The sequence below is a fragment of the Butyricimonas sp. genome (assembly GCF_019423355.1).
GTDB lineage: Bacteria > Bacteroidota > Bacteroidia > Bacteroidales > Marinifilaceae > Butyricimonas > Butyricimonas faecihominis.
This window is the reverse complement of the sequence record NZ_JAHZBP010000002.1, coordinates 115,343-346,028: the sequence shown is the minus strand read 5'-3', so window position 1 is coordinate 346,028 and position 230,686 is coordinate 115,343. Positions and strand designations below refer to the sequence as shown.

Below are 230,686 nucleotides of genomic sequence, written 5' to 3'. Positions count from 1 at the left end.
TAAATACTTCCGTACGAACGCGAGGATCAACGGCTCCCGTCTGAACGAACCGCCAGTCGTGTACAAGAGAAATCACGTTGTGATACCAGATCACGTCAGCCACGAGAATCTCACCGCTACGAGGATCCACGTAACTCGGTCCCATGGCGTTAGCGGTAGGGGTTACGGCATAACGTACACAGTTGTAACGAATATCGTCCGGGTCAAAGTTAGGATCATCGGTCGGGTAGTCTTTGGCGATGATTGCGTTTTTGAAACCGGCTTTCTCGAAAGCGATGTTCCAATCTTCAATACCTTGTTTAACAGCACCTCTCCATTTTTCAGGGAATGCGTTATCCACGTAGAACACGATCGGTTTTACCGGCTCCACGAGTTCTCCGCGCAAGTAAGCGGCCATATCTTTGGGCTCGATTCTCCAACGGTGGATGAATTCGAAATCTTCCACGCGGTCTTTATCGCTCGTGTAGAAGTTCCGGGGAGTACTGAAATAACCGACACGTCTGTCTTTGTAACGCATGGGCATGGGATCTTTGTCCAGTTCGACAACAGAACGACGAACAACAAGGGTAAGAGGACCGTTTTGTCCGTTATAGTTCATTTGAGAGGAAATTTCCATGTTTCGAGGGAAGTTCTTTACCTCTTTCACGCGAGATGCGGATGGGTCGAACATGGCGCTCGGTTTTTTACCCGTCATCGGGCTGGAGCCCATCGGGGTAATACATTTTTCATCCCGTCCGAAGAATGCGGTCATGTCGATCAACAACGTGTCACCCTTGGTGGCTTTCACCTCGAAGGTCTTCATGATCGGGTCATTGAAGTTGCGTTTGAAAGACGGGGCGATAGGATCACCTTCTCTTAACACGTCCTCGCAAAGCACGGAGTGCATGTACACGTTCGTGGAATCCGTTGAGAAACGAACCATGAACGGGTCGTTAATCATCTGACCTGCCACGAAATCGGTCGGGGCGCTGGTTTCAGAAAGACGATTGGCAATCAAGTAGATCTTGTCCAAGTTACGAGCTTGGATGGCCCACATTAAGGTTCCTTTCGGGGTGTAGTAAGCATCAATAACTCCCGGCAGGTGTTTAGCTCCTTTCACTTGCTTGTCAAAAGCGGATTCTTTAGGAGCAGGAGGTGTTGCGGTCTGTTCGGTTTTTGCTTTTTTCTTCTTTTTCTTGAAAGGGAAAGCTTGTGCCGTGGACCCTGCAAGTAATGACAGGGCGACAACCGCGAGTAAAATTTTCCTCATAGTTCTCTTCGTTTAATCAATTAATTATATCTCGTTTATTAGATTTGTGTGCATACATTTATGTGCAACGTTTTCAACAGCGGGCGAAGGTATGTAAAAAAGAATCGAATTTATCTTACCGTTTTGTTAAAGTTTCATCCGAAAGACGATTATTATTGTACCTTTGCAAGCAATGAATCTTAAAAACAGATAAAATGAGTTCCGAAACCATATTTTTTATTATTGTTGTTTTCCTGTGCTTGGATTTCGTGTTGGAGAGAATATTGGAATCTTTGAATTCTAAACATATGTCTCCCGTGTTACCCGATAGTCTAAAGGGAATTTATGACGAGAAGGAGTATAGTCGTTTTCAATCCTACAAGCGGGAAAACGGACGGTTGGATAGCTGGAGTTCCGGAGTCGGGTTTGTTGTGATGATCGTGTTCCTCGTGGCAGGAGGTTTCGGGTGGTATAATAGTTGGGTGGTTTCTCTGACGGATAGTGTGGTCTGGCAGACTATCCTTTTCGTGGTGGGGCTTTCCGTGGCTTCTTCCGTGTTGGATATACCTTTTGATTATTACGCGACTTTCCGGATAGAGGAAAAGTATGGGTTTAATAAGACTACGAGGCGGGTCTACTGGCTGGATACGGTGAAAGAGTTGGTCCTTTCGTTGGTGTTGGGAGGGGTGTTGTTGGCGCTTGTGGTGTGGTTCTACACGTGGGCGGGGACTTATTTTTGGTTGTACGCTTGGGGTGCTGTTACCCTGTTTTCCGTGTTTATGGCCATGTTCTACTCGCAATTGATCGTGCCTTTGTTTAATAAGCAGACGCCTTTACAAGAAGGTTCGTTGAGGGATAAGATACAGGCTTTTGCGGGGAAAGTCGGGTTCAAATTGGATAATATATACGTGATTGACGGTTCGAAACGCTCCACGAAAGCAAATGCTTATTTCACGGGGCTGGGGCCTAAAAAGCGGGTAGTGTTGTATGACACGCTGATTGACGAGTTGACGGAAGAGGAAATTGTGGCCGTGCTGGCTCATGAGGTGGGACATTACAAGAAACGACACACGTTACGTTCTATGGCGGTTTCCGTGATACAGATGGGAGTGCTTTTCTGGTTGTTTTCCCTGTGCGTGAATAACGCGGCTTTGTCAGAGGCGCTGGGTGGGGACCGGGCATATTTCCAGTTGGGATTAATCGCTTTTGCCATATTGTATTCTCCCGTGAATTTGATTTTGGGAATCGGGATGAACGTGTGGTCCCGGAGTAACGAGTATGAAGCAGATGCTTTTGCGGCCCGGTATTACGAGGGTGATTACTTGGTATCCGGTTTGAAGAAAATATCGGTGAAGTCGTTAAGTAACTTGACGCCCCATCCTTTGTACGAGTATATCTATTATTCTCATCCGTCGTTATTGAAACGGATAGATGCTATAAAACGTATTCACGAATAAAAATATAAACGAATGAAAGCTATTATTATTACTATCGGGGACGAGATTCTGTTAGGACAGATTTTGGACACGAATTCACAATATATTTCGAGGCAGTTGACCCGTTTGGGGGCCGAGGTGGCGGATATATTGTCTATTGCCGATCAACGGGAGGAGATTTGGCAGTGGGTGGATTACGCAATGAAACAAGCGGAACTGATCATCGTGACTGGGGGATTGGGACCGACAAAGGATGACATGACGAAAAAGGTGCTGGCAGAATATTTCGATACTCGCTTGGTGATGAATGAAGAAGTGTTGAGATGGATCGAGAAGTTGCTGGAGAACGGGGGAATGAGAATGAACGAGGGAAATCGTAGTCAGGCTATCTTACCGGAATCGGCCAAAATTCTTTACAATCGGAAAGGAACGGCTTCTGGGATGTGGTTTGAACGGGACGGAAAGGTATTGGTGTCTTTGCCGGGTGTTCCTTTCGAGATGGAGGATTTGATGATCCAGAGCGTGATCCCGGAATTGCAGCGCTTGTATCCGCACTTGCATCTGGATTACAGGATGTTGAAAGTGTATGACATCCCGGAATCAGAGTTGGCTCTTTTGTTGGAGAAATGGGAAGAACATTTGCCGGAAGGGTTCAGCTTGGCTTACCTGCCGTCGCCGGGATTTGTGAAGTTGCGCCTGACGGCTAAGGGGGATCAGGTTTTTAACTTGGATGCCCGTTACGATAGCTTGAAAGAGACTCTTGAAGGACAGCATTACACGGAGGGGGAGAATGGAGGAACGGAACGGGAACTTGGGGAATTACTGATGTTGAAGGGAAAGACGATTGCCACGGCAGAGAGTTGCACGGGTGGAAATATCGCGGCTCAGCTCACGTCGATATCCGGTTCTTCCGCCTACTTTAGAGGGAGTGTGGTGGCGTATGCCAATGACGTGAAGGAACGGGTGCTGGGAGTTCGTCCTGAAAGTTTGGAACAATTCGGGGCAGTCAGTGAACCCGTGGTACGGCAGATGGCAGAAGGAGCCCGCCGTTTGATCGGGACGGATTATGCCGTTTCTACTTCCGGAATTGCCGGGCCGACTGGCGGTACGGCGGAGAAACCGGTGGGAACCGTGTGGATCGGGGTTGCCGGGCCGGAAAGAACGATTGCCCGCAAGTTCGTGTTCTCGTTTACCCGTGAAAGAAATATCGGTAAGGCCACGATGAAGGCGATTGAAATGGTTATCGAAGAAGTGCGTAACGGGGCAGTAAATAGATGAATTATTTATAAAGTGAATCCGTCGTGAATCATAGTAAAAAGGCGGGTCTCGGTAAACTTTTTTGTATTTCATGTTCCTATTTCGAAAATATAAATTACATTTGCACATCTCACTCAGAAAATAATACAACGTGTAGCGACGCTGAAGGTATTATAAAGCCTCCGGTGCGTGGCTATGCGTAGTGTTAAATTTTGGGTGAGATCTTAATTTACAGTCCGGAGGCTTTTATGTTTTGTATGTAATGTAAATAATACATATTGATATTGTTCGTAGGGTAACAATTTTAAAATTCTAATTTCACTAAAATAGCGGGGCCGTGACGGTTACCCGCTTTTCTTTTGTACTTGGCAGGAATTTTGTTATATTTGAGAAATAAATTTTTGCTATGAGAAAGTTTACATTGTTGCTGTTTTTCGTTGTTCTTTGGTCGTTTTCTTATGCTCAGATGGGTGGAGAACAATATTTTGTTGATATACATGGTGATTTGCGTTATGAATCTCGGGATAGATTTCAAGCATCACTTTCCACGAATATCTTCGGGGATAAGGTTTACAAGGATAATCGGGGAAACGAGGTGAAGTATTCGAAGGCAATGTGGGAGAAGGTGCCGGGGAAGGATAGACCTTATTTTGAAGATTTTTTGTTCTCTGAGCTGATACATAAATACCGGGCTCGGAGAAACGTGAAGGAGGTGTACGAGATTGATATTTTTGGAGATGCACGATATCGGAATAATCAGGGACAGTCCATGACATTAAGGCGAAATATCATGGGGGAGTTGGAATATTTCAGTAACGAGTTTCGAGCCACGTTAGGAAAAGATATTTTTGAAAATATAATATATAAGGATAACCGGGGAAATAAGGTGACCTATTCAAAAGAGTTTCTTGGCAAGATCCGAAGAGGAAGACATAGAGGAGACGGGAATGTTGAAGAGTTTTTGTTGTTAGGGTTGGCCAAAGATGTCGGGAAAAAGAAAAATTACACGGAAGAGTACACCGTGGATATATTCGGAAATATTGAATACAAGAATAGCGAGGGACGTCGAGTTTCGATAAAGAAAGATCTGTTTGATGACTTCGAGTACAAGGATAATCAGGGGGTAAGTCTTTCTATCCGGAAGGATATTTTTGATCATGTGCAGGTAAATGATGGCAGGGGAAACAAGGTGGATGCCGGGAGAGATATTTTTGGTGATCTCCAAGTGAAAGATAATAAAGGAAATAAATGGAGCGTGGAACGGGATATATTCGGGGATTTGAAGTTTCGTCATAATTATAAAGAGTGTGCCACCTTGAAGAAGAATATTTTTGACGAGAGAGAATATTCCGATAACAAAGGGAATAAAGTCAAGTATTCGAAGGAATCGTGGGATAAGATGATAAAGACATACGGAAATGACGAGAAGGTTTTTTCGATGTTGTTGAAAAAGTTTTTCGTGGAGTATCGTTAAGACCTTTTGTCATGCGATTGGGATTTTGGCATATACTATGGCGATGATTGTATTGTAGTCTGTCAATAAGGCAGGCGTGCGTGTTAGAGGTGTATTGATTTGCAATTTTTTTTTACGTTCTTGATTTTGGCTTTATGGGCATATTTATGTCGATAGTCGTGTTTTATTAACAAAAAGATGTTGTTTTTGGCATAATATTTGTTAATTATCTCCTTGTTTGAATTGGTATAAAGTTAATTAAAATTTTTAGTGTGATTTTTTCCTATGGGAGTGTAACATTTTTAAACGAAGTCCCGTATTTCGAGTGTTATTTAAGATCAACTTAGATATATAACAAGCAAACAATAGTTAACAAACAGATGATGAATATGAAAAAGACGTTTATTTTGTTATTTGTAGCGATTTTGCCATTATTGGCTAGCGCACAAAAAGAAGAAGTTAAGGTGACTGTGGTAGAAGAAGAGTCTACGGCTCCATGGCGTGGTTTTGTTACCAATGGATTTTGGGATAACTGGTTTATTTCAATAGGTGCCGGTGGACAAGTTTATTTTGGAGAGTATGATAGTAAGGATGATTTCGGGCGTCGGATTACCCCGACATTTGATTTTTCCGTGGGAAAATGGTTGATGCCGACATTAGGAGTTCGGGCTCAGGTTGGTGGTTTCACGTTAAAAGGTTTGACATCTGATCCTGCTAATATTTACGCTAAAGGTCCTTCTCGTGTAGACGGATATTACAAACAAAAATGGCAACAGTTTAACGTGCATGTTGATGGATTGCTGAATCTTTCCAATTGGATTGGTGGTTACCGTACGGATCGTTTCTACGAGGCAGTTCCGTTTGCCGGTTTTGGTATGATTCATGGTTGTTCTTCTGCGGATAACACGAAGTTTATGTTCGTGGCAGGTTTGATCAATAAAATGCGTTTATCTAACGCTTTTGACTTTAACATCGAAATCAAGGGTAGTTTGGTTCCCCAGTCATTTGACGGTGATACCGGCGGTAGCAAGGGTGAAGGTATTTTGGGCGTAACAGCCGGATTTACGTATAAATTCAACCAACGTAATTTTAGAAGAGAGAAACCGACAGAAATCATTTCTACCGGAGTTTCACCGGAAATGTTAAGTGCTGCAGAGGCTAAATTGGCAGAGCAAATTCGCCGGGCAGATCGTTTGCAGGATGAGTTGAATCAAGCTCGTAAGGCTCAACCGCAAGTTGTTAAAGAGGTAAAAGCTGCTCCATTGGCTATATTCTTTAATATCAACAAAGCAAACATTACCGCCAAGGAAATGATTAACTTGAAATACTACGCGGAGATTATCAAGAGCAATCCGAATCAAGTTTATAGAGTTACCGGATATGCAGACAAAGCAACAGGTACTCCTGCTTACAATCAGAAGTTAAGCGAGAAACGCGCTCAGAACGTGGCTGACGCTTTAGTGAAGAAATTTGGTGTTAAGGCCAGCCAATTGCAAGTAGTTGGTAAGGGTGGTGTTGACAATCTTTACGAGGGAGGAGTTCAATTGAGCCGCGTGGTTATCGTTGAATGATATGAAGACTACATAACTACTAACCATATATACATTTGAGGTCGGGATAAAGGGTGATACTTTTATCCCGGTCTTATTTTATTGCTCTTGCGGTTTTATATAACTTTTAGCTTTTCGCTTTCAGCTTTTCGCTTAATTAGTTGTATCTTTGCCCGTGAATAATTAAAAAACAGAGAAATGATAACAAAGAATAAGTTTGTAACCGTGAGTTACGAGTTGAGAACGGCAGCGGATGCAGAACCCATCGAGATAGCTGATGAGAAGACCCCCTTAGAGTTTATTTGCGGTCAAGGGCAAACATTGGAATATTTCGAGATGAACCTGTTGAACTTGAACACGGGGAATTCTTTTGATTTCCATATTCCGGCTGCTAACGCTTACGGTGAGGTGAACGAGGACATGATTGTAGAGTTACCTAAAGATATATTCGCAGAAGTTGAGGCGGAAGAGTTGATTCCCGGAAACGTGCTGCCAATGCAGGATAGTTTGGGGCGTCACCTGAACGGGACAATCGTTACCGTGGGTGACGATACGGTGACCATGGATTTCAATCACCCGATGGCCGGCAAAGATTTGTTTTTCAAGGGTAAGGTGTTGGCAGTAAGAGACGCTACAGATGAAGAACTGGAAAGCTTACATTCTCATAAATGTGGCGGCTGCCACGGTTGTGGATCTGATGGCGGTTGCGGTTCAGAACACTCTTGCGGTGACGGTTGCTGCCACTAATTAATTGAAAATGGAAAATTGAAAATGGAAAATTGGGATAATCAAGTCTTGATTTTCCATTTTTTATACAGACCAAAAGTTTAATCTACGTTGATCTTTGAATATTGAAGTGTTGTTTCCCTTCATTTTCAATTTTCAATTTTCAATTTTCAATTGTTATGAACACGATTGGTAAGTTATACACGTTAACCTCTTTCGGAGAGTCACATGGGGAGGCTCTGGGGGGAGTGATTGATGGGTGTCCAGCGGGACTTCCCTTGTCGGTGGACGAGATTCAGTATGAGCTGTACCGAAGGAGACCGGGACAGTCTTCCGTGACTACTTCAAGGACGGAAGAAGACCGGGTGGAAATTCTTTCGGGAGTATTCGAAGGGGTGACTACAGGTACACCTATTGGTTTTGTCGTGCGGAATAAGGATCAGCGGAGCCGGGATTATGACGAGATAAAAGATTTATTCCGTCCGTCTCATGCCGACTACACGATGCAGGCGAAATATGGTATTCGGGATTACCGGGGCGGGGGACGTTCGTCAGCCCGGGAACACGTGGTTCGTGTGGTGGGGGGAGCTGTGGCTCGTCAAGTTTTGAAAAGACTGGGCATTTCTGTTCATGGTTACACGTCTCAGGTGGGGCCGATCGTGTTGAATAAAACTTATTGCGAGCTAAATTTGGAGGAAACGGAGGCTAATGTGGTACGTTGTCCTGATTCGATGGTAGCGGGGGAAATGGAATTGTTTATCCGAAAAATGCAGGAGGAACAGGATAGTGTGGGAGGGGTCGTGAGTTGTGTTATCCGGGGAGTTCCCGTGGGTGTAGGAGAACCCGTGTTTGATCGTTTTCAGGCCCGGCTGGGATATTACATGATGGGAATTAATGCGGCGAAAGGTTTCGAGTATGGCGAGGGATTCCATGCTGCAAGTATGCGGGGGAGCGAGCATAATGATGCTTTCGTGCTGAGGAACGGGCAAACGAGGACCTTGACAAATCATGCCGGGGGAGTTTTGGGAGGAATCACTAGTGGAGAGGATATTTATTTCCGGGTTGCTTTTAAGCCCGTGGCAACGATCGGTCAGGAGCAACAAACTGTGAATCGTTTCGGGGAAGAGGTGACTTTCATAGCCCGGGGACGTCATGACCCATGCGTGGTGCCTCGTGCGGTTCCCGTGGTGGAGGCGATGGCTGCCATGCTGGTATTGGATATGATGCTGGAGGCCGGGAAAGTACCCTCTCGGGTATGAAAGAAGTAAATATTTTTTTGACAATAAGCTTGTTTAGGATGATATTCTTTATTAATTTTGTTGGAAATTAAATATCAGTGTTATGGCAAGTATTAGAAGATTGAAGAAAGATGTTGATTATTTGACTTTCGCGGTAATCGCCGATTGTATGAATTACAATTCTAGCGTGGGGAAGAGTGAGCCGGAAGTTGTTAACATCGTGAAAAAGATGGTTGAATATAGAAATGAAACGAGAAGTAAAATTTCTGCTCGTAAATCATTTAACGATAAGAAAGAAGCTAGATCTTATTATAAAGGAATATCTATCGATCTATTGAAAACAGTAGACGGAGAATTTACCCGTTTGAGCGAGTTGGTAAAACAGAACGCTTAAATGATGATTGCCCCCAAATGTTTGAGCTACCACGTTCTGTGGTAGCTCTTTTTGATGATGAACGACGAGATTGTATTACCGGGAATCGGCAAGGTGAAGGTGAGACGGGGAAAGAATATCCGTTTCCTCTCGGTGCGAATGGCACCGGGTAGAGGCGTGTGGGTAAACGTTCCCTTCGGGGTAAGTGGACGGCAGGTAGAGGAATTCGTGCATACACAACGGGACTGGATAGAACAGAATTTGGCGAAGATCAAAGTCTACGAGAAAGACACGGGGGTGGGGTTAGGCATGGATTCCGAGGTGAAGACGAAGTTCCACGTGCTGAAAGTGCTTGCCTGTGACGAACTTCGTCCATACTATAAGATCGAGGGAAAAGAAATCCACCTGTATATTCCCCGTGGTACGGCATACTCGAAAATTGCTCCCTACGTGGAAAATTTCTTGGTAGAGATTTATCGCATGGAGAGCAAGCGTTACTTGCCGGGACGGGTGAGGGAACTGGCAACGCGGTTCGGTTTCCGTTACCGGGCATTGTCTTTTCGGAATAATATATCGAACTGGGGGAGTTGTTCGGCGGATGATAATATCAGCTTGAATGTGAAATTGATGAAATTGCCGGATGAGATTATTGATTACGTGATTCTGCACGAGTTATGTCATACGGTTGAAAAGAATCATTCCAGTAATTTTTGGGCGTTGATGGAAAAAGTGTGTCCCGGGTGTATGCAATTGCGTCGTAGGTTACGTCAGTATAATACCAGAGTTTGAACGGTATTCTTTCTTCACGGCTTGCTAGCCAGAACGTGAGAATGAACACGATTCCCAACATAGATAATAGCATTTCGACTCTTTTCATGATGCAAGTTTTAATATACGTTTTATGCTGAAATGTGGCCAAATGTTACGTTCTCGGGCGTTTTTTATTGATATATTTGTAAATGTTGGGAAAAGAGGAATCCAGCTTGAGTTTTATTCGTTATATTTGGTAGTTATTTCTTAAATAAGTGAAGACAATGGAAGGACAATATTGTTATCAATACCCTCGTCCGGCAGTGACCACGGATTGCGTGATCTTCGGGTTTGATGGGGAGATATTGAAGGTGTTATTGGTGGAACGGGGCGGAGAACCCTATAAAGGTTGCTGGGCATTTCCGGGTGGGTTCCTGAATATGGACGAGACGACGGATGAATGTGCCGTGCGGGAATTGGAGGAAGAAACGGGCTTGAGAGATGTGTTTGTAGAGCAATTACAGGTTTTTTCCGGCGTGGACCGAGATCCCCGGGGACGGACAATTACGGTGGCTTATTATGCTTTGGTGAATCCCGTGGGGATAAAAGTGGCCGGATATGACGATGCGGCAGATGCTCGATGGTTCACCTTGTCGGATATGCCTTCTCTGGCTTTTGATCATGAACACGTGTTGCTGGTGGCATTACATCGTTTGGCATTGAAAGTTTATTTACAATTGAACGGGATCGAGGAACTAGATGAACATTTCAAGGGATTTGACTTGAAACGTTTGCAGGATCTGATTCCTGATAAATTATAGGATACATGGATAGATTGGAAATCGTTGAGGCGGATATTACCACGTTGGACGTGGATGCAATCGTGAATGCGGCGAATACTTCCTTGCTGGGAGGTGGAGGTGTTGACGGAGCAATTCACCGGGCTGCTGGCAAAGAGTTGTTGGCGGAATGCCGGACGTTGCACGGATGCCGGACCGGGGAGGCGAAAATTACAAAAGGGTATAATCTGAAAGCTCGTCACGTGATTCACACGGTAGGACCGGTTTATTCTAACGGGCGACAGGGGGAACCGGAGTTGCTGGCGGCATGTTATCGGAATAGTCTTGCCTTGGCCGTGGAAAACGGTTTGAAAACCATCGCTTTTCCTCTGATCAGTACGGGTGTGTATGGTTATCCGTTGGAGGAGGCAACCCCGATTGCTTTGCGTGAGATCAAGGCCTTCTTGGAGACACATCCGAATTTTGAGCGGGTGATTGTTGCTTGTTTTAGTCGTAAAGCTTATGATTTGTATATGCAATTGACAATGGAATAATGACAATAATTTGTAACTTTTAAGCCTGTTGACCTTAACAAAACGAATGTTTGTTGGGAAATTAATTTATAAACAGTAATTTTGTCTGGAAGATTTATAAAAAACAGATATTATGCAAGAGATAGTAAAAGAGATACGTGACGTTTTGTCGGAAGTGAAATATCCCGGCACTTCGAAGAGTATCGTTGCGCTGGATATGGTGCAGAATATAAAGGCTGAGGACGGTAAGGTGGATTTCCGCTTGGTATTCCAAAAGTCCAATGACCCGTTCGTGGGAGCGGTGAGAAAGAAATGTGAATCTCTGTTGAAAGAGAAATTAGGATATACAACTGTGGAGATTGAAACCGTGTTCGTACATGACTTGGAGAAACCTTTGGTCTTGGAGAAGGTGAAACATATTGTTGCCGTGTCTTCAGGTAAAGGGGGAGTCGGTAAATCAACGGTAGCTTCAAACTTGGCGGTAGCTTTGGCTAAATTGGGGTATAAAGTCGGGTTGGTGGATGCTGATATTTATGGACCTTCCATGCCGAAAATGTTCGGGTGTGAGGATGCCAGTCCTTATATGGTAGAAGTAGGAGGTAAGGAGTTGATCGAGCCGGTAGTGAAATACGGGGTGAAGTTGTTGTCGATCGGTTTCTTCGTGGACCCGGATTCTGCCACCGTATGGAGAGGACCGATGGCTTCCAATGCTTTAAAACAGATGGTAGAAGGCGGTTTCTGGGACGAACTGGACTTTATGCTGATTGACCTTCCTCCGGGAACAAGTGATATTCACTTGACTTTGGTACAGACTGTTGCGCTGAGTGGTGCGATCGTGGTTAGTACACCGCAACAGGTGGCCTTGGCTGACGCCGTGAAGGGTATCAATATGTTTGAATCCCCGGGAATACAAGTTCCCGTGTTGGGATTGGTTGAGAATATGTCTTGGTTTACTCCTGCGGAATTGCCGAATAATAAATATTATATCTTCGGTAAAGAGGGTGCCAAAAAACTTGCTGACGAGAAGGGATTGCGTCTGCTGGGACAGATTCCAATCGTGCAGAGTATTATGGAAGGAGGCGAGAATGGTAGCCCGGTAGCCTTGGATGAAGATAGTGTCACTGGACAGGCATTTATAGAACTGGCTCGTAATGTAGCTCACGCTGTGGATGAAACAGGAGAGACCGCAAAACGGGTTCGGGTAACGAAATAATGGAGAAAGGGGCTTGAAAAAGCCCCTTTCAAACTCTTTTATACATCGCATTTATACAAATCACGGCAAACGTGATAAATTCTGCCACGGCTACCGCTAGCCAGATCCCTTTGATTCCTAACCATAATGGTAGGAGGAAGAAGCAAACCACAGGTAATATGAGTCCTCTTAACACAGTAAATATCGTTGCCAGTCGTGACTTTTCGATACTCATGTAATACCCGATAGCGGTGATGTTGATTCCGAAGAAAACATAGCATATCGAGAAAAAGGGAATCCCGAATACGGCATACTTCCATGCATTGTTTGTGTGGTCCGCAATGAACAGGGATACGATTTGTTCCCGTAGTAAAATCGTGAGGACTAAGAAAAACAAGCCTGTTGCAATTGTTGCTATCAATGCCAGCCGGAGTGCTTGTTGCGTACGTCCAAGTGCCGCACATCCGTGATTGAAACTGATAATGGGTTGTGCCGATTGGATGATGGCATTGAAAACCATAAATATGATCGGGAAAAAGTAGCACATGATGCTGAATGCTGCCACTCCGTCCGTACCGAGGTAACTCACGAACACATAGTTCCCGGTTAGCATCATCACACCGATGGCTACCTCCCCTAGGAATGCCGAGAAACCCAAACGAATGATATATCCGCTATTACGTAGTGTGAGTTGTATACTCTTTCGGCTGAATTTTAGTTTACCGAGACGAACACGAGGGGAATTACGTAATAAATAGGCAACCATGAGAATACATCCCACGATTTCACCGATACCGGTAGCCACGGCGGCACCCGTCAATCCCCATTTATACACGAATATAAATAGATAGTCGAGTACGATGTTGATTACCGTGGAGATTGTCATACACCACATGGCAATTTTTGGTCCGTCAATACGGGTGAAGAAAGTAAGCACGCAGAGAGCCGTCTGGAACATGGCAAAAGCGGCATAAGCGATCAGGTACTCTCGTGCCAATCCGATAATATCTTCGGGAGTTCCGAGGATTCGAGCCACAGATGTCGGGAAAGCCATGACAAGGATAGATACTAACGTCATGCCGATAAAAGAAACAAGCGTTGCTTGCGTGGCATTGATGTTAGCCACACGTTCTTTTCCCCGGGCTAGGTTGATCGATACCATGATTGCCCCGCCCATACCAAACATTAATCCCATTCCGGCAGCGAACACGAATAACGGGGCGGCAATATTTACCGCGGCTAAAGCGTCACTACCAATTCCACGACCGACGAAAACCCCGTCGGTGATCACGAATAAAGCCGAGAAAACCATACCCAGCAAGGTCGGGAATAGTTGTTTACAGAACAACTGTCCGACTTTCATTGAACCAAAATCTATACTGTCTCGTTGCATGTATATATAATTTTTTTAGCTCGGCAAAGGTAGGTCGAATAAAACGGAGAAAAATTAACCTATGATAATTACGGATTATTTTGTGTACTTTTGTCGTAAAATAATGAATAAAGGGAGATTTTAGAATGCTGAAAAGTGCAAGCGGAATGCAAATGTTCGGGGATATAGTTCGACGTAAACGCTATTTTTACGCCTTGTTAATGATTTTGCTAATGATTGGTGTAGCAGAATTGTTGATGGAAAGGGAAATTATCTTTCCGGAAATGGCAGCCTTGACAATCGGTATGTGGATCGTGGATAAACGGGTGTGGCAGGTGAGTCGGGTAAGTATGGTCGCTCTCATGATTTTAGGTGCTGTGGCAGGTGTGTGTATCGTATGTTATTCTCCTTTCCCCTTGCTTGTGAATCTGGCGTTTGCCTTTATTTTTGCCGCAATCTGCCTCACGTTATTTCGTGCAACTTTGGTACCGCAGATTTCTGCCTGTATGTTACCTGTGTTACTGGGGACGGAAAGTTGGGTTTATCCGGTAGCTGTACTTGTTATGTCGGTTATTGTTGTTGGTGGACAATGGGGGATGGAGAAAGTTGGATTGCGGGAGAGGGTGACTTATACGCCCGTGATTGTCCATTGGAAGGATAACTTGGTACGTTGGTCGTTTTTATTGGTGACAGTGATAGCGGTTGCCACATTGGCTATCTACACGAGAAACTTGTACTTCATTCTTCCTCCGTTGATCGTGACTTACGTGGAGTTTGCCAATTCGAAGGCCGGGTTCCGCAATCGTCCCGTACAGGTTTTATTGGTCTTGTTCACGGCGGCTGTTATTGGCGTGTTCTTTCAGATCGTGGGACATAAATACTTGCATTTACCGGAAGTTGTGGTTGTACTCCCGATTTTTCTTTGTATGTTTTCTTTGTTTGAATTTCTAGGAAAGTTCTTTGCCCCGGCGGGAGCTGTTGCTTTGATTCCGATGATCATTCCCGAAGAAGGTTTGTTGTGGTTGCCTTTGCAGGTTCTCGTGGGAGCTACGTTATTTATTGGCTTGGCAATGATCTGTTTCCAGCGTTGTCTGCGCTGGCCTCGGGCGCAGTTGATTGTGTGTCTGGTTCCACCTTTTATAAGGGATTTGAGGAAGAGAAATAAGAGTTTGTAAAGTTTATAAAGTCCAAAGTGACGGGTGTCCTTCGGACCGTGTTTAACGGCAGCACTAGCTGCCGTTGGTAAAGCGCCCCGCTAGGGATCCACGGACCTTATAAACTTTATGAACTTTATGAACTAAAAGGGCTTTTCGCCCTTTATTTAATGTCTTGCTCTCGCTTTGATGATTTCGAAGAAATCTGCCGCTTTCAGGGATGCACCACCGATAAGTCCACCATCCACGTCCGGATTAGAGAAAATAGCGTCGGCATTTCCAGCGTTACAGCTTCCTCCGTAAAGGATTGAAGTTTCGTCAGCTACGGCTTGTCCGTATTTCTCTGCTACAACAGAACGGATGAAAGCGTGCATTTCTTGTGCCTGATCGGGAGTAGCGGTTTTACCGGTACCGATAGCCCAAACCGGTTCGTAAGCGATTACCACATGAGCGAATTGTTCCGGGGTAAGATTGAAGAGCCCGTCGGTCAACTGTTGTTTCACAACTTCGAAATGTTTCTCGGATTCTCTTTCTTCCAGTACTTCACCCACGCAGAAGATGATTTCCAACTTGCTGTCTAGGGCTTGTGCAACCTTCTTCACGAGAATAGGACTTGTTTCGCCATAGTAGCTTCTTCTTTCAGAGTGTCCTAAGATCACGCATTTAGCACCCGTGGAAGCTATCATTTCAGCTGAAATCTCACCCGTGTAGGCTCCGGCTTTTTCCGTTGCGCAATTTTGGGCAGCCACCATGATGGAAGATTCTGTGATGTTATGAGCCACTTTTGCCAAGTGGATAAAGGGAGTACCGAGAACAACAAGAACGCCTTCTCCGCCTTCTTTATATCTCACGTAATCATTCACTTCTCTAGCCAATTCAACTCCTTCAGCGAAGGTTTTGTTCATTTTCCAGTTACCTGCTACAATCTTTTTTCTCATATCTTTATGTTTTGAATTGTTTGTGCTTAATTGTTTCTTTTCCCTTTTCTACGTGGAATCAGTAAATATGCTACAAAGAAAAGAAGGATAATGGAGTAAACCAAATAAATTCGTTGCATTTGTTCCCTTGAATACACGCAATAAGCTGTCAAGTCGGTATCCTGTAATTCTTTCACGTCGGGAACATCTTTTCCGGCCCATTTGTCGAGAATTGTGCCTTCCCGGAGAATGATCACACCGGGGTTAGAACGAATCATGGTTTTTAACTGAATCTCGTCAGCCGTACAAAATTCGTAGGGGACGTGATTCCGCTTTTTATATGCTTCAATATCCCGTTCCGTGGATGAGGTTAACCCGTAGAATCGAATTCCTTTTTCGCGAGCGTACTCCGCCAGTCGGTTGATGGCGGGTTGGTATTGTGTATCACTCTGGTTAAGGTTGTATGCTACGGCGAGGATCGTGTGATTATCGTCTTCCAAAATTTCTTCTGTGATGTTACCAAGCGTGGGGTGTTCGATTACAAGGTCATGAATCGGTGTGATATATCCTTTCTTTACCAGTCGCTCCGAGCTACTCTCGTATTCCCAATTCAGCGTGTCTTGCCATGGGTAGTTTTCTTCCGTGAAAGACCGGATCTCTCCGGTTTGCTTGTTTTTATACTTTAGTGTGACTTCGTATTGATCCGGTTTGGCTCCTTCGGGAAGTCTCATGCCTTCCATGATGTTCTTGCCGACAGCGTAAGGACGGAAATCGAGTACGGGCAGGTGACGATAGCAATAGATGGAAAGACATAGCATTCCGGCTCCTGCTAGGGTGAGAAACGAAAATTGTCCCATCAAGGAAAGCGATGATTTGTATTCCTTGCGGTACACGAAGATCATGATGGCCAACAAGAACAAAATGATATTCTTCCAAAAAGTTTGCCAGTTCGTCAGGATCATGGCATCCCCGAAACAACCGCAGTCACTCACTGGATTCGTTAGTGCCAGTACGAGGGTCAACGGGGTGAAAAAAGCCATGAATAGCAGAGACCCCCATGCCATGCGGGATACCCATAAATTAAACAACAGGGCAGTTCCGATCAGAAATTCTGCCAGTGAGAGGGCGAAAGAGAAAAACAACGTGGTTGCGTTCATCCAGCCCATGCCGAAAGCGTTGAAATAGTCAGTGAATTTGTAATCAGATCCTAACGGGTCAATTCCTTTCACGAATCCGGAATAGATGAATACTATCCCGACAATAATCCTGCACAGGTTTTTGACGAGTCTCATGTTTGTTTATTTTCCGGTTAGACCTTACTCTTGCTCCACGACAAGGCGAATCAACCCGAAAACGGCGTAATTTACCATGTCGAAGTAATTTGCATCGATACCTTCCGATATGATCGTGGTACCTTGGTGATCTTCTATCTGTTTCGTACGGTTAATCTTCATCAGAATCAGGTCTGTGTACGAGCTGACCCGCATCTCTCGCCAGGCTTCATCGTAATCGTGATTCTTGGCAAGCATCAGTTCCTTCGCTTTAAGAAAATAATTCTGATACAGGCGAAGGACTTCATCTTGGGGGGTGTCGTTACCCGGTCCGAGTTGGAGTTGGATCAGTCCCATAATGGAATAGTTGATGATCCCGATAAATTCGGGAACAATGCCTTCCCCGACTTTCGTAATCCCCTTTTCTTCAATACTGCGTATACGGTTTGCTTTGATATAGATCTGGTCGGTGATGGAGGTCGGGCGGAGTATTCTCCAAGCTGTCCCGTAGTCCTGCATTTTCTTTACGAAAATATCCTGACATATATCTATCACTTTATCATATTCTTGTGCTGTATTTGGCATACTCTATTTATTTTTGATAATGAAATCTGAAAAATAAATTGTTAATTTGTCCTGTAAAAGTACTCAAATAATTGAATATTGGAAATCGAAAGTTGAAAATTATGACACATATAACGATCGGAGCGGAAAAGGTTAGCTTGGAGAAACCCGTGGTGATGGGTATATTGAACGTGACACCGGATTCTTTTTATGACGGGGGAAAGTACACGAGCGAGTTGAAGATCATGGAACGGGTGGATGAGATCGTGGAACAAGGAGCCGGGATTATTGATGTTGGGGCGTATTCAACCCGTCCGGGAGCAGCGTTCGTGGATACTCAGGAGGAGTTATCCCGGTTGAGTTTTGCCCTGGAATTGATTCGTAAGTACCACCCGCATCTACCGGTATCGATTGACACGTTCCGGGCCGACGTGGCGAAAGAGATCAGTCATTGTCTCGGATCGGTAATCATTAATGATATTTCCGGGGGGACGATGGATGACAAGATGTTCGAGACGGTGGCGGAATTAGGACTTCCTTATATCATGATGCACATTCAGGGAACACCTCAGGATATGCAGGTTAATCCTCATTACGATGACGTCGTGCGTGAGGTTCGGGAGTTTTTCACGGAACGGATTACTCGTTTAAATGCTTTGGGATTTAATAATATAATATTGGATCAAGGATTCGGTTTTGGAAAGACTGTAGCCCATAATTACGAGTTGATGGATAAAATGGAGTCCTTCCTGGATTTGGGTTATCCTTTATTGGTGGGAATCTCCCGAAAATCAATGATTTGGCGTTTACTGGAGATTACACCCCAAGAGGCATTAAATGGAACAACCGTACTGAACACGATCTCTTTGTTGAAAGGGGCACATATTCTTCGGGTTCATGATGTGCGAGAAGCTGTGGAAGCCGTGAAAATCGTAGAGGCGATGAAAAGGAGTGTATAAACTTTACGACCTATTTCAGTTGTTTATAAAATAGCGGATGGATGACCTGCCATAGCACGATTCCGGCGGTGACGGATATGTTGAATGAATGTTTGGTCCCGAATTGTGGGATCTCGATACAGTCATCCGAAAGATCAACCACTTCCTGCTGTACTCCTTTTACCTCGTTGCCGAAGATGAAAGCATATTTTCGTCCGCTTTCGATGGTAAATTGTTCTAGGGAAATACTGTTTTCCACTTGTTCCACGGATAAAATGGTGTATCCCTCATTTTTTAATGCCTGAACCGCATCGGTGGTTTCCTCGAAATACTCCCAATCCACGCTTTCTTCAGCTCCGAGGGCTGTTTTATGTATTTCCCGGTGGGGTGGTGTTGCCGTGATACCACAAAGATATATCTTGGAAAGCCGGAAAGCATCGGACGTGCGAAACACGGAACCAATGTTATTCAAGCTGCGCACGTTATCCAGTACGACCACGATCGGGAGTTTTTCAGCGTCTTTATACTCTTCCGTGGTGAGTCTGTTCAGTTCTTCATTGAGGAGTTTACGAGACATGTTAATTGAAAATTGAAAATTGAAAATTGAAAATTGAGTATTTTCGATTTTCAATTAGGGTTATTGATTTATTGCTTCACCGATAAGGGTTGCAGGGGTACATTCCGTGACACGAACCTGAACGAGTTTACCGACTTTAGCCCCGTTATCCGGGAAGACGATCACCTTATTCTGGCTGCTGCGACCGAAAAGTTCATCCGATTTCTTCTTGGAAACCCCTTCCACAAGTACCTCGAATACTTTGCCCACGTCTTTCAAGTTGCTTTGGTGAGAAATCTCCACTTGCATATCAATGAGTTCCTGCAAACGACGTCCTTTTACATCCTCGTCCACGTTATCCGGCAAGTTGCGGGAAGCCATGGTACCCGGACGTTCCGAGTATTTGAACATGAAAGCGGAGTCGAACATCACCTCTTTCATCAAGGCAAGAGTCTGCTGGTAATCTTCCTCGCTTTCATTGTGGAATCCGACGAACACGTCCGTGGAAATTCCACAATCGGGGACGATCTCCCGGATGGCATGAATCCGGTCAAGATACCATTCACGGGTATATTTTCGGTTCATGTCTTTCAGTACGGAATTACTCCCGGATTGGAAGGGTAGATGGATGTGTTTGCAAATATTGGAATGGGTGGCTATCGCACGTAGAATGTCATCATTCATATCTTTTGGGTGTGACGTGGCGAAACGGATACGCATGTTGGGTACCGTTTGGGCAACCATGGCAAGTAATGCCGGGAAATTCACTTCCTGATTATCTCCCCGCCAGAGGTAGGAATTTACATTCTGACCGAGTAGTGTCACTTCCTTGTAACCTTTGGATTGAAGGTCTAGAACTTCATTGACAATACTTCTGGGACTTCGGCTACGCTCGCGGCCCCGGGTGTATGGAACGATACAATAGGTACAGAAATTATTACATCCCCGCATGATGGAAACAAATCCGGATATGGCTGTTTCGTCAATTCGGGAAGGGCAGATGTCCTTGTAGGTTTCTGTGGTAGAGAGTTCAATATTGATGGCTTTCTCGCCTTTTTCGGCTTTCTCAATTAAAGAGGGGAGATCCATGTACGCATCGGGACCAACCACGATGTTCACGTTCTTCTCCTGTTCAAAAAGAGCCTCCCCCAAACGTTCTGCCATACATCCCATGATGGCAACCAGCACGTGTGGATTCTTTTTCTTTACCTCGGAAAATCCTTGTACCCGTCCGCGAACCCGTTGTTCCGCATTTTCACGCACGGAACAGGTGTTCACCAGAATCACGTCTGCTTCACTTTTTTCTTGCGTCCGTTGGTATCCTTTGTCTTCCAAGATGGCTGCAACCACTTCACTATCTGCCACGTTCATCTGGCAACCGTAAGTTTCGATATAAAATTTCTTTACCTTCATTCCTGATTTTATTTGCAGGAGGCAAAGGTAATGAATTTTAGTCTACGGGCTTTCTATTTTCTTTTAAAAATACAAAACCATACTTTCGTTTGTCTTGGAAATACATATAGTGTATATGTTATCGTTATCTCTTCGTTCCTATAGAGCATGTGTTCATCGATAGTATATCGAAGAGATAACGAAGAGATGTAAGAGTTGATGAAACTCAGGAATTTATTAAGTTTTGAGGAAAAATGTATTTGAAAATTTGCATTGAAAATCTTTATGAACTACATTTGCCCCGTTCATTTGTCTAATATGGTCCTCTCTGTTTAAGAGGCGGACGTTTAGGAAAAGGGCGTCTTATTTAATTCTTCGGGCAAAGATCACTCCGTGGATGATCAGGAGGCGCAGCTTTGTCCTAGAATGAATGAATAAAAATTATGTAATGCTTAAATTGTCCGATAGCGAGCTACATTGGTATGTTGCAAATACTTGTCGTCAGGAGAAAAAGATAAAACAGCGTTTGGATAGCATGGGGATCGAGAATTTCATTCCGTTCCAACAAATTGCACGAAAGATTCATGGTGTTGATAAATTAATAGAAGTACCGGTTATTCCTAATCTGGTATTTATTCATACGACCTTTAAATCTTGCATGTCATTGATTCAAGAATATGCTTTTGATATGCGTTATTTGAGGGATCGGGAAACGGGTAACTTTTTGATTGTTCCCGATAAACAGATGAATGATTTTATGTTCTTGCTTGATTTCTCCAAAGAAATGGTAGAGGTGGTGAACGAGAATCTGAAAAAAGGCGATAAAGTACGTGTCATAAAAGGGGATTTTGCTGGGATCGAGGGTGAATTGATCCGGGTGAAAGGTCATAAAAGAGTGGTCGTAAGGCTGGAAGGGGTCGTGTCTTTAGCTACAGCGTATATTCCTGGTAGTTTTCTGGAAAAGATAGAATAGAAGAATGAAGAATGATTTTTTTCATGACTTGTACATGTCCATTCGGGATGTACGAGTAAGAGATTGTTCTGCAATGTCATTATCTCATTTGCTACATGGTTATTTGTCCGTGTACGCGATGGTACGGGTTTCTCCCACTTTGGAACGGGAGTATGGAACACTGCAGGAAATTCATGAACGGTTACGTGAAATAGCCAAGGAATTGTCTAAGGCAATGAAAGATACCTCTATCGAACTGGACGAAAGGATAGGGTACGTGGCAGATTTGATGGATGCTTATCAGACATATTCAGATATGGATCTTTTGAATGAGGCGTTGGATGCGGCTTATCGGATATTGACCGTGGACGAGAAAGGGAAGATCGTGATACCGGGTAGAACTCCTAACGTGTGTCGATTACTTTGTAATTGGTACTATTTTACGGAGGAGGAGTGGTGTTTGGAGATGGCAGAAAGGATTGCTGGAGATTACGATAATCTGAAACAAAAGCAAGTATGGCAGTGGTTGCGGACGGAGAGATGCTTTAAAAATTTGTCAGAAGATACGATGTTTTGGGAGAGATGGAATAAAGAAGAGAGGGAGATTTTGAGTAATATCATTGGTTCTATAGAAAATACCGGAATAGCGGGTAGAGAAACTTTTTGTTTCGAGATATTGGGAATGTGGGAATTGAAGGGGAAAATTTAGTATAAATATCTTTTAAGATTAATAAAAGTATGGTGGATCAAGCAAGGATTATAGAGCTTCCTAAATTTCTAGATGTAAGAGGAAATTTGTCTTTTGTGGAAGAATTGAAACATGTTCCTTTTAAGATAGAACGAAGTTATTGGATATATGATGTTCCAGGAGGAGAAATTCGAGGAGGACATGCTTATAAAGAAAATCAAGAATTTATTGTGGCTCTTTCTGGTAGTTTTGATGTAATTTTAGATGATGGAGAGAATACAAAAATTTATTCTTTAAATAGATCTTACTATGGTCTATACGTACCGAAGGGAATGTGGAGACAAATGCAGAATTTCTCGACGAATTCACTAGCTTTAATTTTAGCTTCAACTCATTATTCTCCAGTTGATTATTTGCATGATTACGAAGAGTTTAAAAGATGGATAAAATAATAAAAACCACAGTATATGATTGTTCTCTTATAGAGTTAAGTAAACATCATCATGAAAAAGGTAATATCACTGTAGTTGAAAATAATTTTACAGTGCCTTTTGGCATACAACGTACGTATTATTTGTATGATATTCCTGGGGGAGAATCTCGGGGAGGGCATGCACATAGAGAATTACACCAATTAATTATAGCAGCAAGTGGGAGTTTTAGTGTCACTTTAGATGATGGAAATGTGAAACGGACTTTCATGCTTAATAGACCATATCAGGGACTGTTAATTGTACCAGGAATATGGAGAACTCTTGATGATTTTTCTTCTGGTGCGGTTTGTTTGGTTTTGGCTTCAAAGAAATATGATGAACTTGATTATATTAGAAATTATCAAGAATTTATAGTTTACAAAAACAATGGAATTGAGTAAGGTTTCTGCAAAAGAATATAACAATTATTTTGCTACAGTATTTCATGTGTTTAACACTGTTGAATTTTCAGAGTTAAATTCGAATAAATGTGAATCTATACATTATTTACTTTTTATTGATAAAAAAGTTCGTTTAGGAATTGTTTTGGGTGAGAGAGAGAATATGCTATTGTCTCCTTTTTCGGCTCCTTTTGGAGGCCTTACTTTTATGAAATCTGATATTCGTTTAGAGTATCTAGAAGAGGCTGTTAAGTTGTTGGAAAATTACGCTTTTGAGACAGGCAGATTAATAAAAATTTCATTACCACCATCTATTTATGAGCCTTCTTTCATATCTAAAGAGATAGGAGTATTTGCACGTTCTCATTTTAAAGTTCAATATGTGGATTTAAATTATCAGTTTGAAACTCAAAATTTTTCTTTGTATGAAGAACAGATAGCTCGAAGTGCACGCAAAAATCTTCATAACTCTTTTAAACAAAATTTTTTGTTTAAAAAATTGAATTCAGAATGTGCATTTGATGTTGAGAGAGTATATGAGATAATTCGTGTTAACCGGGAAAGTAAAGGATTCCCTTTAAGGATGAGTTTACAAAATGTATTGGATACAGTGAATGTTATAAAGGCTGACTTTTTTGTTTTAATATATCAAAATGAAGACGTAGCTGCAGCACAAGTTTTTCACGTTTCGACTGATGTTGTACAAGTGATTTATTGGGGTGATGTTCCTGGACATGCGGAATTAAGAGCGATGAATTATTTAGCTTATAAAGTGTTTGAATATTACGCATCTCTGAAGATAAAGATAGTTGATATTGGCCCCTCTACTGAAAATGGAATTCCTAATTATGGACTTTGTGAATTTAAGGAAAATATAGGTTGTTCTATCTCTTTAAAATATACGTTCTTATTATGAATAATTTGGAGGTCGAGTTTGTAGAATTTGATAGGGTATTTTTAGGGGTCAGTTGGAAATGGTTAATGGATGATGAAATTAGAACATTGACGAATGCTTCTTTTATAACAAAGTCTCAACAAGAAGAGTGGTTTGCATCTTTACCTTCTCAAGCTGATTATTATATATGGGGAATAAAATATTTAGATATACCAATAGGTGTTTGTGGTATAAAACATAAAACATTAAAAAATGGAGAATATTGGGGATATATAGGAGATAAAAATTACTGGGGAAAAGGAATTGGTAAAGTAATGCTTCAATTTATAGAGCATAAGGCTAAAATGATGAATCTTAATGCACTTTATTTACATGTATCAAGTGATAATATTCGAGCATTGAAATTGTATTCTCACTATGGTTTTTTGATTGAATCAAAAGATCGAAATTTGATAAGAATGAATAAGAATTTATGGTAAAATTTTTAGATTTACAAAAAGTTTCGGCGAAATATGGTGAAGAAATTCATCAGGCGGTGAAGCGGGTCATTGATTCTGGCTGGTATTTACAAGGGCAAGAAAATGAAAAGTTTGAAGATGAGTATAGTCAATACATAGGAGTTAAGCATACAATAGGTGTTGCAAATGGTTTAGATGCTCTTATTTGGATATTTCGCGCCTATATAGAAATGGGACTGATGAAGCCTGGGGATGAGGTCATTGTTCCTGCGAATACATACATAGCTTCAGTGTTAGCTATTAGCGAGAATGGTTTAAAACCGATTTTTGTGGAGCCAAGACTGGAAACTTATCAGATCGATGTTTCTAAAATAGAGTCAGCAATAACTTCACGTACCAAAGCTATTCTTATTGTTCATTTATATGGACAATGTGCTTATACAAGTAGAGTTGGGGAGTTATGTGAAAAATATAATTTGAAGTTAATTGAGGATAATGCACAGGCTCATGGCTGTTTGTTTAACGGTCTAAAAACTGGGTCTTTAGGAGATGCTGCAGGGCATAGTTTTTATCCGGGCAAAAATTTGGGAGCTTTAGGAGATGCGGGAGCTATTACAACAAATAATAAGGAATTAGCAGAAACTGTTAGGACATTAGCAAATTATGGTTCCAAAAGAAAGTATATTTTTGAATATACTGGTCGTAATAGTCGTTTAGATGAAATTCAAGCTGCAATTTTAAGAGTAAAACTGAAACATTTAGATGAAGATTTATATATCAGAAAACGGTATGCTCAATATTATATAGAAAACATAAAGAATTCATTAATTGTGCTTCCTCAAGTTGTTGATTTTAAATCTCATGTATTTCATATTTTCCCAATTCGTTGTAGTAAAAGGGACAATCTTCAAAACTATCTATTACAGCATGAGATTCAAACGATAATTCACTATCCGATACCTCCTCATAAACAAAAATGTTATAAACAGTGGAATCATTTAACATTTCCTATTACTGAACAAATACATGCGGAGGAATTGAGTATACCTCTTAGTCCTGTGATGACAGTAGAAGAGATAGAAAAAGTCGTTGAGGTTATAAATAAATATCCTAATGAAAATTGATTATTTAAAAAAGGTATTGAAAAAAATCATACCTAATGGTATCAAAAGACTTATTTATCATTTGATATTTCGAAATCGATATATTTATCAACAAAGGAAGAATCAAATAATTTTAAAAGAAATACAAAAAAAAAACAATATTAAAATTGTTTTTTTTGTTTTGAGTGAATCGGCATGGAAGTATGGAAAACTATATGATTTGTTAAAAAAAAGTTCACGTTTTGATCCGTGTATCTTGGTGTGTCCTATTGTGAATCAAGGAGATTCTTACATGAAGTCCGAGATGGAAAAGTGTTATACTCGATTCAAAAATGAAAATTACAAGGTTTATTGTGCTTATAATTTTGTAACAGGAGAGTATTTTGATGTAAAAAAGGAGTTAAATCCAGATATAATTTTTTATTCAAATCCTTATAGAGGATTAATAGATGATCGTTACTATATTACTCATTTTTCTGATGTTTTGACATGTTATGTTCCTTATGCGTTCATGTCTGTGAAATATGACTGGAGTTATGATTTGGAGTTTCATAATTTATTGTGGACTTTTTTTATTGAAACAGAACTTCATAAAAAGTATATCGAGAAAAGACAATGTATACATGGTATTAATCTTTGTGTAAGTGGGTATCCTGGATGTGATGCTTTCATGGATAATAATAGACAGTGGAGAGATGTATGGAAAATAAAAGATAAAAAAATAAAAAGAATAATTTGGGCTCCTCATCATTTACTTCATGATGGACAATGTCGTTCTAATTTTTTAAATTATTATGAAGAAATGTTAGTATTAGCCAAACAATATGAAGGGAAGATTCAGATAGCTTTCAAACCTCATCCTCTTTTAAAACAGAGATTGCTAAATGAACCGCAATGGGGGCCAGAGAGAACGAAAACCTATTTTCAACGTTGGGCGGAATTACCTAATGGGCAATTAGAGGAAGGTGTGTATGACGATTTATTTTTGAGTTCAGATGCTTTAATACATGATTGTGGTTCATTTTTAACAGAATATCTTTATATCGGAAAGCCTAGTTTATTTATGATTAGTCCAAATATGGATCAGAAAGGACAAAATGAATTTGGTAAACGAGCTCTTGAGGTGCATTATTTATCTTATAATCATCAACAAGTAATAGATTTTATTGATAGAGTAGTACTTGGAGAAGATGACTATATGCATGATACTCGAAAAGTATTTTTAGAAAGTATAGTCTATCCGCCACATAATCAATTAGCTGCAGAGAATATAATGAGTTATTTAGAAAATGAATTTGCTCAAGGAAAGAATGCTTAAAATGGTCTAGATTATAAATACAGTATGTTGAAAGTTATAACTTATGGAACCTTTGATTTATTGCATCAAGGGCATATAAATCTTTTGCGAAGAGCTAAAGCTCTTGGAGATTATTTAATTGTCGGTGTAACAACAGAAAATTATGATAAAAATAGAGGAAAGTTAAATGTTCGTAAATCTCTAATGGAAAGAATTGAGGATGTAAAAAGAACAGGTTATGCAGACGAAATTATAATAGAAGAATATGAAGGACAAAAAATAGATGATATTTTAAAATATGATATTAATATTTTTGCTATTGGCTCCGATTGGTTGGGAAAGTTTGATTATTTAATGGAATATTGTAAAGTTATTTATTTGGAAAGAACGAAAGGAATTTCTAGTACTCAATTACGTTTAGGTGATCAAAAAATTATAGAAATTGGAATAATAGGTAGTGGAAGGATTGCAAATCGTTTCGTTCAAGAATCTAAATATGTAAGTGGAATTGATGTAAAAGGCGTTTTTAATCCTAATATTGAATCAGCCCGAAAATTTTCTGATAATAATGAACTTGGTTTTTATGCAGATAAATTAGATGAATTGATGCGACAAGTTGATGCTGTTTACATAGCTACACCTCATTTACTTCATGCTTTTTATATACGGGAGGCTTTACTAGCGGGTAAACATGTGCTTTGTGAAAAACCTTTGGTACTGGATAGTTTAGAAGCACAAAATTTGTATTCATTGGCAAATTCTAAAGGATTAATTTTGAAGGAAGCAATAAAAACTGCTTTTTGTCCAGGATTTCAGCATCTATATACGATAGTAAAAAGTGGTGCGATAGGAATAGTAAAAGATATTGAAGCTTCTTTTACAAAATTGGTATATGGAGAAGTTCGAGAATTAGATCCGAAACAAGCAGGAGGGAGTATTACTGAATTAGCTTCATATACATTATTACCAATTGTAAAAATCTTGGGTTCTAATTTTAAAGATATAAATTTTTATACTTTTAAAAAAAATGATGTCGATCTTTTTACTCGAGGAATAATAACCTATGATAACTCTATCGCAACGTTTAAAGTTGGTTTAGGTGTAAAAACAGAAGGACACTTGATTATCAGTGGAACTAAAGGGTATGTTTATGTTCCAGCTCCATGGTGGAAGACGGAGTATTTTGAATTACGTTATGAAGATCAAAATCTGTCTAGAAAATTTTTTTATAAGTTTGAGGGAGATGGATTAAGATATGAAATAAATGATTTTTTGCATTCCATAAATTTTCCAGAGATGAGAAGTCATTATTTATCTAGGGAAGAATCTATTACAATTTTGAGAATTATAGAACTTTTTTTGAATAATAAGAATGTACATTACATCAAATAGTTAATTAATAGTTTCTTGAGTATAAACATTATTGAGTTGATACTCGTAAGTATAAAAATATTTAGGATAAAATATGGATATGCTTGTTTTTGAAGTGAATATTTAAAATGCTCATAGTAGAATACTATTGATAATGTTGAGTGATTTAAAAAACAAAGCTTTAAGAGGTGTATTATGGAGTGCTGTTGATAAATGTATTGTAAGAATCATGGCTCTAGGGATCTCTGTTATTTTGGCGAGAATACTTTCTCCTGAGGATTATGGTCTAATAGGGATGATTATGGTATTTATTACATTATCTAATCTGTTGGTTGATAGTGGTTTTAGTCAGGCTTTGGTTCAAAAACATACACCATCAGAGGAAGATTATTCAACAGCTTTTTATTTTAATATTGGAATTGGAATAATATGTTATTTTATATTATTTGTGTTATCTCCAATTGTAGCTTTATTTTTTCAAACACCATTGCTTGAAACATTACTAAAAATTTTAAGTCTTGTCTTAATTGCGAATTCTTTGACTGTTGTTCAGAGAGCTAAATTATTAATTGAAATAGATTTTAAGCGTATTTCGATAATAAATATTGTTTCAACAATTTTGAGTGGTATATTGGCTATTTATGCTGCTTATTCCGATTTTGGAGTTTGGGCTCTTGTAATACAAATTGTTTTGCGACAGTTTATTGTTATGGTTTTGTATTGGATATTTGGGAGATGGTGGCCAAAATGTATTTTTTCAAAGTCTTCCTTTCTGTCTCTTTTTAGATTTGGCTCCAAATTGTTAATAGCAGGTACAGTTGCAACAATTGTTACGAATGTTTATAATATGGTGATAGGGAAAATGTATAGAGCTAAAGAATTGGGTTTTTATACTAAAGCTTATGAATTATCTGAAGTTGCGGCAGGTACAATTAATGAAATTATTAATTCTGTAACATTTCCTCTTTTGAGTGCTGTAAAAGAGGATAAAGCAAGATTAGTTTCGATTTATAGTAAGATGTTGTCAATGACAGCATTTATTGTCCTTCCAGCAATGACATTATTAACTTTATTGGCTAAACCATTTGTGATTGTTGTTTTAACAGAAAAGTGGTTACCAGCAGTCCCTTTAATTCAGTGGCTTTGTTTTGCACGAATGTTAACACCTATTAGTGCTTTAAATATGAATGTATTGAATGCTATTGGACGTTCTGACTTATTTATGAAAGTAGATTTTACAAAATTGCCATTAGTGATTTTTATAATGGTTCTAACTTTACCAATTTCAGTGGAAGCTGTTGTTATTGGTAACTTTATTGCAACTTTTATTTGTTATTTTATTAATGCTTATTTACCAGGAAAATTATTAGGATTTGGAATACGTCAGCAAACAAGAATTTTTAAAAAGATATTGTTGTCAACATGTTTAATGGTCGTAACTACGTTATGTGTGATGAATAATTTTGATACCTCTTTGTATCAATTATTAATAGGTGTTATTGTCGGAATTTTGAGTTATATATTATATGCTTATATCTTGGGAGTGAATGAGATTTATGAGGTAAAAATAATACTGAAAAATAATTTGGGGTTATTAAAATGATTTTAAGAAGAATTGTGATATTATTTTATTGAAATATGGTAAGCGTGTGTGTGATAACATTCAATTCTGCTAAGTATATAATAGAAACTTTAGACAGTGTAAGACAGCAAAGTTTTTCTGATATCGAACTTATAATTAGTGATGATTGCTCAACAGATGATACTGTTATTTTGTGTCAAAAATGGCTTGATAGGTATAAAAATTTATTTGTCAAGGTAAAATTAATAACATCAATAAAAAATGCAGGAGTTGTTACTAATATAAATAGGGCAATAAGTGTGAGCCACGGTGAATGGATAAAATTTGTTGCAGGCGATGATGTCCTATTAAATACATGTATTCAAGATAATCTTGATTTTATTGCAAAAAATTCTAAATGTTTGATTGTACAGAGTGATGTTATGAAATATCAAGATTCCTTTGAAGCCGAGAATTTGATTCTAGGAGATTCTCGTTATAAAGTTTTTCTTCATAATAATGTGACAGCTAAGGAACAATTTAGAATTCTTTGTTTTGAATGTCCTGTCATGGCTCCCTCAACTTTTATAAAAAGAAATTTGTTAGAAGAAATGGGGGGCTTTGATTCTTCTTTTTCTATTGAGGATTACCCAATGTGGTTAAAAATTACATCATTAGGATATAAGATTTATTATCTAAATAAGGTTACTATAAAATATCGTATACATGATACTTCAATTATGCATAGTTGTAGTTTTAATTATTACAATTTGAAACTTGAAAAAACATTGAAAGATATAAAAAGAAAATATGTATACCCATTTATAAAAAGATATGATCTTCTATTTTGGGAATCGGAAATGACATATAGTATAAAATATTTTGTTATTTATTATTTGTTTCAAAATAAAAATTCCTTTATAACGAGATTTATAGGTAAAGCTTTATCTTGTTTTAATTTTTATTTGATTAAAAAGAGGATTAAATCTTTGCTGATTTGCTTTTAAAGTAAGTTTGAATCATATGCGAATGAATATAAGTTATAGATCGTTTTTAAAGTTACTTCTTTTTGTTTTAGTTTTTTCTTATATATATTCGATTAAGTATAGATTTCAACTTTCTAGTATTGTTGTGTTAGGAGTGTGTGGATTTCTATTAACTCTATATACTAGAGTTAAATTTAATTTTATTCTTCCCAGAAAAATTTGGAATATAGTAATGATGCTTTTGGGATTTTGTTTCTTATATATATTGGTTGTATTAATTAATATACAATGTGATTTTTATTTTATAAAAGAGTTTGTAATATTGGATTTACTTACTCTTTTTGCTGTTTATCCAATTTTTGTTTTATTGAAAAAAATATATAGGGTAATTACGTTTTTAGTTATAGCTAAGTATTGTATTTTGGCTGTAACGTTACAAAATTTACTTGCAATATTGATGTTCTTCTTTCCTACATTAAATTCTTTTCTTTTAAACTTATTAGCACCTAGTGATTTAGAAATGACGATTGTTGAAAATGCTTATGGGTTTAGATTAATTGGGTTTGGAACAGCTTTTTTTGCTTCTGGAGTAATTAATAGTGTTGCATTAATATTATGTGCTGTTATAATCAATTTTTCGGTCTTATCTAGAAAACAATTAATAGAATATATTATAATTTATTTATTCGTATTTTTAATAGGCCTTATGATGTCTAGAACAACGCTTGTTGGTTTTGTTCTTTCGTTATTTGCATTTTGTTATAAAGCTAAAATATGGAGATTTAAAGTAGCTTTACGATTACGAGTTATACTAAAATCAATGTTACTTACTTGTTTAATTATATATATTGTTTTGTGTTTATTCCCTTCTGCGTATAAAGATAGAATGAATACAATTATTCGTTTCGGCTTTGAATTTGTCTATAATTATGCCGAATCGGGTAAGTTAGAGACTAGTTCATCTAATGGATTATTAAGAATGTATAATAAAATACCGCATAATTTAAAAACCTGGTTGATTGGTGATGGTTTTTATCGAAATCCAGAAAATCCGACTAGAGGTTATTATATGGGAACAGATATAGGTTTTGTAAGGATAATTTTTTGCGTAGGCTTGTTAGGTTTATTATATTTTATCCTATTTCAATGGGTTGTTGTTCATTATGTTAGTAATAATAATGAATATTCTCTTCGATTTTTTTTTATTTTATTATTTATACTATTCCTTCTTTTGAATATGAAAGGGGTTACAGATTTGTTTAGATATTTAATACTGTTCTTTTGTACTAACTCGTTACCAAAAGTGAAAGCCAAAGGTGAGGATATTTGATTAATTGTATAAAGTATTTTAATGAAACCGATAAGAATTCTTCATATTGTTTCTTGTTTGGATAAGACAAGTGGAATTATGTCAATCGTAATGAATTGGTATAAAAATATTAATAGAGAAAAGATTCAGTTTGATTTTTTATATTGTGACAGAAGAGTTGATACATATCAAAATGATATAGAATCTTTAGGGGGAAAAATATTCTATATCCCTAGATTAGGAATTACAAATTATTTTTCATTTAAGAATCAATTTGAAAATTTTTTGGCTTTAAATTCTAGAGTGTATAAGGTTATTCATTTACATGAAATTTTATTGGGTTTTGTGTGCTTACCTTTAGCTAAAAGTTATGGTATAGATCATTTGATAGTTCATAGTCATAGTACAAAATATTCTTCAACATTCTTAAAGTCTGTTAGAAATAGATTACTGTGTTTTAATTTAAAGAAAAATGCTACAATTTATTTTGCGTGTTCGCGGGAAGCAGGAATCTTTTTGTTTGGAAAAAAAGATGTAATAAATGGGAAAGTACTGATTGTTAATAATGCGATAGATTGTGAAAAATACCGTTATAATTTATCAACCCGTAATCGAATAAAAGAAAGTTTAAAGTTGGAGAATGATTTTGTTGTAGGCCACGTTGGGCGTTTTTCTTTTGAAAAGAATCATAGTTTTTTAGTTGATATTTTTGAGAATGTAAAAGAGATTAATCCTGATGCAAAATTACTATTAGTGGGTGATGGTCCTTTAAAGGATTGTGTCTTGAAAAAAGTAGAACAAAAAGGTCTAGCGGATTCTGTGATATTTTATGGAAAAAGTGATCATGTTAATGAACTGCTTCAAGTTATGGATGTTTTTGTTTTACCTTCTTTTTTCGAAGGATTAGCGTTAGTATTGGTGGAAGCTCAGGCTGCCGGTTTACCATGTGTTGCGACATCTTCCCTATCTGAAGATGCTAAACTTGTTGACGATTTATATCAAAAGTGTAGCTTAGGAAGTTCGCCAAAACAATGGGCGAATACAATTATAGAATGTGGTAAAAAAGATAAAAGAGATACTTATTTAGAGATGCAAAAAAGAGGATATGATATAAAAAGTGCAACACAAGAAATAGAAAACTTTTATTTGGCTTTAAAATAAAAGTTACAGATAATTTGGATAAAATAAGATGCTTAAAATAGTTGGAGATATAAATTATACAGATAGTTATTTTGATGTAGGTTTTGGAGTCGGTTCTGAAATCTTACATGGTGCTGATCCTTTTCAATATATACATAGGAAAGAGGATGATTTTTGGATTGGTAATTTTGAATGTGTTTGTTCGGAAACTACAAATAAACGTGGAGTATTCGGAAAACAATTTAGAATATCTAGACAATATTTGGAACAAATACAACATTTAAATGCATATAGTGTTGCTAATAATCATGTTATGCAGCATGGAAGAGATGCATATATACAAATGCTTCATAATATAGAATGTTTTAAGGCATCTTATGTTGGTGACATTAATAGAAAAACGATTTTTTTTGAACACCAAAATAAGAAAGTAAGCATTACCTCTTTTTCTTTGCGACAAGACGAATTTAATACAGAGCCATTGTATTGGTGTAATCCTGAGTATTGTGATATAGAGAGGGAATTGAATACATTTTTGCTCGATGTTGATGTAAAGATTGCGTATATTCATTGGGGAATTGAAAATATTAATTACCCTAATGATAACCAGAAAAAGTTGGCTCATTGGTTAATTGATATTGGTTTTGATTTAGTTATAGGTTTACATCCCCATGTATTACAAGGATATGAGTTTTATCGTGAAAAATATATTTTTTATTCGTTAGGAAATTTTGTTTTTAATATGCCATGGGAACCAACTAAATACAGTGTTATTATTAATATAGATTTATCCGATAAAAAACCAATAGTGTCATATGATTATATTTATATTAATAATTATTTCCCTCGTATTATAGATGAAAAGATGGTACCCAAGCAATATACATTTAAATATTTGAATGAGTTGCTTCTTAGAAATCAAAATATGGAAGATTATTGTTCTGTGTATTCTTTTAATTTGAAAAAGTATCGTAGTGCGAATCGTCGGATGATAATTTTTAATTTGTATAAGTTTCAATTTGAAGATATATTTTCAATAATTAAAGATTTTATAAAACGGGGTCTTGGTAAATAATTTTTTGGTAAAATTTATCATTGGTTCTGTAATTTCATAGCTTTTACTTGTAGAGAATAAAAAAATCGAGAATGAATTTATTAGAATTGTCATTAGTAATAAATGGTTATCCGATAAATTGGGCTAAGAAACAAATTGAATTGGTTGTTAATAGGCAGATAGAGAGAAGGGATGAGATTGTTTTATATCATATGAGACATAATCTATTTTATAAGCAATTGCTTGGTAATAATGTTATAAATAAATTTGAAGATTTACCAATTATAACAAAACAAACTTTACAAATTCCTCTTAAACAAATTATTTCTGATACATATCAAATTGGTGAGTTATTTGTCTCAAATACTTCTGGTTCTTCTGGGCATCCATTCTTTTTTTGTAAGAACAAAGAATCACATGCCATTACTCATGCAATAATTATGAAACTTTATGCACAGCATGGTATTACTACATATGATAAGCAGGCGAGGTTTTACGGGATACCTATTAAAGGGTGGGGAAAATATAAAGAGAAATTAAAAGATTTTTTATGTAATAGAACTCGTTTTCATGTTTTTGATTTGTCTGATAGTCAGTTTAGAAAGTATCTTCATCAATTTGAAAAACGAAAATTCGGATATATATATGGCTATACTAGTGCGATAGTACGATTTGCAAATTTTTTGTTAGAACACGGAATTAAGCTAAAGGAAATATGTCCAACATTAAAGTGTTGTGTAGTGACATCAGAAGTTTGTACGATTGAGGATCGGAACGTGATAGAGAAAGCTTTTGGTGTAAAGGTTATTAATGAATATGGATGTTCTGAAGTTGGGCTTATTGCTTTTGAAGATAAAGAAAGTGTATGGAGAATTGTAGAGGAAGATATTTATATTGAAATTGTTGATGAATATGGCCAAGTTTTACCTTGGGGACAAGAGGGGCGTATACTTTTAACCTCGCTTTCCAATAAAGCAATGCCTATTATTCGTTATGAAGTGGGAGATATTGGTATTATAGATGAAACGGATAATGGATTAATTTTGAAGAAATTATCAGGGAGGGTTAGTGATATTATTCGTTTACCAAGTGGAAAAATTGCAGGGGGGCTTACTTTTTATTATGTCGCACGTACTATTCTAGAACATAGTGATGGAATTCGAGAATTTATTGTACGACAAGTCACATTAGACACTTTTGTATTCGATATGGTTATGGATCGGGAATTAACGACGCGGGAATTTGGTTTTTTGCAGCATCAATTGGATGAATATTTGGAACCTGGGCTTAAGCTGATAATAAATCGTGTTCCTCGAATTGATCGTCCTGGATCAGGAAAAATAAAACATTTTTATAGCGAATTATAAAAACATTAAAATGAAAATTGCTATTGTTGGAACAGGCTATGTTGGTCTCGTTACAGGTACTTGTTTTGCTGAATTAGGTGTAAATGTAGTATGTGTTGATATTGATCAAAATAAGATCAAACAATTACAAAATGGAGATATCCCAATATATGAGCCTAATTTAGATAATTTAGTTTTACGAAATGTTAAAGCGGGACGTTTATGTTTTTCAACAGATTTAACGTCGGTTTTAGATGATGTAGAAATAGTATTTAGTGCTGTTGGAACACCTCCAGATGAGGATGGAAGTGCTGATTTGAAATATGTGTTGGAGGTGGCGAGGACTATAGGTAAAAACATGAATAAATATCTTTTAATTGTAACTAAGAGTACTGTTCCTGTTGGGACTGCACAGAAAATAAAAACTACAATAAAAGAGGAACTGAGAGTTAGGAATATTAATCTTGATTTTGATGTGGCATCTAATCCTGAATTTTTAAAGGAAGGAGATGCTATAGAGGATTTTATGAAACCAGATAGGGTTGTCATAGGAGTAGATAGTGAAAGGGCAAAAGAATTAATGACTCGACTATATAAGCCAATGTTTTTGAATAATTTCCGAGTGATTTTTATGGATATTTTTTCCGCAGAGATGACAAAATACGCTGCAAATGCAATGTTGGCTACACGTATTAGTTTCATGAATGATATTGCTAATCTATGTGAAAGAGTTGGGGCTGATGTCAGTATGGTAAGAAAAGGTATTGGGGCAGATTCTCGTATTGGGAATAAATTTCTCTATCCAGGATGTGGATATGGTGGTTCTTGTTTCCCAAAGGATGTAAAAGCTTTGATTAAAACGGCCCAACAGAATAATTATACGATGAAAGTGCTTGAGGCGGTAGAAGAAGTTAACGAACGACAAAAAAACGTATTGTTTGAAAAATTTGTGAATAGATTCAAGGGAGAGGTAGAAGGTAAAAGGGTCGCATTATGGGGATTAGCTTTTAAACCAGGAACTGATGATATGCGGGAAGCTCCAGCACTAGTGTTAATAGAAAATTTGTTGAGGGTAGGATGTCGTGTAAAGGTTTATGATCCGGTTGCAATGGAGGAGGCAAAAAGAAGAATTGGTGACAGAATAGAATATGCTAGAGATATGTATGATGTATTAGTTAATGCAGAAACCTTATTTCATGTAACGGAATGGAAGGAATTTAGAATGCCTAATTGGGAGATTGTTCGATATTCAATGAAAAAGCCGTTACTCATAGATGGGCGTAATGTTTATTCTTTATCGGAATTGGAAGGTATTGAATATATAAAAATCGGATGATTATGGTATTGGTTTCCATTGTGTGTCCCATATATAATGAAGAGAAATTTATTGAGAATTGTATAGGTTCTGTCTTGAAGCAAGATTATCCTAAAAGTCAACTTGAGGTGTTTTTTGTGGATGGAATGAGCAAAGACAGGACACGAGAAATTGTTTTGAAGTATACTCGGCAATATGATTTTATTCATTTATTAGATAATCCAGAGAAAATTGTTCCGCCTGCATTAAATAAAGGAATTCAAGCAGCTAGAGGAGAGGTTGTTATTCGTATTGATGGACATTGCATTTATCCACAAAATTATGTTTCGACTTTAGTAGATTATTTATTCCGTTTAAAAGCAGATAATGTTGGAGCTATGTGGAATACTCTACCAGCAAGAAATACTTCTACTTGTAAGGCGATTGCAATAGGAGCAAGTCACAAGTTCGGAATTGGAGATTCCCTTCATAAAGTAGGGGTAAAGAAAGTTGTGGAAACTGATACTGTCCCATTTGGTTGTTTTAAGCGAGATGTTTTTGAAAAGATTGGGATGTTTGATAATGACTTGATTCGAAATCAAGATGATGAATTTAACGCTAGGATAATAAAGAGTGGGGGAAAAATTTTTTTGATACCAGAATTGGTTATTGATTATTATGCACGAGATCGAGTATCCAAAATGGCAAAAATGTTTTACCAATATGGGCTATTTAAACCTTTGGTAAATAAAAAGTTGGGAGCACCAGCAACAACACGCCAGTTTTTTCCTTCACTGTTTTTGTGTGGGATAATTGTAGGTGGTATTTTAAGTTGCTTTTCAAATTATATTTTAGGTGTTTATTTATTTGTTATAGTTCTATATATTTGTTTGGCCTTTTACTTTGCAACAAAAGAGGCTATTGTTCGAAAGGATTGGAAATTGGTATTTTTATTACCATGTATTTTTTTCATTATCCATGTAAGTTATGGTTGGGGATATTGGGAGGGGTGTTATAAAGTTCTCTTGAATAAAAAGATTATAGTTGATATAAATCGATGATTTTTGTAGGATATTTTTCTTTTCTAATGTAAATCAATTAGAATTAATAAATTTATTATGATACCATTTTCACCACCAAGAATTGACCAGAAGGTTATTGATGAGGTTGTTGATACCTTGAAGTCCGGTTGGATTACGACAGGACCGAAAACGAAGGAGTTTGAACGGAGGTTGACAGCGTATTGTGGAAACAAGGCGACGTTGGCTGTGAACTCGAATACTGTGGGGCTTGAAGTTGTGCTACGGTGGTTTGGAGTGCAGGAGGGGGATGAGGTGATTGTGCCGGCGTACACGTATTGTGCTACGGCGAATGTGATCGTGCATTGTGGGGCGAAACCGGTGATGGTGGATGTGAATGCGGATGATTTTGACGTGTGTTTGGAGAAAGTGAGGGAGGCGATCACGGATAAGACAAAGGTGATAATGCCTGTTGATTTGGGAGGTATGCCATGTGCATATGATGAGTTGTTTGAATTGGTGGAGGCAGAGGATGTGAAAACGTTGTTTCAGGTGAAGACGGAAGAGCAGAGGAAGTTGGGGAGGATTTTGATTTTGTCGGACTCGGCTCATTCGATAGGGGCGGAATACAAGGGGCGGAAAGCGGGATGCCTGGCTGATGTTTCGGTGTTCTCTTTCCATGCGGTGAAGAATCTGACCACGGCGGAGGGTGGAGCGATTATGTTGAACTTGCCGGAGCCTTTTGATAACGAGGAAGTATATAGGTATTTGTGTACATATACTTTGCATGGACAAAATAAAGATGCGCTGGCCAAGACGAAAAAGGGAGCGTGGCGTTATGACGTACTTGTGTCTGGTTTTAAGGGGAATATGACGGATATTATGGCTTCTATCGGTTTGGTGGAGTTGTCTCGTTACGAGGATGATACTTTACACTACCGGAAGTGTATATATGATCAATATACGGATGCTTTTGCCCGATACGGATGGGCAGAATTACCGATTTATGAAACGGAAGACCGGAAGAGTTCTTATCACGTGTACTGTTTGCGGGTGAAGGGAATCACGGAGCAACAACGGGATGAGATTATTCAGCGGATTTTTGACAAGGATGTTTCGGTAAACGTGCATTTTCAACCCTTACCTTTGTTGAGTGCATTTAAGAATAAGGGGTATAAGATTGAAGATTATCCGGTTGCTTACGATAATTATTGCCGGGAGATTTCTTTACCAGTGTGGTATGGGTTGAGTGAGGAGATGGTAAAAACGGTTATTGATGCTGTTATTTGTTCTGTAGAAGAGGTTTTAGCGTGATACGCTTTTGTGATGTTTTCTTTTCTTTATTGGGCTTGATAGTTCTATCACCCATTTTTGTGATTATAGCTTTATGTATCGTGTTGGATAGTCGGGGAGGTGTGTTTTATCGTCAGGTGCGAGTGGGGCGGGATGGTAAGGATTTCCGGTTGTTTAAGTTTCGATCCATGGCGAGTGGGGCGGATAAGAAGGGGTTGATAACCGTGGGAGCAAAGGATTCACGGGTAACACGGGTCGGGTATTTCCTGAGAAAATATAAACTGGACGAGTTGCCGCAGTTGTTGAATGTGGTGCGGGGTGAGATGAGTTTGGTGGGACCGAGACCGGAGGTGAGGAAGTACGTGGATATGTACACTGTCGAGCAGCGTAAAGTGTTGGCGGTTGTTCCGGGTATAACGGATTATGCTTCTATCGAGTATGCGGATGAAAATACAATCTTGGGACAGGCAAGTGATCCGGACCGGGCTTATGTGGAGCAAATTATGCCGGATAAGATACGGTATAACATGAAGTATATAAATAATCGATGTTTGAAAGAGTATTTTAAAATTATATTTTTGACGTTGATGAAGATCGTTAAATGATGTAGGGATTACGTGATTGAAAAAGAGATAGTACCCCGGATGAAAGTTCGGGGTATTTTGTTTTGAGGGCTATTGTTTTTTGTATGAAAGTTTCCTATATTTGTAAAAATGTTTATGTTATGAGTACAAAAGCAACAATAGAGGTTGATTTGAGTCTTTTTGAGCAGTTGAAAAAATATGCAAAATCTAAAGGTCGGACGATCACGGAGGTCGTCGAAAAGCAATTAAAAAGCTTGCTTGGAACAGAGGTAAAAGACAAGCCTGTTTCTTCAAAATTAAGGGGAATTGTTAATCTTCCAGAAAATTTTGATTATAAAGAGGAATTGAAAAATAGATCTTTGGAAAAATGAAGCATTATTGTGTAGATACAAATGTCGTCATTGATATGTTGGCAAATCGTGGTGAATTTGCGGAAGCGGCTTCAAATCTTATGGATGCTGCAGGGCGTGGTGAAATTTGCGTGTATATATCCTCCTTGTCATATTCGAATATATATTACATTATTCGACGATATTTGGGGCATGAGAGAACGATAGAAAGTTTGAAAGAATTGTCTAAATACGTGGGAATTCTTCCTGTAAATGGGAAAATAATTCGTTTATCTCTTGATTCTGAATTTGGTGATTTTGAGGATGCAATACAATATTTTTCTGCTTTGCAGAATAGAAAAATCGAAGCAATTGTAACTCGAAATGTAAAAGATTTTAAATTGTCCACATTGCCGGTTCTACAACCATCGGAATTATTAGTTTGATAATTTGTGATTGTTTGTAAAAAGAGATAGTACCCCGGATGAAAGTTCGGGGTATTTTTGTACGATGAAAAAGTTGTAGTAGGTGAAGATGTAGCTGTCAAATCGGCAGGAATTTGGGTTTGGCATAACTATTGTCATTTAGTTGTCGTAAAATTTGAAGTATAATTAAATTAAAAATATAGAGTTATGTCAACAGGAAAGATTGGAGTTTCAACAGGGAATTTGTTCCCGATTATCAAGAAATTTTTATACTCGGATCACGAGATCTTTTTGAGAGAGATTGTTTCGAATGCGGTGGATGCTTCTCAAAAAATGAAAGTATTGGCTTCGAACGGGGAGTTTAAAGGTGAACTTGGTGAGTTGAAGGTAAGGGTGAAGGCTGACAAAGCGGCAGGGACGCTGACGGTATCGGATAACGGTATCGGTATGACGCAAGAGGAAGTGGAGAAGTATATCAACCAAATCGCTTTTTCCGGTGCGGAGGAGTTCATGAACAAATACAAGGATAACGCCGCGGCCATTATCGGGCATTTCGGGTTAGGTTTCTATTCTTCGTTCATGGTGAGTGACCGGGTGGAGATCGTGACGAAATCTTATAAAGAGGGGGCGAAGGCTGTAAAATGGTCATGCGAGGGAAATCCGGAATACACGTTGGAGGAGACGGAAAAGGCCGAGAGAGGTACGGATATTATCATGTATATCAGCGAGGAAGAGAAAGATTTTTTGGAAGATGCTAAGGTGAATGAATTGCTGACCAAGTATTGCAAGTTCTTGCCGATAGAGATTATTTCCGGAAAGAAGAAAGAGTGGAAGGACGGGGAATACAAAGATACGACGGAAGATAACGTGATCAATGATACGAATCCGGCATGGACCCGTAAACCGGCTGATCTGACGGAGGAGGATTACGAGAAGTTCTATCGTGAATTGTACCCGATGGCTCAAGATCCGTTGTTCCATATTCACTTGAACGTGGATTATCCTTTTAACTTGACGGGTATATTGTATTTTCCGAAGATCGACAACAAGTTCGAGATTCAGAAGAACAAGATTCAATTATATAGCAATCAAGTGTACGTGACGGATTCCGTGGAAGGAATTGTGCCGGAGTACTTGACGTTGTTGCATGGTGTGATCGATTCACCGGATATTCCGTTGAACGTGTCCCGTTCTTATTTACAGAGCGATCGTAACGTGAAGAAGATTTCAAGTCATATCACGAAGAAGGTGGCTGATAGTTTGAATGATATTTTCACGAATAAGCGGGAAGACTACGAGAAGAAGTGGGATGATTTGAAAATTTTCATCCAATATGGTATGTTGACGGATGAGAAATTCGCAGAGAGAGCCAAGAGTATTTTCTTGTTCAAGAACACGGAAGGGAAATATTTCACGTATGAAGAGTACGAGAACTTGATTAAAGCCAACCAAACGGATAAAGATAATAAGGTGGTGTTCCTGTATGCCACGGATGTGAAAGAACAGTACACGTATATAGAGACTGCCAAAGGTAAGGGATATGATGTGTTGTTGATGGATGGTCAGTTGGATACACATTTTATCAACCATTTGGAACAAAAGAATTCCGATCACCGTTTTGTACGGGTGGATTCGGATGTTATCGACAAGTTGATCCCGAAGGAAGAGACGAAAGAGGTTGCTTTGAGTCACGAGGAACAAGAGGAATTGCGTGCCGTGTTTACTTCCCAGTTACCGAAGGAGGAAGGAATGTTTATGGTTAATTTCGAGGCTATGGGTGAGAATGGTGATCCGGTGATCGTGACACGTTCTGAGTTCATGCGTCGTATGAAAGAGATGGCAGCCATGAATCCGGGAATGGGATTCTACGGGGCAATGGGCGATCAGTACACTTTGGTGGTAAACACGGATCATAAGTTGGTGAACGCAATCCTAGAGAACGAGAAAGAGGAAATGAGTGCTCAGTTGGAGCCGATTAATTTCGAGATCAAGGAGACTGAAAAGAAACAGGCAGAACTGGACGAGTTGAATAAGGGTAAGAAAGACGAGGAGATTCCTCAAGTGGATAAAGATCGGAAGAGTGAGTATAGTAAGACAATAGCCGATCTGAACAAGCAAAAGAACTCGTTGCTGGAGGAGTACGGGAAAGGTAACAAGGTTGTTGGTCAGTTAATTGACTTGGCGTTGTTAGCGAACGGGCTACTGAAAGGCGAGGCGCTGAACAGGTTTGTAAAACGAAGTGTTGAACTGATTAAATAAAAAATTAAGCCGGACAGGTCGTCCGGCTTAATTTTTTCAAAAATAATCACTACTTTCGTTGACGAATTTCGTATAAATTAAAAAAATAGAAGTTATGCAGATTATTTATACTTCCGGAAATTACAAAAGAACTATCGTTAAATCGATCGTGGCGATTGTTTTAGGTCTTGTGCTCGTACTGTGGCCGACAGAAGTGTTAAATTACACGGTAAAGATTATCGGAGCCGTATTTTGTGTTACCGGGATTATCTCTTTTCTGGTCTCTATGCGGGATCAGGATGAACGTTCGGCTAGGGGACTGACTTCTTTTAACGGGATCGGAAGTATTATTTTGGGTATTCTATTGTGGTCGATGGCTGATTTTTTCACCAACATGTTGATGTATTTGTTGGGATTTATCCTGATTGTTGCGGGTATCGGTCAGTTGGTGATGTTGACTTCTGCGAGGAAATTCGGGCATATCGCTCCGTTGAGTTACGTGTATCCGGTAATTATTTTGTTGGCCGGATTGATTGTTTTTGCTAATCCGTTCTCGGCGAAAGAAGGAATTATAACTTTCTTCGGTGCTGTGACAATATTTTACGGGATAACGGATTTGATTAATCATTATAAGGTTAATCAGTTGCGCAAGGAGACGCATGAGGCTGAGCAACAACAGAAGATGGGAGGTGGAGAGATTGAGGATGCGGAGTATGAAGAAATAGAATAAATGAAGATTTACGATTTTAAATTTTAGATTTTAAATTACAGGATAGGTGCGTGTGATCGAAAAGGTTTAAGAAAAGAAATAGATAAAATGGTGCATATTATTAACAAGGAGGATTCGGTTTATAATCGTTTTTTAGCAGAACTTAGGGATAAAGAAATTCAAAAAGATCCGTTGCGTTTTCGTCGGAATCTGGAACGGGTTGGTGAGGTGATGGCTTACGAGATCAGTAAGACGTTTCGTTATTCAACGCAACAAGTACAGACACCGATTAACGTGGCTGATGTCAGATTGGCAGACGAAGAGGTGGTGGTGGCATCCGTGTTGCGTGCAGGATTACCTTTTCATCAAGGTTTTTTGAACTATTTCGATCGTTCCGGGAGTGCTTTTATTTCGGCAAGAAGAAAATATAAGGAAAATCATATTGATTTTGAAATCCGTTTCGATTCTATTTACACGCCAAGTTTGGAAGGAAAACAGTTATTGCTGGTAGATCCGATGTTAGCCACGGGAGGTTCTATCGTGGTGGCTTATCACGAGTTATTGAAACAGGGAGGAAGGCCCGCACACACGCATATTGCGGCTATTGTTTCCAGTCGTCAAGGTATAGAAAAACTTACAGAGGCTTTGAAAGATGAGCCGGTAACGATCTGGACGGGAGCATTGGATGAGCATCTGACAGAGAGTTGCTATATCGATCCGGGAATTGGTGATGCCGGAGATTTGGCTTTCGGGGAAAAGCTGTAAGAGTAAGATTTTGTGATTGGCGATTAAATGATTTCGTGATTACAAAGAGTATTGGATGGTAGGAGGGAATCATGGAATCTAAAAAGATAAAAACTAAAAGATAAAAACTGAAAGTTAGGAGAAAAGCATTATCTTTGGCGGTATGGAAATGAATAAATATTTGATAGCAGCTTTGTATGTTGTCGCTGGATGCGTGGCAACCCTGCCGATAAATGTGCGTGGGGGGAATGTATCCGTTAGGACAGATTGCTATCGTTTGTTGGTTTCTTCTACCGAAAAGGTAATCACGATTTCTACTGAGAAAAGGTCCACGGAGGATTTCGATTATGGCGATTTCTACAATCAGAGTCACGCGGAAACCGTGGATGCTGTAAAAGTTTATACTACTTATTCGTCTGTTGTACTACCGGGTTGGAAAGTCCCGGAAATTGCAGCAAATCCCATCCGGGCTCCCGGGAAAATGGAATGATTTCGGATTTATGATTTTAGATTTACGATTGAATGACTAAAGGAGATTTGTGCTTGGTCATTTTCAATTTTCAATTTTCAATTTTCAATTATAAACTATGGGATTTAACGATATATTAAAAAGTCTTTTTGGTAACAAGTCTGATCGTGACTTGAAAGAATTATTGCCGATCGCATCAAAAGTAAATGTAGAGTGGGAAAAAATCAAAGGCGTGAGCCATGATGAGTTGAGACAGATTTCAGCTGATCTGAAAGCAAAGATTCACGCTCACGTGAAGGAAGAAGAGGATGAAATAGCTTCTTTGAAAGCAAAAGTAGAGAATGAGAAACCTTCGATCGAGGAAAGAGAGGAAATTTATAACCGGATTGATAAGCTGGAAGAACAGATTAACACGAAGTTAGAGGATGTTCTAAACGAAATATTACCTTTGGCGTTTGCCGTGATGAAAGATACGGCAAGACGTTTCAAAGAAAATAAAGAGATCGTAGTGAAGGCTAACGATTTTGATCGTGATTTGGCCGTAACGAAAGATTTCGTGGAGATTGACGGGGAGGATGCCGTTTATTTCAACTCTTGGTTGGCCGGAGGTAACGAGGTAACTTGGGACATGGTTCACTATGACGTGCAGTTGATAGGAGGTTCCGTGTTACACCAAGGTAAGATTGCCGAGATGGCTACCGGTGAAGGTAAAACGTTGGTGGCTACTTTGCCTGTATTCCTGAATGCCTTGACGGGTCGTGGAGTACACGTGGTTACGGTCAATGATTATCTGGCAAAACGTGACTCCGAGTGGATGGGACCTCTTTATATGTTTCACGGGTTGTCGGTAGATTGTATTGACAAGACAGAACCGAATTCTCCGGAGAGACGGAAAGCTTATCAGGCAGATATTACTTTCGGAACGAACAATGAATTCGGTTTCGATTATTTGAGGGATAACATGGCTATTCACCCGGAAGACTTGGTACAACGCAAGCATCATTACGCGATTGTCGATGAGGTCGACTCCGTGTTGATTGACGATGCCCGTACCCCGTTGATTATTTCGGGGCCGGTTCCGAAGGGGGACATTCAGATGTTTGACGAGTACAAACCTCGTGTGGAGAAGTTGGTGCGTATGCAGCGTGAGTTGGTTGCCCGGATTTTCACGGAAGCTAAAACGTTGTTGGCTAGCGGTGATCGGAAACAAGAGGAACAGGGGGCTATATTGTTGTTGAGAGCATATAAGGGATTACCCAAATATAAGCCATTGATCAAGTTCTTGAGTGAACAAGGAAACAAGGCTACCTTGGTGAAAACCGAGAATGTTTATATGCAGGAGAATAACCGTCGTATGCCGGAGATTACGGATGAACTTTATTTCGTGATTGATGAGAAACAGAACTCTATCGATTTGACGGATAAGGGACATGATACGATTACGGCTGCGGGGGAAGATCCGAACTTCTTTATCTTGCCAGATGTGGGTTCTGAATTGGCGGAGATCGATAAGATGAACCTGACAGAGGAAGAGAAACTGGAGAAAAAAGATCAGATGGTACAAAGCTATGCCGCTAAATCTGAGCGTGTACACACGGTGAACCAGTTGTTGAAAGCATACACGTTGTTCGAATTGGATGTAGAATACGTGGTTATCGACAACAAGGTGAAGATTGTGGACGAGCAGACGGGGCGTATCATGGAAGGACGTCGTTATTCAGACGGTTTACACCAAGCTATCGAGGCGAAGGAAAACGTGAAAGTAGAGGCTGCCACGCAGACATTTGCCACGATCACCTTACAGAACTATTTCCGTATGTACCATAAGTTAGCCGGTATGACCGGTACGGCAGAGACGGAAGCGGGTGAGTTCTGGGATATTTACAAATTGGATGTTGTGGTTATCCCGACCAACAAACCGGTGATCCGAAAGGATGCTAATGACTACGTGTATAAGACGAAACGTGAGAAATATAATGCGGTGATCGAGGAGATTACCCGATTGGTTGGAGAAGGCCGCCCGGTGTTGGTGGGTACGACTTCCGTCGAGGTTTCCGAGTTGTTGAGCCGTATGTTGAAATTACGGGGTATCAAGCATAACGTGTTGAATGCGAAGTTGCATCAACGGGAGGCTGATATTGTTGCAGAGGCCGGTAAATCACAAGTGGTTACGATTGCAACCAACATGGCCGGTCGTGGTACCGACATCAAGTTAAGCCCAGAGGTACGTGCCGCAGGAGGTTTGGCCATTATCGGTACGGAACGTCACGATTCACGTCGTGTAGACCGTCAGTTGAGAGGTCGTGCCGGACGTCAGGGAGACCCGGGTTCCTCTCAGTTCTTCGTGTCATTGGAAGATGATTTGATGCGTTTGTTCAGTTCCGAGAGAATCATTCGGGTGATGGACCGTTTGGGACACGAGGAAGGCGACGTGATTCAACATTCCATGATTACCAAATCTATCGAGCGCGCACAACGTAAGGTGGAGGAAAATAACTTCGGTATTCGTAAGCGTTTGTTGGAATATGACGACGTGATGAACTCTCAACGTGAGGTGATCTACAAGAAGAGACGTCACGCTTTGCTAGGAGAGAGAATCGGTGTGGATATTGCCAACAATATGTATGATGTTTGCGAGACATTGGTGGAAGAACACAAGGAGGCTAATGATTTAGAAGGTTTCCGTATGGATGTGTTGAAATATCTTGCTGTAGACTTTGATATAAAAGAAGAGGATTTCCAAAAGACTTCTGCCAACAATTTGACAGAGAGATTGTACAAGGAGGTACGGGATACATTCAGTCGTAAGACGGAAACTATTGCTAAACAGGCGTTCCCCGTGATTAAGAATGTTTTCGAGCAGAGAGGGGAAATGTTCAAGAATATAGTAGTGCCGTTTACTGATGGAAAACGGGCTTACAATGTTGTGGCTAATCTTGAGAAGACTTATAAATCTGAAGGTGAGGAGTTGATCCGTGCTTACGAGAAGTCGATCATGTTGGCTCATATCGATGACGCGTGGAAAGAGCATTTGCGTGAAATGGATGATTTGAAACAATCCGTGCAGAATGCAACTTACGAGCAGAAAGACCCGTTATTGATCTATAAGTTCGAGTCATTCAACTTATTCAAGAGTATGGTGGACAAAATTAACAAGAATGTCGTGTCTACTTTGATGAAGGGACAAATTCCTTTTGAAGCTCCTGAAGAAGTAAAACAGGCAGAAGAGAAACGAACCGATTTAAGTAAGATGCGTACGGGACGTAGTGATGCTCCTGCCGCTCAGACCAATCAAGCTCCCCGTAAAACCGAACCCGTGAAAGTGGGTCCCAAGGTAGGACGTAATGATCCGTGTCCTTGCGGAAGTGGAAAGAAATACAAGAATTGCCACGGGAAGGGGGAAGAATAGACTGATTCGGTGATTAAGAGATTTGATGATTCCGTGATTATGTAATTATGTAATCATTGAATCTCTTAATCATAAATCACTAAATCACAAAATAATTATGGTTTCATTATTTATCAATTGGGATGTTAGTCCCGAATTAATTAGTTTAGGTGGTTTCTCGATTCGTTATTACGGGTTGTTATTCGCTTTGGCTTTCGTGTGTGGGTATAAGGTGGAGGAGAAGATGTTCAAGTCGGAAGGGTTGAGCCAGCAGTGGTTGGATAAGTTGTGGATATACGTGGCGGTTGCCACGGTGATCGGGGCCCGGTTAGGACATTGTTTCTTTTATGATTGGGCATATTATAGCGCTCATCCGTTTGAAATTATTCTACCGGTTCGATTCCAGCCGGAATTCCGTTTTACCGGATATCAAGGGTTGGCTAGTCACGGGGCAGCAATCGGTATTATTGCCGGGTTGTGGTACTATTCCAAGAAGGTAAGTAGGAAATCAATATTTTGGATTCTGGATCGTGCCGTAATTCCAATCGCATTGGCCGGTTTCTTTATCCGGATGGGAAATCTGATGAACTCGGAGATTGTCGGCTTACCGACTGATCTGCCTTGGGGATTCCGTTTTGTACATTCCGGGATGCCTGATCCGTCGACACCCCGTCATCCGGCACAGTTGTACGAGGCGATTTGTTATTTGATCAGTTTTGCTGTTTTAATGCATTTGTATTGGAAGACGAAAGCGAAAGATCGTCAGGGATTTCTTTTTGGAATGTTTTTGGTACTGATCTTTACCGCTCGTTTTGTGATCGAGTTTGTGAAAGAGAACCAAGAAGAATTTGAAAACGCCATGACCTTGAATATGGGGCAATGGTTGAGTATTCCTTTTGTATTGATCGGGATTTACATGATCTGGAGAAGCGGGAAAAAGATAAAAGTTAAAAACTAAAATCTAAAATTAAAATGGCATATAATCCGGAGTTTATGAAGGAGGCAATTCGTATTGCCGTGAAGAACGTGGAGAATGGGACAGGAGGACCGTTCGGGGCTGTAGTTGTGCGGGATGGTAAGATTATCGCAACCTCCGGGAATACGGTTGTGCCGGATAATGATCCCACGGCTCATGCGGAAGTGAATGCTATTCGCAAGGCTTGTAAGCAACTTGATTCTTTCCAGTTGAAAGGTTGTGAGATTTATTCCAGTTGTGAACCGTGTCCCATGTGTTTAGGGGCGATTTACTGGGCGAGACCGGAACGGGTGTATTATGCTTGTACGAAGGAGGATGCCGCTGTCGGAGGGTTTGATGATTCTTTCATCTATAAAGAGATCGTGTTGGATGGGCCTATGCGTTGTATCCCTTTTGAGAATAAACGAGAAGAGGGTGCCGGAGAGGAATTCAGGCTTTGGCAGACAACCAATAATAAAACGAGATATTAGAAAAGGGAGTCAATTTTTTTGACTCCCTTTTCTAATATCTTTTCTTTTTCGTGTTCTAAATGAAATTGTTATTCCGTTTAAATTTGTTATATTTGTGAATGACAACGTGGTAGGTCGTGTGTAGAATTTAATTACTCAACCTAAATTTAGAATTATGGAAAAGAAATTGGACTTTGGTAGCGTGTTATCGCAAGGTTTTTTGGTGGGAATGAAAAATCTGCCTTCTCTTTTGGGTGCAATTGTATTATGGCTTTTGACGATCTGGATTCCTTACGTGAACGTGGGGACCACGATAGCTATCATGACGATTCCCATTAAATTCAGTAAAGGAGAGATTTTTTCCCCTCTCTGTATTTTCGAGAAACAATATTATCGTTATATGGGTGAGTTCTTTTTGACTTGTGGGTGGTACACGGCAGGGGTGTTGATGGCCATGATTTTTCTTGTTGTACCCGGTATCGTGTTGGGGATTATTTGGAGTCAAGCCCTTTATCTTGTACTGGACAAGGGGGTGAACCCGGCCAAAGCGTTATCATTGAGTAATAAAATGACTTATGGCAACAAATGGATCATTTTTGCTGTGATGTTTGTTGTTTATCTAGCCTTTTTAGTGGCATCCCTGTTATTGACTTGGATTCCGTTTATCGGGGTTATTATTGCATGTTGTTTGATGGTTATTTATATGGCCATGATATTGGGTTGTTCCGGGATGATATATGGTAAATTGTTGGAAAATTTGACAGAAGAAGATCTTAGATAAGATCGCGTAAATATTGAAAAAGACGCCGTGTCCACGAGATTGCGGCGTCTTTTTTTGTTTTGTAGGTTGCGAACTTTCTCTTTTTTTATTAAATTTGTAAACATCAGGCATTTATTTTCTATATGAATGTTCGAAACCCTGACTTCCGGGGACTTGTTTGGGCGATATCCATTTGTCGTTTTTGTTTAATCTAAGATAAGGAGAAAAGGTGAAGGAGAAAGATGTATTGAATTTTTCGTGTGTAGAGTTGGTGAGTTTATTTGAGCGGGAGTTCCCGACGATCATGCAAGGTGCAAACCTTAGTAAGGATTGGAAAGAGTTTGAACAATTTCTGAAGGGGTATGTGCGTGCCGCTTTGACAAAATATTCGACTTCTTCGTCTATAAAACGATTTTTCCGAATGTTCATGAACGAGACCCGGCATATTCGGGATTTTTCCACGGGGGAGAAGATTCGTTATGAACCGATTAAATGGTTATGGCAAGCTTTACGGGGAGAGGGGGATGGCATACATCCGGATTTTTTGTTGGATTGGTATTATCTATTTAAGAAATACCAGACAGATGAGGTCGTTTTACCGGAGCGGGCGCAATGTGATCAATGGCGGGGACGTTGGAAAACCGGGATGGATGAGGATGTAGCTCAAGAGCGACGGGAGAACCGGGAGCGGATACGTGGTTTGTTGATCGGGAAAATAGAGAAGAGAGATAAGTTGAATACCCGTTATCGTTTTGAAGAGGGAATGAGCATGGAGAGAAAACGGGAGTTGGTGAGTGAATGGTGGGGGGATTATAAATTTCATCTCGCTTTAGCTGTCCGGGAACCGGATGAGTTGAACCTGTTCATGGGTAACACGTTGTCGCCGGAGTTAATGGAGCTTTTACACCGGGCGAAGCAGAAAGGAATCCCGTTTTTCGTGACACCCTATTATCTTTCCTTGTTGAGCGTTCGGGCGGACGGGTACGATGATTCCACGATTCGTAGTTACGTGATCTATTCCGAAGAGCTGGTGGAGAATTTCGGGCAAATCCGTGCGTGGGAAAAAGAGGATGTGGTGGAACCGGGAAAACCGAATGCTGCCGGGTGGTTGTTGCCCAATGCCACGAATATTCATCGTCGTTATCCCGAAGTGGCTATTTTCATCCCGGATTCGATGGGACGGGCTTGTGGTGGGCTGTGCGCTTTATGCCAGCGGATGTACGACTTCCAGAAAGGACATTTGAATTTTAACTTGGATCGGCTGAAACCGACAGACGGGTGGGAAGTCAAGATGGAGCGCCTGATGATGTATTACGAGCATGATTCTCAATTGCGGGATATTTTGATTACGGGAGGGGATGCACTGATGAGTCAAAACCAGACGTTGGAAAAGATCTTGGATGCCGTTTTCCGTATGGCCGTGCGCAAGCGAGAATTGAACAAGCGACGTGGGAAAGGAGAAAAATATGCCGAGATTCAACGGGTGAGATTGGGTTCGAGATTGTTGGCCTATCTGCCCAGTCGTGTAAATGATGGTTTGATCGAGGTGTTGAAAAGATTCCGGGAGAAGGCGGAACAGGTCGGGATTCAGCAATTTTTCATACAGACTCATTTCGAGTCGCCTTTGGAAGTGACCGAGGAGGTGATTCAGGCTACCCGGCGCTTGCTGGAGGCCGGATGGATTATTACCAATCAGGCTGTGTTCACGGTGGCGGTTTCACGTCGGGGACATACGGCGAGGTTGAGAGAGGTACTGAATCGAATCGGCATTCTGACGTATTACACTTTTTCAGTGAAGGGATTCGAGGAGAATTATGCCTTGTTTGTCCCGAATAGTCGTTCGCTACAAGAGATGTTGGAAGAAAAAGTGTATGGGGATTTGCCCGTGGAGCTGGAAAAGGAGGTCTTGGAATTGTTGGAATACCCGGAAAGGATTCCCGCAGAATTACCGGATTTGTTGGATAAATATCGGCAACCGTTTCTGGCTACAGATCGAAACGTGATGAACCTGCCCGGAATCGGGAAGAGCATGACGTACCAGACGGTCGGGATGACAAAGGAGGGAAAGCGTATTTTACGTTTTTCTCTGGATGCGGGACGACGGCATAGCCCTCAAGTGGATCACGAGGGGGAGATTTATATCGTGGAAAGCAAGTCGATTGCGGCTTATTTGCGCCAATTGCAAGCGTTAGGGGAACGGGTGGAGGATTACTGTTCGTTGTGGGATTATTCGGAAGGGCGCACGGAATCCCGCTTTGCCCTTTTTGAATATCCGGAACCGAGAATTGAAATTACGGGGGATTTCACGAATTTAGGGATCGATACCTAATTGTTTGATTTAAAATATAGGATTTTTAAAATAATTGCTAGATTTGTGAAATTATTAAGGCTTTGGTTGCTATGAATAAAAACCTTATAGTTTTATTTAGCGTTTATTGTGTATTTTTATTTTGTGGTTGTGCAGCACGTGTCTCCTCGGGAGATAGTGAACAACGTGTGATTGATCGGTTATGTCGTGATTACGTTAGGAATAAATATCAGGTATTACCGGGAATGTCTGAAATGCGGGAACAGGTCGCAATGTTGAGACGTTGGGAACGGGATACTTCGTGTATATTAATTCCCGTGACAGCTAAGGGAACTAGTTATAATATCGCTAAAATTCAGGCGGAAAATCAAGCAAAAATAGAGTTGACGGGACGATTGGTTTCCCGGGTTGCCACGTTGTCGAAAGTCAATACTGAGGTTGTAGATGAAGGAAAATATGGGGGAGAAATAGGGCATCAAACTATCGTAGAGAGTAAAATTATCGGTTCATCTTCTCTAAAAAATTTGGTTTATATCATGGAATTATTCCGTGTATTAAAAAGTGGAGAAACGGAAGTCATTTTGGTTTTGGGATATAAACAGTAATATTATGCGGCAATTTATATTCGTGTTTACTTTTTTATTCTTCTGTTACATCGGGGGATATACTCAGGTAAAGGTTCGGGAAGCCATAGGTCGATGGGAGGTGACAAAGGATATTTCCTTGGCGTCAGCGGAAGAAAAGGCCTTGTTTGAGGCTAAGCGGGATGCCCTACGACAAGCGGGAGTCGAGGATGAAATAGCCTATTCCTTTTTGGCAATACAAGGAGTAGATACTTCGTTTTATAAACGGGTGTACAACTACATCGGGCGTGGAGAGATTCGGGGAATTGTGCAGGTAAGTCAGAAATCCGTGAGAAAAATATACGAAGAAACTACGGATCGTCTCTTCGTGGAGGTGCGAATCCGTGCTAAAGTAAAAAAGATCCAGCAACGGGATCCCGGATTTAAAATAGAATTGGAGGGACTACACAACACTTATCGACAGGGGGAGGTACTCTCGTTTTCCTGTCGGGTGTTTAAGGATTGTTATTTGAAGATATTTGTGTTTGACCCGTCGGATGGTTTTCGGGTATACCCGAATCGCTATGAAGATGACCATGGTTTCCGGAGTGGCGATGTGTTTCATTTCCCCAGTGAATGTGATGTGGAATACGTGTTGACAAAAAACGGGCGGAATAATTGGGAGAGTAACGTGATGCTTATCGTGGCAACGCATGAGAAAATTCCTTATACTGGAAAGGCGGACTATGAGTCTGTTCTGGAATGGTTGTTCGAAATACCTTTACGGGATCGTGTTGAAGTGTGGCATAATTTTGTAATCGAGTAATGTGTTGATATATGAGGTATGTGGTCATTTCTTTGTGGATATGTTTGTTACCCGCTCTGCTTTTCGGTCAGCGTGTCGTTTCCGGAAAGTCGGAAGGGAAAAGGGTGAAGATAGAACCCGTGTACGAATTTTCGAAACCTTCAAGGTTATCGGTATCCATGCGTTTGCAGGATCGAAATGAAGACGGATTGATCGAGGCTGCAGAGCCGGTGAAGCTGTACGTGTATTTTCAGAATAGTGGGGAAGGAAGTGCTTTCGGGATTAAGGTTGAAAGATTAGATACCTCTAGGAACACGTTGATCTGTCGGGAGAATATCTACCTTTCGGAGTTGCAAGCCGGGGCGGAACGAATGCTTGTCATCCCGCTTCTTGCCAGTGAAGATTTACGTACGGGAGCCGACTCATTGCGATTTTCCGTGTCGGAGTATTTCGGGGTACAACCGGATACCAGTGTCGTGTATTTTAATTCGGTCGAGCGTTTGGAGCCGGATCCCGTCTGCATGGGTGTAGAGGTGTTGAATGATGCCGGAATACTACGGGCAGGTGAGACGGCAGATGTAAAGGTCGTGTTGCGCAACCTGGGGGGAAGTTTGGAAGGGTGTAACTATCGTGTCTATTCAACAGATGCGAATGTTTTGATAAAATATACCTCGGAACAGGGGAAAGATCGGTTGCCCATTGGTGAATCGGTTGGTTTGCAATTTCAAATTACCTCCGACTGTCAGTTGGGAGTTGTCAAGGATTTGCCTGTTTTCGTGGCTGTTTATAGTAACGATGTTATGATCCGGAGATTGAAAATACCTCTAGGAATCAACGAACTTCCGGTGCGTTATGCCGTGTTTCCGTCGTATCCGACTTTGGAGAACGTGTTGCGGATGAAGACTCTTCAGGACAGGGGGGTACCCGAGGGGGAGGATATTCTTCGGATTCCCCGGGGAAAGACTCCGAACGAGGAGGCTATAGCCATCGTGATTGGGGTAGAAAACTATCGCTATCTTCCGATTGCTCCCTATGCCTGTAAGGATGCGATGCTCATGACTAAGTATCTGCAATACGCTTTGGGCGTAAATCGTGTGTTGACTTTTTATGACAGTGAAGTGCGGGGTGATTTCTTCGAAAAATTGTTCGATCCAGTCAACGGTAAGTTGAGTAAAATGGTAAAAAAAGGAAAGACGGATGTTTATGTTTATTATTCCGGTCATGGCGTACCCGAAAAGAACGGAGAGGAGGCTTATCTTTTCCCCGTGGACGGGAAAATTATGAATGCCTCTTCTTGTGGCTACGGGTTGAGTTGCTTTTACCGGGACCTCGATAGCTTGGAGGCTCGTAACGTGGTGGTCTTTCTGGATGCCTGCTTTATGGGTGATACGAAATATTCAAGAAACTATGTCTCGCAGAATATTTCGGGAACCAAGGGGGTGGTTGTCCGACGGATAGGGCAAGCCCCGTGGCACACGAACCGGAATTTTTTTGTGTTCACATCCTCGCGCAATGACCAGTCTTCCCTAGCCTTTGATCAGTCCGGTACGGGGCTGTTTACCTATTATTTGGCTTTGGGGTTGAAGGGGGCTGCCGATGCGGATGGAGACGGGAAAATCACGACCGGGGAATTGTCCGATTACATCTCTTCCCGTGTGGTGGAAGTTTCCCAGAAGATTCGGGGGGAACAGACCCCCCAATTGTTTGGACGTCCGGATAAAGTATTAATCGAGTACAATTAATATATGAGGAAAGTCGTTATTATATTTTTGGGTTTGTTGGCTTGTGTCTCGCTTCATGCCCAAGAGGTGCGGGATGTGACGTTCAAGAGTGTCGGTAATACGATCGAGATTTGCTATCGGTTACAACATTTACCTCCCCGGCAATACGCTTGGATTGAGATATATTATAGTCTTGATGACGGGAAAAATTGGCAAGGCCCTCTCAAAAGGATTGCGGGTGATGTGGGAAGGGTTGAATACGGGGGCAAAAAACGGGTTGTGTGGGACGTGTTCAGCGAGCTGGAAAAAATCAATGGCATTTTGGCTTTTGAAGTACGAGCCTCTATTGAAGAAAAGGAGGAGCGTGGAGAGAACATCCTGTTGTACAGTTTATCGGAAACAGCTCCTTGGGGACTTGTGTTTGCCCGGGTTTGTCGTTGGGGATGGTTTGTGCGTTTAAAAACGGATGTGCGTTCCTGCAGAGCTTACGATTACGAGTGTAACCGCAGCGGGATAATAAACCGGGATTTCAGGGAGATGTATTACCGGGTGGAGGACGAAGAGCGAAAATCCCGTTTCGGGGTTTCCGGTGGAATCATTTATCGGTTTTCGTACAGTTTTTATTTCTTTGTCGGTGGGGGGTACGGGCAACGCCGGGTGCAATGGCGGGCTTCATTTTATAAGTACGTGGATGATAGTAAAATGCAGGATTTGTGGCTACAATGTGAGCCGGATTCTTTTTCCGGAGTGGAACTCGATGGAGGGGTGATATTCCGCTATCGCTGTTTGTGCCTGTCAGCTGGGATGTCGGGTATTAATGGTAAATTTTGGGAGTTATCCGGTGGATTAGGGATTATTTTTTAATGGTTATGAAAAAAAAGATTACAATATTGTTGTGGTTTTTGGGTATATTGACGGCTTGTGTGCGGGAGACCGGAATCCCTGTTGGAGAGAATTCTTTTGCTGAAGAAGCTTATCGTCCCGAGATTGCACTTTCTGCAATTGATTCGATAACTTGTTACGGGGCAACCGTTCGGGTGAATTTAAAATCTGCTGGAGGACGGAAGGTGGTGGGAGGAGTTTGTTATTATAGTTTGGATTCCTTGGTACGACTCGAATATAGAGACTCCATACCTATGACGTTGCAAGGAGATTCGGTGTATATAGCCAAACTGGCGGGATTGATACCGGGAGAGGATTATCATTGTCGTGTTTTGGTGAAAAATGAGGAATGGGAGTCTTGTTCGGAGAAGTTTGTGTTTACCACAAAAGATAATGCAAATTCAGAGATTAAATTTTATACAGGGGCGAAATTTCAGGCTTATGATTACGTTGATTTTTATGCGCAAGTAGATGGTAGTTTTGATTCTATCGGCTTTGTTTACGGAAAAGATCCTTATTTGCGAAGAAATTCTTCCTATTCGGAGAAAATAGAGAAATTTCAAGAAAATCATCAGTATGGAATTTACATCACGGATTATAAATTGAATACAACTTATTATTGTCGTTTTTTTGTCTTTAAAGGAGAAGAATTATATTATAGTTCTGTGCTTAGTGCCAAAACGGCAAAGATGGTTCTGGCGGAAATCAGTACATCTCCCGTTACGAATGTTTCTTCATCCTCGGCAAAGACCGGTTTCATGTTATTATTGGGTAGGAACTCTTCGAAGATAAAGCGTTTGGGCTTTTGTCTTGGGACTTCATTACATCCGACAGTAGAACGCGGAGAGGAGAGCGATCGGGTGATTGAGGAAACCATTATGGATTATAATCAAATTGAATTGACCGGTTTACTTCCCCGCACGACTTATTATCTTCGAGCGTTTGTGGAAAATGCTAGTGGAATTGCGTATGGAGAAGAGTATTCCTTTACAACAAAAGCTCCCGGAGAGAAAGTGAATGAACCTTGGAAGAAAGTAACGGGATTGCCAGAATATGTTTCGGAAAATGCAATATTGGTACGAGCCGGTGAAAACCTTTTTTTAGCGGATTCCTGGCGAAAATTGTGGAAATACAATTTATCTACGCTCTCTTGGAAAAAATGTGCGGATCTACCAGAACTTAAGCATGAACGATTGGCATTGACTTCCGTGGATAGTGTCCTTTATTGTAATTATAATTCCCAAGAGAATAATTATGGTTTGGCCTGTTATAATATTACAAAGGACGAATGGATATCATTAATTGATTCGTTAGATTCCTGTGATTTTCGAGGAGGGGTGTTGTGTGCCGGGAAAATATATTACATACTGGAATCGGGGCCGGGTTTGATAGCGTATGACGTGCAGCAAGGAAAATATGGGATATTGGGGTCGAGTCACGTGTTCCCGTGGCCTTATTACATATTTTCGGTAGATTCTAGTATTTACGTGGGACGAGGTAATGGCATACTTCAATGTTCTCTTTCGAGTGGGGCTTGGAGATCACGTACGGATGCGCCTTATGCGGGAAGTCTTCCCTATCTTTTTCAGAAAGACGGTTATTTGTATCGTTGTGGAGGTATGTTTGCTTATCGAACAAGTGCGCAAGGATATTTGCCGATCTTATTGCGTTATGATGCGGTCGGAGATAACTGGCAGCGTAAGGCGGATTGCCCTGTAGAAAATGTCGGTTTTATTAATATGTATTCTGGTGGCGATGCGATAATAGACGATGGCTATGTGGTGTGTGAGGAATGTATTTGGCAATATTTCCCGGAAGAAGATATAGATTGTCAATTAATAACGGTTGATTAATTGGAGATAATATGAAGGTGTTGTTTTTTTCGATTTGTCTGTTTTTCGTTTTGGAAGCTTGTGTGCGGGAAAGTAATTCTCCGTTGGGAAGTGGTTCCTATTCACCTCAGGCAGGAGTTCCTGTTTCGGAAATAGAAATGGATACCTGTTTACCTAATGATGCGTATCTCCGGGTATGTTTAAAGTCGACAGGAGAACGGAAAATAGTGAAAGCTTTGTTTGTTTACAGTATGGATAGTCTTTTAAGAGAAGAGTATCGAGATACAATCGTGTTGACCTTGGCAAACGATACAACCTATGGTGTAAGGTTGTTAAATTTAATTCCTAACATATCTTATTATTGCCAAGCGATCGTGCAAAATGCGGAATTTACCGGTGTTTCTCCGGAGTTTGTATTCAATACTCCTTCATCTGATGGGAGTGTACGAATGCTATCATTTATTTCAGTCCAGACGTATCAACACATTTTTATGCATGAATACACGGAAGGAGAGCCTGATTCCGTGGGACTTGTTTGGGGAACTGATCCTTACGTTAGATTAAACGGTCACTATCCTTCGATTTGTGCGATTCGTTCGGAAAATAATCTTAGTACTTTTTTGTATGATTTTGAGTATGGGCAGACCTATTACTGTCGTTCTTTTGCGAAAAAAGAAGGAAAGATATATTATAGTGAGATGAAAAGTGTCCAAACGAAGGTTGCCAGTGTTGGGAAAATTTCAACTTCTCCGGTTTGTGAAGTTTCCGATTGTTCGGCTAGGACGGGGTATATGATTCGGGAGAAGAGTGCCACGAATATTAAGCGAATGGGAATATGTTGGGGCGATTCTCCTCGGGTACGTTTGGATAGTCTCGGGGAAACGGGAAGTTTTGTAACGGGTAAAATCACAGAATATCAACAGATATATTTGCATGATCTACGACCTTCGACCACCTATTATGTCCGTGCTTTTATAGAGAATGCTGGAGGTATTGCTTATGGGGAAACCTATAAGTTTAAGACCCGGCCATTAGGCCAGTTGGGAAAACAGCCTTGGAAAAAGATTGTTTCCTTGCCCGATCGGGTGGTGGGGGTCGGAACATTAGCTGCTTGTAACGGGAGTTTATTCCTGTTTGGGAGCCATGCTTTATGGGAATACAATCTTGATACCGGAGAATGGTTACGTCGTGAAGAGATGCCGGGGCAGGTGTTCTTTCCTTTGATTGTCACTGCGGGGAATTGTTTTTATTGTTCACAAAGGACTGTCGGTTACTCGAAATTGTGGAAATATGATGTTGAAAAGCATACTTGGGAGAAATTATTGAATGTTTTGGCAGAAGATGAAGTTTATTCCGGAGTGTTTTATGAGGGGTATATCTATTATAAATCAATAGGTTCAGCCTTACGAAGATTTGACGTGAGTGATAACGCAATTATTCCTTTCGGTTATAATCAGTTGTTTAACGGGGGACAGTATTTGTTTATTATAGATAATGTGTTGTACGTGGGGAGTGGATCCAATTTTGCCCGTTTCCCTTTTCGTTATTATGCTTGGGATAGGTTACCTAATTTTCCTATTGAAAGTTTTATGTGGACGCCTTTCGTTACAGAAATTGATAATCGATTTTATTTATTTGGAGGTATGTATCCTTATGAATCGTTTGATTTACAGGGGGTACCACTTACTTTTTATTATGAACCGGAAATGAATAAATGGATTCGTGTTGCTGATTGCCCTATAGAAGAGGGGGGTGTGGTGGATGTCAGATCTGAGGGATATTCCGTGGTAGAAGGAGGATATGTCCTTTGTGGGCGGCATATCTGGCAATATTTTCCGGAAGAGGACGTGGACAGTGAACTAGTAGCAGAATAATTCCCTTGTTTCTTCCATACGGGGTATTTGTTCCCCCGGTAGGGCTCCGATGTACGAGGGTTCGCAGATCATGTATTTTTTATCGTGATGTGTCACGCATTTTTCCATTCCCCGATAGGGAAGGTCTACCGCTGCGGCAACGTGTTCGGGATAAACGACCAGAATTGCTTCCAGCCTTGTCAGGCGATTGACGAGATGGCGGAACAGAATAGCACTGTCTTCGCAATCCAGGTAAGGATAGTATAGGGATTCTTCTGCGAAAAAATAGCGTTCCTGTCCCCATACGATGGAATCCGATTGATGTTTGAAACAGGCGTGCATGAAACGTAATATTTCACAGGTGTGGGTATACCCGGAAAAGTCTTTACGCAACACTTCCCGTAAGGGGACCAGCAAGGTTGTGTCTATGGGGGCGGAAGCGTACACGCGGAGGTCGCAAGTGGGATAAGTTGCGTAAAAGTCGATGAGATGTTCGTTTACCGGGAGAATGATTTTTTTCTTATTGAATATAAATTCTTTACGACTAAACTTGTTTTGCCCTAATTTCAGCGGGGAGTGTAGGAATAGATCTGGGGTCTGTGTGGCAAATTTGATTTCCCGGGAATATGTTTTTAGCTTATTTACTGCAAATTCTTTCTTTTCCGGGATGTAATAGGGAATGTCGTTAATGAGAATGTGATAGAAACTGTAGACTTTTGTGTTAAAAGGGAGTAGTAGCACGAGTTCTCGATCATTGATAATTCCCATTCGGCATTTATATCCCCGATGGTTCATGAGAAAACATTGCATGATAATGCGTATATCGGGCGAAACGGGTTGCTGACGGGTTATGTGGCTGATTAATTGATAATATCCCCACGTGTTTAAGTTCAAGTGGGATGATAGCAACAAACATTCAGCCAAGCAGGTTGAAAAATCCGAGTCCCCTAAGGCGAGCCAAATCTGCCCGACGGATTTTTCTGATATTTCTGTGGTTTCTGTTGGTATATTCTCAGGAAAATGGATGTCGATTTCTATGCCAAAAAAATTTTTCTCGTCTGTTTCATGGGAATATATTTTTGAGATGGTTTGGTTGCGGGAGGAGAGAACTTGGTTATAGCGAATGGGAGTGGTGGGAGGGATGATGGGAAACGTTTCCCAGGATTGTTCCAAAAACTTGGCAAATTCCCGATTCACACTATCCCTGAAATTCGAAAATTCTTTTGCGATACTATCTCTAAAGAGATGGAAGTTACGGTGAAACGTAGAGTCTGTGTTTTGTATTTCGTGTAAAATGTTATCCACGAATTGTTCGAATTCTTCCTCTTGTGCCCGAGAAACCATAGGCATTAAAAACAAAACTATCACCGTAAGTATTTTTACCCTCATTCCTCCTATTGTTTAGATATTCTCCGTATCAGAGACCGAGGTATCCGTCTTTTCTGTTTCAATAAGCCCGAGTGTACCCGATGCGTCCTGTCCGTTCTCGCTGACAGCGAAGCCGTACACGGTTAGTTGGTTCATGTCCCAGTCCGTGGGTGGTGTCCATGTCTTTTCTCCGCTTTCTCTCCGGGTGCCTAGTTCTACAAGACGACTTTTTTGCTCTATCCGCTCGTATACCGCTCCCACCAACTGATCGCTCTTTGCCATGAAAGGCATCAGCGGTTGTTTTTTCCACCGGAATGTGACTAATCGTTTTTCCACGTTCACATCCACCTCCATCAGGGGAAGTCGCAGGTTGCCACCGGATAGCGAAAGGGTCAGCAAATCTAGGGTGGGATGATCCCAGTCCTCTGCGTTCACCTTGCCGATGTTGTCCCGGGTGAAACAGTTGATGCATGTTTTGCCGGACGGGGTGCAGTAGCCTGTTTTTAGAATCGTGATAAAACTGCGGCGCAATTTCGTGATCAGGCTTAATCGGGCGCGTTGTTGCAATTGTTTCGGGGTTTTCGCATCTTTCACGAATCCCGTTTTTGCTCGGACGATCTGGGTTTTACCTACCTTGTAGGAAGTCACGTTCCCCACTGAACCAGAGATGTCCTTGTATATGGTTGGATTGAAAATAGCCATGATAAATTGGTATTAAAGTTTTGAAACGGTGAAGTACATGCACGGAGAAAAACGTTCTCTGTTTTCTGCAGAGAAAAAGCAGTATAAATGGGCAGTTCCCCATTCTCCTTCCGGCAAGAGAACGGAGGCTTGACCGTTTTGCCGGCAAAAAACGTTCGTTTCCAGCATCTCGGGTTGGTAGGGTTCGTTGTCGAAAATGGCGGCAACGAGTAGTTGGTCAGAGGGGTGAGCTGTGACGGTTGACGAGTTGTCGAGCCACGCCAGTTCCAACTCCTCGGGGGTACACCTTGTGGCTTTCATGCTGAAGGGTAATTGCAGGCTGCCGGCGGACATGACCAGCCGTGGGTAATCGATGTAATTGTTCTGGCCGAATATGTTCATGTTGGCGTGTAGAAACCCGTGGTAGCCGGACCTTCGTTCTTCTTCTTTTGCTGCGATGGCGTGGACTTTTTCGAGGAGGCTTCCCCGGATGGCCCTGTACATGGTTTGTGCGGCAGTAAGCTTGACTCGTTGTGCCGTTTGTTTCTCGGTGCGGGGGTTACTAATGCTTATGGCAAGCTTGCGCAGGTAAGTTTTCTTACCCACAGTGTAAGCCACGTGTCCGTCGATTTTTCCAGAGAAACCTTGAAGAGAGGGATTGTTTACTGTTGCCATTTGTGTCCTTTTTAAGGTGGTATTAAAGCATTGTTAATTGAAAATATAACTATATAGTAGTGTTTAAATATGAATCAAAGGTATATCTATTTATTTGTTATTACAAATTAAATCCTATATTTTTTAATTATTTTAGGAGAGGGATAGGATGAGAATGGGAGCGGAATGGGAGCGGCTCGCTTTTTGATGGCAATAAATTAACATTTTGATCGCTTTTTCAAGTAGTAAATCGGAATGAATACTGATATTTCGTTGCTGTATGTGCCGGTATTAAGATTCGACAACAGATTGTCCGGGTGGTAATCCTGTTTTTCGGTTGGGGGGGGAAATCAGATGCGAGAGATGAAGGTTTACTTCACGGTTTCTCTCGTGATTTTAAGCGTGTCCGGAGTTTTGAGTGTGTCCGTGTGGTGAAAAATATCGGGTGATGCGGGTGGGATGATTTTTTCTTCCATGGAGTGGGATTGCCACCAATAGATGCCGTAACTCCCGGAGAAAAAGAGAATGATGGAAACGAGTATTTTTACGAAATTCCGTTGGCGGAGTTTTTTCTTGTCGACCATTTTCACTTGTCGGTCGGCCAGTGTCTCTGCCAGTCGTCTCATTTCTTGCAGTTTTCGGCTACATTCGGGACACAAGTAAAGGTGTTCCTGAAGGAGCGTTTCTTCCTCGGGGGACATTTTATTCATCATGTATTGTCCGATCTGTGCGGTGGTATATGTACACTTTTTCTCTTCCATTGTATTACAATATTGGAATAATTTTTTCAAGACGCGAACGCAAGGGTGCTTTTACCCGGCAAATGTCTTGACGAAATTTGTTCGTTACTTTTTTTAATTTTTCCGGGGAAAGTTGCCCGTATTTCCGGAGGGCAATTTCTTCGTAGGATAAGCCCTCAAGGAAATGAAGAGTTAGCAACTCTATTTTTTCTTCTATGTCGAGGAATAATTCCTTTCGTAAAGGATGAGCGGGATTTTGTAAGAGATTCAAGATTTTCTCATTTCTCATCAATTGTTCGTCTGTTTCCGGTGAATCATGATTAGATAGCTGTATGTCGGTCAGTTCATTTTCAAGTACGATTTTTCGGCGTTGAGACTGGGCATCAAGATATTTGTTTTTTATAATTCCAATTGCGTAATTTCGTACGGAATGGGGATTGTCCGGTTTGGCGAATTGCTTTTTCCGGATAGCCTCGATGAAAGCAATGTATACCTCGTGGTGAATGTCATCCCGATCGGGGCAATCTTGGCGAATCATTTTTTTTAACCACCGGGAAATTTTATCACAGATCGAGGGTGTGGAGTTGTTCGCAAGTTCTAGTATTTCTTGGCAAGAGAGGGGAAAAATGGTGTTCGTGATCTGCAAACAGTAGTGATAGAGTTCCGTCGGGGTATTTAACGTGATTTCCGGGGTGAAATAACGGTGATAATAATTGAGAAAAAGGTCATGCGGCATGATATAGGCAATAGTTCCCTTGTCGGGATTCAAGTATATGTCGACTTCTGGGATATCCCGTTTTTCCCTGTATTTTGCTTCCACCATGTAGCATGCTTTTTCGTGAATGGTTTCAATGAATTGGGGCGTGTTGATATTTGTCCTGACGAAATGAGAAAACTGACGTTCTATGTAATAGTGGGTCATGAGTTGTTGTTTCCACTTGGAGAAGGTGGTGAAAGGGTGTTGTTTGGCAAGTTGTTGCAAAAAGAACGTCTCTTCTTCGAGATCCCGAATGAATCCCAAAGGTTTCAGTTTGTAGTTTTCATTGTCTTTAACAAGAAATTCCTGTATGATGACTTCTTTTCCTTCTCTCATGATTGGTTTTCGTTCTTTTGTGGACAAAAGTATGTAAAAATAGTTAACCGAATGTTTTTATTTCCATTATTTTTAATTAAAAGAGTTTTTTTTGTCACGTTTCCTGTTTTCCTGTACTATATATTATAAATGGTGGTATATGGGAAATATATTGATTGATTTGAATAATGATCGCGAGGTTTCGGAGTTACTGTCTGTGGTTCTTTATGATGAAAGCCATTACCTACGAAGTTATCTGCAGTCGATGAACAAGGAATTGGTGACAATCGCCGTGGAGCATTACGCCCGCAAAGTACCGCTGGAGAAGCTTGTACGAGAGCGCGAATCGGCTTTGAAAGGTGTGGCATTGAGAAAAAGAGTTGTTGAGTTGGATCGGGAGATGGTGGCTGAGTTAAAACGATTAAAAACGGAGTTAAAGCGTGTGCTGCAGAAATTGCAAGATGAGAAATGAAATATTAAAATTTTAGTATGAAGTTGATTATAGAGGAAAAAAACGGTAACACCGACTCTTTTAAATCTGTTTAAATTGACCACGTCAAAATGTATTAAGTTGCTCCCGCTAACCGGAGAATAAAAGTTGTTTGTTCGTGGAATTTAAATAAGATGATTTAGCTAGTACCAAGTTTCTAATTAAAGTCGGAGAATATGTCCAAAAAATATAAATTACGAACGATTATCCGTTTGTATGAGAAACAACTGTCTAAAAAATTATCACCGTGATGGTTCGAATATCGTGTGATACTATAAAAAAGTAGTTTTTTGTTTTATCAAAAAGATTATTGATTACCGTGTGGGGGAAAGTATAAATTTGTAACTACTTTTTAAAATATATACATCTGAGTGGTTTATTACGTGGATGAAAAAATAGTATTGTTTTTTATGTCATATTTTTCCTTTTTCGATACTATTAATTGATGGTTGGTTGCGTGGTGAATGAGGTTAATGATAATAATAAATAAATGTTGTTGACAATGAACAGGTTATTAAAGCAGGTTGTGTACCTGTGGGGAGTGTTGATTGTGGTGAGCGGATGTGGGGGTGGAGATAAGGTTGATCCGGAGGATCCGGATGCTCCCGGTTTTGAGGTTAAGTTTGAAGTCGGGGAAACGAGTTATGGAGAGTTGGCGAACGGAGGGAGCAAACAAGTTCGGGTGACTTCGAATGCAAAGTGGCAGGTGTCGGGTATGACGGATTGGTGTGAAGTGGTGCCGGAGAGTGGTGAGGGGGATGCAGAGGTGACGATTACGGTTAAGCCTAATCCGACTTACGAGGAACGAAAAGTTGTTTTGACTTTTCAGGCCCAGGGGGTGACGAAGAAAGTGACGGTTACACAAAAGAAGAAGGATGCGCTGATCGTGACGGAATCGCATTATGCGGTTGAGGCCGAGGGGGAGGAGATAGAGGTAGAGCTAAAAAGTAATTTGGAGTATGAGATCATCATTAAACCGGAGTATGCGGAGTGGATTAAGCAGGTGGTTAGAGGAAGAGCATTAACGGAGGAGAAGTTTATTTTTCAAATAGCGGCTAATAAGGGATATGACGATCGTTCGGGAGAGATCGTGTTTAAAGATAAGGGTAGTGATTTGTCTGACACTGTATTTGTTACTCAATCAAAGGTGCATATGTTGATATTAGTGCAGGAGGAGTATGTGGTCGAACCGGGAGCGACGGCGTTGGTGGTTGAGTTACAACGTAGTGTGGCGTATGAGGTTATTATTCCAGAATGTATGAGGTCGTGGATAACCCGTACGGAGAGCCGTGCGTTGGAGACGGATAAGTTGAATTTTATGATACAGGCCAATACCGGAAGAGAGAATCGTTCGGGGGCTATTATCATTAAGGAGACAGACGGGGCGGCGATGGAGTTGCTGACCGTGGTGCAGTTGAGAGAAGCGGCGATTGTGGCTTCGGCTGTGGAGCAGATTGTTCCGGTTGACGGAGCAAGTTTAAATATTGATGTAAAAGAGGGTATTAGTTATGACGTGACGATCCCTCGGGCTTACGAGTCGTGGATTCGGCAGGAGGTTGCACTAGGACGCTCGTTAGGTACTGAGAGGTTGAAATTTAATATTCTGCCTAATGATACGAGGGAAAATCGGGAAGGACAGATATGGGTGGCTTCCGGTGGAAGCGTGGATACGGTGAGGGTGTTTCAGCCGGTAGTGCGGGAGGTAAGTAAGACCGTGGTGTTATCCCCGTTGAATTATCATGTTGGATTGCAGGATACTACAATTCGGCTTTCTTTGCGGGGGGATGCGGATTATGAGTTTGTACTTCCGGAGAGCGCAAAAGCGTGGGTAGTTAATCAGAGTGGAGTGACAAGTGGGGTGAAGAATATAGATCTTATGGTGCGTGCAAACGGTACGGCGGAGGATCGGGAAGTGCGGATAACTGTGCGTAACAAGTTGTTCGATACGGAAGAGACGATTACAATTGTGCAAGAGGGTGAGAAGTTTGAATTGATCCCCGGGGAGTTGACTGATTTTTCGGCTAAGGGGGGAACTCAGCATTTATATGTGTCAACAAATCTGAATGAGTGGGATGTACGGGTGGTTTCTGGGGAAAATTGGTGTCAGCTTGTGAAAGAGGGTGATGCTGTGAAAGTTGTCGTGACGGAAAATGTGTCGATTGAATCTCGGAAAGCGGAAATTGTAGCAATAGCCGGGAGAATCTCCAAACGTTTGGAGGTGAAACAGAACGGAGTGGTACCTTATATAGAGATTGGTGAAGGAACGGCTTTGAAGATAGGAGAGTGGGGTGGTGTGTTGACTAGTCCAGTGACAACAAATGCCGGAGAGTTGTTGGTGAACGTGGAGTCGGGTAGTGAGTGGTGTTATGCTTCTTTGACGGAAGGAGTTTTGCGGGTAGTTGTAGATACGAATATCGAAATTCGGGAGCGTGTGGCCGTGCTTTTGTTGAGAGCGGGGAACTTGACGGAACGAGTGAGTGTGACCCAAGCCGGGGCGGTTCCTTACCTGAATTTGAGCGTGGAAATGCTGACTTTTGGTAAGTCGGCTGCATCCGAGGACGTGTATGTGTACACGAACGAGAAGGTGTGGAGTGCTAGCGTGAGCGGGGGGAATTGGTGTGCATTGAGTAAGAGGGATTCTTTGGTGATCGTGAGTGTGTCGGAGAATATGCAGGGAGAGAGTCGGAGTGCAACGGTGACGATTCGGGCCGGAGAATTGAGTCGGAACGTGACGGTGACCCAGGGAGCGAATAACGAGGTAGTGATTTGGCCGGAAGTGGAAGATTCGTGGACGAATGACGAGATTTTGATGGAAGCTAGTAACGTAAAATATATTGTTGAGTTCGAGACAAATGAAATAATTGAGGAACAGGCGAATGGTAGGGGGTATATTAATGTCGGGGGATCGAGATATGAGATTTCCGGATTGAAGGTGAAGGGTCGTTTGGAGGGGGGCCGGACGATTTATTCGACGGAGTTGTACGTGTGGACATCGTTGACGGGGAGGGTGAAATTGACGGAGTTGAGGTTTGTGGTGGACGGGCAGTACGTGGCGTTCGGCTGTGATTGTTCGTTGTTGTCGGGAGAAAAGAATAGGGTGTCGTTGTCTAAAATGAATTGATATGGTTACAAGAATATTTTGGTTGGGTGTATTGTTTTGTGGCTTCTGGTTATTCGGCGGGTGTCACGATGATTTGCTTGAGCAGGAACCGGTGGATAAAATGAACGGGTTGGTGTATTTGAGTCGTTCGGGTAGTGTGGTTTCGGAAAATGAAGAGATGTATATAAAGATGTATATTATGCAGGGGAATGTGATCAAGGCGGTGGAGTCGTTTTCTTCGGTAAAGGATTTGAATGATTCGGAGTTGATTTTAGAAACGGGGGATGAATATCGTTTGTTGATTACGGCTGAAGAGCCGGATGGGCGTGGTCGGTATCAAGTAAATTTGCAACGAGGGGATACGGTGGATTTTGATCACACGGTGTTGTTTTCGGTTAAGGATACTTGCGTGGCGTTGAATAAACCGTTTTATTACGGGGTCAGTGTCCCGTTCCATTCGGCAGAGGGAGTGCGGGAGAGAATCGAATTGAAACCGGTCGTGGCGAAATTGAATTTTGAGGTAGACGCCAAATTCTTGAATTTTAGTGGAAAATTGTGGGGAGGTAAGGGTGTTTATTTGAATGGCAAACCGGTGGAGGGAAGAACATTGTATCATGTGAATATGGCAAAGAAGACGTCGGGGACATCAACGGCGTATTTGCAAACGTTTTACGTGGTGGGTGATGAAACGGGCGAGCCAAACGAGATCCGGTATGAGTTGGAGCAGGAGTCCCGTAATTTTATGGGACAGGTTTTTATAGAGTATTTACAGGGATTGTCTGATCATATTGATGTAGTGAAAAGCGGTTGCGTTTATTCCTATTATGTCAATAAGCGATTGTATTCTTCGAACATGGATGCAATTTTAGCTGTTGATGTTTACGAACCTCTCTCGGGGATTAAGGTGAAGAGCGGGATTGTTATGATGGAATCGGCGGGAGTTGTGAAACGTGTGAGTATGCCTGTCGATATGGGAGAATCTAGTGTGTATTTGCCCTATAATTTCGGAGATTTTCCGCGGGGTATTTGGCGGGTGAAAGAGGTGGTGTTGATGGATAGTGTAGGAAGAGAGATGAAAAAATTTACGATGGATCATGAATTTAAGATAGACTCAAAGGGTGTACCGGGGTATAATCCGGGAGGTGATGAGTGGGTATACATTACTGTAGGAAAGTTTAGTTGGAATTATTCAGATTTGAAAACGGATGGTGAAGGAACAATGGAAAATCCGTATATTGTGAATTCTCCGGAAAAGTTTAATGCAATACGGTATATAGCCACAGGTGAAAAACGATATTTCAAGCAGATTTGCGATATTGATTTTTCGGAAATATGTGCAGTCGGAGGGGAGTGTTATAATGATGGGGAAGGATGGATTGGTATGGGTGAGGCTGGTTCTAATGTTCTTGGTGATTATGTGTCCGGTTTTACCGGTTGTTATGATGGAGGAAAAAATCGGATTACCGGATTAAGTGGTCGTGCTCTTTTTAATTATGTGATAAACGGGGGTGAGGTAAAAGAAGTAATTATAGATGAATCTTGTAAAATTACTGACATGGCAACCTTGGTGAATTATTCTTTAGGAGGTGTGATTTCCGGTTGTGTTAATTATGCTACTATTGTTGGAAATGCGGGATTAGTAGGGAAATCTAAAAATGGGAAGGTTTTATATTGTACAAATTATGGAACAATTGGAAGTGAAGGGTTGGAGAGTGTCGGGGGGATTGTAAGTGTGGGATTGGGAAAAGATACTATTGTAGGGTGTGTTAATGAAGGGAGTGTTTTTGCCCGAAAAAATGCTGGTGGAATATTGTCCAGTACGGGATATTACACGACGGGAGGAGGACAAGGAACACCTCTGCAGGATCATGCTTATGAAGGTTTAATTGAGGATTGTGAAAATAGAGGGGAGGTGTCTGCTAAAGAGAATGTCGGAGGAATTAGCGGTTTGGGTGGATTTATCCAGAATTGCCGTAATAAGGCAGGAATCGTGTCTACTGCAACGGTTTCGCATTTGGATAGTACATCGTGTGTTGGTGGAATTATGGGGAAATGTTATCAAGAAAATTGTGCGGTAGTGGAATGTGAGAATACGGGGAGCGTGTCGGGTGTGAAGTATGTGGGAGGAATTGTCGGATATTTTGCTAAGCATGCGGACAGTTATCCGGAAGAAATTGCCGGATGTAGAAATTCTGGATACGTGGTAGGAGTTGGTTTGGTCGGTGGAGTTGTGGGGTATGTGAATCGGGAATTGATAAAAGGGTCAACCAATACGGGAAGCGTGCAAGGAAGATATGGTTATGGTGATATTTACGGGGAACTTGTTGTAGAAGACTAAAAATAGCAATTATGGTAAAAGTAATATATAGAGTTGTTTTAGGGTTGGTTGCACTATTTACAATGGATTCGTGCGTATCGGATCGTACGGATGAAATGAGGGGAGTGAAGGAAGAGGTGTTGTTATCCCTTAGCCGGGGCGAAGAGATGACAACACCGGAAGGGGAAGGTTTAAAGGACATACGATTTTATTTTTTCAAACGTGTTGTTCGGGATAGTTTGAGCAGGTATGTCTTTTCAAAGGTAGTAGACTTTGGTTCTGAGGATGAACTTACGGGGATTCCTTTGGAACACGGAGAGTATCGGGTAGTGGTTTTTGCGAATTATAGCGAAGAGGATTTTACGGTGTCGGAGTTGTTGGAAGGGAGGACGTTGTTGGAAGAGGTACGTGTTAACCTAAAAGAGGGACGGCAAGTTCCGGAGTTGTTGAAAGGAGAGGAAATACTCTCGGTAGAGGGAGAAACAACATCATTGAATGTTACGTTGTCACGGGAAATGATTTCAAAAGTCCAGTTTTACGTCACGACTCGTCCGCAGGGGGTAGAAAAGATAAGTTTAAAATTGAGAATGCCCTCGACCGTATTTGATATGTTCGGTTCGATGTGTACGGAAGATGGGGGACGGGAAGAAGAGGTGGAGTTGTATTACGTGGAAGAAGAGGGATGTTTCCAGAGTATTCCCATGTTTTTGTTTTTTATGGATAAAATGGAGTTAGTTTTTAACATTCGGGCAGATGGCAGGGATTATGAAATAGAGTACACGAGGAATGAATGTTTGATAACCAATAAGTTGATGAAAATAAATTCAAGTATTTCACTTATGGATCGGGTGGTGGTGCAGGAGGTTGTGTTGGGAGGTTGGAACGATCAGGGGGGGACGAATTTGGAAGCACCCTTGTTCCGGCTTACATTTCGTAAACACAAGGATGATAGAATGTTACCCAATTACATTTTTTTGAGAGACGAGAAAAGTGGGAGAATTTTGGCTTATGAGAAATTTGAAAACAAGTTTCTTGATGATGGTAGGTTTCAGATTTCAATCGTGTATCCTTGGGATGGAGAGTTTACGATTTGTGGAATAGGTGGTAATTATCTATATGAGAGCCATGTTGTGGATTTTCCCGAAGATTTGAAGCAGAAATGTCGGATATCTTTGCCGGAAAATAAGGAGTGGGTGTTGGATGATTCTATTGTGATTCATTCTGAATACGGGGTTGGAGAAGGTACGGAAGAGAATCCTTTCCTTGTTCATTCCGCAGCAAGTTTGAGTAATGTGGGAGGTAACGGGTATTATTTTAAGCAGGTTTGCAATATAGATTTACACTCGATGGCATTTGGCCAAGGGGCAATGGGTTGGAACTTTGGGCTTTCTTATAATATGTCTTTGGATGGTAATTCTGTGTATGATGGCTGTGGTTACGTAATTCGGGGTGGACAAGATTGTGTGAAGGAAAAGTATTGGTATTTGTTTGATAATTACGGCCAAAATGGTACGATTAAAAATGTGTGTTTGGAAGTTACGACACAAAAAGCCACGTTGATCAGAGATAATAAAGGTAAAGTCTTGAATTGTTGTATTGAAGGAAAGTCAGGGACTCATGTAGTGTTGGTGCGTGAGTTGTATGAGAATGCTGTTGTTGAAAATAGTTGTTGTTGTTCTGAAGAGGGCCAAGCTAAATGCGTGGAAGGAGGCTGCTTGGGTACTGTTCGTAACTGTTACGTGATAGGTAAGTTTGCGGGATCTTTGCAGGGAGTGTTCGGGACCGTGTATGCGAGTTCGCAGATCATTAATTCTTATGCAGTTTCAGAGGTTATCGGTAGCGTGGATGAATTGGAGAATTATAGCATGGTGTTGCAGTGGGATGAAGCTTTGAATATGCTTGGGTGTTATTATGACAATGACGTGTGTCCCTATAAAGGAGTTTACCGGTCGGCTTCGGAAGAGTACTTTGATGTGGCGGGGAAGGTAGAAGGTAAAAGTTCCACAGATATGAAAAATCGGGCGACTTATGTGGGGTGGAAGTTTGGTGAAGATGATGCAAACCCATGGAAAATGGATACTGGGGTGAATGGCGGATACCCTTATTTGTACTGGGAAAAATGAAAATTCGGGTTTAAATTGAGGTAATACGAGGAGGCAGAATTAATCTTCAGGAAGTTTTTTCATGAATATTTGTGTGTGAACGAATTTTAACTTATCTTGGCTGTTGTGTTTAAAAATGCGTTTATGAAAAAAATCAGTTTTGTTTCAATCGTAGTATTGTGTATTATTTTGCTTGGCGGATGTGCCAGTGAACCGAATCAAGAGGTGAATATTATTCCTCAGCCTCAGCAGGTAACAGTTGCGGATGGCGGTTTTTATCTATCTCCCAAAACAGTGATTAACGTGGTGACGGGTGCGGATGATTTGCAACCGGCTTGTACTTTTATGAGTACATTGGTTGAAAAATCTTTCGGGAAGGCCTTAGCCGTGGTGAATGGGGAAACGAAAAAGAATGCGATAAATATTTTTGTTGACCCATCCATGAAAGCGGATGCTTATGATTTGACGGTGGAGAAGAATGCAGTTAATATAAAGGGAGGAAGTTCAAAGGCGGTTTTCTATGCCATGCAGAGTTTACGGCAGATGATGCCCGTGGGCGTGGAAAAAGGGGAGAAGATGGATCAGATCAGGATTCAAAATGTGAAGATTCTGGATGAGCCTCGGTTAGGGTATCGGGGGACGATGCTGGATGTGTGTCGCCATTTCTTCACGGTGGATGAAGTGAAAACTTTTATCGATATGTTGGCTTTGCATAAGTTGAGCGTGTTCCACTGGCATTTGACGGATGATCAGGGATGGCGTATCGAGATAAAGAAATATCCGGAACTCACGCAAATCGGGAGTCAACGGAAACAGACCGTGATTGGTAAAAATACGGGAAAGTATGATGGAACTCCATACGGACCCTACTTTTTCACTCAGGAAGAGATTAAAGAAGTTATTCAATATGCTGCCGATCGGTATATCACGATTATTCCGGAAATAGAGCTTCCCGGGCATGCGCTTGCCGCTTTGGCTACTTATCCGGAATTGGGTTGTACGGGTGGACCTTACGAGGTATGCCAGATGTGGGGAGTGTTCCCGGAAGTATTTTGCCCCGGTAACGAGAAGACGTTTGAGTTCTGGGAAGGTGTGTTGGATGAGGTAGCGGAATTGTTCCCCGGAGAGATTATCCATATCGGGGGAGACGAGTGTCCGAGAGATGCTTGGAAAAAGTGTAAGAAATGTCAGGCCCGGATGAAACAGGAAAAGATGAAGGAAGAGGGTGAATTGCAAAATTATACCGTTCACCGGATCGAGGCGTATTTGAAAGAGAAGGGGAAGAGAATTCTCGGTTGGGATGAAATATTGGAAGGAGATGTTTCTAAAACGGCGATTGTTATGTCATGGAGAGGTAAGACGGGCGGAATTAAAGGTGCAAAGAGAGGGAACGAGGTGGTGATGGTTCCGAATGACTACGCTTATTTTGATTACTATCAATCTAAGGATGTTGACAAGGAACCTTTTAGTATTGGTGGTTTTGTGGATGTTGCGAAAGTATATAGTTTGGACCCGACAGAGGGATTGACGGCCGAGGAGGGAAAGAAGATTATCGGGGTACAAGCTAATTTGTGGGCGGAGTATATCACGACTTTTAGTCATGCTCAATATATGTTATTGCCGCGTATGGCTGCATTGGCAGAGGTGGCATGGACTCCGCAAGAGACGAGAGAGTATTCGAATTTCTTGAACCGGGCGAAGTTGTTGACTCAACGTTACGAGGCTTTAGGTTATAATTTTGCAAAACATATTCTACAAGAGTCAAAGTCCAATGAATAAAATAGTTTGGATGCTGTTTTTCGGTTGTATCACTTGGGGAATGATCGGGTGTTCAACCGAAAAAGAGATTCGTACGGAGCTGAATTCCGGTTGGCAATTCCGGCAGAGGGATTCGGGGACGTGGTTGCCCGCAACAGTACCCGGTACGGTACACACGGATTTGTTGGCTAACGGGAAGATTGAAGATCCTTTTTACCGGATGAATGAATTGCAGTTGCAATGGATTGATAAGAAGGATTGGGAGTACCGGACGGAATTTACGGTTTCGGAGGAAATGGGGAAAAAGGTTAATCAACGGATCACGTTCACGGGGTTGGATACTTATGCGAATGTTTATTTGAACGGGGAGAAGTTGGGAAGTACGGATAATATGTTCCGGACATGGAGGTTTGATGTTGAAGGAAAACTGAAAGTTGGTCGTAACGAGTTGCATATCGTGTTTGTTTCCCCGACTTTGAAGGGACGGGAAGAGATGGAGCGTTACGGTTTGAGACTACCTGCGGATAATGATCAGAGTGTTCGGGGGGAGATGGGAAATGACCGGGTTAGCGTGTACACTCGTAAGGCTCCTTACCATTATGGTTGGGATTGGGGGCCTCGTTTGGTGACTTCCGGCATCTGGCGTCCGGTGATTCTGGAGGCTTGGAATGACGTGAAGGTGGAGGATGTGTTTATTCGCCAGCCTTCCGTAACAAAGGAAAAGGCTCAACTGGTGGCGGAGGTTTGTGTGAACTCGGACAAGCAACAGTGTGTCACGATAGCGATTATGAATGAGGGGAAGATGTTGTTGCAGGAGCAAAAAGAGTTAAGAAGAGGTGAAAATAAAATATCTATTCCTTATGTAATTCAGAATCCTCGTTTGTGGTGGAGTAACGGGTTAGGGGAACAGAACTTGTACGATTTTACGATTCTGGTGACTAGTGAGGAAGGAGTTGTGGCGGAAAAGAAGGTAACGACGGGGTTACGGTCGTTGAGGTTAGTTCGAGAAAAGGATCAATGGGGAGAGTCTTTCGGCTTCGAGTTGAATGGAGTACCCGTGTTTGCCAAGGGGGCTAACGCTATCCCGAATGACGTGTTTCTGCCTCGTGTAACCCCGGATTTGTATGAGAAAATGGTGGCAGATGCGGCGAATGCCAACATGAATATGATCAGAATATGGGGTGGTGGCATATACGAGGATGATGCATTTTTTGAATTTTGTGATAAGTACGGGATCATGGTGTGGCAGGATTTCATGTTTGCCTGTGCGATGTATCCCGGGAATCAAGAGTTCTTGGATAACGTGCGTCAGGAGGCTATTGATAATGTTATTCGGATTCGGAATCATCCTAGTATCGCTTTGTGGTGTGGGAATAATGAAAACGCTTTGGCTTGGCGACACGGTGCGCCGGGGGGATGGGGATGGAAGAACGCTTTCACGAAAGAGGAACAGGATACGGTTTTCAAGGCTTACTATACTGTTTTTCACGAGATACTTCCCCAAGTGGTGAAGGATTACACGGATGGAGATGACTACTGGCCTTCCTCGCCGATGGCGGGACCGGAACCGGATCAACATGGTTTGGACGGGACGACTTCGGGTGACCAGCATTACTGGGGCGTGTGGCATGGTTTCCGACCGTTGGAAAGTTTTGACGAGGTGACTACCCGTTTTTGTAGTGAATACGGTTTTCAGTCCTTCCCGGAGATGAGTACGATAGAAACGTATGCACTACCGGAGGATTATGATATAGAATCGGAGGTGATGAAATCACACCAAAGGAGTTATATTGGTAACGGGCGTATTTTGGATTATATGAAAATGTATTACTGGGTTCCGGAAGAGTTTGAACAGTTTATTTACATGACCCACGTGTTACAGGGGTTGGCTACGAAAATGGGTATCGAGGCACATCGTCGGAATATGCCTTATTGTATGGGCTCTCTGATTTGGCAGATCAATGATTGTTGGCCTGTTGCCAGTTGGTCGACGACGGATTATTATCATAAATGGAAAGCGGCGCATTACATGATGCGGGATTGTTTTAAAGAGGTGATCGTTGCTCCGAAATGGGAGGGGGATTCCTTGGCAATTTATGCCGTGAGTGATAGGCAGGAAATGATTCAGGGGAGGCTGGTCGTTGAGGTGCTGGATTTTCAAGGAAATTCTATTTCCTCTGTAGAAAAAGGAGTAGATGTGACGGCAAATACTTCAACCGTTTTGTGGAAATTGAACCGGGAGGTATTGCTTGCAGGAGGTTCGGAGAATGAGGTGGTGCTTGTGGTACGTTTGCAGGAAGGCGATCAGGTTTTAGATGAAAAGAATATTTATTTCGTGTATCATAAAGATTTGGATTTACCGACACCTCATTTTTCTGTTCAGGCCGGGGAGGAAAATGATGAAAAATTTATTCAGGTATCCTCGGATAAACTGGCTTGTAATGTTATGTTCTGTATTCCGGGAGAATCGGCTTTCTTTTCGGATAATTATATAGATATAATTCCGGGAAGGAATTATAAGATAAAGGTTGACACAGATTTATCTCCAACACAGATACAGGAGCGGATAAAGATACGTTATGTGCATTAAAATATGAAAACTCTTTGACCACGTGTCAAGGAGTTTTTTTCTTTCATGGTTTTAGTGAAGCAATAAATACGTATTTTTGTATATCATAAAACGATAAATTATGGGCAAAAACATTTTGATTTTAGAGGGAAGTCCCCGGTCAAACGGGAACAGTGATATGCTGGCAGAGGCTTTTGCCACGGGTGCTAGGGCTAAGGGATATGACGTGAGCGTGATAAAAGTTCCGGGCTACAAGGTAAACGGGTGTTTTGCCTGTGGTATGTGCTGGTCAATGGGAACACCTTGCGTGCAGTCGGATGATATGGAGAAGATTTTTCCGGAGATAGAACAAGCGGATATGATCGTGTTTGCTTCTCCTCTTTACTTTTTTAGCTGGCCTACTCAGATAAAAAGCGTTATAGATCGCTTGTATCCTTATGCTTTGGAGAAAAGTGAACGGAGTGTGGCAGGTAAGGAGTGTGCTTTGTTGCTTGCAGCGGCAACGGATGTACAGGAAGAGGCGAAAGGTATGTTGGAATCCTATCGAATTTTGGCAGAATACATGCATTGGCATTCTGTTGGTGAGGTTGTAGCTTACGGGGTTGATAAAAAAGGAGATGTTCGAAATACGGCGTATCTCGAACAAGCTCAGGAGTTAGGTTCTCGTTAAATTTTTAGAAGAATCCGGGAGGAGGTGTTCCTTCCGGACCTCTTCCTTCTTTCTTTTTACCAATAGAGTTAAAGCGATAGGAAACCGTTAGCATGTAGTAGTTTCGCTCATTTGTACTGTAACTGGTTTGTGTGTATAGGTCTTGAATACTGTAATTTAACAGGTTTCTTTGACGTAAAATATCCATTGCTTTGAATCTGACTTGGAGTTGTTTTCTTTTTAGGAATTTTTTCCCGATCTCCATGTTCAAGAGGCTATTGGATTGGTTCACGTTTCCACCTTTTTTACTTAGTGTGTAGCTATATGAATAATCACCGGCAAGGATGAATTCTTTCCAGAATACCCATTTGGCACTTGCATTGACTGATTGAGAGAAAGAACTGGAGCCTTCAGTGGTCGTACTCGTGGAATTGGTGTAAGAGGTACGGGAAGATATATTATAGTCCAAATTCTCTGATATGTTGCTATTGATGTTAAGACCGAATGATGCGTTATGAGAGTTCGTCAAGTTCTTTATATTATCGTAGATAGAAGGAGTCCTAGAATAACTGTAAGATAACGAAGGACTTAATCTTAATTTTAAAGATTTGATTTCAAAGGAATAACTGGAATTCATGGAAAGTCCCCATTGACCGTTTAGGTTTACAGGTCGGGTGAGGCGTGCTCCTTGTAATATCTGATAACCGTTGATAACCGTGTCTTTTGAAATAAATTGTGTTGCAGTGGCAATATTGTTAAATGAATTCCGGAAGCTAAGGTTGACATTCAAGAAACTGAAATTTTCTTCACTGACAATATTCCGGTTAAAAGACATGGAGGCTGATTGCGAGAATGTTTTTTTCAAGTTCGGATTTCCTGTCGAAATATTTAATTGGTCTCTCACGTCAAGAATATCTTGTAGTTGCTCGGCTCTGGGGGAATCCGTGTTTCCGTTGTAGTAGAAAGTCATGGTTGACTTTTTAGAAAAGTGATAGCTGAAATTCACTTGAGGGGAGAGATTCAGGTAATTATTTCTCACGTTAGAGTCTGGTGCATTCAGATATTCGTATTTGTTTTCTTCTCTTGATAGATTGATAGATCCACCTGCACTGAAATAGAATTTTTCTTGATTGTACCCGTAACGAATACCTAGGTTATTACTTGATCTAACTGTACTAATCTTATTCGTTAAAGCTGTATCGATTCCAATGACTTCCGTGAATAGAGCATCTTTGTAAGACATACTTTCTTTGTCGGAAGTATTCTTGTTGTAGCTAAAAGAGTAATTAAATGATAATCGGGCCTTCTCTGTCAGTGGTTCGGAATAGGAGATAGAACCTGTGTATGAATTTGAGATGCTTTCAGAGGTGTTGATAAGATTCCGTAATGTATCTTTTTTGTTTATGATACTACTATCTTGCTGGGTATTGTTATTTTTGCTTTTACCGATGTTTATGTTTCCATTTAATGTTAGGGTTCGTCCGGTTTTTTGGAAAGCGTGCATCCACGAGAAGTTACCCCCGAAAGAACGATTTTCACTATGACTTTGATTTTTACTATTCGTGATGTTTATCGTGTCATTGTCTTGAATGTTACTATTCATGTTTAATGATCTGCTATCTGATTTACTGAATGAAAAAGAAGGGGTGAAGTAGAATCTGTTTTTCTTGTTCATGGAGTAGTTGAAGCGAGTATTCACGTTGTGGCTTGAGCTTTCGGACCACGAGTGTGATTCAGAATTGTATATGTTACTTTGGTAACTTTCAGAAGGAAAATATTCTTGAATGCTGGAGTTGGCAGAATATGATTCACTATTGCTACCACTGTAACTTCCTCCGATGTCAGTTCCTTTCTTAAATGTGTTAGCAAAGTCCACGGAGTAACTTTTTCCTCGGTTATTTCCCCCTTTGCCGTGATATTGTGCGTTGGGAAGCTCGGAACCTTGATTGGTGTTACGTAAGCTTCCTTGAATGGAGAATTTTTGCTTTTTGTTGAAGGCATTGGCTGAAGCTCCTAGATTATAGTTGTTGTCTTTAAATGAATCTTCTAGGTCTTCTGAGATGCCGTATCCGAGGTTGGCTTTACCGAACACTTTTAACTGGTTGGGATTCTTGGTTTCAATGTTTAATGAACGGAATCTTTTCCCGTCGTCATATCCTGAGAAATCAGCTTCTTCACTTTTCCCGTCAAACATCTTTATCTTGTTGACGAGGCTGGCCGGAAGTGTTTGAAGTGCGGCCATCGGGTTGCTAAGGAAATATTCGGTTCCATCAATATAGATTTTCTTGACTTCTTCCCCGTTCGCCATTAATTTTCCGTCGACGATTTGGAAACCGGGTAATTTTTTCAACAAATCTTCCAATTCAGCATCCTCTGGAACCTTCAATGCATTTGCGTTGAATTCTGTCGTGTCACCTTTTTGGATGATTAGAGGTGGTTTTGCGGTAATAACAACTTCTTCCAAAACTTCTGGAAGGAGTTTGATCATTCCGATATTTGTATCTGCTTTCACCAGATATTTTTTGCTTGTCGCTTGATACCCGACAAAAGAAGCGGTAATGACCAGTTCACCCGGAAGAAGGTCTTTTAGGGTGAATTCTCCCATGGCGTTGGTTACGGTAGTTGGTTTTTTGTCTTCTCCAATGTAAATGTGTGCGCCCGGCAGAGTTTCGTCATCAGTGTCTCCTGTGACGATCCCTTTTAGTGTATATTTGACTGCTTTTTTTTCAGGTATTATGGCTGTATCTTTTGTAATCGTGTCTTTTTTTTGCGTTTGGGCAAATATTGTCACGGGCATGGTCAACATGAACAAAAGAAAGACTATTTTGTAGATATGAAGTTGCATATTATATGTTGTTGTTCTGATTTAAACAAAAATAGACATATAATATGGATGCACCATGATAATAAAAGGGTTTATGATTTCTTTAAATACTATTTTAACAAAATATTTAGAAGTCTGTTAGAAAGTGATACTAGCGTAGAGTCCGGGGTGCTTCTGGAGTACGGTAGGGGTGAGTGTGATACGTGTACGACCGTAGGGTTTGGTGAAAATATAGGAACTCCCGATGCCTATTGCAGTACCACAAAGAATATCCCACCAATCATGTTTATCGCAATAAGTCCGTCCCCAAGCAACATAAGTGGAGAGGAGATAAGCCGGAATACCGAATTTCCAACCATATCGGCGTTGTAGAAAAGAAGCTCCTTGAAAGGTGACGGTTGCATGTCCGGAGGGGAATGCATGATGGTTACTTCCATCTGGCCGTTTTTTGTGGATCGTATGTTTTAAAATGTAGCTGGTTCCGACAGCCGTGACCGCCGAGAAAATAAGTTGTTTGGTTCCTTGGTAGTCTTTTTTCAATAGAGTGGTAGCTAAACAGAAGACGGGAGTTGCGTAATATATAACGTCTCCGGAGGTCTCTACAGCTTTCTGTTGGGCCGAAACGTTCGTGATTAAAAGTAAAAATAGCAAAGGTGATAGGGCAAATTGAAAAATAATTGTCGGCAATCCTCTTTTCATCTTATTGATAATTAAAATGTAGCCGCAAATGTATAAAAAATGTACGGTTTTGAGTTGAAAAAAATTGATTTATCGTTTTCAAATTACAAAAATAGTCGTACATTTGCACCCGTTATCGCCAATTTAGCTCAGCTGGTAGAGCAACGCATTCGTAATGCGTAGGTCTGGGGTTCGAGTCCCCAAATTGGCTCCGCTGAAAATCAAGAAGTTAGCTACAAAAAGAGGCCTTTTCGAAGAGATTAAGCCTCTTTTTTCGTGTAAAAAAGCATAGTTTTTTGTACCTTTATGATGTCGTGTTACACGAATGTTACACGAAAATTACACGAAAAAATGCCTACATATAAAATTTACGTTCCTAAAGATTATAAAAGGAAAGATGATAAATATCCCGTGTCAATTCGAGTGACGCAGGATCGTAAACATGCATATCTGAAAACGGATTTCTATGTCGTGACCCAGCAGCTGAATAAGAATTTTGAGATAAAAGATAAAACTATCTTGAAGTTGTTACTGGAGAAAATGGAAAAATGTGAAGATGTTATTGTCCGTGGGTTGGGGAATGATGTGAGTAATTATTCGGCTAAAGATATTGTAGAGTATATAAAGAAAAAGCAGAGTGAGGTAAGTAACATTGATTTTGTTGCTTTTGCCAAGAGGCATATAGATAAATTGTTGTTGGCTGGAAGGGAAAAACGAGCAAAGCATATCCAGACGACAATCAACGCTCTTGTTGATTTCTCCGGACGGGAATTGAATATAGTGAAGGTCACTTCTAAGTTTTTGGAGAGGTTTGAAGAATTCTTGCGTTCAGAACGAACAATCGTGAGAGTAAACCAATTTGGACGGGAGGTGACAACTAAAAGAAAACCTTTAACAGATACGGGAGTTCATGATTACATGGCGGATATTCGAGTCGTGTTTAACGAGGCCATTGATTTTTATAATGATGATGAACTTGGTGACCCAGTGATCAGGCATTACCCATTTCGCAAGTTTGAAATGGTAAAACCTAATCCCCCGAAGAAACGGAATATCTATCTTGAGAACATCCGTAAAATCATGAATCTTGAAAACGGGTTGAGGCGTCAGGAACTTGCCCGGGATGTTTTCATGCTTTCTTTCTTCCTTGTCGGGATGAATACCGTTGATATGTTTAACGTGCCTTATGCAAGTCGCAAGAATGGGAGAATCACTTATCAAAGGAGTAAGACTAAAGATCGGAGGGAAGATCATGCAGAAATATCAATAAAAATAGAGCCAGAAGCGGAAAGATTAATGAAAAAGTATGCTGATCCGGATAAAGTTCGTTTGTTTTCGTTCTGTAAATTGTATAGTGATAGCTCGACTTTCAACGGGGCCGTTAATAAAGGTTTTAAGCGAATTTTGCAGGAGGTGAATCAAAGTGTCGAACGGGAAATAAAAGAAGCTGTAAGCAAGCAAGAGAGAGAAGAGTTGACGAAATTCTTAATACCAGAAGATACGAGAGCTTATTCCGTTCGTCATTCGTGGGCAACCATTGCAAGGAATATGTTGAATGTTTCGAAAGATGATATTGACCTTTGCTTGAATCACGTGAATGAAGCTCATAAAATGGCTGACGTGTATATTGACAAAGATTTTACTAGAATCGATCAAGCGAATAGGAGGATGATTGATTTGTTATTTCAAACAGGAGATTAAATAAATATTTTATGCAACCATAAAATATTGGTTGTAGTATTTTGTAATGTAACTAAATTTAGTTACATTTGTAATAAGAATAAAGAACATGGGAACTAAAGAAAAGTTGGTTGAACGTTTTAAAAAACTACCTAAAGATTTCACTTACGAGGAAACTCTAAAATTACTATCTATTTTTGGGTATTATGAGCATAATAAAGGAGCGACTTCGGGGTCTCGGGTGCGATTTAAAAATGAACAAACAGGGCAGTATATCGATATTCATAAACCCCATCCGGGTAGTATAATGAAGGAGTGGATGATGAAAACGGTATATCAACATTTGAAAAGTAATGGTTTAATAAAATAGAAACGGGGAAAATTATGGATTACTTGGAATACAGAGGTTACAAAGGGTCTGTCGAGTATAGTAAGGCTGATAATTGTCTTTTTGGAAAGGTACTCGGGATGAGTAAAGATTTAATTCTTTACGAGGGGAATACTATAGATGAGTTAAAAGCAGATTTTGAGGCTGGTATTGATAATTACATTGCAGGTTGTGTGGCTGATGGGATTGAACCTCGTAAGCCTTATAGTGGGACTTTGAATATTCGAATTTCACCAGAAATTCATAGTAAAATTGCCATGCTTGCACAGGAAGCTGGGACTACTATAAACGGGTATATCAAACAAGCTTTAGAAGAGCAACTTAAATTAGCACATCAATAAGAAGTGGGCTATTATGGGTTTGAAAGAAATCAGTAAGGATATTTACAACGTGGCTGCATGGATGGATGAACAATACGGCAAGCCTGGTAGTCCTGAGCGTGAAGAGTTTCGTAAAGAGGCTTATGTCTACTACGTAGAGTAGTGGTTTGCTATCTTATTTAAATATATACTGCACTTATTGTGAAAATAATATGGGGTTTTGAATGATTGATATAATAAGGGTCGAAATATAATTTAATAAATATGATAAAAAAAATAACTTGTAAAGGGTATCGAGGATTTAAAATAGCACAAACTTTAGATTTAGCAATTCCTAATGGGGAAAGGGGAAGTGGTCTAACTGTATTGATTGGACCTAATGGTGGTGGAAAATCAACATTGGCAGAATGTTTTTCTAAGTTGGCTGCTAATAATGTGTCTTTTACTGATGGTAAGAGAAATAAATTGGCTGGAGATAAAGTTGAGCTTAGGGTTGAGTATGGTGATATATCTCCCTTTGACGAAAAAAAATTAACACTAGCAACAATAAACGAAGGGGGAAGTGAAGTTACATGGAGTAATGATCATGCCGATAAACCTAAAATATATTATTTACCTTCACGAAGGGTATTTAATCCGTATTTTGGAAAAGGAATATGGGATAGAGAAACTTTTATTCGTAACCCTGAAGATACTCAATTTAGGGGTAAAACGTTAGATCATTTTACTTATAGATTGTTTGATGCGAGTAAAAAAGCTAAAGATTTTAATAAAATTTTTTGGAAGGTGTTAGGAAAAAAACTAGAGTGGACAATCGATCAAAGTGATACTCAAAATTATTATGTGAAAATCAAGAAAGATGACAACGTTTTTCATAATTCTGATGGCTTGGGGGAAGGTATTGTCAGTTTACTTTTTATTGTTGATGCCATTTTTGAAGCTAAATCAGATGAATTGATTGTGATAGATGAGCCAGAACTCAGTTTGCATCCTCAATTACAAGCACGTTTGCTAGAAGAAATTTTGGAAACAACCCGTAAGATACAAGTTGTTATTTCGACGCACTCTCCCAATATGATATCTATAGATGCTGCGGGTAATGGAGGTGTAATTGCACGGATCTATGAAAAAGATAAAAGTTCTATGATTTCTTGTATTGATGATAAGTGTAGAAAATATTTTAAAGCATATATGGGTAATATAAATAATCCTCATATTATAGGAAACGATGCTCGTGCGTGTTTTTTTGCGGAAGATGGATATATAATAACTGAGGGTCAAGAAGATGTTATGCTTTATCCTAAAATCTTAAATGAATTAAATATTGAAGGATATATTCCATTTTTTGGTTTTGGTGCAGGTGGTGCGAGTTCTATAGAACAAATTGCGTATATATTGAAATGTCTTGGATTTTCTCGTATTGGGGCCATTTTTGATGGAGATAAGCAAAAAGATTACGAGAAGTTTGTTCAGACTTATAGCGATTGTGATTATAAAGCTTGGATTATTCCAGCTGATGATATAAGAAATAAAAGGGCAATATGTAAGGCATTTAAATCTGGATTATTAAATGATAAACATAAACTTAGACCTGAAGTTGATAAAGAAAAATTGAAAAAAATGTTTAATGATATATTGGAGTTTTCAAAAATACATAATTGATATTATTATAAGATTATCTCTAAATAAAAGAAAGTAAGGTGATTTTTATTCCAATTTGTAAGTAGAAGAAATATAAGAATCCCTTTGTTTTGACCTAATTCATTGTACAAGGCAAAATCAAAGGGATTTATCTTAAAGAGAACGATTAGTAGCTGATATGTTTAGTTTTGTAATACTTTTTTTGTATGGCAGAATTTATAATTTCATTCTTGTAAATTTCGCTGTATTTTATGACAAAATCAAATACTTCCTCAAATTCAGAATAATCAATGTTACGGAATTCCCCGTGAGCAATTTCATTGCGTTTACCTAAGAGATTTGCATCGATGAAGTTAGCTCTTGTTTCATAATGAGTGTAATTTAAATCTAGTAGAAACATGATTTTTTTTAAGACATTTGATTTTAAATTTGATTCGGTGTCAATGTTTTGTGGCATTTTGCATCGGGATGTTGTGTCGTTTAAAAATTGGATAATTGTATAACATTTGTCTACATCATTCGCTTTTATAATTCTATCAAATATAGATAATGTCAATAAATTTAAAGATATGTCTGATGGTTTTAATTTTAATGATGATAAATATGACAAATAAAATCCTGAAGCTTCTTTTATGAAACCTTCCCAATGTGCATACACTAATGCAATTCCTGCTCTTGTTAAGGGTTTCTGGAGAAGAGAGCCTTTGTTTCTTTCTGTAATTAGTTTGTAATCAATTAACTCTTTTTTTCGCCAAGATAATGCTTCATCAAGTTTTCCCAAAAGCTCTTCAGTTGTTCTTATTTTCATGGTGGAATCCCTTTCGTCCTAATGGTAGTGTTTTAAGTAATCTTGAAGCAGCATTGGCCCCAGCCCATCTAGGCCCGTTTATTGTTGTTTCAATCCATATTTCTTTGATATCCTTTTCAATATCTTCGGGGGAAATAGAATGTCCCTGTTCAATGTTATAACCAATTCCCAATGCAACAATTTCAAATGCGGAAACTAAAAATCCTCCTGAAAATTTCTCTTTTGTACTATCATATCTTTTGAAACAATCTCCTTTTGTACAGAGTAATAATGAGAATGTTTCTTGAAAAATTTTATATTCCTTTTCCCAATCAATGCCTTTATGTATTAATTCTAATATTTCTGTATTTAAAAAAGCACCAAAATCAATTATTCCTTTTAATTTGTCAATTTCGATGTTTTTTAAAACTAGAAATCGTGTAATTAATTCTAAATCATATTGTTCAATTATGTTGTTGTCGCTAATTTGAATACATTCTTTAAAATTGTCATCATTAGCCATTTCTCTCATATGGTTAAAGGCTTCCTTGTCGTTCATAACAATTAAGCAACTTCTAACTTCTTGATCTGTCAAAGAGGAGCCTCCAGTGTTTAGCCTTTGAAATAGTTCGTACTTGCTAGTTTCATCGCTTTCTTTTTGTATTATTGTGAAAGATAGTTTTTCTCTTTTGAAGTATCTTCTTAAAGTATCTGTAAAATACTTATCCCCTTCGGATGTCGCAGTCCCAAATTCTTTTGCTTCTAATGAAGGTAATAATTCAGTTTTTTCTAATACGAGGGGTTCTATTAGTTCTTTGTTGTCATTTTTTAAAACGCCAACGAAATTCAATATTGTAGAGAGTCTTTGTAAGCCATCAACAACATCCCAAACTCCATCTTTCCTTTGTGCAACAAAAATAGGAGGGATTGGGATATGCAATAGGATTGATTCAATGAGTCTTGTTTTCTGTATTGTACTCCATCGATAAAAACGTTGAAATTCTGGATGTATATCCAGTTCTTCTTCATTATACATATTAATGATTTCTCCAATAGACATGGGGTAACTATCAGTACGAATTTCTTTACTTTTTTGGTTTATTTCTTCTTCTAATGTGCTCATATATAATGTATTTTTATGAAATGTGTAATCTTTGTTATGAATATTTTTATTGGGGATTGTGTTGTTTTTTTTATTTTATAGTTATTTTGCTTTCGTATTCTTAGGTAGTATATTCTAAATATTAATATATAGTTTTAGTAAATGATAAGAATTAATTGCGATAAAGATTTTAACAATAAATATTGTATTGATTTTATAATATTTCGTGTTTAAATAGAATTGATTAACCTACCTGCTAATACTAGCTACGGTCACGGTTAACGCCTAATTGAATATCTAATATTGGGTAATAAAACGATTTAGACCCTTTCTCTTTGTTGATAGATTCCTAGTAATATTATAATCTTCTTGATCTGATTCCTGTACGATTTTGACACATATGTGGAGATTCGCATTTTGATCATTAATTGCTAGAATCGATACGTTAGAGCTAAGCCTCTCTTTTTATCTTTAAATGATAGTCTTTTGGTTATGGCGTATCCTCCCGAAAAATCTCTTTTTACGCTAGTTAAGCAAAGTATGCACCCAAGGACACCTATGCCTCCTCCAATATAGTTTATTAGTCGTTGATCTTTACGTAACTTTTCTATTTTGTCAGCATCTTTTTCGTCATTAATTTTATCTAATATTGCCGCATTACCAATTCCAATAACTCCAAGGCCAATACCGATTGTAACGGAACCGGCGACAAGAAATCTTTGATCGATGTACACGGGGTTTTCCTTTTTCCGTTTTTCTTTGTTTTCCTTTTTTAAACTTGTTTTTGTCTTCTCGTTAGAGTATAGCGGGTCTGAATTGTTTTTTTGTGCATGGCACACGTTTATACACAAAGACACGATTAATAGAATAAATAATTTTTTCATGATCCCCCAGTTTTAATTTGTTATTGATAAATATCTAGTTATTGTTTATGCCCATCTGTTAATACTTGCCACGGCCACGACTAACGCCCAATCGTGAATATCTAATATTGGGTAATAAAACGGTTTAAAGCCTTCTTCTTTATTGAATGATTCTAATAACACGTAGCCTTCTCGATCAGACTCCTGCACGATCTTGACCATAACGCCCTCGGAGGTTGCTAAAGCATAAACTTCACCGTACCGAACTATACCGGAACGGCATTTTACACACCCAATGTAATCACCTTCCTTGACACTTCGATCCGGGTAGTCACGGTTGATCATACTTCGTCCCTTGGCTCGAATCGTGAAATCTGCGCCTTCCATGCTTGGGATATTATAAACGGGACACTCTTTTCTCATCACTGCAATATCAAACCCTTGTCCCGGTCCACAAAATGCCTCAACTGATTCAATGTGAGGAATGCCAGAACTTGTATTTTCAGCATGAGGAATGCTGGGGTCTTCTTTCAGCATTTCGCCTTTTCCTGTTTGTAACCAAGCTATATTTAATTCTGGGTATTTCGTTGCAATTTTGGTTATGATGGCAGTGCCGATTGAGCCTTTATTATTATTTATATATCCATTAGAGATACCAACAAAAGCTTCAAATTTGTTCTGTCCAATATTTAGATATTTCAAAAATTCTAATAATCGATCTTTTGCATTCATTTTATAGATTATATTCTGTGTGTCAATACTAGTGCTACTAAACTATATTTATGTATGTTCTATTTGTTTCAGTTTGCGAAACTATTATCTATAATCATTCTAAATATTTCATATTATAGATTATAATCGTTTAAATATTTTGTTTTAACGACGATAGTCTATAATATTGCATCATGATTAATCACAAAACGGCTTCCAAAACGGAAACTGAAACAATAATTTTCAAATGTACTAATATTTTTAAGCTATGACAATTTATAAAGCAAGAATTTTATACGACAAAGGGGTTATTCAAAAACTGGCGAAACATTTTAGCGTGTCAGATCACACGGTACGCAACGCTTTGCGTTTCGTGACAGAGGGAGAACAACCGGATGCAATCAGGAATGCTGCTATCAAATATTATGGTTGCGTGATGACCAAGAAGCCGGTAATGACTAGATAATGTTATCATGACCCAATCTGAATACACCGCACAACAGCTTAAAGAAATTAAAGCTGCTCTAGACAAAAGGGTGGCAGACGTGAAACTTTCCGTCCATGAAACCCTTGTCCAAAGAGGTGATGCTGCCCCGTTTATTTCTAAAGCTAAAGCTTACAAAATATACGGGAGGGATATTATTGATAATTGGATAAAATGGGGGCTTCTTCCCGAGGTCAAGGATGGTGATCGGAATTACATGATCCGGTTGGAAGTTGCCCGGCTTATCGCTTTATCAGAGAGAATGAACAGGTGCGAGTTTTACCAGCACGAGCGAGAATCTGAAATTTAAAACCAAGCTTATGGAAAAAGGAAAGAACGTGAAACGAGATTTACGAGAGGAAATGTTTCGTCAAAAGTATTATAACGAGAAGCCAATAAAAGGATATAATCATCTGACGGGAACGCTTGATGCTAAAATAACGCCGGATTCCCATGAGGTTCACGTTATACAGGTGAGCCCAGAGGTTCGTTCTTGGTGTGAATGTGAGTATTAAATAATTTAACAAATAAACATGAGTAAGGATGCTTATTATTTCACGCATGACAGTAACGCCAAGGATGACCCGAAATGTGCCTTGTTGATCGACCAGCTAGGAATGGAGGGGTACGGTATCTACTGGATGCTAATAGAGGTGTTGAGAGACCAGCCGGATTATAAATATCCATTGGCATTATTACCCTCTTTGGCGAGGAAATATAATACCACCCCTCAAAAAATTGAGGCGGTTGTTAGGGGGTACCAATTATTTGCGGTCGAGGGTGGGGTCGTGTTTATGAGCGAGACTTTGGTTCGGAGAATGAATGCTTGGGAAGAAAATAAGACAAGGCGTTCATTAGCAGCTAAAAAGGCTATTGAAAGTCGGTGGAATAAGGTTAAAGAATTACCCTTAAAATGCGAACGTAATACGAACGTATTACAATCGAATTACGAAGTTATACTAGAAGAGAAGAATAAAGAAGAGAAGAATAAAGAAATAAATAAAGAAACTTCCCCTCGATCCCCTAAAGGGGAAGTTGATCTAGTTTCCTTGAAAGATCAATTTGAAATATTCCGGAAACGTTACCCCGGGACGAAGAGGGGACTTGACACGGAATTTAACGAGTTCGTGAAAAAATACAACGGGCACGTGACCGAGATCGTCCCGTTGTTACTCCCCGCACTGGAAAACTTGATGAGATGGCGGGAGCAAGCGGCCAAACGTGGCGAGTTCGTTCCCTCGTTCGCTAACTTGAAAACGTGGATCAACCAGCGCAGGTGGGAGACAGAGTACCCGGTAGAATCTTTAAACACGATAGACGATGAACACAAGACAAGCGTTAAATTCGATTGAGGAACAAATCTTGCCACGGGCGATAGAACTGGAGAAGGCAGTACTGGGCGCGATCATGGTGGAACCCGATGCCCTAGCTCGTGTTTCCTCGATCTTGAATCCCGATTGTTTTTACGAGCCGGTGAACCGGGAAATTTACAACGAGATCACACGGTTGTACTCGTCAAGCAAGCCCGTTGATTTACTCACGGTAGCGGAGGGGATGACTGGGAACAATGTGTTGAGCGATAACGGGGGTGTACATTACCTTGCGGGGTTGACGAACCTCGTGGCGGGTGTGACCAACATCGTGGAACACGCCCGTATCGTGAAACAGCGTTACCTAGCGAGAGAGGTGATAACGATTTGCGAGAGGTTGAAACAGGTGGCACGGGACACGACAATAGACGTGGCGGAGGTCGTGGATAGATTTAACGGGGAATTGGACCGGGTGAACGCCATCGTGGCGGGAGAGGGTGGAATGAAGCACGTTGGTACGATCGTGGCAGGAGCTTTACGAGCTTACGAGACCCGGGAGGAAAACAGGAAGAAGGGAATATTCACTGGAGTCCCGTCTGGATTCGTGGAGCTTGACGAGCTGACGAACGGGTGGCAAGGGGGACAGTTCATCGTTATCGGGGCACGCCCGTCGATGGGGAAAACTGCGGTGGCGTTGCGGATGTTGAAGACCGCGGCAAAACACGGGGTTTCCGCCTGCATGTATTCCCTTGAAATGTCCGACGTTTCACTTGCTAACAGGTTGTTGCTGTCAGAGTGTGATATTTCTGTCGAGCGATTCCGGGGCGGGGAGTTGAGCGAGGACGAGGTGTTGAAGATGCACCGGGCCGCCGGGGTTATCGAGAAGTTACCCGTTTACATCGACGACAAGCCCTCCGTGACGATAAACTACATCCGTAATCACGCCCGGCTCATGCACAAGCGTGGGAAGTGCGGGTTAATCGTGGTGGATTACTTGCAGCTCACGGGGAGCCAGGTCGATAACATTCGGAACCGGGAACAGGAAGTTTCTAACATCAGCCGCACGGCGAAGATCATCGCCAAGGAGTTGAATGTTCCTTTCATCATGCTCTCGCAACTTAACCGGGAGGCGGAGAAGAGATCGGACAAGAAACCGATGCTCGCCGACCTCCGTGAATCGGGTTCGATAGAGCAAGATGCCGACATCATTTGCCTCTTGTACAGGCCTGAATATTACAAGATAAAGGAGATCGAGTACGACAATAAATCTATTCCCTCGGCGGGAATCGGGGTGCTGATCGTGGCGAAACAGAGGGACGGGAAAACAGGGTACGTGTTTTTCCGGCATAACAAGGCTATGACGAGGTTCTACCCGTTTCAAGGTGAACAAAAGCCGTTTTGAGCCTCGATGGGAATTTTGACGGTTATTCGTGATCACATAAAGATAAAAAAGACTAGGATAATTAACAACATTGTTTGTGGCGATGATTGAGTTAACAAACCCGTCGGGAGTGTGCAAGGTCATGACTCCGGATGAATACGTGGAATTGTTGAATAAATACGTGATGACGCAATCTTTTAAGGCATGGAGTGATCGCCGGAACATCGCCGGGATGATCAAGCTAGGGGGAGAGATGAAGGTGAGTGGGTCTGCGGTCGAGATGTTCTTGAGAGAAAGCGGGTACACGATAAGCATGATAAAGGATGAAAGGGTACGATAAAAACAGGGACATGAGCGTGTTAAGTAACAAGATATTTAATTCAATACGTCTTCTCAGGAAAATGGAAAAAATGGCACTACAATATTCTCCTGATGGCTTCCATGTAGCTTTTAGTGGAGGTAAGGATTCTCAAGTGATCCATGAGCTTTGCCAGATGGCACACGTGAAATTCAAGGCGTATTTCTACAAAACATCCATTGATCCACCAGAACTTTTGGAGTTCATCCGTGCCAACTACCCGGATGTTATATGGTTAAAACCGGAGAAAACCATGTTCCAGCTTATCCTGCAAAAGAAGATGTTGCCCCTTAGGAACCGTCGGTATTGTTGCGATGTGATAAAGGAACGTAGGGGGTTAAACGAGGTCGTCGTGATTGGAATCAGGAAGGAAGAGAGTAAACGCAGGGCGAAAAGGAAGGTGTTCACGAATGATTGCAAGTTCGGTTGTGACAAGCCATTGCTTTCAATTATTCTTGATTGGACGACCTTGGAAGTTTTCGAGTTCCTTGAGAAAAGACGTTTACCAGTCTGTGAATTGTACAAGAAAATGGATCGGATTGGTTGTATTGGTTGCCCGATGAATTGCAAAAGCCAAAGGAAAGAGTTATTGATGTTTCCCAATCATCGAAAAGCGTACGTGAACACGATAGAGAGATTACGTGAAGAACACGGGAAATACCTCGATTTCGATTCGGCAGAAGATGCTTTTAGGTGGTGGTGTTCCGGGATAAGCAAGAAAAAATATCTTGCCGATAAAAAGCAATTAAAATTCCCGTATTGGGATGAAGTGATATTGACAAAGATAATTTGAATGATGGATAATCTAGAAACGTACACGAAAATAGTAACCTGCACCCGTTGCAGGGGTGAAGGTTACACTGAAAAATGGAACGATCTGGAACGAGAGTACGATCAGGTGGTTTGTTCCACGTGTGGGGGATTGAGAGTTTTGGAAAAAGTTGTAACAATAGAGTTTAGGAGAATTGAGAATGCCGGAAAGACCGAAATCCCTTCCACGGCCTTGGAGGTCCAAGGCCCGGGAGAATAACAAAATGCAACTTCGTCCCCGTAGCCATGATTTGTATCACACGGCCCGATGGACGAGGGAGAGTAGAGAATTTAGAAAGATGTTCCCGTTGTGTGTCAAGTGCCAAAAAGAGGGTCTGGTAACACCCGCGGAAGTTGTTGATCACATTATCCCGTTCCCGTTGTGTGATTTTTGGGATAAAACTAACTGGCAATCGCTTTGCCGGAAGCATAATATCGAGAAAGGTAACAAAGATAAAAGATTATTGCATGAAAGAGGTATTGTTGAGAATAATAGGAAAAATCCAACGTGAGCGGGTATTGAATAAATGCTACCCGAGCCACGTGTTATTCGTGAAGGATATTTTGTTCCCGTTGCGTGTCGAGGCAGTTAAAGCTTTGGAAGAACTTGAAAAAGAGGGAAAGATAAAGCATGATAGAACGGTTAACGATGAAGCTTATTTGATAAATGAAAGCGATCAGTGAATTAATTTGTGAGTTCCTGGGAGAGCAGGACGTGAACACGTTGAGCCGGAATACCTACAAGTGTGCGGTCAATCAGTTCCTTGTGTGGGTTGTGGTTTCGAAGCTTGATTTTTGGAAGATAAGAAGGTTTAATATCATCCAGTATAAAGAGCATCTGGTAAAATCCGGAAAGTCGTTGTACACGATTGATCTGTACATGACCGTGGTCCGTAAGTTGTTCCAGTGGTTAGAGGATCGGGGATTAACGAAGAATGTGGCTTTAGGTGTTCGGTCCCCCAAGAAGCGTAATGATTTTAGAAAGGGGTACTTGAAGATAGATCAAGTGAAAAGGCTTCTTGATTCAATTGATCAAGGTACAATCATCGGGAAGCGTGACTTCGCCATGATCTCACTCATGGTTCGGGCTGGTTTTCGGAGGGTGGAGATATGCCGGATGACGGTTGGAGACGTGAGGAACGAGGAGCAGATCACGATACGTTTGCAACGGAAAGGACATTTGGAGAAAGACGTGGAGGTCGGGATCACGAGTAAGATGCTGGAAGCCATTCATGACTACATTGTTTGTCGTGGTGATATAACCGAGTCTGATTACTTGTTTGTTTCTCATGCCCGGGGGTACAAGGAGGCCGAGCTAAACCCGGTGATGGTGTCCCGGATCGTGAAGAGACGATTGCGGGAGATAGGTTTGGATAGCAAGTTCCTTACTTGTCATTCTCTTCGTCACACGGCGGCAATTCTTTCCTTGAAAGCCGGGGCCACGATCTATGACGTGCAACAAATGTTAGGTCATGTTAGCATCGAAACCACTAAAATTTATTTAAGAGCCATAGAGGAAGAAACGAGGATAAATAACAGGGCAATTCACACGCTTGACGAACTGTTCTAAGAATGTCTTAAACGATTAAAAAACGGGATAAAAACAGATGCGAAACAGGTCAATGTGCAATAAAGAAATAGTTTAGTGAACATTAATTTTGCTATCTCGACATTGCAAAATGGCATTTTTGGGGCATTTGAAGGGTGTAAAATAGATAAAATGATTAAGTGGTTGAAATACAGCGTAATGCGAAAAATACGATGAAATTGGAGGGGAAGGGGGGTATAAATCTCTATGGCAAAAATCTGTAAGACCACACCCCCAGTTAAATTAACACGCGTGCAAAATCAAGGATTTTTAAATAGGAGGTAAACATGGGAAAAGGGCGAAAACCAATATCTAACGCTTTGAAAAAATTGAAAGGGACGGATCAACCGTGCAGGATGCGTGAAGAAATAACATTCGATAAGATAACAGAAATCCCGGGTCCGCCATCTTACCTGTGCGTGGAGGCGAAAAAAGTTTTCAAGGTCACAGCCCAACAACTAGCAGACAAGGGTGTCCTTGATGTCGTGAATATTAACACGGTTCTCCTGTACGCTAGCGAGATGGGGAAATATATCGAGGCGGAAAAGGAGTTAAAAAAGAAAGGGCGAGTGATTGAATTGCACAATGAAGATGGGATTCTAATGAAAGTGACTCGTAACCCGCTAGATCGGATGGCCAGCGAGTACCTTGCTAATGCCACGCGGTTAGCTAGTGAATTGGGTATTACCCCGGCTTCGGCCTCTAGGGTGAAAATCGAGGGCAAGAAAGAGGAGGGAGATGAGTTCGATAAATTCATGAAAAACTTTGGAGATGGCGAGAGGTAAGGAATATATAAAGAAAATGAACGAGTACATTAACAGTGTATTGACGGGCGAAAGGGAGGCGGGACGCCTTGAAATCAAGACTGTCGAGCGTCACGTGAACGACTTGAAGTACGCTATGGAGAAGGGAATATTCTGGGATGAGAGGGCGGCAATGAAGGCGCTAGAGTTTTTTTCCTTGTTACGACATTACAAGGGGAAATGGGCCGGGGCTGAATTTGTGCTGGAGGGATGGCAGTGTTTCGTGGTGGCCTCGATATTCGGGTGGAAAAAAGCGGGTGGCGTGAGACGTTTTAACGTTGGTTACTTGGAAGTGTCCCGTAAAAACGGTAAAACCCAGCTCGCGGCGGCGATCGGGCTTATCATGCTACTTGCTGACGGGGAATTCGGGGCGGAGGTGTACAGTGCAGCCGTGGATAAAGACCAGGCATCAATCTGTTGGAGTGCGGCAGGGGCCATGATACAGCAATCTCCGGTTTTGAGAAAGCGGACTTTGGTGAGTAAAAAATCTATCGTGGTGGAGAACACGATGTCTGTTTTCAAGGCATTTTCGAGGGACACGAATAACAAGGACGGGTTTAACCCGAGTTGTGGAATATGTGACGAGGTTCACGCTTGGACAACTTTTGATATTTATGACGTTATCGAATCGGGTATGGGAGCGAGGACGCAACCGTTAATATTCATGACAACCACGGCGGGGTTGAATTTGAGTTTGCCGTGTTACGATAAAAGACGGGTATACATCGAAATTCTTGACGGGATAAAGGAACAGGATGACACGTTTATATTGATCTTTTCCCTTGATGAAAAAGACGACTGGAAAAATTCTGAAACGTGGACCAAGGCTTGCCCGAATCTTGGCGTGTCTGTCAACATGGATTACATGGAACGTCGCTTGAAAGCGGCCATGAACGACCCGTCAAAGGAGGTCGAGTTTAAAACGAAAAATTTGAATTTGTGGGTTGATGCCCCAACGGTATGGATCAGTGACGAGATCATAATGGGTAATAACCACGGGACTCTTGATGATGTCTTGTTGGGAGAGGAATGTTACGGTGGGCTTGATTTGGCATCGACAGGAGATATAAACGCCTTGGCGTTATTCTTTCCCGGTTTATCACATAACCCGGTAAAGATGTTCTTCTGGATACCGGAGGCGAAGATGATAGAGAAAGAGGATAAGGTGAATTACAGGGTTTGGGTGGATCAAGGGTACATCACGACCACGTTAGGGAATATAATAGACACGGAATTCTTGAAAGAAGACATCGAGTTGATCCTTCGTAGGTATGACGTGAAAAATCTTTCCTATGATCCCTTTTTAGCCGCAAACGGGGTAATACAACATTTAGGGGATCGAGGGTATTATGACGTGATGGACGAGTTGCCACAACGAATTACGACGTTGTCTCAACCCACGAAAGAGTTGCAACGGATGTTGCTTTCCCGGTCAATGGATTTAATGAACAATCCCGTGTTGCGCTGGATGTTCCGGAACGTGTTTATTTACACTGATCCAAACTTGAATATACGAATCGACAAGAAACGTTCCTCGGAGAAAGTTGACGGGTGTGCCGCTTTGGTTAACGCTGTCGCTGGCTACATGTCCCGAACACTTGCTGATAAATCCAGTCAAATGTACAAGAGCCACGGTCTTCGAACAATAAAATTGTAATTTATGGAAAATGAAACAGAAAATACGACAGAAGTTTCCACTCGTGTTTTGAAAATGACCACGAAACGAGGATTTATCGAGTTATTCAACGAGGAATTACACAAGGAAATGCGAAAAGGGCGGGAGGGGAAAACGCAAAAAGAGATTTACGAGGCTCTCGAAACCGAGTACACGAGAGCGTTTAAACGTCGCCGTTACACGTCTTTTGATAGTTTTAGGCGGAGAAAAGACGTGTGAAGTGAAGAAACGCGACAATGTCGCATTGATTGGCTGTAAAAACTGTTGTTTCTTTGTTGAAATGTTACACAAGAATGCAGTTTTTACAATTACTATCAAAAATCGGACTTCAAAAAAGGAGTGTAGAAGTTAAGCCAGTCAGTGACTGGAAACCTTCTTTTATTCCCAACTTGAGTGGTGTAAACGTGGATAATGACACGGCCTTGCGTTTTACAGCCGTGTTCGCTGCCATGAGAATTCGTAGCGAGAATATTGCATCTTTGCCTAAATCTGTTTTAAAAGAGACATCATCCGGCAAGGAGATCGCGGTAAATCACCCGGTTCATGGTATCCTGCATAAAAGACCTAACGGGTACCAGGATGTTTTCACGTTTTGGGCTTTTTTGAATAATTGTCTTGATGGCTGGGGAAATGCTTACGTGATAATCAACCGGGATTCCTATGGAGACGTGTCCTCTTTGCTTCCTGTTCATCCTTCTCGGGTTGTTCCGGGTTTGTATCGAGGTGAAAAATATTATAAAATTTCCGGGAATGATGGATTACAAGGTATTTATAATGACGCTGAAATTTGTCATTTCATGTTATTCTCGATTGATGGCGTGAAAGGGATCAACCCGATCGTGTATAATGCAGAGGCGATTGGTAACGGAATGGCTGCGACAAGATTCGGGACTGAATTTTTCGAGAAGGGAGGTAATATAAAATCGGTTCTCGAAACGGATGGGAGTCTAGGGGATAAGGAGTATAACAATTTCATGAGGCATTACACGGAGTCCGCTAAAAATTTTGAGACCCCGTTGCTTGAATACGGGATTAAATTAAAACAACTTGGAATCTCCCCGGAGGCGGCACAGATGTTACAGACAAAAGCATTCAGTATACAGGATATTGCCCGTATTTTTTCGTTACCGCCTCACATGCTGGCAGATTTGTCACGTTCAACTTTTAGCAATATAGAACACCAGGATATTCAGTTTGTTCAGTACTCGTTACGACCGTCAGTGAAACGATTCGAGTACCAGCTTGAAAATAAATTGTTTTTTGAAGGGGAATCAAATTCCTATCATATAAAATTCGACTTGAACGGTTTATTACGTGGTGACATGGCAAGTCGTGGGGCGTTTTACCATAACGGAATACAAGATGGTTGGTTAAATCGTAACGAGGTGAGAAACATGGAAGGACTAAACCGGGAGGATGGTTTGGAGAAATTCATGTACCCGGCTAATTTGAACGTGGTAGGAGAAACCAATAAAGAAGAATAACATGAAAATAGACAATTATTGTAAATGTTTTGTCCGTGGAATTTCGGATGACGTGGAGGAAAGCCGGACAATCCCGTTTGTCGCTAGTGATAATTCACGGGATAGTTACAGGACGGTGTTGCCAGTTGATAAATGGGATTTGACCCGGTATGATAAAAACGGGGTTGTGACATACCAACATAACGCTTTTTCGTCCAATCCGGACATGGTGATCGGTAGGGGAGTTGCACGGGTGGAAGGAGACGAGTTAATCGTGGAGATTACATTTGAAACGGAAGATTTGAACCCGGTTGCCGATAAGGTGTTCCGCAAAATATTGGCAGGCACGATAAACGCAGTGAGTGTTTACTTTAACCCGACCAAACGAGGGTACTGGGGAACGGGTGAAGAGGCAGAAAACGGATCAAACCCGACATATTATTATGATGGCCAAGAATTACTAGAGGTCGCCGTGGTGGTGTTACCCGGGAACCCGAATTCAACAAGAAGGGATTTGGGAGAAGACCGGGACATTGTATCCGAAATAAGTGATTCCTTGGGTGGAAAATACAGTCGTTCCGAGATCAAGGGAATGAAAGTGTCTGAGGTGCTTGATTTGATGGGGTATGATCGAAGTATAAATGATAGTAATACCGAAGTGGACGCTGGGAGTTTTCATGGACTTATCAGTTTAGCGGAGGCCACGTTAGCGATGTCAAAATAATAACATTTTAAATTTATAATTATGAGTAGAAAGATTCACGAAATTAGAAAAGACCTTTCCCAGACGATTGAAAATTACCGGAACTTAGGAGAGGATAAAAAGGAAGAGGCTCAATCTTTGTTGACCAAGGTTGATGAATACACCCGGGAGTTGAATGATGCCATTGTTGTTGACGCGGCGGATAAGGCGTTAGCGGCAAATCACATTTCAGATAATGAACGTCGGGAGATCAATCGTTTTTCATACGCGAAGTACATGCGTGAGGCCATTGATGGAAAATTGTCTGGATTCGAGAGCGAAATGGCGGCGGAAGCTAAACGTGAAGCCACGAATATCGGGGTGCAATTGAAAGGTGTTGGAATCCCTCACGTTGTTTTATCAAATAAACGTGCCGCGGCCGGACAAAACGTGACAGTTCCCGCGGATGGTGGTTTCCTTGTACAAGAAGAGGGCCTTGTTTATGTTGATGCCTTGCGGGCAAAGCTTATATTGAACGAGTTGGGCGTTACCTTTTTAACCGGGTTAGTGGGAAATTTACCACTCGTGAAAGGTGGACAATTTACCGCTCAATGGCTTGATGAAAACGGGGAGGTGGAAGATGAAAAAACATCCTTCTCGAAGTATTTATTGTCACCTAAACGTGTTGCATTAACGGGGGCTTACTCGAAACAATTATTTATCCAAAGTGGAATAGATATTGAAAATTACATCATTAATGAATTAACCACGGCGCATGCTAAATCGTTGAACGAGGCGATGATTAACGGTAGTGGTGCATCCGGGGAACCTAAAGGTATTTTGAATTTGGATGGAATTGGTTCTGTTGTTGGTGGGGAAAATGGTGCTGTTTTGGATTGGAAAAAGGTTGTTGGCTTGGAAACTGCCGTGGCCGTGGAAAACGCGGACCTTGGATCATTGGCATACCTGACCAATTCGAAAGTCCGTGGAGCGATGAAGACTACTGAAAAGTCGCAAGGAACGGCCCGTTTTCTTATGGAAGGTGGAGAGGTAAATGGATACAAAACCGTGGTGACGAATCTTGTTCCTGCCGATATTAAGAAAGGGACGGGGACTAATTTGTCGGCCATGATCTTTGGAAATTTTGCCGATGTTGTTCTCGCTCAATGGGGTGGTCTGGATTTCGTTGTTGACCCGTACACGCTTGCGAAGAGTGGGGATGTTAAGATCGTTGCCAATGCTTTCCATGATCTCGGGTACAAACACGAGAAGAGTTTTGCAGCAATTAAGGACATCATTACAGAATAAATTATGTTGGTGAAGATTAAAAAGTCTATCAAGGGCTACGGGTATTTCGGGGGGGAGACGGTAAGTCTCCCCGATGAAGATGCAACCCGGTTCGTGAATGAAGGAATCGCGATCGTGGTGCAAGATACCGAGGGAAAAGATGAAAATGAGCTACCTGAAGATATGCCAGCGAGAGCGGTGTTATTGGATAACGGTTTCACGGCTATCGAGCAAGTTCTTGCAGCACGAGAGACATTGGTTGAAATTGACGGGATTGGAGAAAAAACGGCAGAGAAGATTATCAAGTTTTGCGAAGAGTATGAAGGTTAAACGTCTTAATATCGTTCAATCTCCTGTTACCTTGGAACAGGCTAAAAGACATTTGAGGATCACCTCGAATGACTTTGACGCGGACATCTCCGGGAAGCTTGAAGCGGCGATAACTGCAGCGGAGAATTACACCGGGCTCATGTTACGAGAATACGAGTTTTCGGTAACGGGTGATTTTACCCGGCAAATCAAAACCGGAATAATGCCGATTAAAGAAGCTAACGTGAAGGTAGACGGGAACGAGGTCTGTGATGTAGATTGGGAAGATAGCACGGTGATCCTTCCGGACACGTGTAACGGGAGCGAGATAGAGATTAAGATATTAACCGGGTTCGACGTGTTCCCTGATGATATAACAGCCGCCATATTGCTCGTGACTGGGCGCTTGTTCGAGAATCCCGCCGATAGCGTGGAAAATTTACCGAAGGCATCATCTAATTTACTTAACGCGTACAAAAGATGGGGAAGATAAATATCGGGGCATTCACGGATAGAATCACTTTCTTGAAGGCGGTTAACAGCAAGGGGCAGATTGCGCAGTTACACAAACAATACGTGGTGTTGACCTCTGTTTTCGCTAACGTGCAGGTTTTACCTACCAGTGAATCGGTCGTGGATGGTAACCTGATAGCTCTTGAAAAGATTCACGTGGAGACTTACACCCTGCCGGGCATAAACACGAATTGTATTATTCGATGGGGAAGTTATGATTATAATATTTCCAGTGTCGTGTATGATAAGACCCGGCCTTTCATGGAATTGGATGCTATAAAAATGTTGAATGATGAAAGATAACCGGGTTATATTGAAAGGCGTGGATGACGTTCTTCGATTGTTGAACGATTACCCGAACGAAATAAACAAGATTGCCAAGGCGGCATTACGTAAAGCTATTACCCCGTTGGTGAAAAGTATTAAAAGCGGTAGCCCGGTTAAAGGGGTGAAGATAAAAATAAAGCCCCTAAAGGGTATGAACCCGAGCTTGAAGTTTGGTTATTTCGGGGAAGTCGGTAATTCTAATCGTTTGGCGATCTCTCCTTGGTTTAAAGCGTATTTTTTGAATTACGGAACGTTGAATCGAAGACATTCAAGTCACAAGTTTCAGAATCCGGTAAGGTTTAGGAATACAAGGCAACGAGAGGGAATCCACCCCCGGTTATTTTTCGATAAAGCGGTGGAAGGACAGGAGCAGCAAGTTTATGACAGGTTTGTTGAATATTTAGTTGATGGGGTTAATAAATTTTTAGCACAACAAAGGTAATGCGTGCGGAAGAAGTTATTGCAGGGATTTTTAACGGGATTGTAAATGCTTACAACATGGTTTCGAATGTTGAATGTTTACCCTATGCCGTATTCCAAGTGAGTGAAAATCCAGTGTCTAATAAAGATGGCGTGTACCGGTACGATCACGGCGTGGTTATTAACGTTGTTGCAGGAAATTTTGACGAATGTAAGGATATTTCAGACCGGGTTATGAAGAATTTGTTATCCCTTCGAAATGATGATCTATCCGTGACGAACTTGGCGGTTTCAGGAGAAACCGATGGAGATATATACATGAGAAAAATGGAGTGTTTAATAATTGAATTTGTATAACATGGGAAAGAAAATATTAGGTTATAATATAACCTTGAAAATTGGAGAACGGGTATTTGCCGCCACCACGAGTAACTCGTTTGATATTACCCCAAACGTGAAAGAGTCACAAACCAAGGATGACGAGGGGACAAAAAATAAAACGGTATCAGGTTATGAATACAGTTTTGGAATTGATGCCGTGGTTGAGTTGACAGAGGAAGGAGAAAAGGCGACCCGGATCGGGCGTGATGAAGCTGTTGAAATGACTTTACTTGGAGAACCGATTGACTTCGTTTATTCTGTAAAGGGGGGAAAAGCTTATAAAGGTAAAGCTATTATTTCGGCTTTTTCTGAAAAATCCGATTCCGAGAACGAGGCCACGATCTCGCTTACCTTGCAAGGAGTGTCTAAATTAACCCCGGTAGAACCAGCAGCATGAAAAATTATTATTTATCAATAGGAGGAAAGAAAGTCCGGGTCGAAATGAACTGGAACGCCATGATGACCTTTTGCGAGGAAAAAGGTATTGATGACCTCTCGAAACTAGGTGAGGACGGGAATGTAACCCCACGTGATCTTTTGACAATCATGTACTCGGCGATAAAAGAAGGGGAAAGGATGGAAGGGCGCAAGTTCGAGTTAACGAAAGAAGGGTTATCCGAGATCGTCAGGCCTTCGGACATCACGTCGTTCTTGAAAATCTATAAAGAACAATGCGGGGGTGGTGATGATGTTACGGGAAAAGTGGGCGTGTCAAAAAAAAAGAACGTCTTCCAACGACTTATTTCAAGGGGATAGCGCTCGGGCAGATGGGCATGACGGTAGCGGAGTTTGAAGAAATGCGGGTGGGTGATTTCTTTTTGAAACTTCGCTACTTCATGGCGGCCAAAGAAGAAAAATTGATTCTTGATTCAAACTTGATCCGTCTGCAGACAGTCGAGTTGTTGAATATACAGGTGGATTCAAGGAGTCGGATAAAAGACCCGAGAGATTTGTGGCGATTCCCTTGGGATGATGAAGACGAAAAAGAGGGTATGATCCCGGATTTGGAGAGTACTGACGTGAGGCAAAATTTGAAAAACTTATACAAGGTATGGGAAAGGGATTAAATTTAAAAGCGATATTTTCTGCTGACACGAAGGACGTGAAGAAAGGGGCGAAAGAAGCACGGGAAGCTATTTCAAATTTTGAAGGTAAGGCTTCCGGGATGCTTGATGAATTCGCGTCGTTGTTTGGTATGTCAATGGGACGGATCGGGGAGGAAATGAAAACGTTCAAGGGTGGACTATTATTAATGCAGAAAGGAATGGAAGGATCGGCAGGAGGAGCCGGGTTACTTTCTAATGCTTTAAAATTTTTAAAGGTAGCGCTAATCTCGACGGGGATCGGGGCGATCGTGGTAGCTTTGGGATCCCTTGTCGCTTATTTCACGAAGACTCAAGCCGGGGCAGACAAGTTACGTCAATTCCTCGAACCTCTAAAAACGGTGTTTCAGGTGATCATGGACACGGTTGCTGCTTTGGGTGGTAAGATTTTTGATGCTTTCACGCACCCGAAACAAGCGATTAAGGATTTGTGGGAGTTCATTAAAAATCAATTCGTGAACCGTTTGATGGGATTGGCTGGAATGGTTAATAATCTAGCGAAGGTCGTGTGGTCTGCCTTGAAGTTTGATTGGAGCGCGGTAAAAGAAAATTCAAAGGAATTGTTGACTTCTTTTAACCAGACGGTAACGGGGTTAAACAAGCAACAACAACAAAGCGCGATAAATGCTTTAAGTGCTTATGGTAGTAAATTGAAGGGAACCTATAATGATGCCCAAACCCTTGAAATTCGTCGACAGAAGTTAGAGAAACAACGAATTGCATTTATAAAAGAAGAGGCCGATTTGCAACGTAAGCTGGCCGATTTGAGATTAAAAACGGAGGACAAGGAAAAGTATTCCGCGATGCAACGTTATTTCTTCAATCAACAAGCAATGGGAGTTCTTGACGTGTTGGGTAGAAAGAGGAATGCCTTGGCAAAAGAAGAATATGATATAATGGCCGCTCAAAACGGGTTAGCTGAAAACATGAACAAGGATTACGAGGAAGAGAATAACCTGTATAAAGCGATGGTTGACACGCAAACTCAAATCCTTTCCCAAAAGAAAGAAATGGTTGCCAAGAATAAGGAGTTAATCACGCAAGCGAAAACGCTCGATTTTGCCATTGCTAAAAACTTGGAAAAAGAACAACAGCAAGCTAAAAAAGACGGGAAAAAGAGATACATACCATTGACTTATGAAGTGAAATTAGCCCCGATAGACACGGGACCTCTTCAAAAAATTGTAACGGATTATTCCGCGTTTGATAAAGAGATCGTTGATATTTCTGCTTCAATAAACGAGGCGTTTCAAAGTATTGCAGTGGGATTTGGTGAAAGTCTTGGTCAAATAATTGCAGGGACTGGGAGTTTAAAAGGGTTTGCCACGATGGTAGCGGAAGTGTTCGCTGATTTAGCGATACAAGTGGGTAAGATTGCAATACAGTTAGGGGTGGCAATGATCGCGATACGAGCTAGTTTGAATTTTGGAAATCCTTATGCTGCAATTGCAGCGGGTATTGCCTTGGTTGCGTTGGGAACTGCCGTAAAAGCTTCTCTCAGTCAGGTTGCAAGTGGTGGGGGAAGTTCCTCTTCAGGAAGTTATTCCAACACGTTAGATGTCCGTACTGATCGTTCCGAGGAGAGATATACAAAAGAGGTTAATTTAAATGTAACGGGAAAACTTGAAGCACGAGGAAGTACTCTTGTTGCCGTGATTGATTCAGAAAATAAACGTAAAAGATTAACGACATGAGTATGTACGGGACACGCTATATATTAAGATGGGAATCAGAGAAGTATAATCATGATTACAAAATTCTGATCAAAGAGCGGGATTATACCGGAGTGGCAGAAAACAAGTCTCTCGGGGCAGCTCCTTTGTTGCGTAGGGATGATTCTGATTCGGGAATATCCGGCACGTCACTGGAGATGGTTATACAGGCAGACGTGGATGGGGAATTGACATCCCTGTACACGGTAGATAACAAGTTGTTTCTTGTAGAGTTGTATAAAAATGACGTGTTAATTTGGACGGGGTACGTTCTTCCGGAGAAATACTCTGAACCTTATATTCCCGTGCCATACGATGTTAGTGTGACTGCAAGTGATGGGATAGGAATATTAAAGGACATCCCTTTCACGTCAAGTGGTGAAAAGACTTTGTTTGATGTGATCCGGTTTTGTTGTAATCAAACGGGTATAATACTAGATTTTATCGTGTTCTCGTCTCTTGTCGAGTCTTCTATGAACAAGAGTAACTCGATGCTCGTTCAAGCTTCGTTTGACGTGTTTACTTTTCGAAATAAAACTTGTTACGAGGTTCTTGAATCAATCTTGACATCTATTGACGCTTTTATCACGGAAGCGAACGGGAAATGGGTGATCGCTCGTTACACGGACCTCGTTAAAGAAGGTTTTCTATACTCGAATGCTGGGAAATTACAAGGGAGAATCCCGCTAGAGCCTAGGGAGTTTGGAAACGTGAATTCCGAGTTATACCCGATCGGTAACCTTGAATTGGAGATAGAACCCGCAAACAAGAGCGTTAAATTCACTAGCGATTACGAGTTACGACCGTCCTTCCTTCAAAATCACGATTTCGCTGGTGGCGATTCCGGTTGGACAGGTTTCGAGTTCATAATAGCAGTTCGTAAAGGAGCGGGGTTTGCGGCAATGCATGGGAACTCGGGAAAACAAGAACGTTATATCCAACAGTCTGTTAGTGTTGAGAAGTCCAGGCAAGCGATGATGGTGGAGGTTAAATTCGCGCTGGCTCAAATGTTCGCGTCAATGAACGGTTACGCCGGGGAAGACCGGGAATTTGCCTTGAAGATACAATTATCAGGGGGTGGTCAAACTTATTACCTCACGGACGAGGGCTGGGGAACGAAAGATTACCGTTTCCCCGTTCACGGTAGCTTGCAGGATATGTTCTGGGACAGGGACCTTTCAACGAATTATGTCGATGATTACGAGGGTAATTTCAAGATAACGGCTGACGGCTTTCCCGTTTCCGGGCAATTGACAATATCAATATACAACATTTACGTGGAGATGTCGGGAACGTCCAAGGTCCGGTCTTCCTTGTTCCTGGATCATGTAACCGTGACGAATGATTGTAGCGGTGGTGTTGACGTGTCCGTGAACCTCGCGGAAAAAGCCTCGACTTCCCACGAGGATATTGATATTTGCTTGACGGATGTTCCTTTCGTGGAGAATGCAGACAAGATGTTTTACAATGGATTGAAGATTGCCGGGAAATACACGTCAGCATGGTCCTGCGGTGGTAAAACTGATTCATTTTTATACACGATATTGAAGTCTGTATGTAGCCGGATTGGTTTTCCCCGGAAACAACTTTCTGGCACTATTCAAGGAGAGAACCTGGAATCGTTAATGTTACTTGTTGACAAGTATAGTGGCTCGTTGTTTCACCCGAGAGAATTTTCGTTGAACTTGTTAACGGACGAGCTGAACGTTACACTTGATCAATTCATGCCGTATCAAGAATTGTCAGGAACGACCACCGAGTCCCCTCGAATCCCGGGTAATAACACTAGCGAGTATCGCAGTAGCGGGGAAAATGAAACACGGGTTTATCAAAGCGGGGCGGGTGTCCCGATGAGAATACGGGACCTTTCCCCGGTAGAATTGCAGGCGGATAGTGTTATCGAGGTTGACCGGACAAACGTGGCGAAGTCTGGTAAAGTGACGTTACAAAAGGTTTTAGAATTTGTGTTGAATGCCGGGAACGTTTGGACGAAAGAAGAATTAAAGATTATCGAGGGATACATTCTCTATCTTGGCGAGAAGATTAAAGCGGGGGATTCCGACTTGTGGAAAGGTCATTCTTTTGAAGATTACCTTGATCAACCCGTCAAAACGGGTAGTGATGTAATCCACAATAGCGTGACGGCAAGGTCATTCACTGAGGAAGACAGCCCAAATAACGATAACGTTGCTTCCACCCGTTTGCAAGAGACGGGGAGCGGTTACATCGGTGACATGGATAACGTTTCGGACGAGGCGAACACGGCGACCGAGGGTAGCATGTTGATCAAGGGGCTGGAATCGTGGTTTCCCGTGTACCCGACTTATTCCGGGGTGGAGAGTCTCGATAACTTGATCATGCCGGTATTCAACACCTTGACAAAAGAATGGCAATTTATCACGGTTCCTTCCGGTGGCGTGAATCCCCCGGTTTCCACGGGATTCCCTTTCACTTTCCCTATCATGTTATCTTAAAAATACAATATATGACGTTAAATATAAGCAAGAAAACAGGCGACAAGCTGACGGCAACGGAATTCAATCAAGTCGTTGACGAGGTGAACAAGAAAGTAGACGTGATGCCGGGCAAGGGGCTTAGCACGAACGATTACACTGACACTGATAAACGAGGCTTGTCAAAGATACAGGCCCGGGTGGATGAACTTGAAACTTCCATGTCCGGCATGACCGGGGTTCTGGTCTCTGACGTGGAAACGAGAGTCGGGAGTTATAACGTGAACGGGCAAGAACATGACATTTACTCGTGTTCTCTTGAATTGCAGGATGCCCCGGTGGTAGCCGGCACGGAAAAGACTTACCTGGTCAGTGATACCCCGCTTGGGAACAACATGTACCTCTCCACGAGGAATCTCACGGTTAGAGACGCTGACGGGAAGTTTTACCCCGGTTCGATAGATGTGAAACGGGTGGAAGTAACGAGTAACCTCGAAACGGCGTTAACGGTGACTTGTAAAGCGGCAATTCCCCCCGGCTCGATCTTGTTATTGACACTGGAATACGTGAAACTAGAAGGGGAGATTTTAGAGTTAAGCCTTGAACTACCTTCCGGGGTTGATGCTGACACCGTGAACTTGAGTTTCGCCCCGCTAAAGTACGACAAGCATCTCGCTTTCACTTACACGGCAGATGATTCCGTTGTCGGGGCCTGGGCTAGAATCTGGCGACGAGTAAATAAAAAATGGATCGATGACATCGAGTTTTTTCACAAGGGCGTTTCACCCACGACGGGTAGTGTCCCGGCCTTTCCCCTCGTGTACACGGATGGTTGCGGTAACGATCGCCGTTTCGGGTTCAGCGTGGCCCTGTGGCCGAACTGGGGGAACGAGTATTCGCCAAACGGTTTCATCAAGGATAGCACGACATCCAAGACCAGCCCTTACATAACGTGGAGTGAACTTGAAGATTGCGTTGACTTCGGGGCATCCGTGATCTATCATAACGTGGACGAGCGAGTGTATGACAAGACGAATCCCGACGAGGTCATGAAGGGATTCCGGGAGGATTTTGACAAGGTGTTACAGAAGCTTGGCCGCCGGATGAAAGTCATGGGGTTACCGGACGGGAATTCCGCTTACGTGACAGCCGCCGATCGTTCCCCGCTCGTCGAGTTTTACAGGAGCTCGTTGACAGGCGAGAAGATTTACTTGAAGGAGGCAGGTTCATTGAAGAAAAAATTCACGCGTGGGGGAATCGGCTCGTCCGACACCCAAGTTAAACTGGACGAGCTTGCCACGTTACGAGCATCGGACAATCCTTACTGGGTAGCGCTAACCTCTCACAGGGTGAGCGTCGAGATGATGCAAATGCTGGAGACTATTTATAATCTTTACGGCAAGGCGGGGGATGACAGTATCTGGGTGGCAAGCTGGGACGAGATATACGAGTACGTCCAGGCACGCCTGTCCGCGGTTACCCGGAAAATCGTGTATGGAAACACGATCACGTTCAAAATAATTATTCCTTTCGCTAAAAATTTTTATTTCAAGGACGTGTCCCTGCTATTATCGGGCTTGACAGCGTTAAACGGGTTGACCCTTTCTAGTAATGTCCTCGGTTACAGTCACGCCACTCGTGGTTCGGGGGTACTTCTTAACGTGAACTTCAACGACACAGTCCTGGAGTTATCGGAGAAGTACACGAGCAAGTTCGAGGGAAGCCAGCGAGATGAAGACAAGGATGATGCCCTCTATTTCGTCAACCAGCTTCGTGATGATTTGAAGGCCCCGTTTATCGCTCGTTTGAATGTTAACGAGCGACCCCCGGTGTTAAACTCGATCTCGATCAATTCCGGTGCGGGCGTGACTCACGATCGTTCCGTTTCCGTGTCTCTTGACGTTTCCGGGACAATTACCCATTACAAGATCGGGGAAACGGAAGGTCTGGCTGGCGTGTCATGGATCGCCAGCCCATCCCGGACGCTCCTTTTCGAGTTATCTCCCGGGTACGCCTTGAAAACAATCTTCGTGCAGGTCAAGAACGCAAACGGGGAATCAGGGATCAAGTCATCCACGATAAGCCTTGAAGAACGCCCGGACGTGGTGTACACGGTAGAGGGGAAGGCCAACAATCCCGGTTACGGGTCGGTAACCCCGGCATCTCAAGAAGTTGCCGCAGGGGGACAAGCTACCGTTGCCGCGGAGGCAAACGCCGGTTACGTTATCGGTAGCTGGAGCGGTGCAAGCGGGACGGGAGTGGACAAGACTTCCGGTTCCGCCACGCTAACAAACGTGCAGTCTGATCAAGTTATAACTTGTAATTTCAGGCAGGAAGTGGCACCCCCCGAGCCCGGCAACAAGGCGATCGTGTCGTTCGGTTGGGATTACAGCTCTGGCGTGTCGCTTAATAACACGAGGTACGATTCAACGTTAAAAGCGACAATCTGTCGCTTTGGCTCGACTCCCGGGGATATAGAATTCAAGATTTATGATACCGGTGGCGTGGAGTTCGGCTCGTTCACTGGAGTTAACGGTTGCAATGACGGGACAAAGATACATAACGGCAACGTTACCGGTGATAATAGCGGGATCGTCCCGGATGAAGTGTTAAAGCACAATGTTTACAAGGGAAACTCGACAGTTTCAGCCGGGATGACGTTCAAGTTACCTGCCGGGACTTACAAGTTCGGGTTGTGCGTGAACACGATTATCAAGTTGAATCCTTCCCGCGCGAGTTACTCTCTTGAACATGCCGGGGTAACGAACAACTTCGCGATGAAGACATCCTATCTAGATAATTTCAATAGTTTGGAAGAATTGATCATGGACGTCACTGGAAACGTGACATTCACGATGAGCACGACCGACACGAATAACTCGTTGCTAGTGTTAAACGCGATAATAATCGAAAAAATAAGTTGAATTCATGGCAAAGTTAGCAAGCACGATTATTAACGGGTTCGTCCAGAGTAAAAATTTTATCACCGGGGCGTTGGGTTCCGGCTGGCGAATCGCCTTGAAACTGGGACGATGGGTTCTGGAAATAGACGATCTCGTTGTCCGGGGCCGGATGACGGTGTTCGAGTTGTTGATACAGAAGATTCGAGCAGTGAAAGGGGCGCTGGGGATCACGCAGGCGAACGGCAAGATAAAAGAGGTACGGGAAGATGACGTGAATTACTATATCAAGATCGAGGACGAGATGAGCTTCGTGGCGAACGATATAATCCGGTGTCAAACGTTCTCTTCCGGTCAGAAGAGTTACTGGGTGATCGTTTCTAGCATATCAAACAACGAGATAGTGATCCCAAAATCGGAGTTCGAGGGGTGGGACATCCCGGCTATCGGTGACGAGATTGTACAGTTCGGTAACACGACGGACACGGCCCGGCAATCGGCGATCTACCTTCACGCTGACGAGGGAGGTGATCCGGCGATAGATGTCCTGTTCGGGATTCACGAGAAGAATTTCAACGGCTGCACGAAAGTTCGAATCGGTGGGGGTATTCCGGGAGCGGAAGGATGTAGAGGGTTCTATTGCGAGAACGGGATGATCAAGAGCGTGAACGAGGTCGGCGAGATCATGTACATGCTTCGCCCGGATGGTAGCGGCTTGATGGCGAAAGGGAATATTTCGTGGGACGCTGACGGGAACGGTTCGATCTTTAACAGGTCTATATACTGGGACAAAGATGGCTTTCATTTCGGTAGCGGGATCAAGTTGACGTGGGATAACTTGCCGGCAGACGCTAAAGAAGCGTTAAAGGGAGATAAGGGTGATCCCGGGGATAAAGGCAACCCGGGGAAAGACGCTAACTTGTTGCCCTGGGTGGAGGAGTGGAACAACAACAAGACGGAGATAGGAGGTGAACACGTTATATCTCCAAAAATATTTTCCGGTACGAGAGGAGCGGATGGAAAGCTGACTGGAGTCGCTGTCGGTCGTGACGTGATCGAGATTGACGGGGTGAAGAAGACGGGAATCTTCGGGATAAAAGACGGGGTTGTTATTTTTTCAGTGGACGAGAACGGGGACTCTTTTTATGGAGGAAGTATTAACGTAAATGACAGGTTTTCAGTTGATAAAGATGGTAAGGTGGTGGCCGTGGATGGTAGCTTTAGCGGTAAATTATCCACACCTTTTTTTAACGCGCACGATAAAGATATGTGGAATGAAGTGATAAAGGATCATTACAACATATTCTCTTACATTCTTTCAGCGTCGAGCTTGTATATCGTGTTGCCTGTTGGAAAAGAGTTTAACGGGGTTCGAATTAACGTGATGAATTTTGACCCGTACAATCGTAATTTTAACACGATGACACCTTTACCCGTGAGAATTGAGTGGGGTGGATATATCAGACCCGGGAGCATGGACGCGTATGAAGTGAAGATTATAAATACAAGTAACCAGCTAGTGGATGTTGTCGAGGTTCCCCCCGGAAAAATTGCGGAGTTTATAGGTGTTGGTGACGGAGATGCCCTTTTCGCGTGGAAAGTACTGGGGATTGTTTAATAAATAGTGAATAATAAAACGGCGGGTAACCGTCACGGCCCCGCCTTTAGTTTAATCAATCGCGATGGACACGATTGTCGTACAAATGTAATGTTAATAATGAAATATTGGAATGTTTTGGAATAAAAATAAAAGGAGGTGTAAAATGGAAGAGTTATTTAACGAGTTTGTAAACGAGCATTTGTTCAAACTTTCTGTTGGTGTCGGAGTCGCGTATGCAGGGGTGTTGATCGCGATGGGTATCGACTTTGTTTTCGGAGTTAAAAAGGCCAGGCAATTGAAAATCGATCGGACTTCTACCGGTTTTAAAATGACGGCAACGAAAGCGCAAAAGTATTTTTCGCCGATGCTATGTCTTACTGTAGTAGATGTTATTACATCAGTTTACATTCCAGTTCCGGCGTTTACTTTACTCTGGGCTTGTTATTGCAGCTTCTGTGAGTTCCGCTCGGTGACAGAAAAGAGCTGGAAGAAAAAGGAGTTACGAGATGCCGCTAACACGATGAAAGTAATTATTGAAAATAAAGATGATTTCGCTAAAGTCTTGGCTGAAATATTGAAAGAAAAGGAGGTTATTAATGATGCTGGAACTAAATAGAATAGCGAAAAAAACGCTTTACACGATCGGGCGGTTATTCGTGGATGGGAAATATTTCTGCGACACCTTGGAAGATCGTTGTCGTGATCTTGACAAGGAAGAAAAGGTAATGAATGAAACAGCGATCCCGGAAGGGATTTACGAGGTGATCGTTAACGTGTCAGCGAAGTTTAGGCGTAAGTTACCGTTATTGTTGGATGTTCCCCACTTTTCCGGTATTCGGATTCACCGGGGAAATATGGATAAGGACACGAGCGGGTGTATCTTGGTTGGGGAAAACAAGCAACAGGGAAGAGTGATTAACTCCACTGGTTATGAGTTGAAGTTGACGGAGATGATTGAAAAGGCTATGCTTTCAGGGGAAAAGATAGTAATTCAAGTACGATGAAAAAATATATTATATTGGTAGTTACCTGTCTGTTTATCGGTTTTATTACCGGTAGACAGATGGTTAATGTTAAAGAAAAAGAGGTGACTAAATATGTACAAGGGGAAACAATCCGAGACACGATTGCTCAGCTCGTTCCGGATACCGTTTACTTGGCCGGGGAACTGAAATACAAGTATGTTTATAAAACAGACACGATTTATAACGATGTACCCGTGATCGATCGGGAGGAAAGTATTGCGGAAACGGTTTGGGATTGGAACCGGACGAGAGAATACAATAAATTACTTTTCGATGACGATAACGGTAAATTGTCTATCGCTCTTTCCTTAAAATGTAACGAACTGCAGAGGTTATCATACTCTTTTACCCCTATACACAAGGAAATCACAATAGTAAAGAAAAGGGTATTTGTGCCTTTTGTTTCAGCCTCTTTCTACACTCATAACTCCTTTTCGATAGGGGGAGGGTTCTTTTACCATGATATAGGTTTGAGGGCAGAATGGACTACGCGAGAACTAAATTTTGGAGTGATGTATAAGTTTTGAACTTATACAATTATATCTATTTAGATAAATATTGTACGATATTTTTTTTGTTCCTTTTTTTTAATGTTTAATTTTGATGAAATTTAAAAGATAAACTTATGGAAAAGAAAGAAGCCGAAAAAATTTTGTCAAAGAACAAGCTTGTTTTAGATACGGCGGGTTTGGAGAATCTTCCCGTTTTAACAGTGGAGATCAATCGTTATTACTTGAAAGAAGACAGTAGAAGAAGTGAGGATGTGTATCTTTTGGGGAATTTAATTGATAAGGAACGTTGTAATATGAAATTTGTAGAAGCCGATTACCGGTGTGAATCATTTTTCGTTAAGCATGAATTGAATTATTGGTATCGTGATTATCTTGAAGAAGCGTTGGAGGTAAAAGATGCATTATTTTGTTTATATGGAGAGGTTGATAAATGATTTTAATGAGGATTGTTTACTTTTATCACTAATAAAACCCCATGCTTATGGAAACACAGAAAAACACGTCATCGATCTTTGTAGAGAACGGGGAGGAATTTACCCGAGTTTGGTTTAATAAAGTGCTTTATTTTAAGGCAGAAGGTGACGGCACTAGAATCCAGATGAAAGATTCTCAAATAACTACACCCATTTCTTTAGAACAGATAGAGACATCTCTTGGTGAAATATTTCTCCGTATTAATGAATCCTGCATCGTGAATAAAGGATATGTGGAAGCTTTTAATAAGAAAACATTGATTATTGGAGCGGAGGATTTACCCGTTTCTAAATCTCATGTAAAGGAATTATATTCTTCATTCCATATTTTGTGAAACTTGAAATCCGGGTATTGGCAAGAAGACGGATAGACAGAATACAGACACGACAATGGGGATGGTAAACAAGCAGGAATTAGGGGTAAAGATCGTGAACGTGGAAACAAAAGAGGAACGATCGGGGGGTATGAATTATTAGTTTTGTTACTGCATAGCTTGTTTGCTTTATGGTATTGAAATGCGAAATTTAAACCTTATATTTGCATCCGTTTATTGAAAAATAAGCGGATTTAAGGTAGGGCTTAGAGTGGTTATGCGAGATTTTATTTATTGACATCGTTACATAATTGTTACATAAGCCTTCTTTTTGAGTGTTTTTAATATTTTGATAAATAATTGGTTATGTCTTATTTGACAGGTTCCTTCGTAATGCGTAGGTCTGGGGTTCGAGTCCCCAAATTGGCTCGAATAGAGGCCTGTCTGATAGACAGGCTTTTGTATTTAAACCTAAACATTATATTTTATGAAACGAGTTATTGTAATTTGTTGTGTATTGATGTGCTTTGGGGGAGTACAATTGGTACAAGCCCAATCATTGAAGGACATTTTAAATTCATCGAAGGTAAAGGATGTGGTGAATCTTGTAACAGGTAACGTGATTAAATTTTCGGATCTTCAAGGAACTTGGAATTACGTGGAGCCTGCTTGTAAAATGACGAGTGGGGATTTGTTGAAAGAGGCGAGTGGTTCGTTAGTGACTTCGGCGTTGGAGAAAAAAATGGTGAATATTTACACGAAGTTGGGGATTGTGCCGGGGAATTTCAGCTACACGTTTAGTAGTGATAGTACGTTTACTAATACGATAGGAAAAAAAGTATTAAAGGGTACGTATTCTTTGGACGAGAAAACACGAGTGTTGACATTACGTTATATGTTGGCAAAAACGATCACGGTGAAAAGTGTGGAAGTACAATTGGTAAAATCGGGGGAACAAGTATCGTTGCTTTTCAATACGGAAAAACTTATGAACTTTGTCAGTGTATTATCCTCTGCCTTGAAGAAATCAGATAAAACAACTACTTCGCTGATGGATGGGTATGATGAGATTCTTTTAGGATTTGAGATGAAGAAATAGTTTGTCAGATGGCGAAAAAGAAGGGACTACCTAACGATTTTGTTGTTAGACAGCTCCTTCTTTCCTTGAATGAAAAACTGCTTAGTAATCCACGCTCCCCAGTGCAAGGAGAAAGTGCGATGCTACTTCTCTTTTTTCTTTTGAATGCCGTATTTTAACGTGTCACTGATGACTTGATACTCGATGATGGAATCTTTTTCGACAATCTTGAATCGAGCTTCACCTTTTAGTTTCACGGTTTTAAGGCTGGACGTGTCTTTCGAGTGGATAATCGTGTAAGAACCGGTTGTTGACGTTTCTGATTTTAAATAGACCGTGGTGCCGTCTGCCAGTTTATAAGAGGTTACTTTTTTGGCCGGACTCCCGGATGTGTAAGTAATTGAAACAACGCCCTCTTTCCCTTTTTCTCCATACTGGGTGATAGCATATTTATCTTTTAGAATCGTGATCGTTTCAATTTTGTTAGGATCAATTATTTTCACGGAATCGGCAGAAACTTCTTTTCCATTGACAATAAATAGGACGGGAATCTCTGATGTTGTACTAATACATGAATCTTGGAGTGTTATTTGACCTATTTTGAGAGGAACTGAAGTTGCTTTTACTTTTTCCGTTTTCAAAAAAAAGTGTGGCGTTTTGCTTTGAATAGAATCCTCGGGCAGGGTGGATCTAAAGGTTGATTCTGTGATTACTGTTTTTTGAGCCGTATCAACGGCCGTAAGGGAATTATTTACTTCTTTTGCATCGAGAATTGAAGTAATATCATTAACTTTGATAGTTGAAATCTCGTTTAGTTCGTTCGAGATTTCGGGACGGGCGAAAGCGGTTAATGTGATTGCCGCAACGGGAAGTACGTAGAGGTACTTCATCCGGGCCCAAGGACTGGATTTTTCTTTTAACATCATAGTTATTCGTTTTTTAAGTTTACTGTGATTAAAGCTGTTGGCCATAGAGTAGAGCCTTGTGCCGACAGCTTTTTTTATTAATAATAATTGATACTGTTTCGCGTTGATGCCTTGACGGATAACCGTTTCATCGGCCTCGTATTCATGAATATTCTGTAATTCCTGTTTCAAGAGCCAAGATGCGGGGTTGAACCACTGGAAAATGATACAAATATCGCTGATCAACAGGTCGATGGAATGTCGATTGTGTACGTGAGCCATTTCATGGATGAGAATTTCCTTGCTATTTTCCTGCAAATCTTTCTCGGAAATGACCACGTATTTCATCCAGCTGAAGGGAGCGATATTCTTGTCATGGATGATGAGGGTAATACCTTTTTCTAGCTTTTCCTGCCTTCCGCCATGTAATAGCCGGAGCATATGAAACAGTGAATAAAGATTACGTCCGAGGAAGAAAAGAATTCCCAGCAAATAAATACACAGCAGGACGGGAAGCCACAACGGGATGGATGAAGGGAGGGCTTGTACTTCTGTTTGTGGAACGTGGTCTGCTAGGGTGAGAATTTGTTCAATGGTTAGTAACGTTTGTTGTACTTCCGATTCTTCGGGAATGGTTATTTCACAGAACGGGATAAGCAGGGATAACAGTAGAATACCCAGTAATGCTATCCGGTTGAAACGATGGAAGGTCTCTTTGCTGAGTAATAATCTGTAAAACAAGTAGAATCCTGTTAAACAGATGGATGTTTTTAGTATATAGACAAAGAAGGTGCCCATAAATAGTTTATTTATCGTGTGCTTTTTCTACTTCGGAAATGAGTTGTTTCAATTCTTCCAATGAAATGTCCTCTTCCTGCACGAGTGAAGATACGGCACTGAGGTACGAGTTGTTGAAATATTTACTGATCACGTTCTTCAAGGTGCCTTTGCGGAACTCTTCTTCACTGATGATCGCGTAATATTGATAGGTGTTCCCGTAAACTTCGTGAGCGAGATAACCTTTTTCTTCCAGCCCGCGCACGATGGTGGATAACGTGTTGAAATGCGGTTTCGGGTCTTCGTAAAATGCAAGCATCTGTTTCACGAATAGAGGGCCTTTCTCCCAGAAAAAGCCCATGATTTCTTCTTCTTTGCTAGTTAATCCTTTCATGGTTTATTTCTTTTGCAACAAAGAACTAAAATATTTAGTTTATAAACTAATTTTTATAGTTAATAAACTTTAAACTCTAGTTTTGATTCGTTATTCTTTTATTTTTAAACATTTGATCTTGTGTTTTACCCGGATCGGTAGAATGTATATTTAATTTTAATGAAGGGTAGGAAGTCCTGTAAAAATGTTTATATTTGTGTAGTAGTGTGCTTGTGGGGAAGTTAGTGAATATCGTCTAATTAAAATTGAATGTAATGGAAGAATGGTGGAGTTCTCTGGGGTTATTTATGCAATCGGTGTGGTGTATCACGCTATTTGCTAGTTTGGTATTTGTTATCCAGACAATCATGACTTTTATCGGGATGGATACGGATGGGGGGATGGATGTTGACGTGAGTGCGGATACAGCGACTGATGGGGATAGCGGTCCTTTCCAGTTATTTACTTTTCGTAACTTCATCAATTTCCTACTGGGGTTCGGTTGGTCGATCATCTCTTTTGAAAAAGCGATAGAAAACCAGTTCGTGTTGATTCTCGTGTCGGCTGTGATCGGTGTGTTGCTAGTGATGGCCGTGATGGCTATTTTCAGATTCATGAGCCGCATGGAGCAAAACGGGACGATTAACATGGCAAATGCCGTGGGGTGTAAAGGGAACGTGTATTTGAAAATTCCGGGAGAAAAACGGGGAGAGGGGAAAGTACAAATCTCGATACAAGGGGCTATCCGGGAATTTGATGCCCTGACAGCAGGCGAGGAATTGGAGACGGGAGCACCGATTCGGGTCGTGGAAGTGATAAACGACAACACCTTACTGGTGGAGCGTTTTTAAATGACTATTTATTATTAATCTTAGGAATATATGGAAAGTATGGAAGGTAGTTTGTATTTGATTGTCGCCATCGTGGCGGTGTTGTTTGTTACGTTTGCGGCGATATTGTCCCGTTATAAACGTTGTCCGTCAGACAAGATTCTTGTCGTGTACGGGCGGACCGGTAAGAATGCGACCGGGGGAGTGAGTTCCGCACGTTGTATTCATGGAGGGGCGGCTTTTATCTGGCCGGTGTTCCAGAGTTTTTCATTTCTGGACTTGACTCCGATCTCTATCGAGTGTAATTTGACGAATGCTTTAAGTAAACAGAATATACGAGTAGATGTGCCTTGTCGTTTTACGGTGGGTATTTCTACCGAACCGGATAGCATGACGAATGCGGCAGAGCGTTTGTTGGGGCAACGGCAGGAAAATATTCAGGATTTGGCCAAGGATATTCTTTTTGGGCAGTTACGTTTGGTGATTGCCACGATGGATATTGAGGAAATCAATTCCGACCGGGATAAATTCTTGGCTAACGTGAGTGCTAACGTGGAGGCCGAGTTACGGAAGATCGGTTTGAAACTGATCAACGTGAACGTGACCGACTTGCGGGATGAGTCCGGGTATATCGAGGCTTTGGGAAAAGAAGCAGCAGCGAAAGCGATCAATGATGCCAAGAAAAGCGTGGCCGAGCAGAATCGATTCGGAGAGATCGGTAAAGCCGAGGCAGATCGGGATAAAGATATTCGTATCGCGGAAACCGTGCGGGACACTCGTATTCGGACGGCCGAGGCTAATGCAACCGCGGTGGAGGGAGAAAACAATGCCAAGATTTTAATTGCCGATTCGGATGCCATCCGTCGGGAGAGAGAGGCCGAGGCTGCCCGTAAAGCTATCGCGGCAGAGAAAGTGCAGGCTGCAAAGGCTTTGGAAGAGGCTTATATGGCAGAGCGGGAGGCTGAGATTGCTCGTGCCGAAAGAGAGAAAGCTACACAAGCGGCTAATATCGTGGTTCCCGCACAGATTGACAAGGAGAAAGCGATTATTGATGCGGAGGCCGAGGCGGAACGTTTGCGCCGGTTGGCGAAAGGAGAGGCTGATGCCATTTTTGCCAAGATGGATGCCGAAGCACGAGGTTTATACGAGGTGCTGACAAAACAGGCGGAAGGATATGCCCAAATCGTGAAAGCCGCAGCCGGAGATCCCGACAAGGCGGTGATGATGTTGATTACCGATAAGTTGCCGGAGCTGGTGAGAACGCAAGTGGAGGCTGTTAAGAATATCAAGATCGACAAGGTTACCGTTTGGGATGGCAATAATGCCGGGAACGGGAATACTTCCACGGCTAACTTCATCTCGGGGATGATGAAATCGGTTCCCCCATTGAATGATTTGTTTAACATGGCCGGGCTGAATTTACCGACTTTCCTGAAAGGTGCCGCCACGGAAGAGAAAACCACGGATGCCGGACAACAGGATGAGATCGTTGAAGAAGTTGAGAAGTAGGGGAGATTCTAACTTTTAGTTTCGTTTTTTCGTTTACTAATAATTACCTTTGTGGTATACTTCAATCGAGTATATGACAAAGGTAATTAATCAATTCATAAAATAGAGGAAAGTTTATGCGCTGGATAATTGACGGTGTTGATGATTTGAATCGGGTTGCAAAAGAGTTTTTGGAAAGGACCGGAAATAATACGATATATGCCCTGTACGGGCCGATGGGAGTGGGAAAGACCACTTTCGTGAAAGCGGTAGCCGGGTGTTTGGGGATAGAGGATGATGTGAATTCCCCGACGTTCGCTATCGTAAACGAGTATCTGACGGCCACGGGAGACTCGGTTTTTCATTTCGATTTCTATCGGGTGAAGAATATTGAGGAGGCCATGGACTTCGGTTACGAGGAATATTTTTATAGCGGGAATCGTTGTTTTATAGAGTGGCCGGAGATGGTGGAGCCTCTGTTACCGAAAAACACGTTGATATGCAAGTTCTCTGAACTGGCAGATGGTCGGAGAGAATTGGTGATTGAAGAAAAACTTTAAAGTGTAGGTTATGGATAACTCGGGTAAATTATTGGGAGCCCAAATTAATCGGGAGTGGTTTCTATACCAAGAAAAAGAAGTATTCGGGGAATACCGGCAGAAACGATTGACAATCGGTTTACCGAACGAGATCGAGCGACGGGAAAACCGGGTGTGTTTAACTCCGGAGGCCGTGGCCATGATGGTTGATATGGGGCATACGATAATGATACAACGAGGAGCCGGAGAGGCTGCACATTACCATGACCGGGAGTACGCCGATGCGGGAGCTCAGATGTTGGATACCTGCGAGGAAGTGTACACGGCGGATATTATACTGAAACCGACTCCGGTGATGCAGGCAGACGTGGAGATGATGCATGATCGGCAGGTTATATTGTCACCGATCGAGCTTTTCGAGTTACGAAAAGAGGCTGTCGTGGAGATGATGCAGAAGAAAGTGACGGCTGTCGGGTTCGATATTCTGAAAGACGAGAACGGGGTTTATCCCGTGGTCCAGATGATGAGTGAGATTTCTGGAAGTTCGGCAATCATGATTGCCAGCGAGTACTTGAGCAATTCTCGGGAAGGGAAAGGTATCTTGCTGGGAGGGGTGACGGGAATCACTCCAGCCGAGGTGGTTATCTTGGGAGCCGGGACTTTGGGGGAATATGCGGCTCGCACGGCGTTGGCTTTGGGGGCAGAGGTGAAAGTGTTCGATCATTCACTGGAGCGTCTACGCCGGATAAATCATTGTCTGGGACAACGGGTATATACTTCTGTTTTTCATAAGCCGGTTTTGGAACGGGCGTTGTTGTCTGCCGACGTGCTGATCGGGGCTTTGCGTTTCTTCGATGATGATTTCGGGATTACCGTGTCCGAAGAACAGGTAAGATTGATGAAACAGGGGGCGGTGATCGTGGATATGTCCATTGAACATGGTGGATGTATTGAAACATCAGGGCCAACGACTCATGAGAACCCGACGTATGTATATAACGGGGTAATCCACTATTGTGTCCCGAATGTCCCGTCGAGAGTGGCCCGCACGGCATCTATCGCTTATAGTAATTTATTCACTCCTTTATTTGATAAGATTTCCCGGGCGGGTGGCTTTAATACTGCCATAAAAAATGATGCGGGATTACGGCATGGCGTGTATGTTTATAACGGTGTGTTGACGAAACGGGTGATTGCCGATCGCTATGGATTAGTTTCTAGAGATATTGATTTATTGATGGCTGCTTTCTGATCACCCGAGAAAGACAATAATTCCCAGTAGTATTCCGTACACGAGAGCATATGGGAAAGCCCGTTTTAAGATTCCCCCTTCTTGGCCCTGTAATTGACATGCGGAGGCGGCAATAGCAATACTCTGGGGAGAGATAATTTTCCCGGCAGTAGTGCCTGTGGTGTTGGCGGCGGCAAGCCAAGAAGGAGCAATGTCCATGTTTGCGGCGATTCCTGCTTGCAACTTCCCGAAAAGAATGTTTGCCGAAGTACCGCTACCCGTGATAAATGTTCCTATTTCCCCGACTAGAGGGGACCAGAAAGCGTAATACTTCCCGGAGATGGAAGTGAGTGTGTCGGCCAGTAATTGCACCATGCCGGATATTTCCATGAGTGCGGATATACTGACCAAGGCGATAACCATAATAATGGTACTGCGGATTTGTACGAGAGTTTGGCCTAGTAACGTGAATTGTCTGCTTGTCGTTATACCCTGTATTTGTCCCCCGATAAAAGCTCCGGCAAAAAGCAATAAACTCGTTGCCTTGAAATTGAAGGGAATAGCCAGTAATATAAAGAAAATGATAAGGCCGTAGACACTCCACGCTTGGTATATTTGTCGGGGCGAGTGTTTCGTGGGAATTGTGTCACTTTTTTCGGTCCATTTACTCCACGCGATAATAATAATGATGGAACAAATACTGCCTAGAATGGCTGGCATCTCCGGACCGAGATATGTGGCCGTGGCGTATTGTGCTAGGAAGGATACGCCCCCGACAAGCGTGCCGAGCAAGATGTTCTTGAGTAAAGCTTGGCGGCATCTGTCGGCCAATATAGCCAAGGTTATCGGGATCAAGAATATAAAAGGATATAATTGTTGAATGGTAGCCTTACACAATTCAGGTAACGGGCAGCCGGTCTCTTCCATGAGAACGGTTTCTGCGATACCGACGGCCCCGAATGTCGTGGGTTCACTGTTAGCGATGAGGCTCACGAGTACGGCGAACAACGGGCGAAATCCCAGCGTTACGAGTATGGCTGCCGGGATGGCGACCGAAGTCCCGTAGCCGGCCATTCCTTCCAGTAGCCCCCCGAATCCCCACGTGATCAGTAATACCTGTACACTCCTGTCCGTGGAAATCGTTGCCAGTTGGTCTTTTAACACTTTAATCTTGCCGGAATCCAGCAGAATATTATAGCTAAATACAGCCATCCAGATAACGGAAAGAATAGTGATACAAGCACGTGCGGTACTGTTTATTAAAGTGAAACCGATCTCTTGTGCGGGTATACCAAAGGCGAAAATGGCCAACATAACGGTAATAACAAGGGTAAGCAGGCTACTCTTATCTCCGGGCCACTTGCATATCCCCATGGATATGACCAGTATAACCATTGGCAGTAAGGCAAACAAGATTTCGAACATGACGTATCGTTAACCTTCTTATTGCTTGAGAATGGAGTCTATAACCGGGGTTAAGTCACTGTTTTTAGGTATTTTAATACCCCGGATTCCGGCAGCCTCCGCCGCCTCGATGTCCCGTGAACCATCCCCGATTAACCACGAGGCAGATTTGTCGATGTCAAACTCCCGGATAGCCTGTTCAATCATGTAAGGCGATGGTTTGCGGCATTTACAGGGGGCAATGCTGCTGTGATGAGGGCAGTAGTATATTTTATCCACGTGCGCCCCATGCTTTTCCAATTCCTTGCACATATGAGCGTGAAGGTTGTCCACGTCTTCGATCGAGTACTCCCCTTTAGCGACCCCGCCTTGATTGGTAACTATGATAATCAAATAACCCGCCTCGTTCAGTCGACGAATTCCGTCGATTACACCGGGATTGAAAACGAAGTCTTCAACTTTATATATGTAATAATGACCTTCATCAGAATTAATGGTCCCGTCCCGATCCAGAAATATAGCCTTGTTCATTAGATTTTATGATTTTAGATTCAGGCTACCCCCACTAGCTCCCCCTTACACAGGGGGAGGATACGCTGCATTGTTATATTGTAATGCTTTCTTGCGTTCATTTCTCCCCTTGTGTAAGGGGGAGTCAGCGGGGGTAGTTCTCTTATTTTCATTTTCAACCTGTAACCTGAAATTCACCTGTGGCGAATTTCAATGCATTATCTTAAATATTAACTCCTTCAAAAGCTCACCGTCTGAAATGTTAGCGTTACCGACACCTTTTGATTTGAGGTCGTACTCCCGTAACCAAGAGATAATATTGGCACATTTCATGGCGTTATATCGTTTCGCTCCTTCCGTGTAATCTTTCAGAAAATAGGGATTGATACCCAGTAACCGGGCCATTTCTTGCTGGTTTGGGGTACTTTTCTTCTGGTAGTGGTACGTCAGTAGGTTCAGAAAGTACCGGAACAACATGCTGATCGTGAGAACCAGCGGGTTGTTCTTGGGGTTAGCCTCGAAATAATTCACGATACGGTTTGCTTTCAGGTGATCCATCTGTATGATGGCTGCCGTGAGTTCGAACGTGTTGAATTCCTTGCTGATCCCCGTGTGTTCTTCCACCAGATTCTCCTTGATTTCACCGCCACCGGGAAGTAGGAGCATGAGCTTGTCCAGTTCGTTGGCCACCTTGCTCAAATCGTTCCCCAGACTTTCTGCGAGAATACCCGCGGCTTTCAATGAAATCATGTACTTCTTGTCTTTGCAGTACGAAATAATCCAGTCCGGGATCTTGTTGTCGTAAAGTTTGGCCGACTCGAAATAGATGCAATGCGAAGAACTGCTTAATTTTTTGAAAACTCCTTTACGTTTATCCGGTTTCTTGTTTTTATAGAGAAACACGAGGATCGTTGTCGGTTGAAGATGATCAATATAAGGCAGTAAATTCTCGAAATCCCGGATATTCTGGGCCTCCTTGACAATGACAACTTGACGTTGTGACATCATGGGAAAGCGGCGGGCCGTATCGGTCACGGTGGTCATGGAGACATCGTTCCCGTACAATATCGTTTGGTTAAACGCCTTCTCGTCCTCCGTGAGGGCGTTTTTCTCGATGCGTGTCGCTATATCGTCCAAAAAATAGGACTCTTCCCCCGATAGAAAGTAAATCGGGGCATATTTCCCTGCTTTTAAATCTGCAACTATCTCTTCGTATTTCATAAGGCAAAAGTAATAAACTTTAAATTCCGATCATATCAAAGAGTGGTAATTTTAGTGCCAAGAACAGGATTTATCGCCGGGTGATGTGAGAAGGGCCTCCCTTTTCGATCGAGCGCACGATCTGCTCGATTTTGCGGTCCCGCCCGTTCGGTTCGTAATCGGCTTTCAGGTTATTCCCGAACAACAGGGCCAGCGATTGCCAGAAATAGGCATTCACCGTACCCTTATACTCCTTGATGTGATTGAACGACGTGTTGTTTGTCTCCCGGTAGATCAGGCGAACGAGAATCTTCCCTTGCGTGACGGTCAGTTTCATCAACGGTTGCTTGAACGTGTGCATGAGTTCCTTGTACTCTTTCTTGATAATCTGTTTTCGTTTTGCCTCGGAATCCGTTTGCGCTAGTTTATTTTCAATCTCGTTGATCTTGGCGGCGGCTATTTTCGCATACGGGAACACCTTTCTCACGTTATAAACCATCCTTTGGTTCCGTTGTTGCTGGCGGGCGTATTTCCGTGGATTCTTCAATCGGGCGACGACATCTACTTCATGGAGAAGAACATGGGGTACGGTATCCCTGCCCATAATCACGGACGGGACAACACTCTGCGCTGTTGCAAAGCTGTTAATAAATAAAGATAGGAGTGATATGATAAATATTTTGCACATTTTTATATCTTTGCATTAACGCTTTATCAATACAAAGTTAGTAGATATATTTGACTTGTAAAAATATTAATTAGTGGAAAAGGAATTTCAGGATCTGTTTCAGATACGTCACAATGATGACCGTGTTGAGGTGGGAAAGGTGTTGATTGCAGAACCTTTTCTGGAAGGTAAATATTTTAACCGTTCCGTGGTCTACATGGTGGAACATGATTCGAGCGGGAGCGTGGGTTTTGTATTGAATAAGCCGTTACCTTACACGACTTCCGAGTTGGTAAAAGAACTCGAAGGCGTACATTTCCCCGTGTACATTGGTGGTCCCGTGGAGCGTAATCAGTTGTATTACATCCATCGGAGAAATGACATACCGGACTCGGAAGAGATCGCGAAAGGTATATATTGGGGAGGTGATTTTAAGGCTTTGACGGAGATGTTGAAAGCCGGAAAGGTATTGGAAGGAGAGATTCGTTTCTTTGCAGGGTATAGTGGCTGGACAGATAGCCAGTTGGAGAATGAATTGAAGGAGAATTCTTGGATGGTGGGGACAATTCCTACCGACACGCTGTTTACCATCCCGAACGAGGGATTATGGGAACAAGCCATGAGTTCTCTGGGGGGAAGATACAAGCTGTGGGCGAATTTCCCGGAAGACCCGATTCTTAATTAATTGAGAATTGAGAATTGACAATTGAAAATGAAGAAGATTTGATGAGTTTGGAGATTAGAGGGGACTACCCCTACCGGCTCCCCCTGTGTAAGGGGGAGTTAGAGGGGGTAGTTAAAGCATTGGCCTTGTGTGGTTGGAATCTAAAATCTAAAATCATTAAATCTAAAATATAAAGGCAGGCCGTTCTATCGCTGTCCCGTGAGGGAGAGAGGAAAGTCCGGGCAACGCAGGGCATCGTGCTTCTTAACGGGAAGGTCTCCGAGAGGGGGCAGTAGTGTAACAGAAAATAACCGTTCCGTTTGCGGAATAAGGGTGAAAAGGTGAGGTAAGAGCCCACCGGTATCCCGGGTGATCGGGGTAGCCGTACACCTCACGAGTTGCAAGACCATGTACACTGGCGCTTAGGTTTGCCCGACCGATGTCAGGGGGTAGGTCGCTAGAGCCGCGGAGTGATCCGCGGAGTAGATAAATGATAGAAACCGCAAGGTACAGAACCCGGCTTACAGGCCTGCCTTTTTTTTATTGAAAACCGATTAATTCGCAATTTATGAACTACGATTTATGATTCAGGAAAACATTAGTATAATGACTTGATCTAAAATCATAAATCAGTAAATTAATAAAATCTATAACAATAACTAGGACGTGAAATCAATCAGAGAAATATTTAGAATCGGGTACGGGCCTTCTTCCAGTCACACGATGGGACCGGGACGGGCGGCGTATTATTTCAAGGAAAAGAATCCGGATGCCGAGCGCTACCGGGTGACCTTGTACGGGAGTCTGGCATTGACGGGAGTGGGGCACGGAACGGATGTTGCTATCCAGAAGATGATCAATCGGCCGGACGACACGGAAATTATATGGGAGTCCACGAAATCCCTGCCCCATCATCCGAACGGGATGTTGTTCGAGGCTTTAAGAAACGGGGAAGTCGTGGATCGTTGGGAGGTATATAGTGTGGGAGGTGGCGCCCTGTGGGATGAACTGGGAACCTTCAAGGAGGAAGATGTCTATCCCGACACGAAAATGACGGATATACTGGACTGGTGCAAGGCCGAGGGGCGCTCTTTCGTGGAGTACGTGGAACTGCACGAGGGACCGGAAATCTTCGACTATCTCGAAGAGGTTTGGAAAGTGATGGTTACAAGTATTCATAACGGCTTGGAAAACGAGGGTGTGTTACCCGGTAACCTGCGGTTGGCACGCAAGGCTTGTTCCTACCACGTGCGGGCCCAGCAATCGGCAGGTACCCTGCGCCATATGGGAATGGTATTTGCTGCCGCTTTGGCAGTTGCCGAAGAGAACGCGGCAGGAGGTAAGATCGTGACGGCTCCCACGTGCGGGTCGGCCGGGGTCGTACCTTCCGTGTTGTTCTTTTTGAAACACGATCAGGAGATTAGTGATAAACGAATTATAAAAGGTTTGGCCACGGCCGGATTGATTGGTAACATCGTGAAAACCAACGGTTCTATTTCCGGTGCCGAGGTAGGATGTCAGGGAGAACTGGGAACGGCTTGCGCAATGGCAGCCGGTGCGGCGGCCCAGATTCTGGGAGGTTCCCCGATGCAGATCGAGTACGCTGCGGAAATGGGATTCGAGCATAACTTAGGTTTGACGTGCGATCCCGTGGGCGGTTATGTGCAAATTCCCTGCATCGAGCGAAATGCCTTTATCTCGCAGAAAGCGCGGGAGTGTGCAATCTATTCTTTGTTCTCGGATGGCCGGCACAAGGTGTCTTTTGACGACGTGGTGGAGACCATGATGCAGACGGGATGCGATATGCAGGCCAAGTATCGCGAGACAAGCCTCGGAGGGCTGGCTCGTATATACAGGGCTCCCTTGAAAAAATCGTAGCGTCGAATCCGGTGTCGGTGAGCCGGAATGGTACATTAATTGTAACAACTAAGAATAGAAAATCGTAGACCTAAAGTTATACAAGGCTTATGGACAGGATTAAGTTAAAAGTTTTCGGGTTATCCTATCAGAGTATGTCACAAACCGGTGCGTACGCGCTGATTCTGGCGGAAGAGAATGATGCCTTCCGCATCCCCATCATTATAGGGATTGCGGAGGCTCAATCCATTGCCATACAGATGGAACACCTGCACTCACAGCGTCCCTTGACGCACGATTTGATGAAGAGTCTGGCGGATAGTCTGGGTGTGGTTCTAGAAGAGGTTTATATATATCGTTGGGAATCCGGCATCTTTTACTCTGAACTGCGTTTCAGGAATGGCGAGGAACTGCTGAAGATTGATTCGCGTACTTCCGATGCCATCGCCTTGGCCTTGCGCTATAATTGTCCGATTTATATTGCGGCCAGCGTGATTGCCAAGACTGCCATCCCGATCTCCGATCTGGCCACGGGAGAATTTAGCGGGCAAAAGCCTGTTGAACCGGAGAAATCCGAAACAACCGAGTATAACTTCACGATAGAAGAATTAACCCGTTTACTGGATGAGGCCGTGAAGAACGAGGATTACGAGAGTGCCTCTCGCTTCAGGGATATGCTGAAAGCTAGGAAAGAGGAATAATATATAAAACATGAAAACAATGGATCGCATAAAACTTGACTACTCGAAGGTGTTATCGTTTGTAGGGGAAAAAGAGATCGCCGTGCAACGAGAAAAAGCAACAAAGGCTCTAAAGGGCTTGGAAGACGGAACTTGTAAAGGGAGTGACTTTTTGGGTTGGCTCGATCTACCCGTCCACATCACGGATGATGAATTGAATCGTATTTCCGCTTGTGCCAACAAGTTAAGGGAGCAAACCGATGTTGTTGTCATTGTGGGCATCGGGGGATCTTACTTGGGAGCCAAAGCGGTGATCGAGGCCATGTCCGGTAGTTTTGATGCTTATTCCGGTACGAAAGTTGTTTTCGCGGGAAATAACGTGAGCGAGGACTATCTATACGAGTTACAGACGTTCCTTAAAGATAAGAAATTCGGTATATGCGTGATTTCCAAATCGGGAACCACGACCGAACCTGCCGTGGCTTTCCGTTTACTGAAGGATCAACTGATCGAGCAAGAGGGAGTTACCGTGGCAAGGGAGAGAATCGTGGCCATTACCGACGAGAAAAAGGGAGCCTTGCGAACGATGTCGGACCGGGAAGGGTACGAGACTTTCGTTATTCCGGACAATGTCGGGGGACGCTACTCCGTGCTGACCCCCGTGGGATTGCTCCCCGTGGCTATTGCCGGGTTTGACGTCCGGGCTTTAGTTAAAGGTGCCGTGGATATGCGGGCGTATGGCAAGGAGAATGGGGCAGAGCTTTCCGCCACATACGCTGCCGTTCGGAATGCGCTCTACGAGAAGGGGTACGTGATCGAGATCACGGTGAACTTCAACCCGAAATTGCATTATGTTGCCGAATGGTGGAAACAGCTTTACGGGGAAAGCGAGGGCAAAGAGAATAAGGGTATATTCCCCGCCAGCGTTGACTTCACGACAGATTTGCACTCCATGGGGCAATACATACAGGAAGGACGTCGAAATCTGTTCGAGACGGTTCTTTCCATTGATAAAACGAAATACAGCTTGCAAGTGCCTTGCGATGCCCATGACCTTGATAAACTGAATTATCTGGCCGGTAAGCGCGTCGATGAGGTAAATAAGATGGCCGAACTGGGAACCCAACTCGCCCACGTGGATGGTGGGGTACCGAATATCCGGGTCATTATCCCGGAACTGACGGAGTACTACTTGGGTCAGCTATTCTATTTCTACGAACTGGCTTGTGGTATCTCCGGTGGTATACTCGGGGTGAATACTTTCGACCAGCCGGGCGTGGAGGCCTATAAGAACAATATGTTCATGCTGCTGGGCAAGCCGGGGTACGAGAGAAAATAAAAAGTGAACTGGCAATGCCAGTTCACTTTTTATTTAAATAGAGATTCCTCTCCTCGTTCCTTCTTCCGGATGGCAAAAGTGAGGTACGTGTTATTCAATATATCAATAGTCAGTAATTTCCCGGAAAGTACGCCGGGTTTCTCCAGTATGATTTTAATTGCTTCGTTCGCTTGAAGGGAACCGACAATTCCCGGTAATGCCCCGATGACACCCAGCGGTTGCGAGAAATTTTCGATCTCGTCATTGTACTCGAAAAGATCCCGGTAAGTGGGACCGTTCTGGTAATTGAATACGGACACTTGCCCGCTGAACTCGCAAATGCTGCCGTAAACGAACGGTTTTCCCAGCTTCACGCAAGCGTCATTAATCAGGTAACGGGCGTGGAGATTATCTGTCGCGTCCATGACAATATCGTATTCGGGAATGATTTCCAGTGCGTTATCCAGTGATAACCGGGTAAAATATGGTGTAATCCGGGTGAATGGATTTAATTGTTTTAATTTCGTGGTGGCGACGGTGACTTTCGGAGTTCCCACGTGAGTCGTGTCGTATAATATTTGGCGTTGCAGGTTGGATTCTGAAACAACATCGTCGTCCATGATGCCGATATGGCCGATTCCTGCTGCCGTGAGGTAATATAATATAGGTGAGCCTAATCCCCCGGCTCCTACGACCAGTATGCTCGTTTCTTTAATTTTTTCTTGTCCTTGAATTCTAATGTCGTGTAGGATAATGTGTCGATTATAACGTTCTTGTTCTTGATTGGTCAGTGGCATCGGTAATGAAAATTCTAATTTGTTCTACTCTTGTTACTTGCTTTCGTTAATGTGTTGTTTGACAAATCGGTTGACGGTGCAGATGGATACTTTGTATTTCTTGGCTATTTTCTTGTAAGGTACGCTGTTATCCATGAGTTCGATAATCTTCTCCTTGTTTTGTATCAACACGTTCAACTGCGGACAACTGCCATACGGGCGCCCCAGTTTTTTTCCCTCGGCCTTTCTTACCGCGAGAGCCTCTCTTGTCCGGATGGATATAAGATTACGTTCGATTTCTGCGACTAGCCCGAACGCGAATCCTAGGATTTTACTGTTCAGGTTATTCTCGAAAGTGTATCCTTCTTTCGTGCTATGAAGAACAATTTTACGTTGAATACAGGTATTGATGATATTCATGATGTCAATCAATGTCCTGCTCAATCGCGAAACTTCCGTGACGATAAGGCAATCACCTTCCTGCAAAGATTCCAGAAGGTCGCCTAATTTTCGGTCATTACTATGTACTTTTCCACTGACAACGTCATGATACCACTTGTCAATATCAAGTCCCCGGTGGGCTGCAAATTTCTTGATCTCCTCCTGCTGGTTTTCCAAATGTTGTTTGTTTGTGCTGACTCGCAAATATGCAACTACCATAATTAAAATGATTTTAGAGTATTAAAAAGACAAACGTAACAAAAGGAGAAGAATATTTATTGTTTTTCAAAAGTTAAAAGAAGTTATCAAGCATGTAATAATAAGGTTTGGCGGCTACCAAACCCTATTATTATTAACTACATCCAAGCGTCCCAATCTTTCCACACGGGTTCATACCCTTGTGCTTTAATGGCCTCGACCATTTCTTGCGGGGTACGGTTATCGTTGATGGCAAATTGTTCCAGTTCCTTGTGGGGAACGACGTACCCGCCCGGCTCCGTGCTTGACCCGGCACTCATGGACGTGGCTCCTAGGTGCATCACGTGATCCCGGAATTCCCGGCTTTCCCGCGTGGACACGGAGATTTCGGCCTGCTGGTCGAGCAAACGGTAGGCGCATATCAGTTGCACCATCTGCTTGTCGTTGATCGGGTCTTTCGGCATGAAGGCCCCGGCGTGTGGTCGCAGGCGGGGAAGAGAGATCGAGTACTTGGAACGCCAGTAGGTCCTTTCTAGGTATTTCAAGTGCAGGGCCGTGAAGAACGAGTCGGTGCGCCAGTCTTCCAGACCGAGCAATGCCCCGATACCCATTTTCTGAACCCCGGCCGTGCATACCCTGTCGGGAGTTTCCAAACGGTAGCGGTAATTTGCCTTCCGTCCCTTGGGGTGGTACTTGGGATATTGTTGTTCGTTATACGTTTCTTGGTACACGCACACGAAGCTCAACCCGGCCTCGTGTAACCGGGCGTAGTCCTCCGTGTCGAGAGGTTGCACTTCAAGGGCGATCTGCGAGAACTTGTCCCGTACTGCGCGGATCACTTTCTCGTAGTAGTCCACCGTGGTCACGGCAGGCGCCTCGCCCGACACGAGCAACAGGTGCTTGAATCCCCACCCGGTAATGACGTCAGTTTCCGCCTGTACCTCTTCGAGAGTAAGCATTTTCCGGTGAATATCGTTATCGTGGTTGAAACCGCAGTACACGCAGAAATTCGTGCAGTAATTGGAAACGTACAGGGGAATGTACAACTGGATCGTGTTCCCGAATCTTTCCAGAGTCAGACGGTTAGCCTCCACGGCCATGTCCTCCAGTAACGGTGTTGCTGCCGGGGAGATCAATGCCATAAAATCATCTAACGTGCGATGCGGGTTATTGATTGCCGCGATAGCATCGTTTTTCGACTTATCCATGATGTTCTGTTTCACATCGTCCCAGTCGTAGGTTTTCAAGGTATCGTAAAATGAAGTCATTTACTTGATGTTTAAAAGTTTGTAAAGTTCATAAGGTTCATAAGGTTCATAAGGTTTTGTTTCGTGTGCTAACAACCCCCTCTAACTCCCCCACAGGGGGAGAAACGGACGCAAGAAGTCGCTTCAATGTTTCAATGTAGCACATCCTCCCCCTGTGCAAGGAGGAGCCAGAGGGGGTTGTTTAATCTTTATCGGTAACATAAACTGCCGTTAAAACACTGTCCGAAGGACACCCATCACTTTACGTGCCTTATAGACCTGATGAACCCATTTAATCCAAAAATGCCGTTAACGGGGAGCTGGCCTGTGCGTGGCGGTATTGTTTGGCAAGTTTTGCCTCGAATGCCATGCGTCCGGCCTCCACGGCCAGTTTAAATGCCCGCCCCATTTCTACCGGGTTAGGCGATACGGCAATAGCGGTATTCACCAGCACTGCGGCAGCACCCATTTCCATGGCAGCGGCGGCGTGGGAGGGAGCCCCGATTCCGGCATCCACGATTACCGGGATGTTACTCTGTTCAATGATGATCTCCAGCAGGTCGCGGGTCACCAGCCCTTTGTTCGTGCCGATCGGTGCGCCTAACGGCATCACGGTGGCGGCCCCGGCATTTTCAAGGTGTTTGCAAAGTACCGGATCAGCTTGAATGTAGGGTAATACCACGAAACCCAGTTTGGCCAATTCCTCGGTCGCTTTCAAGGTTTCGATCGGGTCGGGCAACAGGTACTTGGGATCGGGATGTATTTCCAGTTTCAGCCAGTTCGTGCCGAGAGCCTCTCTCGCCAGTTGTGCAGCGAACACGGCTTCTTTGGCGGTTCTCACGCCGGAAGTATTGGGTAACAAGGTGATATGAGGTGCTTTCAGATGAGCCAGAATATCATCATCCTTACCGTCCATGTTCATGCGTTTCAGCGCGACGGTTACGAGTTGTGATTCGGATGCCAAGATGGCATCTTCCATCAGTTGATTCGATGCGAATTTACCGGTTCCGGTAAATAAGCGTGAGGTAAATTCTTTGTCTGCTATTTTTAAAGCCATACTAATTTTAGATTTTAAATTTTAGATTGAACTCCTCCGTCAGCTTCGCTGCCACCTCCTCTATAAACAGAGGAGGAGCTGGTGACTCTTCCCAAAGATGAAGAGTAACTCAACTCTCCCTCTGTTTATAGAGGGAGTACCCCGAAGGGGGGAGGGAGTTCTTTTATATTCAATTGTTCCACCGTTTCTCTCGTTTTTCCCGTTATATCCTCGCTGTTTTTAAGCAGGGAAGAGAGGGCGATGCCCGTTACTCCCGTGTTTAATATCGGTAGAATATCGTCCTCCCGGATGCCCCCAATGGCGTGGACGGGAAGATGGATGCTCTCTTTCCGGCAGGCGTCCATGATCTTCCGGTAGCCTTCGAGACCGAGGACCGGGCTGAGACGCTTTTTCGTCGAGGTGTACGTGAATGGTCCCAGACCGATGTAGTCTACCTGTTGACGAAAACGGGTCACGACGTCTTCAAACGTGTTGCATGTTCCCCCGATGATCTTCGAGTAACCGAGAATCCGGCGGGCTTCGAGGGGATTCATGTCCTCTTTTCCCAAGTGTACCCCGTCGGCATCCAGTTCAAGGGCGATGTCCACGTTGTCATTGACAAGGAACAAGGCCCCGTGACGTTTACAAATCTCTTTCACGGTGCGTCCGACACGGATAAACTCTTCCCGGTCAGCCTCTTTCATCCGTAGTTGCACCCATCGACATCCTCCCTTGCACACGGCCTCCACCTGTTCGGGAATAGAAACTCCCTCCTTGTGGTCGGTGATGTATTGCAAGGGAATCCGGTACAAGTCAACTTCCGGGGCGGTGCTTTCCATGCGGTTATGCATCCCTAGGTTCGTGTCGTTGGAGCGGATAAATCCTGCCACGTAGTACTGCCCCAGCCGACAAGCGTCGGGGAGGGGATAGCCGAGCGTGAGATACGAGGCGATGGCCGAGGAGAGAACGCATCCCGTCCCGTGTTTCCCGTGTCTTGCCCGTGTCACCGAGAAGGTGTACACCTTGTCCGGGGTGACCAGCCGATCGGAAGCCAGCGCCCCGTCATTATGACCGCCTTTCCAGAGGATATTGAGGTTCAGGCTGCGGGCCAGCGCTTGCAGGCTTTCCACGTCCGGGTGATTCCCGAAAAGTGTTTTCAGCTCGTCCGTGTTCGGGGTGATCAGGTATATCTTTCGAAGTATATCCTGCAACTGAGTTAGATTCTCCCCGTCATGGAACTGGAACCCGGCGCTGGCTTTCAGTATCGGGTCCCAGATAATCCTTACCTTAGGGAGAGCCGTCCGGAGATAGTTCACCACTTGTTCCAGCGTGTCGAAACTTTCGATCAACCCGATCTTGACGTAAGCGGGGCTGAACTCCCGGAACAGGACGTCGCATTGCCGGATGATCTCGTCCGGCGTGAGCCACTTCGTCCCGAGGTAAGTGTTTTGATTCTGGAAGGTGATGGAACTGCTCGTTCCAAGTCCATATACCCGGCAACTTTCGAACGTTTTGATGTCAGCCGTCACCCCGGCCCCGGAACTTTGGTCAAACCCGGCGATACTTAGCACCTCGTCGGGCAAGATGTTGGTGAAACGGGCAACGGTCTCCGACGGCTGTTCCCACACGTGTCCCAGCAAGGCGACCCCGCGGAATCCCATTTTCCGGCATTCCGCAACTTTTTCCGCGGTGATACCTCCCAAGGCGATCACGGGTACGCGTCTCTTTTGCAAGTTTTCCTTCAGGTATTCCGGGGCGAAGGCCGACGGGTATCCGGGTTTGGAAATGCTGTCAAATACCGGGCTGAGAAAGACGTAGTTCGGCTCGAAAGGCAAGGCGTCGATTTCCTCGAAGGAGTGACACGACACGCTCACGTGGGCGAGTCGATCCCGTCCGGTGAACGTCCGAACCTCGTTGTATTTCAGGTGAATCCCTCTTAACCCGTACTCTTCTGCCAGTTCGAAGTGGTCGTGCAGGATGACACGTTCCCGGAAATGCGGCCGGATACCCCGGATGTAATGTTCCAGCGTGTCCCGGTCTGCTCCCGGCTTTCGCAGGTGCAGCAAGTGCAATCCGCTTTCAAAGAGCTTGTTCACGATATGCTCTTCGTCAGGCAGGGTGCGGGGAGGGGTGATGATTACGATCATGTGTATGTGGTTTGAACTCTATCCTTCCTGTTCATTTATCTTTTTCCTCAACTTCTCGCTGGCACGCATGGAGCAGAAATGTTCCCCGCACATGGAGCAGAAATGAGCCTCTTTGTGTCCCTCGGCGGGTAACGTCTCGTCGTGGAAACGCAAGGCTTTTTCAGAATCCAGCGCGAGATGGAACTGGTCTTTCCATCGGAACTCGAAACGGGCCTTGCTCATGGCGTAATCCCGGTAGTAAGCGGCGGGGTGGCCTTTGGCAAGGTCGGCGGCGTGGGCGGCGAGTTTGAAGGTAATCACGCCTTCTTTCACGTCGTCCCGGTTCGGCAACCCGAGGTGTTCCTTCTGGGTCACGTAGCAGAGCATGGATGTCCCGAACCAGCCGATCATGGCACCACCGATGGCAGAGGTGATGTGGTCGTAGCCGGGGGCGATGTCCGTCACGAGCGGTCCGAGGGTGTAGAACGGGGCCTCGTCGCACCATTCCTGTTCCAGTCGCATATTTTCCCGGATTTTCTGCATCGGCACGTGTCCCGGTCCCTCGATGATCACTTGCACGTCATGCTTGGAAGCCACCCGGGCCAGTTCTCCCAGCGTTTTCAACTCGGCAAGCTGTGCCTCGTCGTTCGAGTCGGCGATGCAACCGGGACGCAACCCGTCACCGATGGATACCCCGACGTCATATTTGGCGAGAATCTCGCAGATGTCCTCGAAATGCTCGTACAAGAAACTTTCCCGCTTGTGGGTCGTACACCAGTGTGCCATGATGGCTCCCCCGCGGGACACGATTCCCGTGAGGCGTTTCAGCGTCAGCGGCACGTGGTGCCAGCGCAACCCGGCATGGATCGTGAAGTAGTCTACGCCTTGCTCGGCTTGCTCGATGAGCGTGTCGCGGTAAATCTCCCACGTGAGGTCTTCCACCTTGCCCCGCACCTTTTCCAGTGCTTGGTACAATGGCACGGTTCCCACGGGTACGGGCGAGTTACGGATGATCCACTCGCGTGTCTCGTGGATGTTTTTCCCGGTCGACAGGTCCATGATCGTGTCGGCTCCCCAGCGGAAGGCCCACACGGCTTTTTCCACTTCCTCGGAAATAGACGAGGTGATGGGGGAGTTCCCGATGTTGGCGTTGATCTTCACGAGGAAGTTGCGCCCGATGATCATCGGCTCGCTCTCCGGGTGGTTGATATTTGCGGGGATGATGGCCCGCCCGGCGGCCACTTCCTGACGCACGAATTCCGGGGTGATATATTCCGGGAAGTTCGCGCCCAGCGGCTCGCCTTTCTCTTTCTTGTAGGCCTCCCGGATCTTGTCGACCATCTGGTTCTCGCGGATGGCGATGTATTCCATTTCCGGGGTGATGATTCCCTGACGGGCGTAGTACATCTGCGACACTCGGTGTCCCGGTTTCGCCACTCTCGGCGTGGTGTTCACGTGTTCGAAACGCAAGGCATCGAGCGAGCGATCATTTTGGCGCGCCCGGCCGTACTCGGAACTCAGTCCTTCCAGTTTCACAGTGTCATTCCGGTCGGCAATCCATTGTTCCCGGATCTTGGGCAGTCCCTTGTGCAGGTCCACCGTGTAGTTCGGGTCCGTGTAAGGTCCCGATGTATCGTAAACCACGACAGGCTCGTTTTCGATCTTCGTCCCGTCCGTGTCAACCGTGGGCGTGAGGTTAATCCGGCGCATCGGCACCTCGATGTCGAACATCTCGCCCTTCACGTAAATCTTTTCCGACCCGGGTAGCGGGCCGCTTGAAATGGTAAATTCTTGGCTCATTTTATTAAATTTTAAATTTAAAATTTAAAATGTAGAATGGGGAAACTATTCATTCTAAATTCTACATTCTAAATTCTACATTCTTCCTTATCCTCCCTGTACTGCCTTGATGATGATAATTTTGCTACCATCTTGAAGCACGGTTTTACCCCAGTCGGGACGGGGAATGACGTTGAAATCCACGGCGATGGCAATGTTGCCCGTCGGGATGGCGTTGGTTTCCAGTACTTCGGGGAGTGTCGTGCCGGGGGCGCATTCGAAGGATTTGTCGTTTATAAATACTTGCATTGTATATAAATTTTTAACTTCTAACTACCCCCTCTAGCTCCCACTTACACAGGGGGAGAACTCGCTACATTGTAACATTGTGGCGTTTCTCGCGTCCGTTTCTCCCCCTGTGCAAGGGGGAGCCAGAGGGGGTAGTCCACTCTAAATTTTAAACTCTAAATTCTAAACTTTTTTCAATCCTCCGGGAAGTCTACAATGAAATCCAGCTTGTATTATAACTCTTTCCCTCCGCCGGCATTACCCGGATCAGGTTCATGGGTATAATCTCAGCCCGTTGTATTACCCTGCCTTCTCGCGGCAGGTAGAAGTGTCGGGAAAATCCCTCGCTTCTTAGGCACCCCTTCAGAATATCTCATGGCAAAGCTACGGATAAATTTTAATACCTGCAACGACAAGTATTAAAAAGTTACAGGAGATGCTACCCCTTAACTTGTGACTTCATCGGCTGATAGGATTTCCCACAAATGTTTTTTCATGTCCACGTGGCCGTTGGGACGGAAGGTGACCCCTTCGTTTTCGAGTAGCGTCCGTTGTTCGGTCCATCCCGGTGCGGTCTGTCCGGCACTGTTCACGACACGGTGGCAGGGGAGCGTCTTGTCGTCCGGGGATTGTGCCATTGCCCGGCCTACCCACCGGGCGTGTTGCGGTCGTCCCGCCAGCGCGGCGATCCTGCCGTAGGTGAGTACTTTTCCCCGCGGGATCTGCCGGGTGATCTCGTACACGTCGTTGAAAAATTCCCGTAATGTTTCGTCCATATTCAATTCTTGCTCCAGCGTAAAGGTATTAAATTTATCGGTAACAATAGCTAGTGCAGGCTCGTTTCGTGTCAGGGCATGAAGGTGGGAAAGCAAGGAACGCGCGGGGGTATAAATAGAGCCTTTTTTCTTGACAGAAGTAAGAAATAATGGGATTCCTGCCAGTTTTCGTGTAAGATGCTGGTTATCTTCACTATAGATTAACGTCACCTTCGGTAGTCATTCGGTAAGTGTTCGACAAGTGTTCGATAAGTGTTCGACAAGTGTTCGATGTAAAAGCGAACACTTACCATGCATGATTTGGTAATTTAACGAAAATTTAGTATATTTGTTGTTAAGGTGCCTTTAAGCATTGTTGGAGGATTACAGGAACGTTTAACAAGGAGGTGTTATGAAAAAGAAGAAAAAAATCACGCGGCCGGCCGGCAAGCGACCGGAAACCACCCGTTGCGACGGGGTGACCACGTACTACCGGAAAGGTAAAGTATGCCATTGCAGTAGCAAACGCCCCCCCGGGTCGAGGGAGGAACGTGACCGCCGCCGCGCCGCCCGTACCTTGAACCAGCGCCAGCGGTCCAGCGTGTTCGCCCTCGTGTCGCGGCTCGTGAAAATCCTCACGCGAAAGCTGCGGGACCTCAACGCGTGGGTGTCCCTCGCGAAGGCAACGAACATGACTCCCGCGAATCTCTGCCACAAGGTCAACGGCACCGCGTGCGACGAGAACGGCGTGGCGAACTTCCGCGCCTTTATATTCAGCGTCGGGTGGCTCGCCGTGCCGCTCTTCACCCGCGTCACCCGTCGCGGCTGGGAGATCACCATCGAGTGGCGACCCCACGGCGTCCCCAACGAGACGAGGGACAAGGATACGCTTGTCATCGGCTACTTCTACGATTCCTTGCCCGACGCGCCCCGCGTGCTTCACTTGCCCAACGTCACCCGTGCCGGACGGGTAGCCACGTTCACGCTGCCCGATCCCGTGACGGCAACCGGCAAGCCTCTCTCCCCAGACGAGATCGTCCACCTTTATCCCTACGTGGCGGGTTCCGGGCAGGACGAGTTTTCCACTTCCGTCTATCTCCGTGTCGCCCGCGATGCCAACGAGATTCTAGGGTGAGATCGCGCCTTGAATGTTTTCCTAGTTTATAAGGTTTATAAACCTTATAAACCCTAAAATTCCGAGGTAAAGTGGAACACCAGTTTCTTGTAATTCACTTGCGCCATTTGCAGCATGTACTGTGATTCGGCGAGAAATACGTCACGACCCCACTTGTCCTTGGCCATGTACTGCGCCTTGTGAAGACGGAAATCTTCCAATTCCTTCGGGTCGAGAGCCTCGATCCAGCAAGCCTTGTAAAGATTGATATTTTCCCAGCGACAGGCGGCGCTGTACTCGTGCAGCAAACGGTACTCGATAACCTCGAACTGGAGCGCACCTACGGTTCCGATAATCTTGCGATTGTTGAACTGGTTCGTGAACAACTGGGCCACACCCTCGTCCATGAGTTGGTCGATACCCTTGGCCAGTTGCTTGGATTTCATGGGGTCGGCGTTCTCGATGTACTTGAAGAGTTCCGGGGAGAAACTGGGAATACCCTTGAAATGAAGTTTCTCGCCTTCCGTCAGCGTGTCACCGATCTTGAAGTTACCCGTGTCGTGAAGACCCACGATGTCACCGGGGTACGCCTCGTCGATGATGGATTTCTTGGACGCCATGAACGCCGTGGGGGTGGAGAACTTGAGGTTCTTGCCCAGACCGACGTGCAGGTAGTTGGTGTTACGCCGGAACACGCCGGAACACACTTTCACGAAGGCGATACGGTCACGGTGGTTGGGGTCCATGTTGGCGTGGATCTTGAAGACAAAACCGGTGAATTTCTCCTCGTCCGGTTGCACGAGACGCTCGTCCGTCTCGCGGGGAAGCGGGCTGGGAGCGATTTCGATGAAACAATCCAGCATCTCGCGGATACCGAAGTTGTTCAGCGCCGATCCGAAGAACACGGGAGCCACTTGCCCGTCGAGGTACGCCGTGCGGTCGATGGCGGGGTATACTTCCCGAACGAGTTCGAGGTCTTCCCGCAACTTGTCGGCCGAGCGTTCACCAATATGCTCGTCGAGTTCGCCGGAATTGATGTCGTTGATCTCAATGCCATCCTGAATGGTCTGCACGCTTGCCGAGTAGAGGCAAAGGTTCTCGCGGTGTATGTTGTAAATACCCTTGAACTGGTCGCCGTTACCGATAGGCCAGCTTAACGGGGTGACTTGTATTTGCAGCTCTTTCTCGATCTCGTCCAGCAGGTCGAACGGGTCCTGACCGGGGCGGTCGAGCTTGTTGATAAACACGATGACCGGGGTTTTGCGCATCCGGCACACTTGCATCAGCTTGCGGGTCTGCGTCTCCACGCCTTTCGCCGAGTCAACGACGATGATCACGCTGTCGCAGGCCGTCAGCACGCGAAACGTGTCCTCGGCGAAGTCTTGGTGACCGGGGGTGTCAAGAATGTTGATCTTCACGTCCTTGTACTCGAAACCCATGACGGAAGTGGCCACGGAGATCCCTCTCTGGCGCTCGATCTCCATGAAGTCGGAGGTGGCCGTTTTCTTGATCTTGTTCGACTTCACGGCTCCCGCCACGTGTATGGCACCACCGAAAAGCAATAATTTCTCCGTTAAGGTCGTTTTACCCGCGTCGGGGTGACTGATGATACCGAACGTGCGTCGTTTTAATATTTCTTCCTTGAAACCCATGCTGATTACGTGTTTTTTTTAGCGGGTGCAAAGATAGGAAAAGAAGTTTAAAGTTGAAAGAAGCTGGAAGAAGTTTAGAGTTTAGAATTTAGATGCCTGCCACACGGGGCCATTTTAATTTTAGATTTTAAATTCCAGCCGCACGTGGTTATCGCTTTTTGATTTCAATTCTTTATCGTAGCTTTGCATATAATATAAAAATAAGCTATGGAAAAGTATATAGGAGCGCACGTGAGTGCATCGGGAGGAGTGGAGAACGCGCCGTTGAACGCCCGCGAAATCGGGGCGACGGCTTTTGCCTTGTTCACGAAGAACCAGCGGCAGTGGAAGGCGGCACCGCTGACCGCGGGGAGTATTGCGTTGTTCAAAGAACGCTGCGAGGAATTCGGGTACACGCCTCGACAGATATTGCCGCACGATAGTTATTTGATTAATCTCGGAAACCCGGATGCGGATGTGTTGGAGAAGTCGCGGGAGGCTTTCCTCGACGAGATGCAGCGCTGCGAGCAGCTAGGACTGGACAGGTTGAATTTTCACCCCGGCAGCACGTTGAAGAAGATCAGCGACGAGGAATGTCTGGCGCTGATCGCGGAGTCGATTAACCTGACGCTGGACAAGACCCGCGGCGTGACGGCGGTGATCGAGAACACGGCGGGACAGGGATCGAATCTCGGCTACACGTTCGAGCAGATCGCCTATATTATTGACCGGGTGGAGGACAAGAGCCGGGTGGGTGTTTGCATTGATACCTGCCATTCTTTCGCTGCGGGGTACGATTTGGCGACATCGGGAGGATTCATCGAGACGTTCGAGCATTTCGACAACGTGATCGGGTTCAAGTACCTGCGGGGTATGCACCTGAACGATGCCAAAAAAGAGCTGGGTTCACGGGTGGATCGCCACGATAGTTTGGGAAAAGGAACGTTGGGCATAGAGCCTTTCAAGTGGATCATGGAGGACGAACGGTTTGACGGTATACCATTGATACTGGAAACGCCGGACGAGGCGTTGTGGCCGGAGGAAATACGGATGTTGAAGGGTTTCGTGAAATGATACCGGTGCGTGCGTCTGTGAAATGGTTGTTGACGGCGGTGGTTGTCCTTTCGGAGATACCTCTCGTGGCACAAGTCTTGCCGGGGGAAGAGGGTATGCTTGAACGGGGAGGGCGCCTCCCCGGTGAGGTGAGCATGGAGGCGCTTGTCGACAGCGTGGCCCGGTGGGGGCGGACGGAACGGGAGAAAGTGATCGTGCTGGCGGGATGGTTCCGTGAGTACATGGCGATTGACGCCGGGAAGTTCCTCACGGGAGGGCCGGACGGGGATTACCGCGAGGTGTTGAAGGAGAGGAAAGGAATTTGCGGGGATTTCACGGGGTTGTTCGGGGAGTTATGCAACAGGCTGGGGATCGAGAACGAGCGGGTGGAAGGGTACGTGGCGGAGGATGGTCGGGAGCGTGGGGAAACGTGTCGCCGGACGAATCACGTGTGGAATGCCGTGCAAGTGGCGGGAGAGTGGTGGCACGTCGATATGATGTGGGCCGTGGGAGCGTTGGGGAGAGATGCGGCGGGGGAATGGGTGTTCAGACGGCACTGGAACCCGGAGTACGTGTTGACGCGGGGAGAGCAATTTCTGACCACTCACATGCCGGCTGATCCGGCGTGGCAGTTGACCGACAGGCCGTACGCCATGGACGCGTTTATCGAGGGGAATTTGACGGAGGGTGAGCGGGGAGATTATTATAATTACACGGATAGTATCGCGGCCTTTCGGCGCTTACCGAGGGGTGAACGACAGATGCTTTTTGCCCGGCGGGCGAACCGTTTTAACCCGCGGAACAAGGAGGTGATGGCGGTGACGTACTATAACGAGGCGGTTTTCCTGTTGAATTATAACCGGAAGACGCGGGCCGTGTTGACCCGGGCGAGGGCGTATTTCAGGATCGCGGAAGAGTACGCGCGGGATTTGCCCGGCGTGAAAGAGAGTATTGACGAGGGACTCCGGAACGTGGAGGCTCTAATTAAATAGAGGATGAAAATATTACATACTTCAGACTGGCACCTTGGAAAGCGGTTGAATGACCGGGAGCGTGCCGGAGAGCAAGTGGCCGTGATGGACGAGATTGTGCGGGTGGCTGACGAGGAGGCCGCGGATGCGGTGATCGTGGCGGGGGACTTGTTCGACACGTTTAACCCACCCGTGGAGGCGATCGAGTTGCTTTACCGCACGTTGCATCGGTTGGCACGGGGCGGGCAGCGTTTGGTGGTGGCTATTGCCGGGAATCACGATTCACCGGACCGGGTGGATTCGCCCGACGTGCTGGCACGGGAGAGCGGGATTTTCTTTGCCGGGAACCCGATGATCGTGTCGCGGGAGACGCGAACGGAAGGCGGGGTGACGTTGGTCCGGTCGGACGAGGGGTTTGCCGAGTTCCGATTGCCGGGGTTCGATTACCCGTTGCGGGTGCTACTTACCCCTTACACGAACGGGCAACGGGCCAAACGCTACATGGGCACGGAGGATGCCGACGAGGGGTTGCGGGTTTTCCTGCGGGATCATTGGGCAGGGTTGGCCGACAAGTATTGCGACACGGAGGGGGTGAACCTGTTGGTGGCCCATCTTTTCATGGCGAGGGAGGGCGGTGAGTTGCCCGAAGAGCCGGAGGATGAGCGACCGATTAATATCGGTGGTGCCGATGTCGTCTATACTTCGTTGATTCCCCCTGCCATGCAGTACGCCGCGCTGGGACACCTGCATCGCTGGCAAACGGTGGACACGGAGCCTTGTCCCGCAGTATATAGCGGCAGTCCCTTGAGTTACAGTTTCAGCGAGGCCGAGCAGGATAAATACGTGACGCTCGTGGACCTTGAACCGGGATGTCCGGCTCGTGTCACGAAGCGTCGGCTGACGAGCGGGCGTCCCTTGGTGCGTGGCCGTTTCGAGGGGGTGGATACCGCCTTGCAATGGCTCGCGGAACATCCCGACACGTGGGTGGAACTGACCGTTGCCACGGATACTTTCCTCACGGCCCAAGAAGTGAAATCCCTGCACGCCGCGCATGACGGTATTGTTTGTATCATCCCGGATGTGCGTGACGCTTCTCTCGTGAACGATCGTGTGGCTTCTATCCACGACTTGCGCTCGGATGTTAACGCCCTCTTTGCCGAGTACTTCCGCCAGCGCAAGGGACAGGAACCGAATGAAGAAATCAGGTCACTTTTCCGCGAAGCGTTGTCGATGGATGGCGATTCGAGGAAAAGTGACAGTTAAAAGATAAAAGTTAAAAACTAAAAGATGAAACTTTCTAAATTATCCCCCGTGGTTGTCTTCGGTAAGTTACAGGTTCTATCATTTTCAATTTTCAATTTCCTATGTTGCCCGTTAAATTAACCCTTGAAGGCATTTACTCCTACCGGGAGCGCCAGACGATAGATTTTACCCGCTTGACGGAGGCCCGGTTGTTCGGGATATTCGGTCCGGTGGGGAGCGGAAAATCGACGATATTGGAGGCGATGATCTATGCCATTTACGGTACGATTGACCGTTTGAATAATGACGTGAAATATAACGTGATGAACCTGCAATCCGACCGTCTGTTCGTGGACTTCGAGTTCCGGGCGGGAGAGGACGGACGATTGTACCGGGCGACGGTGGAGTGCAGGCGGAACAAGAAGAGGTTCGCTGACGTGAGTTCTCCGAAATACCTTTACCACGTGTGGGAGGGCGACGAGTGGTTGCCCTGTACGCGGGAAGAAGTGGTCGGGGCGATCGGGCTGACGGCACAGAATTTCAAGCGGGTGGTGATTATCCCGCAGGGGAAGTTTCAGGAGTTCCTGATGTTGCGGGACAAGGAGCGTACCGATATGATGATGGAGCTTTTCGGGGAACTCCGGCGCTACGATCTGGGTGGGCGAGTGGCTTACTTGGAGGGGGAGACGACCCGGCAGGTGATCGATTTGCGGGGACAACTCACGGGATTGGGTGAGGTGAACGGAGAACAGTTGGCCGAGCGGAAACAGCGTTACGCGGCCTTGCAGGAAGAGATTGCCGGGGTGAAAAAAGAGATTCACGAGGGGCAGGAGCAAGTGGAGAGGGGGAAGAAAGTGAAACAACTCACCGACGAGCGAGTGGCACGACAGGAAGAGGAACGAAAGCTGTTGGAACGACGGGAGGCGATGGCGGGTTTGCAGGCTCGCGTGGACGAGTACGAGCGATGTTTGCAACAGTTCCAGCAACCGTTGAGCCGCCACGACGAGACGGAGCGGCGGTTGGCAGAGTCTGCACGGGTGTTGTCCGGTTACCGGGAGCAACTGACCGCTAAACAGGCCGAGCTTACCCGTTTCTCCGGGCAATTCTCTCAATTGAAACAGGCGTACGAGGGACGGGATGTGTTGAAAGAGCGTGCCGGACAATTGGAACGGTTGCTGCATTTACGTGCGATAAGCAAGGAGCAGGATGAATTGAAGGAGCGACACCGCAAGGGTGAAGAAATCGTGGTGGCGACGAGGCGGGAGATCGAGGTGTTGCAGGAGCAGTTACGAGAACAGAAAGAGAGGTTAGAGCAGTTAAACCAGTCGATTCCCGATATGAAGATATTATCGGACATTCGGGAATGGTATAATATACAACAGCATCTCCGGGAAGAGTTGACCCGTTGGCAGGAAGAGTTAGCCGGGGTGGATAAGGAAATCGCCCGGGAGGAAGGGGAGGTGCGGATGGTGCAGGAGCAGAATCCCGCATTCGGGACGTTACAGGCCATGACACGCGAGGCGTTGCAGGAGGCTTGCCGGGAGAGGCAGGAACAACTTGCCGCCACCGTGCAGAAGATGCGGGAGGAGTGGTTACATTTAAGTACCCGCCAGCGATTGGTAGATTTCGCAAGGGAGTTGTCGGAGGGTGAACCTTGTCCCCTTTGCGGGGCCTTGTCGCATCCCGCACCCTTGCACGTCACGGAAGTCGAGGGGGAGTTGAAGGAGAAGGCCGACCGTGTCGCGGGCTTGGAGGAAGAAGGGAAGATGTTGGAACGGATGATGTCCCGTCTGGCCGTGATCGGGGAACGGTTGCGATCGGCAGGGGAACGGAAAGAACAAATCATCCGACAGCAGGCTGTTGTGCGGGAACGGTTACGGGAGCATCTGACCCGTTTCGCGTGGGAAGGGTTTACGCCCGATAATATGCAGTACTTGACAGATGAGATGAACCGGGTGGCGCTTTTGAATAAGGAGAAAGGGGAGCGGGAGATGGTACGCGGGAACACGGAGAAGAGCATCGAGCAGAAACGAGTGAATCTTGAAAAGTACGTCGCCCGTCTTGACGAGATCAGCCGGGAGATCGTGCAGCGGGATTCACAGGCCGGGTTGTTGCGGGAGCAGCAGGCGGGGTTCGATGGGAAGGAGTACGAGGGGTTGCCCGACACGGAAGTCGGTAAGGAGCTGGAAGGATGTAGGCAGCGTTTCGATCAGGTCGGGCGGGATTATCAACGGGATGCCGCTCGGTTGCAGGTGATCGAGGCGGACTTCCGGAAGTGGGAAGGGAGCGTGGAGGAAAAAAGTAAGGAGGTGACCCGTTTGCAGCAGGAATTGGAAGAGGAAGTACAGGAACTGAATCGTTTGTTGAAAGATTCGGCTTATCCCGATCTGGCTGCGCTTCGGGAGGTGCTGGCCGCTAAGCTGGATTTGCCCGGGGTGCGGGGAGAGACTAACCGTTACCGGGAGCAGGTTCACGCCGTGCAGGTTCGGAAAGCGGAGTTGGAGGTGTTGCTTGCCGGGGTGTCTTATAACGAGGAAGAACACGTTGCGCTATGTCAACGGGTGGAGGCCGCGTTGGTACGGGAACGGGAAATGCTGGCAGAACAGGGAGCTTTAGGGAACCAGATCAAGGATATGGAAACCCGTGTGGTGGCCCGGGAGAAGATCGGGCGGGAGTTGGAAGGTTTGGAGTTACGGTTGACGAATTTGCAGATGTTGAAGGGGTTGTTCCGGGGGAATGATTTCGTGAAGTTCGTTTCGTCGATTTACTTGCAGAATCTCTGTAACGCGGCGAACGAGCGTTTTTACCGGATGACCCGCCAGCGCTTGAAACTGGAGTTGAGCGAGGAAAATGATTTCGTGGTACGTGATTTCATGAACGAGGGGCGGGTGAGGAGCGCCCGCACGCTTTCCGGGGGACAGGTGTTCCAAGCCTCGTTGTCTCTGGCACTGGCATTGACGGATAATATCCGCCATCTGACAGGGAGTAGCCAGAACTTTTTCTTTTTGGATGAGGGGTTCGGCTCGCTGGACCGGGAGTCGTTGAGTGTCGTCTTCGAAACCTTGAAATCCTTGCGGGCCGAGAACCGGGTGGTCGGGCTGATCTCTCATGTCGAGGAAATGCAGCAGGAGGTTCCGGCGTGCTTATTCGTGGAGAACACGGTAGAGAGGGGGAGCGTGGTGATAATTGAAAATTGAAAATGGAGAATTGAAAATGAGAACTCCTCCGCCCTCCGGGCACCTCCTCTATAAACAGAGGAGGAGTTTAGTTACTCTTCAATCTCAAGATGGTATTTTTAACTCTCCCTCTGTTTATAGAGGGAGTACGGCGTAGCCGGGAGGGAGTTTAATCTAAAATCATAAATCAAGAAATTAGTTGAATCTAAAATTTAAAATCTAAAATGGTAAAGGTCGGTTTGTTATCAGATACTCACGGGTGGTTGGACCCGAAGATCGTGGAGTTTTTCAAGGATTGTAACGAAGTGTGGCATTGCGGGGACATTGGGGACGTGGCGATTACGGATGCACTGGCGAAACGGTTCACGTTACACGCCGTGTACGGGAATATTGACGGGGGGATATTACGCCGGATATTCCCGGAAAAAGAGGTGTTTTATTGCGAGAACGTGAAAGTGGTCATCACTCATATCGGAGGTTACCCGGGGCATTATGACCGGAAGATCGCGGAGACGTTGCGGCGGGAACGCCCACAGCTCTTCGTGTGCGGTCACTCGCATATTGCGAAAGTGAAGTATGATCAGGCATTGGGATGCTTGCATATCAATCCGGGGGCAGCCGGGAAATTCGGGTTCCACACGGTACGGACTGCGGCCCGTTTCGAGATTAACGGGGAACGGATTGAAAACCTTGAATTGATCGAGTTGGAAAAATAAATAATTTAAGAGTCTGTTAGGACATTTAATGCTTTCTGTTTGTTACATTTGTGCAAATTACACGTAGAATAGGAAGAACATAAAGTATATAATAAAGTATGAAAAGAGTATTACTATCGGCGGTTGCATTGCTAATCGCCTGTTTGAGCTGGGAAAATGCTGATGCGCAACGGAAACCCCGTGAGGTGCAGGAACAAGCGATTAAGTACCAGCGATTAATGCAAATGATTGATGCCGCTTACGTGGATACCGTGAACCTGAAGAAATTGACGGAAGATGCCATCGTGAAGGTGCTGGCGGATCTTGACCCGCATTCCGTGTATATTTCCAAAGAAGAGGTTGAGGAGGCGAATGAACCTCTGGACGGGGGCTTTTTCGGGATCGGTATTCAGTTTAACGTGCTTAACGATACGTTGCTGGTTGTGGATGTGGTTGCCGGGGGACCCTCCGAGAAGGTGGGCTTGCTGGCCGGAGACCGGATTATTGCCGTTGACGGGGAGAATATCACCGGGATCGGGATTAGCAACACGGACGTGCGGAAACGGTTGAAAGGCGAGAAAGGGTCTATCGTGAAGGTGAAAGTGAAGAGAGGCGGTGAGATCATTGATTTCAATATCACACGTGACATGATTCCGATTTATAGCGTTGATGCCTCTTACATGATCGATAAGAATATCGGGTATATCAAGATTGCCCGTTTTGCCGCAACCACGGTGGAAGAGTTCGAGAAAGCCGTGACCGAATTGAAAGCGCAGGGTATGAAAGACCTGATTATCGACCTGCAAGGAAACGGGGGCGGTTACATGGGTGCCGCTATCGGTTTGGCCGATCATTTGCTTGACGGGGAGAAGTTGATCGTGTACACGGATAGTCCCGCTTTCGGGCGCATGGGCGAGTCGTCCACACCGGCCGGGTTGTTCCAAGACGGCCGGGTAGTCGTGTTGATTGACGGGAACTCGGCCTCAGCCAGCGAGATCGTGTCGGGAGCGGTGCAGGATTGGGACCGCGGGTTGATCGTGGGACGTCGTTCTTTCGGTAAGGGACTTGTGCAACGGCAATTCCCGTTGACGGACGGTTCAATGGTTCGTCTGACGGTGTCGCATTACTTCACGCCGTCGGGGCGGTGCATCCAGAAACCTTACAAGGGGAAGGATTATCAGGCCGAAGTGTTCGAACGATATAACAATGGAGAGATGTTTAGTGCCGATAGTATCGAGTTGACGGATTCCACGAAATATTACACGAAGAAGGATCATCGTCTGGTTTACGGTGGGGGTGGTATTATTCCCGACGTGTTTGTACCGATTGACACGGGGATCAATTACAGCTACTTTAATCGTTTGCTGGCAAAGGGCGTGATCAATGAATATGTGTTGAATTACGTGGATAAGAACCGGGAATCGCTTAAAAAGAAATACCCGAAGTTCGAGATGTTCCAGAAGAATTTTCAGGTAACAAGTGATATGATTGATGAGATCGTGAAAAACGGCGAGAAGCAAGGCGTGAAGAAGGACGAGAAACTTTTCACCCCGATCGTGCCGGAAATCAAGTTGTTCGTGAAGTCACTAATCGCCCGTGATCTTTGGAATATGAACGAGTTGTACCGAATCTCTAACGAGGAGAACAAGATACTGAAAGCTGCCGTGAAGGCATTGCATGACGGGACGTATGGGAAGATTATCAAGTAACGGGACGTTACTTGATAAGTTGCAGGTTACAGGTTGGCAGGTTACAGGTTTCGGGGATTTGAATATTTGGGTCTCAACTTGTAACCTGTTAATTTGTAAGCGAATTGAAAAAGTTGTTTTTTAGTTCATCCCTTTGGCCTGTTTTTTGTTGCAAATATTTATTGATGTTAACAGTTATGGCGTGTGCAGGGTAGTTGAACCTGTAACTTGTAACTTGTTAACTTGTAACCGAACTGAAAAACGAGTTTTTCAGTTCTACCATATTAACCTTAAATTTAGTGGAATGAAAAAGTTTTTATTAGTGGTGCTTGCCATGGTCATGTTAGGTAGCGTGCAGGCCCAAACGTCGTTTAAAAACAAGGTGGAAGGTTTAACCGGGACGGAATTTTATTTTGGTCCGAAGTTCGGGTTTAACGTGGCAAGTATCAGTGACGGTTTGAACAAGAGTAAGTTTAGTTTCCATCTGGGAGCTTTTGCCGAGTTTAAATTTAATGATCTTTTCGGTTTGCAGACGGAGTTGATCTATTCTCGTCAAGGAGATAAAGGAAAGTCCGGGGGTGTGAAGACATGGGCCCGCGTGAATTATTTGAATATTCCTGTTTTGGCTAAATTTTATGTTTGGGAAGGGGTTAGCGTTGATCTCGGGCCGCAACTGGGTTTTGCCTTGAATGGTAAGAGTAAAACGAAATCCGGTGGTACGGAAGTAAAAACGGATATTGATCATTTGAACACGGTGGATTTGAGTTTTGCCATGGGATTGTCTTACGATTTTAATATGGGATTGGTGGTTTCTGCCCGTTACAATTTGGGGTTGACGAACGTGATCGAGAAAGATAAATTCGGTGGTAATAACCAGAACCGGGTGTTCCAGTTATCAGCCGGTTGGAAATTCTAGGTGTTTATCGTAGAATATAGAAACTCGTAAGTTTCATGACGTGAGATGGATGAGTTTTATTGAAAAGACCGTACTTTGAATATTCAGGTGCGGTCTTTTTATTTAATACCGTATTGTTGCTTGTAAGTCAACGGGAATAATTAATATGACTGATTTTGAGGCTCGGAAGGTGTGATTTAGGTACGAAACTAGGACTTGTTTCGAGTATTATTTAACGAACCTTTTTTGATATTACAAATGTAGTTATTTTCTTTTAATTACCAAAAAAGTTGTCATAAGGTTTAATATGTTTGTAATCAATGGTTAAACGATAGTAATTGTTCTTTGCACATGGCTTTCTAAAAGTCGTTTTGGACGATCTCTATAAACCTTCGTTTAACGAATCAAAAAATGATAGTGTAAAGTGGTTGTCAGACCCGTAAAGTGGGGACTGGTTGCAGGGACTGTCTAAATATCGTTTAGGCAGTCCTTTTGCTATTGTCTTAATAATTTCCGGGTTAATGTTTCCGGGGCTTGGAGGTGTTCTGGGAGGTATTCCGCTTGGTTGGCCCGGGAGGGACAGATGTCGATGCCCCCACGACGGGTGTAGATACAGGATACCGCAAGAATCTCCGGGTGGAAGAGGTCCCACAAGCGTTTGTAGGTCATTTCACATATTTCTTCGTGGAAATGGTTCTCGTTTCGCAGGGAGACGATGTATTTCAAGAGGGAGGCATGATCCGGTAGGCAGTCGGCTTGTATGTGGATGTAGATGCTACCCCAATCGGGTTGTTTCGTGATCTTGCAGTTACTCCGTAACAGGTGGCTGCATACCTTGATTTCCCCTCTTCCGGTTGTCCGGTTTTCCAGTAATGCCGGGTTTTCATTGTACTCGGTGAAGGTTTCCCGTTCGATACCGGGTATGGCTTCCAACAGCGTGTAATCTTGAAAATCGAAATACGTTTTTTCGGGGGCTTGACGGAAAAATGTGGCTTCTACACAGGTTTGCAGTATTTGTTCGAGGTCCGATTTCACGGTTTGGAGGTATGTTTCTATGCCCGATGGAATGTCTTCCCCGAGGCGGGTCATGTTTAAGGAATTCAAGTATAGTTTCAGCGATTTACTTTCCACGATACATGGGCTGTTGGCCGGGTATACTAGTTTTAGAACGCCGCATACGGGTAAGCCGTTTCGGGCCAAGAATCCGGCCTCGTAGGCGTGCCAAGTGTCGAATCCTAGGAACAATTCTTCCGGGGTATGAATATCGTAAATTTCCCGGTTCAGGCTACGCGGGACCGGAACGAGAATTGACGGGCAATAATCGGTCGGGTAGGCAACTTGTTGGCCGAGGACTTTGGATTCAATACTCATGATCAGAAGTTTTGCATGTTGTATAATTTCGTGTAGATGCCATCCAGAGCCAATAGTTCTTCGTGGCGTCCCCGTTCCACGATTTTACCCTCGTGGAAGACGCAGATCATGTCGGCGTTGCGGATCGTTGAAAGACGATGGGCCACGACGATGGAGGTGCGGTTTTTCATCAGGTTATCGAGGGCCTCCTGCACGAGCTTTTCCGACTCGGTGTCCAGTGCGGAGGTCGCCTCGTCGAGGATCATGATGGGCGGGTTTTTCAACACGGCCCGGGCGATGCTCAAGCGTTGGCGTTGTCCACCGCTTAACTTGCCCCCGCGGTCCCCGATACAGGTGTCGTATCCTTTTTCGGTTTGCATGATGAACTCGTGGGCATTGGCGATCCGGGCAGCCCGTTCGACCTCTTCCCGAGTGGCCGATTCGACGCCGAAGGCGATGTTATTAAAGATAGTATCGTTAAAGAGGATCGGGTCTTGGTTCACGTTCCCCATGAGTTCACGTAAGCCGTGTAGCGACACGTCCTTGATGTTGATGCCGTCGATTAGGATTTCCCCCTTGATCACGTCGTAGAAACGAGGCAGGAGATCGACAAAGGTACTTTTCCCAGAGCCGGATTGTCCGACGAGGGCAACGGTCTGTCCTTTTCCTATTTTGACATTCACGTCCTTTAGGACGATGCGATCCGGACGGTAAGCGAAACTCACGTTGCGGTACTCGATCTCTTTATTGAACCCGTTTAACGGTTTCGGTTGTTCGGGTTCCAGTATGGTTGATTCGGCATTTAGTATCTGGTCGATACGGTCCATGGCGGCGGCTCCTTTCTGGATGCTGTATAATGCCGTGGAGAATTGTTTTGCCGGGTTGATGATCGAGTAGAAGAGGGCGATGTAGGCGATAAAACTTGAGGCATCCATGAGAGGTGTCTGCCCGAGAATAAGAAGGCCTCCGAACCACACGACGATTACCACGACGATGGTTCCAAGGAATTCACTCATGGGGTGAGCGAGTGAACGACGCCACATCAGACGGTTCATGATCTGGCGATACTGTTCATTATGCGAGGTGAAGAGTTTATCCATTTTATCTTCGGCGTTGAATGCCTTGATCACGCGGAGGCCGGAAAGGGTTTCCTCGATGTTGGACAGGATTTCGCCCATCTTGTCCTGCCCTTCCTTGGAGCGCTTTTTCAAAGTCTTTCCCACCTTACCGATCAAGGTTCCCATGATGGGCAGTAGTACCAGCACGAACAGGGTTAGTTGCCAGCTCATGAAGATCATTCCGGAGAGGTAGATCAGGATGATGATGGGGTTCTGGAAGAACATTTCCAACGAGTTCATGATGGAGTTCTCTACTTCTTGCACGTCACCCGTGGTACGGGCGATAATGTCACCCTTGCGTTCTTCAGAAAAGAAAGGAAGGGGGAGTGATAATATCTTTTGGTATATTTTCCGACGAATATCCCGCACGACACCATTCCGGATAAACACGATCTCGTAGGAGGCGAGATAGGAGAATCCCGTTTTGAATAATGCGGCCAGTACGAAGAAACCACCGGCAAATAGTAAGGTGGTCGATGCGGAAAAATGTTGTTTTGATAGCGTGACATAATAGTTGAAGTTCGTCATCAAGCTCTCCTTGTTTAGTTCGAAGGGAACGAGTTCTGTTACTTCTTCTGTCACGTTGAAAAGGATGTTTAGCACGGGTACGAGTAACACGAACGAAACAGAACCGAATGCGGCGGAAAGAATATTGTAGAAGATGTTTTTTCCGAGTCTGGATTTGTAAGGAGGGATGAACCTCTTCAAAATTTGTATGAAATCACGCATAATAATTGAAAATTGAAAGTTGAAAATTGAAAATGAGAATAGAATACATTTTCAATTCTCCATTTTCAATTTTCAATTGTTTTATAGTTTTCCCGTGTAGTTTGACGGGCTGATTTGTTTGAGTTGTTCTTTCAGCTCGGCAGATACGTCAAGGGTGTCGATGAACTCGGCGATGGAGGCTTGGGTTACCTTGCTGTTGGTACGGGTAAGGGCTTTTAACGCCTCGTACGGGTTGGGGTAAGCTTCGCGGCGAAGTATGGTCTGGATCGCCTCGGCTACCACGGCCCAGTTATCCTCTAGGTCTGCCTCGATGGCCGGTTTGTTGATGATCAGTTTATTTAATCCTTTCAGCGTGGATTTGAAGGCGATGATCGTGTGGGCCAAGGGTACCCCGATGTTACGTAAGACGGTGGAATCCGTGAGGTCACGTTGCAGACGGGAGATTGGCAATTTATTGCTGAGGTGGTCAAGCACGGCATTGGCAATCCCTAGGTTACCTTCCGAGTTTTCGAAGTCGATCGGGTTTACCTTGTGGGGCATGGCTGACGAGCCAACTTCTCCGGCCTTGATTTTCTGTTTGAAGTAGGCCATGGAGATATACGTCCAGAAGTCACGATCCAAGTCTACCACGATGTTGTTGATGCGGCGCAAGTTGTCGAACACGGCGGCAAAATTGTCGTAGTTGGATATTTGGGTGGTGTATTGTTCCCGTTCTATTTTCAGTTTTTCGGTAAGGAACTTGTTGGCAAATGCCGTCCAGTCAATCTCCGGGTAAGCCACGTTATGGGCGTTGAAGTTCCCGGTGGCACCTCCGAATTTACCGGAACAAGCTACTTTTTTCAGTAGTTCCAGTTGTTTGGTCAGACGATAGACGAATACACGGATCTCTTTACCCAATCGGGTCGGGGATGCCGGTTGCCCGTGGGTTTTTGCCAGCATGGGTACGTCTTTCCACTCTTCGGCCAGCTCTTCGAGTTTGGCGATTAGTTCGTCAATCACGGGGTAGTAAACGTCGTGAATGGCATCACGGAAAGAACAGGGTACTGCCGTGTTGTTGATGTCTTGTGAAGTCAACCCGAAGTGTATGAATTCTTTGTACTCGTGGAGATTCAGTGCGTCGAACCGTTCCTTGATGAAGTATTCCACGGCTTTCACGTCGTGGTTGGTTACTTTCTCGATGTCTTTGATCTTTTGGGCATCCTCGACGGTAAAGTCTAGGTATATTTCTTTCAAGTTGTCAAACAGCGCATGGTCGAATCCCCGTAATTGCGGTAACGGTAACTCGCAGAGAGCGATGAAGTATTCAACCTCTACCATTACCCTGTAACGAATCAGGGCACTCTCGGAAAAGTAGTTTGCCAGACTATCTACTTTATCCCTGTATCTGCCGTCAATCGGCGAAATTGCTGTTAATGCTTGCATATGTTATTTGTTTTTCACGTTATTGTTAAATCAAGGAATTTACTTTCTCACGCGAAAGTACAAAATAGTTCGTAAAGTTCATAAGGTCTGTAAAGTTTATAAAGAATTCTAAGGCAACGTCGTTACCTTGATGTTTGCGAAAAAATGTTTAAATTTACAGGAAATTTAATGCACTGTTTATGGGTTTTGCACGAGATTTTTCGAGAGGAATACGAGCATACGGGAAGGCGATAAGTTTGTTGTTTTCTAGTAAGTTGTGGTATTTTATGCTTTTCCCGGTGGTAATTGTCATCGTGTTGTTCGTGGCCGGTAATTATGCCGTGGGGTATTTGGGGGACGGACTTTCCGGTGTGATCGAGGCGAAAATGACGGAGTGGATCGAGGGTATATCGTGGTTGGAATGGGTGTCGGGAGTGGCCGGATTCTTGGTAAAGTTGTTAACCCGTTTCCTGTATTATATACTATTTATTTCGTTCGGGGGGTACGTGGTAATGGTGGTGATGTCGCCCGTTTACTCGTGGCTTTCGGAACGGACAGAGGCAATTGTATCGGGACGGGGGTACCCGTTTAACCTGAAGCAATTGGTTTGGGAAATCGGACGAGGTATTGCAATTTCGTTACGTTGTATGATCCTGCAATTACTCGTGATGATTGTGTTGTTTTTCGGTTCTTTTATTCCTTTGGCTGGATTGGTTATGCCTGTACTGACCTTTGGAGTGGGGGCTTATTTCTACGGGTTCGCTTTTATGGATTATGCCGTGGAGAGAAAGCGTTTCCGGGTAAAGGAGAGTGTTCGTTATATGCGACATAATGCGGGAAGCGTGACGGCTATCGGGACTGTGTTTGCCTTGTCGTTGATGATCCCGTGGGGGAGTATAGTGGTTTGCAGTTTCGTGTCGTTACTTTCAGTAGTGGCGGGAACGGTGGTGGTAGAGGAACAGTTGGGGGAGGAAAATATTCAAAAATTGAAAGATATAGCATGATGAGAAAGTGGTTGATTGTTTTGGTTTTGTTGATGGGAAGCCTGCAGATGTTTGCCGGGGAGGAAAAAAATGATTCGGGGGAGAATCGGGAACTGGTTTACAAGGTGGATATTAAGGACGAGATTGGTCCTAGTATATGGCGGCTGGTGAAAAGGTCTTTTGACCGGGCCACGGACGAAAATGCAGATGTTATTTTGGTGCATATGAACACGTACGGGGGAATGGTGGTGTATGCCGATTCTCTACGTAGCTTGATATTGAATTACCCGAAACCGGTGTGGGTGTTTATTGATAATAATGCAGCCTCTGCGGGGGCGTTGATTTCTATTGCCTGTGACCGTATTTATATGCGGGAGGGGGCGAATATAGGTGCGGCAACAGTCGTGAACCAAACGGGGGATGCCATGCCCGATAAGTACCAGTCATATATGCGATCGATGATTCGGGCCACGGCTCAGGCACACGGGAAGGATACTGTGATGGAGAACGGGCAAAGGGTGATTCGTTGGAAACGGGATCCGAGGATTGCCGAAGCTATGGTGGACGAGAGGGTTGTAGTTGAGGGGGTAACGGATAGCGGGAAAGTGGTAACGTTTACTCCGCATGAGGCGATACAATACGGGTTCTGTGACGGAATTGCGGAGAGCGTGGTGGAAGTGTTACAGAAAGAGGGAATTACGAATTACGAGTTGCATGAGTATAAACCGACGACGATGGATCGGTTTATAGGGTTTCTGATCAGCCCGATCGTACAAGGGATTTTGATCATGATTATTATCGGAGGAATTTATTTCGAGTTGCAGACTCCGGGAGTTGGTTTCCCCTTGGTAGCAGCGATAACAGCGTGTTTGTTGTATTTTGCCCCGTTGTATTTGGAAGGGATGGCAAATTACGTGGAGATGATCCTGTTTGTGGTGGGGATTATCCTGTTGCTGCTGGAGATATTCGTGATACCGGGTTTCGGTGTCACCGGGGTACTGGGAATTGTTTGCGTGGTGGCGTCGCTGGTATTGGCGGGGATTGACGATTTCACGTTTGATTTCTTGCCGGATTTTACAAGTGCCATTATTCGCTCGTTGTTTTTCGTGGTGAGTTGTTCGTTACTTTCACTATTCGGGAGTATTTGGTTGAGCCGAAAATTGTTTGGTTCCCGACGATTGAATTTTGCTCTTCACGCAGAACAGAAAGTGGAGGATGGTTTCGTGGGTGTGGATATGGCGGTAAAGGAGGAGATCGGTAAGGTGGGGATTACATTCACAGATTTACGTCCGGCGGGGAAGGTAATGATCGGAAATGAGGTGTATGATGCCGTGTCAGACACGGGTGCTTTTATCGAGAGAGGAAAAGTGGTACGGGTGGTTAAATACCAGGCCGGGCAGGTTTACGTGGTTATAAATTAAGAGAAAATATAAAAAGAGGTGTAAAATTGGAACGATATGGGAAATCGAACAATAGGTATGATAGGTGTGTTGTCGTGCTTACTGGGAGTGAACACGGTTTCATATGCCGGAGAGGCAGGAAATGATGTAGGTAAAAATCATGCAAGATGGGTGGTCATACAGGATGATGAGCGAGTACAAAACTGGATGAAACAAGCGGGGAAGCATTACGACGAGGAGAATTACGGGGAGGCGATGAAATACTATCGCTTGGCAGCAGATGCTGGGAATACGGAAGCTCAGAATATGGTTGGATTGCTATATGATTTAGGATTAGGTGTGCCGGAGAATAACGCGGAAGCGGTGAAATGGTATCGGAAGGCTGCTTTGAACGGTGATTTTTATGCGCAGAATAATTTGGGGTTAATGTACAAGGATGGTGAGGGGATTACTCAAAATTATGCGGAGGCTGCAAAGTGGTTTCGTAAGGCGGCGGACCAGAATCATGATGAAGCATATTGTAACCTAGGTCTTCTTTATGAAGAGGGGAAAGGGGTTGTCAAGGATGTGATTGAGGCTGTGAGATGTTATCGGAAATCGGCAGAGTTAGGAAGTGCAAGGGGACAATGTAGTTTAGGGTATATGTATCAGTGTGGATTGGGTGTTGAAGAGAATGTAGTTGAGGCCGTGAAGTGGTACCGTAAAGCGGTTGATCAGGAGTATGGCAGAGCTTTGTTTAATCTTGGTGTTATGTATGAAACTGGGGTTGGAGTTGGTAAGGATATGGCCAAGGTGTTATACGAGAAGGCTGTAGAGCAAGGATTCGAACAGGCCACTAAAAGGTTAGAGCTGTTGTCGGGAGACAATACTACTTATTTGGAGTTTGAGGAGTTGGCGGATGATTATTATGAAAAGAAGAATTACACGGAGGCTTTGAAATACTATAAAATGGCTGCATCTGGGAATAAAGGGGGAGTGTTGAATCGAATCGGGTATATGTATTCGGAAGGGCTTGGTGTTGCTGAGAACGGGACAGAGGCTGTGAAGTGGTTTCGTAAGGCTGCCGAACAAGGTTATTCGATTGCCTATTATAATATGGGATTAATGTATGAACTCGGAAAGGGAGTGACGAAAGATATGGGTGAGGCTGTCCGGTGGTATCGGAAAGCGGCGGATGAAGGGTATGAATCGGCAAAAGAGAAATTGAAGCTGAAAACTCTTGGAACAGTTGTAGAAACGGCTCTTTCAGAATCTGAACTTAAAGAATACTCTAGTCGGGCGGCCAAATATTATAACGAGCAAAATTACACGGAGGCTCTAAAAAATTATCTGGTAGTGGCTGACTATGATGATGCCTATGCCCAACACATGGTCGGATGGTTGTATAATAATGGTAAGGGGACAACACGGAATTACAGAGAGGCGTTTAAATGGCTTTCAAAGGCTGCTAATCAAGGGAATGTTTCCGCTATGAATGAGTTAGCTATCTTGTACGAGAATGGGAACGGGGTAGGCCAGAATTTTACAGAGGCAGTGAGGTGGTATCGGAATGCCGCAAATAAGGGAAACAAGTATGCTCAATATAATTTGGGACGGATGTATCAGTATGCGAAGGGTGTTTCGAAAGACCTGTCTATGGCCAAAGTATGGTACGAAAGATCGGCTAACCAAGGATTTGATTCTGCCCAGAATAGTCTTGGAAACCTGTATTATAGTGGGGAGGTGATTCCACAAGATTATGGTAAGGCAATGGAGTGGTATCGTAAGGCTGCCGCACAAGGTAATATGTATGGGGAGTTTAACGTGGGATTACTGTATGAATATGGTTACGGCGTGACAAAGAATATCAAGGAGGCTGTGAAATGGTATCGCAAGGCGGCTGATCAAGGTATGGATCGGGCGAAGACCAAATTACAGGAATTAGGACGCTGATCGGCTATTTGATTTTTTTCAACAGACGATTGTATTCGTGTAAAAAGTTTGGGGTGAAGATGTTGGCATCTGCATTTTGTTCGATCTCTTTACGAGACCAGAAGCGTCCCTCGTCTACTTCGTCGTTATTGATGTGAATGGCGTCATGAGAGGTACAAAGAAAAGGGAATACGAGTTCTCGTTCGCGGGAACTCTCCCACACGTAGGAACCGAGGAAACGGGCCTTGAATTTCGTGATACCCAGTTCTTCGAAAGTTTCCCGTTTTAAGGCATCTTCTATTTTCTCTCCCAGTGCGACGTGACCACCCACGGCAGTATCCCACATTCCGGGAAGAAAGTTCTTTTTCATGCTGCGTTTTTGCAGGTAAATGTCCCCTTGTTCGTTGATAAGGTGGAGATGCACGACGGGATGCAGGAGCATGGAGCCGGAATGACAACTTCTACGGGTAGCTTTACCGACGACTTCGCCTTTCTCGTTCACGATAGGTAACCATTCGTCCTGACTGGCTGCTTTGGCAAGTAGTCTGTTCTTAACAAATAATGTGAGAAAAAACAGGACAATCAGAATATACAATAGAGGTCCTTCTATAAATTGATGTATTTCTTCGTCAAAGATAAAGGCAGAAGTGAAAGCTAGGACTGTATGTAATACGAGCAGGTAAAATAGCAGGCGTAGCATCCGGTGCATGGCTTGTTGCTGTTCCGGGGTGACCTGTAATGTCTTGCGGTATGATTCGGGCAATGTCTGAGTCATGTCCACTTTCGAGAATGCGAAGATCCCGATTAGTACACACATGGCTGCCTCTACAATGGTTTGTTGTATCCTTTCAAAAGAAGTTCCTTCGAGCAACACGCTGATTGCCGCAAGGGCAATGAAGAACAGGGTGTTGAAGAGTGTCATCTTGTTGATACGTTTCTCCCTGATCCATGAATAGAAAAACTCTCCGGCTCCTAATACGATCACGGCTATCAAACCGATTTTCGGACCAAAAAATTCTTCGGCAATGAAGTATAGAAGAATAAGGATAAAGGAGGGGAGAAGGGACTTCATACAATTGAAAATTGAGAATTGAAAATGGAAAATTGAAAGGCAGGCTACAAGTGGAATGATAACTTGTAGCCTGTAAACTTGTAACTATCTGATTTCAGCGTTGAACAGGTGTTTGTAGGTACCCATTAACTTGTTCATGATTTTGTCGATCTGTTTGTCCGTGAGGGTCTTCTCTTCGTCGAGAAGGGTGAAACTGACGGCGTAGGACTTCTTGTCTGCACCGAGTTTTTCTCCCTCGTACACGTCGAATAACGTGACGGATTTCAGTAATGATTTTTCTGTACGGAACGCCGTTTCTTTGATTTCCTTGAAAGTGACTTTCTTATCAAGCAACAAGGCTAAATCCCGTTTTACAGAAGGAAATTTCGGTAGCGGGGTGTAGGTTACCTTGAGGTTTTTGATGGCTTTCAGAATGTTTTCCCACGAGAATTCAGCGTAGTAGACTTCTTGATTAACATCTGCTTTTTTCAGAGGGGCTTTACTCAAGATACCCATGGATACGATATGTTTATCCCCGGCTTTGTACGTCAGCCCTTCCCGGAAGATGTCCTTGTCAGTGGCATCAATTTTCAAGTTATCGGGGTGAAGTCCTAGACGGGTTAATATCATTTCGCAATACGCTTTCAAATAGAAGAAGTCAGTTTTCGTTTCTTTGACATTCCAGGTGGTCATGTTCTTATTCCCCGTGATGAAGAGAGAAAGCAAGTTGTCTTCTTTGTATTGTTTTTGCGGGTTGTCAATACCTTCTTTTTTGTTGAAGGTATAGCCTTTACCGAACTCGAATAATTTCAAGTTGTTGTTTTTCCGGTTGATGTTGTAAGCAATGTTTTCCAGTCCGCCGAAGAGCAAGGATTGACGCATAGCTCCCAAGTCTGCACTAAGCGGGTTGAATAACATTACCGTCTGCGTGGGATCGAAACACTTGAAGTCTTCGTAATAGCTGGCTTTCGTCAATGAATTGTTCATTACTTCACAGAATCCGTTTGCTGCTAATAGGTCTGAGATGATGTTTTTCAACTGGAAGTCATCCGGCTTTTCGGAATAGCTTAGCGTGGATCTTACGCTGGCAGGTACTTCCACGTTGTTGAAACCGTAGATGCGAAGAATATCCTCGATCACGTCAGCTTCTCTTTGCACGTCAACACGGTAGGGGGGGACATTCAATAAAAGCCCCTCTTCGCACTCTTCCACAATTTTCATTTCAAGAGAACGGAGGATGTTTTTGATTACCTCATGGTCAATTTTTTTACCGATCAATCGATCCACGTGAGCATATTTTATGGACACTTCGAAATCCTTCACGGGTTCCGGGTAGATGTCGATAGGAGCGCAAGTAATCTTACCTCCGGCAACTTCTTTAATCATCATGGCGGCTAATTTCAGCGCGTAGATCACGATATTCGGGTCTGTTCCCCGTTCATAACGGAAAGAGGCATCCGTGTTCAAACCATGACGGCGAGCTGTTTTACGAACGAATACCGGGTCAAAGCAAGCACTTTCTAAGAACACGTTTGTTGTCGTGTCCGAAATACCGCTTTCCTGTCCACCGAATACTCCGGCAATACACATGGGGGACTCGGTATTACAGATCATCAAGTCGTCCTCATGCAATTCTCTTTCCACGCCGTCTAAAGTTGTGAATTTAGTTCCTTTGGCAACACTTTTCACGATGACTTCGTTTCCTTTTACTTTGTCTTTATCGAAAGAGTGTAAAGGTTGTCCCAGACCGAAAAGAATGTAGTTGGTCACGTCCACGATGTTGTTGATCGGGTGTAATCCGATAGCTTTCATCCGGTTTTGTAACCATTCAGGAGACGGTTTAACGGTTACTCCTTCGATACATATTCCGGCGTACCGACGGCAGGCCTCGGGACGTTCTACTCGTACGGTGATTTTAGCATCCGTACTGTCCGGTTGGAAAGTTTCCACGGAGGGAAGAGTATAGTGAATATCTTGTGTCTGTTGTAAATAAGCGGCCAGATCACGAGCTACACCGAGATGTGAGGCACCGTCAATCCGGTTCGGGGTAATATCGACTTCGATAACCGTGTCCCGATAAACATTGAAATAGTCTGCGGCCGGTATTCCAACCGGGGTATTTTCGGGTAATACCATGATTCCGGCATGATCGGTTCCAACTCCGATTTCGTCTTCGGCGCAGATCATTCCATTAGAAGCTACACCCCGTATTTTTGATTTCTTGATCACGAACTCTTCATCACCTTTGTAAAGGGTTGTTCCTACAGTGGCAACGACTACTTTCTGGCCGGCAGCCACGTTAGGAGCCCCGCAGACGATTTGTTCCGGTTCACCCGTTCCCAAATCAACTGTTGTCACGTGTAAATGGTCCGAATCGGGATGTGCCTCGCAAGTCAACACATGACCGATGACCAATCCTTTTAATCCCCCTTTTATTGCCTCAAATTCTTCGTACCCGCCAACTTCCAGTCCGATACTTGTCAGAATTTTGCAAATCTCTTCAGTGCTTTGGTCGATCTTTAGATAGTCTTTCAACCAGTTCAGTGATACGTTCATATTTTGATTTTAAATTTTAGATTTTAAATTTTAGATTCTATTTATTGAGTGATTTATTGATCCCTGATTCTGTGATTTTTCCCTATAAGTTCATCACCTAATCTTTAAATCGTCAATCACTGAATCCTTTTAACTAAGGTCTAACATACGTTGAATGGGTAACCAAGCCTTTTCTCTCAAGTCTTCCGGGAGCCGTACTTCGTATTGTTCTTTTTCAAGGGCTTCGAGTACTTTTTCCAAAGTAACCTTCTTCATCTGTCCGCATACCGTTTTCGGGTGAATCGGGATGAATTCTTTGGTCGGGTTGTCTGCTTGGAGTTTATGGATGGTTTCCAATTCCGTGGCAATGATAAATCGTTGTTTCGGGGATTCCTTGGCATGTTTGATGATTCCTGCCGTGGAATACATGAAGGCACGGGGATGATTTAATATCCGGTCGTCGTGCGAACAACTGGATTCGGGATGAATCAGCACGTCAGCATCGGGATATTCTTCCAATTTATCCAGTACCATCTGGGTGTCAATTTTGTCATGTACGCAACAGTCTCCACTCCAAATTTCCATTTCCCTTCCGGTGACTTTTTGTATATAAGCACCCAAATTCTTGTCGGGAACGAAAAGTATCTTTTGGTCTTTCGGCAGGCTTTGCACTATTTTCAAGGCATTGGAAGACGTGCAGCAATAGTCCGTGTAAGCCTTTACTTCAGCCGTGGTGTTCACGTAGCTGACAATGAGACCATCCGGGTTTGCTTTTTTCCATTCTCTCAAGTCATACCCGGTTACTCCCTCGGCTAAAGAGCAACCGGCTCCTTCCGCGGGGATCAGCACTTTCTTATTGGGGGAGATGATGGATGCTGTTTCTGCCATGAAATGCACACCGCAAAAGACGATAATATTGGCTTCTGTGGTTCCGGCCATCTGAGAAAGTCCTAGGGAGTCACCCAAATAGTCTGCAATGTCTTGTACTTCAGGACGAGTATAGTAGTGCGCCAAAATGATGGCGTTTTTCTCTTTCTTAAGTTGTTTTATCCTGTCGATAATCTCTGTCTGCGTCATAACCTTGTTTTTTGAGACTTCAAAGATATAATAATTTTAGATTTAATGATTTTAGATTGAAACTTACGAAAGTAAGTTTTATAATCCTCAATTTTTATCTTTTAGTTTTAATCTTTTAGTTCATCTTAATGTTCATGCTAATATCCAAAGCTGTAACCGAGTGGGTGAGGGCACCGACACTGATGTAATCAACCCCGGTAGCGGCAACACCTTGGAGACGGGGGATACTTATGTTTCCGGATGCCTCTGTCTTTGCCCTGCCCGCGATAAGTCTCACAGCTTCGGCCATAGTTTCGTTACTCATGTTGTCGAGCATGATAATGTCTGCACCCGCGTCAATGGCTTGTTGTACCTCTTCTAATGTTGTGGTTTCCACTTCCACCTTGATACTTAACGGAAGATTCTGTTTCACGGCTTTCACGGCATTCGGAATACCTCCGGCAATCTTGATATGGTTGTCTTTCAGCATGATCATGTCGTAAAGTCCCATCCGGTGATTGGAACCTCCTCCGTGGTGTACGGCCATTTTGTCCAGTACCCGCAAGCCGGGAGCTGTTTTCCGGGTGTCCAGTAGTTGGGTATGTGTTCCTGCCAGCTCTTTCATGTAGTGAGAAGTAGCTGTTGCAATACCGGACATCCGTTGCAGGATATTCAATGATAGACGCTCCCCACAAAGTAACGTGCGGTAGCTGGCTTCGATGCGCAGGATGATATCCCCTTTCTTTACGGCAGTCCCGTCAGTAACGAGAGGTTCCCATACTATATCTTTTTCAAATCTTTCAAATACTTGTTTTGCGATTTCCAGTCCGGAAATAACACCGTCGGCTTTTGCTTTCATTTCGGCAACCGCTTTAGCGTGTACCGGGATAATGGCGTTGGTCGTAATATCTCCCGTTGCGATGTCTTCTTCAATCGCGAGGTCGATGAGTCTGTCTATGAGCGAATCGTACATATATTAATTTTAGATTTTAAATTCAACTAATTTCTTGATTTATGATTTTAGATTAAACTCCCTCCCGGCTACGCCGTACTCCCTCTATAAACAGAGGGAGAGTTAAAAATACCATCTTGAGATTGAAGAGTAACTAAACTCCTCCTCTGTTTATAGAGGAGGTGCCCGAAGGGCGGAGGAGTTCTCATTTTCAATTCTCCATTTTCCATTTTCAATTGTTCAGGATTACCGGTGTTGTTTTGATCTCTTTGCCCTTCTGTTGAATGATATGGCAAACATAGTCATCATTCGGGGTGGGGTAGTCGGAACGGAAATGACCGCCGCGGCTTTCTTTACGGAAGAGGGCGGAACGGATGATTAATTTGGCAACGGTAAGTAAGTTTTTACTTACCAGCGAATAGTATTCGTTCTCTTCGAATATTTCGGTTTGTTCCAAGCGGAGCAAGGTTTCCAATCCTTCCTGCAATCCGTTTTCCGTGCGAATAATGCCGGCCTCTTGAGTCATGATGTCGGCTACCTTGTTTTTTAAAGACAGGTAGGCATCTAGTTTCTCTCGATCTAGGGAGAATAAAGGCATGGTTTCCGGAATCGGGTCTTCCCGGCGGTTACGCACGGAATCTTCCACGGCACGTTTCCCGAACACCAAACATTCGATCAGTGAGTTAGACGCCAGTCTGTTGGCTCCCATGATACCGGATGAGGCGAGTTCTCCGCACACGTACAAGTGTGGGATATTGGTACGTCCCGTGAGATCCGTTTTCACCCCGCCCACGGTGTAATGTGCTGCAGGAGCAACCGGAATACGGTCTGTCATGTCGATACCTAATTCCGCACATTTCTCGAAGATGTTGGGGAAACGTTTTCTGATCTTTTCCGGATCAAGGTGTTTTAATGACAAGTAAACGTAGTCCTCGTGGTGTTCTTTCATTTGTTGGAATATGGACTGGGCCACGATGTCCCGCGGGGCAAGTTCAGCCAGTTCATGTTTTCCCACCATAAAGCGTTCGCCTTGCTGGTTCAGTAGGTGTGCGCCTTCACCGCGTACGGCTTCGCTCACCAGATATGCCTCCCCGGTAGGCGTGTAGATAGCGGAAGGATGGAATTGAATGAATTCCATGTCCACGATTTCGCATCCGGCATTATAGGTTAAAGCCAAACCATCTCCGATGGTTGTGTGAGGATTGGTGGTTCGTTTATAGATGGCCGAGGTTCCTCCGGAAGTCAAGAACACGTTGTGTCCCGTGAAGATCTCTTCCCGGTTCTCGTTAAAATCCCAGCATCTGACACCGTAACATCCGTGTTCATCCTGTAATAGGGCGATGACGGCATGATTATCGAATATTTCCACGGTAGGACAATGCTCCACTTTATCAATCACGAAATTCGTGATCATTCTTCCGGTGGCATCACCTCCGGCATGAAGAATTCGTTTTTGATGATGGCCTCCTTCCAGCCCTAGGGCTAGCTCCCCGTTTTCCGTGTCGAAGTGCATGCCGTCATTGATTAATTCCTGTATGCGGGCAGGCCCTTCATTTACCAGTACGTTCACCGCGGGATAGTCACATAGACCTCTTCCTGCCGTGATCGTGTCTTGAAAGTGAAATAACGGGGCGTCATCTTCTCCGGTGACTGCTGCAATACCTCCCTGGGCAAAATAAGAATTACTTTCCCTGATGTTTGATTTAGTTAATAGTGCAACTTTCCCATAGGCAGACGCACGATAGGCCGTGTAAAGACCCGCTAAACCACTCCCGACAATGATATAATCGTAATTACGCATTTTTGTGTCATGTAAATTGGCACGAAATTAGGATTTTTTTATCTATATCCCGCCTCTTTCCTTCGTTTTTTCATTTTCTATGGGGCATTTTCCATTTTCCAGTATAAAAGTAGTAATTTTGGGTTTCTAAAGTTGGATAGAGATGAGAGTATTTGGATGGTTCATTATCACTCTTTTACTGGGAGCCTGTTCTTCGGACAAGCCTTCTAAAAAGTGTATTTACCCGGCGGGAGATTTGTTTTTCAGCAAGGAAAAGGCAGGGTGGAGTGAGGTATATATTGGTAAGGAGCGTTCCGACACGGTATTGGTGTACAATCCCACGAAAACGGGGATTCGTTTGGAAGGTTTTAATCATTTTTCGGAAATCACTTGTCGGAAGATCGGACACTCCGAACAGGATTGGAGTTTGGGAGGATATACCGTGGAACCCGGAACTTGTGACACGTTAATCGTGACGTTACGTTTAAAGAATGAGTCCATGTTAGGTAATTATTATAACGTGATGCGTTTCATGATAAACGGGGAGGTGAATTATGATTACGGGTTTATGATTGATGTGCCTGTACGGGAGGATTTTGCACATTGGAGCGAGGAAGAAAAAGCACAAGCCCCTCATTTCATGGTGGACTCGACGGAACGTGATTTTGGAACTCTTCGGGAAGGAGAGGAGGCCAAGATGATTTTTAAAATTCAAAATGTTGGGGAACGTAACTTGATCATCCGTAAAATAGAAACCACTTGTGGTTGTACCGCGGTACTCCCCAGTCAGCGTGTCCTTCTTCCCGGCAAAGAAATGGACTTGAATGTCATCTTCCACTCTGCCGGGCGAAACGGTAAACAGCGTAAAGTTATCACTCTCTTTTGTAATGATCCCCGTCAACCAAGGATCCAGTTGATTGTGAAAGGGGAAGTGAAATGAGGGTTTTATCACCTGATTGACAATTGTGTCTCACTGAATCAACATCGTTTCTTTTTTTCAAGTGAGATCGTGGATGATATTTTTGTCTATGACCTGTAATTCGTGGGTATTCACCGGGTAGATGTAGGGATTTAATACTTGTATGTGTATTATAAATTGATTATATGATATAGTAATGACGTAATATTGATTTTATAATTATTATAAAATTATAATTCATTTCTTATTTTTATAGGAGTTAAATAGGAAATGAATAGGAGTTGAATGGGAGTTGGTATAATATAAGTATGAATAATATTCGTTGAAAATTTAGTATATATCACTTAATGGGGAATAAACAGGGCTTATTAACGGTTGGACGTGTCGCATGAATGGGGACGTAATTCTTCCATTCGTCGAACGAATTGGATTTCCCCGGGTGTATTCCCATGAGATGTAGATAGCGTGTTGTGATTTTATGATTATCTTTGTTCGAGTAAAAAGGAGATAGAAATGGAATTACGAACAGAAAATGTGACGAGATACATCATGCCATTACGAGAGGGCGGTTCATTACCGGCATTGGCGGAGGCGGAGGATGGATTCAAGTACGTGGTGAAATTCCGGGGTGCCAGGCATGGCACGAAGGCTCTGATAGCCGAACTGATCGGAGGGGAGATTGCTCGTGTCTTGGGATTACGAGTACCGGAGTTGGTTTTTCTACAACTGGATGAGGCTTTCGGTCAGGCGGAGGGAGATGAGGAAATACAGGATTTGTTGAAAGCGAGCCGGGGATTAAATCTCGGGTTGCACTTTTTATCCGGGGCTCTTGCATTTGATCCCACGGTAAACGTGATTGATGCGGAACTGGCCTCGAAAATCGTTTGGTTGGATGCTTTACTGACGAATATTGATCGCACGGTTCGTAACACGAACCTGTTGATGTGGCACAAGGAACTATGGTTGATAGATCACGGTTCGTCACTCTATTTTCATTATTCTTGGACGAATTGGCAGAAACACGCTTTGAGTCCTTTTGCAGAAGTAAAGAATCATGTTTTATTACCTCGGGCAAGTCAATTGGCAGAAGTCGATGCCGGATTGAAAACCCGATTGACCCCGGAAAGGATAAGGGAAGTCGTGGCGTTGATACCGGAGGATTGGCTAAATTGGGATGATCTGGGTATTACAAATCAAGAAATACGGGAGACGTATGTTCGTTTTTTAACGGAACGGGTTGCACATTCGGAAATATTTATAAAAGAAGCACAACATGCCAGAGAGATACTTGTATGAATATGCCGTTATCCGGGTTGTCCCGCGGGTGGAACGGGAAGAATTTATTAACGTGGGGATCATTTTGTTCTCCAAGCGGAAAAAATTTCTGCGGGCGAAGTACGTGCTTCACGAGGAAAAATTAAGGATGCTATTTCCGGAAATCGATATAGAGGAGATTCGGGTGAACCTGCAAATTTTCGATCGAATTTGTTCCGGTTCCCGTGATGGCGGACCGATTGCCGAATTGGATGTTCCGGAGCGTTTTCGTTGGCTGACGGCCGTTCGTAGCACGATTATCCAAACCTCTCGTCCGCATCCCGGTTTTCTGACTGATCCGGATGCTACTTTTGATAAGTTATTTGATGAGTTTGTGATGTAGATATATAAAGAGAATAGGTGGAGAATTTCCACCTATTCTTGAAACACACACTTGAAGGATTATTTCACGATAATGGTAAAACAATCGTTCACGTCTTGAGATCTTCCTTCATTCGTAAATGTGAGAGAAATTTTATAGCGTCCGGCAGGTATGTCATTCTTTACTGGGATTTGTAACATTCCATTTCCTCTGACTGAGAGATAAGTACTTAGCTTTTCTATATCACCTTCATCAGTAGTGATTGATTTGATTGACACAAGGATGGGTGGGGTTCCTTCGATACCTTCTATTGCTGAGCTAACCCACGGAATATCACGCAGAACTCTCTCGTAATCTTCTCCTTCTCCTGACATCATCGTGGGAAAAATATCGAACCAATCAGCGATTTCTTGTGGTGTAAATCCCATTTCTATATACATTTCGTATCTAGGATTGGGGATTTCACTAGGAGGTGTCGTATCAAGATTTTTTTTTACGATCATAGAATCAACGCTGTAACTTGCATACTCTGTGATCAGGTAACCAATGGTTATATCTTGACAGTTGATCATTATTGCACTTGAAAAAACGAGGCAACATATTGTTATAATTCTTATTCTCATAATTTTTTTCTTAAATATTACCGAAATCATATCCATAATTGAGAGCATGAACGACACCGTTAGTCGGTTGTATATCCGGGGATGCTAACGGTACATAAGAGTCGGCTGTCCATGAAAAAAGGTGCATTTTTATAGCTCCGGCATCAGCAACACCGGCGTAAGATTCTCTTTCCAGATAAGCGATGATGCGGTTCCCGTTTAAACAAGTAAGAGGGGTACCGCCATCTTGTTCTGCTGCATTGATATAATAGGACATATTTCTAAACTTGATACTTTCTTTTAGATGTTTCCCTTTTACCACGTGTTTTAATATGAATTCCCGACATAGGTTCACGGGGATGTCATTTACTTTCTTGTAATAATTATTAGGGTCACCTTTTTCTTGTGATTCCCATAAAAAACGAAGAATGGAATAACTGGGAGGTGCAAAAAAAGTGATTGTAGGTAACGAGTCTACGGTCCCCTCAAAAAGGTCCGTCAGTCCAGCATGTTCAATCATTTCAACTGTTAACTCCCAATTATAATTATCTGAACGTAGGTATTCCATCATTGTTCCATCGAAATATGGATTTGAAATACCAGTATCGATAATGGTTTGTTTTGTATCACATGCGGATAAAACAAATAACATTCCGGTAATGAGTAATATATTTTTCATATTCAAATATCAATTAATTATTTTCGATTATGCCAATACGTATTTTGTCGTAGTAAAGGATTTTGACTAAAAGCCTTTTTAGAAATCATGCAGAACAGGGCACCGTCAATAAGATCTTGATCGGTTACGGTTTTGAATTCTCCAGCCAACTCCGTGCGTACATATCCATTTCGAATGATATCATAATAACGTTGTCCTTCCATGATCAACTCTTTTTCTCTCTCTTTGAAAATAGTGTATCTCAAATCTCCACCATATTCGCTTGCGTTGTAAAGTGTTGCTTTGGAACGTTCACGTACTTTATTTAGATCATCTATGGCTCCAGCCGTGTATTCACCCCCAAGTCGTGAACGACATTCTGCCCTTAACAAGTAAATATCAGCCAAACGCCACCAGATTTTATTTTGATTTACATTCAAGGTTTTTCCTACGTTTGGTCCTGAAGTTTCAACCATGGGTAAACGCCATTTGTTTGGGAAGGCGTATCCCCCATATTCGGGTTTATCCATTTCATCCAATTGGTAGAAAAAAGCATATTTTCGTTCGTCCGTGCCGGAGTACATTTCTCTTACCGTGGAATTATGTATCCAAACCCCAATGTATTTTATGAAAGCGGCAGGAAATTCAGCTCGTAAAGGATAGCAATGATAAAAGAATCCGGGTATAGAAAGCATATCTGCAGCACCATTCATGAAACCACTTGATTCATTCCAGAAATCCTTGAAAACAGTCTCGTACACGCTTTCTTTACTGTTAGCTACTAAGGCATCCGTGCATATCGCTTCTGCATTAGGGACAAGTTCATAGGTTCCGGAACCAATCACTTGGCTACATGCTTTTTCCGCCCGTTCCCATAATTCTTTCTCATCGTAGTCTTGATGCTTTGCGAAGTACTTCCCGCCTGCTTTCCATGCACACAAATGGGCGAGGAGAGCGTTGGCAGCTCCTTTGCAAGGTGTTGATTTGAAACGAGGTGAATTGCCTTGCCAGTCTGTTACTTTTTCAAATTCCGGTAATAAATCAATGGCATGTTGTGCTTGTTCTATTGCATAATCAGCCACTTCTGTCCATTCGGATTTAGGGGTAGGGAGAAATTCAATTTCGTCACGTATTAAAATACAATCCCCCCAAGTATGTAATAATTCAAGATATGCTAATGCTTTGTAGAAATATGCTTGTCCTCTATAAATATTACTTCTTTCTTTGGAAATACCACTTCCCTCGGCATGATGCAGAACGACGTTTGCACAAGCAATTGCATCATAGAATGGTTTCCAATTGAGATTAAGAATGTATTCAGGACTATTATTTTGAAGTATTTCCAGGTATGTTCCTTGTTGGACTTCATCCGTGTACCATCCCTTTTGAACTTGGTTTCCCGGATCTTCACCCGTGTAATTGCAGATCATGTATTTCACGGCATAATCTGTTGCGTTAAGTGCAGATTCAAAATCCTTTGGGGTATTCAATGCATTTTTAAATGTCAAAGAACTCTCCGGTTCAATATCTAATGTCTCTTCACATCCTATTTGGATAATTGCAAATAAAATGAAAACAAGAATCTTATATTTCATACTTTAAAATTTTACAGTTAAACCTAATGTATATTTCCGTGCTAACGGGTAATTTTTTCCGTAATCCAATCCTGTGCTAATATCCACTGTTTCTGGATCAATACCGGAATAATTCGTGAAAGTCAGAAGATTCTCACCACTTATAAATAAACGAACTTGTTCTAATTTTAGTTTGCGTGTGATTGTTTCTGATAAATTGTACCCGATGGTTAGTGTTTTTAGTTTTAATAAATTTACTTTTTCAACTTCCCGGTCAATCAGTAGACCGGAATACACCATGTTGTTTTGGTCTATTTGCATTTGAGCAAAATCGGCATTGTTATCACCAGGTTGCTGCCAGAATGAAATTTTGTTTAGATTCAGGAGTAGGGGATGTAATAAATTGGAATGATCATTTGTTGCTAACGCATTCTTGTATGTGGTGTTGACCATGTGGCGACCTATTTGGTAACTCATGGATAGATTCAGATCAAAATTTTTCCATCTGAATTCGCTCACGATACCTCCGCTTATTGTTGGAAGGGCGCTACCTGCATAGATCATGTCATCCATAAATATTTTACCATCACCATTTGTGTCTATAAATTTGTAATCACCTGGTTGATAAAAATTGGCTGTTCGAATGTCAAAAAACAAATATTGCCCTACTCCTTGACTATTGTGATACAAAGGCATCTCATCTTGTTTGTTGATGAAGCCGTCTGTTGGAAATACGTATATATCATTTAACGGCTTACCTATAATTCCGACAGAAATATCTTTGCCATTATATGATTTCTCAAAACGATTCCAGTTCCTCGCTCCATTCACGGATATTTTCCAATACGTGTTTTGGGTTCGTAAGACTTCATATTTTATCAATATTTCAATTCCCTCGTTGGAAATTGCCGCGGCATTTCTCCATTGCGCACTATAGCCATTATAGTTTCCGGGTAAGTCAACGGCCCACAATAATTTATCTGTGTACCGGTAATAGTAATCCAGTGTAATACCTAGCCTGTAATTGAAAAGATCTAAATCTAATCCGAAATCATATTGGTCGGTTTCTTCCCAAGACAAATCATCATTATATAGTCCCCCTCCCCAAACGGGTTCTAGAGTTGAATTTCCTTGATGTGCATTTCCTGCCTCCATTAAACCTAGGGCTAGAAACGATTGCTCAAAGTGTTGTCCGGAACGTCCCCAACTAGCCCGAAGTTTTCCGAATGAAAGCCAGTAATTGAATGGTTTTATGAAATTTTCTTCTGTGAAGGTCCATCCTGCGGCAATAGAAGGAAAAGTTCCCCATTTGTTGTTTTTGCCAAAAACTGAACTTCCGTCCCGGCGGAAACTGGCGGAAAGCAAATATTTCTTTCTGTAGTTGTATTCCAGACGTCCGAAATAAGAAACAAGAGTTTTCTCCTCCATGTCGGAAAGGTAACGCTGAAAAGCGACGGTCTGCGAGTAGTTACCGTAATTTAGTTCCCCTAAGACAGGAAAGCCCGGACGAGAATAGTAAATTTTATCGCTTGGAGAGTTTTGGGCGCTTCCTCCATTGTATTCAACCTGATCATATTGGTAAGAGAATCCGGCGACAAAATTTATATTGTGATCTTCTTTTATTGTTTTTTGATAAGTCAATAAATTCTCGTTTAAGACCATTAAATTAATCCCTGTTTCTCCGACAGTTTGTGAAAAACCATGTTCGTCCAGATAAGAGGGTTGGAAATAATTTCTACGATGGATGGAATAATCCGCGGCCAAAGAGGTCGATAGATTAAGTCCGTCAAAAATATCATATCCGATTTTAAAGTTTGTTCGGATTCGAACGGAACGATTTTTTTCTTTTGTCCCTTTTAATTTCTCGAGTACATCGTTCCATACAACCGATCCTTTACCGGGATTGAGAGAGCTTAATTCATAAGGGTCTCCCGGCACAGTTTCCACGATAGGAGCTGCTCCCATTCCTTCTGTTTTTTCTCCTCGTTTCCGGTTGGTTAAGGTCGCGTTCAGACGTAAATCGACATTTAGTTTCCGAACGGGAACAACATTCATGTTAGCATTTAAATCTATTCTATTGAATCCTGTTCCTTTCAGAACTCCTGATTCATCGTAATAACCTAAGCCAATACCGTAATACATTCTATCACTACCTCCGTAGGTTTGAATATTCGCATTAGTGATTTTTCCTTTTTCATAGTAGATGGGAAAAAAATTAGTTGCATTATTGTAAAATGAATTCAAGCTATCCTGCAACACAAGGCCATCACTGTTATGACTTGTTGGAGTGAAAAAATAGTCATAAGAACCTTTTTTCGTATCAAATACTTCCCGGTTAGATTCCGGGTATTTATAACGTTTTGTTACCGGGTCCAAATACGCCACAGAAGGTCTGTTTTTAAGAGCATTTAATCTGAAATCTCGTTCTCCCTTTCCAATCGTCACTGTTGGTAGTTCTGGTAGAATATTCCATGATTGTGAAATATTCACGGAAAAAGTCGCATCTTGATTTTGTCGTCCCTTTTTTGTTGTTACAATGATAACTCCGTTGGCAGCTCGCGAGCCGTATATCGCTGCAGAAGAAGCATCCTTTAATACTTGAATGGATTCAATCATGTCGGGATTTATGTCAGCTAAAAGATTCGTTCCGGTAATGGGAGACGTGAATGAATTCAGTGGCACACCATCAACAACCCATAGGGGATTGGAGTATCGTCGGTTTTGTTCAACATCTAGAGAGTTGTAACCTCGGATGACGATGGCTGTGCCTCCACCACCGGGAGCGCCTGACATATTGGTGATATCCATTCCTGCAACTCGACCTTGTAGTAAGTTCGCAATACTGGGAGATGGAATTCCTTTTATTTCATCAGCTTTTATAACAGAAACAGCCCCTGTCATTTCTCGCTTATTGGTTGTGCCATAGGCAACAACTACAGCTTCGTCAAGAGACTTAATGTCTTCTTCTAACGTGATTCGAAGGGTGTCGGTCTTTTCGGTAAAATTGATTTTCTTGTCTTTAAATCCTACGAAAGAGAATTCTAAAGTACCCTTCATAACAGGTAATTGTATTGAAAACCACCCTTTGTTATTGGTTGCTGTTCCGATATTCGTATTTGCTAATTTAATGGTGACTCCAGGCAGTGGTTCTTTTTGCCTATCATAAACCCATCCCTTCAATGTGATTGATTTATTCTCGTCGGTAGAATTTGTTTTGAGTTTTATAACAATGGCATTGTTTAACACGACATACTCCAAATTCGTGTTTTTCAAGCACTTTTGCAGAATTTTCTCCACGTCCACTTCTTTTTCATTCAAATCGATCCCCTTTATCCGGGCAATGTCTTCGTTGTTGTACATGAACGTGAACCGGGTCTGCTGTTTTAACTCCCAAATCACTTCTTCCAGTGATGCGTTTTGTTTTTTGATCGTGACAGTCTGTGCATTCAGGCTAGCAAAAGTCTGAACGACGAAACACGTGAGTAGTAGAAAGGTTAATTTCATACATCTAAAAATTTTTTGCAATTTTCTCTCTAACGGAAAATCACTCTTCCATCTTTTTTTCATACCTTTGAAATGTTTTAATTATAACTAATTAATACAGAGGATCGGGAAATGTTGGCGCAGGCCCCGATCCTTTCTTTATTATCGGGCGTGGATGGTTATGGTGTTGTCCTTGCGGGCGACAACCACTTTACCACTTTCATTAATAATTTCCAATAGATCGTCAATATTCTTGTACCTGTTCAGATTCGTGGAGATTCGGATTTCCTTGGTTTCTGCAGTGGAATAGAATATGGTCATGTTGTACCAGCGTGCGAGGTCATTCATCACGTCTTCCAGACGTTGGTTCCGGAACACGAACATACCTTCAATCCATCCCGTGTAGAGTTCCGTGTCAACCTTTTGTACAGATGTCTTTCCGGTCTCCTTATCGTATCGGAATTGCTCGGATGGGGTTAATTGCACTTGTGTCTGATCGGTGTAAGCCCATACAGAACCTTCGACGAGAGTGGTATGCACGATGGGTTCGGTGGAGTAAGATTTCACGTTGAATTTTGTCCCGGTGACTTTTACTTGCATTTGTTCTGCGTTGACGATAAAGGGCCACTCCGCGGCTTTGTTTACTTCAAAATATCCTTCTCCATCCAAATATACTTCCCGTTTTTCATCCCCGAATTCCACGGGATACCGTAGCGTCGATTCACAATTCAACCATACTTTCGTGCCGTCTGCTAATGTTACTTGGTAGTCGGCACCTGCCGGAACACGTAATGTGTGATACACGGTTTCTTTGTTTACCTTTTCCGGGGCATTGGTTCCGGTCGTGTATGTTTCCCCTGCATTGCTTTGATAGGAGAGTAGTTTTAATGTGTCATTTGTGATCAACGTCCCGTCCACGGCTTTTTGGTAAATCTCTTCTTGGGACAGGTCAAGAACTTCCCCCGTGGAAACGATTAGTTGCGCACTCCGTTTTCCCACGTGTTCAATTTGTGCCATGGGGGAAACTGACTTTTTCTCTTTCCCTTGTTGTAACAACAAACCTCCCGCTAAAGCCATCAGTACGCATACTCCTGCTGCCACGGAATACCATACCCTTCGGTTGATTTTTTTCTTTTCCGGTATGGAGGTATGGAAATCCTTTTGCATTTGTTGCCATAATTTTTGCCATTCCAGTTCCGGTTCTATTTGTTGACCGTATTCTTTTTGCAAAAATGCCATCCGGTTCGTAGTCACTTCCTCGAGCAAGTGTTTATTCTCTTCTTCCTGCAACCAATTCATGAATTCTTCTTCTAGTAGCCGTTCCGGTTCTCGAAGGTGTTCCAGTATGAATTCTATTTTATCCAGTTTTTCTTTCATTTGTCTCTGGTTTGATCTTTTACACTATATACACAGGTGAGGTTGAAAAATGGGTGAGTGAAAAATGAAATATTTTCAAAGAAAAATTACAAATGTTGTTACTTCCGATAGATATACCTAATTCTAGGGATACTTTGGGGTAGTATATGGGTGTATGAATCTTTTTGCTACTTTGTAGATTGTTTGTTAGAGGTTGAAATAGAAAGAAGGCAAATGTTATCTTTACTTATGATCTGTTAAAATGGCGGCTATAATCGGGCGATAAGGCGGCGACAATGCGGCGAGAGCGCCTAACTGTCTGGTAACAGTCTAGCAACGAACTGGAGATTTGCATGATTAAGGGTAGATTTACTTACTTTAAGGGCATCATTCATGATTACTTATATAAATAGGGTCCGATTATAAAATCGGGAATTTGGGTATGAATATCCGTAATTCATATACAAACCCGCTTGTTCCATTGCTGTAAATTTGCCATCAGAAGTTTAACAATAAAAGATAGCAAATTATGGACGGGAGAAACCTTTTGAAAACAGTATCGAGTTTTGCGCTGCTTACCATGTTGTCATGCAGCCCGACAGTGAAAGAGAATACTGATCAGCCCAATATAATGGAAGTGGAAAAGAAAAATCTCGGCAAACTGTTGGCTCTCTATCCGAAGCCGATGACTGTTGTTGGTACGAAGGTGGAAGGAAAGGTGAATTGGCTTGTTGTCGGACATACGGGTGTTATCGGTCATGATCGCGTACTCGTCAGTATGAGTAAACAACATTATTCCAATCAGGGAATCAAGCAATCGAAAAAACTCTCCATTAATCTCGTTAGCCGGGAGATGTTGCCTAAAGCGGATTACGTGGGTAGTGTGAGCGGGGAGACGGTTGATAAATCGAGCGTGTTCGCTTATCATATCGGCGAGAATGGTACGCCTGTGATTGACGTGTCGCCCTTGACAATGGAGTGTAACGTGGTGGATATTTACGAAACCGAGGGGTTTGATAATTTCATCTGCACCGTGGTTAATACTTATGCGACTCCCGATGTACTTGATAATAACGGTAAACTCGACTATACCCGGTTAAAGCCTGTGTTGTTTGAATTTCCGACTTACTCTTACCTTGCCACGGGAGAGGTGATCGGGAAGTGTCTGAATCTGGATGAGGAGCCCGGTATGTGTGCGAAACAACCGATGGCGGCTGATGGTATCGTGCGCCTGTCGAAAATAGAGGTTTATCCGGAGTATCTTGACGAGTATATGAAATACGCGACGGAAGTGGGCGAAGTTTCCCTGCGCACCGAACCGGGGGTGTTGACCATGTATGCTGTTAGCGAAAAAGAGAATCCCTGTATGGTAACGATTCTCGAAACCTATGCCAGTCAAAAGGCTTACGAGTTACATATCGCATCGGAACATTTTCAAAAGTACAAACAGGGAACGTTACACATGGTTAAGAGACTGATGCTTTCTGACCAGACGCCCCTTAATCCTGCAAATCAAATCAATAATTTCATTCAATAAATCAAACCGACTATGAATAAATTTCTCTTATTTTCAGTATTCAGTATTTTAACATTCAATGTTATGGCACAAGAAAAGATCGTACAGACGGCTGGGCGTAATCAACTCGGAGAGTTTGCCCCTAAATTTGCGGAACTTAATGATGATGTACTTTTTGGTGAAGTTTGGAGCCGCACGGATAAACTGGGGCTGCGTGACCGTAGTCTAGTAACCATTACCTCCCTCATTAGTCAAGGTATTACGGATAATTCGCTTGTTTTTCATCTTCAGTCGGCAAAAAAGAACGGAATCACCCGTACTGAAATTGCCGAGATTATCACCCATATAGGATTTTATGCCGGTTGGCCGAAGGCGTGGGCTGCATTTAATTTGGCCAAGGGAGTGTGGGCAGAGGATTCGACAGGTAATGATGCTAAGGCTGCTTTCCAACGTGAAATGATTTTCCCTATCGGCGAGCCGAATACGGCCTACGCGAAGTATTTTATTGGTAATAGCTACCTCGCCCCGGTTTCTCGTGAGCAAGTTGCGATTTCCAATGTTACGTTTGAACCGCGTTGTCGCAATAACTGGCATATCCATCGTGCAACGAAAGGTGGCGGGCAAATGCTTATCGGTGTTGCCGGACGGGGGTGGTATCAAGAAGAGGGTAAGGCTCCCGTGGAGATTCTGCCCGGTACGGTCATCCATATTCCCGCGAACGTGAAACATTGGCACGGGGCAGCCGCTGATAGTTGGTTTGCTCATTTGGCCTTCGAGGTTCCCGGAGAGAAAACCTCCAACGAATGGCTCGAACCGGTTACGGATGAAGAGTACAACAAGCTCGAACAAATTAAATGATGACAACGAAGGAATTTAATGAATATGTAAAGACGCGTAAGGCGCTTAATACAGGGGAAATACATCGTTTTATGGATGCCATGAGTAACGAGGCGAGACGGATCACGTTCCTGTTGAATACGGCATATCGTACACCGGACGAAGTACGTGGGTTGCTTTCCGAATTGTTTGGTTATCAAGTACCGTCGTCTCTTCGAGTATTTCCTCCGTTTTATGCGGATTATGGCAAGAATATTACTGTTGGGGAGAACGTATTTATCAATGCCTGTTGTCATTTTCAAGATCATGGCGGGGTGACCATTGGCGACGGATGCCAAATCGGGCATAATGTTGTTTTTGCCACGCTCAACCACGGATTAGCCCCGGAAGATCGTAAAACGACTTATCCGGCTCCTATTGTGTTGGGTAAGAATGTGTGGGTAGGTTCCAACGCTACAATTCTTCAAGGAGTAACCATTGGTGACAATGCTGTTATCGGTGCGGGTGCGGTCGTTACGAAAGATGTGGCGGCGAATGCGATTGTTGGCGGTATTCCTGCACGTTTTATCAAAATGATAGACGGGTGAGGATATATTAATTGAAAGATATATTTACTTTATTTTACCCGGTTCTGCTGTTTTTTAGTGAGTTCTTTATATATTTGAAAAAATGAACGAGGCAGTTCTAAAAATACAGATATATGATTACAGATATTCGTTTGAGGAGTCAGCAATTGGTGAACCCGGCTTTTAATGATCCCAAGGAACTTGTGGCATGGATGGGTGCTTTGCAGGGGCAGGAGTATAGTATGGCGAAGTGGGCTGTGGGATTACGATTGAAGAATCCGGACATCCGGAAGGTGGAGGCGGCTTTGGAGAAAGGGGAGATATTGCGGACTCACGTGTTGCGTCCGACTTGGCATCTGGTGGTGGCGGAGGATATTCGATGGATGTTGAAGTTGTCGGCTAGACGGGTGAGGTTGGCGTACGATTCGTATTGGAAAAATCATGGAATATCGGAAGAGTTGCATGTCAAGAGTCTTGAAGTGATCGTGAGGGCTTTAGAGGGGAAGAGATACTTGACCCGACAGGAGATTGGTGAGGAATTGAATCGGGCGGGTGTTATCGTGGGGGATGATTTGGTGAAGTATTTTCTGGGAAGGGCGGAAGTTGACGGTATCATCTGTAATGGCGTGGATAAAGGAAATAAAAGGACGTATGCTTTGCTGGATGAGCGAGTTCTACCGATGAAGGAGTTGCATAAGGAAGAGGCTTTGGCGAAATTGGCAATCAAATATTTCAGAAGTCATTCCCCTGCCAGCTTGCAGGATTTTATCTGGTGGTCGGGGTTATCTATAACGGAGGCAAAACAGGCGGTCGGGTTGATTGATGCGGAGCTGATTAAGGAGAGAATCGGGGAGACGGACTGGTTAATCCATCATTCATGTGCAAGGAATGTACGGGCGAAGCGGGTTATACATTTGTTGCCCTCGTATGATGAATATCTTATTAGTTATAAAGATCGTTCGATGGCATTGGCACCGGAATATTATAGAAAGGCTTTTAATACCTTTGGAATTTTCTACCCGGTGATTTTGCACGACGGGAAGATTGTCGGGAATTGGAATAAGTCAGCCAAAAAGAAACAGTTTGGGGTAGAATCTTCTTTCTTTATACCGGGTATTGAGGTCGATGAGGGAGAGTTGGATAAGGCAAAAGAAAGGTTTAGAGTGTTTAATAACGGGGGAAATGACTGATGCCGGATCAGTCGAAATGTCAGTGCGGATGTGAGAATAGGAGCAACAGGAGAGAAGCGGGAAATTCGTCCCGTAAGGTTTTTAGGCCTGTCGTGATGTGAGTTTTCACGGTATTCACCGAAATGTTTAATTCTTCGGCAATTTCTTTATACTTTTTACATTCGATAAAACAGAGTTTCATCACTTGCGAGCAACGTTCGGGGAGGAGTTCGATGCGGGCTAGAATGCGTTCCAACAATTCTTCCCGGGTGGAATCGTCCGATAGCGTGTAAGTCGGGTCGTCGGCAAGGTGTTGACGCACGTGATTATTCTGGATTTTTTTATGTTCCAAGTAGTTCAATGCCCGATTACGGGTGAGGCTAAACAAGTAGGGGAGAATCGGACGGGTGAAATCAATGGTGGCCCGGTGATACCACAAGCTGAGAAACACGTCGTGTGCAATATCTTTAGAGGTGTCCAAGTCGTTTACCAAGCTCATGGCATGAAAACACAAGGTACGATAGTGTTGCTTGAATAATTGTTCAAACATCAGGCTACTCTGTTTATTGTCTTGCACACGTTCCATAATCCAACTTTGGTTGTTCGCAAAGTTAGGAAAAGTGAAATTAAAAACAAAATAGCTCTTGATACGTATTCCTGTTTTTTTAATTAATTTTGTGCTTAAAGATAAGATTATGGAATGGTTGAGTAGTTTATTAACAGAACATTCAGTGATTCAGGCAGTAATCGTGGTTTCGCTGGTGTCTGCGGTGGGGCTGGCTTTAGGAAAAATCAGCATATGGGGCGTGTCGTTGGGAGTAACTTTCGTGTTTTTCGTGGGTATCATGGCAGGACATTTCGGGTTGTCGATCGATCCGCAGATGTTGAATTACGCGGAGAGTTTCGGGTTGATTATTTTCGTGTATGCCTTGGGGGTGCAGGTGGGACCCGGTTTTTTCTCTTCCTTGGGAAAGGGGGGATTGAAATTGAATATGTTGGCCATGTTGGTGGTCTTGTTGGGAATCGTGATGACCTTGGGATTTCATTGGTCCACGGGAGTGTCGTTACCGGATATGGTGGGGATTCTGAGTGGTGCGGTGACAAATACGCCTGCCTTGGGTGCGGCTCAACAGACGTTGAAACAATTGAATGATCCCGCTATTCAACAGTCGGATCTGGCGCTGGGGTGTGCCGTGGCTTATCCGTTAGGGGTGGTGGGTGTGATTCTGGCTGTTATTTTTGTACGTAAACTTTTCGCATCCAGTATATTTTTCAAGAAAAGTGATGAAGATAGCCACAAGAAGACGGTGGTTATGGGATTTCTCGTGAGCAATCCCGGCGTGTCCGGTAAGACCATCCAAGAGATCGCCCGGCAATCGTCCAAAAAGTTTGTGGTTTCCCGGTTGTGGCGGGATGAGAAGGTGATTATCCCGGCGTCCGATACCGTGGTGAGAGAGGGGGATTGTTTGTTGATGATCACGACAGAAGGGGACGTGGAGGCGCTGACGATGTTGATCGGGAAGCGGGATACGAGGGATTGGAATAAGGAAGATATTGACTGGGATGCTATTGATAGTCAATTGGTGTCCCACCGGATCGTGATTACCCGGCCGGAGATTAACGGGAAGCGGTTAGGAGCGTTGCGGTTGAGAAATCAATACGGGATAAATATAACCCGCATTTACCGGGCGGGAATCGTGTTGTTGCCCACGCCGGACTTGACGTTGCAGTTGGGTGACCGGTTGACGGTGGTCGGGGAGGAATCGGCCATCGCGAAGGTGGAGAACGTGGTAGGGAATGCCGTGAAGGATTTGGACGAGCCGAATCTGGTGGCCGTTTTTATCGGGATGGTATTGGGGTTGTTGCTGGGATCAATTCCTTTGACGATTCCGGGCATCAGTTTTCCGGTAAAGTTGGGATTGGCCGGGGGACCAATTGTAATGGGGATTCTCGTGGGGGCTTTCGGTCCTCGGATTCACATGGTGACTTACACGACAATCAGTGCCAATCTGATGTTACGGGCGCTGGGGCTTTCCATGTATCTGGCTTGTCTGGGATTGGATGCGGGAACTCATTTCTTCGAAACCGTGTTCCGTCCGGAAGGGGCGTTGTGGGTTGGATTGGGATTTACCATTACGGTGATTCCGGTGATTCTTGTTGCGGCCGTGTCCATTAAATGGATGAAGATTGATTTCGGTTCGGTGGCCGGGATGTTGTGCGGGAGTATGTCGAACCCGATGGCGTTGAATTACGTGAATAGCACGGTGGATAGTGACACGCCTTCGGTGGCTTACGCAACGGTTTACCCTCTGACGATGTTCGTGAGGGTTATTATGGCACAGGTAATTTTAATGCTATTTTTGTAAGTGAGGAGGTCAAATACTCGTAATTCGTCAATGTGCGTGATCATTTCTTGTGAAAATGTTAAAATAAAACAGTTCGCTGGTATAAGATTTGATGCAAGTTAAGGGTTGTTCGTGGTAAGATTGTAACTAAACGTTACGATATTCCGTAAACATATATTCAAACAATGTGAAATGTCAGGAAAAGAAATTCATACGAAAGAGACTTTCCAAGTTTTGGGCATGAGTTGTGCTGTCTGCGCTTTGAATGTGGAAACAACACTCGGCGCTCAAGAGGGAGTTTACGAGGCAAAGGTAAATTTTGCCGGTTCAACTGTTTTAGTGGATTATAATCCGCAGGTGATTACACCCGTGGAACTTCAAAAGGCGGTGGAGGCTGCCGGTTACGAATTGGTGGTGGAAAACACGGAGGATACGGATCAAGCGGATCGTTTGCAGCGGGAAGAGTTTCTCGCGTTAAAACGAAAGACGATCGGGGCTATTGTTTTGGCGATACCCGTGTTCGTGATTGGTATGTTTTTTATGCATATGCCCTATGGTAATTGGATTATGCTGGCTTTTACCATTCCGGTGATGGCGTTTTTCGGGCGAGACTTTTTTGTCCATGCCTATATGCAGTTGAAACACGGGCGTGCGAATATGGACACGTTGGTGGCCGTCAGTACGGGAGTGGCATTTTTGTTCAGTCTGTTCAACACGATCTGGCCGGAATACTGGACGAGTCGGGGATTGGAGGCTCACGTGTACTACGAGGCTGCTGCGGTGATTATTGCTCTGATTTTGTTGGGGCGTTTGCTGGAGGCAAAGGCCAAGTTCAGTACTTCGACTGCAATAAAGAAATTGATGGGGTTACAACCCAAAACGGTGACTAAAATTCTTGCCGACGGTAGCGAAGAGGAGGTACCTATCCGTGAGGTGGCGGTAGGGGATGTTCTGGTCGTGAAACCGGGGGAAAAGATTCCGGTGGATGGGGAAGTGACGGAAGGGGCTTCTTTTGTCGACGAGAGTATGATTACCGGGGAGTCGATACCCGTGGAGAAGGTGAAAGGACAGCCCGTGTATGCCGGGACAATAAATGAGAAAGGGAGTTTCCGTTTCCGAGCCGATAAGGTCGGGGGAGAAACCGTTTTGGCCAATATTATTCGGATGGTGCAGGAGGCACAGGGAAGTAAAGCTCCCGTGCAGAAACTGGTGGACCGTATTGCCGGAATTTTTGTTCCGGTAGTGATGGGGATTGCGGTAATCACGTTTATCGTGTGGATGCTGATAGGCGGAGACCTTGCTTTCACTCATGCATTGCTGACCTCTATCACGGTGTTGGTTATTGCCTGCCCGTGTGCGCTGGGATTGGCGACGCCGACAGCGATTATGGTCGGGATCGGTAAAGGGGCGGAACATAATATACTGATCAAGGATGCGGAGAGTTTGGAGTTGATGTACCGGGTGAACGCGATCGTGCTGGATAAAACGGGGACGATCACGGAGGGAAAACCTGTCGTGACGGATATTCACTGGACTCCGGGGGCGGAAGACGAGCGTTATCCATCCATCCTCTTGGAGATCGAACGGCGTTCGGAACATCCTCTGGCAGATGCCGTGGTGCAGAAGTTTAAGGAGAAGGTCGTGAATGAAATATCGGTTTCGGATTTCGAGAATCAGACCGGTAAAGGAGTGACGGCAAAAGTCGGGGATAAGATATATCTTGTCGGGAACCGGGCTTTGCTGGACGTGAATCGTGTTGTTTTAGACGATGATAACGAGAAACTTGCTGTCCGGTGGGAAGGCGACGGTAAAACGGTTGTCTTTTTTGCCGGAGAGGGACGGGTTTTGGCATTGGTTGCCATTGCCGATAAGATCAAGGAGAGTTCTCGTCAGGCGGTTACGACGCTGCATGAAAAAGGAATTGATGTCTATATGCTGACCGGGGATAATGCCTTGACGGCTCGTGCCGTGGCAGATCAGGTGGGCATTCGTCATTTTAAGGCTGAAGTGATGCCGGGTGAGAAGGCTAATTTCGTGGAGGCCTTGCAGCACGAAGGGAAAGTGGTGGCCATGGTGGGTGACGGAATCAACGATTCGCAGGCGTTGGCACAGGCTGATGTGAGTATTGCCATGGGAAAAGGGTCGGATATTGCCATGGACGTGGCAAAGGTGACTTTGATTACTTCCGATCTGAATGTGATTCCCCGTGCTATCGCACTTTCGCATCAGACGGTGCGGGCGATTCGACAAAATTTGTTCTGGGCGTTTATTTATAATATAATTGGTATTCCTTTAGCGGCAGGGGTGTTGTACGGGATCAACGGTTTTTTACTCAACCCGATGATTGCGGCTGTCGCGATGGCTTTCAGTTCGGTGTCCGTGGTGACTAATAGTTTGAGAATTAAATGGAAGAAATTGTAGCTATTATATAAACCAATAAAAGAAAGCAACATGGAAAAAAAGTTCAGATTTAAGACAACGTTGAAATGCAGTGGCTGCGTATCGAAAGTCACTCCGTTTTTGAATAGTTTGAGAGACGTGACGGAATGGAGCGTGGATTTGCAACATCCGGACAAGGTGCTGACGGTTATGTTGAAGACCGGAGACACGCACTCGGTGAAGAAGGCGTTCGAGAACGCGGGGTATAAAGTTGAAGAGTTCAGATAAACGATGTTAGTTATTTTATCACCGGCCAAGACCATGGATATGTCCGTGGTGGAACAGGAACTTCCGGGTACCACACCGGAGTACACGGCAGAGGCGGAATATCTGGCGGAGCAAATGCGCCGCTTTTCCGAATCCCAGTTAGAAAAGATGTTAAAGATCAGTCCTAAGCTGGCGGCGGAGAATTACGAACGTTATCAGAGGTTCGGATCGCTTTCGAATCCTCGAAAACAGGCATTGTTGGCTTATAACGGAAGTGTATTCAAAGCTATTGATCCGAATTCTTTTTCTTTAGAGGACTTGAAGTATGCTCAAGATCGTGTCCGGATTATCTCAACGCTTTATGGTTTGGTGCGTCCGTTGGATTTGATCCAAGCCTACCGGATTGCGTTTGCTGTGAAGTTGGATGGGGAGAACCTGTACGATTATTGGGTTCCGAAGTTGACGACTCCATTATTGGAAGATGTGCGTAAGGTTGGAGGGATTATGGTGAATCTGGCCAGTATGGATATTCAGGGAGCGTTGAAAATGGAGGAGTTGAGGAAACAGGTGAGAGTGATTACACCGGAATTTCAGGAATGGCGGGATGGTAAATACGAAACAGTTCGTACTTATGCCAAGATTGCACGGGGGACGATGACGAGATATATCGTGATGAACCGTGTCGAGGATCCCGAAGAGTTGAAGGCTTTCAACGAGGACGGGTACACGTTTAATGCAGATCTCTCGGACGAGGAACGTTATTTCTTTACCCGCATAAAGAAGTAAAACGGAAAGAGTTGCAGGTACATATTTCATGTTGCCTCCCAGTCTGCAACTTTTTCTAAAATATTTGGTCCGGAAAGAAACAAAAAAGGTCTTTCGCGGGTATATCTATCGTAATAATTAATCTGATAGAGTTATGAAAGAACGAGAGATAGAACCGGGAACACCTGAAATCAATAAACAGTATTCCATTGTAGTCGATAGAAAAGGACCTTACCTAGTGTATGGTCATCCGCTTTTAAAACAACAGTTTATCGTGCAGAATGTAGAGGGAAGTTCGTGGTCGTACCGGGATGGGGTTGAGTACGATATGAATGATAACCCCACGGCTTTATGTCGTTGCGGGACTTCTGCCAATAAGCCGTATTGCGATGGGGCTCACTTGAACACGAATTGGGATCCCACGCTGACAGCCGATAATATTCCTTTATTGAAAGATGCCGATGTGGTTGACGGGCCTACGCTTGAACTGACGGATAATGAGAAATATTGTGCTTTTGCCCGTTTTTGTGATGCTTACGGGAAGGTTTGGAATCTCGTGGAGGAGTCCGATGATCCGGAGGCTAGGGAGTTGACGATCCGGGAGGCTAATTATTGCCCGGCGGGTCGTTTGAAGGCTTGGGATAAGGATAAAGGGGAATTTATTGAAAATAAACTGGAACCATCGCTGGTGCTGTTGGAAGACCCGCAGGAGCGTTGCAGTGGTCCTTTGTTCGTACGGGGCGGGATTCCGATTGACGATACGGAGGGCGTGAGGTACGAACTTCGTAACCGGGTTACACTATGCCGTTGCGGGGCGTCATCGAACAAACCTTTCTGTGACGGAACACACGTGAGTATTCGTTTCCGGGACGGGTTACCGGGGCCACATGGCGGGGTAAAGTGAAAACTGAAAGATAAAAGAATGGAGAGTGGTTGGATTGGCGTTTGAGTTTTTCTATCGTTCTTAACATTTATTGTTTATTGGCATGATATTTGTTGGTTACTTGTGTAATCAATAAAATTGTAGGATGGATGTGTTTCATATTTTTCTGGCCGTGATGACCGGAATTGCAGTTATTGTTTTTGTAGCCCTGTACTTTGTGAAAGCGGGTTATGGTATGTTTTTCGATGCCAAGTGGGGGCGACCAATAGATAACCGGATCGGCTGGGTTTTGATGGAGGCTCCTGTTTTTATAGCGATGGCACTTTTCTGGTATTTCTCGGATAGGGGATATGAGTTGGTGCCGTTGATTTTCTTTATTTTTTTCGAGATACATTATTTTCAGCGTGCGTTTATTTTCCCGTTATTACTGAAAGGTAAGGGGAGAATGCCGATGGGAATCATGTTGATGGGGATCACGTTTAATGTGTTGAATGCGTGTATGCAGGGAGGGTGGATTTTCTATTTTGCCCCGTCGGATCTTTATACCCCGGAGTGGTTGATGTCCCCGCAGTTTATTATCGGGACGATATTGTTCTTTGCCGGGATGTTCACGAATATACAATCGGACCATATTATTCGTCATTTGCGGCGTCCCGGTGACACGGGGCATTATTTGCCCAAGGGCGGGATGTTCCGTTACGTGACTTCTGCAAATTATTTGGGCGAGATTGTAGAATGGATCGGTTTTGCCATTCTCACGTGGTCACTTTCCGGGGCGGTTTTTGCCATTTGGACGTTCGCTAATTTAGTGCCGAGAGCTAATACAATTTATCACAAATATTTAGGGATGTTCGGGGACGAGGTGAAGAAACGTCGTCTGAAACGGGTGATTCCTTTTATATATTAAGAAGAATAATATGACACGAGAATCCAAGTTATTCACGCCATTAACGATCGGACCGCTGACCTTACGTAACCGAACGATTCGGGCCGCAGCATTCGAGGGTATGTGTCCGGGGAATGCTCCTTCGGAAATGTTACATGATTATCATCTTTCGGTGGCCCGGGGTGGTATCGGGATGACGACAATCGCTTATGCGGCTGTTGTTCGTAGCGGTTTATCGTTTCCCCATCAATTGTGGTTGAGGCCGGAGATCCTTCCTGCGTTACGACAGCTTACGGACGATATACATGCCACGGGTGCGGCTGCATCCATACAAATCGGGCATTGCGGGAATATGTCGCACAAGGGGATTTGTGGCTGCACGCCCATTTCCGCTTCAAGTGGTTTTAATATCTACTCGCCGACGTTGGTGCGGGGTATGAAGAAAGAGGAGATCGTGGAGATGGCAAAGGCGTTTGGACAGGCAGTGAATATGGCTAGAGAGGCGGGATTTGATGCCGTGGAGGTTCATGCCGGACACGGGTATCTGATTAGCCAATTCCTTTCCCCTTACACGAATCACCGGAAGGACGAGTTCGGGGGATCGCTGGAGAACCGGATGCGGTTTATGCGTATGGTGATGGCGGAAGTGATGGCGGCGGCGGGGGATGACATGGCCGTGCTGGTGAAGATGAATACCCGGGATGGATTCCGGGGTGGGATGGAGGTGCCGGAATGTATCGAAGTGGCCAAGGCTCTGGAAGAGGCAGGGGCTCATGCCTTGATTCTGAGTGGTGGTTTTGTCAGCCGGGCCCCGATGTACGTGATGAGGGGGGCTATGCCTATCCGTAGTCTGACGTATTATATGCAACAATTCTGGTTACCGATAGGCGTTCGGATTGCCGGGCATATGATGATTCCGACGGTACCGTTTAAAGAAGCTTATTTTTTCGAAGATGCATTGAAATTCCGGGAAGCGGTGAAGTTACCTCTCGTGTACGTGGGAGGATTGGTTTCCCGGGAAAAGATAGATATGGTGTTGGATGCCGGATTTGACGGGGTGTCGATGGCTCGTGCCTTGTTGAATGAACCGGATTTCGTGAACCGGATGGAGAGGGAGGAGAATGCCCGGAATGCTTGCGAACACGCGAATTATTGTATTGCCCGTATGTATTCTAGGGAGATGGCCTGTCATAAGCATATTCCGGATTTACCCAAGAAGTTATTGAAGGAGTTGGAATTGGCTTCCAAGAAAAATTGAAATCGGATTTATGGAAGTAATTGATCAGCCTAGTGTTCATCCGGTGGCCATCGTCACGGGAGCCAGTTCGGGAATCGGCTTGGAGTATGCCCGGGAATTGTGTTCCCGGGGGTATGATGTTGTGATGGTCAGTAACGAGAAAGAGCGTCTTACACAGCACGCTGAAGAGTTTGCACAAACATATGAGGTGCAGACGTGGCTGCTTTGCATGGATTTGTCACAACCCGATGCGGCGGAACTTTTGCATGGTTTCTGCGTGGCGATGAGATTACAGGTGGAGGTGCTGGTGAATAATGCTGGAATGTTCCGGTTCGAGCATATCGTGAATCTTTCGGTGGGAGTTGTGCAGACCATGTTGATGTTACACATGAACACGGTGGTTTTGCTTTGTCGTTATTTCGGGGAGGATATGAGAAAACGGGGAAAAGGGCATATCCTCAATATGTCTTCGATGTCGGCTTGGTTTCCATATCCGGGAATTTCGTTATACGCTTCCACGAAGTGTTTTTTGAAGAGTTTTTCCCGGGCTTTTCGTTTGGAGATGCTTGATTACGGGGTGAACGTTACCACGGTTTGTCCGGGGGCGATTGCTACCGATTTATATAATTTACCTCTTCATTTGCAGCGGTTGGCCGTGCGAATCGGTGTGATGATGAAACCTGCCACGCTTGCTCGCCGGGCAATCAACGGTATGTTCTGTCACCGAGCCCAAATGATTCCCGGGGTGATTAATTATTTCTTTATCGGTTTCTTATTCTTTTTGCCTTACGGGGTGGTGAGGTGGATGATAAGGAAAGTGAAAAGAGCAATTGAAAATGAAAAAAATTGAGTGATTGTCAATTTAATGATTAAGTGATTCTATAATCATCTAATCGAAAATCACAGAATCATATAATTCGTAGGATCTAAAATGAACAAGGGTTTGTTTATCATCACCGGGGCTAATGGGGGCATGGGAAAGGCGATCACGAGAGCGATTGCCGGTATGGGAGTTCCCGTGGTTATGGCTTGTCGGAATGTTGAACGGGCGGCAGGAGTGAGGGATGAGATTGTGCGAGAGACGGGAAACGGTCGGGTGGAGTTGCATCAGTTGGATTTGGCGTCGGTTGCTTCCATCCGTTCTTTTGTTGACGGGTTGAACGGACGGGAGGTGAGCGTGTTGGTGAATAATGCGGGAATCATGTGTAGAGATTTCACGACAACCGAGGACGGGTTGGAGACGACCGTGGGGGTGAATTACGTGGGGACTTGGTTGTTGACGAATTGGTTACTTCCAAATATGGGGAGAACCGGGAAGGCCCGGATTATTAACACGTCGTCGGTTACTTGTAAGATGGGAGAGGTTGGAGATCGTTTCTTTAAATTGGATCCGGAGCATTACCGTCGCTTTAAGGCTTATCCCAATTCGAAATTGGCGATACTGATGTTTACGACGGAACTGGCAAGGCGGGTACAGGGGCGTGCGATTACCGTGAATGCGGTTGATCCGGGCGTGGTGAACACGGGGATGATCACCATGCACAAATGGTATGACCCTTTGGCGGATATATTTTTCCGTCCGTTTATTAAATCTCCGGAACGAGGGGCGATGACGGCTATACTTTTGGCAACTTCCGATCAGTATGTGAATATATCGGGAGGCTTTTTTAGGAATAAACATCAGGTGGGACTACCGGAAGTGGCTCTTGATGTTGAGGCTTGTCAGAATTTGTGGCTTCAGACGGAGCAATTCGTGGCCGGACTGGTCGGCTCAAGATTAAAAAAGGGAGAAAATTAGGGTGAAATAGAAGTTTTTAATTTTCAGCTTTCTTATCTTTGTAGGCAAAGAAATTAATATTATGCGATTAGAGGAAAGATACGATAAGGTGTTGGCATGGTTTCGGGAACGTATGCCGGTAGCTGACACGGAGTTACAATATAATGATCCCTTCCAGTTGCTGGTAGCGGTGATTTTATCGGCTCAATGTACCGACAAACGGGTGAATATGGTGACTCCCGCTTTGTTCGAGCAATTTCCGGATGCGGAGTCTATGTCCAAAGCGAGCGTGGAGGAGATTTTCGAGTTGATCAAATCTATCTCTTACCCGAATAATAAATCCAAGCATTTGTCAGCGATGGCGAAAAAGTTGATAGAAGATTTCAATGGAATTGTCCCGGATGATTTCGAGTTATTGCAGACGTTGCCCGGGGTGGGACGGAAAACGGCCAATGTCATGGAAGCGGTGGCTTTCAAGCGTCCGGCCATGCCTGTCGACACGCACGTTTTCCGGGTAGCCGATCGTATCGGGCTGGTAACGGGTGCCAAGACCCCGTTAGAGACGGAGAAACAACTCGTGGCGCATATTCCTGCCGAGTGGCTGTCCACGGCTCACCATTGGTTGATATTGCACGGAAGATATGTTTGCGTGGCAAGAAAACCGAAGTGTGAAGAGTGTGGGATTGCCGAGTGGTGCAGATATCATCAAAAAAAGCTGTCTTGACGAGAGACAGCTTTTTCACTATTTACTACTAACCCTAAAATTGGAACTACTTTGAGCATCCGTTTTTTTGCAATAAACCCATTTTTATTACTTAGTGTGAATTTATTTATTAGATGCAGGATTCTTGAAAAGGTTGCGTGAAAAAATAAAAAAATTAGAGGATTGTGATTCACAATCCTCTAATTTTTTTATTTTAATCCTTTACGCTTTAATAGCGGATCAATAGAAGGTTCTTGTCCTCTGAATTTCTGGTAAAGGGTCATGGCATCTTCGGAGCCACCTTTGGAAAGAATGTTCTCCCGGAATGCTTTTGCTTTTTCGGGATTGAAGATGTTTCCGGTTTCTTTAAATGCTTCGAAAGCATCAGCATCCAGTACTTCTGCCCACGTGTAAGCGTAATATCCGGAAGAATAGCCTCCGGCAAATATGTGCTGGAAGTAGGGACTGCGATAGCGTACCGTGATTTCCGGGATAAGTCCGATTTTTTCTAACGTGGCTTTTTCGAATTCATTCGGGTTAGCGGGATCGGTCGTGTTACGCGTGTGGTAAGCCATATCCAGTAAAGCGGCTGCCATGAATTCGGTCGTGACGAATCCTTGGTTGAAATGTCCGCTATTCTCTAGTTTGTCGATAAGCTCTTGCGGGATCGGTTCTCCCGTTTTGTAATGACGGGCATAAACTTTTAGTACTTCGGGATCAGCGGCCCAGTTCTCCATGATTTGGGAGGGAAGTTCCACGAAATCCCTAGGAACAGAAGTTCCTGATACCTTATTATATGTACATTGTGACAATAAACCGTGAAGGGCATGACCGAATTCATGGAAAAGAGTTTGTGCCTCGTCAAAGCTCAATAATGCCGGAACATCCCCTGTGGGTTTCGTGAAGTTGCACACGTTCGTGATGATCGGGGTTACTTTTTTACCCAATGCAGATTGCTTGCGATAAGCGTTCATCCATGCTCCCGAACGTTTGCTTTCTCTCGGGTGGAAGTCCATGTATAGAATCCCGATGTGATCTCCGTTCGCTTCTTTCACCTCGAATGCCAAAGCGTCCGGATGGGGTACGGGGAGGTCGGTACGTTGCGTGAACGTGATTCCGTATAATTTATTGGCTGTGTAGAAGGCTCCCTCTCTGACGTTTTCCAGTGGGAAGTATTGACGAAGTTCGTTCTCGTCCAGTCCGTATTTGGCTTTCTTTACTTTTTCAGCATAATAGCGCCAATCCCAAGGCTGCAATTTGAAGTTTTTACCCTCCTTGCGAATCATGTCTTGAAGTTCTTTGGCTTCTTTTTTAGCGATCGGTAGAGCGGCATTCCAGATTTGGTTACACAGGTCGTACACGTTCTCCGGAGTTTTGGCCATGTTGTTGTCGAGAATGAATGCCGCATGGGTATCATAACCGAGTAACTGGGCTTTTTGTACTCGCAGGGAAGTGATTTTGGATATGATTTCTTTGTTATCGTACTCGTTGTCGTTGTTGCAACGGTTGATATAAGCCTTGTAGATTTTTTCTCTTAAATCCCGGTTGTCTGCATATTGCAGGAACGGAATCATGCTTGGATTGTGGAGGGTAAACACCCATTTTCCCTCCAATCCGGCATTCTTGGCAGCGGTAGCAGCTGTGGCAATCACGTTTTCGGGAAGACCGGATAAATCTTTCTCGTTATCAATGACCAGTTTGAAACTATTGGTTTCATTCAGCAAGTTTTCGCCGAATTGCAGGCTAAGCATGGATAACTCGCTGTTCAATTTCTTGAACGTTTCCTTGTCTGCGGGAGAGAGGTTGGCTCCACCCCGAACGAAACCTTGATAATATTTATCGAGTACGGTTAATTGTTCCGGGGTCAGATTTTCTTTCTCCTTATTATTATATACCGTTTTGATTCTCTCGAAAAGTTTGTCATTTAAATTGATCGCATCCCAGTGTGCGGTGAGTTTCGGGGTGATCTCTTTGGCAATGGCCTTGATCGAATCGTTCGTGTTCGCACCTTGTTGATTACCGAACACGGAGGCTACTTTGTTCAGTAATTCGCCGGAAGTTTCGAGTGCGTCGATCGTGTTTTTAAATGTCGGAGCCTCCGGATTGTTGATGATTGCGTCGATTTCCGCTTGATGTTGTTTCATTCCTTCCTCGTAAGCAGGGAGATAATGTTGATTTTTAATCAAGTGGAAAGGGGGAACCTCATGAGGGGTTTCATACGTGTTGAAAAATGGATTTTCATTCTTCACTTGCCCTGATTGGCAGGATTGCAGCGCTAGTCCTACGCAACAAACTAAGTAAGTGACTTTTTTCATTTTGAATTTTATTATTTGGTTTTAGAATGTGACAAATATAATTAAGTCGGGCAGAATATACAAATAAATGATTTTCTCCTTATTTTTGTGTCCTTCAAAAATGGATAAGATTGATATGAATATACAAGAAAATGTTGCAACTTTTATCACGAAGTTACCTAAGGTAATTTTGTTGTGTGTTATCATTTACCTGATTTCGTTGAATTTCAAGACGACCAACGAGGCCCCGAAGTATCAAGAGGTGAAAGCAGAAGTTTCGAATGTTGTTCCGCTGGATGCGGTGAAGAAATATTTTCCGACCTGTACGAGTGTTGAGAAAGTGAACGAGGTTCACTATGTTGTGAAGGCTGGCGGGGAAGAGGTCGGTAAATTACTTGTTACGACACCGATCGCGGACGATCTGATCGGTTATGCCGGGAATGTGCCTTTGTTTTTGGCTGTTTCCGAGGAAGATGTGATTTTAGGACTTACCTTGTTAGATAATAGCGAGTCGCCCGGGTTTTTGAGACGTTTGGAGAAAAAGAACCTGTTTTCGGCGTGGAATGGCAAGACGCTGGAGGAGGCCGAGCAACTGAACGTGGAGGCCGTGAGTGGGGCCACGATGTCGAGTGATGCCATCCGGGGGAGCGTGAAAAGAGCGCTGGAGTTTTACCTAGAACGTGACGGGGGTGGTTTTGACGTGGATTGGATGAAATTGTTACAGCACGCTTTGGGGGGAATCGTGGTTTTGTTGGCGTTAGCCAGTATGTTCTGGGGAAGTCGGATGAAACGTTGGCGTTACGTGTTGCAGGTTTCTTCCGTGTTGATTCTTGGTTTCTGGTCCGGGTACTTTGTTTCATTAGAGTTGTTATTTAACTGGTTGTTGAACGGGGTACCTTGGGGGGCTCGTATTTTGTTGCCCGTGATTGCCGTGTTGGCTTTGGCTTGTCCTTTATTCTTGAATAAGGCTTATTATTGTGCGTATTTATGTCCTTTTGGGGCAGCGCAGGAGTTGGTAGGGAAAGTTCGTAAGAAAAAAATAGCCCCAAAGGGAGTGTGGAAGAATGTATTTAAATATACTCGCGTGATCTATTTTATGGTGATTCTCGCTCTGTTATTGTGGGGAATCCCGTTGGAATTGGCATCGTTGGAACCCTTCCCGGCATTTTTATTGACCGCTGCAACGGGGTGGGTCATCGCTTTGGCTGTCATATTTTTACTCTTATCCGTATTTTTTGCCCGTCCTTGGTGTAACTATTTTTGTCCTACCGGGGCGTTGCTGGATATTTTGAGAAAGGCCGATACAAAGGCGGGTTCGGAGAGAAGAAAAAAAGTGATCCGGGAATTTATTGCCTTGGCAATATTCCTCGTGATATTATATTTTATATTGAGGTAAAAAAAACTTGAAACTTTTTTACCGAAACATTTGATTGTTTGAATAAAAAGTGCGTAATTTGCATCCTGTTTGGAAAGCGTTTATAAAAATATTGAGAGATGTCAAGAATTTGTCAAATAACTGGAAAGAAAGCGATGGTTGGTAACCATGTTTCTCACTCCAAAAGAAGAGTGAAGAGAACATTCGAGATCAACCTGTTTAAGAGGAATTTTTATTGGCCAGAAGAAGATAGATGGATCCGTTTGAATGTATCTGCAGCCGGATTGCGCCTGATCAACAAGAAAGGTATTAGTGCTTGTTTGAAAGAAGCTACTGCCAATGGTTTAATTAAGAACGTATAAAGTAAGAAGAGATGGCAAAGAAGAGCAAAGGAAACAGAATACAGGTGATTTTGGAGTGTACGGAACACAAAGAATCCGGAATGCCGGGTACGTCTCGTTATATCACTACCAAAAACAGAAAGAACACCCCCGAGAGAATGGAGTTGCGTAAATACAACCCGATTCTGAGAAGAGTAACTTTACACAGAGAAATAAAATAATTAAGCTATGGCAAAGAAAGTTGTTGCAACACTTAAAACAGCAGATGGTAGGGGATTTGCAAAAATCATCAAAATGGTGAAATCTCCGAAAACCGGTGCCTATACTTTTAAGGAACAAATGGTTCCTAACGATCAGGTGAAAGAAGCCGTGAAAAAGTAAGATTTAAAAATCTTCATATAAGAAAGAGCGTCGTGAGGCGCTCTTTTTTTTGTTCTTCGGAAACTACGCCCTCTAACTCCCCCTTGCACAGGGGGAGGACACGCTACATTGAAATATTGTGATGTTTGGTAATCAGCTCTCCCCCTGTGTAAGGGGGAGCTGGAGGGGGTAGTTTCTTTTTATATTTCCTCCAAATTTCATCAGAATAAAAAAAATCATGATTTTTTTACTCGAAAGTGTAACCTATCCCAACAATTCCCGTTATACTCTATGTATTCACAATCAAGGAATGCTTCTTGATGGTTGAAAACTGAAGAGTTAGTTTGAATAATTGAAAAATAAAATTTCTCGATTTTTTTCGAGAAAAAACGAAACCTTTCTTTAGCGGTAACGTTAAAGAAGTAGAATAGATGATGAACTTATGATTTATTTTTAGCTGTTATTAGATTGAATCATCTAGCATAAAGAGAGGGGATAGCTTTGACTGGGGTTTAAGCTGATTTTCTGATAGAGTTCTTAAAAGTACTGGAATATATCCTACGGGACACCACGCACACACACCACACACACAGACGCACGCACACACATACATACAACATCTTTTCGTCAGTCCCAATGTATTCCATTTAAGACGCTACAGGAAATCCCTCCTTTTTTTTATTTTTGATTTCCGATTTTAAATTCCTACCACACATTACTCCATGAATTTTAGATTTACTGATTTTAGATTTTTACGGTATCAAGTTTATACTTTTTATTCGCAAATTGTAAATCATAAATCATAAATTTTTCTTCCATTCGAAATAGTTTCCCTATCTTTGTAAGTTGATTTTTAAGGAATAGGAATTCATGGAGTACAGAGAAGAAGAAGATAACAATATAGCCATATTTGGTGCCAGAGAGCATAATCTGAAAAATATAGACCTGACGATTCCACGGGATAAGTTGACGGTGATTACCGGGTTAAGCGGGAGTGGAAAATCATCCTTGGCTTTTGACACGATATATGCCGAGGGGCAGCGTCGGTATCTGGAAACTTTTTCCGCATATGCCCGTCGTTTTCTGGGAGGTATGGAACGTCCGGATGTGGATAAAATTACGGGGTTAAGTCCTGTGATTTCAATTGAACAGAAAACCACGAATAAAAATCCACGTTCTACGGTAGGAACGACCACCGAGATCTATGACTTTTTGCGTTTGCTTTATGCCCGTGCGGGTGTTGCTTACTCATACGCCACGGGTAGTAAGATGGTAAAGTACACGGATGAACAGATATTGGAATTGTTGCAGCGTGATTTTGCTGGGCGGCGTGTATTGTTGTTGGCTCCCGTGGTAAAAGGACGTAAAGGACACTACCGGGAGTTATTCGAGAATTTACGGAAGAATGGTTTTATTTCGGCACGGGTAGATGGAGAGTTGCGGGAGATAACGATCGGAATGAGTGTTGATCGTTATAAGATGCACGATATCGAAATCGTGGTGGATAAGATTGTCATGGATCAGGCTGATCTGAAACGCTTGAAAAATTCCGTGGGTACTGCCATGAAACACGGTAAGGGCGTGATGATGGTAAAAGATTACGAATCTGACGAGATTAAATATTATAGCCGCCATTTGATGTGTCCGGATACTGGGCTTTCCTATAAAGATCCGGCCCCGCATACCTTTTCTTTCAATTCTCCTCACGGGGCTTGTAAGAAATGTAAGGGATTGGGATTTGTCAACGAGGTGGCGATGGAAAAGATAATCCCGGATAATTCATTATCCATTCATGCTGGGGGAATCTTGCCCTTGGGAAAATATAAAGCATCTCTTATTTTCTACCAGATCGAAACGATTCTGAGAAAACATGGTGCCGATATAAAACAACCGATCCGGGATTTACCCGAAGAGGCTTTGACGGATATATTGTACGGTTATCCGGGACAATTCCGTTTGGAGAATGCGGAGATCGGGGTATCATCCAATTTCCTCACGACGTACGAGGGAATATTGAAGTATGTCACCATGCAGGAGGAAAATTCGACTTCCAAGAAAGCGAATAAATGGGCGGAACAGTTTATTTCCGTAACAACCTGTGACGTGTGTAACGGTCAACGGTTGAACCAAGAGGCTCTGCATTTCTATATTAACGGGAAGAATATTTCCGAATTAGCGAATATGGAGTTATCTGATTTGTACGAGTGGATCGGTAACGTGGAGGAACATCTGGAGGATAAACAGAAACAGATTGCTGGGGAGATTTTGAAAGAGATCCGAACTCGCTTGAAGTTTATGCTTGATGTTGGCTTGGAGTATCTGTCCTTGAATCGTCAATCCATGACGTTATCGGGGGGGGAGTCTCAGCGTATTCGTTTGGCGACTCAGATCGGTTCACAGTTGGTAAACGTGCTTTATATATTGGATGAACCGAGTATTGGGTTGCACCAGAAGGATAACCGGAAGTTGATTCATTCTTTACAGGAATTGCGGGATAACGGTAACTCGGTGATCGTGGTGGAACATGATAAGGAGATGATGGAGAATGCCGATTATATCGTGGACTTGGGACCTAAGGCGGGAAGAAAAGGAGGGGAGATCACGGCTATCGGGGGGTATTCCGATATTCTGGAAAGTGATAGTCTGACAGCACAATACCTGAAAGGGGAGAAGGTAATCGCTATCCCGGCGGAACGTCGAGTGGGGAATGGAAAGAAGATTTCCCTGAAAGGATGTACCGGAAATAATCTTAAAAATGTGAGTGTCGATTTTCCTCTGGGGAAATTGATTTGCGTGACCGGGGTGAGTGGAAGTGGAAAATCTTCTTTGGTTAATGGAACTTTGCATCCGATATTGAGTGCTTATTTTTATAATGCTTTGGCTGCACCGTTACCTTATAAATCGATAGAAGGGATGACTGAAATCGATAAGGTCGTGGTGGTGGATCAAAGCCCGTTAGGTAAAAGCCCCCGTTCCAATCCGGCTACTTACACGGGATTGTTTACCGATATTCGGAAGATATTTGAAAAGTTACCGGAATCACAGATCCGGGGCTACACGGCCGGACGTTTTTCCTTTAACGTGAGCGGAGGACGTTGTGAGGTTTGTAAAGGTGCGGGAGTGAAGACCATCGAGATGAATTTCCTTCCGGATGTTTACGTGCATTGTGAAGCTTGTGATGGTAAACGTTACAACAAAGAGACCTTGGAGGTTCGCTATAAAGGAAAGTCCATCGGTGACGTGTTGAACCTAACGATCAATCAGGCGGTAGAGTTCTTTGAGAATCTGCCTCACCTGCAATCCAAATTGAAGATGTTACAGGATGTCGGGTTGGGGTATATCAAGATCGGACAACCTTGTACTACGTTAAGCGGGGGAGAATCCCAGCGCATTAAATTGGCTACCGAACTTTCGAAGAAAGACACCGGGAGTACGCTATATATACTGGATGAGCCTACAACCGGACTTCATTTCGAGGATATAAATATATTGTTGGGAGTGCTACAAAAGCTGGTTGATAAAGGGAATACCGTGATTGTCATCGAGCATAACCTAGACGTGATTAAAGTGGCCGATTATCTTATCGATATGGGACCCGGCGGTGGTAAAATGGGGGGAACTGTCGTTTGCACCGGAACTCCGGAAGAAGTTGCGCTTAACAAAAAATCCGTGACGGCTCCTTTCTTGCGGGAGGAGTTGGGGATGAAGAAGAAAGGTAAAAACTAAATCCAATAAGTTTATAATATCAAGAAACTAGTTGAAGAATTAATTTTTTTAGCTAGTTTTTTATTTTATTTTCTTGAAAAAGCGTTGCCATACGTATTTTTTCGTGTGTGGGTCTTTTGACGTGAGGACGAACGAGGCTTTGCCCACGATAAAGTCTTCGGGGATGGGACCGATATATCGGGAATCCCTAGAGTTGAAGACTTGGTCGCCGGCCACGAAGTACCAGTTTTTTTGGAACGTATATTCCCGGATCAAGGAATCCCGGATGTAGAGCTGGCGATCTTGCGAGTGTACGGGTGCTTGGGTTTCGTAAGCGATCAGGTGGCGGTATAGCGAAAAGTTTAACGTGTCAATGGTGATAGTGGCTCCTGCGGCGGGAAGGTACAGGGGACCGAAGTCTTGGATGTTCCAGCGATGCCAGTAATCGAAGGGGAAAGCGTTGTAAATTCCCGGGGCATACTCCCTGCGGTAATGGTGTAGGCGTTGTTGTTCCTCCATGTTTCCATAGCCGGTTTTACCGTTGATATGATTGATTCCGGCGATGATTGATAACGTGTCTCCGGGCAGGGCGATACAGCGTTTCACGTAAAATGTTCCTAAATCCATATCCCAGCGACCGTTCGTGTGCGTGGGAAAGTTGAAAACGATCACGTCATTGCGTTTCAGTGAAGAGAACCCCGGTACCCGCACGGTTTCCGGGTGTGCGCCGTCCAAGAAATCGAAGTTTTTGTAAAAGCGGGCTCCCATGTACATTTTGTTCACCACGATAAAATCTCCCGGTTCGATCGTCGGGTACATCGAGTCGGAAGGGATGCTGTAAAAGTCCACGATAAAAAAGCGCAACAGGGCGGCAATCACGATGGCCAGCAGGACGGCTCCCACGTACTGGAATATGGATTTAATTACTTTCTTCATTTTTTTCTTGAGATAAAAATACGTTCTAAATAGTAATAAAACAAGGGAATGATGAATAAACTGACGAAGGTTCCGACCGTCATTCCGGCAATAAGTGTGATCGACGTGGGCATTACTAATTTGTAATAAATAAAATGGGGCTCTATTGAGTATCTATAATTAGTTTCTGCATATCCCGTTTCATCTCCTCGGCGGCGGAAGAGGGGACTTTGGGGGCTTTTTCGAGTAGCAGGCGGGCGGTGGCGATGGCCTTGTCGGTTTGGCCGCTTTCGTGGTACATCTTGGCGAGTAGGTAAAGTGGGTAGAGGCGGTTGGGGACCATGTGGGAGGCTTTCAAGAAAGCGGATTCAGCTTGGGGATATTGTTTCATGGTTTGGTAGTTTTTGCCCATGATGTTACGGATCATGGGATCGGCAGACAGGCGGGTAGCCTCTTCAAGGATGAGGTTACTGGTTGCGGGTTGTCCCGTGCGGGAGAGGCATTGCCCGTATTCAAAGAGAAAGGCGGGTTGATCCTTCAGAAGAGGGTAGAGTTTCTTGTAATTATCTACGGTGCGTTCGAATATCTGCATGTTAAAATAGATTTGTTCGGATTTCCAGCGTTTGTAGGCTTGTTCCCGTTCCTGTTGCCCGGTGGCGAGGAAATAGACCGGGAGAAGCAGGAACAGGTAGAAGATACCGGAGAGCCAACGGGAACCCCATTGCATCGAGGTACATTGTGCCAAGAGCAGCGTGAAGAGGACGAAAAGGGGCAACACGCTGAACGGGTAGGAAAAGCAGGCAAAAACGAGGAACGCGGCTAACGAACCGGTCACGCCTGCCGCGACTTTATTGTCAGGATGCCGGGCGGTTTTGAAGGCCCAAAAAATGATTGTCAGGAAAAGTAATAAACCGATGATTCCGGTTTCTGTCGTGATTTGCACGAATTCGTTGAAGGCTGTCTCGGGGGCATCGGCCACGAGTTCTTCTCCCGCGGGACGCTCCGTGGCAGAGAAATAGGCGGCTTGGGCTTCCCCGTAGGCCCCGGCAAAATGCCCGAACCCGACGCCTGTTGCCGGATGGGAGGCTACAAGGGTGGACGAGACTTTCCAGATGAGTCTGCGTCCATCGGCAGATTCTTTTTTTAACTGGTATATCCCGATGAGAGTCCCGGTGACGAGGAGGAATATACAGATCGTTGCGATGAAGGAGGCGAGCCGATGTTTTTGAAATAAAAACTTCAATCGGTTATAGAGGTGAAAGTAGTTACCTAATACAATTCCGCATCCCGCGATGGCGGCTAACCAAGCCCCGCGGCTTAACGTGGCGGGCAGGACGAGCAGGAGAAGTACGAGAATCACTCCCGACAGGATGCGGGCTATCCGGCAGGCGGTAAGCGTGTAGTATAAAGCTAACGGTAGTATGGCAACTAGAAATCCGGAATAGGGGCCGGGGTTGAAGAATGATCCGGTCAGTTCGAAACGGCTGTGTTGGGAGGGGGTAAAACCGTATAGTTGGGCGAGTCCCCAGATGGCTTCTATTGCCCCGGTGAGCAGGAGAGCCGCGTGCGTGAAACCGAGCGGGACGAATGTTGTCAGCCGTCGGAATATGAAATACGTGACGATGATCAAGATGAAGAGGCTCGTTCGGGTGGGAGCGATTGTCCCCGCGAAGTAGTCGTTACTGAGGGTATAGCCCGCGTAAAGGAGAACCAGCAGGTCAGTTATCGAAAAGCGGAAAGGACGCATCCATGCGAGTGGTATGCAGGCAATTCCTGCCACGATAATAACTTTGTAGAACCAAAAAATCTTGGCTATCCGGTTCCCTAAACTCTCGTCGAGGGCAAAAGCTGTGGACAACAAGAGTATGGTCAGCGTGAAGACCACGATGCCCGATAAGTAGAGGTTAAGATTTTTCCGGTGCTGCATATCGTTTTATTTTTCACAAATGTAAAAAATATACTATGAACAGCGTTAGGGAATTCTGATAAGATTATGAGAATTTTAAATGCTTTAAATAATCTTCAAAGTTATCACATTTGATCGTATTACCTTCTTTTGCATCAATCATTGCTTGCTGGGTATAAAGATTGATGCTCTTCTTGTGCTTTGTGTTGATAGATTGAAGGTGCTTATGCTGTGATGATTGTTTCTTGGCTTTGGAATTATATGATCTTGATTTGTTTGTCATCATAATGCATCCTTTGTTTGATTTGATTACATTATTCTTTTTCTTCCTCTTCTTTCTCGACAGGGTCGGGTTCTTTGGTTTCTTTGAAGATGTCGAATTTGTTCAATGGTTGCATGTATTTCAACCAGCGGAAGTCTTTCAGACGGGCTTCTTCGGGATCGGCCAAGAACAAGGGATTGAGTTCCCCGTCGGGCTTGTTGATGAAGACGATGTCCGTGACTTTCCGTTTGTCGATCATGATACGGATGTTGGAGCTATTGGCGGTGTTAACACCAATGATGTTTCCTTTATCATCGGGGAAGTAGATGGTTTCCCCGTTACCGTTCACATACACCATGTAGAGTTCGTTATCCCGGAAATAGCCGGTCATATTTCGCCCTTTGATCTGGTCATACATCTCGGTTTCCTCCCTTCGAGAGACCATGAAGGCCTTAGTATTCAGGTAGAATTCCTTAATAGTTCCGTTTCCCGTGAGCAAGGAAATCTTTTCGGCGGTCATTTGGTTGCCACTGGCCCATGCCACTGGCTCATTGTAGAGGGTGATGGTGGAGTCGACAGAAAGGTAGACCATCGAATCACACAATCCTTGCAAGTCCTGACTAAAGAACTTGACTTTATAGTAAGCCCGTAAAATCTGGTTCTTGGCAGAGTCCTGATCCATGAACAGGGTATCCCCGTGTACGAAAAGAGAGTCTTGTTTTCCGACCATGATTAACAGGGCACTGTCGGTGACGAATGCCTTGTTTTGTTCCCGGTCCATTTGCGCGTATTCACCTTTCACGATCACGTTGTTCACGGTGTCCACAAGCGTGACGTTCCAGTAGAGATAAGCCATTCCGGTTATACTATCGATGACCATGGTATCGGCCACCCCCTCGTAACTCTGGTGCGTGACCCGGTTGTTCTTGTACAGTTCTGCGTGTCCCAAGTTGGAGTCATACCATCCATCCTCGGAGTAGAGGGTGTTATTTTCGTCCTCCTTCCCGTATATGTTCGTGGGTCCCAGAATGGAAACCAGCTTGGTTTCCGTGTTATATTTCAAGGTATCCGAAAAGATCAGGTATTCGGGAGAATTCACTTTCACGCTGTCTTTGAAGAGAGCTATCTTCGTTTGGGTAAAATAGTTTCCTTTTTTACTATCCAACGTGTTCTGGCTATCTTTCAGTTGTCCCCAGTTGAAGTAATACCCGATGTCAAATAGTCCGTCATAATCCAAAAAATCGGTGGTCAGGATCATCTGGGGATCTTCCAGCGTGACGTTCCGGCGGACTTGAATCAGTTTTTTGTTGGCATCGTAGTACATGTAGTCACCGGACATACGGATGCTATCGTTTTTGATCACCCGCACGTGGCCGAATGCTTCAAGATAGTTGGAGTCCGGTAGTTCATATTGGTAGAGACTATCGCACCACATGAGTGTGTTTTCATGCGTCATGTGTACGTTCCCGATAAACCTAGACGGTTTGCCCAGCGTTCCCACCAGTAAACTATCGGCATTAACGATCTTGACTTTAGCTTTTTTATTTCCCTGTGCTACAACTGTCTGCAAGGGGAGTAGTCCCCATACAATACATAATATCCCAACCCATAAACCTGCTCTCATCGCGGAAAAATCATCAATCTTTAATTGTAAATCTTAACTTGTCAATTACTTGAACCACCCGTCATAATGGAATTTGGAGTTCTTGTAATCTTCGTCGATATGGATATAGGTGTTTGCTTGTTTTTCCTTGATCCATTTATCAAGTACTTCCTGTTGTTTTTTGCTTTTCAACCCGTTTTCAAAGCTGATCCAGTCATCGTCTAGGTTAGCCGTGTGGGAAGGATAGTAAGCCTTGATTTTGATCACCTTGTATTCCTCGCCTGTACGTGTCTGATCCAAGAAAGGAGAGGAAATTTCACCCACTTTCAGTTTGTTTACCTGACGGGCCATTTCTCCTTCGATGGTTTCTCTGGGGAGTTTGGAATCAGCGTCTTCCTCGTTGAAAATCAATCCGCCGTTGTTTCTGGTCTTTTTGTCCATGGAGAAATAAGCCGCGGCTTCTTCAAACGTGGCTTTCCCGTCGTGGATGTAAGTCAACACGGTGTCCAAATGCTGGATTGCTTCTTGCCGTTCTTCATCGGAAATCCGGGGACGGAGCAGGATATGGCGTACGTTTACTTTGTCTCCTTGGCGGTCGATGTATTGAAGAATATGGAAACCGAATTCCGTTTCCACGATTTTAGATACCCTGCCGGGTTTCAAGCTGAAGGCAGCTTCGGCAAATGCCGGGGCCAGCGCGCTCTTGGTTTGGTAACCTAATTCACCACCTTTGGCGGCAGATCCGGGGTCTTCCGAGTACAATACAGCTAACGTGTTGAACGTTTGTTTACCGGCAAGAATCTCTTCACGGAAATCTCTCAACCGGTTACGGATACGTTCCTTCTCGGTGTCGCTGATTCTTGGTTTGATAACGATCTGTTGAATCTCGTATTTATCGGGTACTTCCGGAAGACTGTCCTTGTTGAATTTCCGGTAGAAATACCTGACTTCCGAGGGGGTCACCCGAACGTTTTCCACGATTTTAGACTGCATCCTTTGCGTGATCATCTGCTCCCGAAGCGGGTTACGCATTTCGTTCTTGATGTCCTCGTATGATTTTCCGAAGTAGGTTTCCAGACGTTCCCGGGAACCGATATGTTGCACGTATTGCTCCAATTGTGAATTCAACGCGTTTTCCACTTCCGTGTCGGTTACCTCGATACTATCTATCTTAGCTTGAGCCACTAATAGTTTCTGAACCAATAAATTTTCTAATATTCTGGTACGAGAGTCGGTGGAAGAATTTACTAATCCTTGGGATTGTTCATGTAAAAATTGGTTCTCGATATCCGATTTCAACACGATTTCTTCACCCACGACAGCGATAATCTTGTCGATCACGTTTTTTTGTGCCGAGGCGTAACTAGCTAAAAATAACAGTACAAGCAGTGATAAATATCTCATAATTTATGAATAAGGTTATACTCAATAAAAACGCTCTAAACTAATACTTTTTCTTCAAATCCGCGAATAATCCGTTCGTTTTCGCATTTTTATTTTCATTTTTCTAATCCTGTTAATATATTTTGACGTAATCTTTCCGAAGACCTTCCGTGTTGATGTCTTTTTCCAGATTCTCTTCGAAGGAGATTTTACGTTTGTTCAGCAACAATATCTCAATCTCTTTTTTCACGTAACCGAGAGGTGCCGTTTCATGAGCTTGGCGTAGCTCGTTGATCTTGAGAAAATAGTGATTCTCGTCGTCCTCGATTTCGATGGACTCCTTGTTTTTATATTTACTTTCCCATTCTGCCGACGTGATGGGCAGGAGGTTCAGCAGGTTACGCAGTTCGATCCATTGGTCGTTGAAGTTATCGAATTTCTTGGCTGACGTGATGCAATACTCTTCCAACGCTTCCTGGTCTTTGGCTTCCTTGGAACGGAACCATTTACGAGCATTTTCAATGTTCGGGGCGGATTTGGGAATCACCACGAACAAGGCTCTCACGACCGGGGTGTTCAGCACGAAGTTGAATTTGTTCGCGTCGTAGTATTGCGAGATTTCACGTTCGCTTACTTCCCGGCTGAGTTTCTGGGAAATCAGTTTCTCCTTGTATTTATGGATCAAGATAGAAGAGGAATAGTCTTCCACTTGTTTCCGAATGTTTTTTTCCTCGTCGCTCAGGTTCTGGGTCGCTTTGTGCAACAGTAATTCTTTGGTAATCCAGTTCCGCACGTAGCTTTGTGCCATGATGAGACTATCCTTCGAGGGGGTTCCCTGGGGAATAAAGCCGGAAACTTCCGATTTCAGCAAGTATTTGTCGAAAACCTTTGCCACGGGTTGCTCGTTTTTCGCGAACTTATCGTTACAAGCCCACAGGAAGGGGATAAAAATCAGTATATGTTGTAGTTTCATGATTTTACGCAATTAATATTCGGGCGAAAATAATAAAAAGCGATTTAAATATACGAGTTTGTGAGAGTTTTTTCGTCTATTTTGTATTTTTGCGAGTAGAATTCGAAGAATGACCCGTGATATAAAAGAGATATTAAAGACTTACTGGGGATACGATGATTTCCGATCCTTGCAGGAAGAGATTATCCGTTCCGTGCTGGACGGGAAGGACACGCTTGCCCTTATGCCCACGGGAGGGGGAAAGTCGCTCACGTACCAAGTGTCCGGGTTAGCGATGGAGGGCGTCTGTCTGGTGGTGACCCCGTTGATTGCTTTGATGAAGGATCAAGTGGAGGATTTAAAGAACAGGCAGATTCCGGCCGAGGCGATCTACACGGGGATGAGGCGTGACCGGGTGGAGTCGATCATTAATAAATGTATATATGATACGGTTAAGTTCTTGTACGTGTCGCCCGAGCGATTGTACTCGGAACGGTTCCGGGAAAAATTGAGGTTGATGAACGTGTGTCTGATTACCGTGGACGAAGCTCATTGTATCTCGCAATGGGGGTATGATTTTCGTCCCCCGTACCTGCGAATAGCGGAGGTGCGCGAATTCTTTCCCGGGGTGGCTACCCTTGCACTCACGGCCACGGCTACCCCGGAGGTCGTGGAGGATATTCAGAAACAGCTGCACTTTTCGACCCCGAACGTTCTCTCTAAAAGTTTCCGGCGGGAAAATATTTCCTACGTGATCCGGGACACGGAGGCCAAGCCGTTGGAATTATTCAATATTTTGTCCAAGGTGCAGGGGGGAGCGATCGTGTACGTGCGTACCCGGTTGAAGGCTTCTTCGATTGCCGCTTTCCTGAACAAGTCGGGGATCAAGTCTGACTTTTATCATGCCGGGTTATCTTCCGCACAGCGGGCACGTCGGCAGGAGGCGTGGAAAAGCGGGATGGTTCCCGTGGTGGTGGCGACGAACGCTTTCGGGATGGGGATTGATAAGGCGGATGTGCGGGTGGTGGTGCATTATGACGTGCCGGACAGTCCGGAGGCCTATTTCCAAGAGGCGGGACGTGCCGGACGGGATGGAAAAAGGGCATACGCCGTGTTACTTTCCAGCCGGGCAGCTTTGGGTGGTTTACAAAAACGGATTGATGATGCTTTTCCCCCGAAAGATTATATATTGAGGGTGTACGAGGCCTTGGCGAACTATTATCAGTTAGGTGAGGGCGAGGGACAGGGACGGGCGTTCGAGTTCAATTTGAAACTGTTTGCCCGTAATTTTAAACTCAACGAGGCGAGGGTGATGTCTGCCATCAGTATTCTGGAGGTTGCGGGGTTCTTGGGGTACACGACGGATATAAATTCCCGTTCCCGGGTGATGTTCACCGTGTTACGGGATCGGTTGTACGAGTTCGAGACGGGTGATCCCTTGTTGGAAAGACTTATGGTTCTCCTGATGAGAAATTATGCCGGAATTTTCGTGCAGGATGCTTACGTGGACGAAGGTTTCTTGGCTGATCAGCTCGACGTGACACGCAAGGTGTTGTATGATGCTTTTATTTCTTTGGCAAAACGTAAGATTATTCGCTACGTGCCGGGGGACGTGAAACCTTACATCGTGTATTACCAACCCCGGTTGCCATTGTCCTATATCACGATCGGGAGGGAGGCTTACGAGAACCGGAAGGAGTTGTTTGTCACGAAGATCGGGGCCATGGCCCGTTATATCCGGGATGACGAAACGTGTCGCCAGCTTTTGCTTATGGAGTATTTCGGGCAGAAGGAAGAGAAGCCTTGCGGGATATGTGATGTCTGTATCGGGAAGAAGAAACGGTTGCATCGGGAAGAGCGGAAAAGTCTGGAGGAACAGATTTTGCAGGTGCTTGCCAAACAGAATACGAATATCCGGGAGTTGGTGCGTCAATTGGGTGAGGACGAAGAAGTCGTGATCGGGCAAGTCCGGAAATTGTTGGATGAAGGGAAAATTCAATATGTTTCGACCTTGGAACTGGGGATAACGAGGAAGTCCTAAATGTTAATTTAGTATAATTGCATTACACTCTTTCCCTTGTCCCGTCGGTGTTTCACTGGTAAGTATTCGATAAGTTACCGATAAGTCTTCGATAAGTTGCCGATACGGGCAGTCAATTTTTCGTTACTTTTTTCTTGAAAAATGAATGAGGTATTAGTGAGACATAGGTGCGAGTCACTGTTGAGCGTTAGGAGGCTCACTAGGGATTTGTTTACAAGTTATTAAAAAAGATTCAAATTTGTCGGTACCTTTTTCTTCGTGAAGTGTTATAAGGTAAAATAGCACGAAATGAAAAAGGAAACAGAGTATATTATCCAGTTGATCGTGAAAAGACTTCAAGGAGGCTTGTCTCCCGAAGAGGAAACTTTCTTCGCGGCTTGGAAATCACGTTCCAAGGCCAACGAGGAGTTGTATGAACGATTGGAAAATGAATACGAGGAACACACGGAATATCCTTTATACGAGCATTTTAATGCTCGTCGGTCGTGGCCGTCTGTCATGAAAGACATTCGGAAGAGACATTCCATTCGACGCTTGTATCGTGGTGTTGCCGCGACTGCCATCGTGTTATTGAGTGTATCTTCTTATCTGATGTTTTCGACGGGTGGGGAGGAAGTACTGCCCGTGGCCCGGGTGGAGTCGGGCAACCATTTTTCTTTTGGGAAGCGTGCCTCGCTGATTCTGCCGGGAGGGGATACTTTGCTGATTGCCCCGGGGGTGGCGGACACGCTTGACGAGCAATTACCTTTCGTGAGTAATAATGGTGAAACCTTGATCTATCATACTCCCCGGACGGCGGATTCTTTGGTGTATAATACGCTGAAAATACCTCGTGGCGGGGCTTATTCCTTGCAGTTGTCAGATGGTACGAAGGTAATGCTGAATTCCGATTCCCGGTTAAAGTTCCCGCAATCTTTTTCGGGTGATACCCGGGAGGTGTATCTGGAAGGAGAAGGATTTTTCCAAGTGGCAAAGGATGCCGCAAAACCCTTTATCGTGCATTGTGAGAAGTATGCCGTGCGTGTGTTAGGTACTACGTTTAATATTTCTGCTTACCAGAACGATGAAGTTTCGATGACGACGTTAGTCGAGGGACGGGTGAATATTGAGTGCGGGAATACGGTTGTTGCGTTGACTCCCGGACTGATGGCTGCCGTGGCCGATTCGAAAGTGACGACCCGGGAAGTGAACGTGGAGTCCTATATTTCTTGGACGAGAGACCAGTTCAGTTTCAGCGAGGAACGTCTGGAGGATTTGTTAAAAAAGATTTCCCGCTGGTATGACGTGGAGTTCGTGTTTGATGATGAGGAGATCAAGGATTATAAATTTTCCGGGTTTATGCCTAGGTACGAGAGTATAACGAATTTGTTCGAGATATTGGAACAATCGGCGAATGTAAGTTTTGTTCGAAAAGAGGATAAAAAAGTGATAATTATAAAACATTAATTCAAGCATGGCCAGCTAAATTAATCATCGGAGTGTCGTATAATAAATTTTAAATGTATGAAAAATTGGAGTGTACTGGCTGCGGTAATGCTCGTGGTAGCGTTATGTCCTTATTCAGCTCAGGGAATTGACAGGAAAAAGAAAGAGGTTCAGCCTAAAACGACGAAGGTTGTGCTTGGTAAATATGACAAGTTGTTCAAGAACAAGGCACACGTGGTGGCGAAAGGCGGTTTTATGACCTTGCACAAGGTGGACGGCAAGTTGTTTTTTGAAATGCCTTTAAAGTACATGGGACGGGAATTTTTATTGGCCTCCACGGTAACTTCTGCGACAGATAATAGCATCTGCGTGGTAGGTTATAAGCCGAGAACTCCCCGGCATATAAAATTTACATTATTGGATAGTATGGTCTGTTTGAGGAATGTCAATTCGAAAATGACTTATGACAAGGGACAGGCCGGGCTAGAAGAAGCGATGGAGAAGAATTTCGGGGATCCTATTGTCGAGTCTTACCGGGTGCTGGCGTACACGCCGGATAGTTCTGCGGTGGTTTTTGACATGACGGATATGTTCACGAAGGATGAATCTTCTTTGTCTCCAATTATGCCGAACTCGGGTGGAATACTCAGTCATTCTGCCAGTTTGAATAAAGAGGGATCTATGTTGACCGAGATCAAGGCTTTTGAAGATAATGTAAGTATTAAATCCGTTTTGTCTTATCTGGTCACGACGAAAGCGATGGGTATGCTCACGGTAAAGAAGGATGATCCATTGACTACTCGTGTTACACGCACGTTGTTGCTTTTACCGGAAAACAAGATGCGTCCTCGGATCACGGATTCCCGGTTAGGTATATTTTTAGGGAATAAAGTGTACGTTTCCATGGAAGAGGACGGTATTCAGAAATATTCGGTGGCTAATCGCTGGCGGTTGGAACCTAAGGATATGGATGCGTGGAAACAGGGAAAGTTGGTGGAGCCGGTGAAACCAATCGTGTATTATTTGGATAACACGTTCCCGGAATCGTGGAAAGAACCCTTGAGGGAGGGAATTTTAAGATGGAACACCGCATTCGAGAAAATCGGGTTCAAGAACGTGGTTCAGGTGCGGGATTTTCCCTTGGATGATCCAGAGTTTGATCCCGATAATTTGAAATACTCTTGTGTTCGCTACATCCCGTCAACGACGGCCAACGCAATGGGACCCTCGTGGGTGGATCCGAGTACGGGGGAGATTATTAATGCCAGCGTGCTGATCTATAACGACGTAATCCGGTTGATTAACGGGTGGCGCTTCGTGCAGACGGCTCAGGTTGATCCCCGTGTCCGGGCAAAAAAGATGCCGGATGATGTGGTGAAAGAATCGCTGGCTTACGTGATCGCTCATGAAGTGGGCCACACGCTGGGATTGATGCATAATATGGCAGCTTCTGCCGCTTATCCCGTGGATTCCTTGCGCTCGGCAAGTTTCACGCAAACATACGGAACCACGCCTTCCATCATGGATTACGCCCGCTATAATTATGTCGCTCAGCCGGGGGATAAAGGGGTGAGATTGACACCACCGGATTTGGGGGTTTATGACGAGTTTGTCATAAAATGGTTATACACGCCACTACCTGAGGTAGAAGATGCTATGGCCGAGGTTCCTATCCTAGAAAAATGGTTGGATGAGAAGGCCGGGGATCCCAGGTACCGTTATGGACGGCAACAGGTTTATGCCCGGTTTGATCCTAGTGCGATAGAAGAGGATTTGGGGGATGATCCGGTGAAAGCGGGAGATTATGGGATTCAGAATCTGAAGTATATTATGAGTCATTTGAACGAGTGGTTGGGGGATGATCCTGACGGGCAACATCGTCAGGTCATGTACCAGACTATCGGTAATCAATACTATCGTTATCTGAAGAACGTGATGTATAACGTGGGAGGTATTTACCTGACGGAGGTGAAGGCCGGAACTCCGGGCAAACGTTTTGTTTCGGTTTCCCGGGAGGTACAAAAGAACTCGCTTAAATGGGTGATTCGGGAGTTGAAAACCCAGAATTGGCTGGCCGATAAGGAACTGACGGATAAGTTTGCCTTGGGCGTTTCACTGGCACCGACGGTACGGTATGCTGCCGCGAAGAATGTTGCCGAATTGTACAAGAACGTGGTTCTTTCCGCTCACGTGTCTCGTGATCCTTACACGGTGAAAGAGTTCTTTGACGATTTGTATCATGAAGTGTGGGCTTCTACCTTGAATAACCGGAAACTTTCCGAGAGCGAGAAGATGTTACAGCGGGTGATTGTTGAAGTTGCGTCAGAGGGGATGGAAGGAAAGAAGAAAGGTTTACCATTCTTGACAGACGAGGCTCTTTATTTGCGTTCCGGTGATGCTTTTGCTCCTTCTGTTGACGAAATCAACGCTTACGGGCTGGATGAGACGGGGATGGTGAGTAGGTATCTGGACGAGTTCCGGGAGATAGAACAGGTGTACGGACGGGGTTTCGTGGCCGCTCATCTTGAAAATATCGGGAACGGGTACGGTTGGCAGCGAAAAGTGACTACCACTGCAATCGACGATTCCAAGGTGTACTTGCAGGACATGCTGGTTCGGGTGAAACAATTGTTGGAAGGTAAGTTATCCACCGCGGATAAGGACACGAAAGCTCATTATCGGGCATTGATTCTTCAAATTGAGAAGGCGCTTAAAGTCGAATAATATACCGGGAGGCGGGGAAAGTCCCCTGTCTCCCGAAAAGAATACCTATTAACAACTAATTATATGAACATGAAAACGAATCGAGTGTTAAACAGGGACAAATGCAGGGGATGGATCAGGTGGTCTCTCGTGATCGGCTGCATTTTGTTTAGTTCTATGAGAATCTACGCTTCGGACGTTCGCTTGGTGAATGATTCGATCAAGCTGGATTTGAAGTTTGAGAAATCGACCATGTTGGAGGTACTCAATACGTTGAAAAAGAAGACGGCTTTGAATTTCGTGTATAATCACGAGGAAATAAAAGGGATTCCACTTATCACGAAAGAGTTCCGGCAGGCGACGGTACACCAGATTTTGGATTATTGTTTACGCAACACGGGGTATGTTTTTTCCGTGGTGAATGACGTGGTGGTGATCAAAAAGAAAGAGGTAAAGAGAGGTCAGCAAAAGGTTACGATTACCGGGACCGTGTTCGACGAGAAGAATGAACCTCTTCCGGGAGCAACCGTGATGCTGAAAGGCACGACGATTGGCGTGGCCTCTGACGTGAACGGGGAGTTCAAACTGGAGCTACCGGAAAGTGATGGGATGGTTCTCGTGGTCAATTTTATCGGTATGATTTCCCAGGAGATTCCGGTGACTCGTGACGTTAACTTGAAAATTGTTCTGAAGATGGCGGACACGGCTCTGGATGATGTTGTAGTCAATGGTTTTTACACGAAGAATAAAAACACGTTCACGGGTTCCGTGACCACCGTGAAGGGGGAAGAGCTGGTACAAGCATCCAGCACGAACCTGATCCAAGCGTTGAGTACTTTGGTGCCGGGGTTGAGAATCGTGGAAAATAATGCGCAGGGATCGAACCCTAACGCCGTGCCGGAGATTATTATCCGGGGAACCAATTCATTGATGACCAGTGATGAGGCGGGAATTAACACGCCCTTAATTATTCTGGATGGAATCGAAATCTCGCTTGAAGAACTCTACGATTTGGATTTGTTCGATATAGAGAGTGTGAACGTACTGAAAGATGCAGCCGCAACCGTTCTTTATGGTGAACGGGCTTCCAATGGCGTGATCGTGGTGGAACGGGCTCACGTGAAGGATGATAAAGTGCGGTTCAGTTATAATTTTGTTCCTGATTTCAGTTTCCCCGATTTGAGTTCCATGAACTTGTGTAATGCCTCTGAAAAGTTAGAATTGGAACGTCGGGCCGGGTTGTATAATTCGGCTAATGGTAACGCTGACAGAAATTATGCCTATAAGTTGGAAAACGTGCGCAAGGGGATTGACACGGATTGGATTTCAAAACCATTGAGAAACTCTTTCAGTCATTCTCATTCATTGCGGGTTGCCGGTCGGGGAGGTAATATGGATTACAAGGCATCTGCTTCTTTTAAAGATACTTACGGGGTCATGAAGGGGGACTACAGAAGGAATTACGGTCTTAATTTTTCATTGGCTTACCACATGACGAATAAATTGACGATCTCTTATCAGTTTGCTTTCGGGATGACGGATAGCAAGGATTCTCCTTACGGTCAGTTTTCAACCTACACCGAGTTGAATCCTTACGAGCCGGTGTATGACGAGGATGGCGAGTATATCCGGAATTACTATTTCAACAAGTTCGATCCCTCTCGCAACGAGAAAATAGAGAATCCGTTATACAATGCTACGCTTTCCAGTTTTTCGAAATCTAAGAGTAAATCGATCAAAAATAGTTTATCCCTGCGCTGGGATATCAGCAAGTCTTTTTTCGTGAACGGGCAATTCGATTTGAACCTGTCGGATTCGAAGAGTGATAAATATACCTCGCCGGAAAATTCGGCATATGAAAATTACACTTCTCCGGAAGAGCTTGCGCAGAAGGGGGAATACAGGCAAAGCTCTTCCGACGGGAATTCGTACACGGGAAAATTGGTTGCAAACTATTCTATCGCTTTGGATGAGCATGGTAGCGTGTTCGGTATTCATGCCGGGACAGAGATTTCAAGGGAGAAGACTACGAGTAGCCAGATCACTGCCGTGGGGTTCTTGAAGGACGAACTGGACGATTTGAGTTATGCGATGAAATACGATGACAAGGCTCCTAGCGGGAGCGAGAAATTATCAACAAGAGTCGGGTTCTTTGGTGATGTAGATCTTTCCTACCGGAACAGGTATTTTGTCAACGGAGTTTTCCGGACTTCCGGTTCCTCTAAATTTGGTAAGAATCAGCGTTTCGCTCCCTTCTGGTCTGTCGGTTTCGGGTGGAATGTTCACAACGAGGAGTTTTTGAAATGTGATTGGTTGAACACGCTACGTTTCCGGGTAAGCTACGGGTACACGGGTAATGCCGGTTTTTCTCCTTATCAGGCGATCACGACATATAAGTATAGCAATGATTATCGCTATTATGCGGGTGTCGGGGCTTTACCGATCACGATGGGAAACATGGATTTAAAGTGGCAGCGGACGTTGAAAATGAATTACGGGGTCACCGGTGGATTCCTGAATGACCGGTTGCGAGTGGAATTCGATTACTACGTGGAGAAGACGAAAGATATGTTGATCCCGATAGATGTACCCCTTTCCATGGGCGTGGATAACGTGAAGGTTAATCTGGGATCGGCTAAAAATGCCGGGTTGGATTTCTCTATTTCCGGGCAGATCATACAAAAGAAGGATTGGAGCTGGATGCTGACGGTGAATGGCGGGCATGTGTATGACAAGATCGAGAAGATCAGTAATGCCTTGCAGCGGACGAACTCGGAAACTACGTCTTCGGACGAATGGAACGCTCCCAAGATTCAATTCAAGGAGGGAGAGTCTCAATACGCGATTTATGCCATGCGTTCCGCGGGGATTGATCCGGCCACGGGTAAAGAGGTGTATATAAATAAAAACGGGGAATACACGTTTGATTACAGTTACGACGATCAGGTGGTTGTGGGGAATACAAACCCGACAATACAAGGAAGTATATTCACGTCGTTCCGGTATAAAGGGTTTTCTTTAAGCGTGTCGGCTGCTTACACGTTGGGAGGTGATATTTATAACACGACACTGGCGAAGAAGGTGGAGAATATAAACATCAAAGAGAATGTCGATCGACGGGCGTTCACGGAAAGATGGAAAGAGATCGGGGACGAGACCCGTTTCTTGGGCATCCCGGAAAGCGGATGGGCTACTTATCTTTCGGAACGTTTCGTGGAGCGTAAGAATGAGTTGTCGATTTCGAATATTAACCTGCAATACGAGTTTAATGTTGAAAAGCTGAAATTGTTCGGTCTGAAACGTCTGGTCGTGGGTATCGGAGCATCGGACATCGGGCGGCTTTCCACGGTTAAATTTGAAAGAGGTACTTCCTATCCCTATTGTCGGAGCTTTAATTTCATACTTAGACCTACCTTTTAATGAAACAATATAATCGTATGACTATGAAAAAGATAATATATATGCTACTGATCGCCTCGTGTGGGTGGAGTTGCGATAGCTTTCTGGATGTAAATCCCAAGGCGGAGGTGATTGACGAGGATATGTTCAGCACGGCTTCGGGCGTGGAGGATGCCCTGTATGGTGTGTATTCGGCCTTGTCCAATAGTTATTTGTATGGTAATTATATGTCGGTGTATTACCCGGAACTGTTCGCACAGAATTTCGTGGATGACGGTATCAAGGGAACGGAGATCGGGAAATTGAACATGGGCGATCTTATGATGGAATCGGATGTGATGAAGATGTGGAAACAAGCTTATACGGCGATCGGTTACGTGAACAATATTATTATAAACTTAGAGAATAAGGACGAGAAGGCGTTCAAACATTATAATATTTACCTTGGGGAGGCTTTAGGGCTTCGGGCTTATCTGCATTTTGACCTGCTACGATATTATGCCGTTCATGTTACCTCGAAAGATGAAACGGCCAAGGCACACGCCATTCCTTACGTCACGACTTACGAGTTTTACGTGACACCCTTTTCTTCGGTAACGGAGGTTTACGATAAGATTATTCAAGATCTGGAACGGGCAATTGGTCTTTTGGCAGACGACGAGAGTTTGATGGAGGCAGAAAGAACGGGACACGCTGCTGATTTCGTTTCAGCCCGGGAGACTCATTTCAATTTGTACGCAGCGGAGGCAGCTTTGGCCCGCGTGTATTGGATGAAGGGCGATTTGAAGAATGCCAAGATCTACGCTCAAAAGGTGATTGATTCTCATAAATTCCAGTTGGTGGATAAAACGGAGGTGGAGAGCATGGTACAGAGTAAGTTGTCTTTTAAAGAGACGATCTGGGGAATTTATACAAGGGATTTCGGGACCTCGATGAAGAATTTATTTATTAGAAGTACGGGAATAGATTTGGCCTCGGATTGGGAGGACTTGTACCTAGATAATCAGGGAGCGGAAGAGGGCGTGGATTACAGGAGATTCTGGTTTGACGTGGACCCGGATAAAGATGCCACGACTTGCCTCAAGCTGATTAACTACGAGTTTTTGGCTGACCCGAATAAATACGATGAACCCGTTATTCTGGGAGTGAACATGATTCGTATCCCGGAGATGTACTATATCATGGCGGAAGCTTTGCTGGAAGAGAATATCGACTTGGCCACGGATTACATGGATGTTGTTGTGGAGGCCCGGGGAATGGTCGGGTTTAAAGACCGGATTCCGGCTCGACAATTGACGCTTGATGATATTATGAAGGAACGCCGTAAGGAATATTACGGGGAAGGCCAAGAGTGGTTTTGCATGAAACGGCAGAACCGGGATGTATATTCAATCATAGGGGCGGTAACCCTGCCGGGAAGTGACAAGATCTATTGTTTGCCTGTTCCCGAAGAGGAAATGAATGCCCGTTAACATTAAAAACGAAAGACATGAAAAGGATAACATTAATTAGTTTTGCTATTGGATTAGCGTTGAGTGCGCTTTCCTGTTCGGATGATGACCTGATGTATAACGTGCATCAGAAAAGGTCTGTCTATTTTGACCGGGAAAGTAAAACAGATACTATTTTTTTCTCTTTTGTTTCGGTTGAAGGGGATGACTACGATTACCGTATCCCGATCCGGGTGATCGGTAAACCCGTAAACGAGGTGCAGCACCCGGTGGTTATGGTCGTTGCCGATTCTTCAACAGCCCGGGAGAACATGCATTACGTGATGGGAGAGGTGGTGATTCCCGCCGATAGCGTTCGAGGTGTCCTGAACATCCGGTTAAACAAGACGGGTGACATGAAGGAACGTTCGTATTACCTCTATTTGAGATTTGCAGAGGATGAGTATTTTAAACCGATTGCCGATGATAATTATATTTTGTCGATAGCTGACGGGGAGTACTCCCGGCCGGATTGGTGGAAAGATGCTGATTTGGGAACGTTCTCTTCCGATTTGTTTAAGCGGATGTTGGAAAAATACTGGGAACTGGAGGAACTTCGTCCGGTGGAATATGCTTATTTCGAAGAGAATTACGGGCGGTTGCTTGAGAATGCCCCGGCATGGTTCTGGTCTAGAAATTATCCGGGTATCTGGGTGAAATACGTGTTGAAACCGGTGTATGAGTATTATCAGGAACATCCGACCGAAGGGGTGAATATGCCGAATCCTGATAAATTTATTTGATGTAATCTCCTGTATAGTGATCTAAATAAAAATTGAAGAGCGATGAAAAAGATATATTACATAGTTTTCGCCATTCTGGTAAGTGGTTTACTAGATGCTTGTATTCATGACGATACGAGCTTGGCGGACCCGGACTTCTCCCGGCTTTCAATCATTTCTCAATACGACACGTTGAGCGTGAATCTAAGCGAGGAGTTTGTTTACAAAGTGGATGTTGTGCAAAGCGGGGAGGATAGACCGTTGACTTACGAGTGGGGGTATGCGACCTATAATACCAAGAATGAGAGTGATTATCCGGCAAAGGATTCTTTAAAAATTATATCTAACGAGGCCGAGTTACGTTATACTTTCAGGAAATTAGGTACTTATTATTTGCGATTGAAGGTGGATAATGGGGAGGCGATCTCGTTTAAAGGTTTTATGTTGAACGTGACGACACCTTATGATGAAGGAATCACGGTATTGAGTCAGGATGATGCGGGGAATCCTCGGATTTCGTTTATGAAAACTTTGACCCGGCAGGAAATAGAATCCGGGGTGAAGAAGGAATTTGTTACGGATGTTCTGACAAAGGAGAACCCGGACTACACGATTAAAAATTGCACGGATCTGGCACAGTTCGGTCCCTATCTGCTGTTGGCCTCTCGGGAGGATGGATTGATCTATAAATTGAATGCCAAGACTTTCGGAGTTATGTATAAGAACAGGGTAAGGGATATTATTCCGGATTTCACTTGTAAGGAGTTGATGGGAAGTGGGGCAACGAATTGGATGTTATCAGAAAATGGAAGTGCATATCGTTACGAGCTTACCTTTGATGAAGTGTTGGTGATTGATAATGCTGTTGGGTATGGTTATGATGCTTGTTTCTTTGGATATAGTTCTTCCTATCAATATTTCATTGATTACGATAAATCTATTATCTATTCTCCGACGGGAAATAAAGCAACCTCTTCTTCCAACTATTTCGAGGATTATAATATCATCGGAATGGTGCCTTGGACGATCACGAAACTTTACACGATAGCTGTTTTGAAGGAAGATCCGTCACAAGGTCGAGTATTTCAGACAAGTGGTTCTTTATCCAAGTTAACGGAGTTGATTAAGTTTGATGGAACGGATTTGAAGTTGGATAAGAATTCAACGATCATGTTTAGTAAAACTTACAAGAATGCTTACTATGATTACGGGAATAATATTTATCGTTGGAATTGTACCGGGCAATTCCCGAAGACCCCGTTTATCACATTCCCCGATACAAAGGAGATTACGGCTGTGGCTATGGATCCGGATAAAACGCTGATTTATGTTTGCTACGTGGATAGCGAGAGAAGTGGTTTGAAGGGTGGAATTGACATTTATGATGCGAATGACGGTAAATTGATCGAGTCTTACGGGGGAATTGCCGATCGGCCGTTGAGAGTATTTTACAAGACGAAATGATGTAGGCCAAAAATTTATAAGGTCCATAGAGTAAGGCCGTTCGAAAAGTTGTTTTTCTAACTCCCTCCCCCCCTTCGGGGTACTCCCTCTATAAACAGAGGGAGAGCTGAGTTACTTGCTATCTTTAGGGCAATTCACCAGCTCCTCCTCTGTTTATAGAGGAGGTGGGCGAAGGCCGGATGAGTTAATTTTGTAACAGATAGGACTTTTCGAGCAGCTTTTTCTTTTGTGTGATGAATTATTATCTTTTTTGAGATGGAAAGAACAAATTAACATGTTCTATTTTGTTGTTTCTACTATTTTCGGTACATTTGAAAAGAATATCTTTAAGGTGTGGAATATGATGTTTTTTTATAAATCTGATGGTGATGTTGGTAGAGTCTTCCGTATATGAGCGTTTTGTGAAAGGGGATGAGAAAGCCTTGGAATTGTTGTATGATCAATATTTTGCAACATTGGGAGTTTACGCAGGACGTTTCTTGCGGGAAGAGAATGTTTGCGTGGACATCGTGCATGAGAGTTTTATCAAGACGTGGGAGAAAAGGAAACAGTTTACCTCGTTCCAGATGATTATCAGTTTTTTGTATGCTTGCGTGAGAAATGCTTGTCTGAACGAGTTGCGGCATCTGGACATAAAGAATAAAGTTCTGTTGCAACAGGTATCCAGTCTCGATATTGAAGGGGAAATCATAGAACATGAGGTGAAACGGATTATTTGGACTGAAATTGCCCGATTGGCGGGTGATTATAAAGAGATCATGGCGATGAGTTTGGAAGGGTATTCTACCAAGGAGATTTCGGAGGAGTTGAATCTTTCCGAACAGACGATTAAAAATAAAAAGGGAGAGGCGTTAAAACAACTTCGCAAAAATATGGGACCGTACCAGTGGTGTCTCCGGCTTTTCTTTTAAGGAATAGTTTGCTTGTAATATTCTATATCATTGATTTATAATTCATATATTTGTCTTATCTTCGGGACAAAAAGAGAATCTTCGTGTCGTTTTTGTTTGTGAAATTGAAACTTGGTATCTCTTTTTTCCCTAATCTTGCAACTCGCCAAAATCGATACTTGCTTGATTGAAATTTTTTATTTATTTTATTACTTTTGTTCCCCTTGTTTTGAAATAGTTGTAGAAAACAGGGATAGAAGGTAAATTATGCGATTGAACGTGAATGATAAAGTTGAGGGTTCGCGTCAGGTAGCAATGATGGTGTGATGATGTATTTTACGGGTTTATACCGCATGGTGCGATGAATGATGTTAGGTGCGAATGGATATGTTTAGACAATAAAGTGATAGAAACATATCTTGCACGTATGGTATTAAAAGATCAAATTAAATGAGAGTAGACTTGGTATTGAAGTTTGACGGCAACTTATGTGGTGTTGTGAAATGGATTCTGTTGTTCTGCTGTGTATGTTTTCCGGAAATCCCCGTGGCGGGTGAATCGCGTTCTGCCTTGATCGTGATCACGGGAGAGGTGAAGGATGCAGATGGCGAACCACTTCCGGGCGTGACGGTTGTCCTGAAAGGGACTTCTTTGGGATGTGCCACGGGTACGGACGGGAAGTTCCGATTGGAAATTCCGGAACAAAAGGAGATGGTGTTACTTTTCCGGTTTGTCGGGATGAAGAATCAAGAAGTCACGGTTACCAGTACCCGGCATATCCGGGTGATGATGGTGAAGGATATGAAAGAATTGGATGATGTGATCGTGACCGGGTATTACACGCAGGCGAAGAATGCTTTTACCGGGGAGATTACCCGGATCAAGGGAGAGGATTTGTTGCGGGTATCCCCGACGAACCTGTTACAGGCATTGGCAATCTTGACACCGGGATTGAGGATTGTAGAGAATAACGAGGCGGGGTCTGATCCGAACGTCGTGCCTGAGATTCTGATTCGTGGGGCGAGTTCAATCATGACAAAAGGACAGGAAGGGGTAAATGCCCCCTTGATTATGCTGGACGGGGTGGAGATTTCCGTGGAGGATTTGTATGATCTGGATATTTACGATATAGAACAGGTACTGGTGTTGAAGGATGCATCCGCGGCGGTACTTTACGGGGAGAAAGCGGCAAACGGGGTGATATTGGTGGAACGGGTGCGGGGAAAGTCGGATAAGCCGAGATTCAGTTATAATTTCACGCCGATGTTCAGTTTTCCCGATTTGACCTCTCTTCGCTTGTGTGATGCGGAGGAAAAGTTGGAACTGGAGCGTTTGGCGGGATTGTATGACCGGGTAGATGGTAGTCTTGACCCGGCTTATGATTATAAGCTGGAGAACATCCGCCGGGGTGTCAACACGGATTGGACGACGAAACCTTTGCGGAATGCTTTCACGCATAGTCATTCTGCCACGATGACCGGGCGGGGTGGTGGAATCGAGTACAAGGTAACGGGACGGTTGTCGAATACATACGGGGTGATGAAAGGTGATTATCGCCGGAATTACGGGGTGAATGTTTCTTTGTCGTACCGGTTTGCCCGGGATGTGGTGGCCACTTACCAGTTGGCTTATACCATGACCGAGGGAAAGAATACTCCTTACGGGAGTTTTGCGCAGTACACGAGGTTGAACCCGTACAACCCGGTATATGACGAGGACGGGGAGTATATACGGAATTATTATTTCGATCCGGTAAACCGGACAATGGAACGGCAAGTCAATCCACTGTATAATGCCACGCTGGCAAGCTTTTCGAAAAGTCAGAATAAAGCGGTCACGAATTATTTGTCGTTACGCTGGGATATGAACGAGACCTTGTTTATCACGGGAAACGTGAGTGTACGACAGGGGGACACGTGGAATAAGGTGTATGTTTCCCCGGAGGATGCGAGTTTCACCTTGCAGGAGATTCCTCAAAACAAGAAAGGGACTTACACGGCATATTCAACCGAGACGACGGATTGGGCGGGGAAGTTGGTACTTAATTATCGTTTACCGCTGAATGATGTCGGGACTACGGTTCTTTCCTTGAGTGCGGGTACGGACATCGGGAAGGACAAGTCTTCTTCGATGCAGGTGAAGGCGGAAGGGTTTATGAAGGATAAGATGACGGATATTAAATTTGCCTCGCAGTACGCGACTACGCGTCCCGTGGGTGGCGAGAAGGAATCGGCAGAGGTGGGGTTTTTTGTGAACGGTAGTCTTGATTTGCTGGGACGATATTTTGTCAATGCTTCCTACAAGACGGCAGGTTCATCGAAGTTTGGCAGTAAACATCGTTTTGCCCCGGTATGGTCGGCGGGAATCGGTTGGAATCTGCATAAAGAAGGATTCATGAATTTCGATTGGTTGAATATTTTACGTCTTCGGTTTAGCGTGGGTTCAACGGCTAACGTGACATTCACGCCTTATCAGGCTTTGACCACTTATCTTTATGATTCCGACTTAATTCATTATGGCGGGATGGGTGCGGTTCCGATCACGATGGGGAACCCCGATATGAAATGGCAGGTTACCCGAAAGTATAATTGGGGATTGACGGCTACTTTCTGGAAAGAACGGGTGAACGTGGAGGCCAGTTACTACGTGAACAAAACGAAGGATGCCTTGATGCCTTTGACCTTACCGTCTTCTGTCGGTGTTTCTTCAGTGTTGGTGAATATGGGGAAGTTACAGAATTCGGGCTATGAGTTTTCCATTTCTGCACAAGTGGTCAAGCGAAATAACCTGCTTTGGATGGTGATGGTAAACGGATCGCACGTGTTTGATAAGCTGACGAGTATCTCGGATGCGTTGAAGGCGGAGAACATGGCGGCTTATTATGGCGTGAAACCTCAGCCGATGTTCGTGGAAGGGGGATCTCAGTTCGGTATATATGCCATGCGTTCCGCGGGAATTGATCCGGCTTCCGGGCAGGAGGTGTATATCAAGAAGAACGGGAATTACACGTTTACTTATGATAAGAACGAGCGAGTGGAGGTTGGGAACACGAATCCCATGCTGGAGGGGAGTCTTTTCACGAGCTTGTCGTACCGGGGATTCACGTTGAATGTCACCACGGCGTACAAGTTTGGCGGTGATATTTACAACACGACTTTGGCGAATAAAGTGGAGTATATTGATCCCTACGGGAATGTGGATCGTCGGGCTTTTACCGAACGGTGGAAGAAACCGGGAGACTTGGTGCGTTTCTTGGGGATTCCGGAGAACGTGAGCGATGAAAATCGGTATTCCGAGCGTTTCGTGGAACGGGATAACACGTTCGCGATAACGAGTATCATGTTGAATTACGAGTTTAAACCCGGTTATTTGCGCAAGATCGGGGTTAAGAGACTGAATCTAGGCATAGGCGTTGCCGATATTGCCCGGTTCTCTTCCGTGAAACAGGAACGAGGTACGGAATATCCTTTTCAACGGAGTTTCCATATCACGTTTAGACCGACATTTTGATAATTACTAAAGGCAGAAGATGATGATGAAAAGAATATTATTGGCATGTGTCTCTTTATTTTTCTTGGGATGTGGGAATTTCTTGGATATAAATCCCAAATCAGAGGTAGTGAATGATGATATGTTCAGTACGGCGGAAGGTGTGGAGGATGCATTGTATGGGGTGTATATGTCGATGGTGAAGGAGGATATGTATGGTGGGGATATGTCTGTGTTATTTCCTGAAATTTTGGCTCAAAATTTTTTAACAGATGAAGGATACTGGATATATTTATCTCGTTTAGACTATAGCGATGTATATGCAAGAGTTTCATGTAAAGATATGTGGATTCAGAGTTATTTAGTAATTAGTTATTTAAATAACATAATAGAGAATTTGGATCAAAAGGGCGTGAAAGACTTTAAGTATTATGATTTATATCGTGGAGAGGCTTTGGGATTACGAGCTGCAATTCATTTTGATTTGTTACGATTGTTTGCTGTACATATTAATTCTACGAACGAGAATGCGAAAGCTGAGGCGATTCCTTATGTGACAAAATACACGTTTAAAGTGACTCCTTTTTCATCAGTGGAAGAGGTGTATGAGAAAGTTATTACAGATTTGAAAGAGGCTGAAATTTGTTTGGTTGAAGATGAAATTTTGATGCCGAAGATCCGTAAAGGTGGAGGAAAGGGATTTACGGGAGCCAGAGAATTGCATTTTAATTTGTATGCAGTGCAAGCAATGTTGGCTAGAGTATACTGGATGAAAGGGGATTTGACAAATGCTAAAAAGTATGCGGATAAAGTGATTCAATCAGAGAAGTTCCAATTTGTAGATCAAGAGGATTTATCGACATTTATGAAGAGACGAATTTCTCTATCTGAGACAATTTGGGGTTTATATACAACTGAGATTAGTTCGTTTTTATATGATATGCATATGGTGAAGACATTGATGACTCTTCCTAGCGATTGGAAGTTATTATATAAAAATACAGAAGGACCAGAACCGGGGGAAGATAAACGATTATCTGCTTGGTTTCTTTCTAAAGAAGATACAGGAAATTCGAAAGATATTTGTGCTAAAATTATGAATGAAGCGAATGATGCCTCTGAATATTCCGGAGGTGCATATTTCGGTTTTAGTATGATTCGTATTCCGGAAATGTATTATATTATGGCTGAGGCCTTATTGGAGGAAGGAGATAAAGAACATGCAAGAGATTATTTGGATGCCGTGGTGGCGGCGAGAGGTATGGTGAAATTTGCGGATCGAGATACGGGTAAAGATATTACTTTGGATGATATTATGAATGAACGGAGAAAAGAGTTATTTGGAGAAGGGCAATGGTGGTTTTGTTTAAAAAGGTTGAATCGGGATGTCTATGTTCATGCGTTAGGTGCAACTTTAAAAGGGAGTGATAGAATTTACACCTTGCCTCTACCCACGGAAGAACTTGATCCTCGTTAAATTACAAAATTAGAAAACGTATGACGACAAAGTATTTGATATATACAGGAATATTCCTTCTGTTAGGGGCTTGTTCAAATAAGGCTATCTATTACAATCCGGACCAGAAAAGAAGTATCTATTTTAATTGGGATCTTAGTAAATATGTTTCTAACGTGGCTCCCGATACAGTATTTTTCAGTTTCGCAATTTATGAAGAGAAAGAGGTGGAGTATCGTATTCCGGTGAAGAGTATGGGAATGTCTGTTGATGAGGATCAATATTTTGAGTTGGAAGTCGTGGAGGATTCAACCACGGCGGAATTCGGTAAACATTATGAGTTTGGTACTTTGATCATTCCTAAAAATGAAGTGGAAGGCGTGTTGTCCTTGAAGTTGAAACGGACGGAGGACCTGATGAATCATTCTGTTCTTCTTTATTTGAAGTTTCGGGAGAACGACTATTTCAGACCGATGGAAGGGGATCATTATTGCCTTTCCATTATGGATGGGAAACTAGCGCAGCCAACTTGGTGGGCCAGTTATTACCTAGGAGAATATAACAATAATAATGATAGATTATATTTGAAGATACTGGAAAACTTTTGGGCCTTGGAAGAGTTAAAACCCGTGTTTTATGCCGAAAAAGAGAAGGAGTACGGGAAGTTTTTGGAAAATGCCCCGACAGCCTTCTTTCAGATGCCGGGAAATATGATTTGGATAAAATACGTGTTGAAACCTGCTTACGAGTATTATAGTGATCCGGAAAACACGTACGAAGGGTTTGCTATGGTTGATCCGGATCGGTTTATTCGTTAAGCAAATAAAAGTTATTGGAGATGAAAATGAAATACAGTATCGGGATCTTGTGTTTTACCTTATTCGGGTTGGGAGCTTGTCTGGATGATCAGTCTTCGTTGGGAGATCGGGAGTTATCGGAAATCACGATTTCCGCACCTCATGACACGCTGACGGCTTATTTCGGTGAGGAATTTGTGGTAAGTGATTTGAGCGTGGAACAATCCGGGGAAGAGTTACCTCTCGCTTATGAATGGAGTTACGGAACGTTGAATACGGATGAAAATGGAATGGCCTCCTATCCGATTAAAGATTCGTTACATATCGTGTCGCACGATCCGGAATTGAGATATGCTTTTCGGGAATTGGGAACTTTCGGGTTACGATTGAGGGTTGATAACGGGGAAACGATCCGGTATAAATATTTTGTTTTACAGATAGATACCGAGTTTTCGGAGGGGATCACGGTGTTAAGTCGGGATGGGGATGGAAAAGGACGAATTTCTTTTATGAGAACACTAACAAAGGAGGAAATTAATACTGGGAAAGCACCTACGTTTCGGACGGATATAATGGAGCTGATAAACCCGCAAACGAAAATGGAAGATGTGACCGACATGGTGCAGGTAAATAATCGTTTATTGGTTTGTTCTGGTGAGGAGGGAAGGATTTATAATATGGATTCCCGGACTTTCGATGTTGAAGGAATGACCTCGTTTAAGGAACTATATCCGGGATGTGCTTTCGTGAAGTTTGCTGGGGTTTCTGCTAATAACAACATATATCTCGTCTCACGTGACAGACGGGGATACGTGTATGATTATGGTTTAGATGAATTAGTGCTGACAGAATATTTTAAAGATCTGGATGTTGATGCGGCTGTTTCGGTGGATAGACCCGTGTTTGTTAATTATGAAACGTCCGTGTTCTATTCTCTTTCGCTTGGAGGGGTAAATAGCTCTTTAAGCAAGTATGTCGATTTTAATATTTGGGGTATTTGTCCTGTTGGGAGTAGCGTGTATGTCATAGCTACCTATAAAGCGATGCCTTCCTATATCTATTTGTCCCAGACAACTTTTAGCTTAGGCAACCCGACCATTCTTCAATTCTATGATAGTCCGGTTTCACTGAAAGTTAACCGGAATTCATTGCTTACCGGGAGTAAATCATGTAGTTGTCTGTATTACACGTGCGAGGATGGTATATATTATTGGGATTTGAAGAATCGGTTGTCGACAACACCTGTTATTTCGATACCTGAGGGAATGGAGATCACCAGTTTGTCGATGAACACGGATGGGACTTTACTGTATGTTGGGTTGTATGAAAAAGATGAAACAGAAGCTCTGAAAGGGCATTTGTATATCTATGATGTAAAGACTTCTGTCTTGGTAAATCAATACCACAATATTGCAGATAAACCTATTGCGATTATTTATAAAGAACGGGTGTAGTAGAACAGGCAACATTAAAACTTGAAGAATAATTTGTAAGAATCTGATATGATATTAAATACAATTATTAACTTTGCTGACAGCGTGTAAACGCATTTTATTTAATAATCAAAAAAATAAAGGGGCATGAAAAGAGTTTTTTTCTTTATTCAAATTTTATTTTTGATAGCTTTGTTTTCCGGGGGTAACCGGAATATAGAGGCTGGTAACGTGAATATATCTTCGTTGCCTTCACAGGCTCGGGATCAGGCGTATTATTCACAATTGGAACAAACCGGTAATCGTTATACGAAAAGTCATGTTTGGTTGAAAAATGGAGATAATTACATTCAAGTAGGAATTTCGTATAATCTAGTTCGGGCTATAGGAGGGGCTATTAGTTGTGTAATTCCAGTCAAGGCGGTAGATGAAACTTTTGTAAAAGGTGAATTGTTAGCAGAAATAGAAGGTGCTAGTGGTTCTACAAAATTATATGCTCCATGTGCCGGAGTGGTGAAGGGAATTAATCCTATGATAGAATTTCCTTACGATATGCAATCTAATCAAGTTTGGGTATATAAATGTCACTTAAAAAGAGATCAGTTGGAGACTTTGATGAATGATCAAGAGTATATTGACTATAATAAATAGGATTTGCCTTCTTTTGTGTTAGAATTTGTCCATTTCCACTCTTCAGCTTACATCCTTTTCATATTTTGTCGTTATCCTTTTGTTATCTCTCCGTTCCTAGGAGCGAGTGGATAACGACGAATAACGAAGAGATAATGACACGTATGTAAGAGAAGGAGTAGAGATAGACTATTGTAAGTGATCAGAAAGATTTACAACCGATATTATTCCCAGAATATTGCACACGGCTGAGATATAGCTGACTTAAAGCCGAGATAAAGCCGAGTTGAGTCGTCTTTGTTAGTCCGGGTTTTCTTCATGTGTATTTTTTGACGGATGTTCACGTGCTTAAATGGGATAGAATGCCGCTTTTATATTTATACTCCTTGTTTGTTGCCAAAAAGAGATATGTGCAGCCGATCGCAGAAACGCCACCCGTTCCGGATGCAATGTTCCAGTGTTTT

203 protein-coding genes, 1 tRNA gene and 1 other RNA gene (2 of these 205 cut by a window edge) are annotated in these 230,686 nt (G+C 43.8%); 151 read left to right on the top strand and 54 right to left on the bottom strand.

Translation table 11 applies throughout. The features are described from left to right. Window positions 1-1,249 carry the 5' portion of a zinc-dependent metalloprotease gene (locus tag QVC79_RS04165; protein ID WP_270593582.1) on the bottom strand. The gene continues 1,322 nt to the left of window position 1, outside the view, so only the first 1,249 of its 2,571 coding nucleotides appear in the window; its start codon is at window positions 1,247-1,249; its stop codon lies off the left edge, out of view. A 194-nt stretch (window positions 1,250-1,443) separates the two neighbouring features. Here QVC79_RS04165 and QVC79_RS04160 point away from each other — a divergent pair, with 194 nt between their 5' ends. From QVC79_RS04160 to QVC79_RS04110, 11 genes are all read left to right on the top strand, one after another. After that, entirely contained in the window at window positions 1,444-2,685 is a 1,242-nt protein-coding gene (locus tag QVC79_RS04160; protein ID WP_270593583.1) for a M48 family metallopeptidase, read from the top strand. Between the two features lie 12 nt (window positions 2,686-2,697). Further along, the gene (locus tag QVC79_RS04155) at window positions 2,698-3,942 is read left to right on the top strand and encodes a competence/damage-inducible protein A (protein ID WP_270593584.1); all 1,245 of its coding nucleotides are present in this window, start codon (window positions 2,698-2,700) and stop codon (window positions 3,940-3,942) included. Between the two features lie 385 nt (window positions 3,943-4,327). Further along, the gene (locus tag QVC79_RS04150; RefSeq protein ID WP_270593585.1) at window positions 4,328-5,395 is read left to right on the top strand and encodes a hypothetical protein; all 1,068 of its coding nucleotides are present in this window, start codon (window positions 4,328-4,330) and stop codon (window positions 5,393-5,395) included. Between the two features lie 368 nt (window positions 5,396-5,763). Continuing rightward, window positions 5,764-6,945, top strand: a complete 1,182-nt coding sequence (locus QVC79_RS04145) for an OmpA family protein (protein WP_229782881.1) — start codon at window positions 5,764-5,766, stop codon at window positions 6,943-6,945. Window positions 6,946-7,122: 177 nt separating this feature from the next. Then, the gene (locus QVC79_RS04140; RefSeq protein ID WP_124318023.1) at window positions 7,123-7,671 is read left to right on the top strand and encodes an FKBP-type peptidyl-prolyl cis-trans isomerase; all 549 of its coding nucleotides are present in this window, start codon (window positions 7,123-7,125) and stop codon (window positions 7,669-7,671) included. Between the two features lie 158 nt (window positions 7,672-7,829). After that, on the top strand, window positions 7,830-8,909 hold the full coding sequence (aroC, locus tag QVC79_RS04135) for a chorismate synthase (protein ID WP_151411440.1): 1,080 nt from the start codon (window positions 7,830-7,832) through the stop codon (window positions 8,907-8,909). Window positions 8,910-8,991: 82 nt separating this feature from the next. After that, window positions 8,992-9,282 carry a hypothetical protein gene (locus QVC79_RS04130; RefSeq protein ID WP_027201158.1) on the top strand — a complete coding sequence of 97 codons (291 nt, stop codon included), beginning with the start codon at window positions 8,992-8,994 and terminating at the stop codon, window positions 9,280-9,282. 57 nt (window positions 9,283-9,339) lie between these two features. Then, the gene (locus QVC79_RS04125; RefSeq protein WP_124318345.1) at window positions 9,340-10,050 is read left to right on the top strand and encodes a M48 family metallopeptidase; all 711 of its coding nucleotides are present in this window, start codon (window positions 9,340-9,342) and stop codon (window positions 10,048-10,050) included. Between the two features lie 245 nt (window positions 10,051-10,295). Continuing rightward, window positions 10,296-10,832, top strand: a complete 537-nt coding sequence (locus tag QVC79_RS04120; RefSeq protein ID WP_124318344.1) for an NUDIX domain-containing protein — start codon at window positions 10,296-10,298, stop codon at window positions 10,830-10,832. 5 nt (window positions 10,833-10,837) lie between these two features. Further along, on the top strand, window positions 10,838-11,344 hold the full coding sequence (locus tag QVC79_RS04115; protein ID WP_151411441.1) for an O-acetyl-ADP-ribose deacetylase: 507 nt from the start codon (window positions 10,838-10,840) through the stop codon (window positions 11,342-11,344). Window positions 11,345-11,456: 112 nt separating this feature from the next. Continuing rightward, window positions 11,457-12,536 (top strand): Mrp/NBP35 family ATP-binding protein, encoded by a 1,080-nt coding sequence (locus QVC79_RS04110; protein ID WP_270593588.1) that lies wholly within the window; start codon window positions 11,457-11,459, stop codon window positions 12,534-12,536. A 28-nt stretch (window positions 12,537-12,564) separates the two neighbouring features. Here QVC79_RS04110 and QVC79_RS04105 read toward each other — a convergent pair whose 3' ends face one another. Continuing rightward, window positions 12,565-13,908: an MATE family efflux transporter gene (locus QVC79_RS04105; protein ID WP_270593590.1), complete on the bottom strand. Its 1,344-nt coding sequence runs from the start codon at window positions 13,906-13,908 to the stop codon at window positions 12,565-12,567. Between the two features lie 125 nt (window positions 13,909-14,033). Here QVC79_RS04105 and QVC79_RS04100 point away from each other — a divergent pair, with 125 nt between their 5' ends. Next, window positions 14,034-15,062, top strand: a complete 1,029-nt coding sequence (locus QVC79_RS04100; protein ID WP_270593592.1) for an HPP family protein — start codon at window positions 14,034-14,036, stop codon at window positions 15,060-15,062. A gap of 146 nt (window positions 15,063-15,208) precedes the next feature. On the opposite strand, the gene tpiA is transcribed toward QVC79_RS04100, so the two are convergent. From tpiA to QVC79_RS04085, 3 genes are read right to left on the bottom strand one after another with little or no spacing between them, the layout of a single operon-like run. Beyond that, window positions 15,209-15,979 carry a triose-phosphate isomerase gene (gene tpiA / locus QVC79_RS04095; RefSeq protein ID WP_087419890.1) on the bottom strand — a complete coding sequence of 257 codons (771 nt, stop codon included), beginning with the start codon at window positions 15,977-15,979 and terminating at the stop codon, window positions 15,209-15,211. A 26-nt stretch (window positions 15,980-16,005) separates the two neighbouring features. Continuing rightward, window positions 16,006-17,250, bottom strand: coding sequence for a BT_3928 family protein (locus tag QVC79_RS04090; RefSeq protein WP_270593594.1), 1,245 nt, complete (start codon window positions 17,248-17,250; stop codon window positions 16,006-16,008). 24 nt (window positions 17,251-17,274) lie between these two features. Next, the gene (locus QVC79_RS04085; RefSeq protein WP_124317644.1) at window positions 17,275-17,814 is read right to left on the bottom strand and encodes a DUF1599 domain-containing protein; all 540 of its coding nucleotides are present in this window, start codon (window positions 17,812-17,814) and stop codon (window positions 17,275-17,277) included. 101 nt (window positions 17,815-17,915) lie between these two features. Between QVC79_RS04085 and folP the strand changes: the two genes are divergently transcribed. Next, the gene (folP, locus tag QVC79_RS04080; RefSeq protein ID WP_124317645.1) at window positions 17,916-18,752 is read left to right on the top strand and encodes a dihydropteroate synthase; all 837 of its coding nucleotides are present in this window, start codon (window positions 17,916-17,918) and stop codon (window positions 18,750-18,752) included. A gap of 10 nt (window positions 18,753-18,762) precedes the next feature. On the opposite strand, the gene QVC79_RS04075 is transcribed toward folP, so the two are convergent. Both QVC79_RS04075 and miaB read right to left on the bottom strand, forming a co-directional pair. After that, the gene (locus tag QVC79_RS04075; RefSeq protein ID WP_270593596.1) at window positions 18,763-19,308 is read right to left on the bottom strand and encodes an RNA methyltransferase; all 546 of its coding nucleotides are present in this window, start codon (window positions 19,306-19,308) and stop codon (window positions 18,763-18,765) included. Window positions 19,309-19,368: 60 nt separating this feature from the next. Next, on the bottom strand, window positions 19,369-20,700 hold the full coding sequence (gene miaB, locus QVC79_RS04070; protein ID WP_270593597.1) for a tRNA (N6-isopentenyl adenosine(37)-C2)-methylthiotransferase MiaB: 1,332 nt from the start codon (window positions 20,698-20,700) through the stop codon (window positions 19,369-19,371). Window positions 20,701-21,127: 427 nt separating this feature from the next. Between miaB and QVC79_RS04065 the strand changes: the two genes are divergently transcribed. The 36 genes from QVC79_RS04065 (at window position 21,128) to QVC79_RS03890 (ending at window position 60,375) form a co-directional block, all read left to right on the top strand. Next, complete coding sequence (locus QVC79_RS04065) at window positions 21,128-21,652, top strand: UpxY family transcription antiterminator (RefSeq protein WP_124317648.1); 525 nt, start codon at window positions 21,128-21,130, stop codon at window positions 21,650-21,652. 4 nt (window positions 21,653-21,656) lie between these two features. Next, complete coding sequence (locus tag QVC79_RS04060) at window positions 21,657-22,340, top strand: hypothetical protein (protein ID WP_270593600.1); 684 nt, start codon at window positions 21,657-21,659, stop codon at window positions 22,338-22,340. 29 nt (window positions 22,341-22,369) lie between these two features. After that, window positions 22,370-22,771 carry a sugar 3,4-ketoisomerase gene (locus tag QVC79_RS04055; protein ID WP_270593601.1) on the top strand — a complete coding sequence of 134 codons (402 nt, stop codon included), beginning with the start codon at window positions 22,370-22,372 and terminating at the stop codon, window positions 22,769-22,771. Further along, the gene (locus QVC79_RS04050; protein WP_416336075.1) at window positions 22,759-23,193 is read left to right on the top strand and encodes a sugar 3,4-ketoisomerase; all 435 of its coding nucleotides are present in this window, start codon (window positions 22,759-22,761) and stop codon (window positions 23,191-23,193) included. Before QVC79_RS04055 ends, QVC79_RS04050 begins: the two co-directional genes overlap by 13 nt. Then, window positions 23,180-24,109 (top strand): GNAT family N-acetyltransferase, encoded by a 930-nt coding sequence (locus tag QVC79_RS04045; protein ID WP_270593603.1) that lies wholly within the window; start codon window positions 23,180-23,182, stop codon window positions 24,107-24,109. Before QVC79_RS04050 ends, QVC79_RS04045 begins: the two co-directional genes overlap by 14 nt. Beyond that, window positions 24,106-24,567, top strand: a complete 462-nt coding sequence (locus QVC79_RS04040; protein ID WP_270593605.1) for a GNAT family N-acetyltransferase — start codon at window positions 24,106-24,108, stop codon at window positions 24,565-24,567. Before QVC79_RS04045 ends, QVC79_RS04040 begins: the two co-directional genes overlap by 4 nt. Continuing rightward, on the top strand, window positions 24,561-25,670 hold the full coding sequence (locus QVC79_RS04035; protein ID WP_270593606.1) for a DegT/DnrJ/EryC1/StrS family aminotransferase: 1,110 nt from the start codon (window positions 24,561-24,563) through the stop codon (window positions 25,668-25,670). The genes QVC79_RS04040 and QVC79_RS04035 overlap by 7 nt, the downstream gene beginning before the upstream one ends. Then, on the top strand, window positions 25,660-26,967 hold the full coding sequence (locus tag QVC79_RS04030; RefSeq protein ID WP_270593607.1) for a CDP-glycerol glycerophosphotransferase family protein: 1,308 nt from the start codon (window positions 25,660-25,662) through the stop codon (window positions 26,965-26,967). The genes QVC79_RS04035 and QVC79_RS04030 overlap by 11 nt, the downstream gene beginning before the upstream one ends. Window positions 26,968-26,991: 24 nt before the next feature. Then, window positions 26,992-28,338, top strand: coding sequence for a Gfo/Idh/MocA family oxidoreductase (locus QVC79_RS04025; protein WP_270593609.1), 1,347 nt, complete (start codon window positions 26,992-26,994; stop codon window positions 28,336-28,338). A 133-nt stretch (window positions 28,339-28,471) separates the two neighbouring features. Beyond that, window positions 28,472-29,920: a lipopolysaccharide biosynthesis protein gene (locus QVC79_RS04020; RefSeq protein WP_270593610.1), complete on the top strand. Its 1,449-nt coding sequence runs from the start codon at window positions 28,472-28,474 to the stop codon at window positions 29,918-29,920. A 35-nt stretch (window positions 29,921-29,955) separates the two neighbouring features. Further along, entirely contained in the window at window positions 29,956-30,885 is a 930-nt protein-coding gene (locus tag QVC79_RS04015) for a glycosyltransferase family 2 protein (RefSeq protein ID WP_270593613.1), read from the top strand. 211 nt (window positions 30,886-31,096) lie between these two features. Then, window positions 31,097-32,194 (top strand): hypothetical protein, encoded by a 1,098-nt coding sequence (locus QVC79_RS04010; RefSeq protein ID WP_270593614.1) that lies wholly within the window; start codon window positions 31,097-31,099, stop codon window positions 32,192-32,194. Between the two features lie 21 nt (window positions 32,195-32,215). Next, the gene (locus QVC79_RS04005) at window positions 32,216-33,334 is read left to right on the top strand and encodes a glycosyltransferase family 1 protein (protein ID WP_270593615.1); all 1,119 of its coding nucleotides are present in this window, start codon (window positions 32,216-32,218) and stop codon (window positions 33,332-33,334) included. A 28-nt stretch (window positions 33,335-33,362) separates the two neighbouring features. Beyond that, complete coding sequence (locus QVC79_RS04000) at window positions 33,363-34,388, top strand: CapA family protein (protein WP_270593619.1); 1,026 nt, start codon at window positions 33,363-33,365, stop codon at window positions 34,386-34,388. A 71-nt stretch (window positions 34,389-34,459) separates the two neighbouring features. After that, window positions 34,460-35,734: a phenylacetate--CoA ligase family protein gene (locus QVC79_RS03995; protein ID WP_270593621.1), complete on the top strand. Its 1,275-nt coding sequence runs from the start codon at window positions 34,460-34,462 to the stop codon at window positions 35,732-35,734. Window positions 35,735-35,744: 10 nt separating this feature from the next. After that, complete coding sequence (locus QVC79_RS03990; protein ID WP_270593623.1) at window positions 35,745-37,049, top strand: UDP-glucose dehydrogenase family protein; 1,305 nt, start codon at window positions 35,745-35,747, stop codon at window positions 37,047-37,049. Between the two features lie 2 nt (window positions 37,050-37,051). Continuing rightward, window positions 37,052-38,068 carry a glycosyltransferase family 2 protein gene (locus tag QVC79_RS03985; protein WP_270593624.1) on the top strand — a complete coding sequence of 339 codons (1,017 nt, stop codon included), beginning with the start codon at window positions 37,052-37,054 and terminating at the stop codon, window positions 38,066-38,068. 54 nt (window positions 38,069-38,122) lie between these two features. Beyond that, window positions 38,123-39,340 (top strand): DegT/DnrJ/EryC1/StrS family aminotransferase, encoded by a 1,218-nt coding sequence (locus QVC79_RS03980; protein ID WP_416336079.1) that lies wholly within the window; start codon window positions 38,123-38,125, stop codon window positions 39,338-39,340. Further along, entirely contained in the window at window positions 39,337-39,924 is a 588-nt protein-coding gene (locus QVC79_RS03975) for a sugar transferase (RefSeq protein ID WP_270593626.1), read from the top strand. Before QVC79_RS03980 ends, QVC79_RS03975 begins: the two co-directional genes overlap by 4 nt. A gap of 119 nt (window positions 39,925-40,043) precedes the next feature. After that, window positions 40,044-40,274 carry a DUF6364 family protein gene (locus QVC79_RS03970; RefSeq protein WP_124318240.1) on the top strand — a complete coding sequence of 77 codons (231 nt, stop codon included), beginning with the start codon at window positions 40,044-40,046 and terminating at the stop codon, window positions 40,272-40,274. Next, window positions 40,271-40,678, top strand: a complete 408-nt coding sequence (locus tag QVC79_RS03965) for a type II toxin-antitoxin system VapC family toxin (RefSeq protein ID WP_124318241.1) — start codon at window positions 40,271-40,273, stop codon at window positions 40,676-40,678. The genes QVC79_RS03970 and QVC79_RS03965 overlap by 4 nt, the downstream gene beginning before the upstream one ends. Before the next feature lie 186 nt (window positions 40,679-40,864). Then, window positions 40,865-42,916 carry a molecular chaperone HtpG gene (gene htpG, locus QVC79_RS03960; protein WP_270593629.1) on the top strand — a complete coding sequence of 684 codons (2,052 nt, stop codon included), beginning with the start codon at window positions 40,865-40,867 and terminating at the stop codon, window positions 42,914-42,916. A gap of 94 nt (window positions 42,917-43,010) precedes the next feature. Then, window positions 43,011-43,625: an HdeD family acid-resistance protein gene (locus tag QVC79_RS03955; RefSeq protein ID WP_118305018.1), complete on the top strand. Its 615-nt coding sequence runs from the start codon at window positions 43,011-43,013 to the stop codon at window positions 43,623-43,625. An 87-nt stretch (window positions 43,626-43,712) separates the two neighbouring features. Further along, on the top strand, window positions 43,713-44,369 hold the full coding sequence (gene upp, locus QVC79_RS03950; RefSeq protein ID WP_270593631.1) for a uracil phosphoribosyltransferase: 657 nt from the start codon (window positions 43,713-43,715) through the stop codon (window positions 44,367-44,369). 142 nt (window positions 44,370-44,511) lie between these two features. After that, window positions 44,512-44,838: a hypothetical protein gene (locus QVC79_RS03945; RefSeq protein ID WP_151411448.1), complete on the top strand. Its 327-nt coding sequence runs from the start codon at window positions 44,512-44,514 to the stop codon at window positions 44,836-44,838. 97 nt (window positions 44,839-44,935) lie between these two features. Next, window positions 44,936-48,226 carry a preprotein translocase subunit SecA gene (secA, locus tag QVC79_RS03940; RefSeq protein WP_270593633.1) on the top strand — a complete coding sequence of 1,097 codons (3,291 nt, stop codon included), beginning with the start codon at window positions 44,936-44,938 and terminating at the stop codon, window positions 48,224-48,226. Window positions 48,227-48,323: 97 nt separating this feature from the next. Next, window positions 48,324-49,163, top strand: a complete 840-nt coding sequence (gene lgt, locus QVC79_RS03935) for a prolipoprotein diacylglyceryl transferase (RefSeq protein ID WP_151411449.1) — start codon at window positions 48,324-48,326, stop codon at window positions 49,161-49,163. Between the two features lie 14 nt (window positions 49,164-49,177). After that, complete coding sequence (locus QVC79_RS03930; protein WP_270593635.1) at window positions 49,178-49,651, top strand: nucleoside deaminase; 474 nt, start codon at window positions 49,178-49,180, stop codon at window positions 49,649-49,651. A 154-nt stretch (window positions 49,652-49,805) separates the two neighbouring features. Then, window positions 49,806-50,411, top strand: coding sequence for a hypothetical protein (locus QVC79_RS03925; RefSeq protein ID WP_270593637.1), 606 nt, complete (start codon window positions 49,806-49,808; stop codon window positions 50,409-50,411). A gap of 208 nt (window positions 50,412-50,619) precedes the next feature. Beyond that, window positions 50,620-52,719, top strand: a complete 2,100-nt coding sequence (locus QVC79_RS03920) for a KamA family radical SAM protein (protein WP_270593638.1) — start codon at window positions 50,620-50,622, stop codon at window positions 52,717-52,719. A 71-nt stretch (window positions 52,720-52,790) separates the two neighbouring features. Beyond that, window positions 52,791-53,303 carry a hypothetical protein gene (locus QVC79_RS03915; RefSeq protein WP_270593639.1) on the top strand — a complete coding sequence of 171 codons (513 nt, stop codon included), beginning with the start codon at window positions 52,791-52,793 and terminating at the stop codon, window positions 53,301-53,303. Between the two features lie 4 nt (window positions 53,304-53,307). Further along, window positions 53,308-54,087: a DUF4384 domain-containing protein gene (locus QVC79_RS03910; RefSeq protein ID WP_270593640.1), complete on the top strand. Its 780-nt coding sequence runs from the start codon at window positions 53,308-53,310 to the stop codon at window positions 54,085-54,087. An 11-nt stretch (window positions 54,088-54,098) separates the two neighbouring features. Beyond that, window positions 54,099-55,808 (top strand): caspase family protein, encoded by a 1,710-nt coding sequence (locus QVC79_RS03905; protein WP_270593642.1) that lies wholly within the window; start codon window positions 54,099-54,101, stop codon window positions 55,806-55,808. 3 nt (window positions 55,809-55,811) lie between these two features. Further along, a complete protein-coding gene (locus QVC79_RS03900) occupies window positions 55,812-56,651 on the top strand; it encodes a hypothetical protein (protein WP_270593644.1) in 840 nt (279 codons plus the stop codon). A 5-nt stretch (window positions 56,652-56,656) separates the two neighbouring features. After that, window positions 56,657-58,522 carry a Kelch repeat-containing protein gene (locus QVC79_RS03895; protein WP_270593645.1) on the top strand — a complete coding sequence of 622 codons (1,866 nt, stop codon included), beginning with the start codon at window positions 56,657-56,659 and terminating at the stop codon, window positions 58,520-58,522. 11 nt (window positions 58,523-58,533) lie between these two features. Next, window positions 58,534-60,375 carry a Kelch repeat-containing protein gene (locus tag QVC79_RS03890; protein WP_270593646.1) on the top strand — a complete coding sequence of 614 codons (1,842 nt, stop codon included), beginning with the start codon at window positions 58,534-58,536 and terminating at the stop codon, window positions 60,373-60,375. Here QVC79_RS03890 and QVC79_RS03885 read toward each other — a convergent pair. The 5 genes from QVC79_RS03885 to QVC79_RS03865 form a co-directional block, all read right to left on the bottom strand. Beyond that, the gene (locus QVC79_RS03885) at window positions 60,361-61,722 is read right to left on the bottom strand and encodes a hypothetical protein (RefSeq protein WP_270593648.1); all 1,362 of its coding nucleotides are present in this window, start codon (window positions 61,720-61,722) and stop codon (window positions 60,361-60,363) included. The genes QVC79_RS03890 and QVC79_RS03885 overlap by 15 nt on opposite strands. A 33-nt stretch (window positions 61,723-61,755) precedes the next feature. Continuing rightward, complete coding sequence (locus QVC79_RS03880) at window positions 61,756-62,424, bottom strand: DUF6266 family protein (protein WP_270593650.1); 669 nt, start codon at window positions 62,422-62,424, stop codon at window positions 61,756-61,758. Between the two features lie 12 nt (window positions 62,425-62,436). After that, a complete protein-coding gene (locus tag QVC79_RS03875; protein WP_270593652.1) occupies window positions 62,437-63,078 on the bottom strand; it encodes a DUF6266 family protein in 642 nt (213 codons plus the stop codon). A 350-nt stretch (window positions 63,079-63,428) separates the two neighbouring features. Then, window positions 63,429-63,818 (bottom strand): anti-sigma factor family protein, encoded by a 390-nt coding sequence (locus QVC79_RS03870; RefSeq protein WP_270593653.1) that lies wholly within the window; start codon window positions 63,816-63,818, stop codon window positions 63,429-63,431. 4 nt (window positions 63,819-63,822) lie between these two features. Further along, entirely contained in the window at window positions 63,823-64,890 is a 1,068-nt protein-coding gene (locus QVC79_RS03865) for an RNA polymerase sigma factor (RefSeq protein WP_270593655.1), read from the bottom strand. 91 nt (window positions 64,891-64,981) lie between these two features. On the opposite strand from QVC79_RS03865, the gene QVC79_RS03860 reads away from it, so the two are divergent. From QVC79_RS03860 to QVC79_RS03830, 7 genes are all read left to right on the top strand, one after another. Continuing rightward, on the top strand, window positions 64,982-65,341 hold the full coding sequence (locus QVC79_RS03860) for a hypothetical protein (protein ID WP_270593657.1): 360 nt from the start codon (window positions 64,982-64,984) through the stop codon (window positions 65,339-65,341). A 520-nt stretch (window positions 65,342-65,861) separates the two neighbouring features. Then, a complete protein-coding gene (locus QVC79_RS03855; protein ID WP_270593659.1) occupies window positions 65,862-68,480 on the top strand; it encodes a BACON domain-containing protein in 2,619 nt (872 codons plus the stop codon). 1 nt (window position 68,481) lies between these two features. Beyond that, window positions 68,482-70,797: a hypothetical protein gene (locus QVC79_RS03850; protein ID WP_270593660.1), complete on the top strand. Its 2,316-nt coding sequence runs from the start codon at window positions 68,482-68,484 to the stop codon at window positions 70,795-70,797. Window positions 70,798-70,808: 11 nt separating this feature from the next. Beyond that, window positions 70,809-72,899, top strand: coding sequence for a hypothetical protein (locus QVC79_RS03845; RefSeq protein ID WP_270542527.1), 2,091 nt, complete (start codon window positions 70,809-70,811; stop codon window positions 72,897-72,899). Between the two features lie 123 nt (window positions 72,900-73,022). Then, window positions 73,023-74,657, top strand: coding sequence for a beta-N-acetylhexosaminidase (locus tag QVC79_RS03840; protein ID WP_270593661.1), 1,635 nt, complete (start codon window positions 73,023-73,025; stop codon window positions 74,655-74,657). After that, window positions 74,650-77,226 carry a beta-mannosidase gene (locus QVC79_RS03835; RefSeq protein WP_270593663.1) on the top strand — a complete coding sequence of 859 codons (2,577 nt, stop codon included), beginning with the start codon at window positions 74,650-74,652 and terminating at the stop codon, window positions 77,224-77,226. The genes QVC79_RS03840 and QVC79_RS03835 overlap by 8 nt, the downstream gene beginning before the upstream one ends. A 100-nt stretch (window positions 77,227-77,326) precedes the next feature. Beyond that, window positions 77,327-77,875, top strand: coding sequence for a flavodoxin family protein (locus QVC79_RS03830; RefSeq protein ID WP_151411452.1), 549 nt, complete (start codon window positions 77,327-77,329; stop codon window positions 77,873-77,875). A gap of 4 nt (window positions 77,876-77,879) precedes the next feature. On the opposite strand, the gene QVC79_RS03825 is transcribed toward QVC79_RS03830, so the two are convergent. Both QVC79_RS03825 and QVC79_RS03820 read right to left on the bottom strand, forming a co-directional pair. Then, window positions 77,880-80,699, bottom strand: coding sequence for an outer membrane beta-barrel protein (locus tag QVC79_RS03825; protein WP_270593665.1), 2,820 nt, complete (start codon window positions 80,697-80,699; stop codon window positions 77,880-77,882). 117 nt (window positions 80,700-80,816) lie between these two features. After that, window positions 80,817-81,377, bottom strand: coding sequence for a phosphatase PAP2 family protein (locus QVC79_RS03820; RefSeq protein ID WP_270593667.1), 561 nt, complete (start codon window positions 81,375-81,377; stop codon window positions 80,817-80,819). A 117-nt stretch (window positions 81,378-81,494) separates the two neighbouring features. Here QVC79_RS03820 and QVC79_RS03815 point away from each other — a divergent pair. The 6 genes from QVC79_RS03815 (at window position 81,495) to QVC79_RS03790 (ending at window position 85,406) form a co-directional block, all read left to right on the top strand. After that, window positions 81,495-81,567: transfer RNA gene (locus tag QVC79_RS03815), tRNA-Thr, on the top strand. Between the two features lie 140 nt (window positions 81,568-81,707). Beyond that, entirely contained in the window at window positions 81,708-83,057 is a 1,350-nt protein-coding gene (locus QVC79_RS03810; RefSeq protein WP_270593669.1) for a phage integrase SAM-like domain-containing protein, read from the top strand. An 88-nt stretch (window positions 83,058-83,145) separates the two neighbouring features. Further along, window positions 83,146-83,406 carry a type II toxin-antitoxin system HicA family toxin gene (locus tag QVC79_RS03805; protein ID WP_270593671.1) on the top strand — a complete coding sequence of 87 codons (261 nt, stop codon included), beginning with the start codon at window positions 83,146-83,148 and terminating at the stop codon, window positions 83,404-83,406. Window positions 83,407-83,420: 14 nt separating this feature from the next. Continuing rightward, window positions 83,421-83,765, top strand: a complete 345-nt coding sequence (locus QVC79_RS03800) for a type II toxin-antitoxin system HicB family antitoxin (RefSeq protein ID WP_270593674.1) — start codon at window positions 83,421-83,423, stop codon at window positions 83,763-83,765. A gap of 13 nt (window positions 83,766-83,778) precedes the next feature. After that, window positions 83,779-83,907 carry a hypothetical protein gene (locus QVC79_RS03795; RefSeq protein WP_270593676.1) on the top strand — a complete coding sequence of 43 codons (129 nt, stop codon included), beginning with the start codon at window positions 83,779-83,781 and terminating at the stop codon, window positions 83,905-83,907. A gap of 101 nt (window positions 83,908-84,008) precedes the next feature. Then, window positions 84,009-85,406, top strand: a complete 1,398-nt coding sequence (locus QVC79_RS03790; RefSeq protein WP_270593679.1) for an ATP-dependent nuclease — start codon at window positions 84,009-84,011, stop codon at window positions 85,404-85,406. A gap of 145 nt (window positions 85,407-85,551) precedes the next feature. On the opposite strand, the gene QVC79_RS03785 is transcribed toward QVC79_RS03790, so the two are convergent. The 4 genes from QVC79_RS03785 to QVC79_RS03770 form a co-directional block, all read right to left on the bottom strand. Continuing rightward, window positions 85,552-86,193 (bottom strand): MAE_28990/MAE_18760 family HEPN-like nuclease, encoded by a 642-nt coding sequence (locus QVC79_RS03785; protein ID WP_270593680.1) that lies wholly within the window; start codon window positions 86,191-86,193, stop codon window positions 85,552-85,554. Beyond that, window positions 86,174-87,295 carry a GmrSD restriction endonuclease domain-containing protein gene (locus tag QVC79_RS03780; protein WP_270593682.1) on the bottom strand — a complete coding sequence of 374 codons (1,122 nt, stop codon included), beginning with the start codon at window positions 87,293-87,295 and terminating at the stop codon, window positions 86,174-86,176. The genes QVC79_RS03785 and QVC79_RS03780 overlap by 20 nt, the downstream gene beginning before the upstream one ends. A gap of 410 nt (window positions 87,296-87,705) precedes the next feature. After that, window positions 87,706-88,158 (bottom strand): hypothetical protein, encoded by a 453-nt coding sequence (locus QVC79_RS03775; protein WP_270593683.1) that lies wholly within the window; start codon window positions 88,156-88,158, stop codon window positions 87,706-87,708. A 45-nt stretch (window positions 88,159-88,203) separates the two neighbouring features. Beyond that, on the bottom strand, window positions 88,204-88,869 hold the full coding sequence (locus QVC79_RS03770) for a S24 family peptidase (protein WP_270593684.1): 666 nt from the start codon (window positions 88,867-88,869) through the stop codon (window positions 88,204-88,206). A gap of 247 nt (window positions 88,870-89,116) precedes the next feature. Between QVC79_RS03770 and QVC79_RS03765 the strand changes: the two genes are divergently transcribed. From QVC79_RS03765 to QVC79_RS03600, 34 genes are all read left to right on the top strand, one after another. Further along, the gene (locus QVC79_RS03765; RefSeq protein WP_270593686.1) at window positions 89,117-89,314 is read left to right on the top strand and encodes a hypothetical protein; all 198 of its coding nucleotides are present in this window, start codon (window positions 89,117-89,119) and stop codon (window positions 89,312-89,314) included. A gap of 7 nt (window positions 89,315-89,321) precedes the next feature. Further along, entirely contained in the window at window positions 89,322-89,642 is a 321-nt protein-coding gene (locus tag QVC79_RS03760) for a hypothetical protein (protein WP_270593687.1), read from the top strand. A gap of 10 nt (window positions 89,643-89,652) precedes the next feature. Then, a complete protein-coding gene (locus QVC79_RS03755) occupies window positions 89,653-89,847 on the top strand; it encodes a hypothetical protein (RefSeq protein WP_270593689.1) in 195 nt (64 codons plus the stop codon). An 18-nt stretch (window positions 89,848-89,865) separates the two neighbouring features. Continuing rightward, a complete protein-coding gene (locus QVC79_RS03750) occupies window positions 89,866-90,684 on the top strand; it encodes a Lin1244/Lin1753 domain-containing protein (RefSeq protein ID WP_270593690.1) in 819 nt (272 codons plus the stop codon). Then, the gene (dnaB, locus tag QVC79_RS03745; protein WP_270593692.1) at window positions 90,653-92,044 is read left to right on the top strand and encodes a replicative DNA helicase; all 1,392 of its coding nucleotides are present in this window, start codon (window positions 90,653-90,655) and stop codon (window positions 92,042-92,044) included. Before QVC79_RS03750 ends, dnaB begins: the two co-directional genes overlap by 32 nt. Before the next feature lie 76 nt (window positions 92,045-92,120). Then, window positions 92,121-92,363 (top strand): hypothetical protein, encoded by a 243-nt coding sequence (locus tag QVC79_RS03740; protein ID WP_287642439.1) that lies wholly within the window; start codon window positions 92,121-92,123, stop codon window positions 92,361-92,363. A gap of 70 nt (window positions 92,364-92,433) precedes the next feature. Continuing rightward, on the top strand, window positions 92,434-93,174 hold the full coding sequence (locus QVC79_RS03735; protein ID WP_270593695.1) for a phosphoadenosine phosphosulfate reductase family protein: 741 nt from the start codon (window positions 92,434-92,436) through the stop codon (window positions 93,172-93,174). Then, window positions 93,175-93,411 (top strand): hypothetical protein, encoded by a 237-nt coding sequence (locus QVC79_RS03730; RefSeq protein ID WP_270593696.1) that lies wholly within the window; start codon window positions 93,175-93,177, stop codon window positions 93,409-93,411. Between the two features lie 248 nt (window positions 93,412-93,659). After that, window positions 93,660-93,875, top strand: a complete 216-nt coding sequence (locus QVC79_RS03725) for a hypothetical protein (protein WP_270593697.1) — start codon at window positions 93,660-93,662, stop codon at window positions 93,873-93,875. Then, the gene (locus tag QVC79_RS03720; protein ID WP_270593698.1) at window positions 93,859-94,761 is read left to right on the top strand and encodes a tyrosine-type recombinase/integrase; all 903 of its coding nucleotides are present in this window, start codon (window positions 93,859-93,861) and stop codon (window positions 94,759-94,761) included. The genes QVC79_RS03725 and QVC79_RS03720 overlap by 17 nt, the downstream gene beginning before the upstream one ends. Window positions 94,762-95,066: 305 nt before the next feature. Continuing rightward, on the top strand, window positions 95,067-95,564 hold the full coding sequence (locus QVC79_RS03715) for a phage terminase small subunit P27 family (protein WP_118304710.1): 498 nt from the start codon (window positions 95,067-95,069) through the stop codon (window positions 95,562-95,564). Continuing rightward, window positions 95,551-97,239 (top strand): terminase large subunit, encoded by a 1,689-nt coding sequence (locus tag QVC79_RS03710; RefSeq protein ID WP_270593699.1) that lies wholly within the window; start codon window positions 95,551-95,553, stop codon window positions 97,237-97,239. Before QVC79_RS03715 ends, QVC79_RS03710 begins: the two co-directional genes overlap by 14 nt. 3 nt (window positions 97,240-97,242) lie before the next feature. Then, on the top strand, window positions 97,243-97,476 hold the full coding sequence (locus QVC79_RS03705; protein WP_118304708.1) for a hypothetical protein: 234 nt from the start codon (window positions 97,243-97,245) through the stop codon (window positions 97,474-97,476). 74 nt (window positions 97,477-97,550) lie between these two features. Then, window positions 97,551-98,741, top strand: a complete 1,191-nt coding sequence (locus QVC79_RS03700; protein WP_270593700.1) for a phage portal protein — start codon at window positions 97,551-97,553, stop codon at window positions 98,739-98,741. 1 nt (window position 98,742) lies between these two features. After that, window positions 98,743-99,444 carry an HK97 family phage prohead protease gene (locus QVC79_RS03695; protein ID WP_118304706.1) on the top strand — a complete coding sequence of 234 codons (702 nt, stop codon included), beginning with the start codon at window positions 98,743-98,745 and terminating at the stop codon, window positions 99,442-99,444. A 21-nt stretch (window positions 99,445-99,465) separates the two neighbouring features. Then, complete coding sequence (locus tag QVC79_RS03690; RefSeq protein WP_270593702.1) at window positions 99,466-100,710, top strand: phage major capsid protein; 1,245 nt, start codon at window positions 99,466-99,468, stop codon at window positions 100,708-100,710. A gap of 3 nt (window positions 100,711-100,713) precedes the next feature. Further along, complete coding sequence (locus tag QVC79_RS03685; protein WP_270546513.1) at window positions 100,714-101,019, top strand: helix-hairpin-helix domain-containing protein; 306 nt, start codon at window positions 100,714-100,716, stop codon at window positions 101,017-101,019. Beyond that, complete coding sequence (locus QVC79_RS03680) at window positions 101,009-101,491, top strand: head-tail connector protein (protein ID WP_270593703.1); 483 nt, start codon at window positions 101,009-101,011, stop codon at window positions 101,489-101,491. Before QVC79_RS03685 ends, QVC79_RS03680 begins: the two co-directional genes overlap by 11 nt. Beyond that, window positions 101,479-101,814, top strand: coding sequence for a head-tail adaptor protein (locus tag QVC79_RS03675; RefSeq protein ID WP_118304702.1), 336 nt, complete (start codon window positions 101,479-101,481; stop codon window positions 101,812-101,814). The genes QVC79_RS03680 and QVC79_RS03675 overlap by 13 nt, the downstream gene beginning before the upstream one ends. After that, window positions 101,804-102,280 (top strand): HK97 gp10 family phage protein, encoded by a 477-nt coding sequence (locus QVC79_RS03670; protein ID WP_118304701.1) that lies wholly within the window; start codon window positions 101,804-101,806, stop codon window positions 102,278-102,280. Before QVC79_RS03675 ends, QVC79_RS03670 begins: the two co-directional genes overlap by 11 nt. Beyond that, on the top strand, window positions 102,280-102,615 hold the full coding sequence (locus tag QVC79_RS03665) for a hypothetical protein (RefSeq protein WP_270593704.1): 336 nt from the start codon (window positions 102,280-102,282) through the stop codon (window positions 102,613-102,615). The genes QVC79_RS03670 and QVC79_RS03665 overlap by 1 nt, the downstream gene beginning before the upstream one ends. Before the next feature lies 1 nt (window position 102,616). Next, window positions 102,617-103,036 (top strand): hypothetical protein, encoded by a 420-nt coding sequence (locus tag QVC79_RS03660; protein WP_270593706.1) that lies wholly within the window; start codon window positions 102,617-102,619, stop codon window positions 103,034-103,036. Continuing rightward, entirely contained in the window at window positions 103,033-103,395 is a 363-nt protein-coding gene (locus tag QVC79_RS03655) for a hypothetical protein (RefSeq protein WP_270593707.1), read from the top strand. Before QVC79_RS03660 ends, QVC79_RS03655 begins: the two co-directional genes overlap by 4 nt. Before the next feature lie 11 nt (window positions 103,396-103,406). Next, complete coding sequence (locus QVC79_RS03650; RefSeq protein WP_118594291.1) at window positions 103,407-103,706, top strand: hypothetical protein; 300 nt, start codon at window positions 103,407-103,409, stop codon at window positions 103,704-103,706. After that, on the top strand, window positions 103,691-105,436 hold the full coding sequence (locus QVC79_RS03645) for a hypothetical protein (RefSeq protein WP_270593708.1): 1,746 nt from the start codon (window positions 103,691-103,693) through the stop codon (window positions 105,434-105,436). Before QVC79_RS03650 ends, QVC79_RS03645 begins: the two co-directional genes overlap by 16 nt. Further along, the gene (locus QVC79_RS03640; protein ID WP_270593709.1) at window positions 105,433-107,928 is read left to right on the top strand and encodes a hypothetical protein; all 2,496 of its coding nucleotides are present in this window, start codon (window positions 105,433-105,435) and stop codon (window positions 107,926-107,928) included. The genes QVC79_RS03645 and QVC79_RS03640 overlap by 4 nt, the downstream gene beginning before the upstream one ends. 11 nt (window positions 107,929-107,939) lie before the next feature. Then, window positions 107,940-110,831, top strand: coding sequence for an InlB B-repeat-containing protein (locus tag QVC79_RS03635; RefSeq protein ID WP_270593710.1), 2,892 nt, complete (start codon window positions 107,940-107,942; stop codon window positions 110,829-110,831). A gap of 4 nt (window positions 110,832-110,835) precedes the next feature. Continuing rightward, window positions 110,836-112,425 carry a hypothetical protein gene (locus tag QVC79_RS03630; RefSeq protein WP_270593711.1) on the top strand — a complete coding sequence of 530 codons (1,590 nt, stop codon included), beginning with the start codon at window positions 110,836-110,838 and terminating at the stop codon, window positions 112,423-112,425. 145 nt (window positions 112,426-112,570) lie between these two features. After that, entirely contained in the window at window positions 112,571-113,023 is a 453-nt protein-coding gene (locus QVC79_RS03625) for a hypothetical protein (protein ID WP_027202370.1), read from the top strand. Further along, window positions 113,004-113,411, top strand: coding sequence for a DUF5675 family protein (locus QVC79_RS03620; RefSeq protein ID WP_270593713.1), 408 nt, complete (start codon window positions 113,004-113,006; stop codon window positions 113,409-113,411). The genes QVC79_RS03625 and QVC79_RS03620 overlap by 20 nt, the downstream gene beginning before the upstream one ends. Then, the gene (locus QVC79_RS03615) at window positions 113,408-113,959 is read left to right on the top strand and encodes a hypothetical protein (RefSeq protein ID WP_270593715.1); all 552 of its coding nucleotides are present in this window, start codon (window positions 113,408-113,410) and stop codon (window positions 113,957-113,959) included. The genes QVC79_RS03620 and QVC79_RS03615 overlap by 4 nt, the downstream gene beginning before the upstream one ends. Before the next feature lie 98 nt (window positions 113,960-114,057). Next, window positions 114,058-114,378, top strand: coding sequence for a hypothetical protein (locus QVC79_RS03610; protein ID WP_270593717.1), 321 nt, complete (start codon window positions 114,058-114,060; stop codon window positions 114,376-114,378). A gap of 47 nt (window positions 114,379-114,425) precedes the next feature. Further along, complete coding sequence (locus QVC79_RS03605; RefSeq protein ID WP_270593718.1) at window positions 114,426-114,752, top strand: LytR/AlgR family response regulator transcription factor; 327 nt, start codon at window positions 114,426-114,428, stop codon at window positions 114,750-114,752. A 466-nt stretch (window positions 114,753-115,218) separates the two neighbouring features. After that, a complete protein-coding gene (locus tag QVC79_RS03600; RefSeq protein ID WP_124318279.1) occupies window positions 115,219-115,830 on the top strand; it encodes a DUF4923 family protein in 612 nt (203 codons plus the stop codon). Window positions 115,831-115,952: 122 nt separating this feature from the next. Here the strand turns inward: QVC79_RS03600 and QVC79_RS03595 are convergent, their stop codons facing one another. After that, window positions 115,953-117,512 carry a M56 family metallopeptidase gene (locus QVC79_RS03595; RefSeq protein WP_270593720.1) on the bottom strand — a complete coding sequence of 520 codons (1,560 nt, stop codon included), beginning with the start codon at window positions 117,510-117,512 and terminating at the stop codon, window positions 115,953-115,955. A gap of 7 nt (window positions 117,513-117,519) precedes the next feature. Then, window positions 117,520-117,885: a BlaI/MecI/CopY family transcriptional regulator gene (locus tag QVC79_RS03590; RefSeq protein ID WP_027202699.1), complete on the bottom strand. Its 366-nt coding sequence runs from the start codon at window positions 117,883-117,885 to the stop codon at window positions 117,520-117,522. 254 nt (window positions 117,886-118,139) lie between these two features. On the opposite strand from QVC79_RS03590, the gene QVC79_RS03585 reads away from it, so the two are divergent. The 4 genes from QVC79_RS03585 to QVC79_RS03570 all read left to right on the top strand — a co-directional run bounded on the left by QVC79_RS03585 (window position 118,140) and on the right by QVC79_RS03570 (window position 121,973). Then, window positions 118,140-118,715, top strand: a complete 576-nt coding sequence (locus QVC79_RS03585) for a hypothetical protein (protein ID WP_270593721.1) — start codon at window positions 118,140-118,142, stop codon at window positions 118,713-118,715. A 39-nt stretch (window positions 118,716-118,754) separates the two neighbouring features. After that, window positions 118,755-120,203, top strand: a complete 1,449-nt coding sequence (locus tag QVC79_RS03580; RefSeq protein ID WP_270594160.1) for a flotillin family protein — start codon at window positions 118,755-118,757, stop codon at window positions 120,201-120,203. Between the two features lie 116 nt (window positions 120,204-120,319). After that, window positions 120,320-120,742: a tRNA (adenosine(37)-N6)-threonylcarbamoyltransferase complex ATPase subunit type 1 TsaE gene (gene tsaE, locus QVC79_RS03575; RefSeq protein ID WP_270593723.1), complete on the top strand. Its 423-nt coding sequence runs from the start codon at window positions 120,320-120,322 to the stop codon at window positions 120,740-120,742. A 10-nt stretch (window positions 120,743-120,752) separates the two neighbouring features. Further along, window positions 120,753-121,973: an alanine dehydrogenase gene (locus QVC79_RS03570; RefSeq protein WP_270593725.1), complete on the top strand. Its 1,221-nt coding sequence runs from the start codon at window positions 120,753-120,755 to the stop codon at window positions 121,971-121,973. Here QVC79_RS03570 and QVC79_RS03565 read toward each other — a convergent pair whose 3' ends face one another. The 4 genes from QVC79_RS03565 to QVC79_RS03550 form a co-directional block, all read right to left on the bottom strand. Then, complete coding sequence (locus tag QVC79_RS03565) at window positions 121,974-123,377, bottom strand: L-lactate permease (RefSeq protein WP_270593726.1); 1,404 nt, start codon at window positions 123,375-123,377, stop codon at window positions 121,974-121,976. Between the two features lie 18 nt (window positions 123,378-123,395). Then, entirely contained in the window at window positions 123,396-123,887 is a 492-nt protein-coding gene (locus tag QVC79_RS03560; protein ID WP_124317339.1) for a D-glycero-alpha-D-manno-heptose-1,7-bisphosphate 7-phosphatase, read from the bottom strand. Between the two features lie 189 nt (window positions 123,888-124,076). Next, on the bottom strand, window positions 124,077-125,087 hold the full coding sequence (gene holA, locus QVC79_RS03555) for a DNA polymerase III subunit delta (protein ID WP_087419957.1): 1,011 nt from the start codon (window positions 125,085-125,087) through the stop codon (window positions 124,077-124,079). 70 nt (window positions 125,088-125,157) lie between these two features. Continuing rightward, window positions 125,158-125,754, bottom strand: a complete 597-nt coding sequence (locus tag QVC79_RS03550) for a DUF4294 domain-containing protein (RefSeq protein WP_270593727.1) — start codon at window positions 125,752-125,754, stop codon at window positions 125,158-125,160. Between the two features lie 73 nt (window positions 125,755-125,827). On the opposite strand from QVC79_RS03550, the gene QVC79_RS03545 reads away from it, so the two are divergent. The 5 genes from QVC79_RS03545 (at window position 125,828) to QVC79_RS03525 (ending at window position 130,273) form a co-directional block, all read left to right on the top strand. Then, on the top strand, window positions 125,828-126,418 hold the full coding sequence (locus QVC79_RS03545) for a YqgE/AlgH family protein (RefSeq protein WP_124317337.1): 591 nt from the start codon (window positions 125,828-125,830) through the stop codon (window positions 126,416-126,418). A 172-nt stretch (window positions 126,419-126,590) separates the two neighbouring features. After that, window positions 126,591-126,937: RNase P RNA component class A (gene rnpB / locus QVC79_RS03540), an RNA gene on the top strand. 126 nt (window positions 126,938-127,063) lie between these two features. Further along, window positions 127,064-128,275, top strand: coding sequence for an L-serine ammonia-lyase (locus QVC79_RS03535; RefSeq protein ID WP_124318220.1), 1,212 nt, complete (start codon window positions 127,064-127,066; stop codon window positions 128,273-128,275). A gap of 89 nt (window positions 128,276-128,364) precedes the next feature. Next, window positions 128,365-128,955 carry a bifunctional nuclease family protein gene (locus tag QVC79_RS03530; RefSeq protein WP_124318219.1) on the top strand — a complete coding sequence of 197 codons (591 nt, stop codon included), beginning with the start codon at window positions 128,365-128,367 and terminating at the stop codon, window positions 128,953-128,955. Between the two features lie 19 nt (window positions 128,956-128,974). Further along, window positions 128,975-130,273: a glucose-6-phosphate isomerase gene (locus QVC79_RS03525; RefSeq protein ID WP_270594161.1), complete on the top strand. Its 1,299-nt coding sequence runs from the start codon at window positions 128,975-128,977 to the stop codon at window positions 130,271-130,273. 29 nt (window positions 130,274-130,302) lie between these two features. On the opposite strand, the gene QVC79_RS03520 is transcribed toward QVC79_RS03525, so the two are convergent. The 8 genes from QVC79_RS03520 to QVC79_RS03485 all read right to left on the bottom strand — a co-directional run bounded on the left by QVC79_RS03520 (window position 130,303) and on the right by QVC79_RS03485 (window position 138,919). Next, the gene (locus tag QVC79_RS03520; RefSeq protein ID WP_270593730.1) at window positions 130,303-131,049 is read right to left on the bottom strand and encodes a HesA/MoeB/ThiF family protein; all 747 of its coding nucleotides are present in this window, start codon (window positions 131,047-131,049) and stop codon (window positions 130,303-130,305) included. A gap of 33 nt (window positions 131,050-131,082) precedes the next feature. Then, window positions 131,083-131,688: a recombinase family protein gene (locus QVC79_RS03515; RefSeq protein ID WP_027202688.1), complete on the bottom strand. Its 606-nt coding sequence runs from the start codon at window positions 131,686-131,688 to the stop codon at window positions 131,083-131,085. Between the two features lie 137 nt (window positions 131,689-131,825). Continuing rightward, complete coding sequence (gene thiH / locus QVC79_RS03510) at window positions 131,826-132,935, bottom strand: 2-iminoacetate synthase ThiH (RefSeq protein WP_270593731.1); 1,110 nt, start codon at window positions 132,933-132,935, stop codon at window positions 131,826-131,828. Window positions 132,936-133,206: 271 nt separating this feature from the next. Continuing rightward, complete coding sequence (locus QVC79_RS03505; protein WP_270542485.1) at window positions 133,207-133,971, bottom strand: thiazole synthase; 765 nt, start codon at window positions 133,969-133,971, stop codon at window positions 133,207-133,209. A 125-nt stretch (window positions 133,972-134,096) separates the two neighbouring features. Continuing rightward, window positions 134,097-136,097: a thiamine phosphate synthase gene (locus tag QVC79_RS03500; RefSeq protein WP_270593733.1), complete on the bottom strand. Its 2,001-nt coding sequence runs from the start codon at window positions 136,095-136,097 to the stop codon at window positions 134,097-134,099. An 18-nt stretch (window positions 136,098-136,115) separates the two neighbouring features. Further along, window positions 136,116-137,876, bottom strand: coding sequence for a phosphomethylpyrimidine synthase ThiC (gene thiC, locus QVC79_RS03495; protein WP_087419967.1), 1,761 nt, complete (start codon window positions 137,874-137,876; stop codon window positions 136,116-136,118). Between the two features lie 87 nt (window positions 137,877-137,963). Next, window positions 137,964-138,164 carry a sulfur carrier protein ThiS gene (gene thiS, locus QVC79_RS03490; RefSeq protein WP_270593736.1) on the bottom strand — a complete coding sequence of 67 codons (201 nt, stop codon included), beginning with the start codon at window positions 138,162-138,164 and terminating at the stop codon, window positions 137,964-137,966. 425 nt (window positions 138,165-138,589) lie between these two features. Further along, a complete protein-coding gene (locus QVC79_RS03485; protein ID WP_118305091.1) occupies window positions 138,590-138,919 on the bottom strand; it encodes an MGMT family protein in 330 nt (109 codons plus the stop codon). Between the two features lie 391 nt (window positions 138,920-139,310). Between QVC79_RS03485 and QVC79_RS03480 the strand changes: the two genes are divergently transcribed. Next, window positions 139,311-140,033, top strand: a complete 723-nt coding sequence (locus QVC79_RS03480) for a hypothetical protein (RefSeq protein ID WP_287642438.1) — start codon at window positions 139,311-139,313, stop codon at window positions 140,031-140,033. A 53-nt stretch (window positions 140,034-140,086) separates the two neighbouring features. On the opposite strand, the gene QVC79_RS03475 is transcribed toward QVC79_RS03480, so the two are convergent. Continuing rightward, on the bottom strand, window positions 140,087-141,664 hold the full coding sequence (locus tag QVC79_RS03475) for a peptide chain release factor 3 (protein ID WP_270593740.1): 1,578 nt from the start codon (window positions 141,662-141,664) through the stop codon (window positions 140,087-140,089). A 207-nt stretch (window positions 141,665-141,871) separates the two neighbouring features. On the opposite strand from QVC79_RS03475, the gene nfo reads away from it, so the two are divergent. From nfo to QVC79_RS03440, 7 genes are all read left to right on the top strand, one after another. Beyond that, the gene (gene nfo / locus QVC79_RS03470; RefSeq protein WP_270593758.1) at window positions 141,872-142,717 is read left to right on the top strand and encodes a deoxyribonuclease IV; all 846 of its coding nucleotides are present in this window, start codon (window positions 141,872-141,874) and stop codon (window positions 142,715-142,717) included. Further along, window positions 142,714-143,688 (top strand): transglutaminase domain-containing protein, encoded by a 975-nt coding sequence (locus tag QVC79_RS03465; RefSeq protein WP_270593760.1) that lies wholly within the window; start codon window positions 142,714-142,716, stop codon window positions 143,686-143,688. The genes nfo and QVC79_RS03465 overlap by 4 nt, the downstream gene beginning before the upstream one ends. 3 nt (window positions 143,689-143,691) lie before the next feature. Next, complete coding sequence (locus tag QVC79_RS03460; RefSeq protein ID WP_270593761.1) at window positions 143,692-144,930, top strand: metallophosphoesterase family protein; 1,239 nt, start codon at window positions 143,692-143,694, stop codon at window positions 144,928-144,930. A 101-nt stretch (window positions 144,931-145,031) separates the two neighbouring features. Next, complete coding sequence (locus tag QVC79_RS03455; protein ID WP_270593763.1) at window positions 145,032-148,106, top strand: AAA family ATPase; 3,075 nt, start codon at window positions 145,032-145,034, stop codon at window positions 148,104-148,106. A 203-nt stretch (window positions 148,107-148,309) separates the two neighbouring features. Then, window positions 148,310-148,801: a metallophosphoesterase family protein gene (locus tag QVC79_RS03450; protein WP_087419982.1), complete on the top strand. Its 492-nt coding sequence runs from the start codon at window positions 148,310-148,312 to the stop codon at window positions 148,799-148,801. A gap of 98 nt (window positions 148,802-148,899) precedes the next feature. Beyond that, window positions 148,900-150,489 (top strand): S41 family peptidase, encoded by a 1,590-nt coding sequence (locus tag QVC79_RS03445; protein WP_270593764.1) that lies wholly within the window; start codon window positions 148,900-148,902, stop codon window positions 150,487-150,489. A gap of 283 nt (window positions 150,490-150,772) precedes the next feature. Then, the gene (locus tag QVC79_RS03440; RefSeq protein WP_027202671.1) at window positions 150,773-151,384 is read left to right on the top strand and encodes a porin family protein; all 612 of its coding nucleotides are present in this window, start codon (window positions 150,773-150,775) and stop codon (window positions 151,382-151,384) included. 474 nt (window positions 151,385-151,858) lie between these two features. Here QVC79_RS03440 and QVC79_RS03435 read toward each other — a convergent pair whose 3' ends face one another. From QVC79_RS03435 to purB, 3 genes are all read right to left on the bottom strand, one after another. Further along, window positions 151,859-152,734 (bottom strand): NADPH-dependent 7-cyano-7-deazaguanine reductase QueF, encoded by an 876-nt coding sequence (locus QVC79_RS03435; RefSeq protein ID WP_270593765.1) that lies wholly within the window; start codon window positions 152,732-152,734, stop codon window positions 151,859-151,861. Window positions 152,735-152,736: 2 nt separating this feature from the next. Continuing rightward, window positions 152,737-154,560: an ABC transporter ATP-binding protein gene (locus QVC79_RS03430; protein ID WP_270593767.1), complete on the bottom strand. Its 1,824-nt coding sequence runs from the start codon at window positions 154,558-154,560 to the stop codon at window positions 152,737-152,739. Between the two features lie 81 nt (window positions 154,561-154,641). Then, on the bottom strand, window positions 154,642-155,982 hold the full coding sequence (purB, locus tag QVC79_RS03425; RefSeq protein WP_270593768.1) for an adenylosuccinate lyase: 1,341 nt from the start codon (window positions 155,980-155,982) through the stop codon (window positions 154,642-154,644). 179 nt (window positions 155,983-156,161) lie between these two features. Between purB and QVC79_RS03420 the strand changes: the two genes are divergently transcribed. From QVC79_RS03420 to QVC79_RS03410, 3 genes are read left to right on the top strand one after another with little or no spacing between them, the layout of a single operon-like run. Beyond that, window positions 156,162-156,965, top strand: a complete 804-nt coding sequence (locus tag QVC79_RS03420) for an EI24 domain-containing protein (RefSeq protein WP_270593770.1) — start codon at window positions 156,162-156,164, stop codon at window positions 156,963-156,965. Next, a complete protein-coding gene (locus QVC79_RS03415; protein WP_270594162.1) occupies window positions 156,965-158,365 on the top strand; it encodes an NfeD family protein in 1,401 nt (466 codons plus the stop codon). Before QVC79_RS03420 ends, QVC79_RS03415 begins: the two co-directional genes overlap by 1 nt. Before the next feature lie 36 nt (window positions 158,366-158,401). Continuing rightward, window positions 158,402-160,276, top strand: a complete 1,875-nt coding sequence (locus QVC79_RS03410) for an SEL1-like repeat protein (protein ID WP_270593771.1) — start codon at window positions 158,402-158,404, stop codon at window positions 160,274-160,276. A gap of 4 nt (window positions 160,277-160,280) precedes the next feature. On the opposite strand, the gene QVC79_RS03405 is transcribed toward QVC79_RS03410, so the two are convergent. The 5 genes from QVC79_RS03405 to nadB form a co-directional block, all read right to left on the bottom strand. Then, complete coding sequence (locus QVC79_RS03405; RefSeq protein WP_270594163.1) at window positions 160,281-160,832, bottom strand: NUDIX hydrolase; 552 nt, start codon at window positions 160,830-160,832, stop codon at window positions 160,281-160,283. 579 nt (window positions 160,833-161,411) lie between these two features. Further along, window positions 161,412-163,862, bottom strand: a complete 2,451-nt coding sequence (pheT, locus tag QVC79_RS03400) for a phenylalanine--tRNA ligase subunit beta (RefSeq protein WP_270593773.1) — start codon at window positions 163,860-163,862, stop codon at window positions 161,412-161,414. A 129-nt stretch (window positions 163,863-163,991) separates the two neighbouring features. Further along, a complete protein-coding gene (nadA, locus tag QVC79_RS03395; protein WP_270593774.1) occupies window positions 163,992-164,918 on the bottom strand; it encodes a quinolinate synthase NadA in 927 nt (308 codons plus the stop codon). A 115-nt stretch (window positions 164,919-165,033) separates the two neighbouring features. Then, complete coding sequence (gene nadC / locus QVC79_RS03390) at window positions 165,034-165,870, bottom strand: carboxylating nicotinate-nucleotide diphosphorylase (RefSeq protein WP_270593776.1); 837 nt, start codon at window positions 165,868-165,870, stop codon at window positions 165,034-165,036. Window positions 165,871-166,081: 211 nt separating this feature from the next. After that, window positions 166,082-167,650, bottom strand: a complete 1,569-nt coding sequence (gene nadB, locus QVC79_RS03385; RefSeq protein ID WP_270593777.1) for an L-aspartate oxidase — start codon at window positions 167,648-167,650, stop codon at window positions 166,082-166,084. 142 nt (window positions 167,651-167,792) lie between these two features. Here nadB and QVC79_RS03380 point away from each other — a divergent pair, with 142 nt between their 5' ends. The 3 genes from QVC79_RS03380 (at window position 167,793) to QVC79_RS03370 (ending at window position 170,205) form a co-directional block, all read left to right on the top strand. Next, a complete protein-coding gene (locus QVC79_RS03380) occupies window positions 167,793-168,569 on the top strand; it encodes a DUF1573 domain-containing protein (RefSeq protein WP_270593779.1) in 777 nt (258 codons plus the stop codon). A gap of 492 nt (window positions 168,570-169,061) precedes the next feature. Then, on the top strand, window positions 169,062-169,844 hold the full coding sequence (locus tag QVC79_RS03375; RefSeq protein ID WP_270593780.1) for a HipA family kinase: 783 nt from the start codon (window positions 169,062-169,064) through the stop codon (window positions 169,842-169,844). Beyond that, entirely contained in the window at window positions 169,822-170,205 is a 384-nt protein-coding gene (locus QVC79_RS03370; protein ID WP_270593781.1) for a DUF3037 domain-containing protein, read from the top strand. Before QVC79_RS03375 ends, QVC79_RS03370 begins: the two co-directional genes overlap by 23 nt. A 59-nt stretch (window positions 170,206-170,264) precedes the next feature. On the opposite strand, the gene QVC79_RS03365 is transcribed toward QVC79_RS03370, so the two are convergent. The 5 genes from QVC79_RS03365 to QVC79_RS03345 all read right to left on the bottom strand — a co-directional run bounded on the left by QVC79_RS03365 (window position 170,265) and on the right by QVC79_RS03345 (window position 177,878). Further along, complete coding sequence (locus tag QVC79_RS03365) at window positions 170,265-170,807, bottom strand: hypothetical protein (protein WP_270593782.1); 543 nt, start codon at window positions 170,805-170,807, stop codon at window positions 170,265-170,267. Between the two features lie 10 nt (window positions 170,808-170,817). Next, on the bottom strand, window positions 170,818-171,465 hold the full coding sequence (locus QVC79_RS03360) for a hypothetical protein (protein WP_270593783.1): 648 nt from the start codon (window positions 171,463-171,465) through the stop codon (window positions 170,818-170,820). 17 nt (window positions 171,466-171,482) lie between these two features. Next, window positions 171,483-173,039: a RagB/SusD family nutrient uptake outer membrane protein gene (locus tag QVC79_RS03355; RefSeq protein ID WP_270593784.1), complete on the bottom strand. Its 1,557-nt coding sequence runs from the start codon at window positions 173,037-173,039 to the stop codon at window positions 171,483-171,485. 3 nt (window positions 173,040-173,042) lie between these two features. Next, window positions 173,043-176,522, bottom strand: a complete 3,480-nt coding sequence (locus QVC79_RS03350) for a SusC/RagA family TonB-linked outer membrane protein (protein WP_270593785.1) — start codon at window positions 176,520-176,522, stop codon at window positions 173,043-173,045. A gap of 141 nt (window positions 176,523-176,663) precedes the next feature. Beyond that, the gene (locus tag QVC79_RS03345; RefSeq protein WP_270593786.1) at window positions 176,664-177,878 is read right to left on the bottom strand and encodes a FecR family protein; all 1,215 of its coding nucleotides are present in this window, start codon (window positions 177,876-177,878) and stop codon (window positions 176,664-176,666) included. A gap of 508 nt (window positions 177,879-178,386) precedes the next feature. Here QVC79_RS03345 and QVC79_RS03340 point away from each other — a divergent pair. From QVC79_RS03340 to QVC79_RS03325, 4 genes are all read left to right on the top strand, one after another. Further along, window positions 178,387-179,394: a flavin reductase gene (locus QVC79_RS03340; RefSeq protein ID WP_270593787.1), complete on the top strand. Its 1,008-nt coding sequence runs from the start codon at window positions 178,387-178,389 to the stop codon at window positions 179,392-179,394. A gap of 12 nt (window positions 179,395-179,406) precedes the next feature. After that, window positions 179,407-180,231 carry a carboxymuconolactone decarboxylase family protein gene (locus tag QVC79_RS03335; RefSeq protein ID WP_270593789.1) on the top strand — a complete coding sequence of 275 codons (825 nt, stop codon included), beginning with the start codon at window positions 179,407-179,409 and terminating at the stop codon, window positions 180,229-180,231. Continuing rightward, on the top strand, window positions 180,231-180,797 hold the full coding sequence (locus QVC79_RS03330; RefSeq protein ID WP_270593791.1) for a sugar O-acetyltransferase: 567 nt from the start codon (window positions 180,231-180,233) through the stop codon (window positions 180,795-180,797). Before QVC79_RS03335 ends, QVC79_RS03330 begins: the two co-directional genes overlap by 1 nt. A 113-nt stretch (window positions 180,798-180,910) precedes the next feature. Next, on the top strand, window positions 180,911-181,966 hold the full coding sequence (locus QVC79_RS03325; protein WP_270593793.1) for a winged helix DNA-binding domain-containing protein: 1,056 nt from the start codon (window positions 180,911-180,913) through the stop codon (window positions 181,964-181,966). Window positions 181,967-181,985: 19 nt separating this feature from the next. Here QVC79_RS03325 and QVC79_RS03320 read toward each other — a convergent pair whose 3' ends face one another. Continuing rightward, entirely contained in the window at window positions 181,986-182,531 is a 546-nt protein-coding gene (locus tag QVC79_RS03320; RefSeq protein WP_270593794.1) for an RNA polymerase sigma-70 factor, read from the bottom strand. A gap of 109 nt (window positions 182,532-182,640) precedes the next feature. Between QVC79_RS03320 and QVC79_RS03315 the strand changes: the two genes are divergently transcribed. The 10 genes from QVC79_RS03315 (at window position 182,641) to nth (ending at window position 193,208) form a co-directional block, all read left to right on the top strand. Next, entirely contained in the window at window positions 182,641-184,311 is a 1,671-nt protein-coding gene (locus tag QVC79_RS03315) for a putative transporter (RefSeq protein ID WP_270593795.1), read from the top strand. 171 nt (window positions 184,312-184,482) lie between these two features. Continuing rightward, entirely contained in the window at window positions 184,483-186,711 is a 2,229-nt protein-coding gene (locus QVC79_RS03310; RefSeq protein WP_287642437.1) for a heavy metal translocating P-type ATPase, read from the top strand. Window positions 186,712-186,741: 30 nt separating this feature from the next. Then, window positions 186,742-186,957: a heavy-metal-associated domain-containing protein gene (locus QVC79_RS03305; RefSeq protein ID WP_027202647.1), complete on the top strand. Its 216-nt coding sequence runs from the start codon at window positions 186,742-186,744 to the stop codon at window positions 186,955-186,957. 3 nt (window positions 186,958-186,960) lie between these two features. Beyond that, window positions 186,961-187,722, top strand: coding sequence for a YaaA family protein (locus tag QVC79_RS03300; protein ID WP_270593797.1), 762 nt, complete (start codon window positions 186,961-186,963; stop codon window positions 187,720-187,722). Between the two features lie 133 nt (window positions 187,723-187,855). After that, a complete protein-coding gene (locus QVC79_RS03295; RefSeq protein WP_124316559.1) occupies window positions 187,856-188,605 on the top strand; it encodes a CDGSH iron-sulfur domain-containing protein in 750 nt (249 codons plus the stop codon). A 154-nt stretch (window positions 188,606-188,759) separates the two neighbouring features. Continuing rightward, entirely contained in the window at window positions 188,760-189,491 is a 732-nt protein-coding gene (locus QVC79_RS03290; RefSeq protein WP_124316561.1) for a DUF1295 domain-containing protein, read from the top strand. A 10-nt stretch (window positions 189,492-189,501) separates the two neighbouring features. Continuing rightward, window positions 189,502-190,728, top strand: coding sequence for an NADH:flavin oxidoreductase (locus QVC79_RS03285; protein ID WP_270593799.1), 1,227 nt, complete (start codon window positions 189,502-189,504; stop codon window positions 190,726-190,728). A 10-nt stretch (window positions 190,729-190,738) separates the two neighbouring features. Then, window positions 190,739-191,557 (top strand): SDR family NAD(P)-dependent oxidoreductase, encoded by an 819-nt coding sequence (locus QVC79_RS03280; RefSeq protein WP_270593800.1) that lies wholly within the window; start codon window positions 190,739-190,741, stop codon window positions 191,555-191,557. An 81-nt stretch (window positions 191,558-191,638) separates the two neighbouring features. Next, window positions 191,639-192,505 carry an SDR family oxidoreductase gene (locus QVC79_RS03275; RefSeq protein ID WP_270593801.1) on the top strand — a complete coding sequence of 289 codons (867 nt, stop codon included), beginning with the start codon at window positions 191,639-191,641 and terminating at the stop codon, window positions 192,503-192,505. A gap of 61 nt (window positions 192,506-192,566) precedes the next feature. Next, window positions 192,567-193,208 (top strand): endonuclease III, encoded by a 642-nt coding sequence (nth, locus tag QVC79_RS03270; protein WP_270593802.1) that lies wholly within the window; start codon window positions 192,567-192,569, stop codon window positions 193,206-193,208. A 188-nt stretch (window positions 193,209-193,396) separates the two neighbouring features. On the opposite strand, the gene QVC79_RS03265 is transcribed toward nth, so the two are convergent. Next, entirely contained in the window at window positions 193,397-195,502 is a 2,106-nt protein-coding gene (locus QVC79_RS03265; protein WP_270593803.1) for a M3 family metallopeptidase, read from the bottom strand. Between the two features lie 100 nt (window positions 195,503-195,602). On the opposite strand from QVC79_RS03265, the gene QVC79_RS03260 reads away from it, so the two are divergent. The 5 genes from QVC79_RS03260 to uvrA all read left to right on the top strand — a co-directional run bounded on the left by QVC79_RS03260 (window position 195,603) and on the right by uvrA (window position 201,283). Next, the gene (locus QVC79_RS03260; RefSeq protein WP_270593804.1) at window positions 195,603-196,877 is read left to right on the top strand and encodes an FMN-binding protein; all 1,275 of its coding nucleotides are present in this window, start codon (window positions 195,603-195,605) and stop codon (window positions 196,875-196,877) included. Window positions 196,878-196,975: 98 nt separating this feature from the next. After that, complete coding sequence (rpmB, locus tag QVC79_RS03255; protein WP_027202637.1) at window positions 196,976-197,218, top strand: 50S ribosomal protein L28; 243 nt, start codon at window positions 196,976-196,978, stop codon at window positions 197,216-197,218. An 11-nt stretch (window positions 197,219-197,229) separates the two neighbouring features. Continuing rightward, window positions 197,230-197,418 carry a 50S ribosomal protein L33 gene (rpmG, locus tag QVC79_RS03250; protein WP_027202636.1) on the top strand — a complete coding sequence of 63 codons (189 nt, stop codon included), beginning with the start codon at window positions 197,230-197,232 and terminating at the stop codon, window positions 197,416-197,418. 7 nt (window positions 197,419-197,425) lie between these two features. Then, window positions 197,426-197,578, top strand: a complete 153-nt coding sequence (locus QVC79_RS03245; RefSeq protein ID WP_072025905.1) for a DUF4295 domain-containing protein — start codon at window positions 197,426-197,428, stop codon at window positions 197,576-197,578. Between the two features lie 849 nt (window positions 197,579-198,427). Continuing rightward, a complete protein-coding gene (gene uvrA / locus QVC79_RS03240) occupies window positions 198,428-201,283 on the top strand; it encodes an excinuclease ABC subunit UvrA (protein ID WP_270593805.1) in 2,856 nt (951 codons plus the stop codon). Window positions 201,284-201,343: 60 nt separating this feature from the next. On the opposite strand, the gene lepB is transcribed toward uvrA, so the two are convergent. The 5 genes from lepB to QVC79_RS03215 form a co-directional block, all read right to left on the bottom strand. Continuing rightward, window positions 201,344-202,198, bottom strand: coding sequence for a signal peptidase I (gene lepB / locus QVC79_RS03235; protein WP_270593806.1), 855 nt, complete (start codon window positions 202,196-202,198; stop codon window positions 201,344-201,346). A gap of 142 nt (window positions 202,199-202,340) precedes the next feature. Then, on the bottom strand, window positions 202,341-204,104 hold the full coding sequence (locus QVC79_RS03230) for an O-antigen ligase family protein (protein ID WP_270593807.1): 1,764 nt from the start codon (window positions 204,102-204,104) through the stop codon (window positions 202,341-202,343). Between the two features lie 293 nt (window positions 204,105-204,397). Next, window positions 204,398-205,969, bottom strand: a complete 1,572-nt coding sequence (locus QVC79_RS03225) for an OstA-like protein (protein WP_124316849.1) — start codon at window positions 205,967-205,969, stop codon at window positions 204,398-204,400. Window positions 205,970-206,014: 45 nt separating this feature from the next. Continuing rightward, window positions 206,015-207,352 carry a peptidylprolyl isomerase gene (locus QVC79_RS03220; protein ID WP_124316850.1) on the bottom strand — a complete coding sequence of 446 codons (1,338 nt, stop codon included), beginning with the start codon at window positions 207,350-207,352 and terminating at the stop codon, window positions 206,015-206,017. Between the two features lie 112 nt (window positions 207,353-207,464). Then, entirely contained in the window at window positions 207,465-208,304 is an 840-nt protein-coding gene (locus QVC79_RS03215) for a peptidylprolyl isomerase (protein WP_087420071.1), read from the bottom strand. 109 nt (window positions 208,305-208,413) lie between these two features. Between QVC79_RS03215 and QVC79_RS03210 the strand changes: the two genes are divergently transcribed. The 13 genes from QVC79_RS03210 (at window position 208,414) to QVC79_RS03150 (ending at window position 230,243) form a co-directional block, all read left to right on the top strand. After that, the gene (locus QVC79_RS03210) at window positions 208,414-210,324 is read left to right on the top strand and encodes a RecQ family ATP-dependent DNA helicase (protein ID WP_270593811.1); all 1,911 of its coding nucleotides are present in this window, start codon (window positions 208,414-208,416) and stop codon (window positions 210,322-210,324) included. A gap of 288 nt (window positions 210,325-210,612) precedes the next feature. Further along, a complete protein-coding gene (locus tag QVC79_RS03205; protein ID WP_270593814.1) occupies window positions 210,613-211,770 on the top strand; it encodes a FecR family protein in 1,158 nt (385 codons plus the stop codon). A gap of 57 nt (window positions 211,771-211,827) precedes the next feature. After that, window positions 211,828-214,473 carry a zinc-dependent metalloprotease gene (locus QVC79_RS03200; RefSeq protein WP_270593815.1) on the top strand — a complete coding sequence of 882 codons (2,646 nt, stop codon included), beginning with the start codon at window positions 211,828-211,830 and terminating at the stop codon, window positions 214,471-214,473. 69 nt (window positions 214,474-214,542) lie between these two features. After that, window positions 214,543-217,872: a SusC/RagA family TonB-linked outer membrane protein gene (locus QVC79_RS03195; protein WP_270593817.1), complete on the top strand. Its 3,330-nt coding sequence runs from the start codon at window positions 214,543-214,545 to the stop codon at window positions 217,870-217,872. Between the two features lie 23 nt (window positions 217,873-217,895). Beyond that, window positions 217,896-219,323 (top strand): RagB/SusD family nutrient uptake outer membrane protein, encoded by a 1,428-nt coding sequence (locus tag QVC79_RS03190; RefSeq protein WP_124316248.1) that lies wholly within the window; start codon window positions 217,896-217,898, stop codon window positions 219,321-219,323. Window positions 219,324-219,340: 17 nt separating this feature from the next. Further along, window positions 219,341-220,084, top strand: coding sequence for a DUF4843 domain-containing protein (locus tag QVC79_RS03185; protein WP_270593819.1), 744 nt, complete (start codon window positions 219,341-219,343; stop codon window positions 220,082-220,084). A gap of 42 nt (window positions 220,085-220,126) precedes the next feature. After that, window positions 220,127-221,527: a hypothetical protein gene (locus QVC79_RS03180; RefSeq protein ID WP_270593821.1), complete on the top strand. Its 1,401-nt coding sequence runs from the start codon at window positions 220,127-220,129 to the stop codon at window positions 221,525-221,527. A gap of 362 nt (window positions 221,528-221,889) precedes the next feature. Further along, window positions 221,890-222,438 carry a sigma-70 family RNA polymerase sigma factor gene (locus QVC79_RS03175; RefSeq protein WP_124316245.1) on the top strand — a complete coding sequence of 183 codons (549 nt, stop codon included), beginning with the start codon at window positions 221,890-221,892 and terminating at the stop codon, window positions 222,436-222,438. 429 nt (window positions 222,439-222,867) lie between these two features. Continuing rightward, window positions 222,868-225,927 carry a SusC/RagA family TonB-linked outer membrane protein gene (locus tag QVC79_RS03170; protein WP_270593823.1) on the top strand — a complete coding sequence of 1,020 codons (3,060 nt, stop codon included), beginning with the start codon at window positions 222,868-222,870 and terminating at the stop codon, window positions 225,925-225,927. A 22-nt stretch (window positions 225,928-225,949) separates the two neighbouring features. Further along, window positions 225,950-227,383 (top strand): RagB/SusD family nutrient uptake outer membrane protein, encoded by a 1,434-nt coding sequence (locus QVC79_RS03165; protein ID WP_287642436.1) that lies wholly within the window; start codon window positions 225,950-225,952, stop codon window positions 227,381-227,383. Between the two features lie 20 nt (window positions 227,384-227,403). Then, window positions 227,404-228,180, top strand: coding sequence for a DUF4843 domain-containing protein (locus QVC79_RS03160; RefSeq protein ID WP_270593826.1), 777 nt, complete (start codon window positions 227,404-227,406; stop codon window positions 228,178-228,180). Between the two features lie 20 nt (window positions 228,181-228,200). Further along, entirely contained in the window at window positions 228,201-229,613 is a 1,413-nt protein-coding gene (locus QVC79_RS03155; RefSeq protein ID WP_270593827.1) for a hypothetical protein, read from the top strand. 126 nt (window positions 229,614-229,739) lie between these two features. Then, complete coding sequence (locus QVC79_RS03150) at window positions 229,740-230,243, top strand: glycine cleavage system protein H (RefSeq protein ID WP_270593828.1); 504 nt, start codon at window positions 229,740-229,742, stop codon at window positions 230,241-230,243. A gap of 356 nt (window positions 230,244-230,599) precedes the next feature. On the opposite strand, the gene QVC79_RS03145 is transcribed toward QVC79_RS03150, so the two are convergent. Further along, window positions 230,600-230,686 carry the 3' portion of a 7-carboxy-7-deazaguanine synthase QueE gene (locus QVC79_RS03145; RefSeq protein WP_270593829.1) on the bottom strand. It continues 729 nt past the right edge of the window, so 87 of the gene's 816 nt are visible here — the last part of the coding sequence; the start codon falls outside the window, past its right edge; it ends in the stop codon at window positions 230,600-230,602.

Coding starts and splice junctions, on each gene's coding strand:
- QVC79_RS03330 (WP_270593791.1), top strand. CDS start 180,231: ATGACAACGAAGGAATTTAATGAATATGTAAAGACGCGTAAGGCGCTT.
- QVC79_RS03420 (WP_270593770.1), top strand. CDS start 156,162: ATGGGTTTTGCACGAGATTTTTCGAGAGGAATACGAGCATACGGGAAG.
- tsaE (WP_270593723.1), top strand. CDS start 120,320: ATGCGCTGGATAATTGACGGTGTTGATGATTTGAATCGGGTTGCAAAA.
- QVC79_RS03435 (WP_270593765.1), bottom strand. CDS start 152,734: ATGAGTATTGAATCCAAAGTCCTCGGCCAACAAGTTGCCTACCCGACC.
- QVC79_RS03165 (WP_287642436.1), top strand. CDS start 225,950: ATGATGAAAAGAATATTATTGGCATGTGTCTCTTTATTTTTCTTGGGA.
- QVC79_RS03930 (WP_270593635.1), top strand. CDS start 49,178: ATGGCATATAATCCGGAGTTTATGAAGGAGGCAATTCGTATTGCCGTG.
- holA (WP_087419957.1), bottom strand. CDS start 125,087: ATGAAATACGAAGAGATAGTTGCAGATTTAAAAGCAGGGAAATATGCC.
- QVC79_RS03695 (WP_118304706.1), top strand. CDS start 98,743: ATGAAAATAGACAATTATTGTAAATGTTTTGTCCGTGGAATTTCGGAT.
- QVC79_RS03485 (WP_118305091.1), bottom strand. CDS start 138,919: ATGGACGAAACATTACGGGAATTTTTCAACGACGTGTACGAGATCACC.
- QVC79_RS03430 (WP_270593767.1), bottom strand. CDS start 154,560: ATGCGTGATTTCATACAAATTTTGAAGAGGTTCATCCCTCCTTACAAA.
- QVC79_RS03360 (WP_270593783.1), bottom strand. CDS start 171,465: ATGAAAAATATATTACTCATTACCGGAATGTTATTTGTTTTATCCGCA.
- QVC79_RS03835 (WP_270593663.1), top strand. CDS start 74,650: ATGAATAAAATAGTTTGGATGCTGTTTTTCGGTTGTATCACTTGGGGA.
- QVC79_RS04005 (WP_270593615.1), top strand. CDS start 32,216: ATGAAACCGATAAGAATTCTTCATATTGTTTCTTGTTTGGATAAGACA.
- QVC79_RS03995 (WP_270593621.1), top strand. CDS start 34,460: ATGAATTTATTAGAATTGTCATTAGTAATAAATGGTTATCCGATAAAT.
- QVC79_RS03770 (WP_270593684.1), bottom strand. CDS start 88,869: ATGAATGCAAAAGATCGATTATTAGAATTTTTGAAATATCTAAATATT.
- QVC79_RS03680 (WP_270593703.1), top strand. CDS start 101,009: ATGAAGGTTAAACGTCTTAATATCGTTCAATCTCCTGTTACCTTGGAA.
- thiS (WP_270593736.1), bottom strand. CDS start 138,164: ATGCAAGTATTTATAAACGACAAATCCTTCGAATGCGCCCCCGGCACG.
- QVC79_RS03585 (WP_270593721.1), top strand. CDS start 118,140: ATGGAAGAATGGTGGAGTTCTCTGGGGTTATTTATGCAATCGGTGTGG.
- QVC79_RS03780 (WP_270593682.1), bottom strand. CDS start 87,295: ATGAGCACATTAGAAGAAGAAATAAACCAAAAAAGTAAAGAAATTCGT.
- QVC79_RS03375 (WP_270593780.1), top strand. CDS start 169,062: ATGGAATTACGAACAGAAAATGTGACGAGATACATCATGCCATTACGA.
- QVC79_RS04110 (WP_270593588.1), top strand. CDS start 11,457: ATGCAAGAGATAGTAAAAGAGATACGTGACGTTTTGTCGGAAGTGAAA.
- QVC79_RS04090 (WP_270593594.1), bottom strand. CDS start 17,250: ATGAGACTCGTCAAAAACCTGTGCAGGATTATTGTCGGGATAGTATTC.
- QVC79_RS04130 (WP_027201158.1), top strand. CDS start 8,992: ATGGCAAGTATTAGAAGATTGAAGAAAGATGTTGATTATTTGACTTTC.
- QVC79_RS03300 (WP_270593797.1), top strand. CDS start 186,961: ATGTTAGTTATTTTATCACCGGCCAAGACCATGGATATGTCCGTGGTG.
- QVC79_RS03170 (WP_270593823.1), top strand. CDS start 222,868: ATGAGAGTAGACTTGGTATTGAAGTTTGACGGCAACTTATGTGGTGTT.
- QVC79_RS03285 (WP_270593799.1), top strand. CDS start 189,502: ATGACACGAGAATCCAAGTTATTCACGCCATTAACGATCGGACCGCTG.
- QVC79_RS03880 (WP_270593650.1), bottom strand. CDS start 62,424: ATGGCTATTTTCAATCCAACCATATACAAGGACATCTCTGGTTCAGTG.
- QVC79_RS03220 (WP_124316850.1), bottom strand. CDS start 207,352: ATGAGATATTTATCACTGCTTGTACTGTTATTTTTAGCTAGTTACGCC.
- QVC79_RS04155 (WP_270593584.1), top strand. CDS start 2,698: ATGAAAGCTATTATTATTACTATCGGGGACGAGATTCTGTTAGGACAG.
- QVC79_RS04065 (WP_124317648.1), top strand. CDS start 21,128: ATGCTTAAATTGTCCGATAGCGAGCTACATTGGTATGTTGCAAATACT.
- tpiA (WP_087419890.1), bottom strand. CDS start 15,979: ATGAGAAAAAAGATTGTAGCAGGTAACTGGAAAATGAACAAAACCTTC.
- QVC79_RS03350 (WP_270593785.1), bottom strand. CDS start 176,522: ATGAAATTAACCTTTCTACTACTCACGTGTTTCGTCGTTCAGACTTTT.
- aroC (WP_151411440.1), top strand. CDS start 7,830: ATGAACACGATTGGTAAGTTATACACGTTAACCTCTTTCGGAGAGTCA.
- QVC79_RS03720 (WP_270593698.1), top strand. CDS start 93,859: ATGAAAGCGATCAGTGAATTAATTTGTGAGTTCCTGGGAGAGCAGGAC.
- QVC79_RS04145 (WP_229782881.1), top strand. CDS start 5,764: ATGAAAAAGACGTTTATTTTGTTATTTGTAGCGATTTTGCCATTATTG.
- QVC79_RS03565 (WP_270593726.1), bottom strand. CDS start 123,377: ATGTTCGAAATCTTGTTTGCCTTACTGCCAATGGTTATACTGGTCATA.
- QVC79_RS04035 (WP_270593606.1), top strand. CDS start 24,561: ATGGTAAAATTTTTAGATTTACAAAAAGTTTCGGCGAAATATGGTGAA.
- QVC79_RS03825 (WP_270593665.1), bottom strand. CDS start 80,699: ATGCAACTTCATATCTACAAAATAGTCTTTCTTTTGTTCATGTTGACC.
- QVC79_RS04060 (WP_270593600.1), top strand. CDS start 21,657: ATGAAGAATGATTTTTTTCATGACTTGTACATGTCCATTCGGGATGTA.
- QVC79_RS03260 (WP_270593804.1), top strand. CDS start 195,603: ATGGATAAGATTGATATGAATATACAAGAAAATGTTGCAACTTTTATC.
- QVC79_RS03160 (WP_270593826.1), top strand. CDS start 227,404: ATGACGACAAAGTATTTGATATATACAGGAATATTCCTTCTGTTAGGG.
- folP (WP_124317645.1), top strand. CDS start 17,916: ATGACACATATAACGATCGGAGCGGAAAAGGTTAGCTTGGAGAAACCC.
- QVC79_RS03550 (WP_270593727.1), bottom strand. CDS start 125,754: ATGTGCAAAATATTTATCATATCACTCCTATCTTTATTTATTAACAGC.
- QVC79_RS03925 (WP_270593637.1), top strand. CDS start 49,806: ATGGAAAAGAAATTGGACTTTGGTAGCGTGTTATCGCAAGGTTTTTTG.
- QVC79_RS03915 (WP_270593639.1), top strand. CDS start 52,791: ATGAATAAAAACCTTATAGTTTTATTTAGCGTTTATTGTGTATTTTTA.
- QVC79_RS03460 (WP_270593761.1), top strand. CDS start 143,692: ATGAAAATATTACATACTTCAGACTGGCACCTTGGAAAGCGGTTGAAT.
- QVC79_RS04045 (WP_270593603.1), top strand. CDS start 23,180: ATGGAATTGAGTAAGGTTTCTGCAAAAGAATATAACAATTATTTTGCT.
- QVC79_RS03955 (WP_118305018.1), top strand. CDS start 43,011: ATGCAGATTATTTATACTTCCGGAAATTACAAAAGAACTATCGTTAAA.
- QVC79_RS03305 (WP_027202647.1), top strand. CDS start 186,742: ATGGAAAAAAAGTTCAGATTTAAGACAACGTTGAAATGCAGTGGCTGC.
- lgt (WP_151411449.1), top strand. CDS start 48,324: ATGGTTTCATTATTTATCAATTGGGATGTTAGTCCCGAATTAATTAGT.
- QVC79_RS03715 (WP_118304710.1), top strand. CDS start 95,067: ATGGGAAAAGGGCGAAAACCAATATCTAACGCTTTGAAAAAATTGAAA.
- QVC79_RS04160 (WP_270593583.1), top strand. CDS start 1,444: ATGAGTTCCGAAACCATATTTTTTATTATTGTTGTTTTCCTGTGCTTG.
- QVC79_RS03945 (WP_151411448.1), top strand. CDS start 44,512: ATGGAAATGAATAAATATTTGATAGCAGCTTTGTATGTTGTCGCTGGA.
- QVC79_RS03790 (WP_270593679.1), top strand. CDS start 84,009: ATGATAAAAAAAATAACTTGTAAAGGGTATCGAGGATTTAAAATAGCA.
- QVC79_RS03345 (WP_270593786.1), bottom strand. CDS start 177,878: ATGAAAGAAAAACTGGATAAAATAGAATTCATACTGGAACACCTTCGA.
- QVC79_RS03650 (WP_118594291.1), top strand. CDS start 103,407: ATGGGCATGACGGTAGCGGAGTTTGAAGAAATGCGGGTGGGTGATTTC.
- QVC79_RS03280 (WP_270593800.1), top strand. CDS start 190,739: ATGGAAGTAATTGATCAGCCTAGTGTTCATCCGGTGGCCATCGTCACG.
- QVC79_RS04040 (WP_270593605.1), top strand. CDS start 24,106: ATGAATAATTTGGAGGTCGAGTTTGTAGAATTTGATAGGGTATTTTTA.
- QVC79_RS04085 (WP_124317644.1), bottom strand. CDS start 17,814: ATGCCAAATACAGCACAAGAATATGATAAAGTGATAGATATATGTCAG.
- QVC79_RS03630 (WP_270593711.1), top strand. CDS start 110,836: ATGGCAAAGTTAGCAAGCACGATTATTAACGGGTTCGTCCAGAGTAAA.
- QVC79_RS04025 (WP_270593609.1), top strand. CDS start 26,992: ATGTTGAAAGTTATAACTTATGGAACCTTTGATTTATTGCATCAAGGG.
- secA (WP_270593633.1), top strand. CDS start 44,936: ATGGGATTTAACGATATATTAAAAAGTCTTTTTGGTAACAAGTCTGAT.
- QVC79_RS03275 (WP_270593801.1), top strand. CDS start 191,639: ATGAACAAGGGTTTGTTTATCATCACCGGGGCTAATGGGGGCATGGGA.
- QVC79_RS03370 (WP_270593781.1), top strand. CDS start 169,822: ATGCCAGAGAGATACTTGTATGAATATGCCGTTATCCGGGTTGTCCCG.
- QVC79_RS03810 (WP_270593669.1), top strand. CDS start 81,708: ATGCCTACATATAAAATTTACGTTCCTAAAGATTATAAAAGGAAAGAT.
- QVC79_RS03755 (WP_270593689.1), top strand. CDS start 89,653: ATGGAAAAAGGAAAGAACGTGAAACGAGATTTACGAGAGGAAATGTTT.
- QVC79_RS03525 (WP_270594161.1), top strand. CDS start 128,975: ATGGATCGCATAAAACTTGACTACTCGAAGGTGTTATCGTTTGTAGGG.
- QVC79_RS03215 (WP_087420071.1), bottom strand. CDS start 208,304: ATGAAACTACAACATATACTGATTTTTATCCCCTTCCTGTGGGCTTGT.
- QVC79_RS03705 (WP_118304708.1), top strand. CDS start 97,243: ATGGAAAATGAAACAGAAAATACGACAGAAGTTTCCACTCGTGTTTTG.
- pheT (WP_270593773.1), bottom strand. CDS start 163,862: ATGAACGTATCACTGAACTGGTTGAAAGACTATCTAAAGATCGACCAA.
- QVC79_RS03910 (WP_270593640.1), top strand. CDS start 53,308: ATGCGGCAATTTATATTCGTGTTTACTTTTTTATTCTTCTGTTACATC.
- QVC79_RS03840 (WP_270593661.1), top strand. CDS start 73,023: ATGAAAAAAATCAGTTTTGTTTCAATCGTAGTATTGTGTATTATTTTG.
- QVC79_RS04015 (WP_270593613.1), top strand. CDS start 29,956: ATGGTAAGCGTGTGTGTGATAACATTCAATTCTGCTAAGTATATAATA.
- QVC79_RS03440 (WP_027202671.1), top strand. CDS start 150,773: ATGAAAAAGTTTTTATTAGTGGTGCTTGCCATGGTCATGTTAGGTAGC.
- QVC79_RS03640 (WP_270593709.1), top strand. CDS start 105,433: ATGAGTATGTACGGGACACGCTATATATTAAGATGGGAATCAGAGAAG.
- QVC79_RS04000 (WP_270593619.1), top strand. CDS start 33,363: ATGCTTAAAATAGTTGGAGATATAAATTATACAGATAGTTATTTTGAT.
- QVC79_RS03700 (WP_270593700.1), top strand. CDS start 97,551: ATGCAGTTTTTACAATTACTATCAAAAATCGGACTTCAAAAAAGGAGT.
- QVC79_RS03340 (WP_270593787.1), top strand. CDS start 178,387: ATGGACGGGAGAAACCTTTTGAAAACAGTATCGAGTTTTGCGCTGCTT.
- QVC79_RS03855 (WP_270593659.1), top strand. CDS start 65,862: ATGAACAGGTTATTAAAGCAGGTTGTGTACCTGTGGGGAGTGTTGATT.
- QVC79_RS03830 (WP_151411452.1), top strand. CDS start 77,327: ATGGGCAAAAACATTTTGATTTTAGAGGGAAGTCCCCGGTCAAACGGG.
- QVC79_RS03775 (WP_270593683.1), bottom strand. CDS start 88,158: ATGAAAAAATTATTTATTCTATTAATCGTGTCTTTGTGTATAAACGTG.
- nadC (WP_270593776.1), bottom strand. CDS start 165,870: ATGTACGATTCGCTCATAGACAGACTCATCGACCTCGCGATTGAAGAA.
- QVC79_RS03805 (WP_270593671.1), top strand. CDS start 83,146: ATGGGAACTAAAGAAAAGTTGGTTGAACGTTTTAAAAAACTACCTAAA.
- QVC79_RS03760 (WP_270593687.1), top strand. CDS start 89,322: ATGACCCAATCTGAATACACCGCACAACAGCTTAAAGAAATTAAAGCT.
- QVC79_RS03665 (WP_270593704.1), top strand. CDS start 102,280: ATGCGTGCGGAAGAAGTTATTGCAGGGATTTTTAACGGGATTGTAAAT.
- QVC79_RS03870 (WP_270593653.1), bottom strand. CDS start 63,818: ATGGAAGAGAAAAAGTGTACATATACCACCGCACAGATCGGACAATAC.
- QVC79_RS03625 (WP_027202370.1), top strand. CDS start 112,571: ATGGAAGAGTTATTTAACGAGTTTGTAAACGAGCATTTGTTCAAACTT.
- QVC79_RS03690 (WP_270593702.1), top strand. CDS start 99,466: ATGAGTAGAAAGATTCACGAAATTAGAAAAGACCTTTCCCAGACGATT.
- QVC79_RS04100 (WP_270593592.1), top strand. CDS start 14,034: ATGCTGAAAAGTGCAAGCGGAATGCAAATGTTCGGGGATATAGTTCGA.
- QVC79_RS04010 (WP_270593614.1), top strand. CDS start 31,097: ATGATGCTTTTGGGATTTTGTTTCTTATATATATTGGTTGTATTAATT.
- QVC79_RS03265 (WP_270593803.1), bottom strand. CDS start 195,502: ATGAAAAAAGTCACTTACTTAGTTTGTTGCGTAGGACTAGCGCTGCAA.
- QVC79_RS03180 (WP_270593821.1), top strand. CDS start 220,127: ATGAAAAAGATATATTACATAGTTTTCGCCATTCTGGTAAGTGGTTTA.
- QVC79_RS03655 (WP_270593707.1), top strand. CDS start 103,033: ATGAAAAATTATTATTTATCAATAGGAGGAAAGAAAGTCCGGGTCGAA.
- QVC79_RS03230 (WP_270593807.1), bottom strand. CDS start 204,104: ATGCAGCACCGGAAAAATCTTAACCTCTACTTATCGGGCATCGTGGTC.
- QVC79_RS03785 (WP_270593680.1), bottom strand. CDS start 86,193: ATGAAAATAAGAACAACTGAAGAGCTTTTGGGAAAACTTGATGAAGCA.
- nadB (WP_270593777.1), bottom strand. CDS start 167,650: ATGCGTAATTACGATTATATCATTGTCGGGAGTGGTTTAGCGGGTCTT.
- QVC79_RS04140 (WP_124318023.1), top strand. CDS start 7,123: ATGATAACAAAGAATAAGTTTGTAACCGTGAGTTACGAGTTGAGAACG.
- QVC79_RS03335 (WP_270593789.1), top strand. CDS start 179,407: ATGAATAAATTTCTCTTATTTTCAGTATTCAGTATTTTAACATTCAAT.
- QVC79_RS04055 (WP_270593601.1), top strand. CDS start 22,370: ATGGTGGATCAAGCAAGGATTATAGAGCTTCCTAAATTTCTAGATGTA.
- QVC79_RS03500 (WP_270593733.1), bottom strand. CDS start 136,097: ATGATCGTAATCATCACCCCTCCCCGCACCCTGCCTGACGAAGAGCAT.
- QVC79_RS03380 (WP_270593779.1), top strand. CDS start 167,793: ATGAGAGTATTTGGATGGTTCATTATCACTCTTTTACTGGGAGCCTGT.
- QVC79_RS04020 (WP_270593610.1), top strand. CDS start 28,472: ATGTTGAGTGATTTAAAAAACAAAGCTTTAAGAGGTGTATTATGGAGT.
- QVC79_RS03765 (WP_270593686.1), top strand. CDS start 89,117: ATGACAATTTATAAAGCAAGAATTTTATACGACAAAGGGGTTATTCAA.
- QVC79_RS03225 (WP_124316849.1), bottom strand. CDS start 205,969: ATGAGAGCAGGTTTATGGGTTGGGATATTATGTATTGTATGGGGACTA.
- QVC79_RS03580 (WP_270594160.1), top strand. CDS start 118,755: ATGGAAGGTAGTTTGTATTTGATTGTCGCCATCGTGGCGGTGTTGTTT.
- QVC79_RS04120 (WP_124318344.1), top strand. CDS start 10,296: ATGGAAGGACAATATTGTTATCAATACCCTCGTCCGGCAGTGACCACG.
- QVC79_RS03320 (WP_270593794.1), bottom strand. CDS start 182,531: ATGGAACGTGTGCAAGACAATAAACAGAGTAGCCTGATGTTTGAACAA.
- QVC79_RS03710 (WP_270593699.1), top strand. CDS start 95,551: ATGGCGAGAGGTAAGGAATATATAAAGAAAATGAACGAGTACATTAAC.
- QVC79_RS03965 (WP_124318241.1), top strand. CDS start 40,271: ATGAAGCATTATTGTGTAGATACAAATGTCGTCATTGATATGTTGGCA.
- QVC79_RS03210 (WP_270593811.1), top strand. CDS start 208,414: ATGACCCGTGATATAAAAGAGATATTAAAGACTTACTGGGGATACGAT.
- QVC79_RS03310 (WP_287642437.1), top strand. CDS start 184,483: ATGTCAGGAAAAGAAATTCATACGAAAGAGACTTTCCAAGTTTTGGGC.
- QVC79_RS03800 (WP_270593674.1), top strand. CDS start 83,421: ATGGATTACTTGGAATACAGAGGTTACAAAGGGTCTGTCGAGTATAGT.
- QVC79_RS03970 (WP_124318240.1), top strand. CDS start 40,044: ATGAGTACAAAAGCAACAATAGAGGTTGATTTGAGTCTTTTTGAGCAG.
- QVC79_RS03900 (WP_270593644.1), top strand. CDS start 55,812: ATGAGGAAAGTCGTTATTATATTTTTGGGTTTGTTGGCTTGTGTCTCG.
- QVC79_RS03875 (WP_270593652.1), bottom strand. CDS start 63,078: ATGGCAACAGTAAACAATCCCTCTCTTCAAGGTTTCTCTGGAAAAATC.
- QVC79_RS03645 (WP_270593708.1), top strand. CDS start 103,691: ATGGGAAAGGGATTAAATTTAAAAGCGATATTTTCTGCTGACACGAAG.
- QVC79_RS03620 (WP_270593713.1), top strand. CDS start 113,004: ATGATGCTGGAACTAAATAGAATAGCGAAAAAAACGCTTTACACGATC.
- QVC79_RS03635 (WP_270593710.1), top strand. CDS start 107,940: ATGACGTTAAATATAAGCAAGAAAACAGGCGACAAGCTGACGGCAACG.
- QVC79_RS03290 (WP_124316561.1), top strand. CDS start 188,760: ATGACCGGAATTGCAGTTATTGTTTTTGTAGCCCTGTACTTTGTGAAA.
- QVC79_RS03850 (WP_270593660.1), top strand. CDS start 68,482: ATGGTTACAAGAATATTTTGGTTGGGTGTATTGTTTTGTGGCTTCTGG.
- QVC79_RS03820 (WP_270593667.1), bottom strand. CDS start 81,377: ATGAAAAGAGGATTGCCGACAATTATTTTTCAATTTGCCCTATCACCT.
- QVC79_RS03150 (WP_270593828.1), top strand. CDS start 229,740: ATGAAAAGAGTTTTTTTCTTTATTCAAATTTTATTTTTGATAGCTTTG.
- QVC79_RS03515 (WP_027202688.1), bottom strand. CDS start 131,688: ATGGTAGTTGCATATTTGCGAGTCAGCACAAACAAACAACATTTGGAA.
- QVC79_RS03730 (WP_270593696.1), top strand. CDS start 93,175: ATGATGGATAATCTAGAAACGTACACGAAAATAGTAACCTGCACCCGT.
- QVC79_RS03295 (WP_124316559.1), top strand. CDS start 187,856: ATGAAAGAACGAGAGATAGAACCGGGAACACCTGAAATCAATAAACAG.
- QVC79_RS03155 (WP_270593827.1), top strand. CDS start 228,201: ATGAAAATGAAATACAGTATCGGGATCTTGTGTTTTACCTTATTCGGG.
- QVC79_RS04125 (WP_124318345.1), top strand. CDS start 9,340: ATGAACGACGAGATTGTATTACCGGGAATCGGCAAGGTGAAGGTGAGA.
- QVC79_RS03610 (WP_270593717.1), top strand. CDS start 114,058: ATGGAAAAGAAAGAAGCCGAAAAAATTTTGTCAAAGAACAAGCTTGTT.
- uvrA (WP_270593805.1), top strand. CDS start 198,428: ATGGAGTACAGAGAAGAAGAAGATAACAATATAGCCATATTTGGTGCC.
- QVC79_RS04150 (WP_270593585.1), top strand. CDS start 4,328: ATGAGAAAGTTTACATTGTTGCTGTTTTTCGTTGTTCTTTGGTCGTTT.
- nadA (WP_270593774.1), bottom strand. CDS start 164,918: ATGACGCAGACAGAGATTATCGACAGGATAAAACAACTTAAGAAAGAG.
- QVC79_RS03845 (WP_270542527.1), top strand. CDS start 70,809: ATGGTAAAAGTAATATATAGAGTTGTTTTAGGGTTGGTTGCACTATTT.
- QVC79_RS03520 (WP_270593730.1), bottom strand. CDS start 131,049: ATGCCACTGACCAATCAAGAACAAGAACGTTATAATCGACACATTATC.
- QVC79_RS03595 (WP_270593720.1), bottom strand. CDS start 117,512: ATGGGCACCTTCTTTGTCTATATACTAAAAACATCCATCTGTTTAACA.
- rpmB (WP_027202637.1), top strand. CDS start 196,976: ATGTCAAGAATTTGTCAAATAACTGGAAAGAAAGCGATGGTTGGTAAC.
- QVC79_RS03175 (WP_124316245.1), top strand. CDS start 221,890: ATGGTGATGTTGGTAGAGTCTTCCGTATATGAGCGTTTTGTGAAAGGG.
- QVC79_RS03195 (WP_270593817.1), top strand. CDS start 214,543: ATGAAAACGAATCGAGTGTTAAACAGGGACAAATGCAGGGGATGGATC.
- QVC79_RS03445 (WP_270593764.1), top strand. CDS start 148,900: ATGAAAAGAGTATTACTATCGGCGGTTGCATTGCTAATCGCCTGTTTG.
- QVC79_RS03605 (WP_270593718.1), top strand. CDS start 114,426: ATGGAAACACAGAAAAACACGTCATCGATCTTTGTAGAGAACGGGGAG.
- purB (WP_270593768.1), bottom strand. CDS start 155,982: ATGCAAGCATTAACAGCAATTTCGCCGATTGACGGCAGATACAGGGAT.
- QVC79_RS04115 (WP_151411441.1), top strand. CDS start 10,838: ATGGATAGATTGGAAATCGTTGAGGCGGATATTACCACGTTGGACGTG.
- QVC79_RS03735 (WP_270593695.1), top strand. CDS start 92,434: ATGGCACTACAATATTCTCCTGATGGCTTCCATGTAGCTTTTAGTGGA.
- QVC79_RS03480 (WP_287642438.1), top strand. CDS start 139,311: ATGAAAAAGAAGAAAAAAATCACGCGGCCGGCCGGCAAGCGACCGGAA.
- QVC79_RS03475 (WP_270593740.1), bottom strand. CDS start 141,664: ATGGGTTTCAAGGAAGAAATATTAAAACGACGCACGTTCGGTATCATC.
- QVC79_RS03315 (WP_270593795.1), top strand. CDS start 182,641: ATGGAATGGTTGAGTAGTTTATTAACAGAACATTCAGTGATTCAGGCA.
- QVC79_RS03465 (WP_270593760.1), top strand. CDS start 142,714: ATGATACCGGTGCGTGCGTCTGTGAAATGGTTGTTGACGGCGGTGGTT.
- QVC79_RS03185 (WP_270593819.1), top strand. CDS start 219,341: ATGAAAAGGATAACATTAATTAGTTTTGCTATTGGATTAGCGTTGAGT.
- QVC79_RS03200 (WP_270593815.1), top strand. CDS start 211,828: ATGAAAAATTGGAGTGTACTGGCTGCGGTAATGCTCGTGGTAGCGTTA.
- QVC79_RS03455 (WP_270593763.1), top strand. CDS start 145,032: ATGTTGCCCGTTAAATTAACCCTTGAAGGCATTTACTCCTACCGGGAG.
- QVC79_RS03245 (WP_072025905.1), top strand. CDS start 197,426: ATGGCAAAGAAAGTTGTTGCAACACTTAAAACAGCAGATGGTAGGGGA.
- QVC79_RS03600 (WP_124318279.1), top strand. CDS start 115,219: ATGAAACGAGTTATTGTAATTTGTTGTGTATTGATGTGCTTTGGGGGA.
- lepB (WP_270593806.1), bottom strand. CDS start 202,198: ATGAAGAAAGTAATTAAATCCATATTCCAGTACGTGGGAGCCGTCCTG.
- QVC79_RS04030 (WP_270593607.1), top strand. CDS start 25,660: ATGAAAATTGATTATTTAAAAAAGGTATTGAAAAAAATCATACCTAAT.
- thiC (WP_087419967.1), bottom strand. CDS start 137,876: ATGAGCCAAGAATTTACCATTTCAAGCGGCCCGCTACCCGGGTCGGAA.
- QVC79_RS03670 (WP_118304701.1), top strand. CDS start 101,804: ATGAAAGATAACCGGGTTATATTGAAAGGCGTGGATGACGTTCTTCGA.
- QVC79_RS03190 (WP_124316248.1), top strand. CDS start 217,896: ATGAAAAAGATAATATATATGCTACTGATCGCCTCGTGTGGGTGGAGT.
- QVC79_RS03325 (WP_270593793.1), top strand. CDS start 180,911: ATGATTACAGATATTCGTTTGAGGAGTCAGCAATTGGTGAACCCGGCT.
- QVC79_RS03865 (WP_270593655.1), bottom strand. CDS start 64,890: ATGAGAGAAGGAAAAGAAGTCATCATACAGGAATTTCTTGTTAAAGAC.
- QVC79_RS03355 (WP_270593784.1), bottom strand. CDS start 173,039: ATGAAATATAAGATTCTTGTTTTCATTTTATTTGCAATTATCCAAATA.
- QVC79_RS03570 (WP_270593725.1), top strand. CDS start 120,753: ATGGATAACTCGGGTAAATTATTGGGAGCCCAAATTAATCGGGAGTGG.
- dnaB (WP_270593692.1), top strand. CDS start 90,653: ATGAACACAAGACAAGCGTTAAATTCGATTGAGGAACAAATCTTGCCA.
- QVC79_RS03905 (WP_270593642.1), top strand. CDS start 54,099: ATGAGGTATGTGGTCATTTCTTTGTGGATATGTTTGTTACCCGCTCTG.
- QVC79_RS03750 (WP_270593690.1), top strand. CDS start 89,866: ATGAGTAAGGATGCTTATTATTTCACGCATGACAGTAACGCCAAGGAT.
- miaB (WP_270593597.1), bottom strand. CDS start 20,700: ATGAAGGTAAAGAAATTTTATATCGAAACTTACGGTTGCCAGATGAAC.
- QVC79_RS03530 (WP_124318219.1), top strand. CDS start 128,365: ATGGACAGGATTAAGTTAAAAGTTTTCGGGTTATCCTATCAGAGTATG.
- QVC79_RS03415 (WP_270594162.1), top strand. CDS start 156,965: ATGAGAAAGTGGTTGATTGTTTTGGTTTTGTTGATGGGAAGCCTGCAG.
- QVC79_RS03365 (WP_270593782.1), bottom strand. CDS start 170,807: ATGAGAATAAGAATTATAACAATATGTTGCCTCGTTTTTTCAAGTGCA.
- QVC79_RS04075 (WP_270593596.1), bottom strand. CDS start 19,308: ATGTCTCGTAAACTCCTCAATGAAGAACTGAACAGACTCACCACGGAA.
- QVC79_RS03505 (WP_270542485.1), bottom strand. CDS start 133,971: ATGGCTTTAAAAATAGCAGACAAAGAATTTACCTCACGCTTATTTACC.
- upp (WP_270593631.1), top strand. CDS start 43,713: ATGGTGCATATTATTAACAAGGAGGATTCGGTTTATAATCGTTTTTTA.
- thiH (WP_270593731.1), bottom strand. CDS start 132,935: ATGACTTCATTTTACGATACCTTGAAAACCTACGACTGGGACGATGTG.
- QVC79_RS03450 (WP_087419982.1), top strand. CDS start 148,310: ATGGTAAAGGTCGGTTTGTTATCAGATACTCACGGGTGGTTGGACCCG.
- QVC79_RS03590 (WP_027202699.1), bottom strand. CDS start 117,885: ATGAAAGGATTAACTAGCAAAGAAGAAGAAATCATGGGCTTTTTCTGG.
- QVC79_RS03795 (WP_270593676.1), top strand. CDS start 83,779: ATGGGTTTGAAAGAAATCAGTAAGGATATTTACAACGTGGCTGCATGG.
- rpmG (WP_027202636.1), top strand. CDS start 197,230: ATGGCAAAGAAGAGCAAAGGAAACAGAATACAGGTGATTTTGGAGTGT.
- QVC79_RS03725 (WP_270593697.1), top strand. CDS start 93,660: ATGAAAGAGGTATTGTTGAGAATAATAGGAAAAATCCAACGTGAGCGG.
- QVC79_RS03205 (WP_270593814.1), top strand. CDS start 210,613: ATGAAAAAGGAAACAGAGTATATTATCCAGTTGATCGTGAAAAGACTT.
- QVC79_RS03675 (WP_118304702.1), top strand. CDS start 101,479: ATGGGGAAGATAAATATCGGGGCATTCACGGATAGAATCACTTTCTTG.
- QVC79_RS03410 (WP_270593771.1), top strand. CDS start 158,402: ATGGGAAATCGAACAATAGGTATGATAGGTGTGTTGTCGTGCTTACTG.
- QVC79_RS03685 (WP_270546513.1), top strand. CDS start 100,714: ATGTTGGTGAAGATTAAAAAGTCTATCAAGGGCTACGGGTATTTCGGG.
- QVC79_RS03560 (WP_124317339.1), bottom strand. CDS start 123,887: ATGAACAAGGCTATATTTCTGGATCGGGACGGGACCATTAATTCTGAT.
- htpG (WP_270593629.1), top strand. CDS start 40,865: ATGTCAACAGGAAAGATTGGAGTTTCAACAGGGAATTTGTTCCCGATT.
- QVC79_RS03985 (WP_270593624.1), top strand. CDS start 37,052: ATGGTATTGGTTTCCATTGTGTGTCCCATATATAATGAAGAGAAATTT.
- nfo (WP_270593758.1), top strand. CDS start 141,872: ATGGAAAAGTATATAGGAGCGCACGTGAGTGCATCGGGAGGAGTGGAG.
- QVC79_RS03660 (WP_270593706.1), top strand. CDS start 102,617: ATGGGAAAGAAAATATTAGGTTATAATATAACCTTGAAAATTGGAGAA.
- QVC79_RS03895 (WP_270593645.1), top strand. CDS start 56,657: ATGAAAAAAAAGATTACAATATTGTTGTGGTTTTTGGGTATATTGACG.
- QVC79_RS04050 (WP_416336075.1), top strand. CDS start 22,759: ATGGATAAAATAATAAAAACCACAGTATATGATTGTTCTCTTATAGAG.
- QVC79_RS04105 (WP_270593590.1), bottom strand. CDS start 13,908: ATGCAACGAGACAGTATAGATTTTGGTTCAATGAAAGTCGGACAGTTG.
- QVC79_RS03890 (WP_270593646.1), top strand. CDS start 58,534: ATGAAGGTGTTGTTTTTTTCGATTTGTCTGTTTTTCGTTTTGGAAGCT.
- nth (WP_270593802.1), top strand. CDS start 192,567: ATGCGATTAGAGGAAAGATACGATAAGGTGTTGGCATGGTTTCGGGAA.
- QVC79_RS03990 (WP_270593623.1), top strand. CDS start 35,745: ATGAAAATTGCTATTGTTGGAACAGGCTATGTTGGTCTCGTTACAGGT.
- QVC79_RS03615 (WP_270593715.1), top strand. CDS start 113,408: ATGAAAAAATATATTATATTGGTAGTTACCTGTCTGTTTATCGGTTTT.